Annotated in this window: 204 protein-coding genes, 4 tRNA genes, 1 other RNA gene and 1 pseudogene (2 of these 210 cut by a window edge); 117 read left to right on the forward strand and 93 right to left on the reverse strand. The window is 63.3% G+C overall.

The features are described 5' to 3' along the window. The 12 genes from P9875_RS24125 to P9875_RS24180 form a co-directional block, all read left to right on the forward strand. Positions 1 to 507 carry the 3' portion of a SpoVR family protein gene (locus tag P9875_RS24125; protein ID WP_099402964.1) on the forward strand. The gene continues 1,095 nt to the left of window position 1, outside the view, so the window shows 507 of its 1,602 coding nt (coding positions 1,096-1,602); the start codon falls outside the window, past its left edge; its stop codon occupies positions 505 to 507. Positions 508 to 1,046: 539 nt separating this feature from the next. Continuing rightward, the gene (locus tag P9875_RS24130; RefSeq protein WP_035821463.1) at positions 1,047 to 1,703 is read left to right on the forward strand and encodes an energy transducer TonB; all 657 of its coding nucleotides are present in this window, start codon (positions 1,047 to 1,049) and stop codon (positions 1,701 to 1,703) included. Positions 1,704 to 1,789: 86 nt separating this feature from the next. Continuing rightward, positions 1,790 to 2,722: a MotA/TolQ/ExbB proton channel family protein gene (locus tag P9875_RS24135; protein ID WP_200880281.1), complete on the forward strand. Its 933-nt coding sequence runs from the start codon at positions 1,790 to 1,792 to the stop codon at positions 2,720 to 2,722. Positions 2,723 to 2,725: 3 nt separating this feature from the next. Beyond that, positions 2,726 to 3,154: an ExbD/TolR family protein gene (locus tag P9875_RS24140; RefSeq protein ID WP_035821469.1), complete on the forward strand. Its 429-nt coding sequence runs from the start codon at positions 2,726 to 2,728 to the stop codon at positions 3,152 to 3,154. Positions 3,155 to 3,259: 105 nt separating this feature from the next. Then, entirely contained in the window at positions 3,260 to 3,691 is a 432-nt protein-coding gene (locus tag P9875_RS24145; RefSeq protein ID WP_170840419.1) for an ExbD/TolR family protein, read from the forward strand. A 78-nt stretch (positions 3,692 to 3,769) separates the two neighbouring features. Then, entirely contained in the window at positions 3,770 to 4,981 is a 1,212-nt protein-coding gene (locus P9875_RS24150) for a hypothetical protein (protein WP_035821474.1), read from the forward strand. Positions 4,982 to 5,167: 186 nt separating this feature from the next. Further along, complete coding sequence (locus tag P9875_RS24155; RefSeq protein ID WP_176388010.1) at positions 5,168 to 6,139, forward strand: bifunctional riboflavin kinase/FAD synthetase; 972 nt, start codon at positions 5,168 to 5,170, stop codon at positions 6,137 to 6,139. 85 nt (positions 6,140 to 6,224) lie between these two features. Continuing rightward, positions 6,225 to 9,125, forward strand: coding sequence for an isoleucine--tRNA ligase (ileS, locus tag P9875_RS24160; RefSeq protein ID WP_278316806.1), 2,901 nt, complete (start codon positions 6,225 to 6,227; stop codon positions 9,123 to 9,125). An 83-nt stretch (positions 9,126 to 9,208) separates the two neighbouring features. Further along, complete coding sequence (gene lspA, locus P9875_RS24165; protein ID WP_035821479.1) at positions 9,209 to 9,718, forward strand: signal peptidase II; 510 nt, start codon at positions 9,209 to 9,211, stop codon at positions 9,716 to 9,718. 17 nt (positions 9,719 to 9,735) lie between these two features. Continuing rightward, positions 9,736 to 10,956 (forward strand): bifunctional phosphopantothenoylcysteine decarboxylase/phosphopantothenate--cysteine ligase CoaBC, encoded by a 1,221-nt coding sequence (gene coaBC / locus P9875_RS24170; protein ID WP_035821482.1) that lies wholly within the window; start codon positions 9,736 to 9,738, stop codon positions 10,954 to 10,956. Positions 10,957 to 10,995: 39 nt separating this feature from the next. Beyond that, positions 10,996 to 11,445, forward strand: coding sequence for a dUTP diphosphatase (dut, locus tag P9875_RS24175; RefSeq protein WP_034785229.1), 450 nt, complete (start codon positions 10,996 to 10,998; stop codon positions 11,443 to 11,445). A gap of 137 nt (positions 11,446 to 11,582) precedes the next feature. Beyond that, complete coding sequence (locus P9875_RS24180; protein ID WP_035821485.1) at positions 11,583 to 12,686, forward strand: M48 family metallopeptidase; 1,104 nt, start codon at positions 11,583 to 11,585, stop codon at positions 12,684 to 12,686. A 41-nt stretch (positions 12,687 to 12,727) separates the two neighbouring features. Here P9875_RS24180 and P9875_RS24185 read toward each other — a convergent pair whose 3' ends face one another. Continuing rightward, the gene (locus P9875_RS24185; protein WP_175444556.1) at positions 12,728 to 12,868 is read right to left on the reverse strand and encodes a hypothetical protein; all 141 of its coding nucleotides are present in this window, start codon (positions 12,866 to 12,868) and stop codon (positions 12,728 to 12,730) included. Between the two features lie 98 nt (positions 12,869 to 12,966). On the opposite strand from P9875_RS24185, the gene P9875_RS24190 reads away from it, so the two are divergent. From P9875_RS24190 to P9875_RS24210, 5 genes are all read left to right on the forward strand, one after another. Beyond that, positions 12,967 to 13,977: an XdhC family protein gene (locus P9875_RS24190; RefSeq protein WP_278316807.1), complete on the forward strand. Its 1,011-nt coding sequence runs from the start codon at positions 12,967 to 12,969 to the stop codon at positions 13,975 to 13,977. A 65-nt stretch (positions 13,978 to 14,042) separates the two neighbouring features. Continuing rightward, positions 14,043 to 14,954, forward strand: coding sequence for a DNA-3-methyladenine glycosylase family protein (locus tag P9875_RS24195; RefSeq protein ID WP_176388005.1), 912 nt, complete (start codon positions 14,043 to 14,045; stop codon positions 14,952 to 14,954). 57 nt (positions 14,955 to 15,011) lie between these two features. Next, positions 15,012 to 15,383, forward strand: coding sequence for a hypothetical protein (locus P9875_RS24200; protein WP_176388004.1), 372 nt, complete (start codon positions 15,012 to 15,014; stop codon positions 15,381 to 15,383). Between the two features lie 21 nt (positions 15,384 to 15,404). Next, positions 15,405 to 15,926, forward strand: a complete 522-nt coding sequence (locus tag P9875_RS24205) for an RNA polymerase sigma factor (RefSeq protein ID WP_176388003.1) — start codon at positions 15,405 to 15,407, stop codon at positions 15,924 to 15,926. Further along, positions 15,923 to 16,714: an anti-sigma factor family protein gene (locus P9875_RS24210; protein WP_278316808.1), complete on the forward strand. Its 792-nt coding sequence runs from the start codon at positions 15,923 to 15,925 to the stop codon at positions 16,712 to 16,714. The genes P9875_RS24205 and P9875_RS24210 overlap by 4 nt, the downstream gene beginning before the upstream one ends. On the opposite strand, the gene P9875_RS24215 is transcribed toward P9875_RS24210, so the two are convergent. Beyond that, positions 16,711 to 17,931, reverse strand: coding sequence for an MFS transporter (locus P9875_RS24215; protein ID WP_278316809.1), 1,221 nt, complete (start codon positions 17,929 to 17,931; stop codon positions 16,711 to 16,713). The two genes, P9875_RS24210 and P9875_RS24215, sit on opposite strands and share 4 nt — an antisense overlap. Before the next feature lie 137 nt (positions 17,932 to 18,068). Between P9875_RS24215 and P9875_RS24220 the strand changes: the two genes are divergently transcribed. Continuing rightward, the gene (locus P9875_RS24220; protein WP_278316810.1) at positions 18,069 to 19,031 is read left to right on the forward strand and encodes a LysR family transcriptional regulator; all 963 of its coding nucleotides are present in this window, start codon (positions 18,069 to 18,071) and stop codon (positions 19,029 to 19,031) included. On the opposite strand, the gene mug is transcribed toward P9875_RS24220, so the two are convergent. Continuing rightward, entirely contained in the window at positions 18,964 to 19,485 is a 522-nt protein-coding gene (mug, locus tag P9875_RS24225) for a G/U mismatch-specific DNA glycosylase (protein WP_278316811.1), read from the reverse strand. The genes P9875_RS24220 and mug overlap by 68 nt on opposite strands. Before the next feature lie 152 nt (positions 19,486 to 19,637). Here mug and P9875_RS24230 point away from each other — a divergent pair, with 152 nt between their 5' ends. Together P9875_RS24230 and P9875_RS24235 are read left to right on the forward strand one after the other, a co-directional pair. After that, on the forward strand, positions 19,638 to 20,114 hold the full coding sequence (locus P9875_RS24230) for a (2Fe-2S)-binding protein (RefSeq protein WP_035821503.1): 477 nt from the start codon (positions 19,638 to 19,640) through the stop codon (positions 20,112 to 20,114). Beyond that, on the forward strand, positions 20,111 to 22,417 hold the full coding sequence (locus P9875_RS24235) for a xanthine dehydrogenase family protein molybdopterin-binding subunit (RefSeq protein ID WP_278316812.1): 2,307 nt from the start codon (positions 20,111 to 20,113) through the stop codon (positions 22,415 to 22,417). Before P9875_RS24230 ends, P9875_RS24235 begins: the two co-directional genes overlap by 4 nt. Here the strand turns inward: P9875_RS24235 and P9875_RS24240 are convergent. Then, positions 22,414 to 23,592, reverse strand: a complete 1,179-nt coding sequence (locus P9875_RS24240; protein ID WP_278316813.1) for an MFS transporter — start codon at positions 23,590 to 23,592, stop codon at positions 22,414 to 22,416. The genes P9875_RS24235 and P9875_RS24240 overlap by 4 nt on opposite strands. A gap of 110 nt (positions 23,593 to 23,702) precedes the next feature. On the opposite strand from P9875_RS24240, the gene P9875_RS24245 reads away from it, so the two are divergent. Next, the gene (locus P9875_RS24245) at positions 23,703 to 24,488 is read left to right on the forward strand and encodes a helix-turn-helix transcriptional regulator (RefSeq protein ID WP_278316814.1); all 786 of its coding nucleotides are present in this window, start codon (positions 23,703 to 23,705) and stop codon (positions 24,486 to 24,488) included. Between the two features lie 62 nt (positions 24,489 to 24,550). Here P9875_RS24245 and P9875_RS24250 read toward each other — a convergent pair. Both P9875_RS24250 and P9875_RS24255 read right to left on the reverse strand, forming a co-directional pair. Next, positions 24,551 to 24,627: transfer RNA gene (locus P9875_RS24250), tRNA-Met, on the reverse strand. 142 nt (positions 24,628 to 24,769) lie between these two features. Further along, positions 24,770 to 24,846, reverse strand: a tRNA-Met gene (locus tag P9875_RS24255). A 185-nt stretch (positions 24,847 to 25,031) separates the two neighbouring features. Between P9875_RS24255 and P9875_RS24260 the strand changes: the two genes are divergently transcribed. The 3 genes from P9875_RS24260 to P9875_RS24270 are packed head-to-tail and all read left to right on the forward strand — an operon-like array spanning position 25,032 to position 27,121. Next, a complete protein-coding gene (locus tag P9875_RS24260) occupies positions 25,032 to 25,610 on the forward strand; it encodes an NUDIX hydrolase (protein ID WP_278316815.1) in 579 nt (192 codons plus the stop codon). Positions 25,611 to 25,621: 11 nt separating this feature from the next. Further along, positions 25,622 to 26,338, forward strand: a complete 717-nt coding sequence (aat, locus tag P9875_RS24265) for a leucyl/phenylalanyl-tRNA--protein transferase (protein WP_099402950.1) — start codon at positions 25,622 to 25,624, stop codon at positions 26,336 to 26,338. A gap of 60 nt (positions 26,339 to 26,398) precedes the next feature. Next, complete coding sequence (locus tag P9875_RS24270) at positions 26,399 to 27,121, forward strand: arginyltransferase (protein WP_278316816.1); 723 nt, start codon at positions 26,399 to 26,401, stop codon at positions 27,119 to 27,121. Between the two features lie 129 nt (positions 27,122 to 27,250). Here the strand turns inward: P9875_RS24270 and P9875_RS24275 are convergent, their stop codons facing one another. Continuing rightward, the gene (locus tag P9875_RS24275) at positions 27,251 to 30,562 is read right to left on the reverse strand and encodes a S41 family peptidase (protein ID WP_278316817.1); all 3,312 of its coding nucleotides are present in this window, start codon (positions 30,560 to 30,562) and stop codon (positions 27,251 to 27,253) included. Positions 30,563 to 30,765: 203 nt separating this feature from the next. Between P9875_RS24275 and P9875_RS24280 the strand changes: the two genes are divergently transcribed. The 3 genes from P9875_RS24280 (at position 30,766) to P9875_RS24290 (ending at position 35,574) form a co-directional block, all read left to right on the forward strand. Further along, positions 30,766 to 31,815, forward strand: a complete 1,050-nt coding sequence (locus P9875_RS24280) for a quinone-dependent dihydroorotate dehydrogenase (RefSeq protein WP_278316818.1) — start codon at positions 30,766 to 30,768, stop codon at positions 31,813 to 31,815. Then, entirely contained in the window at positions 31,815 to 32,861 is a 1,047-nt protein-coding gene (locus P9875_RS24285) for an aldo/keto reductase (RefSeq protein ID WP_278318869.1), read from the forward strand. Before P9875_RS24280 ends, P9875_RS24285 begins: the two co-directional genes overlap by 1 nt. 295 nt (positions 32,862 to 33,156) lie before the next feature. Beyond that, positions 33,157 to 35,574, forward strand: a complete 2,418-nt coding sequence (locus P9875_RS24290; RefSeq protein ID WP_278316819.1) for a TonB-dependent receptor plug domain-containing protein — start codon at positions 33,157 to 33,159, stop codon at positions 35,572 to 35,574. Between the two features lie 83 nt (positions 35,575 to 35,657). On the opposite strand, the gene P9875_RS24295 is transcribed toward P9875_RS24290, so the two are convergent. Further along, positions 35,658 to 36,347, reverse strand: coding sequence for a hypothetical protein (locus P9875_RS24295; RefSeq protein ID WP_035821517.1), 690 nt, complete (start codon positions 36,345 to 36,347; stop codon positions 35,658 to 35,660). A gap of 290 nt (positions 36,348 to 36,637) precedes the next feature. Between P9875_RS24295 and P9875_RS24300 the strand changes: the two genes are divergently transcribed. Continuing rightward, entirely contained in the window at positions 36,638 to 37,249 is a 612-nt protein-coding gene (locus tag P9875_RS24300; RefSeq protein ID WP_035821519.1) for an immunity protein Imm33 domain-containing protein, read from the forward strand. Continuing rightward, positions 37,246 to 37,599: an MmcQ/YjbR family DNA-binding protein gene (locus tag P9875_RS24305; protein WP_099402944.1), complete on the forward strand. Its 354-nt coding sequence runs from the start codon at positions 37,246 to 37,248 to the stop codon at positions 37,597 to 37,599. Before P9875_RS24300 ends, P9875_RS24305 begins: the two co-directional genes overlap by 4 nt. On the opposite strand, the gene P9875_RS24310 is transcribed toward P9875_RS24305, so the two are convergent. The 8 genes from P9875_RS24310 to P9875_RS24345 all read right to left on the reverse strand — a co-directional run bounded on the left by P9875_RS24310 (position 37,596) and on the right by P9875_RS24345 (position 44,385). Continuing rightward, complete coding sequence (locus tag P9875_RS24310; protein WP_070256667.1) at positions 37,596 to 38,528, reverse strand: CysB family HTH-type transcriptional regulator; 933 nt, start codon at positions 38,526 to 38,528, stop codon at positions 37,596 to 37,598. The two genes, P9875_RS24305 and P9875_RS24310, sit on opposite strands and share 4 nt — an antisense overlap. Positions 38,529 to 38,542: 14 nt before the next feature. Further along, complete coding sequence (locus P9875_RS24315; RefSeq protein WP_035821525.1) at positions 38,543 to 39,613, reverse strand: sulfate/molybdate ABC transporter ATP-binding protein; 1,071 nt, start codon at positions 39,611 to 39,613, stop codon at positions 38,543 to 38,545. Between the two features lies 1 nt (position 39,614). Continuing rightward, the gene (gene cysW, locus P9875_RS24320; RefSeq protein ID WP_035828057.1) at positions 39,615 to 40,541 is read right to left on the reverse strand and encodes a sulfate ABC transporter permease subunit CysW; all 927 of its coding nucleotides are present in this window, start codon (positions 40,539 to 40,541) and stop codon (positions 39,615 to 39,617) included. Continuing rightward, the gene (cysT, locus tag P9875_RS24325; protein WP_099408869.1) at positions 40,538 to 41,347 is read right to left on the reverse strand and encodes a sulfate ABC transporter permease subunit CysT; all 810 of its coding nucleotides are present in this window, start codon (positions 41,345 to 41,347) and stop codon (positions 40,538 to 40,540) included. Before cysT ends, cysW begins: the two co-directional genes overlap by 4 nt. A gap of 228 nt (positions 41,348 to 41,575) precedes the next feature. Next, entirely contained in the window at positions 41,576 to 42,214 is a 639-nt protein-coding gene (locus P9875_RS24330) for a peroxiredoxin (protein WP_034785187.1), read from the reverse strand. Between the two features lie 41 nt (positions 42,215 to 42,255). Further along, positions 42,256 to 42,822: an RBBP9/YdeN family alpha/beta hydrolase gene (locus P9875_RS24335; protein WP_070224511.1), complete on the reverse strand. Its 567-nt coding sequence runs from the start codon at positions 42,820 to 42,822 to the stop codon at positions 42,256 to 42,258. Positions 42,823 to 42,866: 44 nt separating this feature from the next. Then, complete coding sequence (locus P9875_RS24340; protein ID WP_225242382.1) at positions 42,867 to 43,871, reverse strand: sulfate ABC transporter substrate-binding protein; 1,005 nt, start codon at positions 43,869 to 43,871, stop codon at positions 42,867 to 42,869. 130 nt (positions 43,872 to 44,001) lie between these two features. Then, positions 44,002 to 44,385: a diacylglycerol kinase gene (locus P9875_RS24345; protein WP_225242383.1), complete on the reverse strand. Its 384-nt coding sequence runs from the start codon at positions 44,383 to 44,385 to the stop codon at positions 44,002 to 44,004. Positions 44,386 to 44,536: 151 nt separating this feature from the next. Here P9875_RS24345 and P9875_RS24350 point away from each other — a divergent pair, with 151 nt between their 5' ends. After that, a complete protein-coding gene (locus P9875_RS24350) occupies positions 44,537 to 45,316 on the forward strand; it encodes an IclR family transcriptional regulator (protein WP_034747499.1) in 780 nt (259 codons plus the stop codon). A 54-nt stretch (positions 45,317 to 45,370) separates the two neighbouring features. On the opposite strand, the gene pbpG is transcribed toward P9875_RS24350, so the two are convergent. From pbpG to P9875_RS24365, 3 genes are all read right to left on the reverse strand, one after another. Continuing rightward, positions 45,371 to 46,444, reverse strand: coding sequence for a D-alanyl-D-alanine endopeptidase (gene pbpG, locus P9875_RS24355; RefSeq protein WP_278316820.1), 1,074 nt, complete (start codon positions 46,442 to 46,444; stop codon positions 45,371 to 45,373). Between the two features lie 177 nt (positions 46,445 to 46,621). After that, the gene (locus P9875_RS24360) at positions 46,622 to 47,341 is read right to left on the reverse strand and encodes a nitroreductase (RefSeq protein ID WP_278316821.1); all 720 of its coding nucleotides are present in this window, start codon (positions 47,339 to 47,341) and stop codon (positions 46,622 to 46,624) included. Between the two features lie 21 nt (positions 47,342 to 47,362). Further along, on the reverse strand, positions 47,363 to 48,280 hold the full coding sequence (locus tag P9875_RS24365; protein WP_034747493.1) for a DMT family transporter: 918 nt from the start codon (positions 48,278 to 48,280) through the stop codon (positions 47,363 to 47,365). Between the two features lie 350 nt (positions 48,281 to 48,630). Here P9875_RS24365 and P9875_RS24370 point away from each other — a divergent pair, with 350 nt between their 5' ends. After that, complete coding sequence (locus tag P9875_RS24370; RefSeq protein WP_035821535.1) at positions 48,631 to 49,197, forward strand: phasin family protein; 567 nt, start codon at positions 48,631 to 48,633, stop codon at positions 49,195 to 49,197. Between the two features lie 132 nt (positions 49,198 to 49,329). Here the strand turns inward: P9875_RS24370 and P9875_RS24375 are convergent, their stop codons facing one another. The 4 genes from P9875_RS24375 to P9875_RS24390 are packed head-to-tail and all read right to left on the reverse strand — an operon-like array spanning position 49,330 to position 53,019. Then, positions 49,330 to 50,052 (reverse strand): ABC transporter ATP-binding protein, encoded by a 723-nt coding sequence (locus P9875_RS24375; protein WP_152598918.1) that lies wholly within the window; start codon positions 50,050 to 50,052, stop codon positions 49,330 to 49,332. A gap of 11 nt (positions 50,053 to 50,063) precedes the next feature. Then, positions 50,064 to 50,837, reverse strand: coding sequence for an ABC transporter ATP-binding protein (locus tag P9875_RS24380; RefSeq protein WP_128142146.1), 774 nt, complete (start codon positions 50,835 to 50,837; stop codon positions 50,064 to 50,066). A gap of 12 nt (positions 50,838 to 50,849) precedes the next feature. Next, positions 50,850 to 52,067: an ABC transporter permease subunit gene (locus tag P9875_RS24385; RefSeq protein ID WP_099378016.1), complete on the reverse strand. Its 1,218-nt coding sequence runs from the start codon at positions 52,065 to 52,067 to the stop codon at positions 50,850 to 50,852. A gap of 22 nt (positions 52,068 to 52,089) precedes the next feature. Beyond that, complete coding sequence (locus tag P9875_RS24390) at positions 52,090 to 53,019, reverse strand: branched-chain amino acid ABC transporter permease (protein WP_034747477.1); 930 nt, start codon at positions 53,017 to 53,019, stop codon at positions 52,090 to 52,092. Here P9875_RS24390 and P9875_RS24395 point away from each other — a divergent pair. After that, positions 52,970 to 53,236 carry a hypothetical protein gene (locus tag P9875_RS24395; protein ID WP_278318890.1) on the forward strand — a complete coding sequence of 89 codons (267 nt, stop codon included), beginning with the start codon at positions 52,970 to 52,972 and terminating at the stop codon, positions 53,234 to 53,236. The genes P9875_RS24390 and P9875_RS24395 overlap by 50 nt on opposite strands. A gap of 80 nt (positions 53,237 to 53,316) precedes the next feature. On the opposite strand, the gene ispH is transcribed toward P9875_RS24395, so the two are convergent. The 3 genes from ispH to P9875_RS24410 all read right to left on the reverse strand — a co-directional run bounded on the left by ispH (position 53,317) and on the right by P9875_RS24410 (position 56,698). Further along, the gene (ispH, locus tag P9875_RS24400; protein WP_099402937.1) at positions 53,317 to 54,264 is read right to left on the reverse strand and encodes a 4-hydroxy-3-methylbut-2-enyl diphosphate reductase; all 948 of its coding nucleotides are present in this window, start codon (positions 54,262 to 54,264) and stop codon (positions 53,317 to 53,319) included. Positions 54,265 to 54,273: 9 nt separating this feature from the next. After that, positions 54,274 to 54,729, reverse strand: coding sequence for an FKBP-type peptidyl-prolyl cis-trans isomerase (locus tag P9875_RS24405; protein ID WP_034785165.1), 456 nt, complete (start codon positions 54,727 to 54,729; stop codon positions 54,274 to 54,276). Positions 54,730 to 54,847: 118 nt separating this feature from the next. Then, entirely contained in the window at positions 54,848 to 56,698 is a 1,851-nt protein-coding gene (locus P9875_RS24410) for a LamG-like jellyroll fold domain-containing protein (protein WP_278316822.1), read from the reverse strand. Between the two features lie 244 nt (positions 56,699 to 56,942). Here P9875_RS24410 and radC point away from each other — a divergent pair, with 244 nt between their 5' ends. The 3 genes from radC (at position 56,943) to rpmG (ending at position 58,300) form a co-directional block, all read left to right on the forward strand. Further along, a complete protein-coding gene (gene radC / locus P9875_RS24415) occupies positions 56,943 to 57,617 on the forward strand; it encodes a RadC family protein (protein ID WP_046686001.1) in 675 nt (224 codons plus the stop codon). A 256-nt stretch (positions 57,618 to 57,873) separates the two neighbouring features. Then, positions 57,874 to 58,110, forward strand: a complete 237-nt coding sequence (gene rpmB / locus P9875_RS24420) for a 50S ribosomal protein L28 (protein ID WP_010400928.1) — start codon at positions 57,874 to 57,876, stop codon at positions 58,108 to 58,110. A 22-nt stretch (positions 58,111 to 58,132) separates the two neighbouring features. After that, positions 58,133 to 58,300, forward strand: a complete 168-nt coding sequence (gene rpmG / locus P9875_RS24425; protein WP_010400929.1) for a 50S ribosomal protein L33 — start codon at positions 58,133 to 58,135, stop codon at positions 58,298 to 58,300. A 139-nt stretch (positions 58,301 to 58,439) separates the two neighbouring features. Here the strand turns inward: rpmG and P9875_RS24430 are convergent, their stop codons facing one another. From P9875_RS24430 to P9875_RS24450, 5 genes are all read right to left on the reverse strand, one after another. After that, positions 58,440 to 59,648, reverse strand: a complete 1,209-nt coding sequence (locus tag P9875_RS24430) for a DesA family fatty acid desaturase (RefSeq protein WP_101482484.1) — start codon at positions 59,646 to 59,648, stop codon at positions 58,440 to 58,442. A 133-nt stretch (positions 59,649 to 59,781) separates the two neighbouring features. After that, positions 59,782 to 61,140 carry a mechanosensitive ion channel family protein gene (locus P9875_RS24435; protein ID WP_278316823.1) on the reverse strand — a complete coding sequence of 453 codons (1,359 nt, stop codon included), beginning with the start codon at positions 61,138 to 61,140 and terminating at the stop codon, positions 59,782 to 59,784. 125 nt (positions 61,141 to 61,265) lie between these two features. Then, entirely contained in the window at positions 61,266 to 62,585 is a 1,320-nt protein-coding gene (locus P9875_RS24440) for an RsmB/NOP family class I SAM-dependent RNA methyltransferase (protein WP_099402933.1), read from the reverse strand. 21 nt (positions 62,586 to 62,606) lie between these two features. Further along, positions 62,607 to 63,215 carry a phosphoribosylglycinamide formyltransferase gene (gene purN, locus P9875_RS24445; protein WP_278316824.1) on the reverse strand — a complete coding sequence of 203 codons (609 nt, stop codon included), beginning with the start codon at positions 63,213 to 63,215 and terminating at the stop codon, positions 62,607 to 62,609. Between the two features lie 156 nt (positions 63,216 to 63,371). Next, complete coding sequence (locus P9875_RS24450) at positions 63,372 to 63,770, reverse strand: barstar family protein (RefSeq protein ID WP_034747450.1); 399 nt, start codon at positions 63,768 to 63,770, stop codon at positions 63,372 to 63,374. A gap of 401 nt (positions 63,771 to 64,171) precedes the next feature. Here P9875_RS24450 and P9875_RS24455 point away from each other — a divergent pair, with 401 nt between their 5' ends. The 5 genes from P9875_RS24455 to P9875_RS24475 all read left to right on the forward strand — a co-directional run bounded on the left by P9875_RS24455 (position 64,172) and on the right by P9875_RS24475 (position 68,037). After that, positions 64,172 to 64,684: a glycine zipper 2TM domain-containing protein gene (locus tag P9875_RS24455; protein ID WP_034785134.1), complete on the forward strand. Its 513-nt coding sequence runs from the start codon at positions 64,172 to 64,174 to the stop codon at positions 64,682 to 64,684. A 97-nt stretch (positions 64,685 to 64,781) separates the two neighbouring features. Next, complete coding sequence (locus P9875_RS24460; protein WP_278316825.1) at positions 64,782 to 65,570, forward strand: spermidine synthase; 789 nt, start codon at positions 64,782 to 64,784, stop codon at positions 65,568 to 65,570. Positions 65,571 to 65,617: 47 nt separating this feature from the next. Next, the gene (locus tag P9875_RS24465) at positions 65,618 to 67,384 is read left to right on the forward strand and encodes a GspE/PulE family protein (protein ID WP_278316826.1); all 1,767 of its coding nucleotides are present in this window, start codon (positions 65,618 to 65,620) and stop codon (positions 67,382 to 67,384) included. 68 nt (positions 67,385 to 67,452) lie between these two features. Continuing rightward, positions 67,453 to 67,528, forward strand: a tRNA-Lys gene (locus P9875_RS24470). A 104-nt stretch (positions 67,529 to 67,632) separates the two neighbouring features. Then, the gene (locus P9875_RS24475) at positions 67,633 to 68,037 is read left to right on the forward strand and encodes a hypothetical protein (protein ID WP_278316827.1); all 405 of its coding nucleotides are present in this window, start codon (positions 67,633 to 67,635) and stop codon (positions 68,035 to 68,037) included. A 3-nt stretch (positions 68,038 to 68,040) separates the two neighbouring features. Here the strand turns inward: P9875_RS24475 and P9875_RS24480 are convergent, their stop codons facing one another. Beyond that, positions 68,041 to 68,544 (reverse strand): hypothetical protein, encoded by a 504-nt coding sequence (locus P9875_RS24480; RefSeq protein WP_278316828.1) that lies wholly within the window; start codon positions 68,542 to 68,544, stop codon positions 68,041 to 68,043. A gap of 3 nt (positions 68,545 to 68,547) precedes the next feature. After that, positions 68,548 to 69,594: a lysozyme inhibitor LprI family protein gene (locus tag P9875_RS24485; RefSeq protein WP_278316829.1), complete on the reverse strand. Its 1,047-nt coding sequence runs from the start codon at positions 69,592 to 69,594 to the stop codon at positions 68,548 to 68,550. Positions 69,595 to 69,769: 175 nt separating this feature from the next. Here P9875_RS24485 and P9875_RS24490 point away from each other — a divergent pair, with 175 nt between their 5' ends. Next, positions 69,770 to 71,929, forward strand: coding sequence for an alpha/beta hydrolase family protein (locus tag P9875_RS24490; RefSeq protein WP_278316830.1), 2,160 nt, complete (start codon positions 69,770 to 69,772; stop codon positions 71,927 to 71,929). 54 nt (positions 71,930 to 71,983) lie between these two features. On the opposite strand, the gene P9875_RS24495 is transcribed toward P9875_RS24490, so the two are convergent. The 5 genes from P9875_RS24495 to P9875_RS24515 all read right to left on the reverse strand — a co-directional run bounded on the left by P9875_RS24495 (position 71,984) and on the right by P9875_RS24515 (position 77,551). Next, positions 71,984 to 73,276 carry an MFS transporter gene (locus P9875_RS24495; protein WP_278316831.1) on the reverse strand — a complete coding sequence of 431 codons (1,293 nt, stop codon included), beginning with the start codon at positions 73,274 to 73,276 and terminating at the stop codon, positions 71,984 to 71,986. Between the two features lie 156 nt (positions 73,277 to 73,432). Then, positions 73,433 to 74,164: a BON domain-containing protein gene (locus tag P9875_RS24500; protein ID WP_278316832.1), complete on the reverse strand. Its 732-nt coding sequence runs from the start codon at positions 74,162 to 74,164 to the stop codon at positions 73,433 to 73,435. A 104-nt stretch (positions 74,165 to 74,268) separates the two neighbouring features. Beyond that, positions 74,269 to 74,964 (reverse strand): hypothetical protein, encoded by a 696-nt coding sequence (locus tag P9875_RS24505; RefSeq protein WP_278316833.1) that lies wholly within the window; start codon positions 74,962 to 74,964, stop codon positions 74,269 to 74,271. Between the two features lie 153 nt (positions 74,965 to 75,117). Then, positions 75,118 to 76,839: a dipeptidyl-peptidase 3 family protein gene (locus P9875_RS24510; RefSeq protein WP_278316834.1), complete on the reverse strand. Its 1,722-nt coding sequence runs from the start codon at positions 76,837 to 76,839 to the stop codon at positions 75,118 to 75,120. Positions 76,840 to 76,951: 112 nt separating this feature from the next. Then, positions 76,952 to 77,551, reverse strand: coding sequence for a short chain dehydrogenase (locus tag P9875_RS24515; RefSeq protein WP_278316835.1), 600 nt, complete (start codon positions 77,549 to 77,551; stop codon positions 76,952 to 76,954). 112 nt (positions 77,552 to 77,663) lie between these two features. Between P9875_RS24515 and P9875_RS24520 the strand changes: the two genes are divergently transcribed. Beyond that, positions 77,664 to 78,581 carry a LysR family transcriptional regulator gene (locus P9875_RS24520; protein WP_278316836.1) on the forward strand — a complete coding sequence of 306 codons (918 nt, stop codon included), beginning with the start codon at positions 77,664 to 77,666 and terminating at the stop codon, positions 78,579 to 78,581. Positions 78,582 to 78,590: 9 nt separating this feature from the next. Here the strand turns inward: P9875_RS24520 and P9875_RS24525 are convergent, their stop codons facing one another. Genes P9875_RS24525 through P9875_RS24535 form a run of 3 tightly spaced genes read right to left on the reverse strand, consistent with a single transcriptional unit; the run spans position 78,591 to position 82,921 of the window. Next, the gene (locus P9875_RS24525; RefSeq protein WP_278316837.1) at positions 78,591 to 80,063 is read right to left on the reverse strand and encodes an efflux transporter outer membrane subunit; all 1,473 of its coding nucleotides are present in this window, start codon (positions 80,061 to 80,063) and stop codon (positions 78,591 to 78,593) included. Between the two features lie 50 nt (positions 80,064 to 80,113). Further along, positions 80,114 to 81,712, reverse strand: coding sequence for a DHA2 family efflux MFS transporter permease subunit (locus tag P9875_RS24530; RefSeq protein WP_176387968.1), 1,599 nt, complete (start codon positions 81,710 to 81,712; stop codon positions 80,114 to 80,116). Positions 81,713 to 81,718: 6 nt separating this feature from the next. Next, on the reverse strand, positions 81,719 to 82,921 hold the full coding sequence (locus P9875_RS24535; RefSeq protein WP_278316838.1) for an HlyD family secretion protein: 1,203 nt from the start codon (positions 82,919 to 82,921) through the stop codon (positions 81,719 to 81,721). A 144-nt stretch (positions 82,922 to 83,065) separates the two neighbouring features. On the opposite strand from P9875_RS24535, the gene P9875_RS24540 reads away from it, so the two are divergent. Then, complete coding sequence (locus P9875_RS24540) at positions 83,066 to 83,785, forward strand: TetR/AcrR family transcriptional regulator (RefSeq protein WP_278316839.1); 720 nt, start codon at positions 83,066 to 83,068, stop codon at positions 83,783 to 83,785. 23 nt (positions 83,786 to 83,808) lie between these two features. Here P9875_RS24540 and P9875_RS24545 read toward each other — a convergent pair whose 3' ends face one another. Next, positions 83,809 to 84,984: a hypothetical protein gene (locus P9875_RS24545; RefSeq protein WP_278316840.1), complete on the reverse strand. Its 1,176-nt coding sequence runs from the start codon at positions 84,982 to 84,984 to the stop codon at positions 83,809 to 83,811. Between the two features lie 156 nt (positions 84,985 to 85,140). Here P9875_RS24545 and P9875_RS24550 point away from each other — a divergent pair, with 156 nt between their 5' ends. Next, positions 85,141 to 85,491, forward strand: a complete 351-nt coding sequence (locus tag P9875_RS24550; protein ID WP_278316841.1) for a hypothetical protein — start codon at positions 85,141 to 85,143, stop codon at positions 85,489 to 85,491. 23 nt (positions 85,492 to 85,514) lie between these two features. Here P9875_RS24550 and lpdA read toward each other — a convergent pair whose 3' ends face one another. The 3 genes from lpdA to aceE all read right to left on the reverse strand — a co-directional run bounded on the left by lpdA (position 85,515) and on the right by aceE (position 91,777). Next, complete coding sequence (gene lpdA / locus P9875_RS24555; protein WP_278316842.1) at positions 85,515 to 87,314, reverse strand: dihydrolipoyl dehydrogenase; 1,800 nt, start codon at positions 87,312 to 87,314, stop codon at positions 85,515 to 85,517. Between the two features lie 10 nt (positions 87,315 to 87,324). After that, positions 87,325 to 88,986, reverse strand: a complete 1,662-nt coding sequence (gene aceF, locus P9875_RS24560; protein ID WP_278316843.1) for a dihydrolipoyllysine-residue acetyltransferase — start codon at positions 88,984 to 88,986, stop codon at positions 87,325 to 87,327. A gap of 94 nt (positions 88,987 to 89,080) precedes the next feature. Continuing rightward, a complete protein-coding gene (gene aceE, locus P9875_RS24565; RefSeq protein ID WP_101482508.1) occupies positions 89,081 to 91,777 on the reverse strand; it encodes a pyruvate dehydrogenase (acetyl-transferring), homodimeric type in 2,697 nt (898 codons plus the stop codon). A gap of 530 nt (positions 91,778 to 92,307) precedes the next feature. Here aceE and folD point away from each other — a divergent pair. From folD to P9875_RS24590, 5 genes are all read left to right on the forward strand, one after another. After that, positions 92,308 to 93,153: a bifunctional methylenetetrahydrofolate dehydrogenase/methenyltetrahydrofolate cyclohydrolase FolD gene (folD, locus tag P9875_RS24570; protein ID WP_099402915.1), complete on the forward strand. Its 846-nt coding sequence runs from the start codon at positions 92,308 to 92,310 to the stop codon at positions 93,151 to 93,153. A 16-nt stretch (positions 93,154 to 93,169) separates the two neighbouring features. Further along, positions 93,170 to 95,269 (forward strand): M3 family metallopeptidase, encoded by a 2,100-nt coding sequence (locus tag P9875_RS24575; protein ID WP_423221802.1) that lies wholly within the window; start codon positions 93,170 to 93,172, stop codon positions 95,267 to 95,269. Between the two features lie 5 nt (positions 95,270 to 95,274). Next, positions 95,275 to 95,700: a DNA polymerase III subunit chi gene (locus P9875_RS24580; protein WP_278316844.1), complete on the forward strand. Its 426-nt coding sequence runs from the start codon at positions 95,275 to 95,277 to the stop codon at positions 95,698 to 95,700. Next, positions 95,697 to 96,062: a hypothetical protein gene (locus P9875_RS24585; RefSeq protein WP_278316845.1), complete on the forward strand. Its 366-nt coding sequence runs from the start codon at positions 95,697 to 95,699 to the stop codon at positions 96,060 to 96,062. Before P9875_RS24580 ends, P9875_RS24585 begins: the two co-directional genes overlap by 4 nt. Positions 96,063 to 96,396: 334 nt before the next feature. Then, a complete protein-coding gene (locus P9875_RS24590; protein ID WP_034747385.1) occupies positions 96,397 to 97,539 on the forward strand; it encodes a branched-chain amino acid ABC transporter substrate-binding protein in 1,143 nt (380 codons plus the stop codon). On the opposite strand, the gene P9875_RS24595 is transcribed toward P9875_RS24590, so the two are convergent. Next, positions 97,532 to 98,434 carry a LysR family transcriptional regulator gene (locus P9875_RS24595; RefSeq protein WP_278316846.1) on the reverse strand — a complete coding sequence of 301 codons (903 nt, stop codon included), beginning with the start codon at positions 98,432 to 98,434 and terminating at the stop codon, positions 97,532 to 97,534. The two genes, P9875_RS24590 and P9875_RS24595, sit on opposite strands and share 8 nt — an antisense overlap. Before the next feature lie 88 nt (positions 98,435 to 98,522). Between P9875_RS24595 and P9875_RS24600 the strand changes: the two genes are divergently transcribed. After that, positions 98,523 to 99,524 (forward strand): NAD-dependent epimerase/dehydratase family protein, encoded by a 1,002-nt coding sequence (locus P9875_RS24600; RefSeq protein ID WP_051959013.1) that lies wholly within the window; start codon positions 98,523 to 98,525, stop codon positions 99,522 to 99,524. 21 nt (positions 99,525 to 99,545) lie between these two features. Here P9875_RS24600 and P9875_RS24605 read toward each other — a convergent pair whose 3' ends face one another. Beyond that, a complete protein-coding gene (locus P9875_RS24605) occupies positions 99,546 to 99,857 on the reverse strand; it encodes a c-type cytochrome (RefSeq protein ID WP_034747381.1) in 312 nt (103 codons plus the stop codon). 220 nt (positions 99,858 to 100,077) lie between these two features. Continuing rightward, a complete protein-coding gene (gene ilvD, locus P9875_RS24610) occupies positions 100,078 to 101,943 on the reverse strand; it encodes a dihydroxy-acid dehydratase (protein ID WP_072455527.1) in 1,866 nt (621 codons plus the stop codon). 174 nt (positions 101,944 to 102,117) lie between these two features. Here ilvD and P9875_RS24615 point away from each other — a divergent pair, with 174 nt between their 5' ends. The 3 genes from P9875_RS24615 to P9875_RS24625 all read left to right on the forward strand — a co-directional run bounded on the left by P9875_RS24615 (position 102,118) and on the right by P9875_RS24625 (position 105,590). Beyond that, the gene (locus P9875_RS24615; RefSeq protein ID WP_278316847.1) at positions 102,118 to 103,029 is read left to right on the forward strand and encodes a LysR family transcriptional regulator; all 912 of its coding nucleotides are present in this window, start codon (positions 102,118 to 102,120) and stop codon (positions 103,027 to 103,029) included. Between the two features lie 79 nt (positions 103,030 to 103,108). Beyond that, positions 103,109 to 103,939 carry a prolipoprotein diacylglyceryl transferase gene (gene lgt / locus P9875_RS24620; protein WP_099402910.1) on the forward strand — a complete coding sequence of 277 codons (831 nt, stop codon included), beginning with the start codon at positions 103,109 to 103,111 and terminating at the stop codon, positions 103,937 to 103,939. Positions 103,940 to 104,093: 154 nt separating this feature from the next. After that, entirely contained in the window at positions 104,094 to 105,590 is a 1,497-nt protein-coding gene (locus P9875_RS24625) for a GGDEF domain-containing protein (RefSeq protein ID WP_099402909.1), read from the forward strand. Here P9875_RS24625 and P9875_RS24630 read toward each other — a convergent pair. The 5 genes from P9875_RS24630 to P9875_RS24650 form a co-directional block, all read right to left on the reverse strand. Next, positions 105,587 to 106,051, reverse strand: coding sequence for an EVE domain-containing protein (locus P9875_RS24630; protein ID WP_099402908.1), 465 nt, complete (start codon positions 106,049 to 106,051; stop codon positions 105,587 to 105,589). The genes P9875_RS24625 and P9875_RS24630 overlap by 4 nt on opposite strands. A gap of 79 nt (positions 106,052 to 106,130) precedes the next feature. After that, positions 106,131 to 106,308: non-coding RNA, 6S RNA (gene ssrS / locus P9875_RS24635), on the reverse strand. A 54-nt stretch (positions 106,309 to 106,362) separates the two neighbouring features. Then, entirely contained in the window at positions 106,363 to 106,674 is a 312-nt protein-coding gene (locus tag P9875_RS24640; RefSeq protein WP_034747344.1) for a cell division protein ZapA, read from the reverse strand. Continuing rightward, on the reverse strand, positions 106,674 to 106,964 hold the full coding sequence (locus P9875_RS24645) for a DUF904 domain-containing protein (RefSeq protein WP_306558416.1): 291 nt from the start codon (positions 106,962 to 106,964) through the stop codon (positions 106,674 to 106,676). Before P9875_RS24645 ends, P9875_RS24640 begins: the two co-directional genes overlap by 1 nt. Positions 106,965 to 107,093: 129 nt before the next feature. Continuing rightward, positions 107,094 to 107,840, reverse strand: a complete 747-nt coding sequence (locus tag P9875_RS24650; RefSeq protein ID WP_278316848.1) for a hypothetical protein — start codon at positions 107,838 to 107,840, stop codon at positions 107,094 to 107,096. A gap of 534 nt (positions 107,841 to 108,374) precedes the next feature. On the opposite strand from P9875_RS24650, the gene groES reads away from it, so the two are divergent. The 5 genes from groES (at position 108,375) to P9875_RS24675 (ending at position 113,359) form a co-directional block, all read left to right on the forward strand. Beyond that, complete coding sequence (gene groES / locus P9875_RS24655; RefSeq protein WP_010400979.1) at positions 108,375 to 108,665, forward strand: co-chaperone GroES; 291 nt, start codon at positions 108,375 to 108,377, stop codon at positions 108,663 to 108,665. Between the two features lie 50 nt (positions 108,666 to 108,715). Next, entirely contained in the window at positions 108,716 to 110,365 is a 1,650-nt protein-coding gene (gene groL, locus P9875_RS24660; protein ID WP_035821617.1) for a chaperonin GroEL, read from the forward strand. Positions 110,366 to 110,595: 230 nt separating this feature from the next. Beyond that, complete coding sequence (locus P9875_RS24665) at positions 110,596 to 111,072, forward strand: hypothetical protein (RefSeq protein WP_278316849.1); 477 nt, start codon at positions 110,596 to 110,598, stop codon at positions 111,070 to 111,072. 60 nt (positions 111,073 to 111,132) lie between these two features. Then, positions 111,133 to 111,702 (forward strand): GNAT family N-acetyltransferase, encoded by a 570-nt coding sequence (locus tag P9875_RS24670; RefSeq protein ID WP_278316850.1) that lies wholly within the window; start codon positions 111,133 to 111,135, stop codon positions 111,700 to 111,702. Positions 111,703 to 111,784: 82 nt separating this feature from the next. After that, positions 111,785 to 113,359, forward strand: coding sequence for an oligopeptide:H+ symporter (locus P9875_RS24675; RefSeq protein ID WP_035821620.1), 1,575 nt, complete (start codon positions 111,785 to 111,787; stop codon positions 113,357 to 113,359). Between the two features lie 51 nt (positions 113,360 to 113,410). Here the strand turns inward: P9875_RS24675 and P9875_RS24680 are convergent, their stop codons facing one another. Beyond that, positions 113,411 to 115,042: an alpha-D-glucose phosphate-specific phosphoglucomutase gene (locus tag P9875_RS24680; protein WP_278316851.1), complete on the reverse strand. Its 1,632-nt coding sequence runs from the start codon at positions 115,040 to 115,042 to the stop codon at positions 113,411 to 113,413. Positions 115,043 to 115,210: 168 nt separating this feature from the next. Between P9875_RS24680 and P9875_RS24685 the strand changes: the two genes are divergently transcribed. From P9875_RS24685 to P9875_RS24730, 10 genes are all read left to right on the forward strand, one after another. Beyond that, the gene (locus P9875_RS24685) at positions 115,211 to 115,696 is read left to right on the forward strand and encodes a sigma-70 family RNA polymerase sigma factor (protein ID WP_278316852.1); all 486 of its coding nucleotides are present in this window, start codon (positions 115,211 to 115,213) and stop codon (positions 115,694 to 115,696) included. Further along, positions 115,696 to 116,802: a FecR family protein gene (locus P9875_RS24690; RefSeq protein WP_278316853.1), complete on the forward strand. Its 1,107-nt coding sequence runs from the start codon at positions 115,696 to 115,698 to the stop codon at positions 116,800 to 116,802. The genes P9875_RS24685 and P9875_RS24690 overlap by 1 nt, the downstream gene beginning before the upstream one ends. Positions 116,803 to 116,889: 87 nt before the next feature. Next, positions 116,890 to 119,286, forward strand: coding sequence for a TonB-dependent siderophore receptor (locus P9875_RS24695; RefSeq protein ID WP_278316854.1), 2,397 nt, complete (start codon positions 116,890 to 116,892; stop codon positions 119,284 to 119,286). Between the two features lie 388 nt (positions 119,287 to 119,674). Continuing rightward, positions 119,675 to 120,421: a DUF4198 domain-containing protein gene (locus tag P9875_RS24700; protein WP_278316855.1), complete on the forward strand. Its 747-nt coding sequence runs from the start codon at positions 119,675 to 119,677 to the stop codon at positions 120,419 to 120,421. 2 nt (positions 120,422 to 120,423) lie between these two features. Next, complete coding sequence (locus P9875_RS24705) at positions 120,424 to 120,759, forward strand: DUF3649 domain-containing protein (RefSeq protein WP_278316856.1); 336 nt, start codon at positions 120,424 to 120,426, stop codon at positions 120,757 to 120,759. Beyond that, positions 120,756 to 122,378, forward strand: a complete 1,623-nt coding sequence (locus P9875_RS24710) for a PepSY-associated TM helix domain-containing protein (RefSeq protein ID WP_278316857.1) — start codon at positions 120,756 to 120,758, stop codon at positions 122,376 to 122,378. Before P9875_RS24705 ends, P9875_RS24710 begins: the two co-directional genes overlap by 4 nt. Continuing rightward, positions 122,378 to 122,731: a DUF3325 domain-containing protein gene (locus P9875_RS24715; protein ID WP_225242842.1), complete on the forward strand. Its 354-nt coding sequence runs from the start codon at positions 122,378 to 122,380 to the stop codon at positions 122,729 to 122,731. The genes P9875_RS24710 and P9875_RS24715 overlap by 1 nt, the downstream gene beginning before the upstream one ends. 11 nt (positions 122,732 to 122,742) lie before the next feature. Then, a complete protein-coding gene (locus tag P9875_RS24720; protein WP_341353808.1) occupies positions 122,743 to 123,264 on the forward strand; it encodes a sigma-70 family RNA polymerase sigma factor in 522 nt (173 codons plus the stop codon). Then, entirely contained in the window at positions 123,261 to 124,214 is a 954-nt protein-coding gene (locus P9875_RS24725) for a FecR domain-containing protein (protein ID WP_278316859.1), read from the forward strand. The genes P9875_RS24720 and P9875_RS24725 overlap by 4 nt, the downstream gene beginning before the upstream one ends. Positions 124,215 to 124,291: 77 nt before the next feature. After that, positions 124,292 to 126,739: a TonB-dependent siderophore receptor gene (locus P9875_RS24730; RefSeq protein WP_278316860.1), complete on the forward strand. Its 2,448-nt coding sequence runs from the start codon at positions 124,292 to 124,294 to the stop codon at positions 126,737 to 126,739. On the opposite strand, the gene P9875_RS24735 is transcribed toward P9875_RS24730, so the two are convergent. Continuing rightward, positions 126,730 to 128,544, reverse strand: coding sequence for a putative bifunctional diguanylate cyclase/phosphodiesterase (locus P9875_RS24735; RefSeq protein WP_278316861.1), 1,815 nt, complete (start codon positions 128,542 to 128,544; stop codon positions 126,730 to 126,732). The two genes, P9875_RS24730 and P9875_RS24735, sit on opposite strands and share 10 nt — an antisense overlap. Before the next feature lie 407 nt (positions 128,545 to 128,951). Here P9875_RS24735 and P9875_RS24740 point away from each other — a divergent pair, with 407 nt between their 5' ends. Then, complete coding sequence (locus P9875_RS24740) at positions 128,952 to 131,117, forward strand: TonB-dependent siderophore receptor (protein WP_278316862.1); 2,166 nt, start codon at positions 128,952 to 128,954, stop codon at positions 131,115 to 131,117. Here the strand turns inward: P9875_RS24740 and P9875_RS24745 are convergent. From P9875_RS24745 to P9875_RS24795, 11 genes are all read right to left on the reverse strand, one after another. Beyond that, complete coding sequence (locus P9875_RS24745; RefSeq protein ID WP_278316863.1) at positions 131,114 to 132,739, reverse strand: methyl-accepting chemotaxis protein; 1,626 nt, start codon at positions 132,737 to 132,739, stop codon at positions 131,114 to 131,116. The two genes, P9875_RS24740 and P9875_RS24745, sit on opposite strands and share 4 nt — an antisense overlap. 170 nt (positions 132,740 to 132,909) lie before the next feature. After that, on the reverse strand, positions 132,910 to 134,388 hold the full coding sequence (xylB, locus tag P9875_RS24750) for a xylulokinase (protein ID WP_278316864.1): 1,479 nt from the start codon (positions 134,386 to 134,388) through the stop codon (positions 132,910 to 132,912). Between the two features lie 17 nt (positions 134,389 to 134,405). Then, complete coding sequence (locus P9875_RS24755) at positions 134,406 to 135,296, reverse strand: AraC family transcriptional regulator (protein ID WP_035821643.1); 891 nt, start codon at positions 135,294 to 135,296, stop codon at positions 134,406 to 134,408. A 35-nt stretch (positions 135,297 to 135,331) separates the two neighbouring features. Continuing rightward, complete coding sequence (locus P9875_RS24760; RefSeq protein ID WP_278316865.1) at positions 135,332 to 136,456, reverse strand: ABC transporter ATP-binding protein; 1,125 nt, start codon at positions 136,454 to 136,456, stop codon at positions 135,332 to 135,334. A gap of 2 nt (positions 136,457 to 136,458) precedes the next feature. Beyond that, entirely contained in the window at positions 136,459 to 137,499 is a 1,041-nt protein-coding gene (locus tag P9875_RS24765; protein ID WP_278316866.1) for an NAD(P)-dependent alcohol dehydrogenase, read from the reverse strand. 10 nt (positions 137,500 to 137,509) lie between these two features. Continuing rightward, the gene (locus tag P9875_RS24770) at positions 137,510 to 138,337 is read right to left on the reverse strand and encodes a carbohydrate ABC transporter permease (protein ID WP_278316867.1); all 828 of its coding nucleotides are present in this window, start codon (positions 138,335 to 138,337) and stop codon (positions 137,510 to 137,512) included. Next, positions 138,325 to 139,215 (reverse strand): carbohydrate ABC transporter permease, encoded by an 891-nt coding sequence (locus tag P9875_RS24775; RefSeq protein ID WP_278316868.1) that lies wholly within the window; start codon positions 139,213 to 139,215, stop codon positions 138,325 to 138,327. The genes P9875_RS24770 and P9875_RS24775 overlap by 13 nt, the downstream gene beginning before the upstream one ends. A gap of 95 nt (positions 139,216 to 139,310) precedes the next feature. After that, the gene (locus P9875_RS24780; RefSeq protein ID WP_423221803.1) at positions 139,311 to 140,582 is read right to left on the reverse strand and encodes an ABC transporter substrate-binding protein; all 1,272 of its coding nucleotides are present in this window, start codon (positions 140,580 to 140,582) and stop codon (positions 139,311 to 139,313) included. Positions 140,583 to 140,718: 136 nt separating this feature from the next. Further along, complete coding sequence (locus P9875_RS24785) at positions 140,719 to 141,261, reverse strand: GNAT family N-acetyltransferase (RefSeq protein WP_255206112.1); 543 nt, start codon at positions 141,259 to 141,261, stop codon at positions 140,719 to 140,721. Then, positions 141,258 to 141,776 carry a GNAT family N-acetyltransferase gene (locus P9875_RS24790; RefSeq protein ID WP_278316869.1) on the reverse strand — a complete coding sequence of 173 codons (519 nt, stop codon included), beginning with the start codon at positions 141,774 to 141,776 and terminating at the stop codon, positions 141,258 to 141,260. The genes P9875_RS24785 and P9875_RS24790 overlap by 4 nt, the downstream gene beginning before the upstream one ends. A 36-nt stretch (positions 141,777 to 141,812) precedes the next feature. Beyond that, complete coding sequence (locus P9875_RS24795; protein WP_099402885.1) at positions 141,813 to 143,087, reverse strand: amidohydrolase family protein; 1,275 nt, start codon at positions 143,085 to 143,087, stop codon at positions 141,813 to 141,815. 369 nt (positions 143,088 to 143,456) lie between these two features. Here P9875_RS24795 and P9875_RS24800 point away from each other — a divergent pair, with 369 nt between their 5' ends. From P9875_RS24800 to P9875_RS24815, 4 genes are all read left to right on the forward strand, one after another. After that, the gene (locus P9875_RS24800; protein ID WP_278316870.1) at positions 143,457 to 144,335 is read left to right on the forward strand and encodes a phasin family protein; all 879 of its coding nucleotides are present in this window, start codon (positions 143,457 to 143,459) and stop codon (positions 144,333 to 144,335) included. A 165-nt stretch (positions 144,336 to 144,500) separates the two neighbouring features. Beyond that, positions 144,501 to 146,252, forward strand: a complete 1,752-nt coding sequence (locus tag P9875_RS24805; protein WP_278316871.1) for an ABC transporter ATP-binding protein — start codon at positions 144,501 to 144,503, stop codon at positions 146,250 to 146,252. Next, complete coding sequence (locus P9875_RS24810; protein WP_278316872.1) at positions 146,242 to 148,047, forward strand: ABC transporter ATP-binding protein; 1,806 nt, start codon at positions 146,242 to 146,244, stop codon at positions 148,045 to 148,047. Before P9875_RS24805 ends, P9875_RS24810 begins: the two co-directional genes overlap by 11 nt. 183 nt (positions 148,048 to 148,230) lie before the next feature. After that, positions 148,231 to 150,273, forward strand: a complete 2,043-nt coding sequence (locus P9875_RS24815) for a sensor domain-containing diguanylate cyclase (RefSeq protein WP_278316873.1) — start codon at positions 148,231 to 148,233, stop codon at positions 150,271 to 150,273. 45 nt (positions 150,274 to 150,318) lie between these two features. Here the strand turns inward: P9875_RS24815 and P9875_RS24820 are convergent, their stop codons facing one another. From P9875_RS24820 to P9875_RS24835, 4 genes are all read right to left on the reverse strand, one after another. After that, positions 150,319 to 150,693, reverse strand: coding sequence for an apolipophorin (locus P9875_RS24820; protein ID WP_255206110.1), 375 nt, complete (start codon positions 150,691 to 150,693; stop codon positions 150,319 to 150,321). Positions 150,694 to 150,836: 143 nt separating this feature from the next. Next, positions 150,837 to 151,703: a hypothetical protein gene (locus P9875_RS24825; protein ID WP_278316874.1), complete on the reverse strand. Its 867-nt coding sequence runs from the start codon at positions 151,701 to 151,703 to the stop codon at positions 150,837 to 150,839. 158 nt (positions 151,704 to 151,861) lie between these two features. Continuing rightward, complete coding sequence (locus tag P9875_RS24830) at positions 151,862 to 152,743, reverse strand: hypothetical protein (protein ID WP_278316875.1); 882 nt, start codon at positions 152,741 to 152,743, stop codon at positions 151,862 to 151,864. A gap of 70 nt (positions 152,744 to 152,813) precedes the next feature. Then, positions 152,814 to 153,467, reverse strand: a complete 654-nt coding sequence (locus tag P9875_RS24835; RefSeq protein ID WP_278316876.1) for a hypothetical protein — start codon at positions 153,465 to 153,467, stop codon at positions 152,814 to 152,816. Positions 153,468 to 153,760: 293 nt separating this feature from the next. Here P9875_RS24835 and P9875_RS24840 point away from each other — a divergent pair, with 293 nt between their 5' ends. Next, complete coding sequence (locus P9875_RS24840) at positions 153,761 to 154,657, forward strand: hypothetical protein (RefSeq protein ID WP_278316877.1); 897 nt, start codon at positions 153,761 to 153,763, stop codon at positions 154,655 to 154,657. Next, positions 154,654 to 156,156 carry a hypothetical protein gene (locus tag P9875_RS24845; RefSeq protein ID WP_099402879.1) on the forward strand — a complete coding sequence of 501 codons (1,503 nt, stop codon included), beginning with the start codon at positions 154,654 to 154,656 and terminating at the stop codon, positions 156,154 to 156,156. The genes P9875_RS24840 and P9875_RS24845 overlap by 4 nt, the downstream gene beginning before the upstream one ends. 84 nt (positions 156,157 to 156,240) lie before the next feature. On the opposite strand, the gene P9875_RS24850 is transcribed toward P9875_RS24845, so the two are convergent. After that, positions 156,241 to 156,660, reverse strand: a complete 420-nt coding sequence (locus P9875_RS24850) for a hypothetical protein (protein WP_099402878.1) — start codon at positions 156,658 to 156,660, stop codon at positions 156,241 to 156,243. A gap of 285 nt (positions 156,661 to 156,945) precedes the next feature. Between P9875_RS24850 and P9875_RS24855 the strand changes: the two genes are divergently transcribed. Next, positions 156,946 to 158,016 carry a hypothetical protein gene (locus P9875_RS24855; RefSeq protein WP_035821685.1) on the forward strand — a complete coding sequence of 357 codons (1,071 nt, stop codon included), beginning with the start codon at positions 156,946 to 156,948 and terminating at the stop codon, positions 158,014 to 158,016. A gap of 3 nt (positions 158,017 to 158,019) precedes the next feature. On the opposite strand, the gene P9875_RS24860 is transcribed toward P9875_RS24855, so the two are convergent. Further along, entirely contained in the window at positions 158,020 to 158,979 is a 960-nt protein-coding gene (locus P9875_RS24860; RefSeq protein WP_035821688.1) for a LysR family transcriptional regulator, read from the reverse strand. A 110-nt stretch (positions 158,980 to 159,089) separates the two neighbouring features. Here P9875_RS24860 and P9875_RS24865 point away from each other — a divergent pair, with 110 nt between their 5' ends. Then, complete coding sequence (locus P9875_RS24865; RefSeq protein ID WP_035821690.1) at positions 159,090 to 159,929, forward strand: phytanoyl-CoA dioxygenase family protein; 840 nt, start codon at positions 159,090 to 159,092, stop codon at positions 159,927 to 159,929. After that, entirely contained in the window at positions 159,929 to 160,750 is an 822-nt protein-coding gene (locus P9875_RS24870) for a sugar phosphate isomerase/epimerase family protein (RefSeq protein WP_278316878.1), read from the forward strand. Before P9875_RS24865 ends, P9875_RS24870 begins: the two co-directional genes overlap by 1 nt. A gap of 5 nt (positions 160,751 to 160,755) precedes the next feature. Here P9875_RS24870 and P9875_RS24875 read toward each other — a convergent pair whose 3' ends face one another. Then, entirely contained in the window at positions 160,756 to 161,673 is a 918-nt protein-coding gene (locus P9875_RS24875) for a LysR family transcriptional regulator (protein ID WP_278316879.1), read from the reverse strand. Between the two features lie 119 nt (positions 161,674 to 161,792). Between P9875_RS24875 and P9875_RS24880 the strand changes: the two genes are divergently transcribed. From P9875_RS24880 to P9875_RS24935, 12 genes are all read left to right on the forward strand, one after another. After that, on the forward strand, positions 161,793 to 162,668 hold the full coding sequence (locus P9875_RS24880) for an aldo/keto reductase family oxidoreductase (RefSeq protein WP_278316880.1): 876 nt from the start codon (positions 161,793 to 161,795) through the stop codon (positions 162,666 to 162,668). 21 nt (positions 162,669 to 162,689) lie between these two features. After that, the gene (locus P9875_RS24885; RefSeq protein WP_035821698.1) at positions 162,690 to 163,151 is read left to right on the forward strand and encodes a MarR family winged helix-turn-helix transcriptional regulator; all 462 of its coding nucleotides are present in this window, start codon (positions 162,690 to 162,692) and stop codon (positions 163,149 to 163,151) included. A 165-nt stretch (positions 163,152 to 163,316) separates the two neighbouring features. After that, positions 163,317 to 165,692: a M1 family metallopeptidase gene (locus P9875_RS24890; protein WP_278316881.1), complete on the forward strand. Its 2,376-nt coding sequence runs from the start codon at positions 163,317 to 163,319 to the stop codon at positions 165,690 to 165,692. Then, a complete protein-coding gene (locus P9875_RS24895; RefSeq protein ID WP_278316882.1) occupies positions 165,689 to 166,177 on the forward strand; it encodes a DUF6702 family protein in 489 nt (162 codons plus the stop codon). The genes P9875_RS24890 and P9875_RS24895 overlap by 4 nt, the downstream gene beginning before the upstream one ends. Before the next feature lie 14 nt (positions 166,178 to 166,191). After that, complete coding sequence (locus P9875_RS24900; protein WP_278316883.1) at positions 166,192 to 168,228, forward strand: TonB-dependent receptor; 2,037 nt, start codon at positions 166,192 to 166,194, stop codon at positions 168,226 to 168,228. Positions 168,229 to 168,330: 102 nt separating this feature from the next. Next, on the forward strand, positions 168,331 to 169,065 hold the full coding sequence (locus tag P9875_RS24905) for a 2OG-Fe dioxygenase family protein (protein WP_278316884.1): 735 nt from the start codon (positions 168,331 to 168,333) through the stop codon (positions 169,063 to 169,065). A 142-nt stretch (positions 169,066 to 169,207) separates the two neighbouring features. Then, complete coding sequence (locus P9875_RS24910; RefSeq protein ID WP_035821709.1) at positions 169,208 to 170,569, forward strand: hybrid sensor histidine kinase/response regulator; 1,362 nt, start codon at positions 169,208 to 169,210, stop codon at positions 170,567 to 170,569. A gap of 264 nt (positions 170,570 to 170,833) precedes the next feature. Further along, positions 170,834 to 171,562 (forward strand): CerR family C-terminal domain-containing protein, encoded by a 729-nt coding sequence (locus P9875_RS24915; protein ID WP_278316885.1) that lies wholly within the window; start codon positions 170,834 to 170,836, stop codon positions 171,560 to 171,562. Beyond that, complete coding sequence (locus P9875_RS24920; RefSeq protein WP_278316886.1) at positions 171,559 to 172,971, forward strand: efflux transporter outer membrane subunit; 1,413 nt, start codon at positions 171,559 to 171,561, stop codon at positions 172,969 to 172,971. Before P9875_RS24915 ends, P9875_RS24920 begins: the two co-directional genes overlap by 4 nt. A gap of 13 nt (positions 172,972 to 172,984) precedes the next feature. After that, complete coding sequence (locus P9875_RS24925; RefSeq protein WP_278316887.1) at positions 172,985 to 174,142, forward strand: efflux RND transporter periplasmic adaptor subunit; 1,158 nt, start codon at positions 172,985 to 172,987, stop codon at positions 174,140 to 174,142. A 9-nt stretch (positions 174,143 to 174,151) separates the two neighbouring features. After that, positions 174,152 to 177,268: an efflux RND transporter permease subunit gene (locus P9875_RS24930; protein WP_278316888.1), complete on the forward strand. Its 3,117-nt coding sequence runs from the start codon at positions 174,152 to 174,154 to the stop codon at positions 177,266 to 177,268. Between the two features lie 131 nt (positions 177,269 to 177,399). Next, on the forward strand, positions 177,400 to 178,377 hold the full coding sequence (locus P9875_RS24935) for a hypothetical protein (protein WP_278316889.1): 978 nt from the start codon (positions 177,400 to 177,402) through the stop codon (positions 178,375 to 178,377). A gap of 39 nt (positions 178,378 to 178,416) precedes the next feature. On the opposite strand, the gene P9875_RS24940 is transcribed toward P9875_RS24935, so the two are convergent. The 6 genes from P9875_RS24940 to P9875_RS24965 form a co-directional block, all read right to left on the reverse strand. After that, positions 178,417 to 179,157, reverse strand: coding sequence for a tetratricopeptide repeat protein (locus P9875_RS24940; protein WP_035821719.1), 741 nt, complete (start codon positions 179,155 to 179,157; stop codon positions 178,417 to 178,419). A gap of 91 nt (positions 179,158 to 179,248) precedes the next feature. Beyond that, complete coding sequence (locus tag P9875_RS24945) at positions 179,249 to 180,643, reverse strand: efflux transporter outer membrane subunit (RefSeq protein ID WP_278316890.1); 1,395 nt, start codon at positions 180,641 to 180,643, stop codon at positions 179,249 to 179,251. Next, positions 180,640 to 181,809 carry an HlyD family secretion protein gene (locus tag P9875_RS24950; RefSeq protein WP_278316891.1) on the reverse strand — a complete coding sequence of 390 codons (1,170 nt, stop codon included), beginning with the start codon at positions 181,807 to 181,809 and terminating at the stop codon, positions 180,640 to 180,642. Before P9875_RS24950 ends, P9875_RS24945 begins: the two co-directional genes overlap by 4 nt. Then, a complete protein-coding gene (locus P9875_RS24955) occupies positions 181,796 to 183,490 on the reverse strand; it encodes an MFS transporter (RefSeq protein WP_278316892.1) in 1,695 nt (564 codons plus the stop codon). The genes P9875_RS24950 and P9875_RS24955 overlap by 14 nt, the downstream gene beginning before the upstream one ends. Before the next feature lie 207 nt (positions 183,491 to 183,697). Further along, entirely contained in the window at positions 183,698 to 186,109 is a 2,412-nt protein-coding gene (locus P9875_RS24960) for a catalase (RefSeq protein ID WP_278316893.1), read from the reverse strand. Between the two features lie 240 nt (positions 186,110 to 186,349). Beyond that, positions 186,350 to 186,703 (reverse strand): DUF883 family protein, encoded by a 354-nt coding sequence (locus P9875_RS24965; protein WP_278316894.1) that lies wholly within the window; start codon positions 186,701 to 186,703, stop codon positions 186,350 to 186,352. A gap of 331 nt (positions 186,704 to 187,034) precedes the next feature. On the opposite strand from P9875_RS24965, the gene P9875_RS24970 reads away from it, so the two are divergent. Beyond that, on the forward strand, positions 187,035 to 188,435 hold the full coding sequence (locus tag P9875_RS24970) for a PLP-dependent aminotransferase family protein (protein WP_278316895.1): 1,401 nt from the start codon (positions 187,035 to 187,037) through the stop codon (positions 188,433 to 188,435). Here the strand turns inward: P9875_RS24970 and P9875_RS24975 are convergent. Next, complete coding sequence (locus tag P9875_RS24975) at positions 188,432 to 188,845, reverse strand: DoxX family protein (protein ID WP_200880283.1); 414 nt, start codon at positions 188,843 to 188,845, stop codon at positions 188,432 to 188,434. The genes P9875_RS24970 and P9875_RS24975 overlap by 4 nt on opposite strands. 187 nt (positions 188,846 to 189,032) lie before the next feature. Here P9875_RS24975 and P9875_RS24980 point away from each other — a divergent pair, with 187 nt between their 5' ends. The 3 genes from P9875_RS24980 to P9875_RS24990 all read left to right on the forward strand — a co-directional run bounded on the left by P9875_RS24980 (position 189,033) and on the right by P9875_RS24990 (position 191,573). After that, a complete protein-coding gene (locus P9875_RS24980; protein WP_278316896.1) occupies positions 189,033 to 190,013 on the forward strand; it encodes an alpha/beta fold hydrolase in 981 nt (326 codons plus the stop codon). Between the two features lie 163 nt (positions 190,014 to 190,176). Next, positions 190,177 to 190,911, forward strand: a complete 735-nt coding sequence (locus tag P9875_RS24985; RefSeq protein ID WP_278316897.1) for a sensor histidine kinase — start codon at positions 190,177 to 190,179, stop codon at positions 190,909 to 190,911. Between the two features lie 20 nt (positions 190,912 to 190,931). Beyond that, a complete protein-coding gene (locus P9875_RS24990; protein ID WP_035828117.1) occupies positions 190,932 to 191,573 on the forward strand; it encodes a response regulator in 642 nt (213 codons plus the stop codon). A 44-nt stretch (positions 191,574 to 191,617) separates the two neighbouring features. Here P9875_RS24990 and P9875_RS24995 read toward each other — a convergent pair whose 3' ends face one another. Both P9875_RS24995 and P9875_RS25000 read right to left on the reverse strand, forming a co-directional pair. After that, the gene (locus P9875_RS24995; RefSeq protein ID WP_035821735.1) at positions 191,618 to 191,896 is read right to left on the reverse strand and encodes a XapX domain-containing protein; all 279 of its coding nucleotides are present in this window, start codon (positions 191,894 to 191,896) and stop codon (positions 191,618 to 191,620) included. Positions 191,897 to 191,968: 72 nt separating this feature from the next. Continuing rightward, the gene (locus P9875_RS25000; RefSeq protein ID WP_035828118.1) at positions 191,969 to 192,655 is read right to left on the reverse strand and encodes a hydrolase; all 687 of its coding nucleotides are present in this window, start codon (positions 192,653 to 192,655) and stop codon (positions 191,969 to 191,971) included. Positions 192,656 to 192,864: 209 nt separating this feature from the next. Between P9875_RS25000 and P9875_RS25005 the strand changes: the two genes are divergently transcribed. Then, entirely contained in the window at positions 192,865 to 193,497 is a 633-nt protein-coding gene (locus P9875_RS25005; protein WP_278316898.1) for a response regulator transcription factor, read from the forward strand. Here P9875_RS25005 and P9875_RS25010 read toward each other — a convergent pair. Both P9875_RS25010 and P9875_RS25015 read right to left on the reverse strand, forming a co-directional pair. Further along, a complete protein-coding gene (locus P9875_RS25010; RefSeq protein ID WP_278316899.1) occupies positions 193,471 to 196,545 on the reverse strand; it encodes a sensor histidine kinase in 3,075 nt (1,024 codons plus the stop codon). The two genes, P9875_RS25005 and P9875_RS25010, sit on opposite strands and share 27 nt — an antisense overlap. A 6-nt stretch (positions 196,546 to 196,551) precedes the next feature. Then, positions 196,552 to 197,250: a YoaK family protein gene (locus P9875_RS25015; RefSeq protein ID WP_278316900.1), complete on the reverse strand. Its 699-nt coding sequence runs from the start codon at positions 197,248 to 197,250 to the stop codon at positions 196,552 to 196,554. A gap of 240 nt (positions 197,251 to 197,490) precedes the next feature. Here P9875_RS25015 and P9875_RS25020 point away from each other — a divergent pair, with 240 nt between their 5' ends. From P9875_RS25020 to P9875_RS25035, 4 genes are all read left to right on the forward strand, one after another. Then, positions 197,491 to 199,365: an amidohydrolase gene (locus P9875_RS25020; RefSeq protein ID WP_099402855.1), complete on the forward strand. Its 1,875-nt coding sequence runs from the start codon at positions 197,491 to 197,493 to the stop codon at positions 199,363 to 199,365. 58 nt (positions 199,366 to 199,423) lie between these two features. Next, on the forward strand, positions 199,424 to 200,464 hold the full coding sequence (locus tag P9875_RS25025) for a porin (RefSeq protein ID WP_423221804.1): 1,041 nt from the start codon (positions 199,424 to 199,426) through the stop codon (positions 200,462 to 200,464). A 97-nt stretch (positions 200,465 to 200,561) separates the two neighbouring features. Continuing rightward, positions 200,562 to 201,389, forward strand: a complete 828-nt coding sequence (locus P9875_RS25030; RefSeq protein WP_099402853.1) for an AraC family transcriptional regulator — start codon at positions 200,562 to 200,564, stop codon at positions 201,387 to 201,389. 77 nt (positions 201,390 to 201,466) lie between these two features. Next, entirely contained in the window at positions 201,467 to 201,886 is a 420-nt protein-coding gene (locus tag P9875_RS25035) for a cupin domain-containing protein (RefSeq protein ID WP_099402852.1), read from the forward strand. A gap of 70 nt (positions 201,887 to 201,956) precedes the next feature. Here P9875_RS25035 and P9875_RS25040 read toward each other — a convergent pair. The 3 genes from P9875_RS25040 to pepN form a co-directional block, all read right to left on the reverse strand. Continuing rightward, positions 201,957 to 202,032: transfer RNA gene (locus P9875_RS25040), tRNA-Thr, on the reverse strand. Positions 202,033 to 202,147: 115 nt separating this feature from the next. Next, positions 202,148 to 203,149, reverse strand: a complete 1,002-nt coding sequence (locus P9875_RS25045) for a class 1 fructose-bisphosphatase (RefSeq protein ID WP_034747152.1) — start codon at positions 203,147 to 203,149, stop codon at positions 202,148 to 202,150. Between the two features lie 136 nt (positions 203,150 to 203,285). Beyond that, complete coding sequence (gene pepN / locus P9875_RS25050; RefSeq protein WP_278316901.1) at positions 203,286 to 205,940, reverse strand: aminopeptidase N; 2,655 nt, start codon at positions 205,938 to 205,940, stop codon at positions 203,286 to 203,288. Between the two features lie 197 nt (positions 205,941 to 206,137). On the opposite strand from pepN, the gene P9875_RS25055 reads away from it, so the two are divergent. Next, positions 206,138 to 206,767, forward strand: coding sequence for a DUF4136 domain-containing protein (locus P9875_RS25055; RefSeq protein ID WP_099402850.1), 630 nt, complete (start codon positions 206,138 to 206,140; stop codon positions 206,765 to 206,767). Positions 206,768 to 206,936: 169 nt separating this feature from the next. Here P9875_RS25055 and P9875_RS25060 read toward each other — a convergent pair whose 3' ends face one another. From P9875_RS25060 to P9875_RS25075, 4 genes are all read right to left on the reverse strand, one after another. Continuing rightward, positions 206,937 to 207,926 carry a quinone oxidoreductase family protein gene (locus P9875_RS25060; RefSeq protein ID WP_099402849.1) on the reverse strand — a complete coding sequence of 330 codons (990 nt, stop codon included), beginning with the start codon at positions 207,924 to 207,926 and terminating at the stop codon, positions 206,937 to 206,939. 22 nt (positions 207,927 to 207,948) lie between these two features. Then, positions 207,949 to 208,338, reverse strand: coding sequence for a methylglyoxal synthase (locus P9875_RS25065; protein WP_225242468.1), 390 nt, complete (start codon positions 208,336 to 208,338; stop codon positions 207,949 to 207,951). 28 nt (positions 208,339 to 208,366) lie between these two features. Further along, complete coding sequence (locus P9875_RS25070) at positions 208,367 to 209,287, reverse strand: DMT family transporter (protein WP_278316902.1); 921 nt, start codon at positions 209,285 to 209,287, stop codon at positions 208,367 to 208,369. A gap of 99 nt (positions 209,288 to 209,386) precedes the next feature. Continuing rightward, a complete protein-coding gene (locus P9875_RS25075) occupies positions 209,387 to 211,870 on the reverse strand; it encodes an alkaline phosphatase D family protein (RefSeq protein ID WP_278316903.1) in 2,484 nt (827 codons plus the stop codon). A 143-nt stretch (positions 211,871 to 212,013) separates the two neighbouring features. Between P9875_RS25075 and P9875_RS25080 the strand changes: the two genes are divergently transcribed. From P9875_RS25080 to P9875_RS25145, 14 genes are all read left to right on the forward strand, one after another. Next, positions 212,014 to 212,739, forward strand: coding sequence for a YebC/PmpR family DNA-binding transcriptional regulator (locus tag P9875_RS25080; RefSeq protein ID WP_034747129.1), 726 nt, complete (start codon positions 212,014 to 212,016; stop codon positions 212,737 to 212,739). Positions 212,740 to 212,799: 60 nt separating this feature from the next. Then, positions 212,800 to 214,068: a phosphoribosylamine--glycine ligase gene (gene purD / locus P9875_RS25085; RefSeq protein WP_278316904.1), complete on the forward strand. Its 1,269-nt coding sequence runs from the start codon at positions 212,800 to 212,802 to the stop codon at positions 214,066 to 214,068. 89 nt (positions 214,069 to 214,157) lie between these two features. After that, the gene (locus tag P9875_RS25090) at positions 214,158 to 214,904 is read left to right on the forward strand and encodes a hypothetical protein (RefSeq protein ID WP_278316905.1); all 747 of its coding nucleotides are present in this window, start codon (positions 214,158 to 214,160) and stop codon (positions 214,902 to 214,904) included. A gap of 83 nt (positions 214,905 to 214,987) precedes the next feature. Continuing rightward, entirely contained in the window at positions 214,988 to 216,271 is a 1,284-nt protein-coding gene (locus P9875_RS25095; protein WP_278316906.1) for a hypothetical protein, read from the forward strand. A 4-nt stretch (positions 216,272 to 216,275) separates the two neighbouring features. Continuing rightward, a complete protein-coding gene (locus P9875_RS25100; RefSeq protein WP_278316907.1) occupies positions 216,276 to 216,599 on the forward strand; it encodes a hypothetical protein in 324 nt (107 codons plus the stop codon). Further along, positions 216,596 to 217,399, forward strand: coding sequence for a hypothetical protein (locus P9875_RS25105; protein ID WP_278316908.1), 804 nt, complete (start codon positions 216,596 to 216,598; stop codon positions 217,397 to 217,399). The genes P9875_RS25100 and P9875_RS25105 overlap by 4 nt, the downstream gene beginning before the upstream one ends. 101 nt (positions 217,400 to 217,500) lie before the next feature. Then, entirely contained in the window at positions 217,501 to 218,415 is a 915-nt protein-coding gene (hemF, locus tag P9875_RS25110) for an oxygen-dependent coproporphyrinogen oxidase (RefSeq protein ID WP_035821786.1), read from the forward strand. A gap of 11 nt (positions 218,416 to 218,426) precedes the next feature. Further along, positions 218,427 to 219,083, forward strand: coding sequence for a nicotinate (nicotinamide) nucleotide adenylyltransferase (gene nadD, locus P9875_RS25115; RefSeq protein ID WP_278318872.1), 657 nt, complete (start codon positions 218,427 to 218,429; stop codon positions 219,081 to 219,083). Beyond that, entirely contained in the window at positions 219,084 to 219,773 is a 690-nt protein-coding gene (gene rsfS / locus P9875_RS25120; RefSeq protein WP_278316909.1) for a ribosome silencing factor, read from the forward strand. Between the two features lie 6 nt (positions 219,774 to 219,779). Further along, positions 219,780 to 220,250 (forward strand): 23S rRNA (pseudouridine(1915)-N(3))-methyltransferase RlmH, encoded by a 471-nt coding sequence (gene rlmH, locus P9875_RS25125; protein WP_035821794.1) that lies wholly within the window; start codon positions 219,780 to 219,782, stop codon positions 220,248 to 220,250. An 8-nt stretch (positions 220,251 to 220,258) separates the two neighbouring features. Beyond that, positions 220,259 to 220,879, forward strand: a complete 621-nt coding sequence (locus P9875_RS25130; protein ID WP_035821798.1) for a Maf family protein — start codon at positions 220,259 to 220,261, stop codon at positions 220,877 to 220,879. Positions 220,880 to 220,922: 43 nt separating this feature from the next. Then, positions 220,923 to 222,386: a ribonuclease G gene (gene rng / locus P9875_RS25135; protein WP_034747098.1), complete on the forward strand. Its 1,464-nt coding sequence runs from the start codon at positions 220,923 to 220,925 to the stop codon at positions 222,384 to 222,386. A gap of 2 nt (positions 222,387 to 222,388) precedes the next feature. After that, positions 222,389 to 223,165 carry an AraC family transcriptional regulator gene (locus P9875_RS25140; protein WP_278316910.1) on the forward strand — a complete coding sequence of 259 codons (777 nt, stop codon included), beginning with the start codon at positions 222,389 to 222,391 and terminating at the stop codon, positions 223,163 to 223,165. 75 nt (positions 223,166 to 223,240) lie between these two features. Continuing rightward, positions 223,241 to 223,864, forward strand: coding sequence for a LysE family translocator (locus tag P9875_RS25145; RefSeq protein WP_278316911.1), 624 nt, complete (start codon positions 223,241 to 223,243; stop codon positions 223,862 to 223,864). Here P9875_RS25145 and P9875_RS25150 read toward each other — a convergent pair. Together P9875_RS25150 and P9875_RS25155 are read right to left on the reverse strand one after the other, a co-directional pair. After that, positions 223,840 to 224,379: a hypothetical protein gene (locus P9875_RS25150; protein ID WP_278316912.1), complete on the reverse strand. Its 540-nt coding sequence runs from the start codon at positions 224,377 to 224,379 to the stop codon at positions 223,840 to 223,842. The two genes, P9875_RS25145 and P9875_RS25150, sit on opposite strands and share 25 nt — an antisense overlap. Positions 224,380 to 224,452: 73 nt before the next feature. Then, complete coding sequence (locus tag P9875_RS25155; RefSeq protein WP_278316913.1) at positions 224,453 to 225,478, reverse strand: LacI family DNA-binding transcriptional regulator; 1,026 nt, start codon at positions 225,476 to 225,478, stop codon at positions 224,453 to 224,455. A 207-nt stretch (positions 225,479 to 225,685) separates the two neighbouring features. On the opposite strand from P9875_RS25155, the pseudogene P9875_RS25160 reads away from it, so the two are divergent. From P9875_RS25160 to msbA, 3 genes and pseudogenes are all read left to right on the forward strand, one after another. Beyond that, positions 225,686 to 226,924, forward strand: a pseudogene (locus P9875_RS25160) (malic enzyme-like NAD(P)-binding protein); the annotation flags it as partial. A 251-nt stretch (positions 226,925 to 227,175) separates the two neighbouring features. After that, entirely contained in the window at positions 227,176 to 228,390 is a 1,215-nt protein-coding gene (locus tag P9875_RS25165) for an O-antigen ligase family protein (RefSeq protein WP_099402834.1), read from the forward strand. A gap of 50 nt (positions 228,391 to 228,440) precedes the next feature. Next, positions 228,441 to 229,480 carry the 5' portion of a lipid A export permease/ATP-binding protein MsbA gene (gene msbA, locus P9875_RS25170; protein WP_099402833.1) on the forward strand. 694 nt of this gene lie beyond the right edge of the window, so the window shows 1,040 of its 1,734 coding nt (coding positions 1-1,040); its start codon is at positions 228,441 to 228,443; the stop codon falls past the right edge of the window.

Genomic DNA, 229,480 nt, shown 5'->3' on the forward strand with positions numbered 1-229,480 from the left:
CACCCGACGGACGAAGACCGCGCCTGGTTCCCCGACATGGCCGGCAGCGACTGGCGCAAGAGCCTCGACTTTGCCATGCGCAATTTCAAGGATGAAAGCTTCATCGCCCAGTATCTGTCGCCGCGGCTGATCCGCGAATTTCATTTCTTCGCCGTGCTCGACGATGACAAGAATGAAAAGCTGGCCATTTCCGCCATCCACGACGATGCCGGCTACCGCTACGTGCGCCAGCAACTGGCGGAGCAGTACAACCTGGGCAACCGCGAGCCGAACATCCAGGTCTGGTCCGTCAATACGCGCGACGACCGCGCCCTGACCCTGCGCCACACGCAGTTCCAGCGCCGTCCCCTGAACCAGCAGGCGGCCGAGGTGCTCAAGCACGTGGCGCGGCTGTGGGGCTTCGATGTGCACCTCGATACGGTCGACCCGCAAGGGGTTGTCCTGGGCACCTTGAATTGCCGACGGGAAAAACGTAACCGGCGCGATGACCCGGTTGTCCGGCCATGAAATGATTTGTTGATAATAATCAATGGCAAGAATATAAGCGCTTCCTATGCCTGTATAGGAATTCCGTATGGCCTGGCGGCGTCGAAACAGCCGCCGGGAGCGCCTTTTTTGACCTGGATAAAGTCCGTTCCGCACCCGTTTGGTGCGCGCGTGCCGCTAAGTGGTCTGGTTCCGAGCTAAAACATTTCCTAAAAGAAAGATTTTTCTCCAAATTTAGCAGTTTCCATATTGAATATCACGAAATATAATTCCGCCAGATAGGCACATCGGAGAACTTAGCAGCGGTCGCCCAAAACGGCTGTAAAAAACCGATAAGACCGCCTTTTTTTCTGTCCGAAAGCGTGCAAAGATGACATAAGCAAGTACGTTTTCAGGGCGCAAAAGCGCCAAAAATTTAACCGGTTTTAGGCGTTAAAAATCTGTGTAAAATAAAGAATTCGTATGTATAATTCGGCGACGTCCCGGATACGGCTGGAGCTTTGTGTCGTCATTTTGGGGTTCAGTTGCAAGACAAGAGATGGTATTTGGAGAAAGCAGGCATGAATTTTTCGAACGAGAAAAGTCCCAAGAACTACACAGGCATCACTATCGTTGTCCTGCTGCACGTTCTCGCGGCTTACGGGATCGTGACGGGCTTGGGCAAGCGGTTAGTCACCAAAATGATGGAACCGGTTGAAACCAAGATTATCGAGGAAGTCAAACCGCCTCCACCGAAGGATCTTCCACCGCCACCACCGCCGCCAGAAATGAAAGCGCCACCGCCGCCATTCATTCCGCCAGTCGAGGTGAACGTGCAGCAGCCGCCGCCACAGCAGAACGTGATTGCAAATGCGACGACCGTGAAACCAGCCACGAATGTATTGACGCCGCCATCGCCGCCTGCACAGCCTGCGCCAACTCCTGGACCAGCCAAATCGGTGCGTACACCGGCCGTGGTTGACTTCAGTGTCTGCGAAAAACCGGCTTATCCAAAGTCGTCGCAGCGCAACGAGGAAACCGGTGTGGTGACACTGTCGTTCCTGATCGGTGTAGACGGCAAGGTCGCTGATTCGAAGATCGTGAAGTCCAGCGGCTTCAGAGACCTGGACAAAGCCGCGGTGCAAGGTATCAGCCGCTGTACATTTAAGCCGGCAACAGTTGACGGCAAGCCGGAACAAGGCTGGCAGCAAATGCAATACGTTTGGTCGCTGGATTAAAACCCGAGACAGTTATCCCCTGTCTCACACTATGATTTCGTTGTCATTACGTTCAGCGATCTGTTATTTTTAATTTTGGAGGAAGCATGTTTAAGAATACCCGTTTGTCCGCATTTTTTGCCGCGGTTCTGTTGTCCGTTACCGCCACTACCGCTCTGGTAGCAGCTCCGGCATTCGCTGACGCGCCAGCATCGGCTGCCGCTTCGGCTCCTGCGGCAGACGCTGCACCAGCACCAGTTGCTGCAGATGCAGCCGCTCCAGCAGCAGACGCAGCAGCAACTCCAGCCGCTGATGCAGCAGCTCCAGCCAAAACCGAAGAAGTGCACAACCCGTTCGGCCTGCAAGCAGTGTGGGACGGCGGCTTCGTGCCACGCGCCACCCTGATCATCATGGTCATCATGTCGATCGGTACCTGGTACATCATCATCACCAAGCTGATCGATCAAATGAAGATCTTCAAGCAAGCTAAAGAAGCCGCTGCCAAATTCTGGAAAGCTCCTTCGATCGCTGCTGGTTCGGCAACCCTGGAAGAAGGTTCGCCATTCCGCTTCATCGCTGAATCGGGCACCAAGGCAACGGCTCACCATGACGGCGCCCTGCTGGAACAAATCGATCTGTCGACCTGGGTGACGATGTCGATCCAGCGCGCTTCGGACAAAGTTCAATCGCGTCTGCAAGATGGCCTGTCGTTCCTGGCAACCGTTGGTTCGACCGCACCGTTTATCGGTCTGTTCGGTACCGTTTGGGGTATCTACAACGCACTGACCGCTATCGGCATGACCGGTAACGCATCGATCGACAAAGTTGCAGGTCCAGTTGGTGAAGCACTGATCATGACCGCTTTCGGTCTGCTGGTCGCTGTTCCTGCCGTTCTGGGTTACAACTGGTTGGTTCGTCGTAACAAAACCGCAATGGAAGACATCCGCTCGTTCAGCGCCGACGTTCACTCGGTTCTGGTTTCCGGCGTAATGTCCACCAGCGAAGCTGGCCGTGCTGCCGGCGCTAAAAAGATCGGATAAGTCATGTCGATGTCCGTCGGCTCCGACAGCGGAGAACAAGATCAGGTAATGTCAGAAATCAACACGACGCCGCTTGTCGACATCATGTTGGTTTTGCTGATCATTTTCTTGATTACGAGTCCGGTTGTCCTCAAGCTGCAGAAAATCGATCTGCCGATTGAGACGAACCAAGCCCTGCAAACCAAGCCGCAAAACGTTAACATCGTTGTTAACAAGGATGGCGAGATTTACCTGGGCCAGACCAGACTGAAAGACACGAACGAGCTGTTCGATTATCTTAAAGTTGAAGCAGTGAAAGTACCGCAGCCGGAAGTACACGTTCGTGGCGACCAAGAAACACGCTACGAATCGATCGGCCGGGTTATTTACACGACCCAACGTGCCGGGATCCAGAAGGTCGGCTTCATCACCGAACCACCTGACAAGAGCTGATAGCGACTGACAGCGGCGCCCCGGCAACACGGGGGCGCCGCTGAAGGAAGCTTGCCGGGCGGCAGTTTTGCCCGGTGCTTCGTTGGACTTCTTAAAGGAAACACTATGAGTATGAATGTCGGTTCGGGAAGCGCAGCAGGCGCGGATCCGGAACCAATGATGGAACTGAACATGACGCCCCTCATCGACGTGATGCTGGTGCTGATTATCATGTTGATCATCACGATTCCTAAGCAAAACCACTCGGTGAACCTGAACATGCCGGTCGGCACCCCGCCGCCACCGACAACCGAACCAGTGGTCGTCACGATCGATGTCGATTTTGATGGCACTATCTTGTGGGACAATCAGGTCGTACCTGATCGTAATACGCTGGAAGCCAAGCTGAGCAACGTTGCTGCGCAAGCAGACCAGCCAGAAGTGCATCTGCGTCCTAACAAGCTGGTGGAATACAAAGTCGTCGCCGGTGTGATGGCGTCGGCGCAGCGTCTGGGCGTGACCAAAATCGGTCTGGTCGGCAACGAGCAATTCCAGTAAGCTGTAGCAATCAGGTTATCTTTACATCCGAATAGGCAGGACTTCCTGCCTATTCGCTTTTTACTGAAAGACTTTCTCATGTCCAAGTTTCGTCTCGCTCATCTCGGCCTCGTCATGGCCGCTATCGGTTTTACCGCAGCAACTCCTGTAATCGGCCTGGGCTCGCTGGCATATGCCGCGGACACCGTGCGCGCCGAAGTCGGCAAGCCACTGCAAGAAGCACAAAAACTCGCTAGCAGCGGCAAAAACAAGGAAGCGCTGGCCAAACTGCGTGAAGCAGACAGCGTTGGCGGCAAGACCGCCTTTGAAAGCTACCAGATCGAACGCGTACGCGCTTCGGCCGCCGCCGCCGCCGGCGACAACGGCACCGCCATCAAGGCGTTTGAAGCCGTCATCAATTCCGGCCGCCTGAGCGCCGCCGAAGCCCCGAAATTCACGCAAGCGCTGGCAGGCATGTACTACCGCGCCAAGGACTGGCCGAACACCATCACCTGGATCAAACGCTCGCTGAAAGACCGCGAAGATCCACAGATGCGCGAACTGCTGATCCAGACCTACTACGTCAGCGGCAACTACGCCGAAGCGGCAAAAGAGCTGCAAGCGCGCGGCGGCAACTCGGAAGCAAGCCTGCAAATGCTGGCCAACATCCAGATGAAGCAAAACGACAAGGGCGGCTACGTCGCCACCCTGGAAAAACTGGCATCGAGCTATCCGAAAACCAGCTACTGGGCCGACCTGCTGAACCGCGTTTCGGGCAAACCTGGCTTCTCGCAACGCCTGGGCCTGGACGTCCAGCGCCTGCGCCTGGCTAACGGCCTGTTCAGCAAGCCTTCCGAATACATGGAAATCAGCCAGCTGGCCCTGCAAGCAGGCAATCCTGGCGAAGCGTTGAGCATCATCGAGCAAGGCTACAAAAAAGGCGTGCTGGGTACCGGCGCCGATGCAGCCCGTCACCAGCGCCTGAAAGACCTGGCCCTGAAAACCCAGGCCGACCTGAAAGCCAGCGCAGCCAAGTCGGAAGCGGAATACGTCAAAAACAAGGACGCCGACAGCTTGAGCAAGCTGGGCTTCGCCCTCGTCTACGACGGCCAGGCGGAAAAGGGCCTGGGCTTGATGAACGACGCCGTGAAACTGGGCACCGCCAAGTATGCGGAAGAAGCCAAGCTGCATCTAGGCATCGCTTACATCCACGCTGGCAAGAAGTCCAACGCCACGACGGCACTCAAAGCCGTCAAGGGCACGGATGGCGCGGCAGACCTGGCCCGTTACTGGACTCTGATGAATAAATAAGACAACATCCTCCGGGAGTTGTAGGCAGCTAGTCGAGTGCCACCCAAAAGCGTTGCCAGCACACCCGCCGGCAACGCTTTTTATCATTTCAGCAGGGAAATTACCCCTGCGGCCGCCCTGCCGGGTGTGCATCCCTGAAACAGTCCGTATAATCCCCCTTTTGGCACAGTTTTTCATCAGATTCCTATGAAGGTATTCCGCGGACTTCCCAATGCCCAGGCACGAGCGCCTTGCGCTCTGACCATCGGCAATTTTGACGGTGTCCACATCGGCCATCAGGCCTTGCTGGCGCGCGTGCGCGAAGCTGCCACCGAGCTCGGCATCGAAGCGGCCGTGATGACGTTCGAACCGCACCCGCGCGAATTCTTCGCGCAGCGCGCGGGCGACCTGTCCAAAGCCCCGCAGCGCATCGCCAACCTGCGCGACAAGCTGCAATCGCTGGACGACGCCGGCATCGACCGTGTCGTCGTCGAGCACTTCAGCGCCCAGTTCGCCGCCTTGACGCCGCAGGAATTCACGGAAAAAGTCCTCGTCGACGGCTTGCACGTGAAATGGCTGATGGTCGGCGACGACTTCTGCTATGGCGCCCGGCGCGCCGGCGACGTGGCCATGCTGCAGGAAGCGGGCCGCCAATATGGTTTCCACGTGGAAACATTGCCTACCGTGATGAACGGCAGCACGCGTATCTCGTCGTCGGCCGTGCGCCTGGCCCTGGCCGCCGGCGATTTCCCGCTGGCCACGCAGCTGCTCGGTCATCCGTACGCCATTTCCGGCCACGTGATCCACGGCCAGAAGCTGGGCCGCACCCTGGGTTTTCCCACCCTGAACCTGCGCGTGGCGCACCGCCCCGCCCTGTCCGGCATCTTCATCGTGCAAGTGCATGGCCTGGGGCCGGCACCGCTGCCGGCCGTGGCCAGCCTTGGCGTGCGCCCCACCGTCGATGACAGCGGCCGCGTGCTGCTGGAAGTGCATCTGTTCGATTTCAATCAGTCCTGCTACGGCAAGCTGGTGCGCGTGGAATTTTTGGAAAAGCTGCGCGACGAAGAGAAATACGACGATTTGCCCACTTTGACGGCCGCCATCGAGCGCGACTCGAACCAGGCACGCGCCTATTTTGCGCAGCGCCGCAGCGCCATTACCGCCACCGACCGAATTTGACCCCGGCCAACTCCGCCGCCTGGCGGCGCCCGCCGCCGCCACACACCTGCTGCAAAACATCTACACCATACAAGTAAAGAAGACTATGTCCGATCAAAACAAGCCAGCCACGCCCAAGCAAAACAAAAAGCCTGAAAGCAAATACCCGGTCAACATGACGGAAACCCCATTCCCGATGCGCGGCGACATGGCCAAGCGCGAGCCGCAATGGGTACAGCAATGGCAAGACAAGAAAATCTACGAGCGCGTGCGCAAGGCCGCCGCCGGCCGCCCGAAATTCATCCTGCATGACGGCCCGCCGTACGCGAATGGCGACATCCACCTGGGCCACGCCGTCAACAAGATCCTCAAGGACATGGTCGTCAAGTCGCGCTCGCTGTCCGGTTTCGACGCGCCATACGTACCGGGGTGGGATTGCCACGGCATGCCGATCGAGATCCAGATCGAAAAACTGCACGGCAAGAACCTGCCGACTGCCGACGTGCTGGAAAAAGCCCGCGCCTACGCCAATGTGCAGGTCGAGCGCCAGAAAAAAGACTTCATCCGCCTCGGCGTGCTGGGCGAGTGGGACAACCCGTATCTGACCATGGCGCACGGCAATGAAGCGGACGAACTGCGCGCGCTGGGCAAGCTGCTGGAAAAAGGCTATGTCTACCGCGGCCTGAAGCCCGTCAACTGGTGCTTCGACTGCCAGTCGGCGCTGGCCGAGGCGGAAGTGGAATACGCGGAAAAACGCGATCCCGCCATCGACGTCGGGTTCAAGTTCGCCGAGCCGGAAAAACTGGCGGCCGCCTTCGGCCTGCCATCGCTGCCGACCGATAACGGTTTCATCGTCATCTGGACCACGACGCCGTGGACCATCCCGTCGAACCAGGCGCTGAACGTGCACCCGGAAGTCAAATATGCGCTGGTGAAGACCGAGCGCGATGGCCAGCCATTGCTGCTGATTCTGGCGCAAGACCTGGTCGTGGCCAGCCTGGCGCGCTTCAAGCTGGAAGGCACGACGATCGCCACCTGCGACGGCGCGGCCCTGGCCGGCATCAGCTTCCGCCACCCGCTGCATGCTTCCGACGCATTCTACGACCGTTTGTCGCCCCTGTACCTGGCCGAATACGTGACCACGGAAAGCGGCACGGGCGTGGTGCACTCGGCGCCAGCCTACGGCCTGGACGACTTCATCTCGTGCAAGGCGCACGGCATGAAGGACGACGACATCATCAAGCCCGTCATGGGCGACGGCAAGTTCGCCTCGACCCTGCCCCTGTTCGGCGGCATGACCATCTGGGAAGCGTCCAAGCCGATCTGCAACGCCTTGCGCGAAGCGGGCGCGCTGTTCGAAGTCAAGATGTTCGACCACAGCTACATGCATTGCTGGCGCCATAAAACGCCGATCATCTACCGCGCCACCTCGCAGTGGTTCGCCGGCATGGACGTGACGCCGAAAGACGGCGGCGCGACCCTGCGCGAGACGGCATTGAAAGGCATCGCCGACACCGAGTTCTTCCCGGACTGGGGCCAGGCGCGCCTGCATGGCATGATCGCCAACCGTCCCGACTGGACCCTGTCGCGCCAGCGCCAGTGGGGCGTGCCGATGGCCTTCATCGTGCACAAGGAAACGGGTGACCTGCATCCGCGCACGCCGGAACTGCTGGAGCAAGTGGCCAAGCTGATCGAAAAGGACGGCATCGAGGCATGGCAGGCGCTGGATCTGAAAGACCTGATCGGCGACGAAGCGGCCATCTACGCCAAGAACAAGGACACGCTGGACGTGTGGTTCGATTCCGGCGCCACGCACCAGACGGTGCTGGGCGGTCCGCAAGGCCACGGTTCGCACTCGACGCAGCTGCAATTCCCGGCCGACCTGTACCTGGAAGGCTCGGACCAGCATCGCGGCTGGTTCCATTCCTCCTTGCTCGTGTCGTCGATGCTGAATGGCCGCCCGCCATATAAAGCCCTGCTGACGCACGGCTTCACGGTCGATGGCGAAGGCAAGAAGATGTCCAAGTCGCTGGGCAACACCCTGGCGCCGCAAAAGATCTCGGACACCCTGGGCGCGGACATCCTGCGCCTGTGGATCGCCTCGACCGACTACACGGGCGAACTGTCGATCTCCGACGAAATCCTGAAACGCGTGACGGAATCGTATCGCCGCATCCGCAACACGCTGCGCTTCCTGCTGGCCAATACGTCGGACTTCAATCCGGCCACGGACGCCGTGCCGGTGGCGGAGATGTTCGAAATCGACCGCTATGCGCTGGCCAACATGGCATCGCTGCAAACGCAGATCGAGAACAACTACGCGCGCTACGAATTCCACCCGGTCGTGTCGAAGCTGCAGACGTACTGCTCGGAAGACCTGGGCGGCTTCTACCTGGACATCCTGAAGGACCGTTTGTACACCTCCGGCCTGACGTCGCACGCGCGCCGTTCCGCGCAAACGGCCCTGTGGCACATCACGCAAAGCCTGCTGCGCCTGATGGCCCCGGCCCTGTCGTTCACGGCCGAAGAAGCATGGGCCGTCTTCGCCGGACCGGAAGCGTATGCCGCCAGCGATGAAACCATCTTCACGCAAACCTGGTGGCAGCTGCCGGCAGTGGCGGATGCGGCCGAGCTGCTGGAAAAATACACGGCCCTGCGCGCCGTGCGCACGGACGTGACGAAACAGCTGGAAGACTTGCGCACCTCGGGCGCCATCGGTTCGTCGCTGCAGGCGGAACTGACGATCAAGGCCGCGCCGATGAAGTACAAGCTGTTGACCACCCTGGGCGACGACTTGAAGTTCGTCTTCATCACCTCGCAGGCAACGGTGGCCGAAGTGGCTGACGAAGCGGCCGAGGAAGTGGTCGTGGCCGCGTCGACGGCGCCGAAGTGCGAGCGCTGCTGGCACTACCGTGCGGACGTGGGCACGGACGCCGCGCATGCTACCCTGTGCGGCCGCTGCGTCAGCAATCTGTTTGGCGCGGGCGAGAAACGCCGCTTCGCATAAAACGGCGCGGGACAGCTTCCTGCGCCGCTTCCCACCGCCGCTGCCCGCAAGGGCAGCGGCGGCATTATCTTCCCTGGAAAAATATGGCCACTAAAAACCGTTTTTCATCGAAATCGTCATCCTCGGCGTCGCTCGTGCCCTGGCTGGGCATTGCCGCCATCGTCATCCTGTTCGACCAGATCACCAAGATCACGATCCTGAAGACCTTCCGCTATGCGCAAGAGATGGTCATCACCTCGTATTTCAACCTGGTGCTCGCATATAACAAGGGCGCCGCGTTCAGCTTCCTGTCCGACCAGGGCGGCTGGCAGCGCTATTTCTTCACCGGCATCGCCCTGGCGGCCGCCGTCTACATCATCTATCTGCTGAAAAAGCACGCCGGCCAGCGCATGTTTTGCTGGGCCCTGGCGCTGATCCTTGGCGGCGCGCTGGGCAACGCCATCGACCGCCTGGTCTACGGCCACGTGGTCGACTTCCTCGACTTCCACTGGAAAAGCTGGGGCCATTTCCCCGCTTTCAATATCGCCGACAGCGCCATCTGCATCGGCGCGGCCCTGTTCATCATCGATGAACTGCGCCGGGTAAACAAATAAACACGCGGGAGAACGGCATGGAATTGTCCGGCAAAAAAATCGTCCTGGGACTCTCAGGCGGCGTCGCCTGCTACAAGGCGGCGGAACTGTGCCGCGCGCTGACCAAGGCCGGCGCCTCGGTGCAAGTGGTGATGACGGATGCGGCCAGCCACTTCATCACGGCCGTCACGATGCAGGCCCTGTCCGGCCACCCCGTGCACACGAGCCAGTGGGATGCGCGCATCGCCAACAACATGGCGCATATCGATCTGACGCGCCATGCGGACGCCATCCTGATCGCGCCGTGTTCGGCCGATTTTCTGCGCAAGCTCGCGCACGGCGTGTGCGACGACCTGCTGTCGACCCTGTGCCTGGCCCGGCCCGCCCACCTGCCCCTGCTCGTGGCACCGGCAATGAACGTGGAAATGTGGCAGAACCCCGCCACGCAACGCAATGTGCAGCAGCTGCGCGATGACGGCATCAAGCTGTTTGGCCCGGCCGCCGGCGAACAGGCGTGCGGCGAAACGGGCCTGGGCCGCATGCTGGAACCGGAGCAATTGCTGACGGAGCTGATCGCCGCCTTCCAGCCGAAGGTATTGGCAGGCAAACGCGTGCTGGTCACGGCCGGCCCCACCTTCGAAGCCATCGACCCCGTGCGCGGCATCACCAATCTGTCCTCGGGCAAGATGGGCTATGCGGTGGCGCGCGCGGCGCGCGAAGCGGGCGCCGAGGTGCTGCTCATTTCCGGCCCCACGGCGCTGGACGCGCCGTTCGGCGTGCGCCGCATCGACGTGCAAAGCGCGCAGCAGATGCACGATGCCGTGCTGGCCCACGTCGACGGCCAGCATGTCTTCGTCGCCGTGGCCGCCGTCGCCGACTGGCGCGTGGCCAACGCCAGCGAACAAAAGATGAAAAAGCAGGCCGACGGCTCCGTACCCGAACTGCAGTTCGCGCAAAACCCCGACATCCTCGCCACCGTGGCGGCACGCACCAACCTGGCCGGCTATCCCTACTGCGTGGGCTTTGCCGCCGAATCGGAAAACCTCGTGGAATTCGGCTCGACCAAGCGCGAGAAAAAGGGCATCCCCCTCCTCGTCGGCAATATCGGCCAGAACACCTTTGGCCAGGACGACAACACCATCATCCTCTTCGACGAGGAAGGCCATACCGTGCTGCCGCGCGCCTCGAAACTGAACTTGGCGCGCCAGCTGATTTCGGAAATCTCGAAGCGCATTGCCAAGAATTCGCTGCTCAAATAATCCCTTTAAACGACTTAGCTTAGTTAGTTAGTTAGATTCATGAAAAATATCGACATCAAGATCCTCGACGCCCGCATGAAAGAACTGCTGCCGGCCTACGCCACACCGGGCAGCGCCGGCCTCGATTTGCGCGCCTGCATCGACGAGGCGATCACCATCGAAGCCGGCCAGACCGTGCTCATTCCCACCGGCCTGGCCATCCACATCGGCGACCCGTCGTATGCGGCCATGATTTTGCCGCGCAGCGGCATGGGCCACAAAAACGGCATCGTATTGGGGAATCTGGTAGGCTTGATCGACTCCGATTACCAGGGCCAGCTGATGGTATCGACCTGGAACCGGGGCCAGAGCGCTTTCACGCTCAATCCCATGGAACGCCTGGCGCAACTGATTATCGTGCCGGTGCTGCAAGTGGGCTTTAACGTCGTCGAGGAATTCGGCGACAGCGAACGCGGTGTTGGCGGTTTCGGCAGCACCGGAAAACATTAACAGCGACTGACAAACCGTAGCGAGCGGATGTGAGTTGTGGCTGAGAAGCAGAGCTGTGCGAATGCACAGTGAGCATCGGAGGCCGCAAATCGCGCCGCGCAGTAGGTTTTGTCAGGAGCTACACGAAGGAATAGTCCATGCCAGGTTTCCGCCATCTGATCCCAGCCCCAACTTCGCTGCGCCGATTGGCTACTCCCCTCCTGCTGGCCAGTGCGGCCATCCTCGCCGGCTGCACCACGCCGGCCACGAATGTCAGCGGTCCGTTCAACGTCGTGCCGGCGCCCGATGCGCCCGCGCCGACGGCGCAGCAAAAGGCGGCGCAGGAAGAACTGGTGAAGATGGTGGCGCTGCAGGACCGCCTGTCGAAAGTCTCGGCGCCCCTGCTGATCAACAATGCGGACCTGTGCAAGACGTATGCGCGCAACCTGCTGGGCTTCACGGCGCAGAACAAGTATTCCTACCCTGGCATCTATGCCGACGCGGCGCAGGCAGCCCTCGGCTACGGCGAACAGATGCAGGTCTCCGGCGTCTTGCCGGGCAGCGGCGCCGCCCGCGCCGGCTTGCGCAAGGGCGACGGCTTGCTGGCCGCCGAAGGCAAGCCGCTGCCGGCCGGCCCGAAAGCGGAAGGCCCGTTCGGCGCCATCGTCGGCCCGCTGGCTTCGAAAAGCGCGAGCCTGAACATGACCATCGCCCGCGACGGCCAGCAGCAAGACCTCAAAATTCCCGTCACGCGCGCCTGCGCCTTCCGCGTCGCCCTGGGCAATGCGGACAATATCAATGCCTACTCGGACGGCGGACGCATCATGCTCACGCGCGGCATGGTCAATGCGGCGCAAAACGACGAAAGCATCGCCTTCGTGATCGCCCGCGAAATGGCGCACAACATCCTAGACCACGCGCGCAGCCAGCGCTCGGCCGGGACGGCCGGCAGCATCATCGACAGCCTGGGCGCCGTGCAGCCCGACGTGTCGATGCTGACGGGCGCGGCCGGCATCAAGGCCATGCCGCAGGAACTCGACGTGCAAGCCGACACCCTGGCCATCTACCTGCTGGCGCGCGCCGGCTACAACGTCGACAACGCCGCCCGCTTCTGGCAGCGCCTGGCCACGCAAGTGCCGGCCACGGTCGCCAATGGCTACACGGCCCTGCACCCGGGCACCAACTCGCGCATGGCCGCCGTCAACCGCGCCGTCATCGACGTGCGCGCCAAGCAGGCGGCGAAGAAGCCGATCAAGCCCTAGGCCTGATCAACAAAGGAGGCGCCTGACAAAACCAAGTTTGGTCAGGCGCCGGGGAAGTTCGGGAAATAGGTGCCCATGATCCAGGTCAGGGCGCCGCAAAATACCACCGCCAGGAACAGGGCGATGAGCAGTTTGCCAAACTTGGGAATGCCGTCGTCTTGCGTTTTTTGGTCGTTCGACATGAAAACTCTCCGCAGGCTGTTGGAGAGCGTAGTATAGCCACAATATTGAAAAATATTCCATACTTTGCCGCCTACCTGCGGCTTTCCTTTCGCGGCCCATGGACAGCATCGACCTTGAAGTTCTGAAAACCAGCGCCGCCTGGCTCGCCGCCGGCCACCGCTGCGAACTCGTCACCGTTATCAAGACCTGGGGTTCCAGCCCCCGCCCCGTGGGCGCCACCCTGGCCATCTGCGACGATGGCACGGTGGTCGGTTCCGTTTCCGGCGGCTGCATCGAAGATGACTTGATCGACACCGTGCGCGTGCACGGCATCGTGCGCACGCAGCCGGACATCGTCAGCTACGGCATCAGCGCAGACGAGGCGCACCGCTTCGGCCTGCCCTGCGGCGGCACCATCGAACTGGCCATCGAACCGCTGCATGCTGGCAGCCGCGTGGCAGAACTGCTGGCGCGCCTGGAAGCGCATGAACTGGTCGAGCGCCGCCTCGATCTGGAAACCGGCGCCGTCACCCTGCAGCGCGCCACGCCGGGCGCCGTGCTGGCCCTGGAAGACGGCATACTCACCACGCAGCACGGTCCGCGCTGGCGCTTGCTGATCATCGGTGCCAGCCAGCTGTCGCGCTTCGTGGCGCAGATCGCCACGGCCATGGATTACCACGTCATCGTCTGCGACCCGCGCGAAGAATACCGGGGCGGCTGGAACGTGCCCGGCGTGCCCCTGCTGCACGCCATGCCGGACGACCTCGTGCTGGAACTCAAACTCGACAGCCGCAGCGCCGTCGTCGCCCTCACGCACGACCCCAAGCTCGATGACCTGGCCCTGATGGAAGCGCTGAAATCGCCCGCGTTCTACGTGGGCGCCATCGGTTCGCGCGCCAACAATGCCAAGCGGCGCGAACGGCTGCTGCAGTTCGACGTCAGCGCGGAACAGCTGGCGCGCCTGCATGGCCCCATTGGCCTCTACATCGGCAGCAAGACGCCGGCCGAAATCGCCATCTCCATCCTGGCCGAACTGACGGCCGTAAAAAATGGCGTGCCCGACGCGCTGCAGATCCAGCACGCGGCGGCCCTGAGCCCGCCCAGCACCGACATCTGCGCGCTAAGGTAAAAAGCAAGAAACGCGGTGCGCCCGCATCGCCTCCCTGATACCGTCCCTGACTTTGCCCCCCCACCATGACCCTGCTGCACTGGACCCTCCCCCTACCCACCGGCTACCGCCGCGACGACGTCATCACCTTCCACAGCCGCGATGGCGAAGCCGTGGCAGAACAAGTCACGCCGACTGGCCTGCGCAAGGGCATCCTGGTGCAAGACGTGCCGGTCGTGCTGGATGTCGCCTTCACTGACGCTGCCGCCGTCTGCCGCGCCGAGATCGACGGCGATGCGGACCTTCAAACACCGCTGCACGGCGCCTTGTTGAACATCCTCGGCCTGCGCATCGATCCGCAGCCGTTCGCGCAACTGGCGGCCAATGACCCGCTGCTGGCGCCTCTGGTCAGCCTCAATCCAGGTCTGCGCATCGTGCAATCGGCCAGCCCCTTCGAGGCGCTGACCTGGGCCATCATCGGCCAGCAGATCAACCTGCCGTTCGCCATCGCCCTGCGCCGCACCTTCATCTTGCAGGCCGGACGCCGGCACGGCAGCGGCTTGTGGTGCTACCCCGAAGCGCGCGACGTGGCACGGTTGTCGGTGGAAGAGCTGACCAGCCGCAAATTCTCGCGCGCCAAGGCGGAAACCGTGCTGCGCCTGGCACGCCTCGTCGATGAGGGAGAACTGTCGCTGGAGCTGCCGCCTTCCGGTGACGTGGCGGCGATATCGCAAGCGCTGCTGGCCGTGAAAGGCATCGGCCCGTGGACCGTCAACTACGCGCTGCTACGCGGCTACGGCTATGCCGACTGCTCGCTGCACGGCGACGTGGCCATCCGCGCCGCGCTGCAAAAGCTGCTCGGCGAAGAAGCGAAGCCGGACATGGCGCGCACGGAACAGTGGCTGCGCCAGTACGCGCCGCACCGCACCATGGCGGCGGCCCACCTGTGGGCCAGCCTGCACGCGCCAGCAAAAAATAATTCGCCAACGCGGGAATAAACGGCGGGCGGCACGCGTCTATCCCTTGCAAGCCCCCAAAACCTCAAGGAGACCATCATGCGCTTTACCACTTTTGCCGCCACCGCCCTGTTCACCGCCTTGTCCGCCCCGCTGGCCTTCGCCGCCGACGTCATGCCCGCCAACGGCATGCTGGTCAACGCCAGCGGCATGACCGTGTACGTGTTCGACAAGGATGTCGCCGACAGCGGCAAGAGCGCCTGCAGCGGCGGCTGCCTGGCGGCCTGGCCCGCCGTCATCGCCACCGAAGCGGCGCCCGCCGCCCCGTATGGCAGCATCAAGCGCGAAGACAACGGCGCCATGCAGCTGACCTACAAGGGCAAGCCCCTGTACCTGTACAAGGAAGACAAGAAGCCGGGCGACGTGGCCGGCGACAATTTCAAGAACGTGTGGCACATCGTCAAGCCGTAAGCAGCCCTTCCCGCCGCCACGATGGCCACGCAAGACGATAGCCGCCAGCTGCAAGCGTGCCTGCCCGGCCTGCGCCGCTATGCGCGCGCGCTGGCGGGCGCCCTGCACGCGGACGACCTGGTGCAGGACACCGTGGAGCGGGCCTGGCGCAAGCTCGATCAGCGGCAGCGCGGCGGCGAGATGCGGCCGTGGCTGTTCTCCATCATGCACAACCTGCACGTGGATCAGTTGCGCCGTCCCGGCCTGGCGCTGCAGGAACTCGATGACGAAGCCCTGCTGCCCGCGCCCGAGCGCGCGCCCGGGCAAGCCATCGCCATCGGCGAAATGGATGCGGCGCTGGCCCGTTTGCCGCTGGGGCAGCGCGAAGTGATCCTGCTGGTCGCGCTGGAGCAGATGCCGTATGAGCAGGTGGCGTCCACCTTGGGCATCCCCGTCGGCACCGTCATGTCGCGGCTGTCGCGCGGGCGCGAGCGGCTGCGCGAACTGCTCGACGGCCGCCCCGCCGGCAGCCATGGTGCCCCTACTCTGAAAGTCGTGAAATGACAACGCAAGCCATCAGCGAAGCGCAATTGCACGCCCTGGCCGACGGCGTCCTGCCCGAGGCACAGCGCGCGGCCATCGACGACCACCTGCGCGCGCATCCAGAAGACGCCGCCCGAGTCGACGCTTGGCGTGCACAGAACCGGCAATTGCGCGCCCTGTTCGACCCCGTGCTGGACGAAACCGTGCCACCGGCCCTGCTGCAATCGGCATCGCCACCGGCCGCGAACGGCGCCTGGCGGCGCCCCGCCATGCAGGCGGCAGCGGCCGTCGTGCTGGTGATCGCTGGCGGCGCGGGCGGCTGGCTGCTGCGCGGCGATGCCGGCGGCAGCCTCACCGCCAGCGCCAGCCCCCTTGCCCTGGCGCGCAGCGCCGCCATCGCCCATGCCATCTACACACCCGAAGTGCGCCACCCCGTCGAGGTGGGCGCGGAACAGGAGGCGCACCTGGTGCAGTGGCTGTCGAAACGCCTGGGCACGAAATTGCAGCCGCCAGCGCTGTCGCCGCTCGGTTATCACCTGATCGGCGGACGCCTGCTGCCCGGCGATGGCGACGGCCCCGTGGCGCAATTCATGTATGAAGATGGCGGCGGCAAGCGCCTGACCCTGTACGTGGCGAAAGAGCGGGCCGGCAAGCAGGAAACGGCCTTCCGCTATACGCAGGAAAAGGAGTTGAGCGTGTTTTACTGGATCGACGGCCAGCTCGGTTATGCCCTCTCGGCGAACCTGCCCAAGCAGGCGCTGGGCAAGATCGCCGACACCGTGTACGCGCAGCTGGAGCAGCCGCGTTAAGTGGCGCTTGCAGTCCGCTGCCGTGCGCGTGATCCGGCCACGTGGATGACGCCAGCCAGCAAGCCCAATGCGACACCAAACACCGCCACGCCCGTCCAGCCAAAACGCTGCATCAGCCAGCCGCTCACCGCCACACCGGCGGCGCCGCCGATGAAGGTCGCCGTCATGTACAGGCTGTTGATGCGGCCCTGGGCAGCCGGATCGACGGCAAAGGCGCGTGTCTGGTTGGCTACCAGGGCGGCCTGCACGCCGATATCGAGCACGATGACGCCGATCACCAGCAAGAGCAACGACGAGGCGGCGCCCGCCAGCAGCAGGTAGGACAGCGTCACGATGGCGATGCTCAGGCCAATGACCGTGCGCGAACCGAGTCTGTCGGTGGCCCTGCCGCCCACGGTGGCGGCCAGTGCGCCGGCCGCGCCGATGATGCCGAAGGCGCCGGCCCAGGCGCTGCCCAAATGCCATGGGCCGTTCGCCAGCAGCGACGCCAGGTTGACCCAGAACGCATTGAAGCAGGCCCACAACAGCGCCTGGATCAGCATCGATTCGCGCAGGGGACGATGGTCGCGCGCCAGTGGCCACAACGACGCCAGCAAGCCAAGGTAGGAGAGCTGGCTACCCGGTTTCCCGCGTGGCAGCAAGGCCGCCGCCGCGATCCACACGGGCACCATGAACGCCGCTTCCATCGCGTACACGGCGCGCCAGCCCCAGGCCTCGCCCACCACGCCGGCGACCGTACGCCCGAGCAGGATGCCCACCATGATGCCGCTGACCACCGTGCCGACGGAACGGCCGCGCTCAGCGGGCGGCGACATGCTCGCGGCGAGCGGCACCAGTTGCTGCGGCACGCAGCTGACGATGCCCAGGCCAAACGATGCCCCGATCAGCGGCCAGATGCCGGGCGCCAGCGCGGCCGCCAAGGCGCAAACGAAGGCCAGCGCGATCTGCCCCAGCACCAGCGTGCGCCGGTCGACGCGGTCGCCCAGCGGCAGCAGCAGCGCCAGCCCCGTGGCAAAGCCCAGCAGCGCCGCGCCAGCGACCAGGTTGACGGCCGCCAGGTCGACGCCGAGGCCGGACTGGATCAGGGGCAGGATAGGCTGGGTGCAATAGATGTTGGTGATGACCGCACCGGCGATCACCGCCATCATGAGTATCTTGCCGCGCGGCGCGGACGCCACGGTGTGTGCATCGGGCGGGGGAATGGGCGTGGGGCGCATGGCGCTCTCCTTTCAAGTTGCCGCAGCGACGTGCCGCAGCGAAGGAGACCAGCTTACGTACTTGCACCGACAAAGAGAATCCCATAATATTGAGAATCATTCTTCCAAAATTCGATAGGCTCACATGAGAACACGCCATGGATAGACTGGAATCCATGACCATCCTGCTGGCCGTGGTGGACGCGGGGAGCCTGACGGCCGCCGCGCGCCATCTCGGCATGCCGCTGGCTACCGTCAGCCGCAAGGTGGCGGCGCTGGAAGCGCACCTCAACACGCGCCTGCTGCACCGCACGACGCGCCAGTTGTCGCTGACGGAAGCCGGCCACTCCTACGTGGCCGCGTGCCGCCGCATCCTCGACGAGATCAGCGAAGCGGAGCGCATTGCGACGGGTGAATATGCGGCGCCGAAAGGCGAACTGACGATCACGGCGCCCGTCATGTTCGGACGCCTGCACATCGTGCCCGTGGTGGCGGCGTTCCTGGCCCGCTATCCGGACATCGAGATCAAGCTGGTACTGACCGACCGCGTGCTGCACCTGATGGACGAGCAGGTCGACGTGGCCGTGCGCATCGGCGATCTGCCCGACAGCAGCTTCATGGCGACGCGGGTCGGCACGGTGCGCCGGGTCGTCTGCGCCAGTCCCGGCTACCTGGCCGCGCATGGCACGCCAACTGCGCCGGACGACTTGGCCGCGCATGCCTGCATCAGTTTCGAGGTGCTGGAATCGCGGCGCGCCTGGGTCTTCGGCACGGGCAAGGCTGCGCAGTCCGTGCCCGTGCACTCGCGCCTGGCCGTCAATACGGTGGACGCGGCGATCGCCGCCGCCACCCTGGACGCGGGCGTGATCCGCGTGCTGTCGTATCAGGTGATGGACGCCCTGCGCGGCGACCGGCTGCGCATCGTGCTCGCACCGTTCGAAGCGGCGCCCTTGCCCGTCAGCCTGCTGCACAAGGGACAAGCGCCGCTGCCCTTGAAATTGCGCGCCTTCCTCGATTTCGTCACGCCGCTGTTGCGCGCGGTGGAGCTGGACGTCAGCCCAGCGCGCGTTGGAGTTCCGCATACGCGTCGACCAGCTGCTGCTTCGAATAGCCGCGATTGAGCCCACTGGGATTGGGCAAGATCCACACGCGCGCGCCGCCGAAGCGCTCCGGCTGTTCGCCCCACTCCAGTTGGCGCTTGCCCGTCATCGCCGCGTAGGCGGCCTTGCCCAGGAAGGCGATCCACTGCGGCTGCAGCAAGGCCAGTTTATGCCGCAGGCCCGCCGCCGCTTGCGCGAATTCGTCCGTGTCCACCTGATCCGCGCGGCGGGTCGGACGTCCGACGGCCGCCGTCAACCCCAGCCCGAAACCGAGCACGCTGGCATCGTCCTGCGGCGCCACCAGATGCGGCGTGAAGCCGGCCAGGTGCAGCACGGGCCAGAAGCGGTTGCCGCGGCCGAGAAAATGGTGGCCGGCCGCCGCCGCGTCCACGCCGGGATTGAGGCCGCAAAAAACCACCCGCAAGCCGGGAGCGAGAATGTCCGGCAAGCCCGGCGCCGTTGTGAGGCATGTCATGGAGAACTCCGATATCAGAAGCCGCAGTATGCCACCGGGCCCCACTCCCTGCAGCGCATGGCCGCTGGTGCTACCATCCCCTACTGATGCGCTCATCCGTTTGGCGGATGACCGTCGCGCTGTCCCGCACCATCCCCCACCAAGGAATACACATGACGACCCTGACCATCAATGGCAAGCAGCACGACCTTGCACTGCCTGAAGACACGCCCCTGTTGTGGGCCTTGCGCGACGAACTGGGCATGACCGGCACCAAATTCGGCTGCGGCATGGCCCTGTGCGGCGCCTGCACCGTGCACCTCGATGGTGTAGCCATCCGCTCCTGCGTGACGCCGGTGTCGGCCGCCGCCGGCAAGAAGATCATCACCATCGAGGCGGTGGGCGAAGACAAGGTCGGCCTGGCCCTGCAACAAGCGTGGCAGGAACACGGCGTGCCCCAATGCGGCTACTGTCAGGCCGGGCAAATCATGTCGGCCACGGCCCTGCTGCACAAGACGCCAAAACCAAACGACCAGCAAATCCGCGAAGCGATGAGCGGCAATATCTGCCGCTGCGGCACCTACACGCGCATCCACGCAGCCATCAAGCAGGCCGCCACCAGCATCAACGCAAAAGGAGCGGCCAAATGAGCATCCATGACACTCCTGCAGCACATTCGCCCGCGCGGCGCAACTGGCTCAAAGCCGCCGGCGCGCTGGCCGGTTTGACTTTGGTGGCTGGTCCTTCCGGCCTCGTGATGGCGGCCGATGCCGTCAAATACGGCGGCGACAAGATGGCTGGCGGCGTGGTCGACGACAGCCTGGTCTTCCTGTCGGTGGCCGCCGACGGCATCGTCACCATTGTTGTGCACCGCTCCGAAATGGGCCAGGGCATCCGCACCAGCCTGCCCATGGTGGCGGCCGACGAACTGGGCGCCGACTGGGCGCAGGTGCGCGTGCAGCAGGCGCCCGCCGACGAAGCGCGCTACGGCAGCCAGGATACGGACGGTTCGCGCAGCATGCGCCACTCGTTCCGCGCCATGCGCCACGTGGGCGCCACGGCGCGCCTGATGCTGGAAACGGCGGCCGCCGTGCGCTGGGACGTGCCAGTGACGGAAGTCAAAGCCGTCAACCACGCCGTCGTGCATGCGGCCAGCGGACGGTCGCTGTCGTTCGGCGCGCTGGCAGAAGAAGCGGCCAAATTGCCGGTGCCGCCACGCGCGCGCATCAGCCTGAAAACGGCGGACGAGCTGCGCTACATCGGCCAGACCAGCACGCGCGGCATCGACCTGCACGACATCGTCACGGGCAATACCCACTTCGGCATCGACACGCGCCTCGATGGCATGGCGTATGCCGTCATCGCCCGCCCTCCCGTATTCGGTGGCAAGCTGAAAAGCGTGGACAAGACGGCAGCCCTGAAGGTGCCGGGCGTGCTGCGCATCGTCGAACTGGCGGGCAGCCCGCCGCCGGCCATGTTCAATCCGCTGGGCGGCGTAGCCGTCATCGCGCGTAACACCTGGGCCGCCATCAAGGGCCGCGAAGCGCTGGTGCTGGAATGGGACGACGGCCCGAACGGCAGCTATGATTCGAAAGCCTTCCGCAAGACCCTGGAAGCGGCCGTGCGCCAGCCGGCCAGCCCGGCGCGCGACCAGGGCAAGACGGTGGCCACGCTGGCCGCCGCTCCCGCCGCGCGCAAACTCAGTGCCGAATACTATCTGCCCCACCTGGCCCACGCCACCATGGAGCCGCCCGCCGCCACCGTGCGCATCGCCAACGGCAAGGCCGAAGTGTGGGCCTGCGTGCAGGCGCCGCAAGCGACGCGCAGCAACGTGGCCAAGGCCCTGGGCCTGACGTACGACGACGTGACCGTGCACGTGACCCTGCTCGGCGGCGGCTTCGGGCGCAAATCGAAACCCGATTTCGCCGTCGAGGCGGCGCTGCTGTCGAAAGCCATGGATGGCGCGCCCGTCAAGCTGACGTGGACGCGCGACGACGACCTGCAGCACGACTATCTGCACACGGTGTCCGTCGAACGGCTGGAAGCGTCGCTGGACGCGAAAGGCATGCCGACGGCCTGGCTGCACCGCACGGCCGCTCCCACCATCACCTCGACCTTTGCCGCCGGCGCGAACAAGCAGGCGCCGTTCGAGCTGGGCATGTCGGCCATCAACGTGCCGTTCGCCATTGCGAACATCCGCGTCGAAGTGCCCGAAGTACCGGCCCACACGCGCATCGGCTGGTTCCGTTCCGTATCGAATATCCCGCACGCCTTCGCCATCCAGTCGTTCACGGCCGAACTGGCCCACGCGGCAAAGAAAGACCATCGCGACTACCTGCTGGCGCTCTTGGGCCCCGCGCGCAAGATCAATCCGGCCGACCTGTCCGACGGCTGGAACTATGGCGAGGACCCGGCGAAGTATCCGGTCGATATCGGCCGCATGCGCCACGTGATCGAGCTGGCGACGGCCAAGGCGGGCTGGGGCCGCAAACTGCCCAAGGGACGGGGACTGGGCCTGGCCGTGTCCTACAGTTTCGTCACCTATGTGGCGGCCGTGATCGAGGTGGAAATCAATGCGGCCGGCGAAATCATCGTGCCGCGGGTCGATATCGCCATGGATTGCGGACCGCAGATCAACCCGGACCGCGTGCGCTCGCAGATCGAGGGCGCCTGCATCATGGGCCTGTCCTTGGCCATGAGCGGCGAGATCAGTTTCAAGAATGGCCGGGTCGAGCAAAGCAATTTCCACGACTACGCCGTGCTGCGCGCCGCCGACGCGCCGCGCGTGATCCACACGCACCTGGTGCCGGGCACCCTGGACATGGAGCTGGGCGGCGTGGGCGAGCCGGCCACGCCACCCATCGCGCCCGCCCTGTGCAACGCCATCTTCGCCGCCACGGGCAAGCGCATCCGCGCCCTGCCCGTGGGCATGCAGCTGGCGAAGAAAGGCTAGGAGCGCCGCGCAACGAAGAACTGCAGCAGCAACGCCGCGGCTGCCACGGCTGCGGCGCCGGCCGCCAGCAGCCACATCGGCCAGTCCAGCAGGAGCAGCAAACCGCCGGTGGCGGCGCCGATGGCGCTGCCCAGGTACAGCGCCGATTCGTTGAGGGCGATGGCCAGGTTGCCGTCGCCCTGCCGCGCGCGCACGGCCAGCAACTGCTGGTTTTGCGGCACTTGCAGGGCCCAGCCAGCCGCGCCCCACAGCGCGATCGGCGCCAGCATCAGCCAGGCCGACCAGCCGGCCGCCAGCGGCAGCGCGCACAAGGCCAGCGCCAGCAGCAGCAAGATGCAGCAGGTCAGTTTCGGCGCCGCCACCTTGTCCGCCCAAGGCCCGACCAGCACGCTGCCAGCGATTCCCCCCACGCCCCACGCCCACAGGAAAGGTGTGACGGACATCGCCGCGCCGTGCGCCGACCACGCCAGCAGCGGCGCGATAAACGTGTACATGCCCAGGCTGGCGATGGCCGCCAGCAGCGACACCAGCAAGATGGACAGCACCTGCCCATCGGCCAGCAAGGCCAGCTTGCGGCGCAGCGACGTGGCCGGCGCCGCCGGCAGCGCGGGCAGTTTCCACAGCAAGCCCGCCAGCGCCAGCCCACCCAGAAGAGTCACCAGCCACAGGGCCGCCGTCCAGCCCAGCTGCTGCGCCAGCAGCAAACTCAATGGCACACCCAGCACCGTGCCGCCCGCCATGCCGCCCATGATCACGCCGATGGCCTTGCCCCGCTGCTGCTGCGCCGACACGCCCGCCGCCGCCGCGATGCCCAGCGCCAGATAGACACCGGCACCGATGCCGGCGATGCCCCGCCATGCGAGCAAACCGCTGAAACCTTGTGCCAGCGCGCTGGCCCCATTCGCCAGCACGAATACTGCCAGCGCGATCAGGAGGCCGGAGCGCTGCGCGCGCGCCGGCAGCAAGGCCACCACCAGCGGCGAACCAAGGCCATAGGCCAGGGTAAACGCCGTCACCAGTTGCGCGGCCATCGCCAGGGAGATGGAAAACGCGCCGGCGATCATCGGCATCAGGCCCGCCGTCACATACGACGCCATGCCCAGCGCGAACGCGCCAATGGCGATCAGGTAGACGGTGGCGGGAAGACCGGTACGGGAGGAAGAATAGTCAGACATGGGCCAGCTTTCAGAAAGAAAGCAGGCATTCTGGAATACAATATAAACAATTACAATTTAACTGTTTATGCTATTACTGATAGCAACAGACTCACCGGAAAGACAGCACCATGCGCACTTTGGCCCGCACCCGCCACGAACTGGCCGCCTACCTGCAGGCGCGCCGCGCACGCCTGTCGCCCGAGGACGTGGGCTTGCCCGGCGGCGGACGGCGCAGGACGCCCGGCTTGCGCCGCGAAGAAGTGGCGGCGCTGGCTGGCGTGGGGCTGACCTGGTACACCTGGCTGGAGCAGGGGCGCGACATCGGCGTCTCGAGCGCCTTTCTCGACAAGCTGGCCGAAGTGCTGAAACTGGACGGGGGCGAACGCCGCCACCTGTTCCTGCTCGCACATGCGCGTCCGCCAGCCGAAGAAGGCAAGACGTTTTGCGTGGTGCCCCCGCCGGTGCGCCGGTTGATGCACGAGCTGGCGCATCCGGCGTATGTGCTCAACCTGCGCTGGGACGTGCTGGCGTTCAATGCGGGCGCGGATACCCTGTTTGGCTTCGGCGCACATGTGCCATCGCGGCGCAATCTGCTGTGGCTCTTGTTTACCGATCCGCTGCTGCGCTCACGCTTCACGGCCTGGGAAGAGCAGGCGCCGCTGATGCTGTCGAGCTTTCGCCGCGACTACGCGCGCGCCACGCAGGAAGCGGACATTCACGCGCTGGTGCAGGAACTGGAAAAAGTCTCGCCCGAATTCAAGCTGTGGTGGCGCCGCCACGACGTACATGCGCCGTGTGCAGGCGTGCGCCGCCTGGACATCGGCGGCGAGCAGGTCGCGTATGAACACACCTCGCTGACCATCGATGCGGACCGCCATCTGCGGCTGGTCGTGTACGCACGCCAGCTGGAATAGGAAATCTCCCCGCATAACGAAAAAACCGCTGGCCCTCTTGCGAGGAACCAGCGGCTTCGAATTGGTTGCGGGGACAGGATTTGAACCTGTGACCTTCGGGTTATGAGCCCGACGAGCTGCCAGACTGCTCCACCCCGCACAAGAATTATATACCAGATTGTTGCGGGGCGTAAAGGGCTTGATTTGACAATTGCATGCGCGCCCCGTCTGCCGGAGTTCGCCGTTGGCCAGCAATGAAAAAAGCCGCCGATCTTTTGCAAGAATCAGCGGCTTTCCGGTATTGGTTGCGGGGACAGGATTTGAACCTGTGACCTTCGGGTTATGAGCCCGACGAGCTGCCAGACTGCTCCACCCCGCACAAGAATTATAAGCGCAAACGGGTGACTTAGGCAATAGCTATCTCAACTTCGGCTGCAATAGAGCCATTTAATGAAAAAACTCGGCCAATTGCCGCTTGGTATTGTGTCCGCCCGTCACGCCACGCCGCGCGCAATCGGTGTACAGTAAGCGTTACACTAGACACCCATTTTCCGAAGCCTGCCCATGAAATTCTGCTCCGAATGCGCCCATCCTGTCAGCCTCTCCATTCCGGAAGGCGACAACCGTCCGCGCTATGTCTGCGCCAACTGCGACGCCATCCATTACCAGAACCCGAAAATGGTGGTCGGCTCCATCCCCGTGTGGGAAGAGGACGGCCAGCTGCAGGTCTTGCTGTGCAAGCGCGCCATCGAGCCGCGCTTGGGCTACTGGACCCTGCCGGCCGGCTTCATGGAAAACGATGAAACGACCTCCGACGCGGCCGAGCGCGAAACGGTGGAGGAAGCGGGCGCGAATATCGAACTCGGTCCCCTGTTTTCGCTGCTGAACGTGCAGCGCGTGCACCAGGTGCACCTGTTCTACCTGGCGCGCCTGCGCGACCTCGATTTCGCGCCGGGCATCGAAAGCCTGGACGTGCAGATGTTTACGGAAGCGCAGATTCCCTGGGATGACCTGGCCTTTCCCACCATCCGCGCCACCCTGGAACTGTTCTTTGCCGACCGCGTGAAAATCCGCGAAGGCGGCAGCTATGGCTTCCATACGGGCGACATCACGCGCCCGATGGCGCGCGTGGATGCAGAATAAGCAACTGCCGCATGATTCCCTGGCTCGACATCCATACCCCGTTCCCCGACGTCTCGCGCGCGCTGACCGACGAAGCGCCAGGCCTGCTGGCGGCCGGCGCCGACCTGTCGCCCGCGCGCCTGCTCGACGCCTACCGGCGCGGCATCTTCCCCTGGTTTTCCGAAGGCCAGCCTATTTTGTGGTGGAGCACCGATCCGCGCATGGTGCTGATGACGGAGCATTTCAAGGTGTCCGACAGCCTGGCCAAGGCGATCCGCAAGGTCGAGCGCAGCGCCGCCACGGACGGGCGCTGGCAACTGCGTTTCGACGGCGATTTCGAGGCCGTCATGCGCGCCTGCGCGGCGCCACGCAAGGATGGCCCGGGCACCTGGATTTCCGACGAGATCATCGCCGGCTACACGGGCTTGCACAAGCTGGGCTACGCGCATTCGTCGGAGCTGTGGCTGGACGGGGAACTGGTGGGCGGCGCGTATGGCGTGTCGATCGGGCGCATGTTCTATGGCGAATCGATGTTCGCACGGGTGACGGATGGCTCGAAGATCGCGCTGGCGCAGCTGGTGCGCTTTTTGCAGGCGCGCGGCGTGACCATGATTGACTGTCAGCAAGAAACGAAGCACCTGGCCTCGCTGGGCGCGGCGCCCATTTCGCGCGCGCGCTTCCTGGCCCATGTGCGCAGCGCCATTGAAGCAACGCAAATCACCGATTGGCAAGCTGCGCCAGCGGCATAAAAAAGCTATGATAGCTTCACGCAGACTTCCATTGCCGCGGACAGACCAGACAGGATCAGCATGACGCACCTGAACGAACTACCGTTTGCCACCCTGCAGTTCTACACGACGGCACCGTATCCGTGCAGCTACCTGGACGACCGCCAGGCCCGCTCGCAGGTGGCCACGCCTTCGCACCTGATCAACAGCGACGTGTATTCGGAACTGGTGCGCAACGGCTTTCGCCGCAGCGGCATTTTTACCTACCGCCCGTATTGCGATGGCTGCCAGGCCTGCATCCCCGTGCGCGTCGTGACGGGCGAGTTCACCCCGAACCGCAACCAGCGCCGCGCCTGGAGCCGCCACGCCGACCTGCAGGCGGGCGTGGCCACCCTCTCCTTCCTCGACGAGCACTACGAACTGTACCTGCGCTACCAGAGCACGCGCCACGCGGGCGGCGGCATGGACCAGGACAGCCGCGACCAGTATGCGCAATTCCTGCTGCAAAGCCGGGTCAACACGCGCCTGGTGGAATTCCGCGATGCCGAAGGCATCCTGCGCATGGTCAGCATCATCGACGTGCTGGCCGATGGCCTGTCATCCGTCTACACTTTTTTTGACCCCGACGTGCCGGGCGCCTCGTACGGCACCTACAACGTGCTGTGGCAAATCGCCCAGGCGCGCGAACTGGGCCTGCCGTATGTGTATCTCGGCTACTGGATCGAACAGAGCCCGAAGATGGCTTATAAAATCAATTTCAAGCCGCTGGAAGCGAGGATCAAAGGACAGTGGGTGGTGATGTAAAACCAAGCGCATGTCGGTGGGGGCAGTTGGTAGGTCGGATTAGCGCGCAAGCGCGTAATCCGACACCACCGGCGGCGCCAACAATGTTGTCGGATTACGGCGCTGCGCGCCTAATCCGACCTACGCCTTTTATTTACTTTTATCTGGAAACGCCGGACGGGCAGGCCGCGCGGGCGGGTTCTTCGCCAGTTCGGCCTGTATCACCTCGATCGCTTTTTCCAGCTGCGGATCGCGGCCGGCGATGACGTCGGCCGGCGTTTGCTCGACTTCGATATCGGGCGGCACGCCTTCGTTTTCAACGCCCCAGCCATTCTCGCGCGTCCAGAACGCCAGGTTCGGCGCCGTGATGAAGCCGCCATCCATCAGCACGGGAAAGCCGAGGACGCCCACCAGGCCGCCCCACGTGGCCTTGCCGATCAGCGGACCCATGTTATTTTTGCGGAACATCCACGGCAGCAGGTCGCCGCCCGAACCGGCCGTCTCGTCGATCAGCATGGCGCGCGGACCCTGGATCGACGCGGACGGCGTCTTCATGTCGGCGCCATAGCGCATGGTCCACCAGGCGATTTCCTTCTTCTGCAGGATCTCGATGTAGTAATCGGCCACGCTGCCGCCGCCATTGAAACGCTCGTCGACGATGATGGCCTGCTTGTCCGCCTGCGGGAAGAAATAGCGCTTGAAGTAGGTGTGGCCCAGGCCCGCCGTATTGGGCACGTACACGTACGCCACCTTGCCGCCGGTCGCCGCATTGACCTTGCGCATATTGCCTTCGATCCAGTCGCGGTTGCGCAAGGCATCCTCGGTCGGCACCGGCACGACGGTGATCGTGCGCGCCCCCTTGCCGTCGGCCGATGGCCCCACGGTCAGGTCGATGGCCTTGCCGGCCGTGTTCTCGAAGGCGCTGTAGATATTCGTCGGCGGCAGCAAGGGACGGCTGTCGACGGCCAGCAGGTATTCGCCCGCCTTGACGTTCAGGCCAGGCTCCGTCAGCGGCGCGCGCAGGGCCGGATTCCAGTTCAAGCCGCCATACACTTTCTTGAAGCGGTAATGGCCGTCGCTCACTTCATAGTCGGCGCCCAAGAGTCCCCCCGGCACTTTCTTCGCCTCGATAAAATCATCGCCGCCACCGCCGCGGTGATGGCCCACTGCCAGTTCGCTGCACATCCACTGGATCAGGCGGTTCAGGTCCGCGCGGCTGGACAGCTCGGGCAAGAACACGGCGTACTTGTCGCGCATGGCTTTCCAGTCCACGCCATGCATGCCCGGATCATAAAAATAATCGCGATTGATGCGCCACACCTCATTGAAAATCTGCGTCCACTCGGCGCGCGGATCGGCTTTTACTTCGATGGCGTCGACCTTGATCTTGCCTTCGCCGGGCGCCAGCAGCTTGCCCATGGCGGAACCCATGGCCCAGTTGTCCTTCTGGCGATACAGCAGCTTCTTGCCATCGGCCGACACTTCGAAGTCGTCCGCTTCGGCCACCACGGTTTCCGCCTTGCGCTCCTTCAGGTCGAAGCGCTGCACGGCCTTCTTGCCATCGCTTTCGCGCAGCAAAAATATCTGCCCCGCAGCGCCGGCGGTCAGGCTGGAAAACTGCGCGGCCGGCAGCGGCAGGTCGACGATGCGCGTGGCGATGCCGTCGAAATCGATGTGGATCGGCGCCACGGGTGCCACGACCACTTTCGGGTCGTCGCGGCCCGTCTTGGGATCGATCTTCGCTTCGCTCTTCGGCTCCGCCTCCGCCTTCGCCGTGTCCTTCTTGCTCTCCGTGCTGGCAGCCTTTTCCTCGTCGCTTTCCTTGATCAGGGGCGATGGCAGGTCGCGCCGCAGCACGGCCATCCACACGGTGCGCGTCACCAGGTTGTCTTCATTCTGCTGCGAGAACCAGTTGTTGCTGGGGCCTGCATTCGTCGAAGCGAAGAAGTACAGGTATTTGCCGCTCTTGTCGAACACGGGCTGGGCCACGTCGGACAGGCCATCGGTCACGGGCATCGACTTGTTCTGCTCGACGGAATAGATATACGCGCTGCGCGTGTAGGTGGGCGAATTGAGCGTGTAGGCCAGCCAGCGCGAATCGGGCGCCCACGAGGCGCGCATGCTCTTGTCGACGCCATACATCGGCTCCGTAGCCACTTTCTGCACCTTGCCCGTGCCGACGTCGATCACGTACATGCTCCAGCCGTTGTCGGCAAACGCGATCTTTTTGCTGTCGGGCGACCAGACGGCGTTGTCATAGAAGCCGCTGCCGTTGAGCTTGAGCTTTTTCACGGCACCCTTGCCATCCTGCGCCCGCACATGCAGTTCATACTCTCCCGACTCGTCCGAGAAATACGCGACCGAACGGCCATCGGGCGACCAGATGGGCGTGCGCTCGTGGGCACCGGCCGTCTGCGTCAGGTTGCGCACGTCGCCCTTGTCGGCGGGGATGGTGACGATCTCGCCCCGGTACTCGAAGGCGATGCGCGCGCCCGAGGGCGAAATCGACGCGTCGCGGATGTATTTCGCGTTCTTGACCCAGCGGGGCCGCGTTTGCCCCAGGTCGCTGGCCACGCCGATGGCCAGCTTGTGCGTCTGGCCGCTGGCGATGTCGAACGCGTGCAGATAGCCGGCCTGCTCGTAGACGATGGTGCCGTTCGCGGCCGACGCGTTCAGCACGGGGAAATCCGCATGCCGCGTCAGCTGGCGCACGGCTTTCGTCTTGACGTCATAGGCAAACAGGTTGAATTCGCCGTTGCGGTCGGAGCGGAAGTAGACGGTGTCGCCTATCCACATCGGATCGACGTCGTTCGAGCGCGTCGTCGGCTGGGGGATTTTTTCAATCGACTTGTCGCTGGACGAAAACAGCCACAGCCAGGAATTGGTGCCGCCACGGTAGCGCTTCCACTGCTTGAAGGCGGGTGCCAGCGGGTTGTACGCGATGCGCTTGCCATCGGGCGAATACGTGGCGCGCGAGGCGTTCGGAATTTCCAGCTGCGTTTCCACGCCGCCCGCCACGGGCACCGTAAACAGCTTCTGGAAGCGGTTGTTGAAGGCGGCGCGCGGTGAGGTGAACATCACGGCCTGGCCATCTGGCGTGAACGCCTGCGCCAGGTCCGCTCCGGGGTGGAAGGTCAGGCGGCGCGGCACGCCGCCGGCCGCGGCGATCACATACACGTCGACATTGCCGTCGATGTTCGCGCTATACGCGATCAGGCTGCCGTCGGGCGAAAATACGGGATGCGACTTGTCGCCCAGATCGGACGTCAGGCGCCGCGCGCCGCCGCCATCGAGGTTGGACAGCCACAGGTCGCCCGCATAGATGAAGGCGATGTGGCGGCTGGAGACGGCAGGCTCGCTCAACATGCGGGTGTCTTGGGTGTTCGGCAGTGCCAGGGCCGGGTGGCTTAGCAGCAGTGCGCTGGCGGCCGCGATGGCCGTCAAAATGCGTGTCTTTTTCAATCGATGTCTCGCTTATAAGGTAAAGAGAACAGGGAAGAAACAGGAAAGTCCAAGGCCCCATGCTGATTATCAAGGGATTAATATTGCACTAGACCAACAAGAACTATACACCCGGCAGGCGCGTGGAACACGGTAAAATACGGCACTTATTTCGCGCGCCGCCAGCCCTTCCCGGCGCCACGCACACCTACTCAAAGCGCCCCATGTCTGAAAAATTCCTGTACTCCCTCGCCCGTCCGCTGCTCTTTTCGATGGATGCCGAAGCGGCCCACCATCTCACCCTGCCCGCCCTGAAACGCGCCAGCGCGCTGGGCCTGACGAAGCTGGCCGGCAAACCGGCCGCCGACCCACGCACGGTGATGGGCATCACCTTCCCGAACCCGGTCGGTCTGGCCGCGGGCCTGGACAAGGACGGCGCCTACATCGACGCGCTGGCCGACCTGGGTTTTGGCTCCATCGAAGTGGGTACCGTCACGCCGCGCGCGCAGGCGGGCAATCCGAAACCGCGCATGTTCCGCCTGCCGCAGGCGCAGGGCATCATCAACCGCATGGGTTTCAATAATGGCGGCGTGGACGCCTTTGTCGCCAACGTGCAGGCGTCGAAGTTTTACCAGAACCGCGCCGGCGTGCTGGGCCTGAACATCGGCAAGAATGCCGACACGCCCATCGAACGGGCGGCTGACGACTACCTGCTGTGCCTGGAAAAAGTCTACCCGTACGCCAGCTATGTGACGGTGAACATCTCGTCGCCGAACACGAAGAATTTGCGCCAGCTGCAGGGTGCGTCGGAACTCGACGCTCTGCTGTCGCAGCTCAAGGAAGCGCAGGCGCGCCTGGCGGACAAGCACAAGCGCTACGTGCCGCTGGCCCTGAAAATCGCGCCGGACATGGATGGCGAACAAGTGAAAAGCATCGCCGAGTCGCTCACGCGCCACAAGATTGATGGCGTCATCGCCACCAACACGACCCTGTCGCGCAGCGCCGTCGAAGGCATGCCGCACGGCGCCGAAGCGGGCGGCCTGTCCGGCGCGCCCGTGTTCGAACTGTCGAACAATGTCATCCGCTTGCTGAAGGCGGAACTGGGCGACGCGCTGCCCATCATCGGCGTGGGCGGCATCATGCAGGGCAAGGATGCCGTGGCCAAGTTCGAGGCGGGCGCGCAGCTGGTGCAGCTGTACAGCGGCCTGATTTACGCCGGTCCGGCGCTGATCAAGGATTGCGCCCGCGCGCTGCGCGGCAAGCAGGCGAAATGATCAACAAGGTCAAGCTGGGTTCCAGCAACCTGGAAGTGAGCACGATCTGCCTGGGCACGATGACCTTCGGCGAGCAGAACAGCGAAGCCGAAGCGCACAGCCAGCTCGATTACGCGCTGGAACGGGGCATCAACTTCATCGACACGGCCGAGATGTATCCGGTGATGGCCAGCGCGCAAACGCAGGGCAGCACGGAGCGTTACATCGGCAGCTGGCTCAGGAAAAGCGGCAAGCGCAGCCAGATCGTGCTGGCCAGCAAGGTGGCCGGGCCGAATTCGCGCATGCACTGGATACGCAAGGGCAAGACGGATCACGACGCGGCCAACATCCGCGCCGCAGTCGAAGACAGCCTGCGCCGGCTGCAGACGGAGCACATCGACCTGTACCAATTACACTGGCCCAGCCGCAACCTGCCCATCTTCGGCGCCAGCGTGTACAACCCGCGCAAGGAGCACGCGTCGGTCGCCATCGAAGACACCTTGGCCGTGCTGGGCAAGCTGGTCGAGGAAGGCAAGATCGGCCACATCGGCGTGTCGAACGAATCGTCGTGGGGCGTATGCGAATACATCAAGCAGGCGCAGCTGAAAGGCTTGCCGCGCATCGCCTCGATCCAGAACCTGTACAACCTGACGGCGCGCCATTTCGAGACAAGCTTGCTCGACGAAACCTGCCACCGGGAAAACGTCAGCTTGCTGGCCTACAGCCCGCTGGCGTTCGGCCAGCTGACGGCGAAATACCTCGACGATCCGCAAGCCAGGGGCCGCCTGACGCGCTTCCCGGCCGGCTGGAGTCCCCGCTACGTGCGCCCCGCTACCATAGCAGCCGCCGCCCAGTATGCGGCGCTGGCCCGCGCGCACGGCTTGACGCCGGCGCAGCTGGCCCTGGCCTGGTGCTACTCGCGCTGGTTCGTGGCCTCGACCATCATCGGCGCCACCAGCGTGGCGCAGTTGCAGCAAAATATCGATGCCCATCAAGTCAGCCTGTCGCCGGACCTCGTGGCGGCCGTCGACGCCATCCACGCCAGCCTGCCCAATCCAGGGCAATAGGCGCACTCCGTCTGGCGGCGCATGCCGCCGCCAGGCTCCCCCGCCCATAGCAACTAGTCGTATTTATACAACAGCTGGCAATTTACTGCTGTGCAGCATTGCGGCCTGGCCATGCCCGGTCGTATGCTGGAAACGTGGCCATATGCGCTACCCGCGCCATTTGGACGTGTATCAGACATTTATTGCATATCGATAGACAGAACGATTCGTAAGCACGCCACAGACCCACTGTTACTCTGATGTCATCACCGGACCGCCCTGGTTCGCGCATCCACCAACCGAAGAGATATCGTCGATGAGTTCAAGCACCGCCCGCTCCCAGATTCCCGCCCTGCCCGTGAAAACCGTTATCGCCGCCAGCCTGATCGCCTGCTTCAGCCTGCCCATGCAGGCGCAAGCGCAGCAAGAGCTGCCGGCCGAAGGTGAATTGCAATCGGTGGTAGTCACTGGCACCTTCGCCAAGAACCGCCGCACCATCGATTCCGAGTCGCCGATCGACATCCTCACCTCGCGCGACCTGCAAAGCACGGGTTCGGCCGAACTGGCCACCGTGCTGGCACGCCTGCTGCCATCGATGAACTTCCCCCGTCCGACGGGTGCCGATGGCAGCGATGCCGTGCGCCCTGCCCAACTGCGCGGCCTGTCGCCCGACCAGACGCTGGTACTGGTGAACGGCAAGCGCCGCTACACCTCGGCCGTCGTCAACGTCAACGGTACCCTGGGCCGCGGCTCGGCGCCGGTCGACCTGAACGCCATTCCCCTGGCCGCCATCGACCATGTGGAAGTGCTGCGCGATGGCGCGGCGGCCCAGTATGGCTCCGATGCGATTGCCGGCGTAATCAACATCATCCTGAAAAAAGGTGCGGCCGGTGGCGACATCGAAGTGGGCTATGGCCAGACGCAGGAACGCGACGGCAAGCAAAAATCCATCAAGGGTTCGGCCGGCTTCGCCCTGGGCGACGATGGCTGGGTGCGCGTCTCGGCAGAAGTGGCCGATCGCGGTCCGACCAACCGTGCCGGCCGCGATTTCAGCAACCCGCTGGAACCGCGCTATGGCCAGGTCAACCTGCGCTACGGCGATGCCGAGAGCAAGCCGGCCACCGTCTTCATCAACAGCGAATACCATCTCGGCGACAACCTGGACTGGTATGCCTTCGGCGGCTACGGCCAGCGCGACACCTCGGCCGGCGCCACCTGGCGCGCAGGCCTGGTGAAGAATGAAAAAGGGGACTACATCACGCGCTCGTCGATCTTTCCCCAAGGCTTCTTGCCAATCCAGAACAGCACCCTGACCGACCAGTCGCTGGTGACCGGCTTGCGCGGCGAAGCGGCCGGCTGGCGCTGGGATGCCAGCCTGAATTACGGCAGCAACAAGTTCAAGCTGGATCTCGACAATACCGTCAATTTCGACCTGGCCGCCGCCAGCCCCACGCACTTCTATGTGGGCTCCCTGAAAAATGAACAGACCGTCCTGAATCTCGACGCGGCGCGCGAATTCCCCGTCGCTTACTTTACGGGGCCGCTGACGGTGGCCGTGGGCGCCGAAGCGCGCCATGAAAAATACACGATCGGCGCTGGCGAGAAAGCATCGTATACCGGCACCGGTTCGCAGGGCTTTGCCGGCTTCCGTCCCGAAAACGCGGGTAGCCACAGCCGCCACAATGAATCGATCTACGTCAACCTGGAAGCGGAAGCGACGAAAAAACTGTCCGGTGGCGTGGCCCTGCGGCATGAGCGCTACAGTGATTTCGGCAGCACCACCTCGGCCAAGGGTTCGGCCCGCTATGCCTTCACGGACGCCCTGTCCCTGCGCGGCACCGTATCGAGCGGCTTCCGCGCGCCATCGCTGGCGCAGCAGTACTACACCATCACCACCACCAACTTCCAGGTCATCAATGGCACGAATACGGCCATCGAAACGGGTACCTTTGCCGTCAACACACCACAGGCACGCGCCCTGGGCGCACAAGACCTGAAGGCGGAGAAAGCGCGCAACTACAGCCTGGGCCTGCAGTTCCAGCCCACCCGCAACTTCACGACGACGGTCGACGCCTACCGCATCGACATCGATGACCGCATCCTGTTTTCCTCCAATCTGATACTCAGCACTACTTTGAAAAACATCCTGGCCGCGCAGGGCACGCCAGTGGGCGCGGGACGCTATTTCACCAACGCCGTCGATACGCGCACGGAAGGCGTGGACATCGTCAGCACCTACCGCATCGACTTGCAGGACAAGGATCGCCTGGACCTGACCGTGGCCTACAACCACAACAAGACCTCGGTACAGAAAGTGGCGGACAATCCGGCCATCCTGACGGCCAACAACCTGAAACTGATCGACCGCCAGACCATCCAGCGCGCCACCGTCGGTTCGCCGAAAGACAAGTTCAGCCTGGCTGCCGACTACAGCTTCGGCATCTGGAATGCGCACGGCGTCGTGACGCGCTACGGCAGCTTCATCGTGCCGCAAAACAATGCCCTGCAAGACCAGCACTACGATCCGCAATGGGTGCTGGACGTGTCCGGTTCCGTAAAACTGGGCAAGAACTGGCGCCTGGTGGCCGGTATCGACAACGTCACCAACCGCTATCCTGACCAGATCACCAGCGCGGGTAACCTCAACAATGGCGGCACCCAGCCGTACAGCGGCTTCGCACCGAACGGCTTCAACGGCCGCTACTACTACGCCAAGGCTGGCTATAGCTGGTAAATGGCAGGCTGGCTCGGCAGGCAAAGCCGTTACACTGGTCTTTGGCTGGGTATGTCTCGTGCAGCCCAGCCAAAGACCAGTGGCTACTTAGCCGGTGTTGCAGGCGGTGCTTGCTGCGCTTTGGCATGCTCGATGGCAACTTGATGTGTCTGCTCCTGTTGCCGCGTCTGCATCAGCGCCTGCGCTTGTGCCTCGCTATTTTTGACCGCCAGCTCGGTGCGCACCAGTTGTGCTTCTTTGGCTGCCATCTTGACTGCCGCGGTTTGTTGTTGCTGTGCTATCTGTACTTCGACAAAGGCCTTGGTGAGTTCGCTGAACAGCACCTTGACATCACCACTCTGAATGGCGCCATTCAAATGATACTGACACAAGGCATAGACGCCGGTACGGTAGGCGTCGAGTGCGGCAGTCCTGTCAGCGAGGACGCTCACTGTCGTTTCGAACTCATCGTCAAACTCGGCATTGCCACGGACGCCAGCTTTGCCAGTCACATCCAGCTTGCCGTTCAGGGCGGCCTCGATACCATTGGCCGTATCGGGCGGCGGCTCCGCACAGAAACGCGTCTGACGCTTGATAACAGCATTGTTGGCATCCACGCCGAGGTTTTCCTCGGTGACAAAGATGACTGTTCGCCTATCGGCAGACAGTGAAAAGACGCCCGGCATTTTATCCACGCTATCTTCCACTACCGGGCGATTGAATAGCGTTCCCAATTGAGATGCACAGCCGCAGAGCAATAGGGAAATGCCTCCAAGAAGCATAAATTTGAGCATGTTCGTCTCCACGATTGAGATCATGAAAGCTATCTGTGCTGCGAATGAAAAGAGTCAGCAAGAACCGGTTTCAGTCCAGACTAGCACCTGGCGACCCAGCCAGGCAGTGATGTTGCTGGAGTCTGCGCTTCATCAAGCTTCCATACACAGCAATTGCTCTCCTGAAAAACCATACAAGCTCTTGAGAACGACCCCGCTGTGCAAACTGGGAGCACGGATGAGAAAACGCCGGCCAGGCCGACGGGCAATCAGCTACCATGGGGGTTCTTCCACTCCGATGACGGATCACCATGCCCAGCTGGCACTTGGCCGACGCTGCCGAACTGGCGGCGCGCCATCCCTACACTTTCTATAAATCGCCGCGCGAGGCCATTGCCCAGGTACGCCCCGGCGAAGTGGTCAAGCTGATCTTCGCTTTTCACAGCGACGATCCGCAAGCGCCGGGCGCCGAGCGCATGTGGGTGCTGGTCGACACGGTCGAGCCGCATGGCCGCTTCACCGGCAAGCTCGACAACATGCCCGGCTACATCGCCGATTTACAGGCCAAAGACCCCATCGCCTTCGATGCGCGCCACATCATCAATACGCAGCACGATGATGACGACAACCTCGTCAACCGCTACGCGGGCCTGTGCTTCGTGACGAAAAAAGTGCTGGAAGACGGTGCGCCCGTCGGCTATCTGTATCGCGAGGAGCCGGACAACGGCGACGACAGCGGCTGGCGCTTCACGGCCAACGACGAGAGCGACGACTACATGAACGACAGCGCCAACGTGGCCCTCGTGTCGCTGGGCGCCGTGCTCAGCGTGGATGACCGTTTTATCGCGCTGCTCGATGCGCCTGCCGGCGCGGCCTATGCCTTCGACCACAACACGCAACAATTCGTGGCGGTGGACGAATGACAACTGATGAATTGAAGGATTTTTGCACGGCCCTGCCCGGCGCGCAAGCCGTGCTGTACGGTGCGCCGTCGAACATTCTCGTAGTTGCAGTGGAGGGGAAAAAATTTGCGTATTTCAAGACCAGCATGCCCGAGCAGTGGCGCTTCAGCCTGCGGGTCAGCGCGGAACGCTTTATCGAATTGACGGACATGCCGGGCGTGAAACCGGCCCGCTACATGGGCCGCTTTCACTGGGTAACGATCGTTGACGTGGCGCGCTTCCCCGCCGATTACCTGGAGGAACTGGTTCGCGATAGCTACGCGCGCGCCGTGGCCAGCCTGACGCGCGCGCAAAGAGCCGCCATCGCCTAGAGCGCGTCCTCTCCCGCCATGGCGCGGTCGATGTCTTCGCGCGTCAGGTCCGGCGCCAGTTGCAGGATAAACTCATAGGCATACGCGCGCAGGTAAGCGCCGCGGCGCACGGCCAGGCGCGTCGTGTTGGTGGCGAACAGGTGCGACGCTTCCACGGCCCTTAGCCCCTTGTCGCGCCCATGGTCGAAGGCCATCGAAGCAACAATACCCACGCCCAGGCCCAACGCCACGTATTGCTTGATGACGTCGGAATCCATGGCCGTGAGGATGATGTCGGTCGCCACGCCCGCCTTGGCGAACGCGTCGTCGATATGGCCGCGCCCTGTGAAACCCTTGTCGTAGGTAATCAACGGATATTTCGCCAGGTCTTCCAGGCGGATCGGCGAGTGTTCGAGCAGCGGATGGCCGTCCGGCACGACGATCAAATGGCTCCAGCGGTAGCACGGGAACGACACGAGGTCGGGGAACTGGCTCAAGCCTTCCGTGGCGATGCCGATGTCGGTCTTGCCGGACAGCACCCATTCCGCGATGTGCTCGGGCGCGCTTTGCTGCAGCGCGATACGCACGTCGGGGAAGGCGGCGCGGAAGCTTTGCACCACCTTCGGCAGCGCATAACGGGCCTGCGTATGCGTGGCCGCCACCGACAAGGTGCCGCTGGTCTGGCCGCTGTATTCGAGGCTGGCCTGCTGCAGGTTTTCCGCCTCGATCAAGAGGCGGTCGACGATCTTCAAAATGCCCTTGCCCGGCTCCGTCAAACCCGTCAGGCGCTTGCCGTTGCGCTCGAAAATCACCACGCCCAGCTCGTCCTCGAGTTCGCGGATTTGCCGGCTCACGCCCGGCTGCGACGTGAACAGGGCGTTGGCCACTTCCGTCAGGTTATAGCCGCGGCGGGCCGCTTCGCGGATCGAGCGCAGTTGTTGAAAATTCATAGTGTTCCTACCTTTTAGGTTCTTGTCGGTTCAACGAACACGTGCAGGCGTTTCGGGCGAACCACCAGGGTTTCGCCTTCTTTCAGTTGCAGATGGGTAAAACGCTCGTTCGACATCACAGCTTCGATCAGCTCGCTGTTATCGACGCGCTGCAAGTCCAGCTGGGCCAGCGGACCGATCGCATGCGCGCGGCTCAGTTTCACGACGATGCCTTCCGCACCCTGCGTGTAGCGGTCGATTTCCAGGTCATGCGGACGCACGTAGGCCGTGCCCTTGCTGTCGCTCACGCCTGCGTAATCGGGCACCTCGAAGCTGGCGTCGCCCGTCGCCATCACGCCGTCATGCACGCGGCCGTGGAACAGGTTGACGTTGCCCAGGAAGCCATACACGAAGGGCGAAGCCGGATGGTTGTAAACTTGCTCTGGGGAACCGAGTTGCTCGACGGTGCCCTTGTTCATCAGTACGACCTGGTCCGCCACTTCCAGCGCTTCCTCCTGGTCATGCGTGACGAAAATACTGGTCACGTGCAAGTCGTCATGCAGGCGACGCAGCCAGCGGCGCAATTCCTTGCGCACCTTGGCGTCAAGCGCGCCGAACGGTTCGTCGAGCAGCAGCACGCGCGGCTCGACAGCCAGCGCGCGCGCCAGGGCGATGCGCTGGCGTTGCCCGCCCGACAGCTGCGGCGGATAGCGGTCGGCCAGCCAGTCCAGCTGCACCAGTTCCAGCAAATCTTTCACCTTGCGGCGGATCTGGTCTTCCGACGGGCGCTCGCTGCGCGACTTCACGCGCAAGCCAAAGGCCACGTTCTCGAACACGGTCATGTGCTTGAACAGCGCATAGTGTTGGAAGACGAAACCGACTTGCCGCTCGCGCACGTGGCGGTTCGACGCGTCTTCCGCATCGAGCAGCACCTGGCCGCTATCAGGGTGTTCCAGACCGGCAATAATGCGCAGCAAGGTGGTCTTGCCGCAGCCCGACGGGCCCAGCAGGGCCGTCAATTCGCCGGCGGGAAAGTCCAGCGAGATATTGTCGAGGGCGACGAAATCACCGAAACGTTTATTGATGTTTTTAACTGCGATGGTCATATCAGTGCTCCGTAGAACGTAAGGCGGAATCGTCGGCGTCGCTCTCGTTCAAACGCCACTCAATGAAAGCTTTCAAGGCCAGGGTCACCAAGGCCAGCAAGGCCAGCAGGGAGGCGACGGCAAACGCGGCGGCGAAGTTGTACTCGTTGTACAGAATCTCCACCTGCAGCGGCATGGTGTTGGTTTCGCCTCGGATATGGCCGGAGACGACGGACACGGCGCCGAACTCGCCCATGGCGCGGGCATTACACAGGATCACGCCATACAGCAGGCCCCACTTGATGTTCGGCAAGGTGACTCGGCGGAACGTATTCCAGCCCGAAGCGCCCAGCACGATGGCGGCCTCTTCCTCTTCGCTGCCCTGCGACTGCATCAGCGGAATCAGTTCACGCGCGACGAACGGGAAGGTGATGAAGATGGTGGCCAGCACGATGCCGGGCACGGCGAACAAAATCTTGATGTCGTGCGCCTGCAGCCACGGGCCGAACCAGCCCTGGGCGCCAAACATCAGCACATAGATCAGGCCGGAAATCACCGGGGAAACGGAAAACGGCAAGTCGATCAGGGTCAATAAAATGCTCTTGCCGCGGAATTCGAACTTGGCGATGCACCAGGAAGCGGCCACGCCGAATACCAGGTTCAGCGGCACGGCGATGGCGGCCGTGATCAGGGTCAATTTAATGGCGGAAATCGCGTCCGGATCGATGATGGCGGCGATGTACGCTTCCCAGCCCTTCTTGAATGCTTCCGCAAACACGGCCACCAGGGGCACGATGAGGAAGGCCGTCAGGAACAGCAAGGCGATGCTGATCAAGACCGTGCGCACCCACAATGGTTCCAGCACGACAGGGCCGACGTTCGGCTCGAAGCGGCGCGCCGTCGGCAGCGCCTTGTCCACGCCAGCGGCGGCAGTCGTATTCGTACTCATGATTTCTTCGCCTTTCCGCGCGTCCATGCTTGCAGCAGGTTAATCGTCAACAACAGCAAAAAGGAGACCACCAGCATCACCACGGCGATGGCCGTGGCGCCTGCGTAATCGTATTGTTCCAATTTGGTAATAATGAACAGCGGCGTGATTTCCGACACCATCGGCATATTGCCGGCGATAAAGATCACGGAACCGTACTCGCCCGTGGCGCGGGCGAAGGCCAGCGCAAAGCCCGTCAGCAAGGACGGCAAGATGGTGGGGAAGATGACGCGGATAAACGTTTGCAATGAATTGGCGCCCAGGCTGGCGGCCGCTTCTTCGAGTTCCTTTTCCGCGTCTTCCAGCACCGGTTGCACGGTACGCACGACGAAGGGCAAGCCGATGAAGGTCAGCGCCACCACCACACCCAGCGGCGTGAACGCCACCTTGATGCCCAGCACGCCTTCGATGAACTGGCCGAACCAGCCGTTCGACGAATACAAAGCCGTCAGGGTGATGCCGGCCACGGCCGTCGGCAGGGCGAACGGCAAGTCGACCAGCGCGTCGATGATGCGCTTGCCGGGGAATTTATAGCGCACCAGCACCCAGGCCAGGATGCCACCAAACACCACGTTCAACAGGGCGGCGATCAGCGAGGCGCCAAACGTCAGGCGGTAAGACGCCATCACGCGGTCGGACGTGACGGCGCTGAAGAAGGCGTCCCATGTCATGGTGAACGTTTTCAGGAACACCGACGACAGCGGAATGAGAACGATCAAGGCCAGGTAAAAGAGCGTGAAGCCCAGTGACAGCTTAAACCCCGGCATGACCCGAAACGGCGCTCCACGCGCCTTGAGCGATGCTGCTGATGCTGCAGACATAGAAACCCCTTCTTATTACATTTTTGAGTTATAGGGCGCAATAATCACATGCAATCGTTATAAAAAGAACTAACCATTTCTCATTTGCTTAGATGGATTTTGCATACTTGCCGTGAAAGCTGCGGGCGAAAAAAAACGCACCGGACAGGTGCGTTTTTATGAAAGCTGAAACGTTTATTTATTTGGCTGCGGCGTCAGACGGAGGTATGGCTTGGCAGCCGTAAACCCCTTCGGATACTTCTGCTTGATCACGTCCGGATCCTGCACGGTCAATGGAATGATGACGTCGTCGCCGTCTTTCCAGTTGCCTGGGGTGGCCACCGTGTAGCCGTCCGTCAGTTGCAAAGCGTCGATGACACGCAGGATTTCATTGAAGTTGCGGCCCGTACTGAGCGGATACGTGAGGATCAGCCGTACTTTCTTGTTCGGGTCGACGATGAAGACGGAGCGCACGGTGGCCGTGACGGACTGTTCCGGGTGGATCATGTCGTACAGCACCGACACTTTCTTGTCGACGTCGGCGATGATGGGGAAGCCCACGACCGTGTTTTGCGTCTCTTCGATATCCTTGATCCAGCTCTTGTGCGACTCGGCCGCATCCACCGACAGGGCGATGGCCTTCACGTTGCGCTTGTCGAATTCAGGCTTGAGCTTGGCCGTCAGGCCCAGTTCCGTCGTGCAGACGGGGGTAAAGTCGGCCGGGTGGGAAAACAGCACCACCCAGGAATTGCCAGCCCACTCGTGGAACTTGAGCGGGCCGATCGAGCTGTCTTGTTCAAAATCAGGGGCGACATCGCCCAGGCGTAAAGTCATCGTGATCTCCTGTGAGGTTATGTGCAATCGAATTCGTCGAATCAGGCTGCCTGACGGTGGCGCTTGTCGCTTTGCGCCAGATCAAACAGTGTTTGCAGCTGCGCCTGGCCGTAGACCCAGTCGCCAAGGCGCGACTCGGCGTTGATATGGCCCAGCGCACCGCCATCAATATACTTGCAATTCCAGCGCCGTGCCCACTGCGCCGCGTGTTCGGCCGTCATCCACGGATCGGTCTGGCTGGCGATCAGGATGCCGGGGCAAGGCAGCCGCTTTTGCGGCAATGCCTTCGCCACGCCAAACTTGTCCGGGTCGGCCGGCCCCACCAGCAACACGCCGGCCACGCCCTGCGGATCGCGGGCCAGGCTATGCGCCGTCGTCAGGCAGCCGAAGCTGTGGGCGACGATCAGGGTTGGTCTTGCATCTTGCCGACGCACCTGATCCAGGCGCGCCGACCAGGTGGCCAGGTCGGGTTCGTTCCAGTCGTCCTGCTCGACCCGCTCGAATTGCGGATACAGGCGCTGCCAGCGGCTCTGCCAATGCTCGGGACCGCTGTTATGCAAGCCCGGCACGATCAGTACCCGGTAATCGGAAAAGCTGCGCAGCGCCATGATGTGTCCTTTTAGTAACGGTCTGGCAATCGTGCCATCCGGTATTACTTAGGCTGGTAGATCTGGTCGAAGATGCCGCCGTCGGCAAAGTGCGCCTTTTGCGCCGTCGTCCAGCCGCCCGCCACTTGCTCGATGGTGAACAGGTTGACCTTGGCGAACTGCGATGCGTATTTCTTCGCCGCCTTGTCCGTTGCCGGACGGTAGTAATTCTTGGCGATGATGTCTTGCGCTTCGTCCGTGTACAGGTAATTCAGGTAAGCCTCGGCCACCTTGCGCGTACCGTGCTTGTCGGCAAACTTGTCGACGACGGCGACGGGCGGCTCGGCCAGGATGCTGACGGATGGCGTGATGATGTCGAACTTGGTCGGGCCCAGTTCCTTGACGGCGAGATACGCCTCGTTTTCCCAGGCGATCAGCACGTCGCCGATGCCGCGTTCAACGAAGGTGGTGGTGGCGCCGCGCGCGCCGGAATCGAGCACGGGCACGTTTTTATACAGCTTGCCGAGGAAATCCTTGGCTTTCGCTTCGTTGCCGCCCGGCTGGCGCAGCGCGTAGCCCCACGCGGCCAGATGGTTCCAGCGGGCGCCGCCCGAAGTTTTCGGGTTCGGCGTGATGACGGACACGCCCGGCTTGATCAGGTCATTCCAGTCCTTGATGCCTTTCGGGTTGCCCTTGCGCACCAGGAACACGATGGTCGAGGTGTAAGGCGAGCTGTTGTGCGCCAAACGCTTTTGCCAGTCGGCGGCCAGCAGCTTGTGCTCGGCCAGCGCGTCGATGTCGTAGGCCAGGGCCAACGTGACCACGTCCGCTTCCAGGCCATCGATGACGGCGCGCGCCTGCTTGCCGGAACCGCCGTGCGATTGCTTGATCTTGACGTTGTCGCCCGTCTTGCCTTTCCACTCCTTGGCAAACGCCGTGTTCACATCCTGGTACAGCTCGCGCGTCGGGTCATACGACACGTTGAGCAGGGTGATATCGGCAGCCTGCGCCGTTTGCAAAAGGGCAAACGCGCTGATGGCGGCGGCAATGATGATTTTTTTCGACAGCATCTAAGATCCCCGAGTGGTTGAACTTTCAGAGCCACCAGATTACGGCGCCATGGCCGCAAAGAGAACGAAGCGTTTCGCCGTTTGATATGCGATTTTCGCATATGGGCGAGGCGCAACGGGGATTTAGCAGTTAATAGAACCGGTTGAACAGGACCACGGCCCAGGTGGCGAAGGCCAGGATGCAGGTCAGCAGCACGGCGGCGCTGCCGAAATCCTTGGCGTTTTTCGACAGCGGATGGCGTTCCAGCGAAATGCGGTCGACCACGGCTTCGATTGCCGAATTGATCAGTTCCACGATCAAGACCAGCAACAGCACGCCGATCAGCACCAGCTTTTCAAACGCGGAGATGCGCAGCAGCAAGGCGATCACCGTGCCGACGACGAACAGGCCCAGTTCCTGGCGGAACGCATGCTCATGACACCAGGCCGCTTTCAAGCCATCGAGCGAGTAGAAAAAGGCGGAAAAGATCCGCTTCAAGCCACTTTTACTTTTGAATTCATTTACAGGTTGCATAGTTTTCCATATGTAAAGCAAGTGCAGTGGGCACATTATGGGGGCGACATAGCACTGTGACCATTTATTCGCTGAATATCTCGGAACATTTCACTATTTTTTCACATCATGGTATAAAGAAGCATGAATACTGCATTGCACCAAATCCATCATGAAAATTGAACCGGTCGCTGCCCCGAAGACAACGATACAGGTGATCGAACGCATGGTCGCCCTGCTCGATGCCCTGGCCAAATATTCCGACCCGGTCAGCCTGAAGGAATTGTCAAAAGTTTCCGGTTTGCACCCCTCCACGGCGCACCGCATCCTCAACGACATGGTACTGACGCGCTTTGTCGACCGCATCGAACCAGGTACCTACCGGCTGGGCATGCGCCTGCTGGAACTGGGCAATGTGGTGAAAAGCCGCCTCAGCGTGCGCGAAGCGGCGCTGGACTTCATGCGCCAGCTGCACAAGAAAACCCAGCAAACCATCAACCTGTCCGTGCGCCAGGGCGACGAGATCGTCTACATCGACCGCGCCTTTTCCGAGCGCTCGGGCATGCAGGTGGTGCGCGCCATCGGCGGGCGCGGTCCGCTGCACCTGACTTCGACAGGTAAATTATTCCTCTCCGTCGACGAGCCGAAAGCCATCCGCGCCTACGCCACGCGCACGGGCTTGGCCGGACACAACAAGAATTCCATCACGGATCTGCAAAAGCTCGAGCGCGAGCTGAGCCTAGTGCGCGAGCGCGGCTATGCGCGCGACAATGAAGAGCTGGAACTGGGCGTGCGCTGCATGGCCGCCGGTATTCGCGACGATACAGGCAAGCTGATCGCCGGCCTGTCGATCTCGGCGCCAGCCGACCGCTTGCAGGATGAGTGGCTGGTGGACCTGGTGGAGACGGCGAACCAGATTTCAGTGACGTTGGGGTTTATTCCTCAGGACTAAAGCTGGGGTCTGACCCGACGGGTCAGACCCCGGTCAACGCTGCCATGGACATTTTTAGCCGCCTGGCAGACTCATGTTGGCAGGCTTGAGGGCTTCCAGCCACTTGCGCATGCGTCCCGCATCGGCCGTACGCGACTGTTTTCCCTTGGAATCGAGGAAGACCATGATCACGGCCCGTCCTTCGATGACGGCCTGCATCATCAGGCAACGTCCCGCCTCATTGATGAAACCTGTCTTTTGCAAGCCGATCTCCCAGCCCGGATTGGCCACCAGGTGATTCGTATTGCCAAACTGCATCGGCTGGCCGCTGGCTTCGACGATGGCTTTCGGGTCCGTCGAATACTCGCGCAGCAGCGGATGGCGGAAGGCGGCCATGGCCAGCTTGCCCAAGTCGCGCGCGCTGGCCACGTTCATTTTCGACAGGCCGCTGGAATCGACGTAATGCGTATCCATCATGCCCAGCTGGCGCGCCTTGCTGTTCATGGCGTCGACAAACGCGGGCAAGCCGCCCGGATAATTGCGGCCCAGCGCCGAGGCGGCGCGGTTTTCCGAGCTCATCAGGGCAATGTGCAGCATATTCGCGCGCGTCAATTGCGACCCCACTTTGAGGCGCGAGCTGCTGAACTTGGCGCGGTCGACGTCCTCGTCCGTGATCGTCAGCACTTCATCCATATCCTGGCGCGCTTCGACCACCACCAGGCCCGTCATCATCTTGGTGATGGAGGCGATGGGCAGGGCCACATTGGAATTCTTTTCAAACAGCACTTCCGCATTGGCCTGGTCCAGCACCAGCGCCACGCTGGACTTGAGGTCGAGCGGATCGCGCGTGAGGTTCAGGCCGGCCAGGTCGCCCATGGTCGGCATCGGTGCGGCCATGGGCACGGCCACGCTGCTGACTTTTTGATAGATGACTTTGCGCTTGCCGCGCACCATGACGACCCGGCGCACGGTCTTGTCGCGCGGCGCGGCCGTCGCGCCCTTGCGCAGCACGACTTTGACTTTCTTGGTGTTGTGTTTCTTGGAGGCTGAGGATTTGCCGTTCGCTTCCTTGGCGTGCACGGCCGCAGCCGGCGCCAGCGCAAACAGCAGGGAAGCCAGGATACCCAGCGCAAGTTTAAACTTAGCCATTCGTTAATTCCCCGTGAAGCTGTTGCATTATTGCAGTGTAGCGAAATGCAGAGTAATCGCAAGCCTATTTAACAGTTAGGACAGTATTTATTGCAGTAATGGAATACAAATCGTTGGCGATCCGCAAACGGGCTCATCCTTAACCGGCTGTTTGTCTGTGCCCATCGCCAGTCATGTCTATTTGTCCATGAATTTAACAAAGCCGGCCAGCGGCTCGCGTTCCGTGTTCAGCCGATTCTCGACCTTGTCCGGATCCGCATGGCCGAGAGCCATGCCGCACACCACCATTTCGCTGGCCGGCACGCCCAGCTCGTCGCGGATGATGTCATGGTAATGAATGAAAGCCGCCTGCGGGCAGGTGTCGAGCCCGCGCGCGCGCGCCGCCAGCATGATGTTTTGCAAGAACATGCCGTAGTCAAGCCAGGAACCCTGCTCCAGCACCCGTTCGATGGTAAAGATCAGCCCGACGGGCGCATCGAAAAACTGGAAATTGCGCCCGTGCTGGGCCGCCATGCCGGCTGTGTCGCCCCGCTCCAGGCCCAGCAACTGGTACAGGTCCAGACCGATCTTGCGGCGGCGCTCGATGAACGGCGCCGTCCACTGGCGCGGGTAATAGATATACGAGGCCGTGCGCGCGGGCGCATCGGGTGCCTTCGGCGCGTCGTAGGCGGCCAGGATGCGCTGCGACAAGCGCAGGCGCGCCTCGCCCGACAGCACATACACTTTCCACGGCTGCATGTTGGCGCCCGAGGGCGCGCGCGCCGCCACTTCCAGGATGCGCGCGATCTCGTCCTGCGCCACCGGCGTGGGTAAAAAGGCGCGGATCGAACGGCGCGACAGAATGACCGCGTCGACGGCTTGCTGCGCCGACTGTATGGTGGATGCTTGTTTGCTCACTGCCCTGCTCTCCCGCTATCTCTACTTCTTGACGACAAATACCACACCGACCACGGCCACCAGCATGCCGGCGATGCCCAGCATATTGAAGGCTTCGCCAAACATCAGCCAGGCCATCACGGCCGTCGTGGGCGGTGTCAGGTACAGCAAGCCCGTCACTTTCGTCGCGTCGCTGCGGCGTATCAGGGCGAACAGCAGGAAGATGGCGCCGATGGACAGCACGAGTACCGACCACAGCAAGGCGCCGATGAAATTCGCCGTCCATTGCACGTTGCTGAAATGCAGATCCAGCCCTTCGTAATACAGGGCGAAGGGCAAGACCACGACGATGGAGGCGGCAAACTGCACCACCGTACCGGTGCGCAAGTCGAATTGCGGGCAGTGGCGTTTTTGGTACATGGTGCCGGCTGTCATCGACAGCAGCGCGAACACGCACAGCAGCACGCTTTCCACCGTGAGGCCCACGAGGTTGATCTTCGCATACACGACGAGGGCCACGCCCAGCAAGCCGAAGAACAGGCCCAGCCACTGGCGCGGACGCACGGATTCGCCGATCAGGGGCGCGGCGCAGGCCGTCAGCACGGGTTGCATGCCGACGATCAGCGCAGACAGGCCGGCCGGCATGCCCAGCTTGATGGCGCACCAGACGCCGGCCAGATAGCCGGCCTGCATCAAAATGCCGGCCACGGCGATCTGGCGGAACTGGCCCACGGGCCACGGCGCGCGCAACAGCAGCACCAGCGGCAGCAGGATCACCAGCACGCCCAGGAAGCGCAGCAGCAAAAAGGTCAGCGGCGGCGCATACGGCAAGCCGAACTTGGCGACGATAAAACCTGTGCTCCATAACAACACGAAGAAGCCAGGCAAGGCCATCGGCGTCAGAGTGGTCAGAAGAGAGGCTTTGCCGCTGGCACCAGCCGCGGCGGGAAGATTGGACATGGTATCAACTCGGGAAACAGGATCGGCACCGGGGCGCTGCGCCAGTGCGGGAGGCAAAGTCTAGCATGCTGCGCCGCACCCGTCCTGAAAGGCGGGGAAATAACAGTTTAGGGTTAAACCATTAACACCAAGAAATCAAATATTTCTCTTTAGAAACAATGACTTTTGATGCAAATCTATTCAATTGTTGCATCGCACAAGAAACGCTTGACTTCGTTTTTTTTCACCGTAGAATAGGGTTTGTTGCGTTGCACAATTCTTGTTCAGCTTGAAAAATTTAGATTCACCTGCTTTCCCAAACGGTACACGCAGCATCAAATTAACCAGATTTCGATTTTTTGGAGATTTATATGTTTTCAATTCCTGAGCAATTCTCGTCCGCTACCAAAGCCAACCTGGAAGCCCAATTCGCCCTGTTCTCGTCGTTGACGGGCAAAGCTTTCGAAGGCATCGAAAAGATCGTCGAACTGAACCTGACCGCTGCCAAGGCAACGCTGGAAGAATCGACCGCCGCCGCCAAGCAATTGCTGTCGGCAAAAGATCCACAAGAATTCTTCTCGCTGAGCGCTGCTCAAGCCCAGCCTGGCGCCGAAAAAGCCATCGCTTACGGCCGTCACCTGGCTGCCATCACGTCCGGCACGCAAGCCGAGTTCAGCAAAGCTGCTGAATCGCAAATCGCTGAAACCAACCGTAAAGTCCTGTCCCTGGTGGAAGAAGTCACCAAGAACGCGCCAGCCGGTTCGGAAAACGCCGTCGCCATCCTGAAAAGCGCCATCGGCAACGCCAATGCAGGCTACGAGCAATTCTCGAAAACCAGCAAGCAAGCCGTCGAAGCCATCGAAGCCAACCTGGCATCGGCCGTGAACCAGTTCACGCAAGCGGCTGAAAAAGTCGTGCCGCGCGCTGCCGCCAAGTAATTATTAAGCGACCGCCAAGGCGGTCCGCTGTACCAGCTCCTCCAGGCATCCATCCCGTACTTCCCCGACGGATGCCATTATGCCCCAGCCTGGCTGGGGCATTTTTTATGCCTGAACACTTCCTGAACGTGATTACTCCCCCAGATACGCCGCCTTGACGCGCGGATCGTCGAGCATGGCGGCCGCGTTGCCGCCCATGGTCACCAGGCCGGAATCCATCACATAGCCGCGGTGCGCCGCCTGCAGGGCCAAACGGGCGTTCTGTTCGACCAGCAAGATCGTGATGCCCTCGGACGACACCTTGCGGATCACTTCGAAGATTTTCTCGACCATGATGGGCGACAAGCCCATCGAGGGCTCGTCGAGCAGCAGCAGCTTAGGATGGCTCATCAGGGCGCGCGCCATGGCCAGCATCTGCTGCTCGCCGCCCGACAGGGTGCCGGCCATCTGCGCCGCCCGTTCCTTGAGGCGCGGAAAGACATCGAACCAGCGGGCGATGTCATCCTCGACACCGGCCTTGTCCGTGCGCGTGTAGGCGCCCATCATGAGGTTTTCGCGGATCGACATGCGGGTAAACACCCCCCGCCCTTCCGGCACCATGGCCAGCTTTCTTTCCACCAAGTGAAATGATTTCGTGCCCTTGAGCGATTCGCCCAGGTAGCTGATCGTGCCCTCGATCTTGCATTCAGGCAAAGTCCCCGTGATGGCTTTCAAGGTCGTCGTCTTGCCGGCGCCATTCGCGCCGATCAGGGCGATCAGCTCGCCCTGGTTGACTTCCAGGTCGATGCCTTTCACGGCCTTGATGCCGCCGTAGGCCACGTGCAGGCCCGATACCTTCAATACATTCTTGTTCAAGCCATCGTTACTCATGCGTGCGACCCTCCCAGATAAGCCTCGATGACGGCCGGGTTTTGTTGTATTTCGGCCGGCAAGCCTTCCGCGATGCGCTTGCCATACTCGAGCACCGTGATGCGGTCGCACAGTCCCATCATCAGTTTCACGTCGTGCTCGATCAACAGCACGGTCTTGCCTTCGGCCTTGATTTTTACCAGCAACTCGCGCAGGGCCAGCTTTTCCGTCGCGTTCATGCCGGCCGCCGGTTCGTCGAGGGCCAGCAGTTGCGGATCGGTGGCCAGCGCGCGGGCGATTTCCAGGCGCCGCTGGTCGCCATACGACAAAAAGCGCGCCGTGCGGCTGGCGAACTGGGCGATGCCGACGAAATCGAGCAATTCCATGGCCCGCTGGCGGATGGACGCCTCTTCCTCGCGCGCCGCCTTGTGGCGGAAGATGGCGCCGAACACGCCCTGGTGCGAGCGCACATGGCGCCCCACCATGACGTTTTCCAGCGCCGTCATGTCGCCAAACAAACGGATGTTCTGGAAGGTGCGCGCAATGCCCGCCTTGGCCACCTTGTGTGGCGCGGACGGCGAATACGGCTTGCCGGCCAGCTCGAAGGTACCTGTATCAGGCTGGTACAGGCCGGTGATGACGTTGAAAAACGTTGTCTTGCCGGCGCCGTTCGGGCCGATCAAGCCATAGATTTGCCCTTGCCGGATGGTGATGCCCACGTCGGTCAGCGCCTGCAAGCCGCCAAAACGTTTATTCACGCCGGCAATATTGAGAATGATCTGTTCGCTCATGCTATCCCTCCCTTAAGCGGACACGACGCCGGTGGATTTGTTCGGCTGGTCGACGTCGTGGTCGGGCCGGTCTTCATGCTTCGGCGATGGCCACAGGCCGGCAGGACGGTTGAGCATGATCAAGACCATGGCCAGGCCGTACAGCAACTGGCGCAGCACTTCCGCCTCGATCACCACGTGGCCGAACAGCGCCTGCTGGGCCGGCTCCACCACGTGGCGCAGCACTTCCGGGATCGAAGCGAGGATCACGCCGCCGAGGATCACGCCGGGGATGTGGCCGATGCCGCCCAGCACCACCATGGCCAGCACGGCGATCGATTCCGTCAAGGAAAACGATTCCGGCGAAACAAAGCCCTGGAACGACGCAAACATGGCGCCGGCCACGCCGCCGAACGAGGCGCCCATGGAAAAGGCCAGCAATTTGACGTTGCGCGTGTTGATGCCCATGGCTTTGGCGGCGATCTCGTCTTCGCGGATGGCCACCCAGGCGCGGCCCAGGCGCGAATGCTGAAGCCGCTTGGTTACGAACACGACAGCGATGCACAGGAAGAGGAACAAAAAGTAATAGGCGTTCACGGACGGCATGGAAAAACCGGCCACCGTGACGGTGCTGTTGGTGCCCGCCTCGCCCGCCAGGTTGACGCCGAAGATGCGGATCGGATCGATCAGATTGATGCCTTGCGGCCCGTTCGTGAAATTGATCGGGTCATTCAGATTGTTCATGAAGATGCGGATGATCTCGCCAAAGCCCAGGGTCACGATGGCCAGATAGTCGCCGCGCAGCTTCAAGGTGGGCGCGCCCAGCAAGGCGCCAAACAGGCCCGCCACGGCAGCGGCCAGCGGCACGATGATCCAGATCGACAAATGGATGCCATTCTCCCGGATTTCCGGCCCCATCAGCTGCACCAGGGTTTCTCCCAGTACCGGATACTGATTCACCACCGATTCGAGCAGGATGGCGAACTGGGGCGACGCCAGCAAGGCCGTCAGGTAGGCGCCCACGGCGTAGAAGGCGATGTAGCCGAGGTCGAGCAGGCCGGCGAAGCCGACGACGATGTTCAAGCCCAGGGCCAGCATGATGTACAGCAAGGCCATGTCGATGATGCGCACCCACGAGTTGCCGAACTGGGCGGCAAAAAACGGGAACACCATCAGCAGCGCGGCCAAGCCCAGCATGCCGGCATAGGCTTTGGTCGGATTTTTCTTAGCGTCAAAATCGAGTAGTGCCATGATTTAATCTCCCAGTTTCACATCAGGCACGGTCGGCCACTCGTTCGCCCATGATGCCGGACGGACGCAAGGTCAGCACGATGATCAGCACGACGAAGGCAAAGATATCCTGGTAGTGGCTGCCCAGGAAACCGCCCGTGATGTCGCCGATATAGCCGGCGCCCAGGCTCTCGATAATGCCCAGCAAGATACCGCCCAGCATGGCGCCATAGATATTGCCGATGCCGCCCAGCACGGCCGCGCAAAACGCTTTCAAGCCGGGGATGGCGCCCATGGAAAATTGAATGGAGGCATAGTTGGCGCCCCACATCACACCGGCCACGGCCGCCAGTGCGGCGCCGATGGCGAAGGTGGCCACGATGACCTTGTCGGAGTCAACGCCCATCAGCCCTGCCACACGGGGGTTTTCCGCCGTGGCGCGCATGGCGCGGCCCATCCGTGTTTTTTCCACCAGCAATACCAATCCGCCCATCGACAGCGCGGCCAGGGCCAGCAGCAGCACTTGCGTTTGCGAAATCACGGCGCCGCCTATGTTGATGGGGTCGGTCGACAGCAATTGCGGGAAGGGCAAGGGATTGCGCGTCCAGATCATCATGGCGAAGGTTTGCAGCAGGATGGAGACGCCGATGGCGGTAATCAGGGGGGCGAGGCGGGGGGCGTTGCGCAGGCGGCGGTAGGCGACCCGCTCGATGATGATGTTGACCAGAATACAGATGGGAATGGCGCCGAGGATGGCGGTGGCCAGTTTCAAATAGCCGGGCCAGTCCGGCACATAAATGCCCAGCAGTTTGAGGATGGTCAGGCCCACCATGGCGCCGATCATGAGCACGTCGCCGTGGGCGAAGTTGATCAGGTTCAAAACGCCGTACACCATGGTGTAACCGAGGGCGACTAAGGCATACATGCTGCCCAACACCAAGCCGTTAATGATCTGCTGGATGAATGTATCCATGATTGCCCTATCAAATATGCATTTTTCGGGAACAACTTCCGCCAGAACATGGGCCGCTGATACAAAAACGGCACCGGAGGAAGAATTCCTGCAGTGCCATCCCTGGACCGTTCTCACCAGCATGGTGCACGCACTGAAAACGGGCGTGACCTTGCTTAGTCATAACGACAACATATTCAAGCTTGAGGCAATCATAACGATCTTTTGCAAAAACTAAGCTTGGAATAAATCAATCATTTCCGAATTAAATTCGGTTTTGAGGTAACTATTTCACCGATACTCAATTGTCCCACCGACTCAGGCGACGTCGCGCTTGATGCCGTCGAGGCCTTTCGGCATCGGGAACGTGACGGCTTCCTGCACGCCGTCAAGCGGGCGCACGCTCTTCACGCCGCACTCTTTCAAACGGTCGATGACGGCTTGCACCAGCACCTCGGGCGCCGAGGCGCCAGCCGTCACACCCACGCGCAGCTTGCCTTCCAGCCAGGCAGGGTCGATTTGCGAGGCATTGTCGACCATGTAGGCAGGCGTGCCCATCTTCTCGGCCACTTCGCGCAAGCGGTTCGAATTCGAGCTGTTCGGGCTGCCGACGACGATCACCACTTCCACTTGCGGGGCCATGAATTTCACGGCTTCCTGGCGGTTCGTGGTGGCGTAGCAAATGTCGCCTTTTTTCGGCTCGGCGATATTCGGATATTTCGCTTTCAAGGCCGCAATAATGTCGCTAGTGTCGTCAACTGACAACGTTGTTTGCGAAACATAGGCCAGGCTTTCCGGATTGGCAACCTGCAATGCCGCCACATCGTCGAGCGTTTCCACCAGATGCATGCCCATATCGGCCTGGCCCATCGTGCCTTCCACCTCGGGATGGCCATCGTGGCCGATCATGATGATCTCGCGGCCTTCGCGGCGCATCTTGCCCACTTCCATGTGCACCTTGGTGACCAGCGGGCAAGTCGCATCAAAAATGCTCAGGCCGCGCGACTCCGCCTCGGCGCGCACGGCTTTCGACACGCCATGCGCGGAAAACACGAGCGTATTGCCAGCAGGCACGTCATCGAGGTCGTCGATGAAGATGGCGCCCTTGTTGCGCAAGTCGGCCACCACATAGGCGTTGTGGACGATTTCATGGCGCACATAGATCGGTGCGCCAAATTGCTGCAAGGCACGCTCGACGATTTCAATCGCCCGGTCGACGCCAGCGCAGAAACCGCGGGGCTGGGCCAGTAACAGTTCTTTATCCATCGCTACTCCTTACAGGACCGAAATGAGCTTGACTTCAAAACGCAGCGGCTGGCCAGCCAGCGGATGGTTGAAGTCGAACAGGGCCGAATCGTCGCGCATTTCGCGCAGCACGCCGGCAAAGCGGCCGCCGCCCGGCGCGGCGAAGTCGACCAGGTCGCCGATCTTGTAGTCGGCACCGGGCACCGAGTTTTCGTCCAAGGTTGCGCGCGAAACAGACTGCACCAGCTCGGGATTGCGCTCGCCAAAGCCTTCGCCGGCGGCCAGTTCGAACGTCTGGTGCGTGCCTTCAGGCAAGCCCAGCAGACGCTGCTCAAGGAATGGCGCCAGCTGGCCCTGTCCCAGCATCAAGGTCGCGGGATTGCCGCTGAAGGTCGTGACAATGTCAGTACCGTCAACAGTGGCAAGACGATAATGCAGGGTGAGGTAAGCCGCTTCGGTGACGACTGCTGGTTGCTCGTTGGACATAGTAGTTTTCAAGTAACTGGTGCAAAACGATATTGTAAGCCACCCTGAGCCAGCGCGCGCCATGCCATCTCGGCGCGGCCGTGCTTTTGTCAAAAAACATGGCCGCGCGCCCTGTCACTTATCCGACGTTGACGTACGTCAACCCGCCAGGCGTGCTGGCGTGATTGCCGAAGCCCGAGCTGTCCTCCAGATCGCCATCGAGCTTCCAGCGCCCCACGGGCCGGTGCACGATGCCATACTGGCCATAGTCATACACTTCCTTGGGCGTCAGCACGCGGTCGTACAGGATGACGTCCGACAACTGCCAGGCGGGTGCGCCCTGCTCCAGCGCATCCACGGTGCGGCCGATCACCAGGGGCGCGCCGATGGCCTGCACGAACGGCGTCACCATCTTGCTGCCCTGCGACATCAGGAAATCGTCGACGTACAGGCTGATGGAACCATCATGCTTGACGGTGTAGGTGCAGCGAAACCAGCGGTTGGCGCTATCCACGTTCACGCCGTGACCATTGTTATTGAAGCCCGCACCAGCACTGTTGAGCAGGAACAGGAACGTCTGGATATCCTGCGTCAGCAGCGTCCATCCTTTCAGGTTCGCCTGACGCGCGACAAAAGCCCCACCCCGGCCCACCATCGTGGAAAATGCCTGCTGCCGGATACAATACGACAGCGAGAAATCGGCGCTCTCATAGCGCACGGACGACGGCACGGTGAGCATCAGGCCCGGCTGGAATTGCAAGGTTTTCTTTACGCCGAAGCAAGGCGTGGGCGGCGCCGGACGCATGGCATCTTCGCCGCGCAAGGCATCCCAGACAGCTTTGCGTCCGTTGCTGTAGGCCGGCGTCTCCACCAGGTTCAGACCGTCGACCTCCATGGGCTTCCCCCCATTCCAGTCCCAATAGCACGCCAGTTGCACGCCCGTACGGCGTATGGCGCTCAGCAAGGCATGCAAGTTGTCTTGCCTTTCCGTATCTTGCAACGCCAGCTCCTGCTTTTGCGACAGGCAAAAGCTGCCAAGGTAATACGGCTTGCCCAAGGCATGTGCGACACGCTGCATCACTTGCAGGTAAGCGAGCGAAGACGAGACGAAGTCGGCCGGCAAATCCGCGCTGCTGCCCAGGGCGCTGCTCACATATTCATTACCCGGGAACAGGTTTTCACAAAGACAGTCGACCGGATCCGGATTTACGAATGGCAAGGTTTCCGTGACGTATTGCTGCAAGGATCCTTGACGGGGCGAAGTATGAGCGATGCCGGCATTACCGGAAGAAATCATGCGCGCCAGACCATCGTTGTCACGCAGCAATTGCGCCGTCTCCTGGATGATTTCCCGGGTAGCGGTCAAGCTGATCCCGGTCACGCCCATCAGTTCCTGCGCAGCCATCCAGGCGGCGATGCCCGCGTGGTTGCTGTAGTGCTGCGCAAAAGCCTGCGCAAAGGCACGCATATAGCGGCGTGTTTTCGACTGTGGATTGACCAGTGCGACCCGCGCAACTGCGGCCTGCTCGTCTTTTGTAGCGCCCGCAGGGCCCGCCTCGCCCACCAATTGCGGCACGGCGTAGGGATTCCAGAATGGGCAGGCGATGATGCCGATGCCATTGGCCAGCGCGCAATCGAGCAGCGCCTGGATCGCGGCCCAGTATGCGGGCTTGATATTGAGCGCGGTCAGCGTGTTGTCGGTTGCGAAATCGGGCTTGCCAACGACTTCGCCCCAGTTCCAATAGCCATCCTTGCCCTTGAAAGGCGCCAGCATCACCTGGAGGTACTTGAAGCCGTTGGCGGCAAGATACGGCAAATCGGTGCTGTAATCGGGAGTCTTCGGGTCCGGAGCGAGCGGTGCGTTAACGCTCCATTGACGGTGTTCCAGATATGCATGCGCATTGAGGCCGATGCCGCTGACCTTGCCCGTGTTGACGCCGGCGGCGTTGAACTCTTGCATGACTCCATTGATAACTTTGATGTACGGCATGACGACTCCTGTAAAACAAGTGGAAGACATTGAGTTCAGGGCCCTGACTCCCCGTCGCTGCAACTTGCATGGAATGCAACGACAGGCAAATGATAGCGCCTGAAAATGGCCGGGCCGGGCATCTTGGTTTTTGTTTTTTTACCATGAACTGACATAAAGACGAGCTAGCGCAGCATGGCCGCCCGGGGAAGGCGCGACAATCATCGGCAGGCGCCACGACCAGCTGGGCGCGACGGGAGGCAGCATGGGCATCAAGGATTGGCCGGCCGGCGAACGGCCGCGCGAACGCCTGATCGAGGACGGCGCGCAGTCGCTGTCGGACGCGGAATTGCTGGCCGTCTTCCTGCGCACGGGCGTGCGCGGCAAGAGCGCCGTGGAACTGGCGCGCGACACGGTCGAGCACTTCGGTTCGCTGCGCGGCCTGTTTGGCGCCAGCCTCGTGAGTTTTTCCGCCGTGCACGGCATGGGCAGCGCCAAGTTCGCCCAGCTGCAAGCGGTGCTGGAACTGGCGCGGCGCGCCATCATCGAAGACTTGCAAGCGGGGCAAGCCCTCAATTCGCCGCACGCCGTCAAAGACTATTTGCGCTTGACCTTGGGCCACCTGGCGCATGAAGCATTCCACGTGTTGTTTTTGGACGTCAAGAACCGCCTGATCACCAGCCAGGAAATGTTTCGCGGCACCCTCACCCACACCAGCGTGTATCCCCGCGAAGTCGTCAAGCAGGCTCTGCTGCACAACGCGGCCAGCGTCATGCTGGCGCACAACCACCCGTCCGGCACGCCGGAACCGAGCGAATCGGATCTGCTGCTCACGCGCGCGCTGGTGCAAGCGTTGTCGCTGGTGGACGTGCGCATCCTCGACCATTTCGTCGTGGCCGGGCGGCAAGTGCATTCGTTCGCGGAACATGGCCAGATCTAGCGGATCTCGCCCGACCCTGCTCAATTAGCAGTTAACCATGTGTAAACAAGGACATACGTGACAGCCCCAAGACGCTTATCTAACAGTAAACAGCGCTGTTTACCAGTGCTTTCCCCTATGGCGAAGGGTAAAAGTCAAATTGTTAAATTATTTCAATACAACATGACACAATTGTTTTTCGCAAGTCATTGATAAATCGGCTTATTTTGGATATACTCTCGTTTTTCCAATTTGGAATATCTTTAAGGAGTGCGCCATGGCACGTGTTTGCCAAGTCACTGGGAAGAAGCCGATGGTCGGCAACAATGTTTCCCATGCAAACAACAAAACCAAACGTCGTTTTTTGCCTAACTTGCAGAATCGTCGTATTTTTGTTGAATCTGAAAACCGCTGGGTCTCCCTGCGTTTGTCCAACGCCGGTCTGCGCGTCATCGATAAAGTCGGCATCGACGCCGTATTGGTCGATATGCGCGCTCGTGGCGAAAAAGTCTAATTAGCAGAATAAGGGAGCTATCATGGCAAAATCAGGCCGCGACAAAATCAAGTTAGAATCGACCGCCGGTACGGGTCACTTCTACACGACTACCAAAAACAAGCGTACGACGCCTGCGAAAATGGAGATCATGAAATTTGATCCTAAAGCACGCAAGCACGTCACGTACAAAGAAACCAAAATCAAGTAATTGATCTTGTGTTCTGTAAAAAGAGCCGCTCCGATGAGCGGTTTTTTTTCGCCCTGATTTTCAGCCGGCCCCCTCCCCTTTTGCAGGGACGAAAAAAAGGCCCTGGAATCCAGGGCCTTGATATAGCACAACAGTCTACTTAGGCATAGCTGCGCAGGCGCAAGGAGAAATCCTGCAGCGACTTGATGCCCGACGCTTCGGCGCGCGTGCACCAGTCTTGCAGCTTTTGCAGCAACTGTTCACGCGTAAAGTGCGAGCGTTCCCAGATGGCGCCCAGCTCCACGCGCATGTGGTGCATGGTTTCCAGTGCTTTGCTGTGCTGGAACAGTTCCGACAACTGCTCGTGATGCGCATCGGCCAGCTTGCCCGGTTCGCGCTGCATCAGCTTGCGCGACGATTTCAGAAAACGTTTTTCCAGCTCAGCCTTGTGCTTCAGGTGTTCCAGCTCTTCTTTCCAGGCATGCTTGATCGATTTCGCATACTTGGCCATCACGTCGTAGCGGTTGGCGATGACGGACTGCAAGGTCTCGAAGTCCGCTTCCAGCTTGCCGTGCGAGAACTTCGGTTCTGGCGCCAGCTTTTTCACCTTGGCCAGGCCCAGCATTTCCAGCGCGCGGATGTACGCCCAGCCGATATCGATTTCATACCATTTCGACGACAGCTTGGCCGACGTGGCATATGTATGGTGGTTGTTGTGCAACTCTTCGCCGCCAATCAAGATGCCGAAGGGAATGATGTTGGTGGCCGCGTCGGCGCAATCGTAGTTGCGGTAGCCCCAGTAGTGGCCGATGCCGTTGATGATGCCGGCCGCCGTGATCGGGATCCACATCATTTGCACGGCCCACACGGAAATGCCGATCACGCCGAACAACACGAAATTGATGACGAACAGCGATACCACGCCCAGCCAGCTGTACTTCGTGTACAGGTTGCGCTCGATCCAATCCGTCGGCGTGCCGTGGCCGTACTTGGCCATGGTTTCCATGTTCTTCGATTCAGCGCGGTACAACTCGGCGCCTTCCCAGAACACTTTCTTGATGCCGCGCGTCACGGGGCTGTGCGGATCTTCTTCCGTATCGCACTTGGCATGGTGCTTGCGGTGGATGGCGGCCCACTCCTTGGTGACCTGGCCCGTCGTCAGCCACAGCCAGAAACGGAAGAAATGACTAGGGATGGCGTGCAATTCCAGCGCCCGATGGGCCTGGTGGCGGTGCAGATAAATCGTGACGCTGGCGATCGTGATATGCGTGACCACCATGGTGTACAGGAAAACTTGCCATGCGGACAGATCGGTAACGCCAGTTGCCATGAACTGCAAAACGTCGTGTAAAACGGAACTCAATGTCATTACTACTACTCCAAGTGGACAGGGCGTGCGCACGGTCGCTCCAGTGACTCTGGAGGTCCGGCAGAGTTAATTTTAGGCGTGATTGTACGCCCTAATGGGTATTCTCAGGCAAAATCGGAGGCACGCAGCGAGGTTAAGGCTGGGTGCCGGATGGGGCGGACTCACCCTCTGCCGCGCCCGCGAGCGGGGCAGGAGGCGTACCAACAATACGCAATTCGCGTTGCGGAAACGGTACAGTGACCTTATGTTCCTGCAAGGTGCGCCAGATGGCGCGGTTCACATTCGACTTCACGCCGCCGGTGCCGTTTTCCGGGTCCGCGATCCAGAAGCCGATCTGCACATCAAGGCCGTCGGCGCCGAAACGCACGAGGGTGGCCGATGGCGGATTGCTTTGCGACACACGCGGCACCTTGGCCGTCGCCGCTTCCAGCAAGGGGAAGATGACGTCCAAGTCCGTTTCATAGCCCACCGATACGGCCGTCGACAGCCAGACCATGCGGTTGCTCAGCGACATGTTCTGCACGCCGCCGGAAATCAGCATTTCATTCGGCACGATGGATTCAACGCCATCGCCACCCAATAACACAGTATAGCGCGTATTGATTTGCGTGACCTTGCCCGTAAATTGACCCACCGTAATCATGTCGCCGATGGTGAGGCTGCGGTCGAGCAGGATGATGAAGCCGGAGACGAAGTTCGCGGCGATCTTTTGCAAGCCAAAACCGAGCGCCACGCCGAAGGCGCCGCCAAACACGGACAGCACCGTCAGGTCGATGCCCACCAGCGACAGGCTGACCAGCACGGAAACAAGAATCAGCACGGCGCGGCCCATGCGCGACATCACCACGCGCAAGGAAGTGTGCAGGCCCTGCATTTTCATCAGGCGCTCGTCGAGCGAGGTGCCGGCCCACATGGCCAGCACCAGCAGCACGGCCACAGAAATAGCGGCTTGCAAGATGGCAGCCACCGATACTTTATTGCGTCCCAGCGGAACGACGATGCTTTCCAGGAAGGTATGCAGTTCCGGCCACAAACCCGTGATGTACAGCGCCATGCCGGCCCACACCACCACCGTGAAGATCTTTTCCAGCAGCAGCATGGTCGGGCTGATGTCGCCATGGCGGGCAAAAATGCGGCGCAGCACATAAAAGCCGAAGCGCACCAGCGCCATCGAGGTGCACAGGGGAATGGCGATGCTCAGCAGATTGACCGACTGGAACTTGGCCAGGAAATGCTGCGCAATACCCAGCAGCATGGCCGCCAGCACGGGCGTCAGGATGCGGATGAAACTATCCGTGCGCTGCAGGGTTTCCGGCGTGGCCGGCGTGGCGGCCGCTTCCGCCCGCTGGTGCAGGAACACCCGCAACTGCCGCACCAGCAGCCAGCTCAGCGCCAGGCAGCCGACGATGACCAGCGCCTGCCACAGGATGGCCGGTTGGCGGAAATCATTGACAAAATCAGTGATCAGGTTGAGCAGCGGGGTTTCATTCATGGCGGATGGAGTCTGGAAGATGGTGCGGGGAAATAACCGGGCGGGGTGCCCACAGCGTGCGCCAGACTGGCTGGCGCAAGTGCTTGGCCACCGCTGCTATGCTGCAGCGGCGGCCCGTGACCAACTTATTCGGCTTGCTCAGCGTCAACGTCGTCGGCCGGCTTTTCATCGGCGTAGACTTTTTTCGGCATGACCTTGCGCTCGAACACGGCGGCGAAGAAGCCGTCGGTCTGGTGCAGGTGCGGCAACAATTTCAGGTAGTCGCCCATTTCCAGCTCAATCTTCTGTTCAGCCAGTACCTTGCTCATCGGCACCAGGGTGAAGTCAGGGTTCGCCGCCAGGAATTGCTCGGCGATAAAATCGTTTTCTTCGTTCAGGAAGCTGCAGGTGGCGTACACCAGGCGGCCGCCGCCTTTGACGAGGCGCGCCGCGCCGGCCAGGATGGCTGCCTGCTTGGCTTGCAGTTCGACGATGGAGTTCGGCTGCTGGCGCCATTTCACGTCCGGATTGCGGCGCAGGGTGCCCAGGCCGCTACATGGCGCATCGACCAGCACGCGGTCGATCTTGCCGGCCAGGCGCTTGATCTTGGCATCGCGCTCATGCGCGATCTGTACCGGATGCACGTTCGACAGGCCGCTGCGGGCCATGCGCGGCTTCAGCTTGGCCAGACGCTTTTCCGACACGTCGAATGCGTACAAACGGCCCGTGTTGCGCATCAGTGCGCCCAATGCGAGCGTCTTGCCGCCCGCGCCCGCACAGAAATCGACCACCATCTCGCCGCGCTTGGCGCCGACGATTTGCGACAGGATCTGGCTGCCTTCATCTTGCACTTCGATGGCGCCACTCTGGAACAATGGCAGGTTTTGCAACGATGGCTTCTTGATCACACGCAAGCCCAGCGGCGCAAACGGCGTTGGCGTGCTGAGGATAGGCGCTTCGGCCAGGGCCAGCATCACGTCGTCACGCGTGGCCTTGAGCGAGTTCACGCGCAAGTCCAGCGGCGCCGGCGCGTTCAGCGCATCGGCCAGCTTCATGGTTTCCGCTTCGCCGAACTGGGCGATCAGCTTGTCGAACAGCCAGGTCGGCATGTTGGCGCGCATGTTCGACGGCATCAGGCTGCGGTCGATCTGCGTGATGCGTTCCAGCCATTCCACTTCTTCTTCCGTCAGGCCGCCCAGGGAGTCCGCACCGACGGCTTCGGCCAGGCCGAGGATGGTCAGGCGGCGCATGGTCGGGCCGCTGCCCGCTTCGGCGAAATCCGTGAAGAACGATTTGTTGCGCAGCACGGCATAAATGCCTTCGGCGATGGCGCCGCGTTCGCGCGAACCGAGGCGCGGATGGTCGCGGAAATAGCGCGACAGGGTGGTGTCGGCCGGAGCCGTGAAACGTAAAATTTCGCGCAATACTTCTTCAGCATTGGCAAGTATCGCTGGTGGCAATCTCATTGTTATTCTTCCTGTAATATTTTATTGAGGGTCCACGCGGACCTCGCCATGCTCGACTGACAGTTTATCGTCAATGAACAGGCGGATGGCGCGCGGGTAAAGCAGATGTTCCTGTACCAGCACGCGCGCCGATAAGCTGTCTTCTGTGTCACCTGGCAAGACGGGGACTTTCGCGCTCGCCACGGCCGGGCCATGGTCAAGCTCGGCAGTCACGAAATGCACGGTCGCGCCGTGTTCCGTTACGCCCGCCTCGAGCGCCTGGCGGTGCGTCGCCATGCCCGGGAACAGCGGCAGCAGCGACGGGTGGATATTGAGCATGCGCCCCGCGTAATGCTCGACGAAAGGCGGCGTCAGGATGCGCATGAAACCGGCCAGCACGACCAGGTCGGGGGCAAAGCCGTCGATCACGGCTTGCAGCGCCGCATCAAACTGTTCGCGGCTGGCATAATCCTTGTTGGCAACGACTGCCGTCGCTATCCCATGTTCCGCGGCAAAAACCAATCCCTGGGCATCGGCCCGGTTACTGATGACGGCGGCAATACGGGCTGGCCATTGCTCGGCTTGCGCCGCGCGTACGACCGCTTCCATGTTGCTGCCGCGTCCGGAAATGAGGATAACGATATTTTTCATAGCGCGCATTGTACCCGCTATGGCGATGCGAACCAAGAAAGGCCGGCGATATTGTTGCGCCGCAACATGATCGCACAACAGGCGCTTTCGCCGGACGATGCTGCCTGCCAAGCCGGAAAAAGGCTGATTTTACGCTATCACAACGTGAGTAAGTGTTTACTCGAACGAATAGAAGACGCGGAACGGGACTTTCTTCTCGGCCCAGTAGTCGGCCGCATCGCGGAACACGTCGAGCAGGATCTCGCGCGCTTCCTTGTCGAATTTTTGCGTATTTGGCAATTGCTCAAGCACCACCAGGAAACCCGTCTGCGTGCCGGCCTTGAACATGGTGTCCGTCAGGCACAGGCGCAGGGCATCGAAATTCTTCGCCAGGTTTTTCGGAAACAGGAATGCTTCTGCAATAATGCCGATGACTTGTTGTTTGGTCTGTCCAGCGTTGCAATGCGCATATAAAAAGTGCTGCCCGAGACGGATCGCCTCGTCTTGTAATTCGGTCACGCGAAAGGCACGGATGGACTGGACAAGGTTGGGCGGCACGGTTAGTAACAAACTCATTTTTCCCTCAAATCGACCTGTTATGTATGGATTTTTTCTAGCTGCTCTTCTTATTGCATCCCCGCACGCGGGTCAATGCGCACGCGGTGATTCGATCTGTATCAACTTTTATGCGATTCAGTGCGATTTTATATAAGCCATACGCGTATTAGGGTAACGTGTTGTCCTGCATGAATCAACCCGAATATGATGTCAAACGCAAGATTTGTTACAAACCGCTGGTTTCAAGTCACTTCAACATCTTGTATCGATTGAAAGTGCATGTTACAGACTGTGGGGCAAGGGGCTTGGGCTGTTACATTTTGTTGCCATGCGAAACACTTGCCTTGGTCTGGCGGGATTACTATAGTCCCAAGTTGTAAAAAATACCCTGAAAGATTCTCTAGATAACGAGGTTACAAATGAACTTGCAAGCCAAATTGATGATGTCAGCCCTTTGTATCGGTGCATTGCCACTCGCCCAGGCCGCCGACTTTGAAGATTTCGGCAAGGTCGTGCGCGTCGTGCCGCAAGTGGAACAGATCAACCGTCCACGCCAGGAATGCCGCACGGAATACGTGCAAGTCCAGGCACCGCCGCAGCAGCGTAGCGCTGGCGGCTCCATCGTCGGCGGTATCGCCGGCGCCCTGCTCGGTAGCCAGGTCGGTGGCGGCAATGGCCGCACGGCCGCCGCCGCCGCTGGCGCGATTGCCGGCGCCGTCGTCGGCGACCGCGTCGACAATCAGAACAATTACCAGGGCGGCATGCAGGAACAAGCCGTCAAGCAATGCCGCCAGGTCGACCACTGGGAATCGCGCAACAATGGCTACCAGGTCACCTACGACTACCGCGGCCGCAATTACACGAGCATCATGTCCTACGATCCGGGCGAACGCATCCGTCTGCGCGTCTCGATTGAACCCGCTCAGCAATAAGCGCAGCAACCGGCCCCTACCATGCCAGCCCCAGTGGCTGGCATTTTTTATGGCGCCCCGGCACGGGCTATAATGCGGCACACTTTCAGGCCGCCTTATGCTTATCAAACGAAAATCCATCGAACAAGTCGAATCCTCGCGCCCGGCGCGCAAGCCCCGCTATGCTCCTGTCACCCTGTCGGAAATGGATGGCGTGCGCTATCTGCATTTCGGCACGGAATGGGTACAGGGCGCCATGCGCATCCGCAAGCCGGACTGGCCGGAGCTCGAATACGCGCAGCAGATGATGGCGTGGATGCTGTGGATAGCGCAACCGCAGCGCCTCGCCCAACTGGGCCTGGGCACGGCCGCGCTGACCAAGTTCTGCTACCGCCAGTTTCCGCAGGCGCAGGTCGAGGCCATCGAACTGAACCCGTCCGTCATCACCATCTGCGAATCGATGTTCAAGCTGCCGCCCAACGACGAGCGCCTGCACGTGCGCGAGATGGATGCGCTCGATTACGTCAACGATGACGCCAACCATGGCACCCTGGACGCCCTGCAGGTGGACCTGTACGACGCCACGGCGCGCGGCCCGGTGCTCGACAGCGCCGATTTCTATACCGCCTGCTGCGCCTGCCTGGCGCCGCACGGCATCATGACGGTCAACCTGTTTGGCGACCACCCCAGCTACGCAAAGAACATCAAGGCGATGAAGTTTGCGTTTGAACAGGTGATCTGCCTGCCGGAAGTGCATGATGGGAACGTGGTGGCGATCGCTTTCAAGACGAAAGTGGCACTCGATGCCGAGGCGCAAGCTGCCTTGCTCGAGCGCGCCAAGCAGATCGTCGCCGAAACCAAGCTACCCGCCAAGTCCTGGGTCAAGGGCATCGTCAGCACCCTGTAACCGCCGGTCTATCCAGGCAAGGCCGGCAGCCCAAAAAGGCGCCGGCCATGCCCGCATCCCCTCCTCCCTCTCTCACCGCTCCCGATACGCAGCTGCAACTGCCGCAGCTGCTGGCCTGGCTGCAGGAAGACGGCTTGCTCGATGCGGCACAAGCGGCCGCCATCGACGCCCAGGCCGCCCTGCTGCCGGCACCCGCCCTGCATCCGCTGTGCAGCATCGCCCACGGCGCACTGACGCTCGACACCCTGTGCGCCTGGCTGGCGCAACGCTCCAGCCTGCCGTATGTGCGCATCGATCCCCTGCACATCGATTTCAGCCAGGTGGCCGACGTCATGACGGCCGGCTATGCGGCCCGCTTCAACATCCTGCCCGTGGAAAGCACGCTTGATCGCATCGTCATCGCCACGGCCCAGCCGTACGCGCTCGCCTGGCAGGCGCAGCTGGGCAACCTGGCGCCGCGCAAACTGAGCCTGGTCATCGCCAACCCGCTGCACATCGCCGACGCCATCGCGCAATTTTTCAGCCTGGCCAGTTCCGTCAAGGTGGCAAGGCAGGCGTCCACGCAAGACCTGGCGCTGCGCCAGAATGTCGAACAACTGGTGGAGCTGGGGCGCAACAAGACCAGCCTGGACGCCAACGACCAGCACGTCGTGCGCATCGTCGACTGGCTGTGGCAATACGCGTTTGCCCAGCGCGCCTCCGACATCCATCTGGAACCGAAGCGCGACGCGGGCCTCGTGCGCCTGCGCATCGACGGCCGCCTGCATCAGGCCTACCAGCTGCCGCCCGTGGTGCTGCTGGCCATGACGGCGCGCATCAAGTTGCTCGGACGTATGGACGTGGTGGAGAAGCGCCGCCCGCAGGATGGCCGCATCAAAACGCGCAATGCGCAGGGCCAGGAAATCGAGCTGCGCCTGTCGACCTTGCCCACGGCTTTCGGCGAAAAACTCGTCATGCGCATCTTCGACCCGGAAGTGGCCGTCAAGAGCCTGTTTGACCTGGGCTTTCCGCCCGCGGACGCCGAACGCTGGCGCCAGCTGACGGCGCGCACGCACGGCATCGTGCTCGTGACGGGTCCCACCGGCTCGGGCAAGACCAGCACCCTGTACAGCACCCTGAAGGCGCTGGCCAGCAGCGAAGTCAATGTGTGCACGGTGGAAGACCCCATCGAAATGGTCGAACCGGCCTTCAACCAGATGCAGGTGCAATCCCAGGCCGGCATCGAACTGTCGTTTGCCGATGGCGTGCGGGCGCTGATGCGGCAAGATCCCGACATCATCATGGTGGGCGAGATCCGCGACCTGGCCACGGCCGAGATGGCCATCCAGGCGGCGCTGACGGGCCATTTGGTGCTGTCGACCCTGCACACCAACGACGCGCCCTCGGCCGTCACGCGCCTGCTGGAACTGGGCGTGCCCGCCTATCTGCTGGAAGCGTGCCTGGCCGGCGTGCTGGCGCAGCGCTTGCTGCGCTGCCTGTGCGCGGCCTGCAAACAGCTGGACGACGCCCCCGGCGTCGCTGCCTGGCAACGCCTGACGGGCGGCCAGCTGGAGCGGCCGGCCGCAGCGTACCGCCCCGTCGGCTGCGCCCTGTGCCGGCACAGCGGCTACCTGGGACGCGCCGGCATTTATGAACTGCTGAGCGTGACGGAAGCGTTCGGCCAGCTGGTCAAGGCCGGCGCCGACCTGCACGCGCTGCGCCGCCAGAGCATCCTCGACGGCATGACGCCGCTGCGCATCGCCGGCGCCCGTAAAATCATCGATGGCACGAGCAGCATCGACGAAGTGCTGAAGCTCACGGCAGCCCTGCCCTAGCTGGCCAGTACTTTCTCGCAGGAATGCTTTGCATTCTTTTTCAACTGATATATAATGCGGCCTCTTTCGGGTCGTTAGCTCAGCTGGTAGAGCAGCGGACTTTTAATCCGTTGGTCGCAGGTTCGAATCCCGCACGGCCTACCACGAATGCGCAGTACTAAAAAGCCCATCCTCACGGATGGGCTTTTTTCGTTTCCGGCCCTCACGGTTATACTGGCTCTTCGTCTTGCCAGCCCTGAAAGAAACGCATGAAACTTGCCGCCATCCTGTTGCTTGCCACCGCCTGCCTGTCCGCCCATGCTCAAACGCAAACGCCGATCGTGCTCGACGGCCAGTACAGCGCGCGCACGGACGAGATGAGCCTGGACATCATCGGCAACCGCGTCTGCTTCGCGCCCGACAAGGCGCAGTGGGGCCGTTTGCCGCGCCCTGCCGCCACGCACGCTGCGTGGTTCTGTTTTTCCAACGATGGCGAGGCGCGCCGGTTGCTGCGCGTGCCCGCGCGCCAGGCCGACAATTGCGGCTGGCAGGCGCGTGCGCGCATCGTCATCGACAGCTATCAACCGTATGTGGAGCAAGGCGACGGCAACGACATGGCGCGCCTGGCGTCGGTGGTGAAAGTGGCGCAGCCGAACGCCATCGCCTGCGAATAAACCCTAGTCGAGTTCGTATTCCTCTAAATAACGGGCAAACAAGTCGCCATCGGCCAGCGGGCACGCAAACCCCGCGCCCCAGTCGGCCAGCAGCAACTGCTCTTTCAAGGGCAACAGCAACAGCTCGGGCATGGCGTCGCTGCACCACAGGTCGCACACGATGCCCTTGTCGTCCAGGCCGGCAAACAGGGTTTCCGTGTTCTCGCCGCCAAAGGCCAGCACGTTCTTGCATTCCACGCGGTAACTGCTGTAACCCGTGTAGACGGCGTCATACGGCGGCAAGGCGTCCGCCAGCGCCAGCCGCAGCTGGTCCGCCGTGAGGCCCAGCACGCCCATCTGCGACGGCGGCGCCTCGGGCACGTACATCTGCGTCCAGCCGGCGCCGCTGCGGTGCGCGTCGGCGAACACCTCTTGCTCACCCATCTGTGTCAGACAGTGCTGCAAGTTATCGAGCGGCAGCAGTTCGATCATGCAAAAATCGTCTTCGTGGTAGTACGCTTCCCGCATGTTTTAGTTCTCCAGCAAGTCTTGCAGTTGCACATTGCGCCGCGACGTCAGCATGGCCGCCCAGGTTTCGCTCGTCACGGATGGATAGCGCACGGCGCCAAAGTTCATCCAGGCATCGCGATACGCCAGCCACAGGCGCTGGGTGGCGCGGACGCCATCCTTGCCCACGGCGCCCGCATGGGTTTGCGCCGGCTTTTTCATGAGCTTGCCGTAGATGGCGTTGAGCTCCTTGTCGAGCGCCGCCGCCTGCTCCTTCGTCCTGCTGGCCGGCAGCTTGCCCGCTTCGTAGTCACGCAAATCGTGCGCCAGCAGATCAAGCTCGGCCGTGCGGGCGGCGATGCTCAGGGCGGCGCGCGCAGTGCCGCTCAAGTCCGTTTCATTGGCCGCACGCGCATCGGCAAACTTACTGGCCGCCGCCTGCAGTTTTTGCAGCGACGCTTGCGCCACGGCAGGCATTGCTTCGCTGACTTTGGCTGTCGCCTGCCCGCGCACTCTTTGCTTCTGGCGCGCATCGATGGCGCTGCACACGCCCATCATGTAGCCGCTGGTGATGTCGTCGCACAAATCGATCATGCCGCGACCGCTGGCATTGATCTTCTGCAAGTGCTCGATACGGCCCCGCATCTCGGCCGGCGCCGCGTCGATGCTGCACGCATACTTGAGCGCCAGCAACGGGTCTTTTTGCACGCCCTGTCCATTCTGGTACAGCATCATCAGGACGGCGCTGTTCTGCGTAGCCATGGCGCAATGGCGCGCGGGACGCCAGTCGGCCGGCTTGGGCGCGGACATACTCTTGGTATCGTAGTACAGGTCGGTAGCCTGGCATTGCTGCAGGGACGCCACGGCCGATGGCGCCGGCAGGTCGGCGGGCGGCGGCGCCGCATCCTTGACCTTCAGGCAGCCCGCATACCAGGCCGTGCTTTCCGCGTGACCGACGCCCATGGCGCTCGTGTTCGGGTAGGGAGCGGGCGCGGCGGCAAAAACCGGGGCCACCAGCAGGCAGCTCGCGCCCAGCAATGCCGTTTTCAATAAGGGTAGACAAATTTTCATGGCCGGCCAAAGGTAGCGTCAGTAAAAGAACAAGTTTAACTGATCAGCCATGGCGCGCCCGCCCGATACGTGACCGTCCCACTTGGTAAGTAACGGTACCCAGCCTTGGCAATGCGGGAAAGCATGGGCAATAATGTTGCCCGCTGTACTTTTTTCACTACTCCGGACTACGCCCATGACCTCACCCCGTCTTCGCCGTTCCCTCGGCTCGCTGCTGATCGCAGCGGCCTGCGCCTCGCTTGCCCATGCCGCCGATACCAACACCACCACCCCAGTTGCCGCCACGCAAATGCAAGCCAGACACGCCATCACGCATGAAGATGTGTGGCTGATGAAACGTGTGGGCGCGCCCGTCGCCAGCCCGGATGGAAAGTGGGCCGTGTTTTCCGTGGTCGACAGCGCCTACGATAGCAAGGAACAATGGTCGGATCTGTGGATCAAGTCACTGCTTGACGACAGCCCCGCGCGCCGCCTGAGCTATTCCAAAAGCGGCGAAAGCGCCGTGGCCTGGTCGCCGGACAGCCGCCAGCTCGTCTTCGTTGCCAAGCGCGACGGCGATGAAGCGGGCCAGATTTATCGCCTCGACGTTGCCGCCGGCGGCGAAGCCCAACGGTTGACGAGCTTGACCATGGGCGCGCGCATGCCGAAATGGAGCCCGGACGGCAAGCAATTGCTGTTCATCAGCGATATCTATCCAGGCAACAAAACGGAAGCCGACGTCAAGCAAAGCGCGAAAGAGCGCAAGGACCGCAAACACAGCGCCCGCTCGTATGAAACGACGGCGCCCCGCTATTTCGACAAATGGCTCACCGACAAGCAAGTGCGCCTGTTCGTCGTCGATGCGCAAGCGGACGCCAAGGGTGAGAACACAGCGCGCGACATCCTGTCGGGCACGCAACTGGCCACCCTGCCGGGCTTTGGCGGCGGCCAGGGCGACGAAGGACAATCGCTGGACGCCGTCTGGACGCCGGACGGCAAGGCTGTCGTCTTCAACGCGGCGACCAACCGCGATGCGGCCCAGCGCGAGGCCGTCGTTTCGCAACTGTATCTGCTGCCCGTGGCGGGCGGCGAAGCGCAGCGTTTGACGCAGGATAAACACAGCTATGGCAGCCTGAAATTCGCGGCCGACGGCAAGACCCTGTTCGCCTTGAGCGACGCGCAAACGCCAGGCAAGGTGTATGACGTGAAACGCCTGGCCAGCTTTGCCTGGCCGATGAGCAACCCGGCGCCAACAATTTTGACAGCCAAGCTGGACCGTTCAATTTCCCGCTTCGTGCTGCCCGAAGGCGGCAAGCGCATCCTGTTCAGCTATGAACATGCGGGTCTGGAAAAGCTGTACTCGATTGATACCAAAGGCGGCGACCTGCGCGAGGAGCCATCCTTGCCGACGGGTACCATCAATTCGCTGAGCAGCGGCGGCAAGGCCCTGGTCGGCGTGTGGGAGTCCGCTATCAACCCGCCGGAAATCTATGCCTTCAACGGCAAGCAGCCAAAGCGCTTGACGGCCTTCAACACGGAGAAAGCCAGCAAGATCGACTGGCAGGCACCCGAGCACTTCTGGTTCACGACGGCCGATGGCCGCCAGATCCACAATATGCTTGTCAAGCCGGCCAATTTTGATCCGAACAAGAAATACCCGCTGTTTACCGTCATCCACGGCGGCGCGGCCAGCATGTGGCGCGACCAGTTCGTGCTGCGCTGGAACTATCACTTGCTGGCCAAGCCAGGCTATGTCGTGCTGCTGACCGACTACAAGGGCTCCACCGGCTATGGCGAGGAATTCTCGCGCTCGATTCAGTTCGACCCCTTGAAAGGTCCGGGCGACGAGGTCAACCAGGGCGTCGATGAAGCCATCAAGAAATACCCATTTATCGACAGCACGAAACTGGCTGCCGGCGGCGCCAGCTATGGCGGCCACCTGGCCAACTGGCTGCAAGCGACCACCACGCGCTACAAGGCCATCGTCTCGCACGCGGGCGAAATGGACTTGATCATGCAATGGGGCACCAGCGATGGCGGCTTCGGCCGTGAAACGAATGCAGGCGGCCCCGTCTGGTCGAACCTGCCCGTGTGGCGCGACCAAAGCCCCATCATGCAAGCGGGTAATCACGAAAAAGGCACGGGTTTCACGACCCCGATCCTCATCACCGTGGGCGAGCTCGATTACCGCGTGCCGGCCAACAATGCGCTGATGAACTTTGCCGTGCAACAACGCCTGAACGTGCCGGCAAAACTGCTGGTCTTCCCGGACGAAAACCACTGGATCTTGAAGGGCGAGAACAGCCGTTTCTTCTATAGCGAAGTCGAAGGATGGCTGGCAAAGTATTTGAATTAATCGCGCCGCACGCTACTTGAAAGCCAGGCTCCGCACACGCGGGCCTGGCTTTTTTCATGCAGGCTGAGCGGCTGCCACGGCCGCCTTCTGGCGCTGGATCGCCAGCACCAGCAACGCGGCGACGAGGCAGGCGGCGCCGGCCGCGAACAGGGCCGGGTTGTAGGTCAGCATCAGGGTGCGGATGCGGCCCGCGCCGTACGCGGCCACGGCGGCACCCAGCTGGTGGCCGGCGAATATCCAGCCGAAGACCATGCCCGCCCGCTCCCGCCCGAACGTGGCCCCCACCAGTTTCACGGTGGGCGGCACGGTGGCGATCCAGTCCAGGCCGTAGAACATGGCGAACAGCGACAGGCCGTACAGGGTGAATTCCGAATACGGCAGCCAGAACAGAGAGAGACCCCGCAAACCGTAATACCAGAACAGCAGTTTGCGGTTGTCATAGCGGTCCGACAGCCAGCCGGACAGGATCGTGCCGAACAGGTCGAACGCGCCCATCATGGCCAGCACGGAAGCGGCCGGCACGGCGGACAGGCCCGAGTCGCCGCACAGGGAAATGAAGTGCGTCTGGATCAAGCCATTGGTGCTGAGGCCGCAAATGAAGAAGGTGCCGAAGAGTATCCAGAAGGTGCGGTTCGCCGCCACGCTGCGCAAAATCAGGAACGGTGTGGCAAATGTCATCTTCGCGGCCGGCGCCACCATCAGGGGCGTAGCCGGGTCGGCGCCGTAGGGCCGCAAGGCCACGTCCTGGGGACGGTTGCGCATGCAAAGGAAAGCCAGCACGGCGACGATGGCGCAGGCGGCAAACACGGGCATGACGGCCGTTCGCCAGCCGTAGTGCTCGATCAGCCAGGCGCCCACGGGCAGGAACAGCAGCTGGCCCGTGGCCGAGCTGGCCGTCAGCACGCCTACGACCAGGCCCCGGTGCGTCTCGAACCAGCGGTTCGCCACCACGGCGCTCAAGACCAGCGCCGTCATGCCAGAGCCCAGCCCCAGCAGGATGCCCCACAGGGCCACCAGGTGCCAGAACTGCGTCATGCGCGTGGCCAGCAGCATGCCGGCGGCGATCAGGCCCAGCGCCACGCAGATGACATTGCGCAAGCCAAAGCGTTCCATCAGGATGGCGGCGAACGGCCCCATCAGGCCAAACAGCACGAAGCGCACGGCCAGGGCCGAGGAAATCTGCTCGGCATCCCAGCCGAATTCGCGGCTCAAGGGCTGCATCAGCGCACCCGGCAAACCCAGCGCGGCGGACGAGGTCAATGCCGTGAGGAAGGTGATGGCGACGATGACCCAGGCAAAGTGCACGCCGCGCCGCGCCAGCCATTGCGAAAAAGGATAGGAAAGCATGCAGTCCTCATGAGAAAAAGTAGATACCGGTCAGCATCAGCCGACAGGATTTTCCTCATGTTATATTATGATCATAATTTATACAATCAAAAAAAACTGGAGCCGTATTGCTGCGTACGGCTCCAGTCCTGGCTTGAGCGCCGGCGCAGAATGCGCTTATTTCACCTTCAAGCCATTCTTCACATCCGTCACGCCTTCCACGCCACGGGCCAGGTCGGCGGCTTTTTTCACTTGCGCCTGGGAAGGCACGAAGCCGCTGAGCATGACGACGCCGTTGACCGTTTCCACGTGTACGTCGAGCGCTTTCAAGTCATTGTCCTTGACGAGGTCAGCCTTGATTTTCGTCGTGATGACGGAGTCGGCCACGGCCGTCTTGGTGCTGCCGGCCGCGTTGCGCGTCACGCAGGCGGCCTTGGCGGTCGCATCCATGGCGTCGCAGTTTTCCTTCGTCGTGGCGGGCGGATTCTGCGCCACGTTGGTGCCATCCCTGGCGCCCGTGTTGGCGTCAGCCAGCGCGGCCGTTTTCGCCGCCTTGGCATCGTTCATGCACGTGGTTTTGTCGGCGCCCGTGCGGTCGCCGCACTTGGCCTTGGCCAGGTCATACTCGGCATTGGCGACGTCCTTGCGGGCCTTGCCCAGTTCGCGCGGCGTGTTGCGGTATTGCGCCACGGCGTCCGAATCGGCCTTGGCGCGCGCCACCTTGGCTTCTTCCACGCAGACTTTTTTCGCGTTGCCGCTGTGGCTGTCGCAGGCGGCCTTGGCCTGCTTGTAGTCGGCCGATGCCTTGTCCGTCAAACTCTTGTACGAGGCATCCTGCGCATACGCGGGCGCGGCGGCAAGCAGGGCACTGGCACTGGCGGCCAGCATGAGTGCGATCATTTTGTTCATGATGGTTCCTCTCTGGTTAGTTGATGCCCAGATTAGACCCCTGCCGCGCACAAAGCTCCGTGCGACAGCACACGCTGACAGTCCATTCACATAAAAATCAGCGTTTATTTGTCCCCGCTCAAGCCCTTCCGCCACAATACTTGCGCCTGTTCAAATATTGAAGCGGACTCATCAAATACACCGGCGCCATCGGCCAGCGCCAGCCATGCTTGCGTGGCGTGCGAACTGCCTACACCGCCGCTTGCGACTTCACCAGCCGCACGCACGCCGCGCATCCAGGCGAGCACATCCTGGTACTGCCCGGGATGGCGTCCATGCATCCAGGCCAGGGCCACCAGATCCGCATAGCCCTCTTCACGGCGCGTCTCGCGCAGCTCCTGCGCCAGCGGGGTCAATTTGCCTCGCTGCATGCTGCGCGGCTCGACAAAGCCGCGTGGCAAGGCATGCCAGTCGCCCTGCGCATAGCGCCGGCAGTGGCCGATCTCATGCGCCGTCATCGCTTCCATCATCAGGCCGTGGCGCGCGGCTGGCACGCCCTGCAAGATACTGTCCGCCTGCGCATTGCCGCGCAAGGACAGCACCAGCTTGCAGCGCCCTGCAGCGTAGCCCAGCGCCAGCGGCACGGCGCCGGGCGCATCCTGCGGCTGCACGATGATATCGATGGGCAAGCCCTGCCTGCGTGCGTACTCGATGACGGGTTGGCCCGCCTGCAGCCAGCGGGTTTCCAGATCAGTGATTTGGGCGGCGGCCACGGCGGGCAAGGCAAGGGACACACACAACAGCGAAAACAGTTTCAACATGGGATCGACGGGAAGAAAGGAAGATTTACCACTGCAGAGTAAGCGGTGAAAATATTTCCACAAGGAAAAACTGGCAACTTTTCATAAATAAAGACGAAAAAAAACCGACGCAGAATGCGCCGGTTTTTCACACTGATAATAATCAAGGTCAGCTTATTTCTTCGCCGCTTGCTCCAGCGCGCGGGCCGTGACGAATTCCGGACGGATATCGTTGGGTACAGCCTTCATCTTGTCGAGCGCCACTTGCACTTCAGGGCGGATCACCACGTACTTGGTCATCAGGTCTTTCGCGCGCGCATAGTCGCCCGTCGCCTCGATGGTCAGAAATTCACGGTCCAGGTCGATCACGGCCTGTTTGATCTTGCCAAAATCAACGCCGAACTTGCCATCGCCCAAGGACACAAACCCGCCCTTGTCGAGGATGTAATTCATCTGGATGGCCATGCCGCGCGCGTGCGAATCCGTCAGGCCGAAATGCAGGGTGCGGAAGCCGGAGGCGAGGAAAGTGTTGTACAGCTTGCGCTCGGCCGCGTCGCCCTGGCCCAGGGTATCGTTCAGTTGCCCCTTGTCCATCATGTAGCGCAGCGCGAACAGACCCGTGATGTCGGCCTTGGCTTCTTCGATGGTCGAATAGGCTTCCTTCAAGTCCTGGCGCGGCGTCGAAGGCTTGCCGTCGACGACGGTGGCGTGCGGGCCCAGGCCGTGCATGATTTCATGCGCGAGGATGTGCGTGAAGAAGGAATTGAAGTCGACGTCCTGCTGCGCTTCGGGCGTGAGCACCAGTTTCGAGATCGGCGTCAGGGTGGCCTTGAACTTGGCTTCCTGCACGTTTTTCAGCATGACGCGCTTGGAGCCGCGCGCGCTGATGATGCGCTCGTCGTTCGGCAAGTTGTAGGCAGCCGTCTGCACGGCCATGTTGCCGTCGCCGGCGCCATACACCTGGTTGACCACCACCATCGGCGCCAGCGCGCCCACTTTCGGGTTGCGGTACTGGGCCTCGAGCGGCAAGTTGTCTTCCAGTTCCTGCATGTGCTTGGCAAAGAAGTTCAGCTTTTGCGTTTCCGCCTGGTCGCGGATGTTCACGTAGGCCTCGAACGCGGCCTTGTAGCCGAACAGCTCGTCGTTATACGTTTCATACGGGCCGATGGTGATGTCGACGGGCGAATCGAGATCCATCCAGGCGAAGTCGGACGGCAGATAATCGTTGTCGAGGAAAGCCTTGGCGCGCAGGGTCAGAAATTTCTTCAACGACGCGTTGTCCGTGGCGGCGGCCGCCTCGTCGAGCAGCCTGGCCAGCTGTTTCAGCTCCACCTTGTACTCATCCGAGTACTTGACGGTCTGGTACTTGCCATCCTTGCCAGCGCGAATCGTCGTGAAGAACCATTGCGCCTGCTGCTTGTCGTCCGCCGGCAAGCCATTCATCCACGTTTCCAGGCTGGCCTTGGTGGCGCCCTGCGGATAGAAATTGCCCGCTTCCGGCTTGTGCGCGGGAATGGCGATACCGGCATAGCTGGCCGGCATGAACGAGGCGTGGGCGTCGAGCACCGACCATGGTCCCTTGTTGATCCAGAAATAATTCAAACGGGCCTGGCCCAGCTTTGATTTGTCCTTCTTCAATGCGGCCCACAGCGCTTCGTTACCGGACCAGCGCTGGCGCAACTGCAGCACGTCGACCAGCTTGGCCGCTTCGACCAGCTTGGCGATGGCCTGGCGATCGCCCGCGGACAGGTGCGTGACATCGGCAGTCAGCGCGACGGGCGCATAGCGGGCGCTCATGCTGGTCAATTGTTGCGCCGTAGCGGGGGCGGCTGGCGTTGCGGCGCAAGCGCTGCCGACGGCGGCGGCCATCAGCAGGGGAATCAGGATGTTTTTCATGGGGCCTCGGTGTATGGTTCACAGCAAGAAAGCGCCCCGCGCTGTTACTGCGCGTCCGCTTCCTTGTTCAGCCTGCGATTGTCCCACCTGCCCCCATGGCATGGCAAGCGGCTTACCAGACCTTGTACACCTGCCCCGTCTGCGCCCCTTCCACGCTGCGGCTGTAAGCCAGCGCCACTCTGCTGGCGGCGGCCGGCTCGAAGCCATAGAAGAACGGACCATATGCTTCCAGCGATTCGGCCAGCACCGTCGGGCTGACGACATTGATGCGCACGCCGCGCTGCAACTCGATGGCGGCGCCCCGCACGAAACCTTCCACGGCCGCGTTGGTCATGCTGGCGGCCGCGCCGAAGCGGATAGGCTGGTCGGCCACGATGCCGCTGGTGAGGGTGATCGAGCCGCCGTCGTTCAGGTATTCCTGCGCCACCAGCGCCACGTTGACCTGGCCCATCAGTTTGCTGTCCAGGCCCAGCTGGAATTGCTCGGGCGTGAAATCGGCCAGGGGGCCGAAATGCAGCTTGCCGGCCGTGACGACGACGGCGTCGACCTTGCCGATGCGCTTGAACAGGGCGCGCACTTGCGCGATGTCGCCCATGTCGGCCTGGTGCGTGCCGCTGCGGCTGCCCACTTCGATGATTTCATGGCGTTGCGCCAGTTGTGCGGTGACGGCCTTGCCGATGGTGCCGCTGGCGCCAATGATGACGATTTTCATGCTGCTTCCTTGTATGGGTTGAACGATGCAGCCAGTATGCGCCGCTTACAAAAAGGAATAAATACGCTAGAATTTACAAGATTACCAACTCAGAGTTTGCAATCAAGGCGCCATGGATAAATTGCGCAGCATGGAAATCTTTGTGTCCGTCGTCGACCAGGGCAGTTTCACGGCGGCCGCCGACACCTTCCGCATCTCGCCCGTGATGGTGGGCAAGCACATCAAACAGCTGGAAGAGCGGCTGGGTGCGCGGCTGCTGGCGCGCACGACGCGCCGGCAAAGCCTGACGGAAATCGGCCAGCAGTATGTGGAACAGTGCCGCCAGATCCTGGCCAGCATCCATGCGGCCGAACGGGGCGCGGAAGCCATGCGCACGGCACCGCGCGGCAAGCTGAAGATCACGGCGCCCGTGTCCTTCGGCAGCGAATGCATCGCGCCGCTGATGGCCGAGTATCTGACGGCCTATCCGGACGTGAGCCTGGAACTCAATTTGAATGACAGGATGGTGGATCTGGTGGAGGAAGGATTCGATGCGGCCATCCGCATCGGCAAGCTGGAAGATTCCGGCATGGTGGCGCGGCCCTTGCGGCCGTATGCGATGGTGATCTGCGCCTCGCCCGCCTACCTGGCAAAGCACGGCACGCCGCGCACGCCGGACGACCTGGCGTGGCACGAATGCGTGGATTTCATGCAGTGGTCGCGCCACATGCGCTGGCGTTTGAGCGGCAAGGAAGCGCGCCACGATGGCGCTGCGGCCGAGAGCCGCTTCCGCTCGAACAATGGGCAGGCGCTGCGCATGGCAGCCCTGCACGGCTTCGGCATCGTCATGCAGGCGGAGATTTTACTGGCCGACGATATCGCGGCGGGAAGACTAGTTCCGCTATTGACCGATTACGTGCCGGCGCCGCGCCTGATGCATGTGCTGTATCCGCGCGACCGCCAGCCCACGCCCAAGCTGACGACCTTCATCGATTTTCTGCTGGAACGCTACGGGCCGGCGGCGACACCGCCACCGGCCACGCTCACGTAATCGTCGTGCCTAGTTCACCTTCGCGGCTGGCGCGGATGCCAGCTTGGCCAGCTCGCCATCCGGCTGCCAACCTGCCCCCAAAGAGCGCGCCACGGCGACCGTCGCCAGCAAGCGCTGCGTCTTGATCTGCGCGGCGGCGCGGTCCGCGGCCAGTGAGCTGCGCTGCGCATCCGTCACGTCGAGGTAGGTCGAGATGCCGCGCTCGTAGCGCGTGCGCGCCACCAGGTAGGCGCGCGCCGCCGCTGCTTGCGACAAAGCTTGCGCGTCGCCCTGCAACTGGCGCTGCTCCACGTCGGACAAGGCATCTTCCACTTCGCGCAAGGCCGTCAAGAGCTTCGTTTCGTGGTTCGCCACGGCTTCCGCATAGCGCGCCTTGGACAGGTCAAGATTGGCCTGGTTGCGGCCGCCGTCGAAGATCGGCAGGGACAGGGCCAGCGGACCAAAGCTGAACTGGCGCGAGCCGCCCTGCGCCAGGTCGCGCAGCTTTTCCGAGGCGTAGCCGAAATTGCCCGTCAGTTGCAGCGTCGGATAAAACGCGCCTTCAGCCACGCCCACTTGCGCATTCGCCGCGCGCAGGCCCGCCACGCTGGAGACCAGGTCCGGGCGGTGCGCCAGCAGGCTGGCGGGCAGGCCGACGGGAATGGCGGGCGGCAGCGGTAATGCCGACGGCTCGGCGGCCACCGGCAATTGCAGCGCCGATGGCGGCTTGCCCGTCAGGGTGGCCAGGCTGTTTTCCAGCTGGTTGCGCTGGCGCTTGACTTCATGCAGGTCGGCCTGTGCGTTCGACAGTTCGACTTTCGCGCGCGCCAGGTCCAGCTCATTCGTCAAGCCCGCGTTGAAGCGCGCCTCGACCAGCTGGGCCGACTCGCGGCGCGTGTCCAAAGCGCCATTCAGGATCGCCATTTCCGCATCGAGGCCGCGCAGTTGCCAGTAATTGCTGGCCACTTGCGACGACAGCATCAACAGCACGCCATCGCGGTCGGCCTGCGCCGCCAGGGCTTGCGAGTCGGCCGCTTCGACCATCCGTTTTACACGGCCCAGCAAGTCGACTTCATACGACAGCGAGCCGCCCACGGAGAAGTTATTGCCGCTGATGGAGCGGTTGCCCAGGGCCAGGCCCTGCGAAGTGTTGGCCGAAGTGCGCGAGTTCGAGACACCCGTGCTGACGTTGACGCTCGGGCCCTGGTTGGCGCGCGCCGTGCCGCTTTGCGCCAGCGCCTGCAGCAGACGCTCGCCGGCCGCCTTCACGCCGGGATTGTCCTGCAGCGCGCTTTGCTCGAGGCGGTTCAGGGTGGCGTCGCCGTAGATGCTCCACCACTCCTTGGGCAGCTGGGCGGCGTCCGCCGTGGATGCGCCGTGGCGGAAGGTGTCGCTGCCGGCGACGTTCGCCGGAGCGGTGAAATCCTGGCCCACGGTGCCGCAGGCGGAGAGCGCCACGGCAAGGGAAGCGGCCAGCGCGATTTTCGTCAATACTGTTTGCATGATGATTACCTTCTTGTTCTTGAGGTGCTGCACGTGCGGGCTGTGCGCGGTCAATGACCGCCGCCACCGCCACCGGGAGCTTTGAGTTTGTCGGCCAGCCACAGGGGCACGATGCAGGCCAGCAGGATGGCGCCGATCAGGAAGAAGCCATCGTTGTAGGCCATCACATACGCTTCGCGGCGCACGATGCCGTCGATCGCCTGCAAGGCCTGGTTGCCGGCCGTGACGGCGTCATAGCCCTTGGCCATGAACGACGACGTCAGCTGGTCGATGCGCAGCTGCGTGGCGCTGGAATAGGCATTGATCGCTTCACCCAGGCGCTGCGAATGGAAATGCTCGCGGGTGCTCAGGGCCGTGGCCAGCAGGGCGATACCGATCGAGCCACCGAGGTTGCGCGTCATGTTGAACAGGCTCGAAGCGGACGCCATGTCCTTCGGTGCGATGCCCTTCATGGCGAAGTTCGACAGGGTCAGCATGACAAAGGGCTGGCCCAGCGCACGCACCACCTGCGACCACAGCAGCTGGTCGTAGCCGGTGGACGCGTCCATGTAGGCATTCATCATGCACGAGCCGCCAAACAGCAGCAGGCCGATCGAACACAGGATGCGGTTGTCTACCGTCGACGACAGCTTGGCGACGAATGGCATGATGAACAGCTGCGGCAGGCCCACCCACATGATGACTTCACCGATCTGCATCGGCGAGTAGCCGGCGATCTGACCCAGGAACAGGGGCAGCAAGAAGGCCGAGCCATACAGGCCCATGCCCGTCACGGCCGACAGCACGGTAGCCACTAAAAAATTGCGCTGGCCGTACAGGCCCAGGTTGACGAACGGTTCGGCGCGCGTGGCGCTGGTGACGACCCAGCCCAGGATGCCCGTCAGGGCCAGCGCGGCGAAGGTGATGATGAAGCCCGAGTCGAACCAGTCCTTCGAATTGCCCTCTTCCAGGAAGATGGTCAGGCAGCCCAGGCCCAAGGCCATGAAGAAGATGCCCAGCCAGTCGGCTTTCCAGAACAATTTGAGCTGCAGCGGCTCCTTGTCCAGACCATAGATCATGCCGACGATCAGCAGCACGCCCGGCACCCAGTTGATGTAGAAGATCGATGGCCAGCCATACAGCTCGGAGAGGTAGCCGCCCAGGGTCGGGCCCATGGCCGGCGCCAGGGTGGCCGTCAAGCCGAAGATGGCCATGCCGACGGCCCGCTTCGATGGCGGCAGCTTGAGCATCACCAGGGTGAACGCCATCGGGATCAGCGCGCCGCCGGTGAAGCCCTGCAGCATGCGGAAGACGATCATGCTTTCCAGGTTCCAGGCCGCGCCGCACAGGGTGGAGAACAGCAGGAAGAAAGCGGTGGTGCCGATCATGTAGGTGCGCAGTCCGAACACGCGCGCCAGCAGCGCGGTGAGCGGGATGACGATAATTTCCGCCACCAGGTAGGCCGTGGAAATCCACGAGCCCTCTTCCTGGGTGGCCGACAGCGAGCCAAGGATGTCCTTGAGCGATGAATTCGTGATCTGGATGTCGAGCACCGCCATGAAGGCGCCCAGCATGCCGGCGGCGACCGCCAGCCAGGTGCGCCCGGAGACTTTCTCGTCGATCACGGGAAACGCTGGCGGCTTCGCCAGCGTGGTGGAAGGGCTGCTCATGGAAGCTTAGCGCGTGGTGGTCTGGGCGACGGGAGCAGCTGGCGCGGCGGCGTGGCGCGCGGCCGGCTGCGTTTCAGGCTGATTCACTTCCACTTCGGCGATCACCGACATGCCCGGCACCAGGCGGCCATTCATGGCCTTGATGTCTTCCGGCTGGAAGACGATTTTCACGGGTACGCGCTGGACGATCTTGGTGAAGTTGCCGGTGGCGTTATCGGCCGGCAGCAGGGCGAACTGCGCGCCCGAGGCAGGCGCGAAGCTGTCCACGGTACCCACCAGTTTCTTGCCCGGCATGGCGTCGATGGTCACGTGCACGCTCTGGCCGCGGTGCAGGTCGGCCAATTGGGTTTCCTTGAAGTTGGCGGTGACCCAGACGTTGTCCTGCACGATGGCCGTCAATTGCTGGCCAGGCTGCACGCGCATGCCCGTTTCCACGTTGCGCTTGCCGATGCGGCCGGCGACAGGGGCCAGGATGCGGTTGTATTGCAGCTGCTGTTCCGCGTCCTTCAATTGCACGCGCAATACAGCCACTTGTGCCTTGGCCACGTCGCGCGCAGCTTGCGCCGCGCCGATCTGCGCCTTGGCGGCCGAAGCGCTGTCGCGGCGGGCGGCCAGGTCGGCCACGGCGCTCGAGCGGGCCGCATTGGCCGCGTCGAGTTCCGCTTTCGAGACGGCTTTCATCTGGCTCGTGTAGAGCTGGCCATAACGGTCCGCATCCTGTTTTGCGCGCAGCAATTGCGCATCGGCTTGCGCCACTTGCGCCTGGGCGCCGCTCGCTTGCGCCTGCACTTGCGCGATCTGCGCGTCCGCTTGCAGCACTTGCTGCTCGGCGCTGGCGATCTGCGCGGCAATTTGCTCGGTTTTCACGCGCTGGTCGAACGGGTCGAGTTCGGCGATCACGTCGCCCTCTTTCACCATTTGATTGTCGTCAATGAAGACCTTGGTGACGACGCCGGAAATGCGCGCCGAGACGGGATGCACGTGACCAGCCACATAAGCGTTTTCCGTTTCCACGAAATAGTGGCTGCGGTACCACATGCGGGCGCCGGCGCCCAGGGCAACCAGGACGATCAGGCCGGCGATGATTTTCACGCGATTGTTAGGTGGTGCGGAGCTGGCCGAAGCGGCGGGCGCGGAAGGTGCGGCAGGGGCCGCGGGTGGGACGGCACTCAGCACCTTGTGCTCTGCTTGGCCTGGCTGGTTGGACATACTTGCTCCGGAAATGAAATGATGTATGTTCATTATTGGGCAAAGAAAAGCCAAAGTCAAGAAATGAAACGATTGCATTTCATTTTAATTTGCACTACAGTGTGAGCCATCACTTACCTTCCACCTTATAAAGAGACCCAGACCATGTCCGATCCCGGCCTCAGCGATAACTTGCCTACCGATACAGAATCCGACGACGCCGTCCAGGAGCTTTCCTGCTGCGGCAAGCCAGCCGGCCGCCCGCGCGCGGCCGATATGGAAGCGCGCATGGAAAACCTGCTGCACACGGCCGGCTGCCTGTTTCTGGAAAAGGGGTATGGAAAGGTCAGTCTGGAAATGATCGCCCGCGAAGCCCATGTGGCCGTGCGCACGATTTATGTGAAGTTTGGCGGCAAGTCCGGCTTGTTCAATGCCGTGGTGGAATTGCGCCGCGCCTCTTACTTCTCGACCATGCCGGCGCTGGAAACGGATATGCGGCCCCTGCCCACCATCCTGGGCGAGTTCGGCCTGCTGTTCGTCCAGCTCGTCACCATGCCGGCGGCGATTCGCCTCAATCGCATGGTGGTGGCCGAAGCGGCCACGCACCCGGAACTGGCGGAAACGTTTTACAAGGTGGGACCGGGACAGACGCGCGAGATGCTGACGAGGTTTTTCAGCCGCCCCGACATCGCGCCCCTGTTTCGCGCGGAATTGACACCGTCCATGCTGGCGCTGCACCTGCTCAATTGCCTGCTGGGCGACCAGATGTCGCGCCTGCTGTTTCCGCCACAGGCGCAACCGGATGTGGCGCAATTGCGCGCCAAGGTGGCGGTCAGTCTCGACCTGTTCCTGCACGGCACCCTGCGCCAGCCGCTGGCGGCCTGACGCGGAACGGTTGGCCGGGGAAATCAGCCAGGACGGCTGCAACTCTCCGGCACCGCCGCTGCCGCGCGTTCATCGCTCAAGCCCAGCGCGCGCAGGAAAGGCTGGGCCGCTGACGCGCCATCAAGACTGAGTGAAGACTCACTTCCATCGTAGCGGTCCGGGCCATAGCGCATCAGGTCGAACGAGGTTTCAAAGCGCTGCGCCAGGAAATACGTGCGGAAGTAATCGAAGGAAAACGCCACCTGGCCATCATCCCGCAGCAGCAAGCCCTGCGCATACAAGGGCGCCAGCCAATCCCCGGCCGCCATGCTCCAGCCCTTCACGCCACAATAGTCGCTGGCAAAGCGCTCCAGCTCCGCCTCGCTGAGGAAGACGGTCTTGGCTTCGAACATCACGAACGCCAGCTCGATCAGGAATTCGCGCGCATCGGCAGCCACGCCTGCGTTTACGCGCTGCTGCGCGCCCGCCTTGCCCAGCAAGCCGTCGAGATAATCGCGCTCGACTGCCAGCTGCGGCAGCAAGGTGGCAAACACATACTCGGCATCCACCTGCCCCGTTTCCTGACCATTCGGCGTGTACAGCACCGACAGGGCGAAGTGCTTGCTCACGTCATCGAACTCGCGCAGGGACACCGTCCACTGCGTGCCCGCCGCGCCGCCATCGGCCGCGGCCTCGCCTGTACCGAACTCGAGCACGGCAAACGCCGCCATCTGTCCTTGCGCACTGTACAGGCTGCCCGGATTGCTCTTGAACAGGATGCCCAGCGACTTCATCAGCGAACTGGCGTCGCCCGTATGCTGGTGGCCATGAAACACGGCGTGGATATTCTTGTAGTGCGCGCGCTGCTCGGCACTGGCGTGCTCGTCGGCGGAGAAAAAGCTGAAACCGGCATTGCCCAGCGCCGCAGCCGCGACACCCTGCGCGCGGCTGCCCGGCACCAGGTAGAAGCGCGCGCCAGGCAAGCTGGCCGCCTGCAGCAGGGGGCGCAGGAAGTATTCGTAGACATACACGGGCGTCGTGCCGGCACAGGCGTCGAGCGCCACCAGCTGGCCCGTAAAGAAAATCGCATCGATCTTCTTGCCCGCCGCCAGGATAGCGGCCACGTCCTGGTACAAGGCATGCAGCATCACGGCTTGCTCTTGCTCATCGGCCCGGCGCAAACGGACATCGGCAATATGAAGGGCGGTAAATTTTTTCATCGTTGCAAAACTCTTTCAGTACAGCGGAATTTGACCGAACCCCACGCTGGCAACATTCCTGGAAAAATCACACGCTTCTATTGAAGCAGAACATGGTGACAGACCTCCATTCTGCCACTTTTTCCACACGGCAATACTCACCAATGTTCACATGGGATGGATCTGCCACAAGCCATCTGCGGTTTACGCTGCCCAGATCAAGGGATAAAAAAAAACCCGCAATATCGCTTGCGGGTTTTTGAGTGTGCCTACTGGCGGCTAAACCATCAACGTTTGCGCGGCGGCGGCAAGTCCGTGCACACGCCTAATTCGGCGCGCTTTTGCAAACCTGCCGATCGACTCGCCCAGGGTCGGGTGCGGGTGGATGGTCTTGCCGATGTCGGTGCCGTCGCAGCCCATTTCGATGGCCAGCGCGATTTCGCCGCTTCATCGTTCACCTGTCGCCCGCGTGCGTGCCGGCAATCGTTGGATAGTAAAAAACCCCACAATCGCTTGCGGGGTTTTTAGTGTTACGACACAGCGCTACAACATCAGCGCTTGCGCGGTGGAGGCAAGTCCGTGCACACGCCTTCGTACACTTCGGCGGCCATACCAATCGACTCGCCCAGGGTCGGGTGCGGGTGGATGGTCTTGCCGATGTCGGTGCCGTCGCAGCCCATTTCGATGGCCAGCGCGATTTCACCAATCATGTCGCCCGCATGCGTGCCGACGATGGTGCCGCCGATGATGCGGTGCGTTTCCGCATCGAACAGCAGCTTGGTGAAGCCTTCGGCGCGGCCATTGGCCACGGCGCGGCCGGAAGCTGCCCAAGGGAAGTGGCCCTTCTCGACCTTGATGCCCTTGGCTTTTGCTTCGTCTTCCGTGATGCCGGCCCATGCCACTTCCGGATCCGTGTAGGCGACCGATGGGATCACCTTGACGTCGAAGTGCGACTTCTGGCCAGATGCCGCTTCGGCAGCCACGTGGGCTTCATGCACGGCCTTGTGCGCCAGCATCGGCTGGCCCACCAGGTCGCCGATGGCGAAGATGTTCGGCACGTTGGTGCGCATCTGGCTGTCGACGTTGATGAAACCGCGATCCGTCACTTGCACGCCCGCCTTGTCGGCGGCCAGCTTCTTGCCGTTCGGGCTGCGGCCCACGGCCACCAATACCAGATCGTAGATCTGTGGCGCCGGCGCCGTGGCACCTGCTTCAGCCGCTTCAAACGTGACCTTGATGCCTTCCGGCAGAGCCTCGACGGCCACCGTCTTGGTCTTGGTCATGATGTTGTCGAAGCGCTTCTCGTTGAACTTCTGCCACACCTTGACGGCGTCGCGGTCCGCGCCCTGCATCAGGCCATCCATCATTTCGACCACGTCGATGCGCGCACCGAAGGTCGAATAAACAGTCGCCATTTCCAGGCCGATGATGCCGCCGCCGATGACCAGCATGCGTTTCGGGATCTGGCGCAATTCCAGCGCGCCCGTCGAATCGACGATGCGCGGGTCTTCCGGCACGAATGGCAGCTTCACCACGGACGAACCGGCGGCGATGATGGCTTGCTTGAACTGCACGACTTTTTTCGAGCCGTCGCCTGCCGTCACTTCGATGTGGTTCGCGGAGAGGAACTGGCCCACGCCCGTGACGACTTGCGTCTTGCGCGCCTTGGCCATGCCAGCCAGGCCGCCCGTCATGTTCGAGATAACGCCTTCCTTGTACTTGCGTACCTGGTCGATGTCGATGGTCGGCTTGGCAAACGTCACGCCCGTGTTGGACATGTGCGCCGTTTCATCGATCACGGAAGCGACGTGCAGCAGCGCCTTCGACGGGATACAGCCCACGTTCAGGCACACACCGCCCAAGGTCGCATAGCGCTCGACGATGACCGTCGACATGCCCAGGTCGGCCGCGCGGAACGCCGCCGAATAGCCGCCAGGACCGCCGCCCAGCACCATCATGTCGACGTCGATGTCGACGTCGATGTCGACCTGGCCGCTGTAATTGCCGGCCGGGATGGCGGCAACGGCTGCAGCTGGTGCCGCCGCTGCAGGAGCCGGTGCTGCTGCTGGTGCGGGAGCGGCCGCCGGTGCGGCTGCGGGAGCTGCAGCACCGTCAAGCGCCTCCACCACCAGCAGCGCGCTGCCTTCGGCGATCTTGTCGCCGACCTTGACTTTGACTTCCTTGACGATGCCCGCGTGGGTCGACGGAATCTCCATACTGGCCTTGTCCGATTCGACCGTGATCAGGGACTGGTCCACCTTGATGGTGTCGCCGACCTTGACCATCAGTTCGATGACTTCGACTTCCTTGAAGTCGCCGATATTCGGTACTTTTACCTCTACTGTGCTCATCAATCGCTCCTTACAGCAGAATTTTGCGCATGTCGGCCAGGACTTCGCCGAGGTACACGGAGAATCGCGCGCCCATCGCGCCATCGACCACGCGGTGGTCGTAGGACAGCGAAGTGCCCATCATCAAACGTGGCTGGAAGGCCTTGCCATCCCATACCGGCTTGATCGAGGCTTTCGACAGACCCAAAATGGCCACTTCCGGCGCATTGACGATAGGCGTGAAGTGCGTGCCGCCAATGCCGCCCAGGGACGAAATGGTGAAGCTGGCGCCCTGCATGTCGGCCGGTTTCAGCTTGCCTTCGCGCGCCTGCAAGGAGAGTTCCGTCATTTCGCGGGCGATCTGCGACACCGACTTCTGGTCCGCGCCCTTGATCACGGGGACCACCAGGCCGTTCGGCGTGTCGGCAGCGAAGCCGATGTTGTAGTACTGCTTGAGGATCAGGTTTTCGCCCTTGGCGTCGAGGGAAGCGTTAAACGCGGGGAATTTCTTCAGCGCGGCGACGGACGCCTTGATGACGAAAGCCAGCATGGTCAGCTTGGCCGCATCCTTGTTCTTCGCATTGGCCGCGTTGGTGTCGACGCGGAACGCTTCCAGGTCCGTCACGTCCGCTTCGTCGAACTGCGTGACGTGCGGGATCATGACCCAGTTGCGGTGCAGGTTAGGACCCGAGATTTTCTTGATGCGCGACAGCGGCAGCAATTCGGTCGTGCCGAATTTGCTGAAGTCCAGCGACGGCCATGGCAGCAGATCCAGGCCCACGCCCGAACCGGCCTTGGCGACCGGCGCGTTTGGCGCGGCGACAGCGCCCGACATCACGCCCTTGACGAAGTTCTGCACGTCTTCCTGGGTGATGCGGCCTTTCGGACCGGAACCGCCCACGCGGCTCAGGTCCACGCCCAGTTCGCGCGCGAACTTGCGGATCGATGGCGACGCGTGCGCCAGCTTGCCGTTGGCGGCAGGTGCGGCGGCAGGAGCCGGGGCTGCAGCAGGTGCTGCGGCAGGCACGGGCGCCGAAGCGACGGCGGCGGCTGGTGCGGCGGCGGCTTGCGCTGGCGCAGCAGCGGCTGCAGGTGCAGCAGCGCCACCCGTCGTTTCGACGACCAGCACCAGCGAACCCTTGGCAACCTTGTCACCGACCTTGACTTTCAATTCCTTGACGATACCCGCGTGGCTCGATGGGATTTCCATGCTCGCCTTGTCCGATTCGACCGTCAGCAGCGACTGGTCGACCTTGATGCTGTCGCCGACCTTGACCATCAGTTCGATGACTTCGACTTCCTTGAAGTCTCCGATATCGGGCACGGTCACTTCGACCAGGGCTGGCGCGCCGGATGGGGCGGCAGGTGCTGGCGCGGCGGCAGGTGCGGCTTCAGCAGCCGGTGCAGGGGCGGCAGCGGCAGGCGCAGGCGCCGATACCGGGACCGACGCGTCGTCCGCCACTTCCAGCAGCAGTACCAGCGAACCTTCGGCGATCTTGTCGCCCACGTTGACTTTCAATTCCTTGACGACACCGGCGTGGCTCGATGGAATTTCCATGCTGGCCTTGTCCGATTCGACCGTGATCAGGGACTGGTCAACCTTGACCGTATCGCCTGGCTTGACCATCAGTTCAATGATCTCGACTTCCTTGAAATCGCCGATATCCGGGACTTTGACTTCCACAATGCTCATAGCTTGCTCCGTTATTTTATTTGTCAGATGGACCCGCACACACGCCAGGGCGGCGCTTTCGCACCGCCCTGGCATCATCGGGTCCGCACAACGATTACTGGGTCACCGGATTCGGTTTGTTCGCGTCGATGCCATACTTGGCGATCGCCTGCTCCACCACCGACACGTCGATCTTGCCTTCGTCAGCCAGCGATTTGAGCGCGGCCACGGTGACATAATAACGGTTCACTTCGAAGAACTCGCGCAGCTTGGCGCGGCTGTCCGAGCGGCCAAAGCCATCGGTACCGAGCACTTTATAAGTGCGGCCCTTCGGCATGAAGGCGCGGATCTGTTCTGCAAACGCGCGCATGTAGTCGGTCGTGGCGACGATCGGGCCGTCCGTGTCCTGCATCAGCGACGTCACGTAAGGCACGCGCTGCTCTTTCGACGGGTTGACCATGTTCCAGCGTTCCGCATCCTGGCCATCGCGGGCCACCAGGGTCAGCGACGGCGCCGACCACACGTCCGCGGCCACGCCCCAGTCGTTTTGCAACAGTTCGGCGGCGAAGATCGATTCACGCAGGATGGTGCCGCAACCGATCAGCTGTACGCGCAGCTTGGCGTCAGCCTGGCCTTCCTGCAGTTTGTACATGCCTTTCAGGATGCCTTCTTCCTGGCCTGGCTTGATGCCTGGCTGGGCATAGTTCTCGTTCATGATCGTGATGTAGTAGAACACATCTTCCTGGTTGGCGATCATGCGGCGCAGGCCGTCCTGGATGATGACGGCGACTTCATGGCTGAAGGTCGGATCGTACGGCATGCAGGTCGGGATGGTCGCGGCAAAGATATGGCTGTGGCCATCTTCGTGCTGCAAGCCTTCGCCGTTCAGGGTCGTGCGGCCAGCCGTGCCGCCCATCAGGAAGCCACGGGCGCGCATGTCGGCCGAAGCCCATACCTGGTCGCCGATGCGCTGGAAGCCGAACATCGAGTAGAAGGTGTAGAACGGGATCATGATGCGGTCGTTGGTCGAATACGACGTCGCCGCGGCGATCCACGAGCTCATGCCGCCCGCTTCGTTGATGCCCTCTTGCAGGATCTGGCCAGCCTTGTCTTCGCGGTAGTACATGACCTGGTCTTTGTCGACCGGCTCGTACAACTGGCCTTTCGGGTTGTAGATGCCGATCTGGCGGAACAGGCCTTCCATGCCGAAGGTACGCGATTCATCGACCAAAATAGGCACGACGCGCTGGCCCAGGTTCGGGTCTTTCAGCAGGGTCGAGATCACACGCACGAACGCTTGCGTGGTCGAGATTTCACGGCCTTCAGGCGTCGCTTCCAGCACGTTTTTAAAGGCGTCCAGGCCAGGCACCGGCAGGGTTTCTTCCGACTTCTGGCGGCGCTGCGGCAGGTAGCCACCGAGGGCCTTGCGGCGCTCGTGCAGGTAGACCATTTCCGGCGCGTCGTCGGCTGGCTTGAAGAACGGGATGTCGGCCAGCTTGTCGTCAGGGATAGGCAGCGAGAAGCGGTCGCGCATTTCGCGGATGGCTTCGTCGTCGAGTTTTTTCGTCTGGTGCGCCGTGTTGCGCGCTTCGCCGGACTTGCCCATGCCGTAACCTTTGATGGTTTTCACCAGCAGGACGGTCGGCTGGCCCTTGTGTTCCTGGGCGATCTTGAATGCCGCGTAAATCTTGTGCGGATCGTGACCGCCACGGGTCAGGCGCCAGATGTCGTCGTCCGTCATGTTGGCAACCATTTCCAGCAGCTTCGGATGCTTGCCGAAGAAGTGCTTGCGCACGTAGGCGCCATCCTTGGCCTTGTAGTTCTGGTATTCGCCGTCGACGGTTTCCATCATCACGCGCTGCAGGATGCCTTCCTTGTCTTGCGCCAGCAGGGCATCCCAGCCCGGACCCCAGATGACCTTGACGACGTTCCAGCCGGCGCCACGGAATTCGCCTTCCAGTTCCTGGATGATCTTGGTGTTGCCGCGCACAGGGCCGTCCAGGCGCTGCAGGTTGCAGTTGACCACGATGACCAGGTTGTCGAGCATGTCGCGTGCGGCCAAGCCGATCGCGCCCAGCGATTCCGGCTCGTCCATCTCGCCATCGCCGCAGAAGGCCCAGATCTTGCGGTTGTCGGTTTTCGCGATGCCGCGCGCGTGCAGGTACTTCAGGAAGCGCGCCTGGTAGATCGCCATGTGCGGGCCCAGGCCCATCGACACGGTCGGGAACTGCCAGAAGTCTGGCATCAATTTAGGATGCGGGTACGAGGACAGGCCCTTGCCGTCGACTTCCTTGCGGAAGTTCAGCATTTGCTCTTCCGTCAGGCGGCCTTCGAGGAAGGCGCGCGCGTAGACGCCGGGCGAGGAGTGGCCCTGGATGTACAGCAGGTCGCCGCCGTGGTCGGCCGTAGGCGCGTGCCAGAAATGGTTGAAACCGATGCCCAGCATGTTCGCCAGCGAAGCGAACGAGGACAAGTGGCCGCCCAGATCGCCGTCGGCGCGGTTGGCCTTGACAACCATGGCCATGGCGTTCCAGCGCATCCACGAACGCAGGCGCTCTTCGTATTCCAGGTTGCCGGGACAGTGTGCTTCTTGTTTGGTGGGGATGGTATTGACGTAGGCGGTGGTGCTGGAGAACGGGATCTGGGCGCCGCGGCGGCGAGCCAGGTCAACCATGCGCTCCATCAGGTAATGCGCGCGTTCCGGACCTTCATTTTCCAGAACGGCTTCGAGCGCGTCCAGCCACTCCTTGGTTTCCTGCATATCCGGGTCGGTGCCGATCTGTGTCGTTACCTGGTTCAGTTGAGCTGACATCTGTTGAGTCTCCTTTGTGAACGCCCCACCCCGATTTTCCGGATCGCTGTCGGACGGTATTTCGCTGATTATTTACTATTAAGTCGGTTTAGTGTGGGGATTCTAACAGCGTATTTACTATTTTTCAAATTACGATATAGCATTTCATATTATGAAATTACCCTATGAAATTTATGCTGCACTGCCGCAAATTCTGCCCGGAAATTAGCGTGATCAAAGTGCCAAAAACGGCGCCAAAAACCCACAGGCCCTTGCGCTCCCTACGCCACCAGCACACCAGCAAAACGCATTGACGCCCCAGTCGCCCGCCCAGGCGCCTCGGGCCAAGCGGGCCTGAAAAATGTCGAGGGCAAGGCGCGGCGACGCAGACAGTACGCCAGTACGGCAAGGAGCTGCAACGCCGCCATCGGCATTTTCTCAGGCCCGCGTCTCCGGCCCGCTTTTTAACGTTACGGCATTGGCGCCAAAAACGCCCCTTTGCACCGCCCGGCTTTATAATCTGTCTTTTCCCTCCCACACAGCCTCCTACCATGCCAGCACAACTGATCGACGGAATCGCCCTCTCCCAACAACTGCGCAGCGAGATCGCCACGCGCGCCGCCGCCCTCACGGCCAAGGGCACCCAGCCCGGCCTGGCCGTGATACTCGTCGGCGAAGACCCGGCCAGCCAGGTATATGTCCGCAACAAGGTCAAGGCGTGCGGCGACGTGGGTTTCCACTCGGTGCTGGAAAAATATGAAGCGGACCTGTCCGAAGCGGACTTGCTGGCACGCATCGCCAGCCTGAACGCGGATCCCGCCATCCACGGCATCCTCGTGCAAATGCCCTTGCCCAAGCACATCAACCCGCACAAGGTCATCGAAGCGATCGCCACGACGAAAGACGTAGATGGCTATTCCGTCCTGAGCGCCGGCGAACTGATGACGGGCTTGCCCGGCTTCCGCCCGTGCACGCCGTATGGCTGCATGAAACTGATCGAAAGCACGGGCGTGGACTTGCGCGGCAAGCACGCCGTCGTCATCGGCCGCAGCAACACGGTCGGCAAGCCGATGGCCCTGCTGCTCTTGCAAGCGAACGCTACCGTCACCATCTGCCATAGCGCGACCCCGGACCTGGGCCTGTACACGCGCCAGGCAGACGTGGTCGTGGCCGCCGTCGGCCGCCGCAACACCCTGACGGCCGACATGGTCAAGCCGGGCGCCATCGTCATCGACGTGGGCATGAACCGCGACGATGAAGGCAAGCTGTGCGGCGACGTGGATTTTGCTGGCGTGAAAGAAGTCGCGTCCCACATCACCCCCGTACCGGGTGGCGTGGGTCCGATGACGATTACGATGCTTCTCATGAACACGGTAGAGGCCGCCGAGCGCATTTAAGAATCACCGGGGCGGCATGACCGCCCTGTTATATATGGAACTGACGATGAACACCAATCCCCTGCTTGATTTTTCCGGCCTGCCACGTTTCGACGCGATCACGCACGAGCATGTCACGCCTGCCATCGATACCCTCCTGGCCCAGGCGCGCGCCACGGTGGCGCAGCTGGAAGCGCCCATGGAAGAAGTGAGCTGGGAAAACTTCGTCGCGCCCCAGGACCAGATCGCCGAAACCCTGGGCCGCGCCTGGAGCATCGTCAACCACTTGAATAGCGTGGTCGATACGCCCGAGCTGCGCGCCGCCTACAATGCGAACCAGCCCAAGGTGACGGAATTCTGGACCGAACTGGGCCAGAACGAAATCCTCTTCGGCAAATACAAGCAATTGCAGGCACGCGCCGATTTCGCCAGCCTGTCGCCGGCGCGCCGCCGCATCGTCGACAACGCCGTGCGCGACTTCCGCCTCGGTGGCGCCGAGTTGCCCGAGGACAAGAAAGAGCGCTTTGGCGCCATCCAGGAAGAACACGCGGCCGTCTCGACGCGTTTTTCCGAAAACGTGCTCGACGCCACCAATGACTACAAATTGCTGGTCGATAGCGAAGCTGACCTGGCCTGCCTGCCTGACGACGTGAAGGCCGCCGCGCGCGCCGCCGCCGAAAAGGCAGGCAAGCAAGGGTACGAATTCTCGCTGCACTTCCCATCCTACTACCCGATCCTGCAATTTGCCGACAATCGCGCGCTGCGCGAAACCATCTACCGCGCCAACGCCACCAAGGCGTCGGACCAGGGCGACGTCTTCAGCAAGAAAGAGGAGTGGGACAACACGCACAACATCGTCACCTTGTTGCGGCTGCGCAACGAAGAGGCGCAACTGCTGGGCTACGCCAATTTCGCCGAAGTGTCACTCGTCTCCAAAATGGCCACCTCGCCCGCGCAAGTCATCACTTTCCTGGAAGACCTGGCCCAACGCGCGCGTCCGTTCGCCGAGAAGGACCTGGCAGAACTGAAACAGTTCGCCAAGGAAGAACTCGGCATCGCCGAGCTGCAGGCGTGGGACGTGCCCTATGCCTCCGAAAAGCTGCAGGAACGCCGCTATGCGTTCTCGGCCCAGGAAGTCAAACAGTATTTCCCTGAACACAAGGTGATCGACGGCCTGTTCCGCCAGATCCAGAACCTGTTCAACGTCGAGATCAAGCCCGATACGGCGCCCGTGTGGCACAAGGACGTGCGCTTCTACCGCATCGAACGCGACGGCAAGCTGGTGGGCCAGTTCTACCTGGACCTGTATGCGCGCGCGGGCAAGAGCGGCGGCGCCTGGATGGACGACGCGCGCGGCCGCCGTGCCGACGCACAGCACGTGCAAACGCCGATCGCCTACCTGACCTGCAATTTCACGGAACCGGCCGTGGTCGACGGCAAGGCTCAGCCTGCCCTGTTCACCCATGATGAAGTCATCACCCTGTTCCACGAATTCGGCCACGGCCTGCACCATATGCTCACCGTCGTCGACGAGCTGGGCGTGTCGGGCATTTCCGGCGTCGAATGGGATGCCGTGGAACTGCCATCGCAATTCATGGAAAACTTCTGCTGGGAATGGGAAGTGCTCGAACACATGACGGCGCACGCCGTCACGGGCGAGCCGCTGCCGCGCGCGCTGTACGACAAGATGCTGGCCGCCAAGAATTTCCAGTCCGGCCTGCAAACCCTGCGCCAGGTGGAGTTCTCCCTGCTCGACATGCATTTGCACTATGACTACGACGCCAGCACGGGCCAAAGCGTGCAGCAGCTGATCGACGGCGTGCGCGCCCAGTTTTCGCTGCTCATCCCGCCCCCGTTCAACCGCTTCCAGAATGCCTTCGGGCACATCTTCGCCGGCGGCTACGCGGCTGGCTACTACAGCTACAAGTGGGCCGAGGTGCTGTCCGCCGACGCGTATGCAGCTTTCGAGGAAGCCAAGGCGCTGGGGCCGGCCGCCACCACGGCAGCAGGCAAGCGTTACCTGCAAGAAATCCTGTCCGTCGGCGGCTCGCGCCCGGCGCTGGAATCGTTCACGGCCTTCCGTGGACGCGAACCGTCGATCGACGCCCTGCTGCGCCACAGCGGCATGGCCGCTTGATCGCCATGAGCCGCGTCGATTTTCACAGCAACGTGCCGGACAAGCTGGCCTACGCCTGCCGTCTGGCGCGCAAGGCCTATATGGCTGGCAACAAGGTCGTCGTGCTGGTGGATGGCAGCGCCCAGCTCGAGGCCTTGAACAGCGCCATGTGGACCATTTCCGCCACGGATTTCCTGCCCCACGTGCTGGCCGGCGACCCGCTGGCGGCGCAAACGCCGATCATCCTGACCGATGACGAAGCGGCCGAGCTGCCGCACCACGACATCCTCGTCAACCTGTCGCAGTTGCCGCCGGCCAATTACGCGCAGTTCCAGCGCGTCTTCGAGATCGTTTCCATGGAGGAGCAAGATGCGCAGGCGGGCCGCCAGCGCTTCCTGCACTACCGCCAGCAAAACGTACAGCCGACCCACTTCGTGGCAGGGAAGACATGAGCCAGCAGCCATTCGACCAGGGCATCCCCCTGCTGACGGAGGTGCTGCTGGGGCCGGAGGTATCTCCTTCCATGCCAGCAGAGCCAGTTATCGAGACAGCGCCGGCGTTGGCGCCAATGGTGGCGCAGCCCGACTGGGACGCCATCGAACAGCGGCTGACGCAGCGCATCCTGCATCAGGTGCAAGGCAAGATCGACCATCTGCTGGAAGAGCGCATTGCCCACGTGCTGCAGATGGCCCTGCAAAACGCTCTGATCGGCATGCGGGGAGCCTTGCGCGAAGACTTGCAGCAGTCGCTGGAACAGATCGTGGCGCATGCGGTCAGTCACGAATTAGGACACCTGCATCCTCCCGCACAGTAACTGCACGTCTGTCGGTGGCACCATTTCACCCACCGGCAAAAATCTGGGGTCAGACCCGACGGGTCTGACCCCGGCATTTACGCCTTTGGGGTAAATGACCATAAATGTATTTTCGCCCTACACCCTTCCCCCTCCCAACGCCATTCTTTGGTGCGCTCGCGCCTGCGAAATCGGTGCATCGCGCCTCACTTTGGTGATTGTTGCGACAAAATGTAAAAAGCCCGAAATGCGGCTTTGCGCCGCCTGTTTTTTGTTGTACCTTTCTCCACACGTACCGCCCCTCGAAGCGGTTTTCACGAGACGCCGCCGTATCTTTATCCATTGGAGAATGTTTATGCTGCTCAAGACCAAAGTCCTTCCTCTCGCCCTCGCCCTCGCCTTTGCCGGCCATGCGGGCGCACAGGAAATCATCAAGATAGGCCACGTCGCCCCGGTCTCTGGCGCCAGCTCCCACCTGGGCAAGGATAACGAGAACGCGGCCAAGATGGCCATCGAGGATTTGAACGCCAAAGGCTTCAAGATCGACGGCAAAGCCGTGAAATTCGTGCTGGTGCCCGAAGATGACGCAGCAGATCCCAAACAGGGCACGGCCGTGGCGCAAAAGCTGGTCGACGCCAAGGTCAACGGCGTCGTCGGCCACCTGAACTCGGGCACGACGATTCCCGCCTCGCGCATTTACTTCAATGCCGGCATTCCGCAGATTTCACCGGCCGCCACCAACCCGACGTACACCCAGCAGAAATTCAACACGGCCTTCCGCGTCGTCGCCAATGACAACAAGCTGGGGGGAACTTTGGGCGCATATGCCGTGGGCAAGCTGCAAGCGAAGAAAATCGCCGTCATCGATGACCGCACGGCCTACGGCCAGGGCGTGGCGGAACAGTTCGTCAAGGGCGCCAAGAAGGCCGCGCCTGGCGTGCAAATCGTCGGCAAGGAATTTACCAATGCCAACGCGACGGACTTCAATGCCATTTTGACCAGCATCAAGTCGAAAAATCCTGACCTGATCTTCTTTGGCGGCATGGATTCCGTGGGCGGCCCGATGCTGCGCCAGATGAAGGCGCTGGGCATCAAGGCCAAGTTCATGGGCGGCGACGGCCTGTGCACGGAACCGCTGGGCAAGCTGGCGGGCGACGCCGTGGGTGAAGACATGGTCACCTGCGCGGAAGCGGGCGGCGTGACGGGCGCGCAGCAAAAAGGCATGGACGATTTCCGCGCCCGCTACAAGCAGAAATACAATATGGAAGTGCAGCTGTACGCGCCATACGTCTACGATGCCGTGATGACCATGGCCACCGCCATGGCCGACGCCAAATCGTCGAAACCGTCCGTCTACCTGCCATTCCTGGCCAAGGTGCACTACCAGGGCGTGACGGGCCCGATCTCGTTCGATGCCAACGGCGACATCAAGGATGGCGCGCTGACCTTGTTCACCTACCGGGAAGGCAAGAAGACCAAAATGGAAGTCGTCAAATAAGCGGCTGTTCAGCCACGTAAGCGAGTAAGCCTTCGGCCAGCGCGTCGAAGGTGGCGCGGCAGCGCAGGCTGCCGCGCAAGTCTTCATGCATGGTGATCCAGGTTTCCATCGGTAGCGAAAACGCTTGCGGCAACACGCGCCGCAGGGACGGATCGCGCGCCGCCAGCCCCGCCTGGCACACGCCGATGCCGGCGCCCGCGCGTATCAGGGCCAGTTGCGCCAGGTCGCTGTCGCTGCGCCAGGCAAAATTTTCCCGCATAAATCCCTTGAAAGCCGCGCCCGCGTTGCGCACGAAGGGGCTCGCCTCGTCGTAGCCGATGACGGCATGGCGCGCCAGGTCGGCCAATGCCAGCGGCGTGCCGTGTTGCGCCAGGTAGTCCACATGGGCATGCAGGCCCAGTTCGATCTCGCCCACCTTGCGCGCCACCAGCTGTTCCTGACGCGGCCGCAGCATGCGCACGGCGATGTCCGCTTCCCGGCGCAGCAAATCCTGCACCTTGTTGCTCAATACTAATTCAATGACTAGGTCCGGATGACGTGCGCGCAAGCGGGCCAGTATAGTCGGCAGCACCTCCACACCCACCACTTCGCTGGCCGCGATGCGCACGACACCGGCCACGCCCTGCCCCTGGCTGCTGGCGGCGCGCTCCATCAGTGCGGCCGTGTGTTCCATGGTTTCCGCATGGGGCCGCAACGCCAGCGCCACTTCCGTCGGTAGCAAACCCAACTGGGAGCGCGTAAATAGGGTCGCGCCCAGCGCCTGCTCGAGCGCGGCGATATGCCGGCCGACGGTGGGTTGCGTGATGGCCAGCGCGCGGGCGGCACCGGACAGGGAACCGTGCTTGAGCACGGCCAGCAGCGAGCGGTAATATTCCCAGGCAATCGAGGTAGTCATACATAAATGTATAGCCTGTGGTCGATGCTCGTCAATTCCCAATTAACCCTGCGCGGCAGATACTGGCACCATCAACCAGACGGAGGTCATGATGGACAAAACAGCATTGGTACTGGGCGCCACGGGCGGCATCGGCGGCGAGATGGTGCGCCAGCTATTGGCGGCGGGCTGGCGGGTGCGCGCCCTGACGCGGGGAGAGCTGCCATCACCACGCGGCGACGGCATTGAATGGCTGCGCGGCGATGCCCTGTCGCGCACGGACGTGCTGGCCGCCGCGAAAGGCTGCGCCGTCATCGTGCACGCCGTCAACCCGCCCGGCTACCGCCACTGGGGCCAGCTGGTGCTGCCCATGCTCGACAATACGATTGCCGCGGCGATGGCCGAAAACGCCACCATCGTGCTGCCCGGCACCGTGTACAACTTCGGTCCCGATGCCTTCCCGGTGCTGGCGGAAGACGCGCCGCAACGCCCGCTCACGCGCAAGGGCGCCATCCGCGTGGAACTGGAAGCGCGGCTGGAACGGGCCAGCACGCAGGGCGCCAGGGTCATCATCGTGCGCGCGGGCGACTTCTTTGGCCCCCGTGCCGGCAACAACTGGTTTTCACAGGGCCTGGTGAAACCGGGCCAGCCCGTGCGCAGTGTGCTGTATCCGGGCGCGCCCGGCGTGGGTCACCAGTGGTCCTACCTGCCCGACGTGGCGCGCACGATGGTCCAATTGCTGGCCGTGCGGGCCACCTTGCCCGCCTTTGCCCGCTTTCACATGGCCGGCCACTGGGACCACGACGGCCGGCAAATGACGGGGGCGATTGCCCGCGTGGTGGAACAGGCGACGGGAGCTGCGCCCGCCATCCGGCGTTTTCCATGGTGGCTGGTGGCGCTGGCGTCGCCATTCGTGGCGACCCTGCGCGAAATGCGCGAGATGCGCTATCTGTGGCAAACGCCTCTATCCATGGAGAATGCGCGGCTGCTGGCCGTGCTGGGCCAAGAGCCGCATACGCCGCTCGACGAGGCGGTGCGGGCGACATTGCAGGGCATGGGGAATCTGAAGGAAGCAGGCAAAAAAAACGCGCCGGGATTGCCGGCGCGCTAATTGCAGGTACTGCGGCACAGATTATTTCTGTGCCAGTACCCATTTGACCAGGGTGTGGGCTTCCGCATCGCTCACTTGCGGGTTCGCTGGCATCGGGATCGCGCCCCAGGTGCCGGAACCGCCCTTCATGACTTTCGCCACGAGCTTGTTTTCAGCGTCTTTCTGGCCAGCGTACTTGGCAGCCACGTCCTTGAACGCAGGGCCCACCAGTTTCGTGCTCACCGCGTGGCAAGCCATGCAGTTCTTTGCTTTCGCCAGATCCGGATTGGCCAACGCTGCTTGCGATGCCAGAGCCGATACGGTCAATACACTCACCAACATAAAACGTTTCATTGTCTTTTCTCCAAAGTTACTTCCTGCGGCATTTTACTGTGTTTCCGCAGATGCACCACGAGCCCAGATCAAGCGTTTCAATGTAGTAACGCAATGTAGACGGGAGGCATGCATATTCTGCCCCATCTGCGCATCCATGACCATGTTGTTTGTAAGGCGATGTAACGACAGCCGGCCCCGCATAGTCAAACGGGGCCGGCTGTCTTACTTGCGCAACAGATCAGCGCTTCTTCAGTTGGGACAGATCGCGCACGGCGCCGCGGTCGGCCGACGTCGTCAGCGCCGCATACGCCTGCAGCGCCTGCGAGACATAGCGCTCGCGGTTGACGGGCAGCCAGGCAGCATCGCCCTTCGCTTCCATGGCGGCGCGGCGCGCGGCCAGCTCCGCATCCGTCACGCGCAGGTTGATCGTGCGCTCGGGGATGTCGATGTCGATGAAGTCGCCCTCTTCCACCAGGCCGATGGCGCCGCCTTCGGCCGCTTCCGGCGAGGCGTGGCCGATCACCAGACCCGAGGAACCGCCCGAGAAGCGCCCGTCCGTGAACAGCGCGCACGCCTTGCCCAGGCCTTTGGACTTGATGTACGACGTCGGGTACAGCATTTCCTGCATGCCGGGGCCGCCTTTCGGGCCTTCGTAGCGGATGATGACGACGTCGCCTTCATGCACGGTGTCCTCCAGGATGGCAGCGACGGCCGCGTCCTGGCTTTCGAACACGCGCGCCTTGCCCGAGAATTTCAGGATGCTTTCGTCGACGCCCGCCGTCTTGACGATGCAGCCCTTTTCGGCCAGGTTGCCGTACAAGACGGCCAGGCCGCCATCTTGCGAGTAGGCGTGGGCCTTGTCGCGGATGCAGCCCGTGCTGCGGTCCGTGTCGACTGCCGCGAAGCGCTCCGACTGCGAGAACGCCGTCTGCGTCGGCACGCCGCCAGGTGCGGCGCGGAACAGTTCATGCACGGCAGGATCGTCCGTGCACTTGATGTCGTTTTGCGCGATGGCGTCGGCCAGGGTCGGCGCGTGGATGGTCGGCAGGGTCGTGTTGAGCAGGCCGGCGCGCGCCAGTTCGCCCAGGATGCCCACGATGCCGCCGGCGCGGTGCACGTCTTCGATATGGTATTTGTCCGTCATCGGCGCGACCTTGCACAGGCACGGCACCTTGCGCGAGATGCGGTCGATGTCGGCCATCGTGAATTCCACTTCCGCCTCGTGCGCGGCGGCCAGCAAGTGCAGCACGGTGTTGGTCGAGCCGCCCATGGAAACGTCGAGCGCCATGGCGTTTTCAAACGCGGCCTTGGTGGCGATCGAGCGTGGCAGCACCGAATAATCATCCTGCTCGTAGTGGCGCTTGGCCAGCTCCACGATCAGGCGGCCCGCGCGCAGGAACAGCTGCTGGCGGTCCGAGTGCGTGGCCAGGATGGTGCCGTTGCCGGGCAGGGCCAGGCCCAGCGCCTCGGTCAGACAGTTCATCGAGTTGGCCGTAAACATGCCGGAACACGAGCCGCAGGTCGGACAGGCCGAGCGTTCGATTTCCGCCACGTCGGCGTCGGACACGGTACTGTCGCCCGCCTTGATCATGGCGTCGACCAGATCGAGCTTGATGATCTTCTGCGTGCCGTTGACCACCTTGACGACCTTGCCCGCTTCCATCGGGCCGCCAGAGATGAAGACGACGGGGATATTGATGCGCATGGCGGCCATCAGCATGCCCGGCGTGATCTTGTCGCAGTTCGAGATGCACACCATGGCGTCGGCGCAGTGGGCGTTGACCATGTATTCGACGGAGTCGGCGATCAAGTCGCGCGACGGCAGCGAATACAGCATGCCGCCGTGGCCCATGGCGATGCCGTCATCGACGGCGATGGTGTTGAATTCCTTGGCCACGCCGCCGGCCGCTTCGATTTCGCGCGCCACCATCTGTCCCAGGTCCTTCAGGTGCACGTGACCGGGCACGAACTGGGTGAACGAGTTGACGACGGCGATGATCGGCTTGTCGAAGTCGCCGTCCTTCATGCCGGTGGCGCGCCACAGGGCGCGGGCGCCAGCCATGTTGCGGCCGTGGGTGGTGGTGCGGGAGCGGTATTGCGGCATGATGGGGACCTTCCGAGAAATGAATAATGCCTGACTGCCCGGATTTTCAACAAAACCCTGCATGCAGTGGGGGTACGCCAGATTGCCTTGCGCGCGCGCCACTGTCAAATATATGATGCACGTGTCTGTGAGTCGTTTTACATATCACAGCAATCAATCCGCATGGAAACGCATATGAACCTTGAACTGCGCCAGCTGCGCTATTTCGTCACCGTCGCCGAGGAATTGCACTTCGGCCGCGCCGCCGCGCGCCTGCACATGACGCAGCCGCCCCTGTCGCAAACCATCATGGCCCTGGAAGAACTGCTGGGTGCGCCGCTGTTCGTGCGCACCCGGCGCGAGGTGCAACTGACGCCGGCCGGCACGGCCCTGCTGCCCGAGGCGCGCCGGCTGCTGGCGCAGGCGCAGGATTTATCCGCGCTGGTGCTGCGGGCCGCGCAGGGCGAGGCGGGGCGTCTGAGCCTGGCCTTCGTTTCGTCAGCCGACTACAGCGTGCTGCCGCCGCTGCTGCGCGCTTATCAGACGGCTTACCCGCAAGTGCAGATCGCGCTGCAGGAAGCCACCTCGGACCTGCAGCTCGATGAATTGCTGGCCGGGCGCACGGATGCGGGCCTGTTGATCCCGCCGCTGCCCGAAAAGGCGAAAGGGGACCTCGACTACCTGCCCGTGCTGGCCGAACCACTGGTGCTGGCCGCGCCGTCCGGCCTCGACATATTCAATGCGCCGGGACCCGTGCGCCTGCGCGACGTGCCGCCCCTGCCCCTGATCATTTTCCCGCGCGCCATTTCTCCCGCCCTGCACGACGCCATCCTCGGCGTATTCCGCGCGGCCGGCATCACGCCGCAGATCGGCCAGGAAGCGATCCAGATGCAAACCATCGTCAGCCTCGTCTCGGCTGGCATGGGCATCGCGCTTGTGCCACAATCGGTATCGAATCTGATGCGCCCCGGCGTAGAATACAGGCCGCTGCAGGACGCCACGCCGCTGGTGGAAACGGGCCTGGCCTGGCGCCGCGACAATCCGTCCGCCGTGCTGCAAGGTTTCCTGGCGCTGCTGCGCAAGCAGTTCAGCGCGACCACCGATTAAATTAAGTGGCCGCTAAGGCAAAAAACCGCCAGCGCCCCCATACTACGCAACCTTGGCTTTAAACAAAGAAAGAAACCCCATGCTGATACACCCGATGCCCGACCCGATAGCCATCCAGATCGGCCCGCTCGCCGTGCACTGGTACGGCCTGATGTATGTGCTGGCCTTCGCCCTGTTCATTATCCTGGGCAGAGTGCGCATCAAGCAGCCGCATATCGCCGTGCTGGGCTGGAAGAAGGAAGACCTCGATGACATGCTGTTCTACGGCATGCTGGGCGTGGTGATCGGCGGGCGCCTGGGCGAAGTGCTGTTCTACCGTCCCGAATACTTCATGCACAATCCGCTCGAAATCTTCATGGTCTGGCATGGCGGCATGTCCTTCCATGGCGGCTTCCTCGGCGTCATCCTGGCCATGTATCTGTGGAGCCGCAAGGCGGGCCGCAATCTGTTCGACGTGCTCGACTTCATCGCGCCGCTGGTGCCGCTCGGCTACGCGGCCGGCCGCCTGGGCAACTTCATCAATGCCGAACTGCCGGGCCGCATCGCGCCGGACACCCTGCCGTGGGCCATGCAGTGGCCGGGCATTCCGTATCCCGTGCACCCGTCGCCGCTCTACCAGATGCTGGTCGATGGCATCCTGGTGTTCATCATCCTGTGGCTGTTTGCGCGCAAGCAGCGTCCGCGCATGGCCGTGGGCGCCATGTTCACCCTGCTGTACGGCTGCGCGCGCTTCTTCACGGAATACTTCCGCACGCCGGACTGGGAAGTCGTGTGGCTGGGCGTGCCGATCACGTCGGGCCAGATGCTGTCCCTGCCGATGATCATCGGCGCCATCGCGCTGCTGGTGTGGGCGTATAAAAGCCAGGTAATGGGCACGCCGCCCACCAAGGCCCGCCCGGCAAACACGTAACACCGCTGCTTCCCCGGTGGCGCGCCAGGCAGGTGCGCCACTATCTCCTTCCGCAACATTTCCCTCGACACAATAAAATTTCCTAGTGGAATAGACTTGCTGTTGACATATCGGTATCATCGTTTCAACGTGCCGCCACCGGGGATGCCTTGCCATGCTGCCTGCCGGACAAAAACTGAGGTACTCGATTGCGCTGGGCGCCGGCTATGTGCTGGCCCAGCTGGCCTTGACGGCGTGGGCCGGCGCACGCGCGCCCTGGGTCAGCTATGCGTTCAGCATCGTCGCGCCCCTGCTGGCGCTGGCCGCCTGTTGCCGCTGCGCCTATGTCAGCGCGGCAGGCGCGGCCAGGACAGGCTGGGCCCTGTTCGCCGTGGCCATGCTGTTCTGGAGCACCGGCATGATATTGTCGGCCTGGCAGGACCTGAGCGGCCAAGTGGCTTCCGACGCCACGTATTTTTCCGATTTCGCCTATTTCATGTACGGCGCGCCCCTGCTGCTGGCCATGTCGTCCGTGACGCACGAGCATCCCTCGCGCACCTTGCAATGGCTCGACGCCGTACAGGTGCTGCTGGCGGCCTACCTGGCCTATACGGCCATCTTTTCCGTGTCGCCCTTCGACCAGCGCTCGATCGCGCCGATTCCCGCCAGTCTGCTGGTGCTGACCTACAACGTGGAAAACCTGGCCCTGGCCTGCTGCGCCTCGCTGCGCCTGCTGGCGCACCGCCGCGATGGCGGGCAAGGCCGCTTTTACCTGCTGCTGGCGGTGTTCTTATGGTGCTATGCGGGCTGCGCGGCCACGTATAACTATCTGACTTTGCATGGCGCGACCGAAGCCTGGAGCGAGGTGCTGCCCAGCCTGCCCTTCCTGATCCTGGTGCTGCTGTCCATGCGCGTCACGGCGGCGCGGTCCGGTGCGGAAAGCGCACAGGCGCAGCAGACCCCGCAAAAGCTGACCCTGCTGATCGACAATTTCAGTCCCATCCTCTTTACGGCCGCCTTGCTGGGCCTGGGCTTTGCCGTCATGCGCGCGCATTTCTACCTGGCGGCGGCGTCGCTGTTCGTCGCGCTGCTGGTCCACGCGCTGCGCTCGGCCACCCTGCAAAGCCGCTACATGCAAAGCGAACTGGCCTTGCGTGCGGCGCATGACAAACTGGAAAAGCTGTCGCTGACGGATGGTTTGACGGGCATCGCCAACCGGCGCTGCTTCGACCAGACATTGCAGCTGGAATGGCAGCGCGCCGCGCGCAACCATCAGGGGCTGGCGCTGCTGATCATCGATATCGATTTCTTCAAAAGCCTCAACGATACCTTCGGCCACCCGTATGGCGACGCCTGCCTGGTGCGGATCGCGGCCGCCCTGCATTCCGCGCTGCCGCGCGCCAGCGACCTGGCGGCCCGCTTCGGCGGCGAAGAGTTTGCCGCCATCCTGCCCGCCACCGATGGCGACGGCGCGCTGGCGGTGGCGCACAAGATGCAGGAGGCGATCGCCGCGGCCGCCATCGTCCACGCGCCGTCGCGCGGCGGCCTGGTAACGGCCAGCATCGGCCTGGCCTTGCATGACGCAGGACAGACGCCGGAACAATTGCTGGCCGCCGCCGACCAGGCCCTGTACCGGGCCAAGCAGAATGGCCGCAACCGGGTCGAGGCTTAGCTTCCCAGCTTGCCGGTAATGACTTTCCATTGCGCCGGCGTCACGGGCGTGATCGACAGCCGGCTGCCCTTCTTGAGCAGCAGCATGTCTTCCAGTTCCGGCATCTGGCGCATCTCGGACAGGGGCAGCAGCGCCGTCTTCTTCACGCCGCGCACGTCGACGCTGATCCAGCGCGGTTGTTCTGGCGTGGCTTTCGGGTCGAAGTATTTGCCGCCCTCTTCAAACTGGCTGTGATCGGGATAGGCGCCGCTGGCCACTTCGGCCACGCCCGCCACGCCCGGCTGCGGGCAACTCGAGTGATAGAACAGCACGCCATCGCCCGGCCGCATGCCATCGCGCATGAAGTTGCGCGCCTGGTAATTGCGCACACCAAACCACGGCATGGTGTGCTGCGGCGCGGCCATCAGGTCGTCGATGCTCACTTCATCGGGTTCGGACTTCATCAGCCAGTATTGTTTCATGCAGACTCCGTATCAAAGCGACAGGCGTAAAAAAACGGTTGCGCATCATTGCTGCAACCGTTTTTCGTTTTCTTTCAAATTGGGCCCCGCCTGTGCCGCTATGCCGGCATCCCGAACCAAACGGTTCAAGGTGGTCACGTTAGTTCAATTTCGGGTTCGTCGAACGAGCGACGCTCACTCCCATCAAACAAAATTCGCAACCGATGCGCATAAATGGTTCAAGGAATATATGGCAATCGCGAACACCGCAGGGTAGACCCAAGTTTACTCCTTTGCTCGCGCATCGCAAAGACAAATCGTCGCGTGCACGCTTAAAAAAGGTTTTCCTGGGGCGTCAAGGCGCTATCCAATACCGTGTGCATGGCCGAGATTTTCTGCTTCACTTCCAGTATCGTCAATTCCGACAGCGGACCTTGCGGCGACTTCACGGAGAGGAATTCGGCGGCCACGCCCAGGGCGGCCAGCACGGCGATGCGGTCGTTACCCTTGACCTTGCCCGCGTCGCGGATGGCTTTCATTTTGCTATCGAGATAGATCGCCGCTTCGCGCAGCGCGCGCTCTTCGCCGTCGCGGCACACCATGCTGTAGGACTGGCCCATGATATTGACATCGACACGCGGCATTACGCTTCCTTCTCGTTCTCGGCAATATAGGCGCCCGCTTCCGAAGCGGCTTGCTCCAGGCCAGCTTGCACCAGTTCGGGAATTTTTTCCAGCAACGCTTCCACCCGCTCCTGCGCTTCGCGCATGCGTTGCACATACAGGGCGTTGTCGGCGGCCAGCGCGGCATTGTCCTTGCGCAGTTGCGCGTTTTCACGGCGCAGCGCATGGGTCATTTCGGCCAGCAGGCCTATTTTGTCGGATAATTCGTTGAATTCGGAAATCATGCCGCCACTATAGGGCGGACGCTCCATGGGCGTCAATCGAATCACGCCGCTGTCACACATATTTACATCAATGCAGGGCAGTTGGCGGACAATACACGCTTTTTCCGGCGCTTTTCGCCAAGTGCGCGCATCCGCCGGCGCAGCGATGGCAGCGTTTTACTCGTCGACGTAATCGGGTTCGATATCGAGACCGCCATAGCGGTTTTCGCAAGAGCGGCGCGTCAACTCCTGCTTGCCGCTCTTGCCGTCAAGCACCATCGTCAGGTCGCGGCAAGTACGGCTGTAGCTGCCAGGTTTGGCGTCCGTGCCCGAAGGCGTCAGGCGCACTGCCAGTGGCACCGCGTTGCCCAGGCCCTTGTTGCTCCACTGGCGGCTCTTGCCATCCTCTTCATCTTTCAAGGTGCGCACGGCGGCCTTCAGCAACGATGCTTGTTCTTGTGCATTCAGCCTGGCGATGGTGACGTCGGACAGGAAAGGCGGATACACGACGGGCGCCGGATCCTTGCCCTGCACATCCCATTTCCCGCTGTTCTGCGAACAGGTGCGGCGGCTCAGGTCCTGCGACTTGCCGCCCGCCGTGACGATGAATTTCAGGTCGCGGCACACATGCGCCTTCAAACTGTGCTCCGTCATGCCGGAATTGCTGAAGTTATACGTGACTTTGACCATCACGCCGCGGTCGCCGCCGTTGTCCCACACGTGCGCTTCCTGGTCGTCGTCGTCCTTGTTCAAGTCCTTGAACAAATCGCCCAGCAGCCTGTCTTTTTCCTGCGGCGTCAGGGTCGCCACGGTGATCTCGTCGGCGATGGTGGGCGTTTGCGCGGCGGCATTGCCCAGGCAGGCGAGGCCGATGAGGGTAGCGCCCAGCAGGCGCAGCGCGGAGCGGGAAGGCGGAAATGGCATGGCGTTCTTTCTCGTGCAAGTAGTCATATGTGGCGATATTGATATGCAATTACAATCATCTTATCAAATTCCATAGTGAAACTCTGTTTCCTGTGCGTACAGGAACGGCCCCTCTCCGGACGGCATGCTAGAGTCGCGCCTGTTGCTGACGCCCGGGAAGTTGGCTTGCGCCAGCGCAAACCCTGCGTAAATGCAGGCTGCGCAGAACGTCTATGTATATCTTCCCGGAGAATAAGCCCTTGAATAAGCCCCCTACCGTCCCTATAATTAGCACTCGTTAGTAGAGAGTGCTAACAAACTCTTTCGTAGTAATCCTCAGGACTGATGGTGCTTGCCAGACCACTGCAGGGAACGCTACGCGGCGGGCGACGCCGCGATGCACCACTGCCGGATACAGGCAAGGACAGGATGACATGGGGTTTGCTTGACCGTTGCGGGCTGCTTTCAACGGCGGTCACTGAAAGCAGGCCTGGCGCTGTGCCAGGCATGTATTCATTTAGCAACACCTATCCATTGAACTTTAAGGAGTTTTGTATGAATCTGCGCCCATTGAACGATCGCGTCATCGTCAAACGCCTCGACCAGGAAACCAAAACTGCGTCCGGCCTCATCATTCCTGATGCAGCTGCTGAAAAACCGGATCAAGGCGAAGTCCTTGCCGTAGGCAATGGCAAGATTCTCGACGACGGCAAAGTCCGTCCTCTGGATGTCAAAGTGGGCGACCGCGTCCTGTTCGGCAAGTACGCCGGCCAAACCGTCAAAGTTGACGGCGATGAGCTGCTGGTCATGCGCGAAGAAGACATCATGGCGATCGTCGTCAAGTAATTGTTTCCACGTTGTAGACAGATACATCCCGAAACTCAGGAGAATTGAACATGGCAGCTAAAGAAGTAGTATTCGGCGACGCAGCGCGCGCCAAGATGGTCGAAGGCGTCAATATCCTCGCCAACGCAGTCAAAGTCACCTTGGGCCCGAAAGGCCGCAACGTGGTTCTGGAGCGCTCGTTCGGCGCCCCTACCGTCACCAAGGATGGTGTATCGGTAGCGAAAGAAGTTGAACTCAAAGACAAGCTCATGAACATGGGCGCGCAAATGGTCAAGGAAGTTGCTTCCCGCACCAGCGACAACGCCGGCGACGGCACCACCACCGCAACCGTGCTGGCACAAGCCATCGTGCGCGAAGGCATGAAGTTCGTTGCCGCCGGCATGAACCCGATGGACCTGAAGCGCGGTATCGACAAAGCTGTTGCAGCGACCGTCGAAGAACTGGCGAAAATCGCCCGTCCTTGCACCACGACCAAAGAAATCGCCCAGGTTGGCGCGATCTCGGCGAACTCGGACTACTCGATCGGCGAGCGTATCGCTGAAGCGATGGAAAAAGTCGGCAAAGAAGGCGTGATCACCGTGGAAGACGGCAAGTCGCTGAACGACGAGCTGGACATCGTTGAAGGCATGCAGTTCGACCGCGGCTACCTGTCGCCATACTTCATCAACAACCCAGAGAAACAAGTTGCCGTACTGGACAGCCCATTCGTCCTGCTGTGCGACAAGAAAATCTCGAACATCCGTGACCTGCTGCCGGTACTGGAACAAGTCGCCAAAGCTGGCCGTCCACTGCTGATCATCGCAGAAGACATCGAAGGCGAAGCGCTGGCCACCCTGGTTGTGAACAACATCCGCGGCATCCTGAAAACGTGCGCAGTGAAAGCCCCTGGCTTCGGCGACCGCCGCAAAGCCATGCTGGAAGACATCGCTGTCCTGACCGGCGGCCAAGTGATCGCTGAAGAAGTCGGCCTGACCCTGGAAAAAGTGACCCTGGCCGAACTGGGCCAAGCGAAACGCATCGAAGTGGGCAAGGAAAACACCATCGTTATCGATGGCGCCGGCGAAGCTGCCGCTATCGAAGCACGCGTCAAACAAGTGCGTGTACAGATCGAAGAAGCGACCTCGGACTACGACCGTGAAAAACTGCAAGAGCGCGTGGCCAAACTGGCTGGCGGCGTTGCCGTGATCAAGGTTGGCGCAGCCACCGAAGTCGAAATGAAAGAGAAAAAAGCCCGCGTTGAAGATGCACTGCACGCTACCCGCGCTGCCGTGGAAGAAGGCATCGTGCCAGGCGGCGGCGTAGCCCTGCTGCGCGCACGCGCCAACATCACGGTCAAGGGCGACAATCCTGATCAAGACGCTGGTATCAAAATCGTTCTGCGCGCAATGGAAGAGCCACTGCGCATGATCGTGCAAAACGCTGGCGAAGAAGCTTCGGTCGTCGTGGCAGCCGTACTGGCTGGTTCGGGCAACTACGGCTACAACGCTGCCAACGGCACGTATGGCGACATGGTTGAAATGGGTGTTCTGGACCCAGCCAAAGTGACCCGTTCGGCGCTGCAAAACGCCGCTTCGATCGCTTCGCTGATGCTGACAACCGACTGCATGGTCTGCGAAATCGCTGACGACAAAGCAGGCGGCGGCATGGGCGGCGGCATGGGTGGTATGGGCGGCATGGGCGGCATGGACGGCATGATGTAATGTCCGGCATCCCCGCGCGCAGGCGACGGCGCGCAGGGATGCATACGCTGGGGAGACACAGCAGACCAAAAGCTGCCTTTCCCTCCCCGGCAGCCCCGAAAAGCTATCTTCTACGGAAGGTAGCTTTTTTTCGCCTGTTGGCCTGTTGATTTGGCAAGCCCGGCGATTGCCCGCCTGTGCGTTTTGCTTTAGCATGGCCGCCATCGTCCCTCTTTCTCACGCCCACCATCATGCCGCCACGCGCCTCCTCTTCCAGAACCACCATCATCGCCGGCATCCTGGCCGGCTTGCTGGCCGCCGGGCTAGTCGCTTTTTACATGCACCAGCAGTCCGCGCCGCACGAGGGCAATGCCCCGGCCGCGAGCAGCAACGCGGCGGCGCCAGAGCAGAACGCGCGCGCCGTCGATGCCTTGCTGGCTTTGCCGGAAATCAAGGCCTGGTCGGCGCATATCGAAAAGGCTTCGGGCGGCCGCGCGCACGGCGCCGTGATGGAAACGTCGCCCGAGACGCGCCTCGTCGATGGCGTCGCCAGCTACCAGCTGAGCTTTTTCGAAAGCACGCCCGATGCGGCGCACCGCTGGGAAAGTTTCGTCGTCACGCCCGATGGCAAGCGCATCCTCGTTGACGACATCGTCAGCGGCGACCTGATCAGCCTGGAACAATGGCGCAAGGACAACGCGCCCATGCAGCGCGTCGCCACGCAGTAACTACGCCGGCGTTGTAGCGCAAGCTTTACTTTCTGGCATCAAAGCCCGATACTCGCCCACATGCCCGTCATCACTGTCCGCCCCCTCACGCCAGACGACGCCAGCGCCTACCGCGCGCTGCGCCTGGCCGGCATCGCCGAATTGCCCGCCGCCTTCTGCACCACGCAGGCGGCGGAAAGCGGCTTGCCGCTGGCACAGATAGCCGAGCGCTTGCGCGCCACCTCGCACCAAATAATATTTGGCGCTTTCAATGAAGAACAATTGATCGGCATGGCCGGCCTGCGCCGCGAGCCGATTGCCGTCGTGCATGACAAGGCCAGTCTGTGGAGCGTGTACGTGGCGCCGCAGGCGCGCGGGTGCGGTGCGGGACGGCAACTGGTGCAGGCGGCCATTGCACACGCCTGCAGCGTGCCCGAACTGGCCCGCGTGCGCCTGGCCGTGGCGCAGGACAACCATGCGGCATTGACCCTGTACCTGGCTTGCGGCTTTACCCTGGAGGACCGTCCCGCGGCGGATGGCATGCTGCATATGCAGCTGTTGCTGCCCCGCCCGGTTCGTGCAAGTGCCATTGCAAGTGCCGAAAGTAATGTCTTTATGAAAATCAATACCTTACAAATCCCTGCGAAATAGCGGACAGGCCGTTTTTTCTGTTGCAAGCAAACGCGGCAGGCCTTAGCATCGCGGCTTACAAAAAAAACTTGGGGGAGAGCCAATGTCATCGGCCGAGACACAAACCGCCACGGGCAAAATGCCGCGGCAAATACCGTACATCATCGCCAACGAAGGCTGCGAACGCTTCAGCTTTTATGGCATGCGCAACATCCTGACGCCATTCCTCATCAGCACCCTGCTGCTGATGATCCCGATCGACCAGCGCACGGGCGAAGCCAAGCACGTCTTCCACACCTTCGTCATCGGCGTGTATTTCTTCCCGCTGCTGGGCGGCTGGCTGGCCGACCGCTTCTTTGGCAAGTACAACACCATCTTCTGGCTCAGCCTCGTGTATTGCGCCGGCCATGCCTGCCTGGCCCTGTTTGAAAACAGCGTCAACGGCTTTTATTTCGGCCTGTTCCTGATCGCCTTCGGTTCCGGCGGCATCAAGCCACTGGTAGCTTCGTTCGTCGGCGACCAGTTCGACCAGACCAACAAGCACAAGGCCAAGCTGGTCTTCGACCTGTTCTACTGGATCATCAACTTCGGCTCCTTCTTCGCGTCCTTGCTGATGCCGATGTTCCTGCGCGACTACGGTCCGTCGATCGCCTTCGGCATCCCCGGCATCATGATGCTGGCCGCCACCATCGTCTTCTGGATGGGCGCCAAGAAATACGTGCACGTGCCGCCGGCACCGCCAAACCCCGATTCGTTCACCCGCGTGGCCCGCACGGCCCTGCTGGCCCGCGTCGATGGCGGTTCGCGCCCAGGCCTGTATGTGGCCTATGTCGGCGTCGTCGGCGCCCTGTATGCGTTCTACAGCATTCCCGAATGGGGCTTCGTCATTTCCGCATGTACCGCGCTGGTATTGCTGCTGGCCTTCGGCAGCATCGGCACGGCCATGCAGCTGGAACGCGCACGCGGCATCCACCCTGACGAAGCCGTCGAAGGCGTGCGCGCCGTGCTGCGCATCCTCGTCATCTTCGCCCTCGTCACGCCGTTCTTCTCGCTGTTCGACCAGAAGGCCTCGACGTGGATCGTGCAAGCGAACACCATGGAAAAACCAAGCTGGTTCCTGCCGGCGCAGATGCAGGCGCTGAACCCGATGCTGGTGATGCTGCTGATCCCGTTCAACAATCTGGTGCTGTACCCGATGCTCAACCGCTTCGGCCTGGAAGCGACGGCCCTGCGCCGCATGACGGCCGGTATCGGCTTTTCCTCGCTGGCGTGGATCGTCATCGGCCTGCTGCAGCTGGCCCTCGACAGCGGCAATGCCGTCTCCATCATGTGGCAGATCCTGCCGTACGCCTTGCTGACGTTCGGCGAAGTGCTGGTCTCGGCGACGGGACTGGAGTTTGCCTACAGCCAGGCGCCCGTCTCGATGAAGGGCGCCATCATGAGCTTCTGGAATCTGTCGACCACGGTGGGCAACCTGTGGGTGCTGATCGTCAACCGCAGCGTCATGAACGAAGGCGTGATCGGCAAGATCGCCGAAAGCGGCATCAGCGTGACGGCCTTCCAGATGTTCTTCTTCGCCGCCTTTGCCGCCGTCGCCATGCTGGCTTTCGGCCTGTATGCGAAGCGCTACAAGATGGTCGATAACTACCGCCAGGCGGTGGTGCCGGCGAAAGCATGATGCCGGTTTGATTTGCCGCAATCAAGAAGGGCGCCATCGGGCGCCCTTTTTTTACGTCGTCACCGTCGGCCCATCGCGCCCCGTGCGCTCGCGGATCTGCGCCAGCTGCCCGGCCACGGCGATCAGCCCTGCCAGCGCTTCCTGGGTGGGAATATCGTGCCGGGCCGGATCGGCTTCGTAGCGCTCCAGGTACAGGCGCAGGGTCGCGCCCTCGGTGCCCGTGCCGGACAGGCGCAGCACGATGCGCGCGCCGTCCGTCATGATGATGCGGATGCCCTGCTGCGTGGCCACGGAGCCGTCAACGGGGTCCGTGTAGCTGAAATCGTCGGCCAGCGCCACCGTGTAGCTGTTGACGACCTGACCGGGCAAGGCGGCCAGCTGGCCGCGCACGGCCTCCATCAGCTGCTGCGCGCCGGCGCTGTCGATGTCTTCGTAGTCGTGGCGCGAATAGTAATTGCGGCCATATTCCGCCCAGTGCGCGCGCACGATCTCTTCCACCGATTGTTTTTTCGCTGCCAGCAGGTTGAGCCAGAACAGCACGGCCCACAGGCCATCTTTTTCGCGCACGTGGTTCGAGCCCGTGCCGTAGCTTTCTTCGCCGCACAGGGTGACCATGCCCGCGTCGAGCAGGGTGCCGAAGAACTTCCAGCCCGTCGGCGTCTCGTGGCAAGGGATGCCCAGCGCGCCAGCGACCCGGTCAGCCGCGCCCGACGTGGGCATGGAGCGGGCGATGCCTTTCAAACCGTCGCGGTAGCCGGGCGCCAGCGTAGCGTTGGCGGCCAAAATCGCCAGGCTGTCCGAGGGCGTGACGTCGAAGCGCCGGCCGACGATCATGTTGCGGTCGCCGTCGCCATCCGAGGCGGCGCCGAAGTCCGGTGCATCGTCGGCAGCCATGATGGCGATCAATTCCTGCGCGTTGACGGGATTCGGGTCGGGATGGCCGCCGCCGAAGTCTTCCAGGGGCACGCCGTTGATGACGCTGCCCTTAGGCGCGCCCAGCATGCCTTCCAGGATGGCCGTCGCATACGGGCCGGAAACGGCGTGCATGCCGTCAAAGCAGATACGCAAGCCGCCCGCGAACAGGGCGCGGATGGCGTCGAAATCGAACAGCTGCTGCATCAGTTCCGCGTAGTCAAGCACGGGATCGATCACTTCGACCGTCATCTGCTCGATGCGCGCCACTCCCAGGGTGTCGAGGTCGATGTCGGCAGCGTCGCTGATGCGGTATTCGGCGATGCCTTGCGTGCAGGCGTAGATGGCCTCGGTGACCTTTTCGGGCGCCGGGCCGCCATTGGCGATGTTGTACTTGATGCCGAAATCGCCATCGGGGCCGCCCGGATTATGGCTGGCCGACAGGATGAGGCCGCCGCTGGCGCCATGCTTGCGGATCACGCAGCTGACGGCCGGCGTCGACAAAATGCCGCCCTGCCCCAGCAGCACGCGCGCGTAGCCATGCGCGGCCGCCATGCGCAGCACCGTCTGGATGGCCGCGCGGTTGTAGTAACGCCCGTCGCCGCCCAGCACCAAAGTCTGGCCGCGGCAGTCGCCCAGCGTGTCAAACACGCTCTGCACGAAGTTTTCCAGATACTGCGGCTGGCTGAATACGCCCACCTTCTTGCGCAGGCCCGAGGTGCCAGGCCGCTGGCCGGCCACCGGCGCCGTATTGATGATTTGAATAGCCATCTTGCCTCCTTATTAACTTCCCATGTTAAACGATGCTGGCTGCAGGGCAAAGCGTTGTACGTCTGCCACGGTGCGCCAAGCCGCTTAACACGACATCGCGGCATGCCATATAATGAGAATCATTCTCATATGCGGCATTCCTGGCTGCGGACTCATACATCGGACGCCGTGGTTGCACGCTATTACCAAGAACTGTTGAACTTTTGCTGGCGCAGCGTGCGCAACCGCGAGGCTGCGGCCGACCTGGTGCAGGAAAGCTATGCGCGCGTGCTGGGCGAGGCGGCCGTGCGCGAACCGCGCGCGCTGCTGTACCACACGGCGCGCAACCTGCTGATCGACCAGCACCGCCGCGCCGCCGTGCGCCAGCACGAGGAACTCGACGCCCTGCCGGAGGTCGCGCATCCGGCAGGGCCCCGTCATTTGCAGCCGGAACAGGCGCTGGAAAGCAGCCAGGACTGGCAAGCCTGCGTGGCCGCCATCGACGCCTTGCCACCGCGCTGCCGCGACGCCTTCGTGCTGCACGTCTTCGAGGAATTGCCGCACGCACAGATCGCCGCGCGCATGGGCATTTCCGTGAGCATGGTGGAAAAACATATCGCGCGCGGCATGCTCAGTTGCCAGGCACAGTTGCGTTCTCTGCGGGAATGCGCATAATGCCGCCCATGACCGCCCACCCGCCCCGCCATGATTTCGGCCCCTCCGCCCAGGAGCAGGCGGACTTGCGCGAGTACGCCGACTTTGCCGCCACGCAAGATGACGTGGCGCTGGCTGCAGCCACGTGGTTCAGCCGGCGCGACAACCTCGATGCGCGGCAACAGGCCGAGTTTGACGCCTGGCTGGCGGGCGATGCGCTGCACGCGCACGCGTATGCCCAGTTGCAAGACACCTATCGCGCGGCGCGCCGGATTCCCGCGCAGGTCGCCGCGCGCTGGGCCGTGCCCCAGGCAGTGCCAGCGCCATCCCCCCGTCGGCCGCTTCTGCGCTCCCTGCGCATGCTGCCGTATGCGGCCGCCGCCATGCTGCTGCTCGGCGTGGGCGCGGGCGGCTACCAGTGGTGGCAGCAACCCACGTTCAGCCAGTCGTATGCCACCGCGCGCGGCCAGCGCCTTGCCGTCTCGCTACCCGACGGCAGCCAGGTGCAGCTCGATACGGCCACGCAACTGCACGTCACCCTGTACCGCCAGCGGCGCGAAGTGCGCCTGGCGCACGGCGAAGCGCTGTTCCAGGTGCAATCGAAGCAGGGCCAGCCGTTCGACGTGCTCAGCGGTCCCTTGACAGTGACGGTGGTGGGCACACAGTTTTCCGTGCGTAACACGCTGGCGCACGACGCACAGCTGCGCGTGGCCGTGCAGCATGGCCAGGTGCGCGTGGCGGGCGCAGGGCAAGACCAGGTCGACCTGCGGGCCGGCCAGGGCGTCAGCAGCGATGCCGGCGGCCGCCTGTCCGCCGTCGCCAGCCTGGCTTCGGGCAGCGTGGCGCCGTGGCGCAACGGCAGGATCACCTTCGACAATGTGCCGCTGGGCGCGGCGCTGGCCGAATTCGAACGCTATGGCGACACGGGCTTCGTCGTGCGCGATGCCGCCGTCGCGCAGCTGCGCATCGGCGGCAGTTTCAGCCTGACCCAGCTCGACCGCTTCGCCGCCGCCCTGCCGCAACTCTTGCCCGTACAAGTCGTGCGCAGCGGCAGCGTCAGCACCATCGGCATGGCGCCGAAAGCCGCTGCGCAGGCACCGGCCATGCAACTCCCAAAAAATAAATGAAAATAATTCGCATTCGCAGGTGAGGGTTTTGCCCGCTGCCGCGTCTACCAGCTTAATCGACAATAAATTAACCTGGAGAAATGCAACATGTGGTCCCCCCGCCTCAATCTGACACCCGCCCCCTTCGCCCTGGCCGCCATGCTGGCCCTGGGTACCATTTCCCTCGCCCACGCGCAAACGGCGCCCGCCGTCACACTGTCCATCGCCGCCCAGCCTCTGGGGCAAGCCCTGAATGAGCTGGCGCGGCAAGCCAATTTGCAACTGCTGTTTGCACCGGAACTGGTGGCCGGCAAGACGGCGCCCGCCGTCAGCGGCACCTTGAGCGTGGCCGACAGCCTGGAGCGTCTGCTGGCCGGCAGCGGCCTGTCCGCCAGCATCGACGGCAACAGCGTCATCATCCGCCCGGCGCCCGCCACCACGGGCAAGGTGGCGACCCTGGCGGAAATCACCATCAGCGCGCGCCAGGAGGCGACGACGGATACCGAACTGACGAAGTCGTATGCGGCACAGGCAGTGAGCATCGGCAAGGGCCGGCAAAGCCTGCGCGAGATTCCCCAGTCCATCTCCGTGCTGACGCGCCAGCAGCTGAACGACCAGAATTTGCTGAACCTGGACGACGCCATGCGCGGCGTGACGGGCATCACCGTCGAAGCGAGCAGCACGGGCGGCAACCACGGCAATTTTTATTCGCGCGGCCATGCGCTGGACTCGGTACAGGTCGATGGCGTGATGACGCCGGCCAGCACGGGCAACGATCTGTCGGCCGGCTTCGGCCTGGCCATCTATGACCGCGTGGAAGTGCTGCGCGGACCGGACGGCCTGTTCCAGGGCGCGGGCGACCCGGGCGGCAGCATCAACCTGGTGCGCAAGCGGGCGCGCGACACCTACACCGCCAGCGGCGTGCTCAGCGCGGGTTCCTGGGACCGCTACTATGCGGAAGCGGACGTCACGGGCCCCTTGAGCGCGGACGGCAAGGTGCGCGGCCGCCTGGTGGCCGCCTACGAACACCGGCGCTCCTTCGTCGATCACGTGTATGCGGAAAAACCGCTGCTGTACGGCACCGTTGCCATCGACGTGGCACCGGGCACCGTGCTGACGGGCGGCGTCACCTGGCAGGAATACAAGGGCCGTCCCGCCTTCGGCCTGCCCGCCTATGAAGACGGGCGCCTGCTCGACGTGCCCCGCTCCACTTACCTCGACCCGGCCTGGAACCACATCACGGAAAAGGTCACGGAATATTTTGCCGAACTCGATCACAAACTGGACAACGGCGGCCAGTTCAAGGTGACCGCCCTGTACCGCGAGCAGGACGAACCATCGCGCCATTTCGGCTGGCCCGATTGTTCGGCAGACCCCGTCACGGGCGAGAGCTGCCTGATCAGCTGGACCTACCGCAGCCACTGGAAGACGCAGGGACTCGATGCCTGGCTGGCGACGCCGTTCCAGGCGTTCGGCCGCAGCCACGACCTGATCGTGGGTGCCGACTACCGCCAGGTGCACAAGAATTTCCAGTATGGTGGCGGCGACACTGCGCCGATCAACATCTTCCACCCGGATAACAATATCGCCCGGCCCAGCTACACCTTTTCCAACGGCAACGACAACCGCACCAAGCAGTTCGGCCTGTACGCGCGCACCCGCCTGCAAGCGACGGACCGGCTCGCCGTCAACCTGGGCGGGCGCCTGACGCACCGGAACAACCATACCGTCAACCGCAATGCCTATTTCAACCAGTTCACCGATGTCAGCAACACCATCAATGCGAAATTCACGCCGTACGCGGGCCTGGTCTATGAACTCGACAAGCAGGTGTCGGCCTACGGCAGCTACACGCGCATCTTCTCGCCCCAGACCACCACGGACGCCGCCGGCCAGATCCTGAAACCGCGCACGGGCCAGCAGTTCGAGCTAGGCCTGAAGGCGGAGCTGTTCGACAAGAACGTCAACGCGCATGCAGCCCTGTTTCGCATGGAAGACGAGAACCGCGTCATGCCCGACCCGGCCAACCCGCTGTTTTCCATCGGCGCCGGCAAGATGCGCAACCAGGGCGTGGAAGCCGAGCTGAGCGGCAGCCCCCTGCCGGGCTGGAACATCACGAGCGGCTATTCCTACACCAGCACGCGCACCCTGGAAGGCAGCGATGATCAGAAGGCCCAGCTGTACACCTTCATCGCGCCGCGCCACAATGTCAATCTGTGGACCACTTACCGGCTGGCCGGCGCGCTCGATAAAATCAGCGTGGGCGGCGGCTTGCGCAGCGTCAGCAGCATGTACCGCCTGAACGGCCCCGTGAAATTCGAGCAGGGCCCCGTCACCACGGTGGGCTTGCAGGCTGGCTACCGCCTCAGTCCCAAGCTGGAGCTGTCGCTGACGGTGAACAACCTGTTCGATAAAAAATACTACACGCGCGTGTGGGCCGCCTATGGCTCCAACTTCTATGGCGAACCACGCAACGCCATGCTGACCCTGCGCGGCCAGCTGTAACGCCCGCTCTCCTGCGCATGCACGGCCACCGCGTCAGTACGGTGGCCGTGCTCGTTTACGACATCGTTACAACACCTCTCTCTTGCATGTCTCGCAACCTCACACTATAATAAGAATAGTTCTCATTCACATTTGGATTCCGTTCGGAGTCCGCCTCCCGCATGTCCCGCCTGCCATCGACCGGCCAGGACGGCATGGCTGGTGCGCAGCTGGATGACACGCTGCGCCAGCCAGGCATCCCTGCCAAGCAAGCCTTCCCGTATCAATAACGCAAAAAGGTAGTTTCATGGCGCGAGCACGTTCGCTGGCCGGCGCTGCCGCCGCCACTTTCCGGTACCTTGCACCGCTGCGACAACCACGTTTCTCACCACAAACTAAGGCATACACCATGCACCTCACTTCCATCGCGCGCCTCGGCGCCCTCGTCACCGCCCTGCTGGGCGCGGCCCTCGTTTCCGGCACGGCCAGCGCACACCAGATCTGGCTGCAGCAGGACGGCAAGGCGGCCAGCGTGTACTTCGGCGAATTCGGCGACAACCTGCGCGAAGCGTCGCCCGGCCTGCTGGACAAGTTCAGCATCAGGAACGTGACGTGGGTGTCGGCCAAGGGCGCGCAGCCGCTGCAGGCGAGCAAGACGGCCGGCGCGTTCATCCTCAATGGCAAGGCGGGCGCCGGCGAAAGCATCATCGTCGAGGAAGACAACTACCCATCGTGGGAAGAGAAAAAGGATGGCAAGAGCACGCGCACCGTGTGGGTCCCGGCCGCGCGCCTGATCGCCGACGGCAAGGCGCAAGCACCGGCCCTGACCCTGGATCTCGTGCCAACCGGCAAACCTGGCCAGTTCCAGGTCAGCTACCAGGGCAAGCCGCTGGCGCAGGCCAAGGTCAACGCCGTGGTGCAATCGGGCTGGGGCAAGGAAGCGTGGAGCGATGCGCAAGGCCTGGTCAGCTTCCCGCTGCCATGGAAGGGCACCTATGTGCTGGAAGTGCAGCACACGGACAAGACGGCTGGCCAGCGCGGCGCGCAAGCCTATGACAAGGCCATGTTCGTGACGACCCTGAGCCTGGTGCAGCCGCAAGGCGTGACGCCGCTGCCGGCCGGCCCGGCCGTGCCACCGAGCAAGGAACACGACTGAGCATGCCAGCGCCAGCCATCATTAAAATCGCGCGCCTGCGCCTGTCCGCCGGGGCGATCTACCGCCTCGGCGTGGCGTCGCGCAGCGTGGCGGCCATCATCGGCGGCTACGTGCTGGCCGCGCTGGTCACCATGCTGCTGTCGGTGAGCCTGCCCATGGCCCGCTCCGAAGCCGTCATGACGGCCACCCTGCTGTCGTTTGCCATCTACACCTGCGCCGTGCTGTGGGTCTTCGCCACGCGCAGCGCCCTGCGCGCCTGGCTGGGCCTGTTGATGCCGGCCGCCGTCATCGCCGCCATCCTGCAGTGGATGGACGCACTATCCTGGAGTCTCGCATGAAAGAAGGTTTCCGCCAGTCGATGGCATGGCTGCACACCTGGTCCGGCCTGCTCGTCTGCTGGATCTTGCTGCTGGTGTTTTGCGCCGGCACGGCCAGCTACTACCGCAATGAAATCACCCTGTGGATGCAGCCCGAACTGCACGGCGCCGCCGCCAGCCAGGTGAGCACCGAGGAAGCGGCCAAGGTCGCGCAACAGGCGATGGAAGAACGGGCAGACGGCGCCACGCGCTGGTTCATCAGCCTGCCCGGCGAGCGCAGCCCGTCCACGCAACTGGGCTGGAGCAAACCCTCGAAACCGGGCGAAAAGAAACGCGGCCGGCGCGGCAATTTTCATAGCGAAAAAGCCGACCCGGCCACGGGCGAAGTGCTATCGAAGCCGCGCGAAACGCGGGGCGGCGAATTCCTCTACCGCCTGCATTTCGACCTGCACTACATGTCGGCCATCTGGGGCCGCTGGATCGTGGGTTTCTGCGCCATGTTCATGTTCGTCTCCATCATCAGCGGCATCGTCACGCACAAGCGCATCTTCAAGGACTTGTTTACCTTCCGGCCGAAAAAGGGCCAGCGCTCGTGGCTGGACGCGCACAACGTGACGGCCGTGCTGGCCCTGCCCTATCACATCATGATCACCTACACGGGCCTGGTCACGTTGATGTTCCTGTACATGCCTTCCGGCGTCACGGCCGCCTACAAGGGCGACCAGGATACCTTCTTCGCCGAAGCCTTCCCCGGCCGCTCGGGCGACAGCAAGCCGGCCGGCGTGGCCGCGCCGCTGACGCCGTTGGCGCCCCTCGTGCGCCAGGCGGAGCAGCACTGGGGCGGCGGCAAGGTCGAGCGCATCTCCGTCAACCACCCGGGCGACGCCAACGCCACCATTTCACTGACGCGCGCCGGTGGACGCGACATGTCGTCGAAGCAGCCATCGATGGAATTCGATGGCGTGTCCGGCAAACTGCTGTCGAGCGACGGCGAGGCGCAGCCCGGCGCGGCCGCCACGCAAGGCGTCATGGTGGGACTGCACGTCGCGCATTTCGGCGGACCGCTGCTGCGCGCCCTGTTCTTCCTGTCCGGCCTGGCCGGCTGCGCCATGGTCGCCACGGGCGCCCTGCTGTGGGCCGTCAAGACGCGCCAGAAGCAGGCCAAGGCGCTGGCCGCCGGCAAGCGCGCCAGCTTCGGCCTGCGCCTGGTCGAGGCGCTCAACATCGGCGCCATCGCCGGCATCCCGATCGCCTTCGGCGCCTACTTCTGGGCCAACCGCCTGCTGTCGGTGACGATGGACGACCGGCCAAAAGAGGAAATCGCCTGCTTCTTCGGCGCCTGGGCCCTGGCCGCCATCATCGCCCAGCTGCGCCCCTCGCGCGCCATGTGGCGCATGCAGCTGGCCGCCGGCGCCTTCCTGCTGGCGTCGCTGCCCGTGCTGAACGTCTTCACCACCAATTCGCACCTGGGCGTGACCCTGTTCCTGGGCCGCGGCCCCGTGGCGGTAGCCGCCTTCGACCTGGTGGTGCTGGTGCTGGGCCTCGGTCTCGCGTATGCCGCGTACAAACTGAAACCGCTGCCCGTGAAGGCGGCCAAGGCGGCACCGGTGAAACCGGCGCAAACGATGGAGGCCGCGTGATGGAACTGTTAGCCAATTTCCTCGTCTTCGCGCTGTGCTACGCGGGCCTGTCTTCGCTGTGCCTGGCGATGGACCGCCACTACGCCGACTTGCACGGACGCGGCGCCGAACCGCCCGCGCCGCTGCGCCGCCGCCTGCAGTGGGCAGGCTGGCTGGCGCTGGCGGCGGCCCTGGCCTGGGCCATGCACATCGCCGGCGGCGGCTATGGCCTCGTCTACTGGGTCGGCAGCCTGACGGGCTGCGGCTTGCTGCTGATCTGGCTGCTGCCGTATGCGCCGCACCAGGCCATGCGCCTGGCGCGCATGATCGGCGTGGCGGCCTTGCTGGCCGCCGTCGCGCTGGCAGTACGGTAACGATGATGGCCATGCCACCCCTGCTGTCCACGCAGCTGGAAAGCCATTACCGCGCACACCACGGCTGGCTGGTGCACTGGTTGCAACGGCGCCTGGGCAATGCCGCCGAGGCCGCCGACCTGATGCAGGACACCTACACGCGCCTGCTGGCCGGCGCGCCCATGCAGCCGCAAACGCCGGCCCTGCGCGCACCCAAGGCTTACCTGGCGACCGTCGCCAAGCACCTGCTGATCAACCACCTGCGCCGCCAGTCGCTGGAACTCGCGTGGGCCGATGCGCTGGCCGCCCTACCCGAACAGCATATGCCATCGACCGAGCGGCGCGTGGAAATCCTGCAGGCGCTGCAAGCCGTCGATGCCATGCTCGATGGCCTGAAACCGAAGGTGCGCGCCGTCTTCATCCTGGCGCAGATCGAAGGCCATGCCTATGCGGACATCGCCGCGCAGCTGGGCATCGGCGAACGCTCCGTGAAGCGCTACATGGCCGAGGCGCTGACCGAATGCGTGCTGCTGGCGCAGGACTTGCCGGCATGAGCGCGGCCGCTTCGCCATCTCCGCCGCTGTCGCGCAAGGTGGCGCGCCAGGCCGTCGAATGGTATTTATTGGAGCAGTCGGGTCAGGCCACGCCGGACGACCTGGCCGCCAGCGCCCAGTGGCGCGCACGCGACCCGGAACATGCGCGCGCCTGGAACAGGGTACGGCAGGTGAGCCAGACGGCGAATTTGCTGCCGCCGGAGCTGGCCGTGCCCGTGCTGCGCCGGCCGCAACGCCGCGTGGCCGTGCAGGTATTGCTGGCGCTGATGGCGGCGCCCGCCGCCTGGCTGCTGGTGCGCCACGAGATGCTGGCTGATTACCGCAGCGGCGTGGGCGAACGGCGCGAGGTGTCCCTGCCCGATGGCGGCACCCTGGTGCTCAACACGGACAGCGCCGTCGACGTGGCGTATGGCGCCGGTGAACGCCTGCTGACCCTGCGCCGCGGCGAAGTGCTGGTGCAGACGCGCCCCGACCATGCGGGCAGCCGCCCCTTCATCGTCGCCACCTGCCATGGCCGCATCCGCGCGCTGGGCACGCGCTTCACCGTGCGCGTCGACGACGACGCCAGCCGCGTGACGGTGCTCGAACACGCGGTGGAAATCACGCCGCGCGCGCCGTCGGCCACCGTCCGCACGCTGATGGCGGGTCAGCACAGCCGCTTCGACGCCAGCCACGCCGGCCTGCCCACGCCGGCCCCGCTGCAAGCCGATGCATGGGCACACGGCATGCTGGCGGCGCAGGACATGCGCCTCGACGCCTTCGCTTTTGAGCTGTCACGCTACCGTCCCGGCCTGCTGCGCGTGGAACCGCAAGTGGCGGGCTTGCGCCTGTCGGGCGCCTTCCAGCTCGACGACACGGACGCCGTGCTGGACAGCCTGGCGCGCATGCTGCCCGTCGATGTGCTGTACCGCACCCCGTACTGGGTCACTCTCGCGGCCCGCAAAAAATAATCGTGAAATTTGGCCCCTTTTTTCGGCATGGCCTGTCCTGTAAGTACGACAACGACACTCACCGGAAAGGCCACACCATGCACCCACCCCGTTTGACTCCCCTCGCGCGCGCCATCGGCAGCGCCGTGATCCTGCTGTCGCTGGCGCAGGCGCCGGCCATGGCCGCCGATGCCACCGCGCCAGCCGCCGCGCAAACGGCGTTCCACGTGCCGGCGGGCGAGCTGTCCGCCGCCATCGCCGGCTTTGCCATCGAAGCAAAAGTGAGCGTGGGCGCCGCGGCCGAACTGCTGCAAGGCGTGCGCACGCCTGGCCTGAGCGGCAGCTACACGGTGCCGCAGGCGCTGGCCCGCCTGCTGGCCGGCACGGGCCTGGAAGCGCTGCCCAGCGGGGAACGCAGCTACGTGCTGCGCAAGGCGGGTGCGGCCTCGCCCGCCGCGCCGATCGCCGCCACCTTGGGCGAAGTCGCCATCAGCTCCAGCGCCCTGCGCGACGGCACCACGGAAGGCAAGCGCGGCTACGCGGGCCTGACCAGCGCCACGCGCCTGAACCTGTCGCTGCGCGAAACACCGCAGGCGGTCAGCGTCATCACGCGCCAGCAGATCGAGGACCAGGGCTTGCGCACCTTGCAGGACGTGCTGGTGCAGGCACCCGGCATCACGGTCGACCATTCCTCGAGCACGCGCGAATACGACCAGGTGTTTTCACGCGGCTTCGAAGTCACCTCGTACATGTTCGACGGCATCCCGACCAGCAAGAGCCTGGAAGCGCGCACCTACGACATGGCGATCTACGATCGCGTCGAAATCATCCGCGGCGCGACGGGCCTGATCAGCGGCACGGGCAGCCCGTCGGCCGCCGTCAACCTGGTGCGCAAACGTCCGGGCCGCAGCTTTGCCGCCACGGCCGGCGCGCAGCTCGGTTCGTGGGACCGCTACCGCATCGAAGGCGATGTCTCGATGCCCTTGACGGCGGACGGCAAGGTGCGTGCGCGTCTCGTCGCAGCGCATGAAGACCAGCGCTCGTTCATCGACCGCTACCAGCAGAAAAAGGATGTGCTGTACGCCATCGTCGAAGCGGATCTGACGCCATCGACGGTGCTTGGCGCCGGCATCAACTACCAGCAGGAAAAGCTGAAAGGCGCGGGGCGTGAATTCCCCATGTTCTACGCCGACGGCTCGCAGACGCATTTCCCCCGCTCGATGAACGGCACGGCGGCGTGGAGCACGTATGACCGCGAACAGAGCATGCTGTTCGCCACGCTCGACCATTATTTCGACAACGACTGGATCGCCAGGGTGGCCGTGAGCCGCAGCAGCAACCAGTACGACGCCTTGCAGGGCTTTTCCGGCGACGGCTACCCGGACCGCGTGACGGGCGGCGGCATGAAGCTGTGGCTGGCCAACTGGCACAGCAAGCCGCAACAGACCTCGCTCGACGCCTATGTCAGCGGCCCGTTCCAGGCCTTCGGCCGCCAGCACGAACTGGTGCTGGGCGTGAGCGCTTCGGAACTCAAGACGAATAGCCCCCTCTATCCGAACTGGCGCCTCGATGGCTATGACCATACGGTGCCGGATATTCACGCCTGGAACGGCGCCATGCCGGTGCCCGACTACAGCGGCACGCGCCGGGGCAGCTCGTACGACAAGGAGCGCGAAAGCGGCCTGTATTCGACCTTGCGCCTGCGCCCGACGGACGCGCTGTCGGTGATTTTTGGCGCGCGCCTGTCGTACTGGAAGCGCGACATTCGCAGCGATTTTTTCAACGGCACGGACCTGTATGACGCCATGCGCGAAAACGGCAAGATCACGCCGTATGCGGGCCTGGTCTACGACCTGGGCCGGCACTGGTCGGCCTATGCCAGCTACACCAGCATCTTCACGCCGCAAAGCCAGCGCGACGTCAACAGCCGCTTCCTGGCGCCGCTGGAAGGCAAGAACTACGAAGTGGGCGCGAAGGGCGAATTTTTCGGCGGCAAGCTCACCACCAGCGCCGCGCTCTTCCAGCTGAAGCAGGAAAACCTGGCCGAAGCCGATCCTGGCAATGTCTGGATCATCGGCACGGGCGGCGGTTCCTACGCCTACCACACGGTCAAGGGTGCCACCACGCGTGGATTCGAGGCGGAAGTGTCGGGCCAGCTGCGCCCCGACTGGCAACTGACGGCCAGCTATGCCTATAGCCGCATCCGCAACGCGGCCGGCGCACGCATCCAGACCAACCAGCCGCAAAGCATGGCCAAGCTGTGGACCACCTGGCGCCTGGCGCAAGGCGTGCCGGGCCTGGTGCTGGGCGGCGGCGTGAACTGGCAAAGCGATATCTACATGGATGACCGCGGGCCGAACGGCGAACGCTTCACGCAGAAGGCATATGCGGTGGCGGGATTGATGGCGCAGTACCAGGTCAGCAAGCAACTGGTGGCGACCCTGAATGTCAACAATGTCTTCGACAAGCAGTACTACTCGACGGGCATGGGCGGCTACTACGGCGATCCGCGCAACGCCATGCTGTCGCTGCGCTATCAGTTCTGAACGGCTTCGCTGCTTTTGAGCAGCGCCTCGATGCCCTCGGGCGCCATGGCGCGGCCCAGGTAGTAGCCAAACGCCTCGTCGCAGCCCATCTCGGCCAGCAGTTCCAGCTGCTCGCCGCTTTCCACGCCGCCGGCGATGGTGCGCAGTCCCAAGGTGCGCGCCATCGCCACGATGGCGCGCACCATGGCGCCGTCGCCGCCCGGCTTGCCCACGTCGTCGACAAAACACTTTTCAATCTTCACGGCATCCGTGGGAAAGCGTTTCAGGTAGTTGAGCGAAGCGTCGCCCGTGCCGAAATCGCTGATGGCGATCGCCATGCCCAGCTGGCGGAACTGGCGCAGTATCAGTTCGCAGTTCTGGTTGCGGTCGATCAGGATGCCGGCAGCGATTTCCAGTTCGATGCAATGGCCCGGCACGCCGGCCGCCTCCAGCGCGGCGCCGAAATTGCGTGCGATATCGCGCTGGTAGAACTGGCGCGCCGACAGGCTGACGGACACCGTCAGCCTCTGCCCCTGCACAATCCAGCTGCGTGCCTGTTCCACCGCCGTGGCCATCACCCACGCTCCCACCGGCAGGATCAGGGCGCTTTCTTCCAGCACCGGCAGGAAATCGAGCGGCATCATCAGGCCCAGTTCCGGGTGCTTCCAGCGCAGCAGCGCTTTCACGCCCGTGATCGTGCGCGTCCTCAAGTCCATGCGCGGCTGGTAATACAACGCGAACTCGTTGCGTTCGAGCGCGTGGCGCAAGGCCGTCTCGAGGATGGTGCGCGAATACGACTGCGTCTGCATGCGCGGCGCGTAGCGCAGGCAGGTACCGGGCGCGTGGCGCTTGGCCGCATACATGGCCAGGTCGGCCTTTTCGATCAGCGCATTGACGTCGTCGTCGTCGTCCGGGTACAGGGCCACGCCCACGCTGGCCGCCACCGACAGGCTGTATTCGCCAATGACGAAGGGCGCGGCGATGGCGCCGACGATTTTCTCGGCCACCCGCTCGGCATCGTGCGCCGTGCGCAGTTCCGTCAGCAGGATGATGAATTCGTCGCCGCCCTGGCGCGCCACCGTGTCGACCTTGCGCACGCACTGCTGCACCCGGCGCGCGAACTCCGTCAGCACCTGGTCGCCCACGTCGTGCCCCAGACTGTCGTTAATGGATTTGAAGCGGTCGATATCGACGAACAGCACGGCCAGCAATGCCTGGTGGCGGCGCGCGTAGGCGATGCCGTGCTCGAAGCGGATCTGGAAATGCAGCCGGTTCGGCAGCCCCGTCAAGCCATCGTGGTGGGCGATGAATTCCAGCTGCTGCTCGGCGCGCCGGCGCGCCGACACATCGTGCAGCAGCAGCACCGCGCCGCCCTGCGCCAGCGGCGCGCAGCTGTACTGCACGTCGATGCGCTTGCCGTCAAGGTGGCGCAGCAGCACGGCGCCGCGCGCCACTTCCAGCACTTCCTGCCGCGCCACGCAATCGCGCACCTGGCGCGCCGCATCGACTGACGTGCCATCGTGAAATAGCGGCAGCAGCTGCGTCACGGGCTGGCCCAGGCCATCGTCGCCCAGCCGACCGCCCATGGCGCTGGCGCGGGGATTCAGGTAGCGCACCACGCCAGCGTGATCGGTGCCGACGACGGCCGCCGGCAATGCGTGCAGCAGCGCCAGCGCCTCTGCCATGCGTTGCGCCTGCGCCGCCTGCAGCACCACGCCCGTCGCATGGCGCAGGCGCCACGTGCGCGCCGCCTGCCACTGGCAGGCCAGCAGCACGCTCAGCACCACGGCGAGGGTCAGGCACAGCGCCAGCAGCAGCGCCGTCATGCGTCACCCGTCAGGCAAGAGATGGAAGACATGCTTTTCCTTTGCAACGCGCGCCATGCGGCCGGGCGCAGAACCATGCGGAAAGGAAATAGTATAAGAATTTTGGCGCGATATTTGCCTGATCGGGCGCCGCTTGACTGGTGTCAATCACGGCGAGGCGTCATCACTGTTGCAATCCTCCCACAGGCAATCTCACCAATTATTGCAACAATTGCTGCGCCGCACTAAAATGAGAATGATTCTCATTATTGAGATTCACTCCATTCATCTGAGTCCCTGCGCCCAGGCCAGGACAGCAGCGGCATGGCCAGGCAAGCCAGGCGCAACACTCTCCCCAGCGACGCATATTGTGAAACAGGCATCCGCCTGCTTCATCCACCACATCATCGCGACACCGGGAGCAGTCAATGACAAACCACAGCGCACAGCGAAAGGCCGCCGCATTGGCGCCGACCCTCATGGCCGCGGCCATTCTCGGCACCTTGGGTGCACCGGCCCATGGCCAGGCGCAGCAGCAGGAACAGAATCTGCCCGAGGTGCGCGTCAACGCGCAGGCCGCCTCCGCCACCACCGAAGGCAGCGGCTCCTACACCAGCGGCAGCATGACCGCGGCCACACGCCTGAACCTGTCCATGCGCGAGACGCCGCAATCGGTCAGCGTCGTCACGCGCCAGCAAATGGACGACATGAATATCCGCTCGGTCGAGGACATCGCCAATATCACGCCGGGTCTGAGCCTGAACAAGGGCGCCACCGAGCGCGCCAGCTTTTATTCGCGCGGTTTCTCGATCAGCAATTTCACGGAAGACGGCCTGACCATGTCGGCCGACGGCGACACCCTGGGTTTCGCCACTCTGGCCATGTACGACCGGGTCGAAATCCTGCGCGGCGCGGCCGGCATGATGAATGGCGTGGGCAACCCGTCGGGCACGATGAATTTCGTGCGCAAGCGCCCTACGGCGCAGAACGAAGTGTCGCTTACGGGCAGCATCGGCCGCTACCACGACTACCGCGGCGAAGTCGATGCGCGCGGCGCGCTGAACCAGGCGGGCAGCCTGCGCGGGCGCGCCGTGGCCGCCTACCAGGATACCGACACGTTCATCTCGAACTACCGCCACAAGCGCGCCCTGCTCTACGCCACCGCCGACGCCGACCTGTCGCGCGACACGACCCTGAGCGTGGGCTTCCACGTCAACGACGAGCGCAATCCCGGCTCCACGTGGTACGGCTTGCCGACGGCGCTCGATGGCAGTTTCCTGCCGCTCGACCGCTCGGCCAGCAACGCGCCCGACTGGACCTTCTGGAACAAGAAAAACACGCGCCTGTTCGCCGAACTCGAACACCGGTTGGGCAACGGCTGGAAGGTAAAACTGGCGGCGCAGGCGCTGCAGGACGAACTCGACTCCGTCGTCACGGGCATCGCCCGCGTGCCGAAGACGAATCTGTTCCGCCTCAGCGCGGCCAACGCCTTTGTCTACGACCGCCAGCAACGCATTGTCGATGCGCAGGCAGCCGGTCCTTTCAGCCTGCTGGGCCGCCGCCATGAAATCGTCTTCGGCGCCAGCTACCGCACGCGCGATACCGAGGACAAGGGCTACAAGTCGGTGCCCGACTACAGCTATACCTTCAACCCCGTGAACTGGGATACGGGCGCGCCCGTGAAACCGGCGATCGGCACCTTCTACTATGGCCAGGACAGCAAGACGAAGCAGACGGGCGTCTACACGACGGCCCGCTTCAGCCTGGCCGATCCGCTGGCCCTGCTGGTGGGCGGCCGCGTCGACTGGTACGACTACCGCGCCATCAATACGTTTACGGGGGCGCGCTCCGGCTACAAGGTGAGCCGGGAAGTCACGCCATATGCGGGCCTGGTGTACGACATCGACGCCCGCCATTCGCTGTACGGCAGCTGGACCAGCATCTTCAATCCGCAAAGCGCCGTCGACAGGCATGGCGTGCTGCTCGATCCCGTCACGGGCATCAACATGGAAGCGGGCGTGAAGGGCGAATACTTCGGCGGCGCGCTGAACGCCTCGGCGGCCGTGTTCCGCATCGTGCAAAAGAACCTGGCGACAGCGCTGCCGCTGACGCAGTGCGGCCCCGGCCTGCTGTCGTGTTCCGAGGCGGCCGGTGAAGTACGCAGCGATGGGTTCGAGCTGAGCGTGTCCGGCGCGTTGACGCCGCGCTGGCAGATGAGCGCGGGCTTTACCTACAACACGGCCGAGTACGCCAAGGCACAGGGCAGCAATGCCGCAGGCGCACGCTATGCGGCCGAGCGCCCCAGCCGCCTGTTGCGCCTGTCCACCAGCTATCGCCTGTCCGATGCGTGGCGCGTCGGCGGCGCGCTGCGGGCGCAGAACCAGATCTACAAGACCAACAGCGCCATCCGCCAGGGCGGCTACGCGGTGGCCGACCTGAACGCGGGCTGGCAAGTGAACGGCCAGCTCGACGTGCGCCTGAGCGTGACCAACGTCTTCGATCGCAGCTACTACCAGGCCATCAGCAGCATCGACAGCGGCAATGCATTCGGCGATCCGCGCAGCGCCGTGCTGACGGCGAAGTACACGTTCTAAGCCAGCGCCAGCCGGCCCGGTTTCAGTTCCGCTGCCGGCGCCAGTGCCGGCGCCGCATGCAGCTTGAAGATGCTGACGGCGTCGGCCAGGCTGGCCGCCTGCTGCTGCAGCGCGTCCGCGGCGGCGGCGGCCTGCTCCACCAAGGCCGCGTTCTGCTGCGTCACGCCATCCATCTGGCTGATGGCGATACTGATCTGCTCGATGCCGTCGCGCTGTTCCACGCTGGCCACGGCGATTTCGCCGATGATGGCGTTCACGCGCTGCACGCTGCTCACCACGTCGTCCATCGTGCGCCCCGCCTGGCCAGCCAGCACGCTGCCCTCTTCCACCGTGCGCACGGATGCGCCGATCAACTGCTTGATTTCCATGGCCGCCGCGCTTGACCTATGCGCCAGGTTGCGCACTTCGGTGGCCACGACGGCAAAGCCGCGTCCCTGCTCGCCCGCGCGCGCCGCTTCCACGGCCGCATTCAGGGCCAGGATATTCGTCTGGAAGGCGATGCCGTCGATGACGGCGATGATGTCGACGATGCGCTTGGACGAGGCATTGATATGGCTCATGGTCTGCACCACCTGCGCCACGGCCTCGCCACCGCGCTGCGCCACGTCGGCCGCGCCGCCGGCCAGCTGGCGCGCCTGGTCCGCGTTGTCGTTATTCTGCCGCACGGTGGACGTCAGCTCGATCATCGAGGCGGCCGTCTCTTCCAGCGAGCTGGCTTGCTCCTCCGTGCGCGACGACAGGTCCATATTGCCGCTGGCGATTTCAGCGGACGCCGTGGCGATGGCGTCCGTGCCGGTGCGCACCCGTCCCACGATGGCGGCCAGGTTGCCGCTCATCGCTTTCAAGGCGCGCAGCAGGTCGCCGATTTCATCGCGGCTGCCATCGGCCACCACGGCGCGCAAGTCGCCGGCCGCCACTTGCTGGGCGATGCCGACGGCAGCGCCCAGCGGCACCGTGATACTGCGGATCAGCCACCACACGGTGACAGTACCGACGACCAGGGTCACCAGCACGGTGGCCAGCATGGCGATGCTGGCGCTGCGGTGCGCGGCCGCATCCTGCTCCTTCATCTGCTCCATCAGGGCGTGCGACTGCTTGCCGATGGCGGCGACGATGGCGTCGATCTGGCGCGTCGGTTCACGGTCCATGCCCTTGACCAGCGCATCGACAGTGTGGGCACTGTCGGCGCGCGCGCCATCAAACTTTTGCAGCGCCGCCAGGTAGCTCACGCCCAACGCGTCGTGCGCCTGCAGCGCATGCTCCACGGGTGTCGTGTCGAGCTGCAGCGCGGCCATCATCGCCTGCAGGCTTTTCAATTCCTTGCGCGTCTGCGCGCCGCTGGCGACAAACGCTTCGCGGTAGCGCTGGAAGGCGGCAGCATCGCCGCCGCGCAGCAGGATGTTTTTCCATTCCTGCACCTGGATCTTGAATTCCACTTGCGCGCCGCGCGCCGCGTCGACCGCCTCCGTCAGGGCGACGGAACGCTGCATGGCGTCCGCGCTGCGCGCACTGGCCGCGTCGAGCGCGCTCCAGCCACGCGCGCCAACGAACACCAGCGCAAGAAAGAAGAAGGCGCCCAACAGACCCAGGCGGATGGAGATTTTCAGATTCGCAAGTTGCATGTATTTCTCCCGGCAGCAAGAACAGGATGGCAACAAAGGCGCCACCAAAACCATCCAATTCTCACCAAATGGGGAAATCATGGGGCGCGCCCCGCGAAAAACCAAGCAGCGCTTTCGCTAGAGAAACACTTTCAACATAGAAACAACAAATTACAAGTAAAAGTTAACTATCAAGCCACGCCTTCGCCTGGCGCGCCGGCAAACTCCGCGCGCAGCAGCGGATACAGCCGCCGGTAGCGCCCCAGGCGCTCGTCCAGCACGGCAAACGCTTGCGGCGCCACCGTTTCCTGCACGGGCGGGCGCGTGCACACCTGCGCGGGCGGCAAGCCCGTCACCGCCATCTGCGCCAGGCGCGCCGCGCCCATGGTGCCGCCAGCCGCGCCGTGGTCGTGACGCAGCACGTTCAAGCCCGAGGCATTCGCGCACAGCTGCGCCCAGAAGCGGCTGCGCGAACCGCCTCCCACGAACGACGCTTCTTCCAGGTGCGTGCCGGCGCTGCGCAGGGCCGCATTGCCATCGGCCATGGCAAAGGCCACGCCTTCCATCACGCTGTAGGCCAGTTCGGCGCGCCCGTGTTCCGTCGACAAACCGAAAAACACGCCGCGCGCGGAGGCGTCGTTATGCGGCGTGCGTTCGCCGCTCAAATACGGCAGGAAGATGGGCGCCGTGCGCGCCTCGACGCTTTCCGCCAGCTTGACCAATTCGCCGATGTCGCTCGACTGGGTCAGCCGCGCCACCCAGCTGAGGCTGGACGCGGCGCTGAGGATCACGCTCATCTGGTGCCAGCGCTCGGGCAGGCAGTGGCAGAACGCGTGCACGCCCTGGCCCGGATTCGGCGCAAAACCATCGCTGCCGGCGAACAGCACGCCGGACGTGCCCAGCGACAGCAGGCCGGCGCCCGGCTCCACCACGCCCAGGCCCACGGCGGCTGCTGCGTTATCTCCCGCGCCGCCGGCCAGCAGCACCGTGTGCGCGATGCCCCACTCCTGGCACAGCGACGGGCGCACCTGCGCAGCGGCGGCGCTGCCTTCGACCAGACGCGGCATGTGCTCGCGCGACAGGCTAGTGGCCGCCAGCATGCGCTCGGACCAGTCGCGTTTGGCCACGTCCAGCCACAGGGTGCCGGAAGCGTCGGACATGTCGGACACATACTCGCCCGTCAGGCGCAGCGCCACGTAATCCTTGGGCAGCAAGACCTTGGCCGTGGCGCGGAACAGCGACGGTTCGTACTTTTGCAGCCACAGCAGCTTGGGCGCCGTGAAGCCGGGCATGGCCTGGTTGCCCGTGATGGCGCGCGACTCGGGCACCAATGCCTCCAGTTCCACGCATTCGGCAAAGGCGCGCGTGTCGTTCCACAGGATGGCGGCGCGCAGCACGTGCTGCTGCTTGTCGAGCAGGGTGGCACCATGCATCTGGCCCGACAGCGCGATGCCGCGCAAGCCGGAAAACGCCACCGGCTGGGCGGCGCGGATGGCGGCGATGACGTCCAGGGTGGCGTGCCACCAGTCTTCGGGATTCTGTTCCGACCAGCCGGGATGGGGACTGGACACGCGCAAGGCCACGCCGGCGCTGGCAAGGATGGCCTGAGCGTCATCGGTGAGGATGGCCTTGATTTCGGAGGTGCCGATATCGATACCGAGATATGTCATTTGATTCCAGAAGAAAGTTAAGAATGGCCGTCGCCGGACGGCTCGGGCATGTTCATCAGCAGGCAGGAGCGGAACTTCGACGGCGACATCTGCTTGTGCGCCAAAAACTGGCGGTTGAAATTGGAAAGGTTGTTGAAGCCCGTGCGGTAGCAGATATCGGTGACCTTCATGTCCGTGTTCATCAGCAGCTCGCAAGCGAGCGCGATGCGCTCCTGGTTGACGTATTGAATGAACGACGTGCCCGTATGCTTGCGGAAGAAACGCGTGAATTTCAAGGTGTTCATTTCCGCCACGTCGGCCACGTCCTGCTCGCAAAAATCGAGCGTGATGTTCTGCTTGATATACGCCAGCACCAGGTTGATGGTCGACGACATGTAGCGGCCCGCCTGCGCCAGGTAAGTGACGCTGGCCAGGGGCCGCCGCTCGCGGCACTCGCACAGCTCGCCGAACAGGCGCGTAAACAGTTCGACCCGGCGCAAGCCCTGCGCCGTCGTCAATTCCTTCATCAGCGGCACCAGGCGCAGGCCCAGCGCATCGGGAAATTGCAAACCCCTGCCTGCCTCGCCCAGCAGGGCTTTCAGGGGCGCCATTTCCGGGAACAGCAGCGCGCAGCGTTCGATGAAGTCGCCGGAAAACTGCAGCACCAGGTCGCGCTCGGGCAGGATCACGCCTTCCGGCAGTTCGCTGACCCAGTTGTGCGGCAGGTTCGGCCCCGTCAGGATCAGATTGCCCGCCCCGTAACTGCCGATATGGTCGCCGATAAAAAATTTGCCATTCGATGTGATGATGAAGTGCAGTTCGTACTCGGGATGGAAATGCCATTTCGCCACGGTGTGCGGAAAGCCGTGCGCCCACGCGCGAAACGATTCGTGGATCGGTTTGTGGATCAGTTCCAGGTCAGGCGTCACGGCAGTTCCCTTGCGCGGTCTCGTTGCCAGCTATTCTAACCACTTAGCTGAGCACTGAGCGCCAAAGCCAGCCCGCTGTCGGCGTCGAACAGGTGCATGTGCTCTTCATCGAAAGCCAGCGCCAGACTCTGGCCCACCTGCGCCGCGCTGTTGGCCGCGTTCGCCGGCAGCAGGGCCGACAGGCTCAAGGAGCCGCACTGAAAGCTGATCAGCGCTTCGGCGCCCAGCAGCTCGACCAGGTCGATGGCGCACGCCAGGCCATGCGTACCCGCCGGCTCCTGCGGCAGCGCCGCGCGCAAGTGGTTCGGGCGCAGGCCGAAGACCACGCGGCTGCCTGCCGTCAGCGCGGCGAAGCGGGACGAGACCAGTGGCCAGCGGTAGCCGGCGCACACGAGCACCGTCTGGCCGCCGTCTTTTTCGACGACGCCATCGATGAAGTTCATGGCCGGCGTGCCGATGAACCCGGCCGCGAACAGGGTGCGCGGATGGTTGTACAGTTCCGCCGGCGTGCCGATCTGCTCGATGTGTCCGCCCTTCATCAGCACCACCCGGTCGGCCAGGGTCATCGCTTCGAGCTGGTCGTGCGTGACGTACAGGGTGGTGGTGCGCAGGCGCCGGTGCAAGCGCTTGATGTCGGCGCGCAGCTGCGCGCGCAGCTTGGCATCGAGGTTCGACAGCGGTTCATCGAACAGGAACACTTGCGGCGTCTTGATCATGGCGCGCGCAATGGCCGTGCGCTGCTGTTGGCCGCCCGACATGGCGCGCGGCTTGCGTTCCAACAGGCTGTCCAGGCTGAGGATGGCCGCCACCTCGCGCACGCGGCGCTCGATCTCGTCGTGCGGCACCTTCAGGCGGCGCAGGCCGAAGGCGATATTGTCATACACCGTCATGTGCGGGTACAGCGCATAATTCTGGAATACCATCGCCACATTGCGCGCGCGGGGCGGCAAATCGTTGACGACGGCGCCACCGATCAACAGCTCGCCGCCGCTGATGTCTTCCAGGCCCGCGATCATGCGCAGCAGGGTCGACTTGCCGCAGCCCGATGGCCCCAGCAGGACGATGAACTCGCCGTCATCGATTTCCAGGTCGAACGGCTGCAGCACGGCCGTCTTCTCGTCATACGTCTTGTGCAGCTGCCTGCAGGTGATATTTGCCATGATCAGTCTCCTGCCAGTTCAATCTGGATCTTGACGTCGCGCGGGTGGCCCTTGGCCGCTTCCTCGAACGCCTGCACGCCGTCGGCAAAACCGAAGGTGCGCGAAATGAAGGGCTTGACGTCGATCTTGCCCGAGGCCAGCAGCGCGATGGCGCGCGGGAAGATGTTCGCGTAGCGGAACACCGATTCGATGCGTACTTCTTTGGCCTGGATGGCGACGATATCCAAAGGTACCTTATCCGGCGGCATGCCGACCAGCACCAGGCAGCCGTTCGGGCACAGCAAGTCGACGATGTTGTCGTAGGCGCGCATGCTGCCGCTGGCCTCGAAAACGATGTCGGCGCCCCAGCCGTCCGTCAAGTCGCGCACAGTCTCCGCCAGGCTGGCCTGGCGCACGTCGACCGTGGTCACGGCGCGGTTATCGGCGAACAGGGCCAGTTTTTCCGGCACCAGGTCGGCCAGGATCACGCGCGAGCAGCCGCCCGCCAGCGCGGCCAGCGCATTCATGGCGCCGATGGTGCCGGCGCCGATCACCACGGCCACGTCACCGGGCTTGATGGCCGCCTTCTTCGCCGCCTGCAGGCCGATGGCCAGCGGTTCGACGATGGCGCCTTCACCGAAGCTGACGTTATCGGGCAGCTTGAAGGTAAAGGCGGCCGGATGCACGACATACGGCGTGAGGCAACCGTGGATGGGCGGCGTGGCCCAAAAGCGCACGGCGGGGTCCAGGTTGTACAGGCCGCGCATGGTGGCCGGCGAATCGAACTGCGGCACGCCCGGCTCCATGCAGACCCGGTCACCCACCTTCAGGTGCGTCACTTCATCGCCCACTTCCGCCACCACGCCGGACGCCTCGTGACCGAGCACCATCGGCGCTTCGACGGCGAAGGGGCCGATCTTGCCGTGTTTGAAGTAATGCACGTCGCTGCCGCAGATACCCACGGTATGAATCTTGATTTTCACGTCGCGCGGACCGACGGCCAGCGGCAGGTCGATGTCGCGCAAGGTGATGGAATGCGCTTGTTCCAGTACGAGAGCTTGCATGATGAATTCCTTATTTATGTTTGAGCATGGAGTTGAGCAGCCGTCCCAGGATGCCGACGAACAGCAGCGGCGGCAGCGCCAGCAGCACGGTGGAAGCGTTCACCACGCCCCACGGCACTTCCTGGCCCATCGAGGTGAAGGCCGACGCCACCACGGGTAATGTCATGCTTTTCGAGGAGGTGAGCGCCAGCGCGATCATCAGTTCATTCCAGACCAGCACGAAGCTGAAGACGATGCCACCCATCAGGGTTTTCGACGCCACCGGCAGGGCCACGTGCCAGAACACCTGATAGGGGCCGTAGCCGTCGAGCGCCGCCGCTTCCTCGATCTCTTTCGGAATGCGGGCAAAGGCGGGAATCGACAGCCAGATGATGGTCGACAGGGTCACCAGCAGATACGTCACCACCATCGACAGGCGCGAGTCGTACAGGCCCAGGTCGATCCAGATCGAGATCAAGGGAATGGCGACGGCGACGGGCGGCAAAAAGCGCAGCGACAGCAGGAAGAACTGGATATCCTTCTTGGCCGGGATCGGATAGCGGGCGATCGCATACGCGGCCGGCACGCCCAGCACGGCGCCCAGCAGCACGGCCACGCCGACGATGGCCACGCTGTTGCCCAGGCCCGTCAGCACTTCCGGACTGGCCAGCACCTGCTTGTAGTTGGCCAGGGTCGGGCTGAAGAAAAAGCGCGGCACGGGCGTGACGATGTCCATCAGCTCCTTGAAGGAATTGAGCACGGCCCACAGGATGGGGAACAGCGCCACCAGGATAATCACGGTGGTGATGGTAGTGGTGGCGGCATGGTCCACGCCGCGCCGGATAGTCAGTTTTCCCATTTGGCGACTCGCTTCCAGAGCAGGGTGAATATTACTGTCGTGGCCAGCATCATCAGCACGGCCATGCTGGACGCATACGACACCTTGCCCATCAGGCCGATGCCCTGCGCATACGCGTACATGTCCAGGGTTTCCGTGGAAATGCCGGGGCCGCCTTTGGTCATCACGTAGATCAGGTCGAACGAGCGCAGCGACTCGACCATCTTGATGAACACGAGGCTCATGATGGGCACCTTCAGCATCGGCAGCGCGATGTACGCATACACCTGGAGCGTGCTGGCGTAATCGAGGCGCGCCGCTTCCAGCGGTTCGCCGGGCAGGGTTTCCAGCAGCTTCAGGATGACGGCGCCGAAGAACAGGCCCCACTGCCAGATATCGACCAGCGCCACCGCATACAGGGCCGTGGCGGGATCGGACAGCAGGGCCGTGCCGCCCAGGCCGACGCATTCGAGCAGCCAGTTGAGGATGCCCATCAGCGGCGAATACATGAACTTCCAAATGAAGGCGGCCGACACGCGCGGCAGCAGCACTGGCACGATCAAGAGCAGCGCGAGAAGATCACGCGTGCGGCCCTTCACTTTTTCGAACAGGAACACGGCCAGCAGCACGCCGACGATCAGCGAGCCGGCCACGGTGACCACTTCCCAGATGGCCGACACTTGCACGGCATTGACGAAGCGGCGGTCGCCGAACAGGCGGAGAAAATTGGCAAAGCCGACGTACTCGCTGTCGCTGTAGCGCAGCACGCGGTTTTGCAGGGCCAGGTTGATGGCGGCGATACTGGGCACCAGGCCCAGTACCAGCAGGACCAGCAGCGGCAAGGTCAGAAAGACGGCTGGCAGCCAGGTGTGGCGTTTTTTATGGATGGAGTGCGGCATAAAATAGGCTTTCAGGCTCGTTAGCGTAAATCCGGGGTCAGACCCGACGGGTCTGACCCCGGCACTTCCGCCGTTGGGTGAAACGGCGATACGCCTTATTTGCGTTTGCTAGCCCGCTGCATCACCTCGGTCGCATACTCATTCGCCTCATCGAGCGCGCTTTGCACGTCGCCGCGTGTGCCCGTAAAGACTTCTTCGAGCACGACGCCCAGGTTGTCGCCGATATCCGGCCACTCGGGACTAGGCCAGATGGTGACGCGCGAGACGGGCGTGGTGTCCGTCAGGCCCGCCTGGATCTGCGGCTTGACGTGCTTGCGGAAGTAGTCGCTGTTGATGGTGCTGGTGCGGTTGTAGTCGCTGAAGACGTTGTCCTTCAGGCGCGCCTGCTCCTGCTCCTTGCCCGTGGCGAAAGCGATGAACTTGCCAGCCGCCTGGCGCGTGCATTCATCCCTGGCGCCCGTGGCGGAGATGGCCAGGCCATGGCCGTAGGCGGCAGACGCCAGCGGCGCGGGCGGGCGCACGTAGCCGACCTTGTCGACCACCGAGGATTTCTTAGGGTCTTCCATCCAGTCGGCAAACGGCGTCGACTCAATCATGAAGGCCACCTTGCCCGACCTGAACGCTTCGAGCGCATTGCTCCAGTCGTAGGTGGCGCCGCCCGGCGGCGAATACTTGAACAGGTCGCGGTACAGGGTCGTGGCCTTCACGGCCTGCGGCGAATTGAAGGTGGGTACGCCGTCCTTTTCCCACTTGCCGCCGGCGGCCAGCATGAACGGCGACCAGCGCCAGACATTCATGCCCGAGCCACGCTGCCCCCGCGCCGCCCAGCCGTACACATTCGGCGGGCTGTTCATTTTCTTGACGGCGGCGACCAGTTCGTCGAGCGTCTTCGGCACGGCGATGCCGGCCTTTTCCAGCAAGTCGCGGCGGTAGAACAGGAAGTCGCTGCCGCCGATCAGGGGGGCGAAATACGCCACGCCCTTGTACGAGGCGACGGCGCGGCGGCCCGGCAGGAAGTCCTCGTAATCGGCCTCCTTGGGCAGGTATTTGAGCAGCGGGAGGACCCAGCCGGCCGTGGCAAATTCAGCCACGTTGGCTTCGTCGATGTAATAGACCTGGTAGGAGCCGGCCTTGGTGGAGGCGTCGAGGCGGGCTTTCGAGCGGCGGTCGTTTTCGCCGAAATAGCTGATTTGTACCTTGGTGCCGCTTTTCTTTTCATACTCGGCGAGGGTCTTTTCCATCACCGTCAGGCCCAGGCTTTTTTGCGCCAGCACTTTGAGCACGGGCACCGAGCAGCTTTGCGCCGAGGCGTCTGCAAACCCGGCGGACATGAGGGCGCCCCATGCAACAGCAGTCATGATTTTCATAACACGTCTCCATTTTTATAGTCCGGCGGTTTTCCACCGGTATGCCAACTATAAAAACAAAGACCGCGCGCCACCACTACAAAAACGGCCAGATTTTAAATACTATTTTTCACTTTTCCGGTACGTATTTGCCGCGTCAATCCAGGCGAAAATCCTTGCGGTAGATATTCGTCTCCCGGCCCTCGGGCGGCAGGCGCGAGAAACGTTCGAAGCGCAGCCCCAGCTTGTTGAGCAGATTGATCGATGCCTGGTTTTGCTGCGAGGTGATGCCGTACAGGGTGCGCAGGCGCAGCACCTGCTGCGCATGCTGCACGATGGCCGCCGTCGCCTCCCAGGCATAGCCCTGGCCCCAGTAGGCGGGACGCACGGCATAGCCAATATCGGGGCCGGGCAGGCTGTCGCGGCGCACCAGGCCGGCCATGCCCACGGGCGCGCCGTCGCTGCGGCGCTCGACGATGTACAGCGAATAACCATGCGCGCGGAACTGCGCCATGGGTCCCGTTTCCAGCGCGGCGCGGGCCGCCTCCAGTGTGTGGATGTTGCGCTGGCCGATGTTGGCGATCCACGACGGGTCGTTCACCAGCTCCATGTAGAAGGCCGCGTCGTCCAGGGTGGCGGTGCGCAGGCGCAGACGGGGCGTCTCGATCACGGTCATCGGCTCTGTCGCGGCGCCGCTCATGCCGGCCACTGCATCGGGTCGGTCAGCAACTGGTACATCACGTAGGCGTCGACATAGCCCAGCTGCGCGTGGCGGTAGGCCAGCGGCAGGGTGGCGACGACCGTGAAGCCCAGCTTTTTCCACAGCGTGACGGCGGCCAGGTTGGTGCTGACGACGAAGTTGAACTGCATCGCCAGGTAGCCCGCGCGGCGCGCTTCTTCCATGCAGTGCACACCCAGCATGCGGCCCACGCCGACGCCCTGCGCGGCCGGATCGACCATGAACGATGCATTGGCCACGTGCGATCCATGGCCCGGCTGGTTCGCCACCAGCTTGTACATGCCCAGCAGGCGCTCCGTGCCCATCATGGCGACGAAGCTTTGCACGCCGGGGCCGAACCAGTAGGCGTGGCATTCTTCGCGCGTCGTGTCGGCGGGGAAGGAATAGGTGTCGCCGGCGGCCACCAGGGTGTGGAAGATGTCCCACATGGCGTCGAAGTCGGCTTCGCTGGCCGGGCGGATATCAATTTCTTTCAAGTCGGTGCTCCCGATAACAAGTGATGGCTGATTGTATCAGCGGCCCAGGCGGAAGTTCACACTGTCCGGACGCCCCGGCAGGTGCAGGCGCGATTGCGCGCGCGGCGCTTCGCTGACGACTTTCCCGCGCCGCAGCACCAGGCGCCGCGCCGCGCGCAGACGCAGCGCTTCCACGGTGCTGCCGCAATCGAGGATCAGCAAGTCCGCATGGCAGCCGGGCGCGATGCCGTAGCCATCGAGGCCCAGGATGCGCGCCGGCGTCTCGGTGACGGCGAGGAAGCACTCGTGCATCGCTTGCTGGCCCGTCATCTGCGCCACGTGCAAGCCCATGTGCGCCACTTCCAGCATGTCGCCCGAACCGAGGCTGTACCACGGATCCATCACGCAGTCGTGGCCAAAGGCGACGGGGATGCCGGCAGCCAGCATCTCGGGCACGCGCGTCATGCCGCGCCGCTTCGGATACGTATCGTGGCGCGCCTGCAGGGTGATGTTGATGAGGGGATTGGCGATGGCCGCCACGCCCGCCTCGCGGATCAGCGGCAGCAGCTTGCTCACATAATAATTGTCCATCGAATGCATCGACGTCAGGTGCGAACCCGTCACCCTGCCCTGCATGCCGAGGCGCTGGCTGTGGAAGGCCAGGGTTTCGATGTGGCGCGACAGCGGGTCGTCCGACTCGTCGCAATGCATGTCGACCATCAGGCCCCGTTCGCAGGCAAATTCGCACAGCAGGCGCACGGATTCCGCGCCGTCGGCCATGGTGCGCTCGAAATGCGGGATGCCGCCCACCACGTCGACGCCCATGGCAATCGCGCGTTTTAAATTATCGAAGGCGCCGGGACTGCGCAGGATGCCATCCTGCGGGAAGGCCACCAGTTGCAAATCGAGATACGGCGCCACTTGCCGCTTGACGTCGAGCAGCGCTTCGACGGCCAGCAGGCGCGGGTCGCAAATATCCACGTGCGAACGGATGGCCAGCAAGCCGCGCGCCACGGCCCAGTCGCAATACTGCAGGGCCCGCGCCACCAGCGCGTCCTGCGTCAGTTGCGGTTTCAATTCTCCCCACAGGGCGATGCCTTCGAGCAGGGTGCCGGAAGCGTTCACGCGCGGCAAGCCGTAGCTGAGCGTGGCGTCCATGTGGAAGTGGGCGTCGACGAACGGCGGCGTGACGAGGTCGCCGGCGGCGTCGATCTCTTGCGCGCCCGTCACGGGCAAGGCGGGGCCGACGGCGGCGATGCGGCCGCCCTCGATGGCGATATCGATGGCGCGGCGCCCGTCGGGCAGGCTGGCATTGCGGATGACTAGGTCCATGCGGACACTCCTTCGGTTGACTACGGTATCTGGCGCTTCCAGTGCATTGTCAGCTTATCGCTTCAAGGATGCTGCAGTGCAAGAATATAGTCACTGGCAAAAGCGTAGCCATAGATTCCCTGACAACGCTTTGCGCGCGCGCAAACTTCCGGCAAATGCTGCCGGGCGCCTAAATGCGGCAAGCCTGCGGCGCACGCCCTTGAGAAAATAGCTTTCAACTAACTCGAATCACCGCTAGAATATTCATATTGCGTTGCATCATAAACAGTCTATTCGCGCGCTACCCACTTTACAAAACGCGGCCAACTCTGGTTTTCGGGATTTTGCAGAGCGTTTTGCCAGCATTTTAATCCGTACAAAGGAGTAAATATGTTTCCGCTTCCTGAACAATTTTCCAGCGCCGCCAAGTCGCAACTGGAAAGCCAGCTGCAAATCTTCAGCACCCTCACCAGCAAAGTCTTTGAAAGCGCCGAGAAAATCATCGCGTTGAACCTGAACGCCGGCAAGGCCGCCATCTCGCAGACGGCGGAAACGGCGCAGCACCTGCTGGAAACGCAGGACCCGCGCGACTTCTTCAGCTACAGCAGCAGCCAGGCACAACCGAACATCGAGAGCGTGCTGGCCTACAGCCGCCAGCTGTTCGGCATCGCCTCGAGCACCCAGGCTGAATTGCTGGCTTCGGCCAAGGATCGCCTCGATGCGGCCGCCCCTGTTGCCGCACCCGCCCCAGCTCCTGTCGCCACCGCACCGGCACCTGCCGCTCCCCTTGCTGCGCCAGCGCCAGCAGCGGCGCCAGCGCCCGTTGCCGCCAAGCCTGCCGAAGTGGCCAAGCCCGTCGCCAAGGCGGCGCCCGCGCCTGCCCCTGTCGCCGCACCGGCAGCCAAGCCAGCGGCGGCGCCTGCCAAGGTTGCCGAGAAGGTTGCCGACAAGCCAGCAGTGAAAGCCGTGGAAGTCAAGCCGGCGGCCAAACCGGCAGCCAAGCCGGAAGCGGCCAAGCCCGCACCTGCACCTGCGCCAGCGAAAGCCGCCGCGCCAGCACCGGCCAAACCGGCCGCCAAACCAGTTCCTTCGAGCAAACCGGCCGCCAAGCCGGCCAGCGCCGCCGGCAAGACCGTTGCCAAGGCCGCCGTCAAGCACGCGCCAGCGCCAGCCGCCAAGCCGACAGCCAAGGTTGCGCCCAAGGGCACGCCATCGAAACAGCTCGACATGCTGGGTGGTGGCAAAGGCAGCGGCAGCGGCCGCAAGTAAGCCTCGCGCACGCCACTGACGCAGCAAAACAACGGGCTACGGCCCGTTTTTTGCGTGCCCGTCCACAGCGCGCTTTTCCGCCTTGTTGTATCCTACGCGTACTTTCCGTCCGCGTGCCCGTCCTTCCGCCCCGCGACACCCCATTACTAAAAACAAAAGGTAACCATGAGTTTATCGAGGCTCATCGCCGGCTTCGTGCGTCAGCATTGGCCGGCGTATGCCGCCGCTGCCGTCATGCTGACAGGCGTGGCAACACTGACCGTCTGGATCCCGCGCCGCGTGGGCGCCATCATCGACGCACTGGCCGCGCACCGCATGACGGCGGCCGAACTGTGGCTTGAGCTGCTGACCCTGCTCGCCGTCGGCGTCGTCATCTATTTCCTGCGCGTGGGCTGGCGCATCACCCTGTTCAAGGCCGCCTACCAGCTGGGCGTGATGCTGCGCACGCGCTTCTACACGCGCATGTCGCAGCAGGGCGCGTCGTTTTACCAGAACCAGCGCACGGGCGACCTGATGGCGCTGGCGACAAACGACATCGACGCCATCGAAATGGCCGCCGGCGAAGCCATGCTGGCCGGCTTCGACGGCACACTGACCTTGCTGATGGTGCTGGGCATCATGCTGCTGGGCGTGGACTGGCGTCTGGCCTGCATCGCCCTCCTGCCCTTCCCGTTGATGGGACTGGCCTTCTGGCGCATCTCCAGCCATATCCACACGGCGTCGACGGATTCCTTAAAGCGCTTTTCCGCGCTGAACGACCATGTGCAAGAGTCCTTGTCGGGCGTGCGCACCTTGCGCGCGCTGGGCCTGGAAGAGCGCAGCAGCAAGCAGTTCTCCACCCTGGCCGGCCACGCGGCCAACGCCAGCCTGACGGCGCAGCGCTGGGAAGCGGCGTACGAACCGGCCGTCGGCCTGACACTGACGGCCGCCACGGCGCTGACCCTGGGCCTGGGCGGCTACCTCGTGTGGCAAGACCAGCTGACCATCGGCGCGCTGACGAGTTTTTCCATGTACCTGGGCCAGCTGATCTGGCCCATGTTCGCCGCCGGCTGGGTGCTCTCGCTGATCGAACGGGGCCGCGCCGCCTGGCAGCGCTTGCAACCCATGTTAGACGCGCCGCTGGCCATCGACGACCATGGCACGATTGATACGCTGACGCCCGGCCCCCTGCAACTGCAGGACGTCGGCTTCGCCTACGCGGGCCAGACGGCGCCGGCCCTCTCCGGCATTTCGCTGCGTTTGCAACCGGGCCAGACCCTGGGTCTGGTGGGCCCGACGGGCAGCGGCAAGTCGACCCTGCTGCGCGTGCTGCTGCGCCAGGTCACGCCGCAATCGGGCACGGCCACGTGGAATGGCGAGGCGCTCGACGCCTACACCCTGCACGCGCTGCGCGCGGCCATCAGCTGGGTGCCGCAGGAGTCGTTTTTATTCTCCGCCAGCATCGCCGACAATATCGCCCTGGCCCGCCCCGGCGCCACGCGCGAGGACGTGGAACGGGCGGCGCAGCTGGCCGACATCCACGCCGATATTTTGCAGTTCCCGGACGGTTATCAGACGCACGTGGGTGAAAAGGGCATCACCCTGTCCGGCGGCCAGCGCCAGCGCGTGGCGATCGCCCGCGCGCTGCTGGCCGACAACGGCTTGCTGCTGCTCGACGATGCCTTGTCCGCCGTCGACACGGGCACGGAGACGCGCATCCTGCAGCACCTGGAAGAACTGCGCGCACGCCGTCCCGAGCGCAGCGCCATCATCGCCAGCCACCGCCTGAGCGCCGTCGTCAACGCCGACCTGATTCTGGTGCTGCGCGACGGCCACGTCACGGAAACGGGCAACCACGACGCGCTGATGCAGCGCGACGGCTGGTATGCCAGCCAGTGGCGCTATCAACAACTGGAAGCCAGCCTCGATGCCATCTAAGACCGACCAAGCCAACGCCACGCAATCCGTGCGCCGCCAGGCCGCGCAAGCCATCGGCCTGCTGCGCCGCGCCGCCGCGCCCGACCTGCGCCATTTATACTGGGCCACGTTCTGGCTGATCCTCGCCGCCGCCCTGGAAGTGACGGGACCGATCCTGGGCAAGGCCCTGATCGACCAGCATCTGCTGCCGCGCAACCTCGACTGGACGCGCATGTCATTGCTGCTGGGCGGCTGCCTGCTGACGGGCTGGGTCGCTTCCGGCCTGCGCTATTTGCAGCTGGTACGCCTGTCCGGCCTGGCCATGCGCTCGGTGCAGCGCCTGCGCGAAACCGTTTACCAGCACGTGCTGCGCCTGCCGATGAGTTTTTTCGACCGCGCCATCACGGGCCAGCTGGTCAGCCGGGTCACCAACGACACGGAGGCGGTCAAGTCCCTGTACGTGCAGGTGCTGTTCGTCATCCTCGACAGCTCCATCGTCCTGGTCGGCACCATGGCCGCCATGGCCTTCCTCGACTGGCGCTTGATGCTGATCGTGCTGGCCCTGCTGCCGGCCGTGCTGGTCATCGTCTTCCTGTACCAGCGCTGGAGCGCGCCGGCCGTCACGCGCGCGCGCGCCCTGCGCAGCGAGATCAATGGCCAGATCGCCGAATCGATCGGCGGCATGAGCGTGCTGCAGGCGAATAACGCGGAAAAGCGCTTCGGCGCGCGCTTCACGGGCATCAACCAGGACCACTACACGGCGCGCATGCAGGAATTGCGCGCCAACGCCTGGCTGCTGCGCCCCGCGCTCGACATGCTCAATATCGTGCTGCTGGCCGTCGTCATCTTCAGCTTCGGCCGGCGCGAGATGGGCGCCGTGGAAGTGGGCGTGCTGTATGCGTTCATCAGCTACATCGCGCGCGTGATTGAACCGCTGATCCAGATCACCATGCAGTTCAGCCAGCTGCAGCAGTCGGTGGTGGCGACGGCGCGCGTCTCGGCCCTGCTGGACGAAGCGCAGGCGCTCGAACATGCACAGGGCAGGGAAACACCGGCCCTGCGGCAGACGAAAGCGGACAGCGACCTGCCCGCCGTGGACATCCAGAACCTGACGTTCGCCTACGTGGAAAACCAGCCCGTGCTGCACGACCTGTCGCTGTCGATACCGCAAGGAGCGTTCTTTGGCATCGTCGGCCACACGGGCAGCGGCAAGTCGACCTTGCTCTCCTTGCTGCTGCGCTTTTATCCCGTCACGCAGGGCAGCATCGCCATCAATGGCGTGGCCCTCGACAGCATCGACAACGAGCACTTCCGCGCCGACGTGGGCCTGGTGCCGCAAGACCCCTTCCTGCTGGCCGCCTCGGCGCGCGAAAACATCGACATGGGCCGCGGCTACACGCAGGCGCAGATCGAGACGGCTGCGCGCGCCGCGCATGCGCACGACTTCATCGCCGCGCTGGAGCATGGCTACGACACGCCGCTGGGCGAAGGCGGCTCACGCCTGTCGTCGGGGCAAAAGCAGCTGATCGCCATTGCCCGCGCGCTGGCCGGCCAGCCGCGCATCTTGCTGCTGGACGAAGCGACGTCGCGCATCGATAGCCAGACGGAGCAGATCGTGCAGCTGGCCCTCAATGAATTGCGCGGCAAGGTCACCATCATCGCCATCGCCCACCGCCTGTCGACCATCCGCGAAGCCGACCGTATCATCGTGCTGAACCATGGCCGCATCACGGAAGCGGGGCCGCACGACGCCCTGATGCAGATAGAAGGCGGCCTGTACCAGCGCCTGTACCTGCTGCAGCAGCTGGCGCAGTAAGCGCGCCTTGTCAATGCCTGCCGTGTGCACTTTCGCAAATTTCTGCGCACCGCATGATATTTCTTGATTGCAACAGAATATAATCTGTTACAGACAGGTGGTCATTGCGGGAGCGGGACGTTGGCAGGCAGACAGAGACGGGCATCATGGCGAAAGGCGCATTGGCTGCTGGTACTGGCCTGCATGCTGCCGCCCGCCGCCCATGCCCAGGTCAGCAAGCTGGAGCAGCATATTGCCGCCGTGCGCGAAGATGGCCGCTTCGTGCCCGCGCGCGCCCTGCAGCGCCTGCAGGAGGTGGAAACGCAGGCGCGCAGCGCGCCCCTGCCCGTGCGCGCGGAATTCCTGACACAGCTGAGTACCGTCCGCATGCGTCTGGGGCAGAACGACCTCGCCATGCAGCTGGCCGAGGAGCTGATCGCCTACGCCCGCCTGAACAAGAGCGACGTGGCGCTGGCGAAAGGCATGCTCTGCAAAGCCTATGTCACGTTCGCCATGAACGAGCGCCGCGCCTCGCACCTGCTGGCCTTCGAGGCCGAACGCATCGCCAACCGCACCGACGACTTGCCCGTGCGCGTGCAGGCCACCATCAGCGCGGGCCAGTCCTGGGCCGAGGAAGGCAATTTCCCGTTTGCGCTGGCCAAGCTGCAGGCGGCCGTCGACCTGGCGCGCCAGAGCAATTCCCCTTCCAGCCTGGCCGCCGCCCTGAATGCCCTCACCCTGCTGTACACGCAGATGCGCGAATACGACAAGGGCTTCGAGGTGCTCGACGAATTGCTGGCCGTGTCAGGCACGCTGGCATCGCCAGGCCGCATGGCGCAGGCAAAGAATACGGAATACGGGCTGGCGCTCGACGCGCAGCAGCCGCAGCGGGGCCAGCGCGCCCTGCTGGCGGCCCTGGCGCTGGAACGCCAGCTGGGCGCGCGCGGCATGGTGGCCGTGACCCTCGTCAATCTGTCGGACAGCTACCTGAAGGAAGGCGATTACGCGCGCGCCCTGCGCTATGCGAATGAAGCCATCACGGCGGCGCGCCTGGTCAACAATGAACAGGTGGAAGCGACGGCGCGCCTGAACATCGGCCAGGCGCTGATCGGCCAGGGACGCTTGCAGGAAGGCAAGCAAAGCGTGGCCACGGGCCTGGCCTACTACGAACGCACGGCCAACCAGCCGGACATGCAGGCCGTGCTGCTGGAATACGGCATGGCGCTGGAAAAGGCGGGCGACATGCGCGGCGCCGTGACGGCCTACCACCGCGAGCGGGGCATCTCGAACCAGCTGTTCGAAAAGCAGCGGCAAAAGGCCGTGTATGAGCTGCAAGAAAAGTATGAGGCGGAAAAGAAACAGCGCCAGATCGAGCTGCTGAGCCGCGAGAATCAGCTGAAGAGCACGGAAATCGACAACCGCCGCCTGCAGCAGCGTGTATGGTGGCTGCTGGCGCTGGTACTGGCCATGGCGTCCGTCATCGTCGGCTTGCTGTACCGCAAGGTGCGCCACGCGAACGTGCAGCTGAAGGTGAAAAACCAGGAACTCAAGCGCCAGAGTTCGCGCGACCCGCTGACGTCCCTGTACAACCGCCGGCATTTCCAGGAATTCATGCGCAGCCATGCGGGCAAGCCGCAACCATCCTATGGCGGCGCCGATGTCGTCGGTGCGCTGTTCCTGCTCGACGTCGACCATTTCAAGCACATCAACGACCGTTACGGCCATGCGGCGGGCGACCTTGTGCTGACGACGATCGCCGAAACCTTGCACGAGGTGTTGCGCGAAACGGATATGATCGTGCGCTGGGGCGGCGAGGAATTCCTCGCCTTCCTGCCGGCCGTCGCACGCGACGGGCTCGACGATATTGCACGGCGCATCCTCAACGGCATGGCAGCGCAAAACATCCACTACCAGGGACAAACCATCCAGGTGCACGTGTCCGTGGGCTTTGCGCCCTATCCGCTGGCGCCGCTGGGACGGCCGCTCACGTGGGAGCGCAGCGTCAACCTGATCGACATGGCGCTCTACCTGGCCAAGGCGCACGGGCGCAACCGGGCGTATGGCTTGCGCGGTTTTCAGCAGGTAGAAAGAACGACCCTGGAAGCGGTGGAGCAAGACCTGGAACGCGCGTGGCGCGACGGCTTTGTCGATTTTAGCGTGGTGCTGGGGGGAACGGACGGGATGGAAAAGACGGTGACGCAAGCAAACCAGGCCAGCGATGGCGTCGCCGCAGCTGCCATCACCTGACGGCAACTGCGGGAACCGGGCCGGCGCTGGCCGGCCCTGGCGAGATTACTTGTGCGCGGCGTCCTGCATCTTTTCGCCGGCTTTTTCCACTTTCTTGCCGACGGCATCGGCCGCTTCGCTCATTTTCCTGTCGGCGTCAGCGGCAACCTGGTCCATCTTGGCGCCCGTATCGGCAGCGGCCTGGCTCACGGCAGCATCGGCTTTGGTAGCGGCGGCCTTGATGTCGGCTTCAGCTTTGGCAGCGGCCGCATCGATCTTCTGGCCAGCTTGTTCAGCAGGACCGGCAGCGACATCATCCTTCTTCTGGCAGGCAGCCAGTGCCACAACCATCATCCCGGCGGCGCACACGGTCATCCAATTTTTGCTTACTTTCATGATATTCCCTTTCATTGTTATCAAAAGACACAGATCAGTTTGCAATATACACCGGCCTAAAATTTTCTAGCGTTCGCTAACGCACATAAAAACACGCTTTTGTGGCGTAGTTGTAAGCAATGGTATCTTGATATTTTTCACGGCGCCTTTCCCCCGCCACACGGGCATGACAGGGACACTGCTTTGCGCTACTGGCCCTGGACCGGGGCCGCATCCAGCAACGAATGTTCGAGCAATTGCGACAGCGCCGTACGCAGCGTCTGCGTGCGCGCCGCCAGTTCCGGCCGCTTGTAGCGCTCGGCGGCGATCAGGCTGTTTTCCAGGCAGACCCGGTCGCTCCTGGCCAGGCAGACGTCGGCCAGGTCGAGCTGGGCGCTCGCCTGCGCCACCTTCACCCTGGCGTCGAGTTCCAGGGTGTCGGGATCGTCGCCCCAGCGTTTTACATAGACGGCCAGGCGCGTGGCGGCAACGTCCGGCTTGCCTGCGTCCAGCGCCTGGTTGACGCTGCCCTGCAGCGCCAGCCACGCCTGCGCCCGCTGCTGTTGCTTGTCGCAGGTCGCCGCGGACTTGGTGATGCTCGCCTGCAAGCGCTTGATCTGCGCGGCGGGTGCCTTGGCGCTTTTCAGCACGGCCAGCGCGCTGCGCGCCCCGTCCAGGTCGCACTGCGCCGCCAGCGCAGTGGCGGCCTCGACCTGTTCCCCCACGCTGGCCGGCTTGTCGGCCGGTTTGTTGAAGAACCAGATACCGGTCAGCACCACTGCCGCCGCGATCCACGTGCGCAAGCGTACGGGCGGGCGCGGCGGCGGCACCGAACCCCTGGTGGCAGGCTTGGCCGGCGGCGCCTTGGCTGGCGCGGCCGGCGCTGGCGGTGGCGGTGGCGATGGAGGGACAGGCTGGGGAGCAGGGGCGGCAGCTGGCTGCGGTATGGGCGGAGCGACGGGCACCGGCGGCGGCATGCGCGGCACGGGGGGCGGCGCTATGGTTTTCTCCAGAACAGGCGCTTGCGCCACCTGGCGCGCGCCGCAAAACGGGCAATGCACCACGCGCAGCGGCAAGGTCCGGCCGCAAGCGGCTCTGATACAAACTTCGTTTACTTTTTCAGACACATTCCAACCTTTGCTGCTCATGCAACAAGGCAGGGCATACGATCATGTCGAATGCCCCATCCGTTGTGCGAGCTCTGCTTATCTCTGCTGGCGGAGATAGCGCAGACTTAACGCTCCGCCTTCACCAGCCCTAGTGCTCGTTCCTTTTCCAATATTACCTCACGATCCCGGTTCAGCAGCTTCGCACGTGCCAACCATTTGGCGGCCGCCCCAAGATCATTTGATGCAGCACTTTTTTCAGCCAGTTTGATGTAATGATCGACTATCTTACTCGCAAGCCCTTTCACCTCCTCACCACGATACTGCCCCTCAGGGTCAATCTGGCGAATTTGATCGAGCGAAGCCTTCGCCGAACTTTCCGGCGGATCAGTGTATTGAGCTTTCTCAATGTAAAGGGAGGCACGACGCAACTGATCATCGATTTCAGAACGATCATTTTCATTGAGCTTAATCGCCTTTGTGTCGACGGCTCGGCTCTCCTTGGCTTGTGCCAATACGACAGGAGTTGCATCCTTCGGCGGCCGAGTCGCAAAGAATATGACAGCACCAACAACTGCAACGGCAACAAGCGCCAGTCCAACTTGGGAACCCAGCCATTTTTTTGTATCCGTTGAACGCGATGCCCCGTTTGCCTTGCAAAAACTGGTCACATATTCTTCTGCCACACGTGGATCCAGTCCTACACGTTTGCCTGAGGCCACATTAACTACTTTGCTCAGTGCCAGACGCTCTTCTTTCTGGTCCAGCTTCTTGTCGTTGTCAGTGAACTGATGCAGTAGCCTGTCCAGCTCCTCCACGAGCGCACGTTCGGACACTGCGGAATACTCATCTAGCTGTTCACGGATGACCAACTCTGTTTCTCTACTCACAATACCGCGTGCAGCGGATTCTTCTTTAATACGCCGCTCTTCACCCCGATCCAGATAAAAATCATCATCCACAGCCGCAGCTACACGGTTCTTCAACCAGTCGAGATCGGATTGATTCATATTTTCCTCTGTTTTTTAAAATTGTAATTTGAACGATCAAACCAGATCATGTCTCTGCAATCCCACTACACTACAAAATTTTCCAGCCCCAGATACCTGATCTCTGCATCACGCTATGTTTGCGGCAAAAATCGTTAATGTACCGCTCCGCGATCTCTGGATCGACACCCTTCATCGCGCCAGGACGCGGTTTACAGATACTTTGCAAGGCATCGACACGACTCTTTTTATCTAATTTTTTTTCAGTGTCTGTAAACACGTGCAGCAGTGCATCAAGCTCATCCAACAGTGCTTTTTCATTGACGACATTCAAACGTTGCAAAGCCACCGACAAAATAGACTCCACTCTCCTTATATCTAGAGCCAAGGCATTTTTCCCATATCGCAACAAAGCGCCAAACGAGACGCTATCGCAGTACGAATTTGAAATACTGTCGGCAATATGAATATTGAAGTTTTTCTGCCCATCGTCCAATAAAAGATGATTTGACAATGGCCGATCCTTCGTCACGCGATCACTCTGCTTCTTGGAAGCAGCAATCCTTATCTGATCGTTAGGTAACGATGTACTCCCATCAACGTTTTTCACCTCTAATTTCGGTGATATTATCTTCACCTTGACAACCGTTTGCTTCGTCCCACAAAAGGGACAAAAATTCACAGTCCAATGAAATGTCGCCTGACAAGTCGATTCCTGGCATTGGTATTCAATTTCCTTTTTCACAAAATACCTCTTCGTACGTCACCCCTACGTCCCAGGGAAAATTATCTTGTCATACCGATGAAATCGGCATCAATAAAATTGCAATCAAACACTTCAAATTATCTTTCAAATAATAGCGCATCCTACAACGCCAATATCATTTATTTCCAGAAAACAAATTGAAGACTGCGGGCTTAGGAGCTCGGGCCAGCTAAACACATGCCGCCGCAATTCAACAGGTTTGAGACTGATCAATCTCTGCACCGCCGCCGCGGCCTAAGCTGGAAGCACCGGTCAAGGACAAGGAGAACGCCATGTCAGCCCACCTGATCATCGAAGACGGCCAGCCCTGGTGGGACAGCGCCGATATCTGGGTCGTGCCGGGCAATGATCCCAATGGTCCACCCGGCGCGCCCATCGCCGGCACCAGCAACTACCTGTGGGGCCGCGTGCACAACACGGGCGACAGCGCCTCGAACGGCGTGCGCGTGGATTTTTACTGGGCCGACCCTTCCGGCCAGATCGCCGTCGGCGCCGCCACGCAGGTCGGCTCCGCGTTTGCCGACTTGCCGCCGGGCGCCACGCAGGAAGTGCTGTGCCTGGTGCCCTGGGTTCCCGTCATCGTCAATGGCGGCCACGAATGCCTGCTGGCCGTGGCCCACGGCCCGGGCGACATCAATCCGCTGCCCGATCCCCTGCCCAACGGTTTTCCCTTTCAGCCCAAACAGCACGAGCAGATCGCCCAGCGCAACGTCACCGTGGTGCTGGCAGCGCGGCGCGCGCAATTGCTGACCATCGCGGTGGCGGCCCTGCCCCGCACAACGAAAAAAGTGGAACTGCAGATTGAACAGGGCGGCGAGCTGCCCGAGCGCCTGCTGGCCACCCTGGGGCTGGAGCGATGGCAGCCAGCCAAAGAGGCGCGCCTGGTAGCGGGCCTGGCGCGCACGCCCCATTGCAATGGCGATGCGCCCGGCGAGCAAACGCTGGCGCTGGAAGTGCCGCGCGGCCAGGCGCAAGCCGTGTACCTGAGCCTGCGCGCCGAAGCCTTGCCGCCACGCCAGTATGCGCTGCTGCGCGTGCTGGAGAACCAGGATGGCAAGCTCATGGGCGGCGTCACGTATGTCGTCACCGACCTGGAGAAAGAGCAGACGCAAGAGCAGGCGCAAGAGCCCGCGCAAGAGCGGCACAGCCCCGAGGAGCAAGCATCATGAGCGATACCCCCCTGCAGGTGCTGACGCGGCCGTTCGCAATCGAGCCCGTCACCAATATCATGCTGCCCGATGGCATCTTCGACAATGCCATCTATGGCTTGCGCATCGCCGCCCACGTCACCAACACGTCGGGCAGCGCCCTGACGAATGTCACCGTGTACCTGGAAAGCGTGGGCGACCCCGGCATCGTGCCCGTGGCGCGCACCTTTTTCTTTGCCAGTATTCCCGCCGGCGCGGCCATGCTGGTGATGTGGGATGCCGACTTCCAGCATGCGGCGCCCGGCAAGCGTCTCGTCAGCTTTGTCGCCAAGGCGGACGGCTACACGCCGCACCGCTCGATCCAGCAGATTTTTGTGTCGCAAACGCGCTTCGACAGCGCCACCAATACCTACACGTGCACGGTCGAGGAAGGCACCCTGGAACTATCCAAGCCGCAAGGCCACCTGCCGGGCAAGCGCTGGGGCAGCACGGGTAATGATGGAAAAGAGTGCCGCTGTCCGCCCGGCCTGGGACCCATCGTGCCGACCGGCATGACCCTCGTCTGGACGCCGAATCCCGCCTACGCAGGCACGCATGGCGAGCTGCCGTTTTCCGACCCGTGGTGGAAGGTTCTCGCCATCATCATCGCCATCATCGCCGCGCTGGTGGCCATCATTGCTGCCGCGCTCGGTTCAGGCAAGGCCAGCTTCAGCGTGGGCGGCAGTTTCGAGGAAACCGATCCCAGCGTCGATTGCTGCTCGCTCGAAGGGGCCGGCTCGGGCCAGCCCGAATTCACGGTGGCCGGTGTGGCCTCGGCCATCGCCTCGGGCGCCATCGCCGTCGCCTGCTCCGACATCGCGGACCCGTTCTGGCGTGGCCAGGAAGCAACACCACCGGCCGCCGGCGAACTGACCCTGGCCGAGCGCGTGGTGGCGAAATGGGTGCTGCCCGAAGCGCCGAACGCGGGCCTGCCCTACACGGCCGACATCAGCTGGGAATATCAACGCTTCACCACGGGCGCCACCTACCAGCATGCCGTCACCGAAACGCAAGTCAACATCCACGTGGCAGGGCCCGTGGAAACGGATACGCCCGCCGTCGTGCAGGCCTACGAACCGCTGTGGATACGCGCCAGCTTCCAGCGCGACAATGGCAATGTCTTCCGCGGCACGGAGCTGTACGCCTTCGTGCTGTTCCAGGCGCCGCAAGGACTGTATTTCGTGGAATCGCTGACCGACGACGGCCTGGGCTTCGACCCGGGCGCCAACGATGGCGTCTACGCAGGCAGCCTGGACTTGAAACGCGCTTACCGCACCCTGCTGCAATATGATCAAAAGGTCTACGGCACCTGGAGAGTCTTCGTCTTCGCCCAGGACGTCAACCTGACCAAGCCCGGCACGCCGCCGGAAATCGCCGCCCAGCACATCGGCGGCATGTTCGTCGCCAGCGCCATCGAAATCACCTTCGACGATACATTACCCTGCCCGCTCAAGGCGCAGGCAAATATCGTCGTGGTGTAGTAAGAAGCGAGGTCAGGCGTAGGTCGGATTAGCGGGGCAAATCCCCGCGTAATCCGACAACATTGTTGGCTCCCGTATGCACACCTACACCTTGACGCTTTCAGCCTTGGCAATAAGCGTGCGCGGAATGATATCCGTCGCCGGGCAAGTATCCATCGCCTCCGAATACGCAAGCCAGCGCTGCAGGCTTTCCATCCGACGGATGGTGATGCCCTTGCCATTGATATAGCCGATCTGCTCGAAATTGGCGGGACTGGTGGTCAGTTTCGATACGGTGGGCGCATTGTCGACCAGGCGGTCGTAGGCCTTGCGCGCCTTGTGTTCCCACTTGGCCAGCACGGGGTCGTCAAAGCGGTTGCTTTCAAAATACACGGTGATGGTGCGGTCGTGGTTGGCAAAGCCGACGATGGCCGCACCCTTGCGTATGGTCAACAGGACATCTTCCTTGACGCCCGTGACGGGAACGAAGACGGCGGCGCGCCCATCCGTATCCGGCCGCTCCATGGGAATATCTTGTCCGATTATGCTCATCACATCACACTCTTAATCATTGCCTGCTGGCTTGTTGTCCTTGCATCACTGAAAGCGGACTCCCTGCGCATGCGTGCGTTTGCCGCTGCGCCGGGCCGCTGCCAGGCTGTGTTTATCAAATAATACATTGCCGTAAAGCACTACACAAGATAATCAGCGGCATGGCGGCCGCCCGTCCTGCGCCGGATGGGGAATGGTGGCGTCCGGGGCAATCGCCTTATAATGCTGCGATTACTTCACGTCCCCCACCTTCGCACCATGACGCTTCCCGAGAATGACACCAGCCGGCTCGACGCCATCAGCGCCGCCGCCACCGAAGTGGCCGCGCAAAACGTGGCCGACTTGCTGGCCATGGCCATCTGCCACCGCCCGGACGAACCGGCCCTGATCGTCTGCGACAAGCGCAGCTGGCTCAACGTCGTGCTGACGGAAGCGTATCGCCAGGCCTTGCCGGACGCCACCTTCATCGATTTCGACGAGGTCACGCCCGAGGCCGTGCTGGCCGCGTTTGCCGACCTGCCGGCCGGCAGCCTCGTCGTGCTGATCCAGTCGACCAGCTTCCGCCTGGAAGCGTTCCGCATCCGCATCGAACTGTTCAAGCGGGGCCTGAAAGTCATCGAGCACGTGCACCTGTCGCGCATGCCCGGCGTGCAGGGGTTGCACTACATCGCCTCGCTGGCCTACGACCCCGCCTACTATCGCGGCGTCGGCCATGCGCTGAAGGCGCGCATCGACGTCGCCCGCCACGGCATGGTCGACAGCGGCGGCGAGCAGCTGGTCTTTGCTTCGCCGTTCGAATCGGCCAAGCTCAATATCGGCGACTACAGCGGCATGAACAATATCGGCGGCCAGTTCCCCCTGGGCGAAGTGTTTACGGAAGCGCAGGACCTGGAAGCGGTGAACGGGCGCGTGCGCATTTTCGTTTTTGGCGACACGCACTTCATGGTCAACCGCCCCGACACGCCGATCACCCTGATCATCGACAAGGGCAGAGTCACGGGCACGGAAAACGCCACGCCGGAATTTACCGCCATGCTGGAGATCATCCGCGCGCACGAAGGCGAAGTGTGGGTGCGCGAGCTGGGCTTCGGCATGAACCGCGCCTTTTCGCGCGAACAGCTGGTCAACGACATCGGCACGTATGAGCGCATGTGCGGCATCCATCTGTCGCTGGGCGCCAAGCACGGCGTCTACACGAAACCGCAATTCAAGCGCAAGGATGCGCGCTACCACGTCGACATCTTCGCCGTCACCGAGGCCGTCTACCTGGACGACGAGCGCGTGTACGCAGATGGCGCGTGGACGGTGGAGCCGGTCGCTTTCAATTGAACCTCAGCTGAAAAAACCTGCCGCTTCCAGCTCGCGGTCCCATGGCGGCACGGGCTGGTATTCGGCCACGAGGAAATCGATCAGCGCGCGCACCTTGGGCGATGGCTGGCGGCTGGCCGGATACAGGGCGCTCAAGTGATTCAAGGGCAGTTCCCAGTCCGTCAGCACGGGCACCAGGCTGCCATCGAGCAGGTTGCGCCAGGCGAGGAAGGTGGTGCTGTAGACGATGCCTAGCCCCCGCTGCGCCGCCTGGTGCAGCACCAGGCCGTTATTCGCCGTAAACCCCGCCTGCACGCGCACGCTCACTTCCTCGCGCGACTCACCTTCTCCACGCTGGAAATGCCAGTTCGTGCCATCGGTCAGGTGACTGAAATGCAGGCACTGGTGCTGCAACAGCTCTTGCGGCGTGCGCGGCACGCCCCATTGCGCCAGGTAGGCGGGGCTGGCGCACAGCACGGCGCGGCACGGCGCCAAAGGCCGCATGGCCAGCGCGCTGCTGTCCGGGATGCCGCCCACGCGGATGGTCAAATCAAAACCGTGGCGTATCGGGTCGAGCAGGGCGTCGTCGACAAACAACTCGGCTTGCACCTGCGGGTGCAGCAGGCTGAAACGGGCAACGGCGTCGGCCAGCCACGCGCTGCCGAAACTCGACGGCGCCTGGATGCGCAGCGGCCCGGCCAGCTCCGCCCCCGCTCCCGCCTGCGCCACGTGCGCCACCATGCGCGCCGCTTCCTGCGCCTGGCTGACGGTGGCCATGCACGGCGCCAGGTAGGCGCGGCCCGCGTCCGTCAAGCTTACTTCGCGCGTGGAGCGGTGCAGCAGGCGTGCATGCAGGCGTTCTTCCAGCTGCATGATGGTCTTGCTGACCATGGCGCGCGTCAGGCCCAGGCGCTGGCCGGCCACCGTAAAGCTGCGCTGGCGCGCCACTTCGACAAAGATTTCCATCGCTTTTAGTTGATCCATGTCAAAGATTGTCTTCTCTTTGGCGACAATCTGTCAACCGCTGGGCGATTGTTTGCCGCCCTCGCCCATCCTACAATGGCGCTTTCCATAGACCTTCCGGAGCCGCCGCCATGCTAACGATCGAACAACAAGAACAGTATCAACGTGACGGCTACATCATCCTGCCCGATTTCAAGGGTGCGGACGACATCGCCGCCCTGCGCGCGCGCGCCGAGCAGATTGTCAACGAATTCGATCCCAGCGTCAGCCAGTCGATCTTCACCACGCGCGACCAGGCAAAAAACACCAACGATTATTTTCTCGCTTCCGACAACACCATCCGCTGCTTCTTCGAAGAAGAAGCGTTCGGTCCGGACGGCCAGTTGAAGCAGGCGAAATCCCTGTCGATCAACAAGATCGGCCACGCCATGCATGACCTGGATCCCGTCTTCCGCAGCTTTTCGGCAGATCCGAAACTGGCAGCAGTGGCGCGTGACCTGGGTCTGGCGGATGCGCAGGTGTGGCAATCGATGTACATCTTCAAGCAGCCCGGCATCGGCGGCGAAGTGCGCTGGCACCAGGACGCCACGTATTTCGAGACCACGCCCATCAGCGTGACCACCTTCTGGTTCGCGCTGGAAGACGCGACCCTGGACAACGGCTGCCTGTGGGCCGAACCGGGCGGCCACCGCGGCCCCCTGCGCGAACGCTTCATCCGCAACGGCGACGCCGTGCGCGTGGAAAAACTCGACGCCACGCCATGGCCCGACGACAGCACGGCCGTGCCCTTGGAAGTCAAGGCGGGCGCCCTCGTCTGCTTCCACGGCTTGCTGCCCCACTACAGCGCGCCAAACCGCTCGCCCGTCTCGCGCCACGCCTACACCTTGCACGCCACCGACGGCCAGACCGAATATGCTGCCCACAACTGGATACAGCGCGACGACTCCTTCCCCGTGCGGGGCTTCGTCTGATGCGCATCGAGGTTTTCGCCGCCCACTGGGGCAATAACGCGCTGCCGCCCGACGTCTTCATCGACAAAGTGCTGGCGGCCGGTTTCGACGGCATCGAGATGTCGCTGCCGCTGGACGCCGCCCTGCGCGAGGAATGGACGGACCGCATCGCCAAGGCGGGACTGCAGCTGATCGCCGCGCAGTGGGAAACCGTCTTCCACAGCGACTTCGAGCTGCACCGCGCCGCCCTGGCAGAACTGCTGGACAACGCCTGCCTGGCGCGCCCCGTGCTGGTCAACACGCACACGGGCAAGGATTACTACAGCCAGGCGCAAAACGCGGAATTGATCGACCTGGCCGCCGCCATCTCGGCAAAACACGGCGTGCCCATCGTGCATGAAATCCACCGCAGCCGTTTTTCCGGCCACCCGATGCTGCTGCTGCCCTATCTGGCGCAGTATCCCGAGCTGCCCTTGACGGCCGACCTGTCGCACTGGTGCTGCGCCTGCGAGTCCTTGCTGGAAGACCAGCCGCAGACCCTGGCGCAAGTGCTGCCGCTGGTGCGTCACGTGCATGCGCGCGTGGGCCATGCGCAAGGTCCGCAGCTAGCCGACTTCCGCGCGCCGGAAGCGAAACAGGCGCTCGATGTCCACCTGGCCTGGTGGGACGCCATCGTCGCCCTGCGTCACGCAGCCGGCGCCGAGCGCATGACGTTCACGCCGGAATTCGGTCCCGCGCCCTACACGCAAACCTTGCCATACACGCAGCAGCCCGTGAGCGACGCGTGGGAACAGAACGTGGCCATGCTGCAGCTTTTACGCCAGCGCTATCCGGCGGAGTAAGGAAACTACGCAAGCTGCGCAAAATTGGCCTGCACGAAATCGATGAAGGTGCGCAGCGGCGCAGGCAGATGGCGCCGGCCCGCATAGTATAAAAACGGGCCGGGAAAGGGCATCGCCCAGTCTTCCAGCACGGGCTGCAGCTGGCCCGCATCGATATACGGCTGCAGCCACTCTTCAAACAGATACACGAGGCCATGGCCGGCGATGGCCATGCTGACCGCAAAATCAGCCGCCGTCGGCGTGACGATCACGGGGCCGTCCGGCTCCACGCTCACTTTTTGCCCGTCCCGTTCGAACTCCCATGGTGGCACCGCACCGCTGAGGAATTTTCCCAGCAGGCAGGCGTGCTGCAGCAGGTCGCGCGGATGCGCGGGCACGCCGCGCTGCGCCAGGTAGGACGGCGCGCCCGCCACCGCGAAGCGCTGCGTGCGCGGGCCGATCGGGATGGCGATCATGTCCTGCTCCAGCCTTTCGCCATAACGGATGCCCGCGTCGCAACCGCTGGCGACGACATCGACAAAATTATTATCGACCACCAGCTCGACCCTGATCTGCGGATAGGCGCGCAGGAACTGGTCGACCATGGGCTGCAAAAAGAAACGCGCCGCGTTGACCGGCACGTTCAGGCGCAAGGTGCCGCGCGGGCTGTCGCGCAAGTCGTTCAGCACGTCGAGCGCGCTGCTCACTTCCTCAAGCGCCGGGCGCAAGCGCGTCAGCAGCAGCGCACCGGCCGCCGTTGGCGTGACGCTGCGCGTCGTGCGTTCCAGCAGGCGGATGCCCAGTTGCTGCTCCAGCCGCCGCAGCGCCTCGCTCAAGGCGGACGCGGACTGTCCGCTGGCGCGCGCGGCCTGGCGAAAACCCCGGTGCCGGGCCACCAGGGCAAAGGCGGCCAGGTCGGCCATGGAAGGGCTGTCTGCATGCATGAGGAAAGCTTTCATTGTGCGTAAATGAGTACAGCCTGTGCTGGATTGACCCGATTATCATACAGCGCAATCAGCCTTACGATGGTGGCTCCTTACTCGACCACCACACAGGAGCTGCCATGCACACGTATTCCCCCGCCCGCGACCAATTCACGCCCGCCCATTGCGACATCGGATTCAACCGCCTCGGCTACGGCGCCATGCAACTGGCCGGCCCGCACGTCTGGGGGCCGCCGAAAGACCGCGCCGCCGCCGTCGCCGTGCTGCGCGAAGCCATCGAACTGGGCGTCAACCATATCGACACGTCGGACTTTTACGGCCCGCACGTCACCAACCAGATCATCCGCGAGGCGCTGCATCCCTATCGCGACGGCTTGACCATCGTTACCAAGATCGGCTTCGTGCGCGGCGCCGACCAGTCATGGCTGCCGGCCGCATCGCCACAGCAATTGCACAACGCCGTGCACGACAACCTGCGCAACCTGGGCCTGGACGTGCTCGACGTGGTCAACCTGCGCGCGCCGGGCATGGCCGGCCCGGACGGCTCGTCGCTTGCCGAACCGCTGGACACCTTGGTGCAGCTGCAGCGCGAAGGCCTGGTGCGCCATATCGGCCTGTCCAATGTCGATGCGGGCCAGGTGGCCGAGGCACAGCGCATCAGCCCCATCGTCTGCGTGCAGAACCACTACAACCTGGCGCACCGCGCGGACGATGCCCTGATCGACACCCTGGCCGCGCAAGGCATCGCCTATGTGCCCTTCTTCCCCCTGGGTGGCTTTTCGCCGCTGCAGTCCGACACCCTGAACCAGGTGGCGGCCGCCATGCAAGCGACGCCGATGCAGGTGGCGCTGGCCTGGCTGCTGCAACGCGCACCGAACATGCTGGTCATTCCCGGCACCTCGTCGGTGGCGCATCTGCGCGAAAACGTCGCGGCCGGCGCGCTCACGCTCGATGCACAGGCGCTGGAAGCATTGAGGTCGCTTGCAACTAAGTAGCGCACTATATATACTGTGCCCATGGATACCACCACCGCCCCCAACCCCTTGCACCAGGTGCCGCGCCTGGATGGCCAGCTGTGCTTTGCGCTGTACTCGACCTCGCTTGCCATGAACAAGCTGTACCGCAAACTGCTGCGCAAGCTCGGCCTCACCTATTCACAATACCTGGTAATGATGGTGCTGTGGGAACGCGACGGCTTGACGGTGTCGGAAGTGGGCGAGCGCCTGTTCCTCGACTCGGCCACCCTGACGCCCTTGCTCAAGCGCATGGAGCAATCGGGTTTGCTGACGCGCACGCGCGCCGCCAGCGACGAGCGCCAGGTCATCATTTCCCTCACGCAGCAGGGCGACCAGTTGCGCCACGAAGCGGCCCTGCTGCCCGAAGCGATCCTGACGGCCAGCCACTGCAGCGTGGAGCAGGTTGTGGACATGAAACAACAGCTGAACCAGTTGCGCGACAGCCTGATGAAAAGTGAGTAAAAGCCCCGCTTTCCCGAGCAAAATCAGGTAAAGCATTGCCTCGACGGCGCCAGGCAAAAGCTGGCGCAAAATCCACCTTTCTTTATTACAAATCGATACATGGATGGCCTCACCCTGCGTATAGAATAGTTGCCACTATTTCCTTACAACAACATCAGGGTGAATATGCGCATACCTTTCGGCTCCGTAGCCTCGCTGGCTCTCTGCTTTACCGTGTCGGCCTTCGCTGCCGAGCCATTCGACGACAAGTTCCGCCAGCTCGAAGAGGTGTTGCCCACCCCGAATACCTACCGCACCGCCTCCGGCGCGCCTGGCCACGCCTACTGGCAGCAGCGCGCCGACTACACGATCCGCGCCACCCTCGATGAAGCCAAACGCGAAATCGCCGGCAGCGGCACAATCACCTACCATAACCAGTCACCCGACACCCTTGGCTACCTGTGGGTGCAGCTGGACCAGAATATCTACAAGCCCGATTCCGATGCGCGCCGCATGGCCACGGCACCGTCGCGCCAGGCCTGGGCCAGGACGGCGGGCGAAGACACCATGAAATTCGAAGGCTTGCGCGGCATCCTGGCGCGCGGCGACTTCCAGGGCGGCTTCAATATCCGCGCCTTGAAAGGCGCCGATGGCCAGCCGTTGAAATATGTTGTGAACCGCACCATGATGCGCATCGACTTGCCGCAGCCATTGAAACCGGGCCAGGATTTCGTCTTCCAGATCGACTGGGATTACCGCATCAACGAACAGAAGGTGCTGGGCGGGCGCGCCGGCTATGAAGTCTTCGACGACAAGAACGCCCTGTTCGAAGTGGCGCAGTGGTTCCCGCGCATGGCGGCCTATTACGACGCGGCCGGCTGGCAGCACAAGCAGTTTCTCGGCTCCGGCGAATTCACCCTGGAGTTCGGCGACTACGACGTGCAGCTGACGGTGCCCGCCGACCATATCGTCGCCTCCACGGGCCAGCTGCAAAACCCGCAAGACGTGCTGTCGTCCGCACAGCGCGAGCGCCTGGAAAAAGCGCGCAGCAGCGACAAGCCCGTCGTCATCGTCACGCAAAAGGAAGCGGAAGCGGCCGAGAAAACAGTGAGCCGCGCGCAAAAGACGTGGCACTTCAAGGCGGCCAACGTGCGCGACTTCGCCTGGGCCTCGAGCCGCAAGTTCATCTGGGATGCGCAGGGCTACAAGAAAGGCGGCAGCGATGTGATGGCCATGTCCTTCTACCCGAAAGAGGGCAATCCGCTGTGGGAAAAGTACAGCACGCAAGCCATCGTGCACACGATAGAACAGTACAACAAGTACAGCATAGCCTACCCGTATCCGACGGCCATTTCCGTCAACGGCCCCGTGGGCGGCATGGAGTATCCGATGATCTCGTTCAACGGCCCCCGTCCCGTGAAAGACAAGAAGACGGGCGAGCTGACCTACTCGAAGCGCACCAAGTATGGCCTGATCGGCGTGATCATCCACGAGGTGGGCCACAACTACTACCCGATGATCATCAACTCGGACGAGCGCCAGTGGACGTGGATGGACGAAGGCCTCAACACCTTCGTGCAATACCTGGCGCAGCAGGCGTGGGAAGAAAACTACCCGGCCTCGCGCGGCGAGCCACGCGAAATCGTCGACTACATGCGTAGCCGGGACCAGGTGCCGATCATGACCAATTCGGAGTCCTTGCTGCAGTTCGGTAACAACGCCTACGCCAAGCCGGCGGCGGGACTGAACATCCTGCGCGAGACCATCCTCGGGCGCGAACTGTTCGACTACGCGTTCAAGGAATATGCGCAGCGCTGGAAGTTCAAGCGCCCCACGCCCGCCGACTTTTTCCGCACCATGGAAGACGCCTCCGGCACGGACCTGGACTGGTTCTGGCGCGGCTGGTTCTATACGACCGACCCGGTCGACATCAGCATCGACGGCATCAGCGAATACGGCGTGAGCTCGAAAGATCCGGCCACGGAAAAAGCGTGGAAAAAAGCGCAAAAGGAGGCCCAGCCGGAATCCGTCACGAGCCGCGCCAACAAGGGCATGCCGCGCCGGGTCGATGCGCATCCGGAACTGAAGGATTTCTACAACCAGCACGACGACTTCACGGTGACCAACAAGGACCGCAACGCCTATGCCGAAGCGCTGGCCAACCTGGAGCCGTGGGAAAAGGACTTGCTGAAACAGGGCAAGCATTTGTACCTGGTCGACCTGTCGAACGTGGGCGGTATGGTCATGCCCTTGATCCTCGAGATCGAACTGAAAAGCGGCAAGAAATACGTCGAGCGCGTACCGGCCGAAGTATGGCGCTATTCGCCGAAGAAAATCACCAAGGTCGTCATCACGGATGAACCGATGGTGGGACTGGTGCAGGACCCGTACTGGGAAACGGCCGACATCGACACGAGCAACAATAGCTGGCCGCGCAAGATCACGCCATCGCGCCTGGAGCTGTTCAAGAGCGAGAAGTCGCCCAAGGATAACCTGATGCGCGATTTTCATACGCCGCTGAAAGGCAAGAATGGCGGCTCGGCCAAGGGCGACGAGGCATGAAGCGCTGGCGCGCGCTCGCTTGCGCCACGCTGGCCTGCGCCAGCATGGCGGCCGGCGCCCACAATTTCCACATGGGCATCGCCGACATCAGTTATAACGCGGCCAGCGGCAGCACGGAAGTGGTGCACACCTACACGGGCCACGACGTCGAGGCGCTGCTGACGAACCTGTACCAGCGCCAGTTCGACCTGGGCCAGGAGGACAGCGAAGCGGCGCTGCGCCGCTATGTCGAAAAACAGTTTTACCTGGTGGGACCGGATGGCAAGCGATTGCGCCTGAACTGGGTCGGCATGAAAGTCAATGCCGACAATGTGGTCATCTTCCAGGAGATCGAACGCACGCGCCTGGCCCCCGCCACGCGCATCCACAATCAGTTGCTGATCGACTTCCTGCCCAGCCAGCGCAATACCCTCAACGTGCAGGACAGCGGCACGATCCAGACGCTGATTTTCGACCGCCAGAACACGGAACTGCCGATCCGTTAAGCCCCACTACATCCATGACGCCACGCTCTCTTCCCCTCATTCTCGCCGCCCTGTTTTCCGCCACCGCTGCCCATGCCGACGATATCTTTCAGCGCGTGCTGGTCGACGGTTCGCGCCTGAACCAGCTGGGCGTGGCCGATTCGGCCAACGCGGGCAGCGTCACGCAACAGCAGCTCGACGCGCGCACCAGCTACCGGCCCGGCGAATTGCTCGAAGCCGTGCCGGGGCTGATCGCCAGCCAGCATAGCGGCGAGGGCAAGGCCAACCAGTTCTACCTGCGCGGCTTCAACCTCGATCACGGCACGGACTTGCGCACCACCGTCGACGAGATGCCCGTCAACCAGCGCAGCCATGGCCACGGCCAGGGCTGGACGGACCTGAACTTTTTGATCCCCGAACTGGCCATGCGCCTCGATTACAGGAAGGGACCGTATTCGGCGGCGCAAGGCGATTTTTCCTCGGCCGGCGCGGCGTCCGTCGTCTATGCGAACCGCCTGACGCAGGGCGTCGCCAGCGCGGGCATCGGGCAAAACGGCTTTCGCCGCGCCCTGCTGGCCGATTCCAACGATGCGGGCGACGGCAGCCTGCTGTACGCGCTCGAAGCGCAGCATAACGATGGCCCCTTCACGCAGCCGGACCGCTACCGCAAGCTCAATGGCGTGCTGCGCTACAGCGAAGGCTATGCCAACAACGGCTTCAATGTCACGGCCATGGCGTATGACGCCAGCTGGAATGCCACCGACCAGATTGCGCTGCGCGCCGTGCAGGACGGCACCCTGGGCCGCTTCGACGCCATCGATGCCAGCGATGGCGGCAAGGCGCAGCGCTACAGCCTGTCGGGAGCCTGGCGCCAGACAACGGACGACATGTCGTCCAGGGTCAGCGCGTATGTGATCGCCAACCGCCTGGCCCTGTTCTCGAATTTTACGTATGCGATGGACGACCCCGATAACGGCGACCAGTTCGCCCAGCCCGACCGGCGCGTGACGTCCGGCGTCAACGCCAGCCACACCTGGCACCGCCACACGGACAGGGGCAGCAGCGACACCACCATCGGCCTGCAGCTACAGAACGACAATATCCACAATGGCCTGTACAACACGCGGCAGCGGCAGATCCTGTCGACCACGCGGCAAGACCATATCGTCGAATCGAGCCTCGGCGTGTATGCCGAAAACAGCACGCGCTGGTCGCGCTGGCTGCGCACCGTGGCCGGCCTGCGCGCGGACGCCTACCGCTTCGACGTGCGCAGCGACCGCGCCGCCAATTCGGGCAAGGCCAGCGACCATTTGTTCAGCCCCAGCCTGAGCGTGATCGCGGGACCGTGGCGCGATACGGAAGCGTATCTCAACATCGGCAATGGCTTTCACAGCAACGACGCGCGCGGCACGACGATCACGGTCGATCCGAAATCGGGCGAAGCGGCCGACAAGGTCACGCCCCTGGCGCGCTCGCGCGGACTGGAACTGGGCTTGCGCAGCGCCGCCATCGCCGGCCTGCAAACGTCGCTGTCGCTGTACCGCCTGGACTTCGATTCCGAACTGCTGTTCATCGGCGACGCCGGCGCCACCGAAGCGGGCCGCCCCAGCCGCCGCTACGGCATCGAGTTTTCCAGCTACTACAAGGCGGCCAGCTGGATGTCGCTGGACCTGGACCTCGCGTATGCGCGCGCGCGTTCGCGTGGCAGCGATCCGGCGGGCGACTTCATACCCGGCGCCATCGAAGGCGTGGCCCAGCTGGCCATGACTGTGACGCCATCGGGGCCGTGGTCGGGTTCCTTGCGCCTGCGCTACTTCGGCCCACGCCCGCTGGTGGAGGACAACAGCGTGCGCTCGTCGGCCAGCGTGGGCTTGAACGGGCGCATCGCCTACCGGATCGACAAGACCTTGCGCGTGGAGGTCGAAGGCTACAACCTGGCCAACCGGCGCGACTCGGCCATCGACTATTACTATGCCTCGCGCCTGCCCAGCGAGGCGCAGCCCGTCGACGATATCCACTTCCATCCGGTGGAATCGCGCTCGCTGCGCCTGACCCTGGTAAAGAATTTTTAACTCAACAAGAATAATTCCTGTCGCACTGCACAGGAAACGCCGCGAAGTCGTAGAATGCCAGGCTGGATAAACTGAGACAGGCCGCGTTGCGGCCGCACCGCCATGAGCACTTCCGCACCGATCTTTACCGACCCGTCCCACGTCAAGGAAGCCTTGCGCGATGACGGCTATGCCGTCCTGCGCCCGCAGGACGTGGCCGCGCTGGCAGGCTGTCCGCTGGACGCATTGCGCGCGCTGGAACCAAGCTGGAATACCCTGGCGCTGGACAATTACCTCAAGGATGGCGGCCGCTATCGCCGCCGGCGCCACTCGTGCTTCGTGCAGGATGGCGAGCGCCTGACGCAGACGGCGCACCGTCCGCATTGGCAACCGGTGGAATACAACGCCCTGCACGGCGGCATGCACCGCCTGTTCGAACCGGTCGAAGCGGCTATCGTCGCGCAAGCGGCCTGGCAGCAGCTGATCCGCGCGCTGGGCGACGCCTGCTCGCAGGTCAAGGGCAGCCAGCCCTGGTTCATTGAGGCGCACCAGTTCCGCATCGATACGACCGATGGCATCGGCCGGCCCACGCCGGAAGGCGCGCACCGCGACGGTGTCGATTTCGTCGCCGTGCTGCTGATCGGGCGCGAACAGGTCAAGGGCGGCGAGACGCGCATCTTCGAAGCGGACGGCCCCAACGGCAAGCGCTTTACCCTGACCGAACCGTGGTCGCTGCTGCTGCTCGATGACGCTGCCGTGATCCATGAATCGACGCCGATCCAGCCCGTCGGCGACCACGGACACCGCGATACGCTCGTGCTGACCTATCGCGCAGGCCAGTTCCAGGGCGAAAACTGACAAGCGGCCACAGCATTCCCTGTGGCCAAAATAGTTACTTGGAAGTTACTTTTGCAGACCTAAATCCGATATAGTCATACGATGTCGATATTGCGCGCTCACGGCGCCCAGCATCACCACACTGAAATCCTAGGAGAGGTCTGTGGACTCCAACAACCAAATCAAGCCTGACGAAATCGAGATCCTGATCGTCGAGGATAGCCCGACCCAGGCGGAGCGCTTGCGCCGCCTGATCCAGTCACTGCACTATAACGCGCGCGTGGCGGCGAACGGCCAGCTGGCCCTGGCCGCCATCCGCGAGCGCAAGCCGCACCTGGTGCTGTCCGATATCGTCATGCCTGAAATGAATGGCTACGACCTGTGCCGCGCCATCAAGTCCGATCCGACCCTGCGCGACATTCCCGTGATCCTCGTCACCTCGCTCAACGACCCGAAGGACATCATCCGCGGCATCGAGTGCGGCGCCGACAATTTCATCCGCAAGCCCTATGCGGAAGACTACCTGCTCAACCGCATCAGCCACATGCTGATGAACCAGAAGCTGCGCAAGAACCAGAATGTGGAAATCGGCATCGCCCTGTACCTGGGCGACCAGAAGCATTTCATCAATGCGGAACGCCAGCAAATCCTCGACCTGCTGATCTCGACCTATGAACAGGCGGTGCAGGTCAACGGCGAACTGCAGGCGCGCGAACGCCAGGTGATCGAGCTGAACATGCGCCTGGCGCACCATGCGGCCGAACTGGAAACCATCAACCGCGAAATCGCCCTGAAAAACCTGGAACTGGCCGAGGCGAGCCGAATGAAGTCGGCCTTCATCGCCAACATGTCGCATGAACTGCGCACGCCGCTCAACGCCATCATCGGGTTTACCGGCGCGCTGCTGATGAAACTGCCCGGCCCCCTGACGTCGGACCAGGACAAGCAGCTCAATACCATCCGCGCCAGCGCGCGTCATTTGCTCTCGCTGATCAACGACATCCTGGACGTGGCCAAGATCGAAGCGGGCAAGCTGACCCTGTCGATCGAACCCGTGCACTGCCAGGAGCTGATGGCCGACGTGGCCGACACCCTGCGCCCCCTGGCCCAGCAAAAGGGCCTGGCGCTGGAACTCGAACTGGGCGAGCCGGGCCAATCTCCCGCCATCATCGACACGGACCGCCGCGCGCTGACGCAAATCCTCATCAACCTGCTCAACAACGCCATCAAGTTCACGGAACAGGGCACGGTGCGCATCAGCCTGTCCCAGCGCGACGAGGACGGCGTGCAGGTGACGGAAATGAGCATCGCCGACAGCGGCGCCGGCATCAAGGAAGAAGACCAGGCCAAGCTGTTCCAGGCCTTCTCGCAGCTCGATTCCACCTCCACGCGCCACGTGGAAGGCGCGGGACTGGGCCTGTACCTGTGCCAGAACCTGGCCAACGCCATCGGCGGCGCCCTGTTCTTCAACAGCGACTACGGCTCCGGCAGCACGTTTACACTGGCCCTGCGCAGCAAGGCCTGAGCTGCTGTGCGCCGCAGCATGGAACACCGGCTTTTTGCCATCGAAAAGAGACCGATACAGTAGTTCTACGGTATTGCACTGCACCATTTTCAGCGCTATAGTAGAACTGTCTCCTCCAATTCGTTCTCCGAACATTGGATTCAGCCCGCGAATACAACCGCGGGCTTTTTTTTGCCTGCGTTTTTCATTATCTTCATCCTTTCTTAACTAAATCAAGCGGCTTAGTTATATCAATCGTTTGAGATATATGATTAAATCTCCGGCATGATTGAAAAAACCGCCATCCCCACTTCCCACGCCGACGATGGGCGTAAGCCCCGTTCCGACGGCGAACAGTCGCGCGAGCGGCTGCTGCATAGCGCCATCCGCCTGTTCGCCGAACAGGGCTACGCCAAGACCTCCACGCGTGAACTGGCGCAGGCGGCCGGCACCAACGCAGCGGCCATCAGCTATTATTTTGGCGACAAGGCGGGACTGTACCGCGCCGCCTTTGCGCAGCAGTCAGCCGACCCGCAAGACAATATCGCCCTGTTCGACCAGCCGCATTTCACCCTGCGCCAAAGCCTGGAAGGCTTTTATGCGCAACTGCTCGCTCCCATGCAGCAGGGCGACATCGCGCGCGACTGCATGCGCCTGTGGTGCCGCGAAATGCTCGAACCGACCGGCCTGTGGGCGCGCGAGATCGACCAGAACATCCGCCCCGAACATGAAGCGCTGACCAGCGTGCTGGCGCGCCACCTGGGTGCGCCCGACAACAGCGACGACATGCACCGGCTGGCGTTTTCCATCGCCTCGCTGGCCCTGCAGCACATGGTCGGCACCGAGGTGCTGCAAACCTTGCGCCCGCAATTGCTGGAATCGCCGCAGGCCATCGACACCTGGCTGGCGCGCCTGACCGACTACGCGCTGGCCATGGCCGACGTGGAGCGCCGGCACCTGGCCATGCCTCCCTCACTCTCTATACCTCAACGACAAGCAGAAGGACCAGCATGACGACTATTCGATGCACCGTTCAACGCGTCCTGGCCGCCAGCGTCGTGCTGGCGCTGGGCGGTTGCGCCCTGCAGGGGCCGCCCGCAGCGGTGGCCGCCAGCGCGCCCGCGCAGTGGCAGGCGCCGCTGCCGCACAACGGCAAGCTGACGGACCTGGCCAGCTGGTGGCAGGGCCAGGGCGACAGCCTGCTGGTGGAATTGATCAGCGATGCGCAACAGGTCAGCCCGACCATCGCCGCCGCTGGCACGCGCATCGTGCAGGCGCGCGCGGACCGCATCGCCAGCGGCGCCGCGCTGGCGCCCACCCTGGACGCGACGGGCAGCGTGGTGCGCACCAGCCAGCAATCGGCGCAACCGGGCGGCACCACCTCGCAGGCAGCCTTGCAGGCATCGTGGGAAATCGACGTCTTCGGCGCCAACCGCGCCACGCGCGACGCGGCGCAGGAGCGCTACGACAGCGCCCGCGCGCTCTGGCATGAAGCGCGCGTCTCGGTGGCCGCCGAAGTGGCGAACCAGTACTACGCCTTGCGCACCTGCCAGCAATTGCAGGCCGTGTCCGAACAGGATGCCGTCTCGCGCCGCGACTCGGCGCGCCTGACGGAACTGAGCGCCGGCGCCGGCTTCCAGCCGCCCGCCAACGCCGCCCTGGCCCGCGCCAGCGCGGCCGAAGGCGCCAGCCGAGCCATCGAACAACGGGCCGCCTGCGACGTGAATGTCAAGGCGCTGGTGGCCCTGTCGGCCATGCCGGAAGCGTCGCTGCGCCAGAAGCTGGCGGCCAGCCCCGCCATCCTGCCTTCGCCCGTGGCGATTGCGGAACTGCCGGCGCAAACCCTGGGCCAGCGGCCCGACATCTACAGCGCCGAACGCGAAGTGGCGGCCGCCAGCTTCGAAGTGCGCGGCGCGCAGGCGCAGCGCTACCCGCGCCTGAGCCTTGCCGGCTCCATCGGCAAGGGCAATATCCGCGCCGGCGGCACCAGCATCACGGCCAGCACCTGGAGCATCGGCCCGCTGGCCGTCAGCCTGCCCATCTTCGACGGCGGCACCCGCCGCGCGCAGATCGACGCGGCCACGGCGCGCTACGACGAAGCCGTGGTGAAATACCGCGCCGGCGTGCGCCAGGCCGTGCGCGAAGTGGAAGAGGCATTGGTCAACCTGGCCAGCACGGACGCGCGCAGCGAGCATGCGAAAACGGCCCTGGAAGGCTACCGCGTGTCGTTCGTCGCCACCGAGGACCGCTACAAGAATGGCCTGGCCAGCCTGATCGAACTGGAAGACGCACGCCGCACGCGCCTGGCCGCCGAAAACACGGTGGTCAATCTCGAGCGCGAACGCAGCGCCGCCTGGGTGGCGCTGTACCGCGCCGCCGGCGGCGGCTGGAGCAGCAGCGCCATCGCCAACAACGCCCCCTGACGGATACGACAACATGAAAAAAATGACCTTGAAACCGATGGCGCTCGCCCTTGCTGCCCTTTGCGTAATGCTGGGCGCCGGCGTGGCCCTGTACTCCCCTTCCTCCACCGCGGCGGACGACGCCAAGGATAAAAACGCAGCGCAAAAACCGGCCCTCACCGTCACCACGGCCAAGCCGCAAACGGCCAGCCTGCCCATCAAACTGCAGGCCAACGGCAACGTGGCCGCCTGGCAGGAAGCCGTCATCGGCAGCGAATCGAACGGCTTGCGCCTGACCGACGTGCGCGTGAATGTCGGCGACGTCGTGCGCGCCGGCCAGGTGCTGGCCGTGTTCTCGAACGACACGGTGAACGCCGACGTGGCCCAGGCAAAAGCCGCCGTGCTGGAAGCGGAAGCGAATGCGCTTGAGGCCGCCGCCAACGCGCAGCGCGCCCGCTCGCTGCAAAGCACGGGCGCCATCAGCGCGCAGCAGATCAGCCAGTACCTGACGGCTGAGCAGACGGCCAATGCGCGCATCGCGTCGGCCAAGGCGCAGCTGGCGTCGCAGCAGCTGCGCCTGAAATACACGCAGGTGGTGGCGCCCGACAGCGGCATCATCTCTTCGCGCTCGGCCACGGTCGGTTCGGTGGTGGGCGCCGGCACGGAGCTGTTCCGCATGATCCGCCAGGGCCGCCTCGAATGGCGCGCCGAAGTGACGGCCACCGAGCTGCTGAATCTGAAACCGGGCACCCTGGCGCAAGTGAAGGCGGCCAATGGCAGCGTCTTGACAGGCAAGGTGCGCATGATCGCCCCCACCGTCGATCCACAGACGCGCTCCGCCCTCGTGTATGTCGACCTGCCGGCCAGCACGGGCACGAATGCGCCGTTCAAGGCCGGCATGTACGCCAGCGGCGAATTTGAACTCGGTACCTCGGGCGCGCTGACGGTGCCGCAGCAGGCGATCGCCGTGCGCGATGGCTTCAGTTATGTCTTCCGCCTCAATGCCGACCAGCGGGTCAGCCAGATCAAGGTGCAGGCCGGACGGCGCCTGAGCGACCGCATTGAAGTCCTGGGCGGCATCACGGCCGACACGACGATTGTCGTCAGCGGCGCCGGCTTCCTCAATGACGGCGATCTGGTACGGAATGTACAGGCACCGGCAGCAGCCAAGCCGGCCGCAGTGAAAAAATAAGGAGAGGCCATGAATTTTTCCTCCCTCTCGATCAAGAATCCGATCCCGGCCATCATGCTGTTCGTGCTGCTGACCCTGGCCGGTCTGCTGGCCTACAAGGCCAATCCGGTGCAGGATTTCCCCGACATCGAACTGCCCATCGTCACCGTCAGCGCGGTGCTGCCCGGCGCCGCGCCGGCCCAGCTGGAAACGGAAGTGGCGCGCAAGATCGAAGACTCCGTCGCCACCTTGCAAGGCGTGAAAAACATCTACACCAAGGTGCTCGATGGCGTCGTCACGGTGACCGTCGAATTCATCCTGGAAAAGCAGATCGCCGAAGCCGTCAACGATGTGCGCGACGCCGTCGCCCGCGTGAAAGCGGACATGCCGGCCGAGCTGCGCGACCCCACCGTCACCAAGGCTTCCACCGCCGGCAGGGTCGTGCTGACCTTTATCGCCACGGCCAAACCCGGTGTCGATAATCCGCTCGATGCGCCCGACCTGTCCTGGTTCGTCGACAACACGGTGGCCAAGCGCCTCCTGACCGTGCCCGGCGTGGGCGCCGTCACCCGTGTCGGCGGCGTGTACCGCGAGATCCAGGTGGAACTCGACGAGGCGCGCATGGCCGCATTGAAGGTGTCGGCTCTCGACGTCTCGCGCCAGCTGCGCCTGGTGCAGCGCGAAGCGCCTGGCGGCCGGGGCGACATCAGCGGCGCCGAGCAGTCGGTGCGCACCATCGCCACCGTGAAAACGGCCGATGAACTGTCGCGCGTCGAAGTGCCGCTGCCGGACGGGCGCCATGTGCGCCTGGACCAGGTCGCCACCGTGCGCGACACGATCGCCGAACCGCGCGCGCTGGCCGAGCAGGATGGCAAGACGGTCGTCGCCTTTGAAGTATTCCGCACCAAGGGCGCCAGCGAAGTGGCCGTCGCCAAGGGCGCGCGCGACGCCATCGCCGACCTGCAGAAGGAAAACCCGAACGTGGTGCTGCAGCAGTCGATCGACAATGCCTTCCCCGTCGAGGAAAACTTCGACGGCTCGATGGAGCTGCTGTACGAAGGCGCGCTGCTGGCCGTGCTGGTGGTGTGGTGGTTCCTGCGCGACTGGCGCGCCACCCTGGTGGCCGCGGCCGCCCTGCCCCTGTCCGTGATGCCGGCCTTCCTCGGCATCTACTGGTTCGGCTACACGCTCAATACCGTCACCCTGCTGTCGCTGGCCCTCGTCGTCGGCGTGCTGGTCGACGATGCCATCGTGGAAATCGAAAACATCGAGCGCCATCTGCGCATGGGCAAGTCGCCGATGGAAGCGGCCATGGAAGCGGCCGATGAAATCGGCATGGCGGTCATCGCCACCACCTTCGCGCTGGTGGCCGTGTTCCTGCCGACAGCCTTCATGAGCGGCATTCCCGGCCTGTTCTTCAAGCAGTTCGGCTGGACGGCCGTGCTGGCCGTGCTGGCGTCCCTGGTGGTAGCGCGGTTGCTCACGCCAATGATGGCCGCCTACATATTGAAACCGCTGCCGCACAAGGAAGAGCAGGATGGCTGGCTGATGACGCGCTATCTGACGGTCATGCGCTGGTGCCTGAACCACCGCGGCATCACGGCCATCGCCGCTGCCCTGTTCTTTGTCGGCGCCATCGCGCTCGTGCCGCTGCTGCCGACCGGTTTCGTGCCGGCCGCCGACCGCGCACAGACGCAGATCAACCTGGAACTGCCGCCCGGCTCCACCCTGGGCGAAACGCAGGCCGTGGCAGCCCTGGCACGCGATGCGGCCATGCGCACGCCTGGCATCCAGGGCGTCTTCAGTTCGATAGGCGGCGGCTCCAGCGGCGACGCCTTCGCCCCCGGCGCGGCAGCCGAGGCGCGCCGCGCCGTGCTGACCCTGACCACCGTGCACCGCACCGAGCGCAAGGAATCGATGGCGGACCTGGAAACGCAGTTGCGCAACAAGCTCGATACCATCCCCGGCGCCCGCTTCACGGTGGGACCGCCCGACACGGGCGTCAAGATGCAGCTGGTGCTGCGTTCGGAAGACCCGGTGGCACTGATGGCGGCAGCGCAAAAGGTCGAGCGCGAGCTGCGCGGCCTGAAAGGCATCGGCAACGTCAATTCCAGCGCCTCGCTGGTGCGCCCGGAAATCATCGTGCGTCCTGATTTCGCCAAGGCGGCCGACCTGGGCGTGACGGCGGCAGCCATCGGCGAAACCGTGCGCGTGGCCACGGCCGGCGACTACGACACGGACCTGACGAAAATGAACCTGCCCGAGCGGCAAGTGCCGATCCGCGTCAAGCTGCCCAACAGCGTGCGCGCCGACCTGGCCGCCATCGAGCGCCTGACCGTGCCCGGCAAGAATGGCCCGGTGCGCCTGGCGAACGTGGCCACGGTGACGATGGAAAGCGGCCCGGCGCAGATCGACCGCTTGAACCGCAGCCGCAACGTGACCCTCGACGTGGAACTCGGCTCGCGCACCCTCGGTGAATTGAACGTGGAAGCGCGCGCGCTGCCGTCGATGAAGAATTTGCCGCCATCCGTGAAGATCGCCGAACTGGGCGACGCGCAGGAGATGGCCTCGCTGTTCGCCAGCTTCGGCCTGGCCATGCTGATCGGCGTGCTGTGCATCTACTGCGTGCTGGTGCTGCTGTTCAAGGACTTCATGCAGCCGGTGACCATCCTGGCGGCGCTGCCGCTGTCGATCGGCGGCGCCTTCGTGGCGCTCTTGATCACGGGCAGCGCCCTGTCGATGCCGTCGATGATCGGCCTGATCATGCTGATGGGGATCGTCACCAAGAACTCGATCCTGCTGGTCGACTATGCGATCCTGGCACGCCAGGCGGGCATGAACCGCTTCGATGCGCTGGTCGACGCCTGCCACAAGCGCAGCCGTCCCATCCTGATGACGACGATTGCCATGGGCGCCGGCATGATGCCGCTGGCGCTGGGCTGGGGCGCCGACCCCAGCTTCCGTTCGCCGATGGCCATCACCGTCATCGGCGGCCTGATCACCTCGACCTTATTGAGCCTGCTGGTGGTGCCGGCCGTGTTCACCTACATCGACGACCTGGAGCACCTGCTCAAGCGCGGCATGGCGAAACTGCGCCGCCAGAAGGCGCCGCCGCGGCGCGATGACAAGGTGGCGCTGGAAAAATAAGCGCCGCCATTGTTTGCAAAATCGCCCCCTGCGGGCAAGGAAGCGAGGGATCGGCCGCCAGGCCGCGCTCCCTCGCTGCCATCTATCTGGCATACTGCGCCCATTCTCCATGAACGCAATCTGCCCTGCCTATGAATTACCGTACCCCGCTCGTCCTGCTGATGGTATCCGCGCTGCTCGGCGCCTGCTCGGACAAGACCGCCCCCGCCAGCGCCGACCTGGCAGCTGACGTGGTCACCGAAGTCCCCGCTGCCGCTGCCGCAGCAGACACCGCATCGGCCGAACACGTGCCGCCACCGGCCGCCACCGCCCCCAGGGCGGAAGCGATGAACACGCCGCAGGCGCGCGAGCGCGAGGTGGGCATGATGCGCGCCGTCTTCGGCAAGGACTACCGCAGCGACAGCGACGATGCGCTGGCCGACCTGTCCGATCCCGATAACCACGTCGACAAACTCAGTTACGTGGTCAGCGCCGTCAGCCACAAGCTGCTGCCCGATGGCCGCGCCATCCTGGTGGCGAATGCGGAAACGGCCAACACGGAAGGCACGGCCGAATCGGCGCATGCCTCGCCCGGACTGTTGAACGTGTTTTTCCTGGCGCCCAAGGGTCAGCCGGAAGACGGTCAGTGGCAAGTTGTGAAACGCCTGGAAAACATCGCCGGCCTCGGATCGTCGGGGCAGCTCGGCGAAGTCCACTGGGTCATGCTGGGCGCGGACAAGTCGGGACTGGCGATCCGCCATGGCTATACGGGCCAGGGTTACACCATCACGCAACTGGCCCTGTTTGAAATCGGCGACGGCAAGGTCACCGCACTCGATGGCGGCATCGACCTGTACTCGGACAATATGGGCGCCTGCGGGCCTGAGATGGACGAGTGCTGGATGGTCAAGGGGAACTGGCGCTTCGCGCCGGCGCGCAATGGCGGCGCCTACGACGACTTGCTGATCGATTTCAAGGGCGCCTCCGAAAAGATCAAGCCCGGCGTCACGGTCAAGCCGGACGAAGACCCGCCGCGCATCGCCACGCCCCTGAACGGCCACGCGCGCTATGGCTTCGATGGCAAGGGATACAAACTAGTCGAGGGCAAGAACCCGGTGCCTGGCGTCTAATCGGGTCAGACCCGCCGGGTCTGACCCCACGCAAGCCAGCTACCTGCGCGCCTTCTCCAGGCGCACCAGCAGCGGCGCATACATGGCACGCGTATGGCTGCTCCAGCGAGCCATGGCGCTGTCGATATCGAGCAGCAGGCGGTCCGACAATACCTTGTCGCCCTGCTGCAGCGCCCAGATCGCGCACTCGGCTCGGCACTCGAAGCTGTTGTAGCGCGTCAGCGCGTCGTCGAATTCCGCCTTCGCTTCCACCTGGCGCCCGCTTTGCGCCAGCGCGCGCGCCGTCAGCAGCGACACCATCTCGGGACGAAATTGGATATCCGTGCGGCGGATGAATTCCAGGTGCGTCAGCGCTTCGGCGCCCCGTTCGCATTCCAGGTAGGCGCGCGCCGCGCCGAGGCGAATTTCCAGATCCGATGCAAACGCTCCCTGCAGGCAGGCTTCGTACGTCGATGCCGCTTCCTGCGCATCGCCCGCTTCCAGCTGCGCGCTGGCCAGGCGCATCTGGTTTTGCGCCGTCGGCGTGTACTCGAAGGCCGCTTTCGCCTCGCGCAATTCGCGGTTCGGATCGAGCACCTGCACAGCCACCGACGCGACCTTGCGCGCGCCTTGCGGCAGGCGCGAATTGGGCAGGTAGATGGCGAAGAAATACACCACGCTGCCCAGCAGCGGGAACATGAATAAAATGAGCAGCCAGTACAGCTGCTGCCCGTTGCGCACCACGTGGATCGCAAAAAATACCGCGATCAGGATGTGGATGCCTATGCCAAAAATTGTCATGCTGCGACCTCGTTCGTGATGGGAGCAGCCGACACCATGCCGCCGCTTTCCCTGCTCAGAATATTACACTGGCCGCGCCGTGCACACGCGCCTATTGCGTCTTGGCCGACCAGCCGCCGCCCATGGCGCGGTACAGGTCGACGGAAGCGACGAGGATGCGCGTCTTCAGCTGCAGCAGCCCCACGTCCGCGCTGTACAGGGTGCGCTGGGCGTCGAGTTCTTCCAGGTAGGAGGCATAGCCATTGCGGTAGCGGTTGTGCGCGATGCGCAGGGTGTCCGCCGCCGTGGCGCGGCGCGCATCGTTTTCCACGGCTTGCTGCCGCAGCCGGTAGATGGCGCCCAGGCTGTTTTCCGTTTCGGCGAAAGCATTGCGCACCACGTTTTCATATGCGTACACGAGCTGATCGCGCTGCGCGCCGGCCGCATCCGTCTGCGCCTGTACCCGGCCGCCGTCGAACAGGGGGCCGGCCGCCAGCGCCGTCAGGCGCCACAGGGCCGTCGGCGCATGCAGGAAATCGGTCAAGGTCGTGGCCTGCCCGCCGCCGACGGCCGTCAGCTTGAACGAGGGCAGCAGCTGGTCGCGCGTGGCGGCCAGGCTGGCGTTGGCGGCCGCCAGGTTGTGTTCCGCGCGCGCGATGTCGGGCCGCCGGCGCAGCAATTCGGACGGCAGGCCGGCCGGTACGCCGGGCGCCGCCAGCTCGGCCAGCGGCAAGCCGCGCGCGATGGGGCCGGGATTGCCGCCGACGAGGATGGCCAGCGCGTTTTCCTGTTCGAAGATCTGCCGTTGCAGCTGCGGCACCTGCTCGGCCGCCGCATGGTATTCCGATTGCGCCTGCAGCCATTCCAGGCGCGAGCTGTAGCCCACCTCGAACTGCTTGCGCGCCAGCTCGCGCGACTGTTCGCGCAGCTGCAAGGTCGATTGCGTCAGCGCCAGCTGCGCGTCGAGTCCCCGCAAATTCAGATAACTCGTCGCCACGCTGGCGGCGATCGACAGGGCCGCCGCATCGAGGCTGGCCTGCTCGGCGCGGTAGCTCTCGCCCGCCGCATCGCTCAGACTGGCCAGCCGGCCCCACACATCGATTTCATAACTGGCCTGCAGTTCCGCCTGGAAGACGTTCGTCACATACGGCTTGCCGCTGGACGCCAGGGTGCGCGTGCGCGTGGGCGAGCCGTCGAAGGCCAGGTTGGGCGCGCGGTTTGCGTCGGCCTGCGCCAGGCGCGCGCGGTACTCCTGCACGCGGGCGCGCGCCACGCGCAAGTCGCCATTGCGCGCCAGCGCCTCGCCCACCAGGTCGCTCAAGACCGGATCGCCAAAAGCCTGCCACCACAGCTGCTCGACTTGAGCCTCGGTCGCCGCCGGTGCGCCGATGGCTTGCGCACGCCAGCCGGACGGCAGCTGCAGTGCCGACGCAGGCTGCGGCGGGGCGTTGGCGGCGCAGCCGGCCAGCGCCAGCGCACCGGCCATCAGCAGGAAACGGCGCTTCATGGCTTGGCCTTCTTCGGTGCAGGTGGCGGCGCGGGATTCTCCGCCGAGTCGTTCAGCACGGCCGACGTGTCGACGCTGACCACCACCGACATGCCCGGCACGAGACGGCGCGCATTTGCCTGCCCCGCATCGATGCGGATGCGCACGGGAATGCGCTGGGCGATTTTGAGGTAGTTGCCCGTCGCGTTATCGGCCGGCAGCACGGAAAATTCGGAGCCGGTGGCTGGCGAGATGCGCTCGACCTGCCCCGTCAGCACGGCGCCGTCGAGCGCATCGACGTGGAAGGTGGCGCTCTGCCCTTCCTGCACGCCATTCATTTGCGTTTCCTTGAAATTGGCGATCACCCACATCTGGCGCGGCACCAGCGCCATCAGCTGCGCGCCCGAATTCACGTACGCGCCCTGGCGCACCGTCACCTGGCCCAGCTGGCCATCGGACGGCGCCACGATGCGCGTGTTATCGAGGTCGATCTTCGCTGCCTTGACGGCCGCCTGCGCGTTGGCCACGGCCGCTTCCAGGGCCTGCTTGTTGACCACCACGCTATGCACGCTTTGCTGGGCGATGTCGAGATTGGCGCGCGCCTGCGCCAGCGCCGCCGCCATCTGCGCCTGCGTGGCGCGCGACTGGTCGTGTTCGCGCTGCGACAATGAACCATCGGCCACCAGCTGCTCCACCCGATTGAGGTCGGCGCTGGCCTTGCGCGCCTGCGCTTCCGCATTCGCCATCACGGCCTCGCTGACGGAAATGCCCGCCTGCGCGCTGGCCTTTTGCTGTGCCCAGTTCGACAGCGCCGCCTGCTGCGCGGCCAGCTGGGCCTGCGCCTGCTCGTAGCGCTGCTGGTAGATGCGGTCATCGATGCGCACCAGCAGCTGGCCCTCCTTGACGTCCATGAAGTCCTGCACCGTCACTTCCACCACATACCCGGACAGCTGCGTGCCGATGATGGTCACCTGTCCGCGCACGGTGGCGTTTTCCGTCGTCACGATGGGACTGGTGAACGGCGGCAGCCGCCACGCGTACAGCACGATCAGCACGCCCACCAGGGCCACGGCGGCAAAGGCCAGCGCGGACAACCACTGGTGGCGCCGGTCCGGCTGCGCCGTGGAAGGGGCGGCGGGTGCGGGTGCGGTAGGCTGTACTGGCGACGTGGTGTTATTTTCTGTCATTGCTCGGTTCCGAATTGGTAATGGGGACGATGGCCATGGCCGTCTGCGCATCGCGCACGGGGCCGACCAGGCGGCGCGCGCCGGTGGTGATGCGGGTCCAGGACTGGCTGACCAGCATCCAGATCAGGGTGGCGATGGCGACGCCTGCGATCATCAAAAAAACGTCGTTGTAAGCCAGCACGTTGGCTTCGCGCGTGGCGATGGCGCCCAGGCGCGCCACGCCCTGGGCGCTGCGCAAGGCGGGATCCGCCAGCACGCCGCCATAGCTTGCGGCGCCCGACTGCACGCGCGCGGCCACCTGCGGGTCGAGCATGGTGAGATGCTCGACCAGGTAGCTGGAATGGTATTTTTCGCGCGCCGTCTGGATGGTGCCGACGATGGCCGCACCGAGCAAGCCGCCCAGGTTCTGCGTCATGGTAAACATCACGGAAAAACTCACCAGGTTGCGCGGTTCGGCGATCACGGCGCCCATGCCGGCCACCATGGTAGGACCGAGGAAATACGTGCCGCCAAAGGCCAGCAGAAACTGGCTCACATACATGTTGACGGGGCGCGTCTGGCTGGTGGCGTGCGCGTCGATCAGGGCCCCAAAGGCGATCAGCAGCAGCGCGAACATCAGCGAACGGTTCAGGGTGGCCGGATTGATCGTCAGCGCGCTGACCACCAGGCCCGCCACGCTGCCCAGCAGGACCACGATGAACAGGTTCTGCATCTGGTCCGTGTTCAAACCCAGCGCCTGCAAAAAGCCCACGGCGCCCGTCGATTCGGACAGCACGATGCGAAACAGCAGCACGGATAAAAACAGCTTGGCGATCTTGCCCGTGGTGAGCCAGCGCGTGTTGAGCAGCGGGCGCGCGCGGTTATGCTCGATGGCCAGCGAGGCGGCGATCAGCACGATGGAGCACGCCAGGCACACGCCCACCCACTCCGATTCCATCCACCACGCAGTGCGCCCCTGCGCCAGCACGGCGCACAACAGCGCCACGCCGGGCGCGAACAGGATGAAAGTCAGGAAATCGAGCGGCTCGAACGTCTGCACGCGGTCGCCGGGAGGCAGTTTCAGGGCCAGCACGCAGCCCAGCGCCAGCAGGGCCAGCCCCAGCTCGAACAGGTACAGGCCGTGCCACTCGCCGATCTGCAGCAGTTCGGAAGTGAAGATGCGCGCCAGGGGCAGCGCCAGCTGGGCAAAGCCCAAGCCCAGCACCACGCCTTTGAGGCGGTGGCGCGCGGGAAACGCCTGCAGGGTGTAGTACAGCCCCAGCACGCCCAGCGCGCCGCCCACCATGCCATGCGCGGCGCGCACGGCGATCGCCGAGGGCAAGGTATTGGCATACAAGTGGGCGAACGTCACCAGCGCATACAGCACCAGGAATGCTTCCGTAAACAGGCGCAGGCCGAACTGCTGGCGGAACTTCACCAGCAGCAGATTCATGGAGACGATGGTCATCACGTAGGCAGCCGGCAGCCACTGCATCTGGTAGGCATAGGCGGCCAGCGATCCTTGCAGGTTCAGCAAATTGGCCGTCACCAGGCCGTTGCCCAGTCCCCCCGTCAGCGCGACGATCAGGCCGACGATGAAATACGCGACACGCTTGGGCGTCGAATGTTCGGGCATCGATGGCGACCCGGGCAAGGTCGGGCGTTCGCCCGGCCCCCAGGTGCGAGGTGTGTACTTGTCCATGCAGTAATCGCGATCCGGTTTGCTGAAGCCGTTCCTTGCTGCCGTTCTGCTTCCTTCAAGCAAATAGTTGCAAATGAACAGTTCTAGTCAGCAGCATATCACCGCAGGACGTTTTTATTGTTTACATTGTTGCATGGCGTTGCGCCTGCGGCGCAAACGGGGTAGGCAACGGGGCCGGCGGCGCCGGCCCTGTGCTGATGGCGCCAATTACACCCGGGGCGGATCCGTCTCGCGCGCAAACGCCCGGTGCGCGGCCAGCGCCTTTTTAAAGGCCGCCACGGCTTTCACCAGGTCGCCGGACGGCGCGACGATGATGGCGGGATCCGGCTTGCCATCGGGCAGGGTCACCGGCACGCCCGCCTTGTCCAGCAAGTCCTTGCCCGCGCCGATGGCCAGCATCGGCTTGCAGTGGCGGTATTGCAGGCGCAGGAAGTCGAGCGCATTGGCGTCGCTGCCCAGCTGCTGCACGGCGCCCTGGCCGTCCGGCACCACGACGGCGTCGAACAGCACGGACGGTCCCGCTTCAAGCGCAATTTCCACGTCGAGCGGCGCGCCGCCGCTGGTGTCGACTTTCCCCAGGTGGCTGCCCACCAGGCGCGGTACGGCGCCATCGGCCAGCAGCGCGGCATAGATGTTGCGCACCTGCGCGCCATCGCTGCCCGGTCCCACCAGGATGGCCACGCGCAGGGTGTGAATGCCCGTCTTGCCGGGGCGGAAAAACAGCGACAGCGCGGGCGATGGCGGATACGCCGGCAGCGGCTGCAGCGAGGCGCGCGGCATGGCGGGCGGCAGGGCCAGGCCCAGGCCATCGGCCAGGCGCTGCGCCAGGGTCTCGTCGACGTTGCGCAGCATGGCGACGATGCGCTGGCGGATGGCCACCGTTTGCACCTTGCTCAGTTCAAAGCGGAACGCATGCACGATATGGTCTTGTTCGACGGGCGTCTGACTGATCCAGAACAGGCGCGCCTGGGCGTAGTGTTCGGCGAATTTCTCGGGCTTGCCGCGCACCTTGTCGCCCTCGGCGGAAGCGGGAAAACTGTTGAAGCCCTTCGCGCCCGCCTGGAACGGACAGCCGCCCGCCAGCGAATTGGGCTCGTACGCGACCCGGCCCCGGTTGATGGCCTGGCGGTGCATGCCGTCGCGCTGGTTGTTGTGCACGGGCGCCAGCGGCGCATTGATGGGAATTTCGTGGAAATTCGGGCCGCCCAGGCGCGTCAGCTGGGTATCGACATAGGAATGGATGCGTCCCTGCAGCAGCGGGTCGTTGGAGAAATCGATGCCGGGCACGATGTGCGCCGTGCAAAAGGCTACCTGCTCCGTCTCGGCGAAAAAATTGTCGGGATTGCGGTTCAAGACCATTTTCCCGACGGGGATGAGCGGGACGACTTCTTCGGGAATCAGCTTGGTCGGGTCGAGCACGTCGAAGGGAAACGCTTCCGCCTGCGCTTCCGTGAAGACCTGGAACGACAGCTCGTATTCCGGGTATTCTCCGCACTCGATGGATTCCCACAGGTCGCGCCGGTGGAAGTCGGAATCGGCGCCGCTGATCTTGACGGCTTCGTCCCACACGAGCGAATGCGTGCCGGCCATCGGCGACCAGTGGAATTTGCAAAACACGGACTGGCCCTTGGCATTGACGAGGCGGAAGGTATGCACGCCGAAGCCCTGCATCATCCGATAACTGCGCGGGATGGCGCGGTCCGACATGACCCACATCAGCATGTGCGTGATTTCCGGCGACAGCGAGGCGAAGTCCCAGAAGGTGTCGTGCGCGCTGGCCGCCTGCGGCATGCCATGATGCGGCTCGGGCTTGACGGCATGGACCACGTCCGGGAACTTCATCGCATCCTGGATGAAGAAGACGGGGATGTTATTGCCCACCAAATCCCAGTTGCCCTCGTCCGTATAAAACTTCACGGCAAAGCCGCGCACGTCGCGCGCCGTATCGGTCGAACCGCGTTCACCGGCCACGGTGGAAAAGCGCACGAAGACGGGCGTGCGCTTGCCCGCCCTGGCGAACGGCGCGGCACGCGTCAGCTTGCCTTGCTCCTTGTAGCATTCGAAGTAACCGTGGGCGGCCGAGCCGCGCGCATGCACGACGCGCTCGGGGATGCGCTCATGGTCGAAATGCGTGAGTTTTTCACGCAAAATAAAATCTTCCATCAGGGTGGGGCCGCGCAAGCCCGCCTTCAGCGAGTTCTGGTTGTCGCCCACAGGCACGCCCTGATTCGTCGTCAGCACGCAGCCGCTGTCGTCGCTACGGGCGCCATCCAGCGAGGCGTTGCGCGCATTCTCGCCCGGCACCGGCTGGCCATCGCCCGTCTTCGGAGAAGGTAGCGTTTCGCCCGTGGTGCTGGCCGTGGCCAGCGGCTCGCCCGTCGCCACATGCACGCCTTCGGGCGGCGTGCGCGCCGCCTCGCCATACTGGCCCTCTTCCTTGGGATTGACGGCCATGGCGGCGGATAGCGGCTGGCCGGCGGCCGTCTTTTGCAGCAGCGCGCGGGTCACGTCGTTGTCCGCGCCCAGGCTGTGCGGCGCATTGCTGTCGGATGGGCCGGACATGCTGCTCATGACGGAGCCAGCACCGTCCGTGGACGGCGTTTTCTTGTTGGTAGCCATTACGTCTCCTGTAAGTAGTTTGCCCCGGGAGAACGCTACAACTCCCTCATTCAGCGCACGAACAGGGCAATCAAAATAATGATGGGAATAGGTATGCCGATCAACCACAACAAAATGGAGCGCATCATCACTCTCCTTTACTGCTTGTTACTACCTTGTGCGCGTGGGCGCCGGCCCGCCCCGCCATGACGGCGAAGGGAACGGCGCCCACGATAACTACCTTCCAGGAAAGCGCAGAACTTACTTGCGCGAGCCCAGCAGTTTCGACAGGCCATAACCGGCGGCCGCCGCAATCAGCAAGGACACGGCCGGGCGTTCGCGCACATAGTCGCGGCCCGTTTCGCCGGCGCGCTGGCAGGCGGCGCCCAATTGCTTGCCTCGCGCCATCAGGCGTTCGGATGCCTTGTTGACGGTATCGCTGACCTGATCGAGGCGGTCGCCCACCTGGTCCACGCCGTCATGGGCACGCGTGGCCACCTTGTCGGCCAGGGGCTGGGCCTGGCTTGCCACCTTGTCGATGGTGCGGTGCAAATCCTGGCGGGTATCCTGGGCGGTGCCGTTCATATCGGAGCTGGTTTTTTCAATCGCGTTCATGATGGTTTCCTTTAACAGTGAATAATTTCAACCATGCTCGATGCCGTGACCGAATCATGATTCTCCTCGCTTCGGGGAAAAAGAAGCGCCTAAACGCTGCCGGGCTGAGCCATATCAAACAGTGGATCAGCAGCAAGCTGTTGGCACTACCTTAACCGCCCACGCCGGGCGCCACCGTGCGCTGCCACACCTTGAAGCGCAGACTTAAATTCCTGTTGGAAATAACAATCCCCGCCGGCTTGGTAGGGCTGGCGGGGAAACTAAATATGTATGGATTTTTAAGCTGATTTTCCGCATAATTGCGAGAGGCAATAGCCATACATATAAACAAATGTCCAAATCAAAAGCCATACAAGAAGAAAGCCGGGCCCATGCGTGGATCACGCCGTTCGTGCAGCACGGCGGTCCGCGCTACCTGCAGATCGCCGACATGCTCGAGCGCGCGCTGTCCGATGGCAGCCTGCGCCCGGGCGACCGCTTGCCGCCGCAGCGCAGTCTGGCCGCGCTGTTCCAGATCGACCTGACGACGGTGACGCGCGCCTATGACGAAGCCAAGCGCCGCAATCTGCTGGAAGGGCATGGCGCCCGCGGCACCTATGTGGCGGCGCCGAAAGTGGAATTGACGCAGATGCTGGACCTGAGCATGAATATCCCGCCGCCGCCGGTGGGCGTGGATTTTGACGACTTGCTGAAACAGGGCGTGGCGCAGGTGCTGATGCGCACGGACAGCGATCTGTTGATGAGCTATCACCTGGGCGGCGGCGGCAAGGCCGACCGGGCGGCAGGCGCCGTCTGGCTGGCGCCCATGTTCGGCGACGTCGATGCGGAACACGTGGTGGCCTGCCCTGGCGCGCAGGCGGCGCTGGCGGCGCTGATCCTGACCCTGAGCCGGCCCGGCGACGCCATTCTCACGGAAGGCGCCGTGTACCCGGGCTTGCGCTCGGCGGCGGGGCAGTTGAACCGCAAGGTCATCGTCGTGGAAAAGGATGCGGACGGCATGCTGCCCGAGGCGCTGGAAAAAGCCAGCCGCAAGCACCATGCGCGCCTCGTCTACCTGAATCCCACCCTGCAAAATCCAACGGCGCACACCATGCCGGCCGCGCGCCGCCTGGCCATCACGGAAGTGGCCATCCGCTGCGGCATGCACATCATCGAGGACGATCCGTACTGGCTGCTGGCCTCCGACGCGCCGCCCCCGCTGGCCCATTTCGCCCCTGGCCACGTGTCGTATATCGCCACCCTGTCGAAATGCCTGGCGCCCGGCTTGCGCATGGCCTATGCACTGGTGCCCGACGCGCAGTTGCGCGAGCGCTTGCTGCAGGCGCTGCGGTCCTTCTCCCTGATGGCCACGCCGCTGACGACGGCGCTGGCGACGCAATGGATACACGACGGCTCCGCGCATGCGCTGCTGGCCGGCATCCGCAGCGAAGCGGATGCGCGCCAGGACATCATCCGCACCATCCTCACCGGCAGCAGCCACCCGCGCAGCGACGGTATCCATGTCTGGTTTTCACTGCCCAGCTACTGGACCTCGCGCGAACTGGCCGCCACGGCCCGCGCCCAGGGCGTGGCCGTCACGGCCTCGGACGCCTTCTACGACAGCCGCCCGCCGAACGCCATCCGCATCTCGCTGGGCAGCCTCCGCGATCGCGCGCGCCTGGCCAGCGCATTGAAGAAATTATCGCTGCTGCTGGCGCACAAGCCGGCCGTACACGGGGAATTCGTCATTTAACGGCGCAAACGCGCATCGACCGAATACCTGCCCGCGCCGCTGATGGCAATCGTGCCGAAGACGATGATCAGCAGCCAGCCGAACTGGCCGTCGGCGATGCTCCAGTCAGGGTGCACGAGCAGCATCGATACGCCCAGCAGGAACAGCAAAGGCAGGCAGGCCAGGCGCGTCAGCAAGCCGGCGGCGACCAGCAGCGGGCAGACGATTTCCGCGAACAGGGCGCAATACAGGGTGACGGCGCGGCCCAGGTGTAGCGGGTCGTCGATGTGCGCCAGTTCCTCGGAAAAATGCAGCAGCTTGGGCAAGCCGTGCACGTGCAGCACCAGCAGCGCGCCCGCCACGCGCGCAAACAGCAAGCCGGCATCGGGTAAAAAGGGGCCGGCCAGCGCCGCCATCGAGTTTTTCTTCATGATCGCTCCAGTGGGAAAGCCAGTCGGCGCGGCGCGCCGCTGCCAGCCATCATAGGCAGGCGCGAGACTCGGCGCGACTGGTCTTTTGGCAGAGGCGCCGGCGCGCGCGAAGGCCTAGACTGGCCGATGCCATCACTGGTCCAGGCCGTAACCGGCCTCCCTCCCCCATCCCCGAAGGAAATGCATCATGTCGAAGAAAATCGAAGCCGAAGAAGTCACTTCCCGCCGCAAGCTGCTCGTCAGCGTCGCCGGTGTCGCCGCCGGTGCGGGCCTGCTGGCCGCCGGTGGCGCCAGCGCCGCCGCCAAGCCTGCCGCTGCCGCCGCCAACGCGCCGGGCAAGCTCAGCATCAATAGCGTCACCGTCAAGGACGGCACCGTCATCCATTTCAAGGACTGGGGCACGGGTACGCCCGTCGTCTTCAGCCACGGCTGGCCATTGCAGGGCGACGCCTGGGAAGACCAGATGATGTTCCTGGCCAGCCACGGCTACCGCGTGATCGCGCACGACCGCCGCGGCCACGGCTTGTCCAGCCAGCCATGGCAGGGCAACGACATGGATACCTACGCCGACGACCTGGCCACCCTGCTCGACGCGCTCGACATCAAGGGCGCGACCCTGGTCGGCCATTCGACGGGCGGCGGCGAAGTTGCCCGCTATATCGGCCGCCATGGCGAAAAGCGCGTGGCCAAGGCCGTGCTGGTGGGCGCCGTGCCGCCGCAGATGGTCAAGTCGGAGACGAATCCGGGCGGCTTGCCGATGTCGGTGTTCGACGGCATCCGCGCCGGCGTGCTGGCCGACCGCTCGCAATTTTTCAAGGACCTGACGGTGCCCTTCTTCGGCGCCAACCGTCCCGGCAACAAGGTATCGCAAGGCATGCGCGACACCTTCTGGCTGCAAGGCATGCAGTGCGGCATCAAGAACGCCTACGATTGCATCAAGCAGTTTTCCGAGACGGACTTCACGGCCGACCTGAAGAAAATCTCCGTGCCGACCCTGGTGGTGCACGGCGGCGACGACCAGATCGTGCCGATCGACGCTTCCGGCAAGGCCGCGGCCAAGCTCATCAAGAACGCCAAGCTGGTCATCTATGAAGGCGCGCCGCACGGCTTGCCGGCCACCCACAAGGACCGCCTGAACGAAGACTTGCTGGCTTTTATCAAGTCCTGACCGTTCTGCGCTTCCCGCACCGCCGGCCCGCCCGGCGGTGTTTTCCTCCCCCACCGCGTAAAAAAACCGCCCGCCTCCCCCATTCGTATAACTGCCTTGCCTGACGGCACGTGCATACTTGTTGCAATGCGGCATACGCCGCGACAGCGACAGGAGCACGGCGATGGCCAGCATGCATTATTTCCCTCAGACGCAAGACGCCAGCCTGGCGCACGCGCAGCGCATGGGCAGCATGGACGAATTTGCCGCATCGGTCGCGCACGAGGTGCGCCAGCCGCTGGCGGCCATCGCGCTCAATGCCGATGCCGCCTTGCGCTGGCTCGACCACGATCCCCCACGCCTCGACGAGGCGCGCGCGGCGCTGGCCCTGGTCGCCAGCGCCGGCAGCCATGCCAGCGCCGTGTTGCGCAGCGTGCACGGCCTGGCCTGCAAGGCGCCGGGCAGCCACGATCATTTTGTCGCTGACGACGCCGTGCAAGACCTGCTGCCGTTGCTGCGCGCGCCACTGCAACGCCACGCCATCCACCTGGAAACGCAACTGGCACCTGGCCGCCCGCTGCTGCACGCCGACCCGGTGCAATTCCGGCAAGTCATCCTGAACCTGCTGATGAACGCCATCGAAGCCCTGCCGGGCACCAGCGGCCGGCCGCGCACGGTGCTGCTGTCTTCGCAACTGGATGGGGGCGTGCAGCATTTCAGCATCGCCGACAATGGCGCCGGCATCGCGCCGCAGGCGGCCGGCCGCCTGTACCAGGCCCTGTATTCCAGCAAGCCGGACGGCATGGGCATGGGCCTGGCCATCTGCCGCCGCATCGTCGACGCGCATGGCGGCCGCCTGTGGCATGCGCCCGGCGCGCCCCACGGCAGCGTCTTCCACTTCACCCTGCCAGCGTTATGAGGACAACCATGGACATGGACATGACCACGCCCCCGGCCGATCCGCCGATTACCCTCTTGATCGCCGACGACCACCCGCTGATCCTGGCCGGCCTGGCCTCGCTGATCGCATCCCTGCCAGGTTTCCTCCTGCTGGGCCAGGCCGGCACGGGCCGCGCCGCCGTGGAGCTGTACCGGGAGCTGCGGCCCGACGTGGTACTGATGGATTTGAACATGCCGGAAATGCATGGCGTCGAGGCGATCGAGCGCATCTGCGCGGACGACGCGCAAGCGAAGATCGTCATCCTTACCACCTACCAGGGCGAGGACAGCGTGCACCGGGCCTTGCGCGCCGGCGCGCGCGGCTACCTGCTGAAGGATTCCGGTTTCCTGCAACTGACGCAGTGCATCCGCCAGGTGGCCGCCGGCAGGCATTACCTGCCGCCGGAACTGGCGGCGCAGCAGGCCGGCCGCATCGAGGCGAACCGCCTGTCGAAACGCGAGCACGACATCCTGCTGCACCTGTCCGCGGGCAAGAGCAACAAGATGATCGCGCGCAGCGCCGGCATCGAGGTGGGCACCGTCAAATTTCACGTGAATAATATTTTGACCAAGCTCAACGTATCAAGCCGCACTGAAGCGGCCACTGTGGCCGCCCGGCGCGGCTTGCTGGGCGCGTTCTAGCTGCAGGGAACCGGGGTCAGACCCGCCGGGTCTTACCCCAGCATTTACGCTGCATCATCATCCAACTTTGCCGCGGCCTTGGCCAATGTCGGCTTGGCTTCCACGCCGCTGATCTTCGGCACGCATTCGCTGCGCAGCCACGACACCGTGATGGCTTCGCCCGCCATCAGGCGCTTGACGCCGGGGACGATCTGTTCGCCGATCAGCATGCCCAGCAGACCGATCAGGGCAATGGCGGGCGGCGCCGGCGAGCGCACCTGCAGGACGGCGTAGATGATGCCAACGAGCAAGCCCACGGCCAGCGAAATCACATATAACTTCATGGCGCATTCCTTTCGATAAAAAAAACGCCGCGCGCGGTCAGGCGCGCGGCGCATGGCATAGCCGCGCGGCGATTACTTGGCCGGCACCGGCGCCAGGGTGGCGTGTTCGCCGTGAATGCGCTGCGGCGCCTTGTGCACCATCGTGTAGGCGTAGTCGACGCCCATGCCGTAGGCGCCCGAGTGTTCGCGCACGATGGCCATCACGGCATCGTAAGTTGCCTTGTGCGCCCAGTCGCGCTGCCATTCCAGCAGCACTTGCTGCCAGGTGACCGGCACCACGCCGGCCTGGATCATGCGCTGCATGGCGTAGTCGTGCGCTTCCTTCGACGTGCCGCCGGAAGCGTCGGCCACCATATAGATTTCGTAGTCGCCTTCGAGCATCGCGCACAGGGCGAAGCTGTTGTTGCACACTTCCGTCCACAGGCCCGACACGACGACTTTCTTCTTGCCGTTGGCAGCCAGCGCATCGCGCACCTTCTGGTCATCCCAGGAATTCATCGAGCTGCGCTCGAGGATATCCTTGCCGGGGAAGACGTCGAGCAATTCCGGATAGGTATGGCCGGAGAAGCTTTCCGTTTCGACGGTCGTGATGATGGTGGGGATGTTGAACACCTTGGCGGCCTTGGCCAGGCCCACGGTATTGTTTTTCAGCGCTTGCCGGTCCATCGACTGCACGCCGAACGCCATTTGCGGCTGCTGGTCGATGAAAATGATCTGGCAATTGTCGGGGGTAAGGACTTCCAGTTTCGGATTGGTCATGATGTCATCCATGAAGACAGGGTTGAGTGGGTACTGCCGTGCATCGTATGCCTGGCGGCGCGCCCGCACCACTATCTAAATATAGGCTGGCATGTTGATTGCCTATGGGAAATACCTCCTGCACGAGGGCAGGCGCTGCGGTAAAATACCTTTTGCTCACCATGCTCCGACGACTCTTGATCACTAACTCCTCTTTGCCAGACAACACCATGCGCAGCGATACGGCACCGATACGCGTCCTCATCGCCGACGACCACCAGTTGCTGCTCGACGGCATCGCCACCTTGCTGCAGTCATTTCCGGGCGTGCAACTGGCGGGCCAGGCCACCGATGGCCAGCAGGCGGTGCAGCAGTTCGACGCGCTGCTGCCCGATGTCACGCTGATGGATTTGCAGATGCCGGTCATGAGCGGCCTTGACGCGATCGGCGCCATCCGCGCGCGCCATCCGCAGGCGCGCATCATCGTGCTGACCACCTACAAGGGCGACACGCAGGTGCTGCGCGCCATCCGCGCGGGCGCGTGCGGCTATGTGCTGAAAAGCGCGCTGCGCCACGAATTGCTGGCGGCGATACAGAACGTGCACGCGGGGCGGCGCCACATCACGCCCGAGATCGAAGCGGAACTGGCCCTGTATGCGTGCAGCGACGTGCTGTCGAACCGCGAGCTGGACGTGCTCAAGCAGGTCGCGCAGGGCAATTCCAACCGCGAAACGGGCGCCCTGCTGCAGATCAAGGAAGAAACCGTCAAGGCGCACATGAGCACCATCCTGGCCAAGCTGGGCGCGAGGGACCGCACCCACGCCGTCACCATCGCGCTACGGCGCGGCATCCTCGACGCCTGAGCGGCGCCAGCGCTGCCACCAGCGGCGCAGCGGGCCGTGCGCCAGCGGCCAGGCGCGGCGCGCCGGCACCCGCAGGTGCCACTGCGTGCCACCGCCATCGTGCCCGCCCACGGACAGGCGCGCACCGAGTTTCGCGGCGCGCTCGCGCATGCCGGGCATGCCCCAGTGTCCGGGAATCTGTCCATTGGCCGCGACCACCGGCGGCAAGCCCTGGCCATCGTCGCGCACGAGCAGTTCGATGCCGCCGCACGCATAGCGCACCGTCACCTCGACCACCTGCGCGCGCGCATGCCGGAAGGCATTGCGCAGCGCTTCGCTGGCGATGCGGTAGATCTCGTGCGCGGCGCGCGCATGCAGCAGGCGCGCCTCGCCTTCCTGCGCATAGCGGAACACGATGCCGTGCTGCGCCGCCAGCCGTTCGCCTTCGCGCTGCAGGATGACGCTCCAGCGCGCGCCGGCATCGTCGCCGGCGCGCAGGTCGTGCACGTGGTCGCGCCCCTCGCCCAGCATGCGATCCGCGTCGTCGAGCGCGCGCAGCATGGCGGCGCGCGCGGGATCATCCTCGGCGATGGCCATGCTGGCATTGTGAAAGTGCAGGATCATCGCCTGCGTGCCCTGCAGCAGGGTATCGTGCAGCTCGCGCGCGATGCGTTCGCGCTCGGCCTGCTGCGCCTCCATCCGCGCCTGCAGGCGCGCGGCGTGCTCGCGCATCCGCCAGCGGCAGACGCCATACGCGGCCGCCAGCAGCGCCGCCGCGCACAGGCTGCGGAACCACCAGGTCTGGTAAAAGGCGGGCAACACGCGGAACGGCAGTTGCGCCACCGCGCTGGCCACGCCGTCGCCATTGATGGCCATCACCTGGAAGCGGTAGGCGCCAGGTCCCAGGCCCGTATATTGCGCCTGGCGCTGCCCGTCCGCGTTCTGCCAGACATTGTCATAGCCTTCCAGCCGGTAGCGGAAACGCAGGCGGGCCGGCGCGCCCAGACTGCTGGCGTTGTAGGCGAACTGCACGCCGCGTGTGCCGGCCGGCAAGCGCTCATAATCGGCGACGGCGACGCGCTGGCCATCGACCATCAATGCCCCGATCTCGGCCTGCGGCGCCGGCAGCGGCGGCGTCGGCTGGCGCGGGTCGATCCAGAAGGTCGCGCTCTCGCGTGAAAACCAGATTTTTCCATCGTCCGCTTCGGCTATCGAGCCGTTGTGCAGCAAGCTCATTTTGCCGTTCAAGCCATCGGCGCCATCGTACCAGCGCGCCTGCATGGCGTAGGACGGATCGCGCAGGGCCTGCGCCACTTCGGCCGCGGCCACGCGCACGGCGCCATTGCCCGTATTGAGCCACAGGCTGCCGTCGCGCGCGCGCAGCATGCCGACCGCGCCGTCGAAAACGCCGGGCGCCGCGGCGCGCAGCGGCACGAAGCGCCCGCCGCGCCACAGGGCCAGGCCCTGCTGGCCGCCCGCCAGCAGCTGGCCGCCCGTTTCCAGCAGCGCCGGCACCTTGCCCAGATCCAGCCCCTGTGCGGGACCGTAGCTGGCCAGGCGCCCGCCGTCCAGCACCGCCACGCTGCCGTCCGGATAGGACAGCCACAGGCGCCCGGCCGCATCGGCCAGCAGCGCCAGCGGCACCTTGCGCCCGCCCTCGGGCAAGGCCGGTTCTCGCCGCCATGCGCCGTCCGCGTACTGAAATACGCCGGCGCCGCTGAAAATCGCCCACAGGCTGCCGTCGGGCGCGTTCACGGCCATGCGCACCCGTTTCAACGCGGCCGCTTCCGGCGGATAGGCAATCGTCTCGAGCACGCGGCCATCGTCGCCATCGAGCCGCAGCAAGCCGGCGCGGGTGCCGACGCGGATGCCGCCCGGCGCCGCCATGATGGCGGTGACGGGACCCAACGCAGGCGCGCGCAGCACCTTGCCGTCGGGCGCCGCCAGCATCAGCGGCGTATCGCCCTCCTTCGACAGCCACATGCGCCCGCCGGTGCCGGGCGACAGCTGCTGCGCGCGGAAGGCTTCGGGCGCCTCGGGCCCCGCGCGCGCGCTGAGGATCACGGGCGCGGCCTGGCGAAAACGGTCCAGGCCCGCATACGTGGCGACCCAGACATTGCCTTCGTTGTCGTCGCACAGGGAAGCGATCAGCACATTGCTCAAGCCATCCTTGGGCAGGAACGATTCCGTGTCGCCGCTGATGCCCAGCTGCTGCGGCCCCAGCGCGCCGGCGCTGCGCGTACGGTGCAGGCCGAACTGGCTGTCGAACCACAGGGTGCCCTGGCGGTCGACCAGCATGCTGCCGCTGGTGCCGCTCGTATCGCGGTAGATCCAGCGGTGGTCGAGCTGGTCGTAGCGCTCGAGCGAGTCGATGATGCGAATGCCGCGCAGCTCCAGCAGATACAGGCGGCCATCCGGTCCCTGCTGCGGCGGAGCGCGCAAGTCGAGGCGGCCCACGGGCGGCGCGAAGCGCGCCTGGCCCTGCTGCCAGATAAATAAACCCTGTTCGCTGAACACACCCAGCCTGCCGTCGCGGTCCGCGAACACGGCCGAGGCCTTTTGCGCCGTGTAGCCTTGCGCCGGCCCCATCGCCTGCCAGCGCCGGCCGTCGAAGCGCGATACCCCGGCCACGCCGGCGGCCCACACGGCGCCTGTGGCGTCGATGGCGAAACCCCAGACGGAACCGGGCCGCACGCCCTGCGCCTCGCCGTAATTGCGCACCACGCCATCCTTGACATGGCTGATGCCGCCCACTTGCCAGCCCACCCACATGCCGCCGTCGGCAGCGCGCTTGAGGGCCAGAATCACCGTATCGGGAAACACACCCTGGCGGGCGCGCAAGGGTTCGAAACGCAGGCCGTCAAAGCGCACCAGGCCCGCATGGGTGCCCAGCCACAGGAAGCCGTCACCGCCTTGGGCGATGACGCTGATGTCGTCCGGCGCGCCATCTCTGGACGTCCAGCTGGTGTGCTGCAGCTGGTGAATGCCGCGCGCCGCGTCGATGGCCAGCGCCGGAGGGCTGAACAACAGCAGCAGGCAGCACAGCGCGGCCAGGACGGGCAAGCGCATGGCGGCTCAGGCGGTAGGCACCGCCGCGCGGCCGCTGCGATGCTGCACGATGATCAGGCCGGCGAGCAGCAGCAAGGGCACGGCCAGCGCCACGAAGCCGAAGGCCAGGTAGGCAAAGGCGGCGGCGATGGCGCCGAGGGCGAAGGCTGCCAGCGGCCAGAAGAACTTGCCGCAGCGCGCATGGGTGGCGGCATCGGCCGCGCCGCGCAGCACGTCGACGGTATCGATGACGATCTGCGTCACGTTCCCCGTCATCATGGAGGTGGGCGCCAGGTGCGCCAGCAGCAGCCGGCTGGTGGCGCTGTGCACGCCCATGGCGGCCGTGCCCAGCAAGCCTGCCACCATGGCCATGGAACTGACGTCCTTGCCGATCGGCTCGGCCAGGATGCCAAACACCATGAAGCCGGCCAGCAAGGCCCACTGCAGCAACATGGCCAGGGTCAGCGACGGGCCGGCGCGGCGCTCGACGGCCAGCACCATCAGGCGTGTGATGGCGACGCCGGCGATAAAGGCGGGAAAAGCGAGAAACTTCAGCAGGATGGACACGCGCGAGGCATCCGCCAGGGCGGCGCCGATCAGCACGAAGTTGCCCGTGACATGGGCTGTAAACAAGCCAAACAGGGCAATAAAACCCAGGGTATCGACATATCCGGCTAAAAATCCCAGGCTGGTGCCGAACAAGCGGCTGTGTGGTGGCTGATCCATCGAATGACTCCTGATACCGTGCAATGCACTAAAAAAACAAAAAACGCGCCAGCTCCCCGGCGCCGCTGCCTGCATGGTAAGCCATGCGGCCGGCCGCCGCCCCCGCCATTCGGCCAGTGCGCCACGCTCCACCTGATCTTTTGGCCCGTGTTCAGGCGCGGGACGTCCGCTACACTGGCCGACGTGACTTTCGCGCCGCGCACGCCGGCCCTCCCCGCACCGCAACCATGGAGCTGCACCATGCCAGAACACACCCTCCCCGCCGCCGCCCCCTTGATACTGCTCAACGGCTGCTTCCATACCGTCGATAAAAGCTGCCCGCAAGCGAGCGCGGTGGCCATCGCCGACGGCAAATTCCTCGCCGTCGGCGACGCAGACGACGTCATGCGCCACCGCACGCCCGACAGCCGCGTGATCGATCTGGGTGGCCGCACCGTGATTCCCGGCCTGAACGACTCGCACCTGCACCTGATCCGCGGCGGCTTGAACTACAACCTGGAATTGCGCTGGGAAGGCGTGCCCTCGCTGGCCGACGCCCTGCGCATGCTGAAAGAGCAAGCCTTGCGCACGCCGAACCCGCAGTGGGTGCGCGTGGTGGGCGGCTGGAACGAATTCCAGTTCGCGGAAAAGCGCATGCCTACCCTCGATGAAATCAACGCGGCCGCGCCCGACACGCCCGTCTTCATCCTGCACCTGTACGACCGCGCCCTGCTGAACCGCGCCGCCCTGCGCGTGGTCGGCTACGACAAGAATACGCCGAACCCGCCCGGCGGCGAAATCGTGCGCGACGCTGCCGGCAACCCCACGGGCATGCTGATCGCCCGTCCAAACGCCATGATTTTATATGCGACCCTGGCCAAGGGTCCAACCCTGCCGCGCGAATTGCAAGTCAATTCCACGCGCCAGTTCATGCGCGAACTCAATCGCCTGGGCCTGACCAGCGCCATCGACGCGGGCGGCGGCTTCCAGAATTATCCGGAAGACTACGCGGTGGTCGATCAACTGGCAAGCGAAGGGCAGCTGACGATACGCATCGCCTACAACCTGTTCACGCAAAACAAGGGCCGCGAGCTGGAAGACTTTGAAAAATGGACGGAGATGGTCACGCCGGGCCAGGGCGACGATTACTATCGTCATAACGGCGCCGGCGAAATGCTGGTGTTTTCCGCCGCCGACTTCGAAGATTTCCTCGAGCCGCGCCCGGACCTGGCGCCCGGCATGGACGACGAACTGGAAAAAGTCGTGCGCCACCTGGTGTCGAAACGCTGGCCCTTCCGCCTGCACGCCACCTATGACGAATCGATAGAGCGCATGCTGACGGTATTTGAAAAGGTCAACCGCGATATCCCGTTCGACGGCCTGCACTGGATGTTCGACCACTGCGAAACCATCACGCCGAAAAACATCGACCGGGTCAAGGCGCTGGGCGGCGGCATCGCCATCCAGCACCGCATGGCCTTCCAGGGCGAATACTTCGTCGACCGCTACGGCGCGGAAGCGGCCAAGGCCACGCCGCCGATCGCGCGCATGCTTGCCTCTGGCGTGCCAGTGGGCGGCGGCACCGATGCCACCCGGGTCGCCAGCTACAACCCGTGGACGGCGCTGTACTGGCTGGTGTCGGGCCGCACCGTGGGCGGCTTGCGCCTGTACGACGCGGGCAGCCGTTTGTCGCGCGACACGGCGCTGGAACTATGGACGGCGGGCAGCGCCTGGTTCTCCAGCGAGCAAGGCAAGAAGGGGCGCATCCAGGAAGGCATGCTGGCCGACCTGGCCGTGCTGAGCGCGGACTTTTTCAGCATCGATGAAGAAGCGATCAAGTCGATCGAGTCCGTGCTTACCATCGTCGGCGGCAAGATCGTCTACGGCCAGGCGGAATTTACCAAGCTGGCGCCGCCACCGATTCCCGTGCTGCCCGATTGGTCACCCGTGAAAAACGTGGCCGGCCACTACCGCTCTGCGCCGCCGCAAAAGACCAGCGTCATGCAGCAGCACCAGTGCCAGGGCGCCTGCGGCGTACACGCCCACGCGCACGACGTGGCGCGCAAGAGCTCCGTGCCCGTCTCCAGCCACTCCGGCTTCTGGGGCGCGCTGGGATGCAGCTGCTTTGCGTTCTGAGGTGCGTATGGCGCGCGTGTTTTCATGCGCCGCCGGTGCCCTGGCACTGGCGGCAGCCATGCCCGCCGCGGCACAGGACAATGTGCAGCTGTATGGCCGCCTGAACGTGGCGCTCGAAGCGCTGCATGGTGGTGGCAGCGGCGACAGCGTGCAGCGCGTCTCCAACAACCGTTCGGTACTCGGTTTTCGCGGCAGCGAAGACCTGGGCGGCGGCTGGCAGGCGCTGTTCCAGGTCGAGGGCACCTTGGCGCCCGACACGGGCGCGGGCGCCATCGCCGCGCGCGACACGCGTGTCGGCATTGCCGGGCCGTGGGGCACGCTGTTTGCCGGTAACTGGACCCTGCCCTACAACAGCGCCACCTCCGCGCTCGACCCGTTCTACCCCACCACGGCCGGCTACATGAGCCTGATGGGCAATGGCGCGGGCGCCACCGAAAGCAATACCAGCAACGCGTACTCGTTCGACCGGCGCCAGCAAAACAGCGTGCATTACTGGACACCGCAGTGGCAGGGCTGGTCGCTGCGCGTGGCGCGCGGCATGGCGGAAGAACGGCCGGCCAGCGGCGCGCATCCCGCGCTGACGTCGGCCGCCCTGCTCTACGACGGCGGCGCCCTGTACGCCAGCCTGGCGCAGGAAGAGCACCACGACTACCAGGGACGCGGGCTCTCCGACCGTGGCAGCAAGCTGGCCCTGGCATGGAGGATAGACAGCGCCACGCAGCTGGCGGTGGCAGTGGAAAGCCTGCGCTATGCCACGGCGACGGGCGATCTGCGCCGCCGCACGGCGTATGTCTCGGCCACGCGCCAGTTCGGCCGCCACGGCCTGCGCTTCGGCCTGGCCCACGCGCAAAGCGCCACCGGCAGCGCGCTGGAAACCATCGGCACCGTGCGCGCCGGCAGCGGTACGGGCGCCACCCACGCCACCATCGGCTACGACTACCAGCTGTCGAAACGCAGCAGCCTGTATGCCTACTACACGCGCCTGGCCAACGGCCATAACGGCATCGCCGGCTTTGCAATCAACAGCCTGGGACGCGATGGGGAAACGAAAGGCGCCACCTTGTCGGGCGTGGCGCTGGGTATCAAACACAACTTCTGAAGCACCACTTCTGAGTCGCGGTTTTCGTGGACAGCCCTGCGCGCGGCGCGTACAGTCTTCGTTCCGCAACCAGGGCAGGCATCTGCGAACAGACACCATGAAGCGAGCATCAGCGCCAGCACTCAGCGACTGGGTCAGGTGCGCCGAACCGGTACAGGGAATCGAACGCATCGAAGCGTGGTTCCAAGGCAAGGCCTATGCCATGCACCGCCACGACACCTACGCCATCGGCCGCACGCTGGCCGGCGTGCAGCGTTTCAGCTATCGCCGCGGCCAGCGCGACAGCCTGCCCGGCAATACCATGATCCTGCATCCCGACGAGGCGCACGATGGCCAGGCGGGTACCGACGCCGGCTTCCGTTACCGCATGCTGTATATCGAACCGGCGCTGTTCCAGGACGTGCTGGGCGGACGCGCGCTGCCCTTCATCGAAGGCGGCGTGTCGACCGATCCCCGCCTGGCGGCGGCCACCTGCGCCCTGCTGCCGCACGACGGCCACCCGCTCGAAGCGCTGGAGCAGAGCGAGGCGCTGGCCGAACTGGCGCATGCGCTGGCGGCGGCGGCCGGCACGCCGGCGCAGCGTCCAAAAGGCGACTTCCTGGCGGCGCGACGCGCGCGCGACTACTTGCAGGCGCACTGCACGCGCGCCGTCACCCTGGCGGAACTCGAAGCGGCGACGGGACGCGACCGCTGGAGCCTGTCGCACGACTTTCGCGTCTTCTATGGCACCAGCCCATACCGCTATCTGACGATGCGGCGCCTGGAGATGGTGCGGCGCCTGCTGCTGGCTGGCAGCACGCTCGCCTCGGCCGCCATGGCCGCGGGCTTTGCCGACCAGAGCCACATGACGCGGCATTTCTTGAAAACCCATGGAATCACGCCCGGCCGCTGGCTGCGTTACGCCGGCGGCGCCAGCACGCGCTGAAAACACCCACGATCGTTCAATACGGCCGGCAAGCAGCTGCGTATTCTGGCTGCATCGCCACTTGAACGGAGCACAGCATGCCAGACACCACCACTACCACCACCACGCGCGGCCAGGGCCGGTCCATCGACCTGGCAGGCAAGATAGCCCTGATCGACGGGCACTGGCAGCCGCGCGTCATCGCCGAAATGAACGACTACCAATTCAAGGTCGTCAAGGTACTCGGTCAATTCCAGTGGCACCGGCACGCCGATACGGACGAAACCTTCATCGTGCTGGAAGGCGAATTGCGCATCGCCCTGCGCGGCCCTGGCTACGCGGAAGGCCACGCCATCGTGCTGCGCGCCGGCCAGATGGCGGTGGTGCCTCGTGGCGTCGAACATAAACCGTCCGCCCTTGCCGAAGCCAGGCTGCTGCTGATCGAGCCGCGCGGCGTGGTCAATACGGGCGACGGCGACGCGGATGAGCGCACTGTGCAGAACGATCAGTGGATATGACGCCGGAAGGATGACAAAAAACAAAAAACCCGCCGACTTTTGCAAGTCAAGCGGGTTTTCTGATGAAACTTGGTGCCGTTGGCCGGAATCGAACTGGCGACCTTCACATTACGAATGTGCTGCTCTACCAACTGAGCTACAACGGCGAAGACCCACATTCTACAAACAATGCACAAAATTTGCTAGTGTCAACGCGAACTTTTTTGCATTTTTTTGGCGGCCCGGCTGCGGGCCGCTAAAAATCATGGAAAAGTGCGGCTTTTATTCCGCGTGGTAAGCCGTGACGCGGGCCACTTCGTCTTTTGAACCGAGGAAGACGGGCACGCGCTGGTGCAGCTTGTGCGGGGCGATGTCCATGATGCGCTGCTGGCCGTCGGTGGCGGCGCCGCCCGCTTGCTCGACGATGAAGGCCATCGGGTTCGCTTCGTACATCAGGCGCAGCTTGCCCGGCATCGAGGTGTCGCGCAGGTCGGCCGGGTACATGAAGATGCCGCCGCGGTTCAGGATGCGGTGCACGTCAGCTACCATTGAGGCGATCCAGCGCATGTTGAAGTTGGTGCCGCGCGGGCCCGTGTCGCCGGCCAGCAGTTCATCGACATAGCGTTTCACGGGCGGATGCCAGTGGCGCGCGTTCGACATGTTGATGGCGAATTCTTTCGTCGTCGGCGGAATCTGCATATTGCTTTGCGTGAGGACCCACGAACCCATTTCGCGGTCCAGGGTGAAGCAGTTCACGCCATTGCCGAAGGTCAGCACCAGCATGGTTTGCGGGCCGTACACGGCGTAGCCGGCCGCCACTTGCTTGCTGCCTGCCTGCATGAAGTCCTGCTCCGTCGGCTGACCCATGCCGTCCGGCGCCTTCAGTACCGAGAAGATGGTGCCGATCGAGACGTTGACGTCGATGTTCGACGAGCCATCGAGTGGGTCGAACAACAGCATGTATTCGCCCTTCGGATAGCGGTTCGGGATCGGGTGGATCGATTCCATCTCTTCCGACGCCATGGCAGCCAGGTGGCCGCCCCATTCGTTCGCTTCCAGCAGGATCTCGTTGGAGATGATGTCGAGTTTTTTCTGTACTTCGCCCTGCACGTTTTCCGTGTCGGCCGTGCCCAGCACTTCGCCCAGCGCGCCCTTGCCGACGGCGTGGCTGATGGTTTTGCAGGCGCGCGCAACGACTTCGATCAGCAGGCGCAGTTCGGCCGGAATGCTGTTGTTCGAGCGCTGCTCTTCGACCAGGTATTGCGTAAGACTGATGCGTTTCATGAAACCCCTTAGTTAGTGTTTTAAATACGTCTCGTGCGGTGATTGTCGGCTTACGCGCCGTTGGCGCTAAGCCGACCTACGAAATCATGACGCCGTGTAGGTCGGATTAGCCCGCAGGGCGTAATCCGACATGCCATCAATTCGCCAATGCCTTGGAAACGACTTCCATCACGTCGTTCGACAAGCTGGCCTGGCCGGCGACTTTTTCCAGCGCGTCGCGCATGTGGCTTTGCAGCGCCGGCACGTAACGGCGCCAGCGGTCCATGGAGCGCGCCAGGCGGGCCGCCACTTGCGGGTTCAGGGCGTCGAGCGCGATCACTTGTTCGGCCCAGAAGGCGTAGCCGCTGCCATCTGCCGCATGGAATTGCGACGGATTGCCGTTGGTGAAATTGAAGATCAGGCTGCGCGCGCGGTTCGGATTTTTCAAGGTGAAGGCCGGATGCGTCATCAGCTGGCGCACGGCTTGCACGTCGGTCGTTGGCGCGGCAGCCTGCATGGCGAACCACTTGTCGACCACCAGCGCCTCGTTCTCGAAATCGCTATAGAAGCTGGTCAGCGCCGCCTGCGCGTGCGGCTGCGAACCCGAATGGATCAAGGCGCCCAGGGCCGCGGCGCGGTCCGTCATATTGCCGGCATTGTCGAACTGCAGACGCGCCAGATCCAGTTCCGCCGCTTCGGGTGCGATCAGCAGATACGACAGCGCCAGGTTTTTCAGCGCGCGCTTGCCGGCCGACAGGGCGTCCGGACTGTAGTCGCCCGGCGTCTGGTTGGCGTGGTATTGCGCCAGCAGTTCGGGCTTCAGGGCTGCGGCAATCGTGCGGCGCATGAACTGGCGCGCCGCGTGGATCGCTTGCGGATCGACTTGCGCCATGCGCTCGGCGATGATGGTTTCCGACGGCAGGATCAGCGCCAGCTCGCGGAAGGCGGGATCGAGCGTGTCGTCGGCCAGCAAGGCGCGCTGCGCTGCGATGAAGGTGTCGTCCAGCGCAAGGGTCTCGCCGGCGGCCACGGCACCGGTCAGTTTCAGCAGACGTTCCATGGCCAGGCGCTGGCCAGCTTCCCAGCGGTTGACCGGGTCGCTGTCGTGGCGGAACAGGTGCAGCAGTTCGGCGTCGGTATAGGCGTATTCCAGCACCACGGGCGCGGAAAAGTCGCGCAGCAGCGACGGCACGGGCGCTTCCATCACATTCGTGAAACGGAAAGTTTGCGACGCCTGCGTCAATTCCAGCACGACGCTGGTGGCGCCGTTCGAGGCCACACCATCGACGTACAGCGGCAGGTCGCCGCCGTCCGCTGCCAGCAAGCCGACGGTGACGGGAATGTGGAATGGCAGTTTTTTCGGCTGGCCCGGCGTGGCGGGGCAGCTTTGCGCCAGGGTCAGCTCGAAGGTCCGGCTGTCCGCGTCATAGCGCGTGGAGGCCTTGACGATGGGCGTGCCGGCCTGGCTGTACCAGCGCTCGAACTGGCTAAAATCGCGGCCATTCGCATCCGCCATGGCGGCGCGGAAGTCGTCACACTGGACGGCCTGGCCATCGTGGCGTTCAAAATACAGGTCCATGCCCTTGCGGAAACCGTCGCGCCCCACCAGGGTCTGATACATGCGCACCACTTCTGCGCCTTTTTCGTAGATCGTGACCGTATAAAAGTTATTGATCTCGACAAAGGAATCAGGACGCACGGGATGCGCCATCGGACCCGCGTCTTCGGGGAACTGCGCCTGGCGCAGGGTGCGCACCTGGTCGATGCGCGTAACGGCGCGGCCCGTGTCCGTGCCGATCATGTCGGCCGAGAATTCCTGGTCGCGGAACACCGTCAAGCCTTCCTTCAGCGACAGCTGGAACCAGTCGCGGCACGTGACCCTGTTGCCGGTCCAGTTGTGGAAGTATTCATGGCCGACCACCGCTTCGATGCCCGCGTAATCGACGTCGGTCGCCACGCGCGAATTGGCCAGCACATACTTGGTATTGAAGATGTTCAAACCCTTGTTTTCCATGGCGCCCATGTTGAAGTCGCCCACGGCAACGATCATGAAGCGGTCCAGGTCCAGCTCCAGGCCGAAGCGTTCCTCGTCCCAGCGAATGGAATTTTTCAGCGACTGCATGGCATAGTCGGTTTTGTCGAGGTTGCCGTCTTCCACCCACACCTGCAGCAGCACTTCGCGGCCCGACTTCAGGGTGTAGCGTTCTTCCTGGCAGACCAGGCGCGCGGCGACCAGCGCGAACAGGTAGGACGGCTTCTTGAACGGGTCTTCCCACTTGGCGTAATGGCGGCCGTCGCCGAGGTCGCCCTCTTCGATCAGGTTACCGTTCGACAGCAGCACCGGATAGTGTTCCTTGTCGGCGCGCAGCATGACCGTGTATTTGGCCATCACGTCCGGGCGGTCCGGGAAGAAGGTGATGCGGCGGAAGCCTTCCGCCTCGCACTGCGTGAAGAAATTATGGTTCGACACGTACAGGCCGGACAGCGAAGTATTGTCCTGCGGCGCCAGCACGGTTTCGATATCGAGCGTAACATCGTCCGGAGCCTTCGGAATGGTCAGCATGCTGGCCGTCAGCTTGTACTGCGACGGCTTCAACACTTTGCCATTCAGGCGCACCATCACCAGTTCGATGTGTTCGCCGTGCAATTCGATGCTGCGGCTGGTGCTGGCCGGGTTGTGGCGCATGTGAATCCGGCTCGCCACCACTGTGCGGGCGGGATCGAGATCGAAACCAAGTTCGACGCTGTCGACCAGGAAGCTGGGCGGCGTGTAATCTTTGCGGTAAATCGTCTGAGGGCTGTCTGTGCGCATAGGGATTTGGGTGGGAGCGGAGGCAAAAGCCTATTTTACCAACACCAGCCTCCGATCGTCGCGATTCAGGCCAGGAATGTTGGATTCCCTTACACGCCGACATGCTCGGTAACATTCTGTAATAATGAATAGAAACAAATAGAACTATTCTTATAATACTAAGCGATGAATTGTGTCTACTATCAGGAGGTCATGCAATGAAACGTTATCTCACCATCATGATGGCCGCATTGACCGTGTTGCTGACCGGATGCGCCACCACCATACGCAGCGATGTGACCGTCTTCCACGAGTGGCCTGCGCAATTGCAGGACAAATCCTATGCATTTGAAGCGCCAGCGGCCGAACACGACACGCTGGAATACCGCAGCTACCAGAACCTGGTGCGCGCGGAACTGGCCAAGCACGGCTTCGGTGAAGCTTCCGGCCCTGCCGCAGCCAATTTGCGCGTGGCGATGCAGTTTTCCACCGTCGACTATCCCGAGCGTGTGCTGCAGGCGTCCGATCCATTCTGGAATGGCCCCGGCTACTGGCCTGGCCGCTACGGCTACCGCTATGGCGCATGGCCAGGCTATGGCCGCTTTGGCTACAACCCCTACTGGTTTGGTCCGCTGGACATGGAAGAAACCGTGCGCCATAAATACGAACGCGAACTGCGCGTGACGATCAATGACCGCAACGGCAAGAAACTGTACGACGTGACCGTACAATCGACCAGCAACAAGCGCGCCACGTCGCAAGTGATGCCGGCCATGGTGGCCAGCGCCTTTGCCGATTTCCCCGGCCAGAGCGGCGTGCCCCGGAAAGTCGAAGTCAAAATCGAATAATCAGGTGGCAATACAAAAAAACCGGCTGGTGCAGCAATGCGCCAGCCGGTTTTTTTCACCTACGAATAATACGCCTCGGCGGCAAAGGTCAGTGCGCCGATCAGGGCCACGGCCAATAACAGCACGATCAGCAGGCGGCCGAATTTCGGCGTGCCGTCACTGCCGCCGCTCATGGCACGATGATGGTCGAGCCGGTCGTCTTGCGCCCTTCCAGGTCCGTGTGCGCCTGGGCGATATTGGCCAGGCTGTAGCGCTGGTTGATCTCGATCTGCACTTCGCCGCTGCTGACGACGCCAAACAGCGAGGTGGCCATCTCTTCCAGGTTGGCGCGGTTCGAGGCATAGCTGAACAGGGCCGGACGCGTAATGAACAGCGAGCCGCGCGAGGCCAGTTCGCTGAGCGTAAACGCCGGCACGGGACCGGAGGCGTTACCGAAGCTGACCATCATGCCCAGCGGCGCCAGGCAATCGAGCGAGCCCGTAAACGTGTCCTTGCCGATGGAATCGTAAACCACCGAGACGCCCTTGCCACCCGTGATTTCGCGCACGCGCTCGACGAAGTTTTCCGTGTTGTAGTTAATGACGTGGGCCGCGCCGTGCGCCTTGGCCAGCGCCACCTTTTCATCGGAGCCGGCCGTGCCGATCAGGTTCACGCCCAGCACTTTCGCCCACTGGCAGGCGATCAGGCCCACGCCGCCCGCGGCCGCATGGAACAGGATGGTGTCGCCCGCCTTCAGCGCAACCGTGCGGTGGAACAGGTATTGCACCGTCAAGCCTTGCAGCATCATGGCGGCGGCCGTATCGAAAGCTATGCGCTCAGGCAACACCAGCAGCAGGGCCGCCGGCAAGTTGCGCTGCTGCGCATACGCGCCATTGATGCGCGCCGCATACGCCACCCGGTCACCCACCTTCACTTCCGTGACGCCCTCGCCCACCGCTTCGACGATGCCCGCGCCCTCGACACCGAGGCCATTGGGCAGCGGCTGCGGGTACAAGCCCGTGCGGAAATACACGTCGATGAAATTGAGGCCGATGGCCTCGTGTTTCACGCGCGCCTCGCCAGGGCCGGGCGGCGGCAGTTCCACGTCCACATACTCCATCACTTCCGGGCCGCCCGTGCGCTGTACGCGGATGGCCTTGGTGGTAATCGTTGCGCTCATGCTATCTCCTCGTGTAGGTGGATCAGGCGGCAGCAACGGCCTGCGCCTGCAATTGCGACAGCACCAGGTGCGCCGACGACAGATTCGTTGCGCACGCCACGTTGTGCACGTCGCAGGCACGCACCAGGGCGTTGATGTCCGGCTCATGCGGCTGCGGCGTCATCGGGTCGCGCAGGAAGATCACGCAATCGATCAAGCCTTCCACCAGCAGCGAGCCGATCTGCAAGTCGCCGCCGAACGGACCGGAATGCTTGCGCTCGACGGACAGGCCCAGCTCATTGATCAGGCGGCCACCCGTGGTGCCCGTGGCCGACAGTTCGCAACCCTTCAAAAAGTCCAGGTATTCGCCCGCCAGGGTAATCATGTCATCTTTTTTCTTGTCGTGGGCAATCAGGGCGATGCGTGTTTTCATGGTGAGGACTTTTCAGTGGGTGGAGGAATTATTTCTTTTTCGACAGCAAGTAAATCCCGGCGAGCACCAGGCTGGTGCCAGCCAGTTGCCAGTTGGTGATCGGTTCATCGAGGATCATGGCGCCCAGGAACAGGGTCGACACGGGGCCGATCATGCCCGCCTGCGACGCGACGGGCGCGCCGATGCGCTCGACGGCGATCATCGTCATGAAGACGGGCATCACGGTGCAAAAGATGCCATTGAGCAAGGACAAGCCATACACGGGCATGGGCTGTATCAGCAGCTCGACGGGGCGCAGGATGAAGAATTGGGCGATGCAGGCAAAGCTGGCCACGCACATCGCGTAGCTGACCAGGCGCATGGAACCGATGCGTTTCACCAGCTCACCGGAACCGAGCAGATACACGGCATACGCGCAGGCCGAGCCCAGCACCAGGGTCGATCCCAGTGCCACATTGCTGGCGCCGCCCTGCAAGTCATGCACGAACACCAGCACGATGCCGCAATACGAGGTCAGCAAGGCCAGCCACTGCAAACGGCTGATGCGCTGCTTGAAGTACACGGTGGTAATCAACAGCACGAAAGTGGGCGTGAGAAACAGGATCAGGCGCTCGAGCCCCACGGAAATATATTGCAGGCCCAGGAAATCCAGATAACTGGACAGGTAGTAGCCGACGAGCCCCAGCCCGACCAGGCGCCAGCGGTCGCTGTTCGACAGCGGCGGCTCCGTGCGCATCTTCCACCAGGCGATGACGGCGAATACGGGCAGCGAGAAGATCATCCTGAAAGCGATCAGGGTGACGGCGTCGATCTGGTAGCGGTACAGCAGCTTGGCGACGATGGCCTTGGTGGAAAACAGCACCGCCCCGCCCACGGCGATGGCCAGGCCACCGAGGTAGACGGAACGGGGAATAGATGGAGGGGTTGCTTGCGGGGAACTGGAGCTCATGCCCAGATTGTAAGGCAAAAGCCAAAGGCGGCTGATAACCCCAACGGCAAATACCGGGGTCGGACCCTGAGGGTCCGACCCCAGCCCTTGCATTTTGGGTTAGGAAATAAGCACCGCCGCCGCACCCGCCGTCACCGTCGCCGTCGTCACGCGCGCAATCACGTTTGCCGGCGCCGCCGTGCCGACCAGTTTATTCACCTGCTTGAACTGCGCCACCAGCTTGCCCGGCGTCAAGGTCACCACCGTGTAGCCCTGCGCATCCGTGTTCAAATGCTTGATCCACGGGTTGTTGCCCAGGCCGGACAATTGCTGCGCCAGGCCCAGCAGGGTCACGCTGAAGTCAGTGCTCGCTTTCAAGCCAGCCTGCACGGCAGAAACCGTCGCATCGAGTTGCGCTTCCGGCACGCCCTTGGCGGCCAGGGCGCCGCGCAGTTGCACGCGCAATTGTTCCAGCAGGCTGTCGACGGTGGGCGCGGCCTTGCCCATGGTGTAGTCGAGCAGGTTGATGTCGAGATTGACCGTGCCCAGGCCCGTGACGGGGATGGCCAGCGGATAGCTGACGAGGGTGCCGATATTGCCCATGCTGCCGGCCGCCGACTTCAGGTAGCTGAAGAAGGAGTCCGAGCTGACGCCGGCCGACACCAGGTCCACCATGACGGGCGTGCCGCCGCCTGCTGCGTCGAAGTCGTCGCTGACGGTGCCGGCAAAAAACGAGTGGATATCGCCGGTCAGCGCCACCACGTTGCCGATGGCATTGTTTTTCAGGTGGGCCATCAGATTCTTGCGCTCGCTGTTGTAGCCATCCCACTGGTCGCAATTGAGCAGGAAGCGCGTGAAGAATGGCGCCAGCGCCGCTTGCTGGCCGGAAGCGGCGACAAAGCTCGATGCCGCGCCCTTGGCCTGCACGTCTGGCTTGATCCAGCCGAAGGCGATCACTTGCGCGGCGGCGGCCGGCGAAGCACTGTTGTAGGCCGCTACAGTGATGCCGGCCTGGGCCGCGCTCAAGCCGGCGCCGACGGCGGCCGCGCCCTGGGCGCTGGCGTTCGCTGCCGCGCCGGCAATGGCCATGGCCGCCGCTTGCGCCACGGTCGTCGAGGCGCCCGCCGTCGAAGCGGCCACGATGGCGGACGCCAGTGGCACGCTGCCGCCCACCAGGGGCAAGGTGCTGGCGATGGCCTGCCCCACATTGGTCATCGCGCTCAGGGCCAGCAAGGTGGCAATCGCATCCGTGCCATTGAGACCCATGCGCAGCAAGGACACTTCATTGCCCCACAGCTTCCAGGTGGAGGTCGCCGCCTTCATCTTACTTTTCCACCAGTCGCGCTGGGTCGTGCCCAGCATGCCGACGGCGGCCAGCGGGTCGGCGCCGGCCTTGGTGGCGGCCGCCATTTTCTGCCCTTCCACGCTGTCGAACAGCGCTTGCGGCACCAGGTAGCGGCTGCCGACGCTGCCCAGCGGCTTGCCCGTGGCCGGATTGATGGTCGACTCGGCGATCGCATGGTCGGCGCGGTACAGGCGCTCGTCCGTCATCACCAGCTGCATCAGTTTGCCGAACTGGAAATCGCGGTAAATCTGGATGTTCTGGAATGTCGTCGCGGCGGCATCGAACGTGACGTCGGCCGGCATGTATTCGAACCACGCCTGGTTGGCGCTGCGGCGGCGGGCCGGCTGGTGCAAATCGCTGCCGTCCGTCGCCACGATGCCTTCATAGGTGGAGGCGTCCTGCCAGGCATCGTCCGTGAATTCATGGTCGTCCCAGACGGCGATGAAGGCAAAGCGCTCGTGCACGGCTTGCAAACGCGTATCGGTACGGTATTTCTTGTACAGGTAGCGGTAATCGGCCACGGTGGTGGCGTATTTCGCGCCGGACGTGCCGCTTTTATACGTGCCGTCGGGCAATTTCAACTGGTCGTGGCGGCTTTCCACGGCGCCGCTCTGGAAGGCCTCGCCCACCGTTTCATAGATGTAATCGCCCAGGTGGACGATGAAATCGAGGCTTTCATTGGCGGCGATGTGCGACAGCGCGCCCCAGTGGTTGATGCTCCAGTCCTGGCACGTCAGGTAGGCGAACTGCAGTTGCGGCACGTCGGCGGTGGCGGCGGGCGCCGTCTTGAAGCGGCCCACGTTCGAGCGCACGTCGCCGGCGATGAACTGGTAAAAATACACCTGGCCCGGCTGCAAGCCCGTCACCTTGTGGCGCAGGGTATTGTCGAAATCGGCTTTCAGGGGCAGCTTGGCGTCGACGATGGGCGTGCCGGCCAGAGCCGTATTGCCGCCCAGAGCGGCCGTATTGTCGCTGGCGCTGACGATCAGGCGCACGGCGACGTCGGACTTGCCGGCCACGGCGGGCGCGACGGCGTCGAAACTGGCGGGCACGACGCGCGTCCACAGCATCGCGCTGTCGGCGCGGGGGTCGCCCGAAGCCACGCTTTGCGGGAATTTCCAGTCGCTGCCCGAGGCCAGCGGCACGCCGGGATCGCTGTAATCGGTGCTGCCGCAGGCGGCGAGGCCGACGGTGGCCACGGAGACCGTGATAAAGCCGCCCAATTTCAGAAATTGCCGCCTGTCCATTTGACTTGCCATGATGTCGCGCCCTCGATATGGTGAAAGCGCGTCACTTTAGCAACAGATTGTGTCATCCTGATGACGGGGCCATGCCGCTTCGCAAGGGGCCGATATGCTAAAATGTCGGCCACAATTGAACACCCGTCTAAGGAAGATTCGACATGGCAGGACATAGCAAATGGGCCAATATCAAGCATAAAAAGGCTGCCACCGATGCCAAGCGCGGCAAAATCTGGACGCGCCTGATCAAGGAAATCACGGTTGCGGCCCGCATGGGCGGCGCCGACGCCATCACCAATCCGCGCCTGCGCCTGGCGGTCGACAAGGCGGCTGACGCCAATATGCCAAAAGATAACGTCCAGCGCGCGATCAACCGCGGCAGCGGCGGCGTCGATGGCGCCAACTACGAAGAAGTGCGCTACGAAGGCTACGGCGTGGGCGGCGCGGCCGTCATCGTCGAATGCATGACCGACAACAAGGTGCGCACGGTGGCCGAGGTGCGCAACGCCTTCAACAAGAACGGCGGCAACATGGGCAACGAAGGTTCCGTCGCCTTCATGTTCCAGCACTGCGGCCAGTTGCTGTTCGCGCCGGGCACCGACGAAGACAAGCTGATGGAAGCGGCCCTGGAAGCGGGCGCCGACGACGTCATCGCCGATGAAGAAGGCGGCTTCGAAGTGGTCACTCCCGTGCACGATTTCGCCACCGTCAAGGAAGCGCTGGAAGCGGCCGGTTTCAAGGCTGAAGTGGCCGAAGTCATCATGAAGCCGGCGACGGAAACCGTGTACTCGGGCGACGACGCCATCAAGATGCAAAAGCTGATCGACGCGCTGGAACTACTGGACGATGTCCAGGAAGTGTTTACCAACGCGCTGATAGAGAATTAATCACTCTGCACTCAAGGGCGGCACCGCCGCCCTGCAACCCACATTGAACGAACGGTCCCTATGAAAATTCTGGTAGTCGGCTCTGGCGGCCGCGAACACGCCCTGGCCTGGAAACTGGCCCAGTCCGAACGCATACAGATGGTGTATGTCGCGCCGGGCAATGGCGGCACCGCGCGCGATGCGCGCCTGGTCAACCTCGACATCAGCGACCCGCAATTGCTGGCCGATTTCGTTCAACAGGAACACATCAGCCTGACCGTCGTCGGCCCGGAAGTGCCGCTGGCAGCGGGCATCGTCAACCTGTTCCGCTCGCGCGGCCTGAAAATCTTCGGCCCGACGAAAGAAGCGGCGCAGCTGGAATCGTCGAAAGACTTCGCCAAGGCCTTCATGCAGCGCCACGGCATCCCGACGGCCGCCTACCAGACCTTCTCCGACGTCGCTCCCGCGCACACCTACGTCGACGCCATGGGCGCGCCCATCGTCATCAAGGCTGACGGCCTGGCCGCCGGCAAGGGCGTGGTCGTTGCCATGACCCTGGAAGAAGCGCATCAGGCAGTCGACAATATGCTGGCCGATAACCAGTTCGGCGACGCCGGCGCGCGCATCGTCATCGAGGAATTCCTCGCCGGCGAAGAAGCAAGCTTCATCGTCATGTGCGACGGCAAGAACATCCTGCCGCTGGCCACCAGCCAGGACCACAAGCGCCTGAAGGACCACGACCAGGGTCCAAACACGGGCGGCATGGGCGCGTATTCGCCGGCGCCGATCGTCACGCCGGCCATGCATGCGCGCGTCATGCGCGAAATCATCGTCCCGACCATCCAGGGCATGGCCAAGGACGGCATCACGTTCACGGGCTTCCTGTACGCGGGCCTGATGATCGACGACAAGGGCACGCCGAAGACGCTGGAATTCAACTGCCGCATGGGCGACCCGGAAACGCAGCCCATCATGGCGCGCCTGAAGACAGACCTGGTGACCGTCATGGAGCACGCCGTCAATGGCACGCTCGACGCCGTGGAACTGGAATGGGACCGCCGCACGGCCGTCGGCGTCGTCATGGCCGCCGCCGGCTACCCGGACGATCCCGTCAAGGGCACGGCCATCGGCGACATCCCGGCCGAAACCGTCGATGCCGTCACCTTCCATGCGGGCACCCGCATCGAGGGCGAACGCCTGGTCACCAACGGTGGACGCGTGCTGTGCGTGGTGGGCCTGGGCGACAGCATCAAGATGGCGCAGAAGCAGGCATATGAAACCGTGGAAAAAATCCATTTCGACGGCGCGCAGTACCGCCGCGACATCGGCTGGCGCGGCCTGAAGCATTGATCGTCCCATAACGATCCCATGGCGGGGCCGGCGCGGACAGCATCCGCCCCGGCCCCGTTTTCATTCTGACTGCCCCTCCATTCCTCGCCATGACCATGCCAAGCGGCCTTGCCGCACCAGACAACGATGCCCCGGTGAGCCCCCTGGCCTGGCTGACGCTTGCCTCGCTGCTCGTTGCCAGCCTGGCCTGGCACTGGTTCAGCAGCTACGCGGTACCGCAATGCGACGACCGCGAAACGCTGGCCGCCGTGACGGCGGCCAGGATCGGCCTGCACGATATCAAACAGGCCGGCTATGCCTGGTCGCAAAAAACCCGTGGCTGCCTGGCCACCGTCAACTCGCATGGCAAATCGATGCAATACGCGTATACCGTGTCTCGCGTCGAAGGTCGCCGCAAGAGCCGTATCGTCTATGACTATGCGCGGCCGGAGCTGATACAGGCGCGCTTCGGCAAGATCGCGTGGAACGGCGACTTCGTGCAGCAGGCGGAGCCGATCGGACGCGAAGCACTGTTGCAGGCGATGCTGGCAGGCATGGATGGCTTGCGCGGCAAACCGCTGCTGTTCCCGGACCTGGGCATGTTGCTGTCGCCGCAGCATTACCGCGAAATTGCCGATGTCGAAGCGGTCGCGCCATGCCGCGAGCTAAGACCCGGCATCCAGTCCTGCCGGCTGCTGGTCGAGCGTAACGATATCGCGCGCATGGCGCCAACCACCGTGTGGAGCCTCTCCGTGCTGCAGCAGGGCGACTTTACCTTCCAGCGCAGCAAGGATGGCAAGAACTGGTCGGTAACACCGCAGTTCAGAATGGAGCTGGATCAGGCGCAACTTCAATAGTGCGCTGGGGAAACGAGATTGCATTGTAAAATTTATCATCTTTATTCTTGATAAACCCACTCCCAATGACAAGCAATCCACCTGTGTCCACGCATACTTCCGTCGAGGCGCTGCATGTGCTGAAGCTGCTCACGCGCCGCCAGCGCGAGCAGGCGCTTGCGCATCCCGACTTGCCGCAGCTCGCCGTCGGAACGCCGCTACCCGACACCTTGATGTGGTTGTACCGGCGCCAGATCGTTACGTCCGAGGATGTGAACAGCCTGTTGTTGAGCTTGGAGCGCCACTTCACCGGCGACGAGCTGGCACTGCGTTTGTCGATATTGCAGCAGCTGGTGGAGGTGCTCAATCGCGAATCGCTCGATCACCTGCGTGACGAAACGCTGCTCACGCAGGAGCAGTACCAGCGGGCGCTGGCACACCTGCCCGACGACGTCTTGCTGCCCACGCCGGGCGAGGCGCTGAACTGGATGCTGCATGTGGAACTGCTGCAGCGCGCAGAATTCAAGTCCATGGCCCAGCGCATCGCGTCCGGCGGCAGCGATGACGCAAAGCGCGCGATCCAGCATGCGCAAGGACGCCAGGAGGAACATAAGAAGGCGGTACGCGGCGTGATCCTCGGCAGCCTGTTTCCCGGTTCGCGCCTGACCTGGGTAATCGTCGCGCCGCTGGCGCTGGCCGGCATGGTCTGGTACCTGGTTGGTGGCAATTCCGTGCCCGAGTGCGACTCCAGCAACACGATCGCCACCGTGACACGCATGCTCAACAAGGCAGCGCCGGAAGGCGTGGGCAAGGCAAGCCTGCACGACGTGAAAGAAGCCGGTTACGCCTCGTCACACAATATCCGGGGCTGCCTGGCCACGATCGAGCTCGATGGCGAGAAGATGGACTATGCCTATACCGTCGCGCGCGACGACAGCGGCAGCAAGAGCCGCATCAGCTATGTTGGCGCGCAGCCAATGCTGGTCCAGGCGCGCTTTGGCACCATCGAGGATGGCGACTTTGCCCAGCAAGCCAAGCCCCTGGGACGCGAGGCGCTGGAAAAGGCTTTCCGCGACGGCATGGCTGGTGCGCGCATCACGCCCCAGCCACGGCAAGCGTTTTCGTTGACGCAATCGATGGAGCGCACGCGCGAAATCGCCGAAATCGAACCGCTGGCGCCATGCAAGGAAATCTCGCCGGGCGTCTATTCCTGCCGCCTGCTGATCGAACGCAATGATCCCGTGCTGAGCATGCTCAACGGCGGATCGGCGGTCATGCAGGAAGGCGACTTCACCTTCCAGCGCAGCAGCGCAGAAAGCGCCGGCAATGGCTGGTCGGTGACGCCGCAATTTGCCGGCGAACTGCGCCAAGCCAAAGTAAAAATCTAAGTCCATGCATATCGAACCGCCCCACGCATCGCTGGGCCAGCCACACCAGCTTGAACTGGACGAGGCCAACTCGGAACGCGAGGCCGACGCCTTGTACCAGCTCGATTTGCTGAACCAGGTCCAGCGCGATGCCGCGCTCGAAGTGCGCGTGCGTGAGCATGGCAGCGAACTGACGCGCGACATCATGGAAGCATCCAGGCTGCGCCATGGTCACGACCACATCCCGTACCAGCGCCCACCGGCCTGGAAAGGCGCGCTGATCGTGCTGGGGCTGATCCTGGTAATGTCCGTCGTGTACGGCTGGTTTAGCGGAGGCCTGCAGCCATGAGCACCGATCCGCGCCTGCTGCCGCTGGCAGAACTGCTGCGCCTCGACCTGATCACCAGCGACGAATACGACGATACGCTGGCCGAGCTGGAAATCATCGAGCTGCAGCGCGCCCACAATGCCGCCGAAGACATTGATGTGCCAGAGCTGAAGATGAATGCCGACCAGATCGCGACGCTGGCCTGGCTGCTGCGCGCCGAACTGGTGCCCGAGGAGCGTTTTTTCAGGATGCTGCGCAAGCTGCCCACCGATGAACCACGCCGGCAACTGGCCAGCGCCGCGCTGCAGCAGGTGAACCGGCAGGCGGTCGACGCGCTGTACCAGCAAAACCTGATCAACGCGTGGCAGCGCGACGCCGCCCACGACAGCCTGCCAGCCGAGCATCTGGCCGCCACGCCCGTCGCGGCCCTGCGCCATATGCTGAAACAGGGCACGCTATCGCCGCTGCAATACAAGGAGCTGCAAGCGCGCACGCGCGCGAACGGCTCGCCACTGGCGCGCGTGATCGTCGATGCCGCCGGCAAACCGCCGGCCCGGTATGGCCGGCGCGCCGCGCGCCCGCTCAACGTCCTGATGATCGTGCTGATGCTGGTGATGCTGATGATGGTGGCGATTGCGGGACCGTCGTGGTTCAAGCGCGCACAGCCGGCGCCTGTGGCACCGCTGGCGCAGCCGGTCGACACGGTGGAACGCGACGACCTGCGGCAGCGCGCGGCGCAAGCACTCGACGCCGCCCGCCAACCGGGCCACGACAGCGTGCAATATGATGTCCAGGTGGTGCAGGACAAGCCACCTCGGTAAAGCAGGGCCGGCGACAGCATCGCCGGTTTTGCTATCACAAAAATCCGTTACAGGGTACAATCCGTCCTTACTTTTTTATTTCGGCCTCGTCGGCCCACGCGATGTCGTCAACTCCCTCTCCTTCGGCCGTCAAGGCCTATTTGCTCGATTTGCAAAACCGTATCGTGCAGGCGCTCGAAGCGCAGGACGGCAAACCCTTCCTGACCGATGCCTGGCAGCGCCCCGAGGGCGGCGGCGGCATTTCGCGGCTGATCGAGGAAGGCAATGTGTTCGAGCGTGGCGGCGTGAATTTTTCGCACGTCACCGGCGCTGCATTGCCGCCATCGGCCGCGGCCGCGCGCCCTGAACTCGGTGGCAAGGCGTGGGAAGCGATGGGCGTGTCGCTGGTGCTGCATCCGCGTAATCCGTATGCGCCCACGGTGCACATGAATGTACGGTTCTTCACCACCGTGAATGCCGATGGCGCACCCGTATGGTGGTTCGGCGGCGGCATGGACCTGACGCCGTATTATGGCGACGCGGACGACGTGAAGCACTTTCACCAGGTGTGCCATGATGCGCTGGCGCCGTTTGGCGACGAGCTGCATCCGAAGTTCAAGCAGTGGTGCGACGATTATTTCTACCTGAAGCACCGGCGCGAAGCGCGCGGCGCCGGTGGCATATTCTTCGACGACTTCAACGCCCTGGGCTTTGACGACAGCTTTGCCATGATGCGCAGCGCCGGCGACGCCTTCATCGACGCGTATGTACCGATCCTGGCGCGCCGCAAGGATACGCCCTACGGCGAACGCGAACGCGATTTCCAGTGCTACCGGCGTGGACGCTATGTCGAGTTCAACCTGGTGTTCGACCGCGGCACCCTGTTCGGCCTGCAGTCGGGCGGCCGCACCGAGGCGATCCTGATGTCGATGCCGCCCGTGGTCAAGTGGCGCTACGACTGGCACCCGGAAGCGGGCAGTCCCGAAGCGGCGTTGTATACTGACTTCCTCGTGCATCGCGACTGGCTGCAGGCGTGAACGAAAGTAGTATGGCGTGCGTGGCGCTGCTGGGCGGCAGCTACGATCCGGTGCACATGGGCCATGTCGCGCTGGGCACGCATTTTTCCAGCCTGCTGCACGCCGATGAACTGCGCGTGATTCCGGCCGGCGCGCCCTGGCAAAAGAGCCACCTGGGCGCCAGCGGCCAGCAGCGCGCCGAGATGGCCGGCCTGGCGTTTGCCGGCCTGCCGCTGCCGGTCGTGATCGACCGCCAGGAAATCGAGCGCAGCGAACTTGGCCAGGCCAGCTACACCATCGATACCTTGCGCCAGGTACGCGCCGAGCTGGGTGCGCGCGCTTCCATCGTTTTTTTGATGGGCGCCGACCAGCTGCAGCGGCTCGCGACATGGCGCGAATGGCAGCAATTATTTGAATACGCGCATATCTGCGTCGCGGCCCGCCCCGGCTTCGCGCTGAATGACACCGCAGTGCCGCAAGTGGTCGCCGAAGAATTTTCGCGCCGCCTGGGGTCACTGGACAGCATCCGCAACACGCCGCACGGTCTGACTTATCTGGCACAGGACTTCGCGGTGGATATCTCCGCCACCGAAATACGTGCGGCATTACAACGGGGGAATCGGGCAAACTCGCTTGTTTCCCCGCTAGTGCTAGACTATATTGAACAACATAATTTATACAAAAGCTAAATGGACATCAAAAAACTGCAAACCCTCGTCGTTGACGCCCTTGAAGACGTCAAAGGCCAAGACATCGCCGTCTTCGAAACGAGTCACCTGACCAGCCTGTTCGACCGCATCGCGATCGTCTCCGGCACCTCGAACCGTCAAACCAAGGCGCTGGCCGCCTCGGTACGCAACAAGGTCAAGGACGCCGGCGGCGACATCATCGGCATGGAAGGCGAGGACACCGGTGAATGGGTACTGGTCGATCTGGGCGACATGATCGTCCACATCATGCAAGCACCGATCCGCGCCTACTACCGCCTGGAAGAAATCTGGGGCGACACCCCGGTCAAGCTGGGCGCCGCCAAGCGCGCGCCGAAAAAAGCGACCGGCGACGAGCCGAAAAAGGTCAGCGGCCATCTGGCGGCGAGCAAGGCCAATGTGGAAGCTTCGCCCGTGATCGAGAAAAAGACGCCGGCGAAGAAAGCCACGGCAGCCACCGCCGCCAAGAAAGCCCCGGCGAAAAAAGCCACCGCTTCCAAAGCCGTCGGCAAGACCGTGAAAGTCGCGCCAACCAAGACCGAAGCGGCTGCCGTCAAAGCACTGAAAGCGCTGCCAGAGAAAAAAGTGCGCGCCCCACGCGCGGCCAAGCCGGCAGCCGATGCTGCACCGGCAAAAACCGTGATCAAGCGTATCAAAAAAGTCGAAGCGTAAGCCTCGATGCAGCTCATCATCGCTGCGGTCGGCCATAAAATGCCGGCCTGGATAGAGACGGGCTTCGCGGAATACGCGAAGCGCATGCCGCCGGAATTGCGCATCGTGCTGAAAGAAATCAAGCCGGTGGAGCGTTCCGGCAGCAAGACCGCCGCCACGGCGATGGCGCTGGAACGCGAACGCATCGAAGCCGTCCTGCCCAAGGGCGTGCGCATCATCGCCCTCGACGAACGCGGCAAGGATCTGACCAGTGTCGGCCTGTCGCAGCAGTTGATGACGTGGCAGCAGGATGGCCGCGATACCGCCTTTTTGATCGGCGGCGCCGACGGCCTCGATCCGCAACTCAAGGCACGTGCCGAAGGCATGCTGCGCATTTCCAGCATGACCCTGCCGCACGGCGTGGTGCGCGTGATCCTCGCCGAGCAGCTCTATCGGGCCTGGTCGATCACGCAAAACCACCCCTATCACCGCGTCTGAACTCCCCCATGAAAACGGCTGATCACAAGATCTACCTCGCCTCCAAAAGCCCGCGCCGGCGCGAACTGCTGCGCCAGATCGGCATCGATTTCGAATTGCTGCTGCTGCGCAGCGACGGCCCGCGCGGCGCCGACGTCACCGAGGAAGTCCTCCCCGGCGAATCGGCGCTCGACTATGTCGCCCGCGTGTCGAATGAAAAAGCCGCCTTTGCCTGGGACCTGGTGCGCCGCCGCCACCTGACCCCGCGCCCCGTGCTGGCGGCCGACACCACGGTCACCATCGATGGCGTCATCCTCGGCAAGCCGGCCGACCGCGCGGAAGCGGTGGCCATGCTGCAGCAGCTGTCTGGCCGCACGCACGAGGTGCTCACCTCGATCGCCGTGCACTACAAGGATTTCGCCGAACAGCGCACGCAGGTGTCGCAAGTGCGCTTCGGCGTGCTCTCGCCCGCCTCAATCGCCGCCTACTGCGCCACGCCCGAGCCGTACGACAAGGCCGGCGCCTACGGCATCCAGGGCAGCGCCGCGCTGTTCGTCGAGCACATCGAAGGCAGCCATTCCGGCATCATGGGCCTGCCCCTGTACGAGACGGCGCAATTGCTGCGTGAAGCAGGTTTGCCCCTGCCCTGATCCCGGGTATGATGTCATTCGTTGCCTCCACTCCCGCGCCCCCATGAACGAAGACATCCTGATCAATATCACGCCGCAAGAAACGCGCGTCGCCCTCATCCTGCAGGGCGCCGTGCAGGAATTGCACATCGAGCGCACGCTCACGCGCGGCCTGGCCGGCAATGTGTATTCCGGCAAAGTGGTGCGCGTATTGCCGGGCATGCAGTCAGCCTTCATCGACATCGGCCTGGAACGCGCCGCCTTTTTGCACGTGGCCGACATCTGGGAAGCGCGCGGCCACGACGGCCAGAACGCCACACCGGCGCCGATAGAAAAAATCCTCTTCGACGGCCAGGTGCTGACGGTGCAGGTGATCAAGGACCCGATCGGCACCAAGGGCGCGCGCCTGTCGACGCAGATTTCCATCGCCGGGCGCATGCTGGTGTACCTGCCGCAAGACAAGCACATCGGCATTTCGCAGAAAATCGAAAAGGAAGCGGAACGCGAGCAGTTGCGCGTGCGCCTGCAAAGCCTGCTGCCGCCCGACGAAAAGGGCGGCTACATCGTGCGCACCATGGCCGAGGACGCTTCCGACGCGGACCTGAAGGCGGACGTCGACTACCTGCGCAAAACCTGGAGCACCATCACGCACGGCGCGCGCACGCGTCCCGCCACCAGCCTGCTGCACCAGGATTTGAGCCTGGCGCAGCGCGTGCTGCGCGACTTCGTCGGCGATGAAACGGCCACCATCCAGGTCGACTCGCGCGAAAACTACGTGAAATTGCGCGAATTCGCGGAAATCTACACGCCCAGCGAACTGACGCGCCTGCAGCACTACACGGGCGAGCGCCCATTGTTCGACCTGTATGGCGTGGAAGAGGAAATCTTGCGCGCGCTGGGCCGCCGGGTCGACCTGAAATCGGGCGGCTACCTGATCGTCGACCAGACGGAAGCGATGACCACCATCGACGTCAACACGGGCGGCTTTGTGGGCGGGCGCAATTTCGCCGACACGATCTTCAAGACCAACCTGGAAGCGGCGCACGCCATCGCCCGCCAGCTGCGCCTGCGCAACCTGGGCGGCATCATCATCCTCGACTTCATCGACATGGACAACGCCGAGCACCGCAACGCCGTGCTGGCCGAACTCAAACGCACCTTGTCACGCGACCGCACCAAGGTTTCGGTGAGCAATTTCTCGCCGCTGGGCCTGGTGGAAATGACGCGCAAGCGCACGCGCGAATCGCTGGCCCACATCCTGTGCGAACCATGCCCCGCCTGCGCCGGCAAGGGCCAGGTGAAAACCTCGCGCACCATCTGCTATGAAATCCTGCGCGAACTGCTGCGCGAAGCAAAACAGTTCAATCCGCGCGAATTCCGCATCCTCGCCTCGCAGGAAGTCGTGGATCTGTTCCTGGAAGAGGAATCGCAGCACCTGGCCATGCTCGGTGACTTCATCGGCAAGAAAATCTCGCTGCAGGTGGAGAACGCCTACCATCAGGAGCAGTACGACGTGATTTTGATGTAGTCATGCCGGGCACCACCGCCTTCTGGCGCGACCCGGCTCTGCCCCACGTGGAAAGCCGGCGCGCCTGCCACAGCCGGGCGTGCTACAAACCGCACAGCCATCCCACGTTTTCCATCGGCGCCGTCGATGCGGGTGGCAGCATCTTTACGGGCAGCCAGGATGGCCAGGCCGTGCTCGGCAATGGCAGCCTGGTGCTGGTGCCGGCCAGCTGCGTGCACGCCTGCAATCCCCTGCCTGGCGCCCTGTGGAGCTACCAGATGCTGCATCTTGATGCGCACTGGCTGCAAGCGCACGCGCCGGCGCTCGATGGCGACACGGCGCGCGTGCTGCATTGCCCTGTGCTGTACGCGCAGTTTTGCGCCATGAATGCGCTGCTGTTTTCAAGGGCCAGCGCGGCGGAGAAAAATGCGGCACTGCTGGTGTTCCTCGGCGCCTGCGCCAGCGCCGGTGCGGATCCGCTGCCGTCTGAACGCAAGCCGCTACCGCGGCAGCTGGCGCCCGTGCTCGAAACGCTGCAGGCGCAGCCCTCGGCCAGCCTGCGGCAACTGGCGCAAGCGGCAGGCCTGAGTCCTTTCCAATTGATCCGCGCCTTTCGCGCCGCCACAGGCCTGACGCCGCATGCCTACCAGTTGAACGCGCACGTGAACCGCGCGCGCAGCCGCTTGCAGGCTGGGACGGCTTTGGCGCAGCTGGCGCATGAACTGGGCTTTGCGGACCAGAGCCATTTTCAGCGCGTGTTCAAAGCCCATACAGGCATCACGCCGGGACGCTACCGCTAAGCTGCAATTTTCTTCAATACAGGCCGCCGCCTGCCCCTGCATACTCGCGCTTCGCCATTGCCGGAGCCGAACCCCATGCAGGATTTCCTCTTCATCGCCGCTGCCCACTTTCTGTCCCTGCTGTCGCCCGGTCCCGATTTTTTCCTGATCGCGCGCACCTCGCTGGCCCACGGCTGGCGCGGCGCCGCCGGCACATGCGTGGGCATTACCGTGGCCAATGCCGTGTTTATCGTGGCGGCGTTTGGCGGACTGTCGGTGCTAAAGGCGGACAGTATGGCATTCATGGTGGTGCGGCTGGCGGGATGCGCCTATCTGCTGTACCTGGGCTGGCTATTCCTGCGCCATGCGGGCAAGAGCAACCTGGAGGCGGGGTCCGCCACCGGCAAGGCGCGCTGGCGCGGCGGTGTCGCGATGGGGTTTGTCTCGGCCATCCTGAACCCGAAGAACGCGCTGTTCTACGTCAGCCTGGCCACCGTGCTGGCTGGCAGGCAGACGAGTCCCGCCGCGATGGCGGCGTATGGCGCGTGGATGGTGTTTGCCGTGCTGGCGTGGGATATGGCGGTGGCGCTGGCGATAGGCAGCGCCGCCCTGCGGCAGCGCTTTGCCCGCGCGCTGCCGTCGCTGGAACGGCTGTCGGGCGTGATGCTGATCGTGCTGGCGGTCGTGTTACTGATTCAAGCTGGCAATGGATCCAGGTAAAACACGGCGTACACTTTCAGCGGCGTCGTTTCCGTCGCTTTTTCCGAGCGCACGACGGAGCAGTCGTCGGCAGCCAGGCTGCGCCAGTTCTGGATGCCCGCCTTGGCGAACATCGCGTGCGCGGGAGCATTCGCGGCCAGGTCCAGCACCAGGCAGGCGTTGCGCGGACCGGCGCCATAGTTGACGGCGCGGATCTCGATGCCGAAGGTCGTCATCCACGGTTCCCACAATCCCTTTTCCTTGCCGGCCGCGATGCGGTCGAGCATCTCGCCAAACGTCAAACCTTTTTTGACGGTATCGCGCAGTGCCTGCAGCGACGTCGCCAGGCGCGGGTCGGGCTGCTTGTTGCCGGCGCGAATCTCGGCGATCGCCTTCAATTCCTTGATGATGGCCGCATCGCGCTCCGTGTAGTCGCGCATGCGCGCGTAAAACTCGGCGTCGAGGAAGGGATTGACGGTCAGCTTGGCGACGCCCTCTTCGCGGCGTTTCGGGGAAGGCGTGTTGGTTTTGGTCATGGCGATAGAGGGGCAAAATACGTTGAGGGGCGCCAGTGTACCACCTTGCAGCGACGCGGCCCCAGGCGCGGCCTCAGCCCCGGGGAGCGGCCGTCGATTCGCGCACCACCAGTTCAGGTTTCAGGCGCACGTCCAGCACGGGGGAATCGGGCGAGTCGATGGTTTGCAGGATCAGCCGGGCCGCTTCCGTGCCGATGCCGTGGTGGCGGATGCGGATGGTGGTCAGCGGCGGACGGATCATGTCCATGTAGGGCATGTCGTTATGGCCCACGATGGAAATATCTTCGGGACAACTCAAGCCCAGTTCACGGATGGCGTCGTAGCAGCCGAGGGCCACCAGGTCGCTGCCAGTCACCACGGCCGTCGTCCGCGGGGACTGGCGCAGCAGTTCCAGCAGGGCCGCCTTGCCGCATTCGCGCGAATAGCCGCTGCTTTCAAACACGAACGCTTGTGAGGGATCGAGTTCGCTGGCCTGGATGGCGGCCAGGAAACCAAGGCGGCGCACATGGCCGGTGGACAGGTTTTCCGGGCCGGCGATGTGCGCGATATGGCGGTGGCCCAGCGCCAGCAAGTGCTCCACGGCCAGGCGCATGCCCACCACGTCGTCGCTGACGACGCAGGAAGCGACTCCCGTCTCGTCGCTGCGGTTGACGGTAACCACGGGCACGTTCTGGTCGATGCACATCTTGATGACGGGATCGTCGCGGCGCGCCGTGGCCAGGATCAGGCCGTCAACCTGCTGCCCCAGCAGACGGTTGATGACGAACAGCTGCTCTTGCTCGTCGGCGCCCACATTGGCGACGATGGCCAGGTAGCCATGCTTGCGCAAGCCTTCCTCGATGCCCAGCAGGATAGGCGGAAACACCGCGTTGGTAATGTCGGGCAAGACTACGCCGATGATGCGCGACTTGCGCGTGACGAGGGTGGAGGCGGCACGGTTGGGCCGGTAGCCGAGGCGGCCCGCTTCGGCCAGCACGCGCGCGGCCACCTCGACGCTGACCATTTGCCGCGTTTCCGGGTTCATCACGCGCGAGACGGTGGAAAAGTGCACGCCGCTGGCCCGCGCGACGTCGCTTAAGGTGGGGTTCTTGTTTGTCATGGGCTTCCCGGATCGCAATACCGTGATTTTATCGTAAAAATTCCGCTTCCCGTCAAAAACCGAGCAAACGCTTGCATTAGAATAAAGGGGCTACCCAAAGCGGTTTTGGTACTCTTAAGCACAATCCAGCCTTGACAGCGTGCAAACGCTTGCATACCATGGCTCGGACTTACCACTCGGGCCATGCATGCCCTTCCCAGAATTCCTATGTCTACTTCCCACAGCAAGCACGCCGAACAGAACGGCGAAACCTTCAACCTGAAAGAAGCCGCCCTCGCCTATCACGCCGAACCTCGCGCAGGCAAGATTTCCGTCACGCCAACCAAACCGCTGGGCGACGCCCGCGCGCTGACCCTGGCGTACTCGCCGGGCGTGGCCTTCGCCTGCGAAGCCATCGTGGAAGATCCGCGCACGGCCGGCATCTACACCTCGCGCAGCAACCTGGTGGCCGTGATCACCAATGGCACGGCCGTGCTGGGCCTGGGTGATATCGGTCCGCTGGCCAGCAAACCGGTGATGGAAGGCAAGGCATGCCTGTTCAAGCAATTCGCCGACGTCGATGTATTCGACATCGAACTGGCCGAGAACGATCCCGACCTGTTCATCGACACCGTGGTGCGCATGGAGCCGACCTTCGGCGGCATCAACCTGGAAGACATCAAGGCGCCGGACTGCTTCTACATCGAGCAGCAATTGCGCAAGCGCATGAACATTCCCGTCTTCCACGACGACCAGCACGGCACGGCCATCATCGTCGCGGCCGGCATCCTGAACGGCCTGGAACTGGTGGGCAAGGATATCGGCAACGTCAAGGTGGCCGTCTCGGGCGCGGGCGCCGCCTCCATCGCCTGCCTGGACCTGCTCGTTTCGCTGGGCCTGAACAAATCCTTGCTGAAGGTATGCGACAGCCAGGGCGTGATCTACCCGGGCCGCGATGCGAGCATGGAAGAGAACAAGGCGCGCTACGCGAACGACACCAGCGACCGCGACCTGGCCGACGCCATGGTCGGCGCCGACATCTTCATCGGCGTCTCGAAGGGCGGAGTGGTCAGCGCGCAGATGGTCGAATCGATGGCCGCCAAGCCATTGATCTTCGCCCTGGCCAATCCGCATCCGGAAATCGCCCCGGAAAAAGTGCACGCCGTGCGCGACGACGCCATCGTGGCCACGGGCCGCTCGGACTACCCGAACCAGATCAACAACGTGCTGTGCTTCCCGTACATCTTCCGTGGCGCGCTCGACGTGGGCGCCACCACCATCAATGAAGAGATGAAGCTGGCCTGCGTGCGCGCCATCGCCGCGCTGGCCAAGGAGCCGTTGCCGGGTCACGAAAGCAGCGCCTTGAGCCCGCTGCAACTGATACCGTCGCCGTTCGACGAGCGTCTGCGCAGCTGGGTCGCGCCTGCCGTGTCGCAAGCGGCCATCGCCACCGGCGTCGCCACCCGCGTGCCGGCCAGCGCCTGAGACGCATGACAGGCCTTGCGGCCTTGGCAAAATAACAGCAAGTTACCATTGCTTACAAAAAAACCATGGCTAAAAACCATGGTTTTTTCTATTTCCCCCTTGATATCGCCAATATAGTTGCCGATGGGCAAATCCCCACGGACATTTTTGTTGCCACCTTCGATTACAATGACGCCTACTTTATGTTGCTACAGTTGCCATAATGGCGACGACGTGCGTTACCAAGGATATTCATGCTCGGCTTGACTTCTGTTTGTGTTTTTCTCTTTTCGGCATTGGCGCTGGCTGTCAACAGCGGGTATTCCCTTGGCGCGCTGGTGCTGCTGCTGGCCAGCAGCTGGCTGCTATGGAAACGCCCCCGCCTGCATCTGCAGCGCCGGGACTATCTGCTGTTGGGCGTGATGCTGGCCTACTTCCTTACTTTCACCGCCAATATGCTGTATCACGGTGATCCCGCACGCGAACTCGACATGCCATTGCGGGTACTGCTGGCCGTGCCCGTCCTGCTGCTGCTGCTCGCCTATCCGCCGCGGCCGGCGGCCTGGTGCGGCGGTGTCGCCATTGGCGCCATCGGCGGTGCCGCATTGGCGTTTTGGCAATTCATCATGCTGGACGTGGAACGTCCCCAGGCGGCAACCAGCAACGCCATCCATTACGGCAATGTAAGCATGTTGCTGGGCATGCTATCGCTGAGCGGCCTGGTCTGGGCCCGCGAACAACACCACCGCGCGGCATGGTCAACACTCTTGCTGGCCGGCGGCCTGGCCGGCATTTTCGGCTCTGTCATCAGCGGAAGCCGCAGCGGTTGGCTGGCCTTGCCCGTTTGCGCTGGCATCATCGCCCTGCATTACGCCAAAAAAGATGGCAAACGCTATATTGCCAGTACTGCCATCGCGATCATCGCCCTCGGTGCGGTTACTTATTCCATGCCTGATTCCCAGATACGCAAGCGCATACATGCCGCCGTCGAGGAGACGCAGAATTTTGAACATGGCGCCGATCTCAAATGGTCGTCGGTCGGACAACGCCTGGAAATGTGGCGCACGGCCTTGCTGATATCCCGTGATAATTTGGCGGTAGGTATAGGCCGTACCGGGTATCTGGAAGCGAAGCTCATCCTGACGACTGAAGGCAAGATGAATAAGACAGTCGGCGAATATACCAATGCCCATAACGACTATATTGACACGCTCGTCAAGCGCGGCATCATCGGCGTAATGGCCTTGCTGGCGCTTTTCCTCGTACCCTTGTCCCTGTTTGGCCGCGCCCTGCGCCACAGCGCCCCAGCAGCCCAGCCCCATGCATTGGCAGGCGTCGTACTGTGCACCTGCTATATGATTTTTGGCCTGACGACGAGCTCGCTCACCCTGAATATCGGCATCATCATGCTGGTCTTCCCGATGGTGATACTGTGGGCCATGTTGCGTCAGCAAGAACGCATTGCCTGAACTCGTCTTTCGCCTGACCGTTTTTGCTGTCTCTGCAAGGAACCATACCGATGCTCACGCCCGACCTGAAGCGCCTCACCGCGCTGCACGCGCCCTATAAGAAACACCTGGCCCTGGCCTTGCTGGCGATGGTCGTCACGGCGGCCACGGAACCGCTGCTGCCGTATGCGCTCAAGCTACTGCTCGACAATGGTTTTGGCGGCAAGGTGAATTTTTCCTTCTGGCTGGTGCCGCTGATCGTCATCGGCATCTTTGCCATGCGCGGCGCGTCGACGTTTGCCAGCAGCTACCTGATGAGCTATGTCTCCACGCGCATCCTCAACGAGTTGCGGCGCCGGATGTTCGCCAGCATGCTGAACCTGCCCATCGACTTCTACAACACGCACACGGTGGGCAAAGTCATCAACTCCATCATGTTCGAGGTGCAGCAGATCATCGAGATGGTGACCAAGGTGTTCACCTCGATCGTGCGCTCCTCGCTCACCGTGCTGGGCCTGCTCGCGTGGCTGCTGTACCTGAACTGGGCGCTGACCCTGGTGACCCTTGTGCTGCTGCCCGTGCTGACCATCGTCGTGCGCACCACGGGCAAACGCCTGAAAAAACTCAACCGCGACTCGCTGGCCGTCAATGCCGAGCTGACCCAGGTCATCGAGGAAACCACGCGCGCGCAGCAAGTGATCAAGATCTTCGGCGGCCAGGACTATGAAAAATCGCGCTTCGCAGAGCGTGCCGAGCAATTGCGCCGCTACAGCATGCGCATGACCACCACCTTTTCCGCCACCGTGCCCATCACCCAGGTGATCACGGCCGCCGCTGTCTCCCTGGTCATCGTGATGGCCCTGTTCCAGTCGGAGCAGGGGCAGATCACGGTCGGCGGCTTTGTTTCCTTCATCACGGCCATGCTGATGCTGCTGACGCCCTTGAAGCAGCTGGCCGAAGTCAACGGCCCCCTGCAGCGCGGCATGGCCGCCGCCGAGGAAGTCTTCCAGCTGATCGACAAGACACCGGAACGCACGGGCGGCAAGCCGCTCGCTGGCCGCAGCGGCGGCCGCATCGAGTTCAAGGACGTGAGCTTTGCCTACCCAGGACA

It is taken from the genome of Janthinobacterium rivuli (assembly GCF_029690045.1).
Classification (GTDB): Bacteria; Pseudomonadota; Gammaproteobacteria; order Burkholderiales; family Burkholderiaceae_D; genus Janthinobacterium; species Janthinobacterium rivuli.

Excerpts from the sequence above, each read along its gene's own strand:
- P9875_RS24130 (WP_035821463.1), top strand. The coding sequence starts at position 1,047 with ATGAATTTTTCGAACGAGAAAAGTCCCAAGAACTACACAGGCATCACT.
- P9875_RS24135 (WP_200880281.1), top strand. The coding sequence starts at position 1,790 with ATGTTTAAGAATACCCGTTTGTCCGCATTTTTTGCCGCGGTTCTGTTG.
- P9875_RS24140 (WP_035821469.1), top strand. The coding sequence starts at position 2,726 with ATGTCGATGTCCGTCGGCTCCGACAGCGGAGAACAAGATCAGGTAATG.
- P9875_RS24145 (WP_170840419.1), top strand. The coding sequence starts at position 3,260 with ATGAGTATGAATGTCGGTTCGGGAAGCGCAGCAGGCGCGGATCCGGAA.
- P9875_RS24150 (WP_035821474.1), top strand. The coding sequence starts at position 3,770 with ATGTCCAAGTTTCGTCTCGCTCATCTCGGCCTCGTCATGGCCGCTATC.
- P9875_RS24155 (WP_176388010.1), top strand. The coding sequence starts at position 5,168 with ATGAAGGTATTCCGCGGACTTCCCAATGCCCAGGCACGAGCGCCTTGC.
- ileS (WP_278316806.1), top strand. The coding sequence starts at position 6,225 with ATGTCCGATCAAAACAAGCCAGCCACGCCCAAGCAAAACAAAAAGCCT.
- lspA (WP_035821479.1), top strand. The coding sequence starts at position 9,209 with ATGGCCACTAAAAACCGTTTTTCATCGAAATCGTCATCCTCGGCGTCG.
- coaBC (WP_035821482.1), top strand. The coding sequence starts at position 9,736 with ATGGAATTGTCCGGCAAAAAAATCGTCCTGGGACTCTCAGGCGGCGTC.
- dut (WP_034785229.1), top strand. The coding sequence starts at position 10,996 with ATGAAAAATATCGACATCAAGATCCTCGACGCCCGCATGAAAGAACTG.
- P9875_RS24180 (WP_035821485.1), top strand. The coding sequence starts at position 11,583 with ATGCCAGGTTTCCGCCATCTGATCCCAGCCCCAACTTCGCTGCGCCGA.
- P9875_RS24185 (WP_175444556.1), bottom strand. The coding sequence starts at position 12,868 with ATGTCGAACGACCAAAAAACGCAAGACGACGGCATTCCCAAGTTTGGC.
- P9875_RS24190 (WP_278316807.1), top strand. The coding sequence starts at position 12,967 with ATGGACAGCATCGACCTTGAAGTTCTGAAAACCAGCGCCGCCTGGCTC.
- P9875_RS24195 (WP_176388005.1), top strand. The coding sequence starts at position 14,043 with ATGACCCTGCTGCACTGGACCCTCCCCCTACCCACCGGCTACCGCCGC.
- P9875_RS24200 (WP_176388004.1), top strand. The coding sequence starts at position 15,012 with ATGCGCTTTACCACTTTTGCCGCCACCGCCCTGTTCACCGCCTTGTCC.
- P9875_RS24205 (WP_176388003.1), top strand. The coding sequence starts at position 15,405 with ATGGCCACGCAAGACGATAGCCGCCAGCTGCAAGCGTGCCTGCCCGGC.
- P9875_RS24210 (WP_278316808.1), top strand. The coding sequence starts at position 15,923 with ATGACAACGCAAGCCATCAGCGAAGCGCAATTGCACGCCCTGGCCGAC.
- P9875_RS24215 (WP_278316809.1), bottom strand. The coding sequence starts at position 17,931 with ATGCGCCCCACGCCCATTCCCCCGCCCGATGCACACACCGTGGCGTCC.
- P9875_RS24220 (WP_278316810.1), top strand. The coding sequence starts at position 18,069 with ATGGATAGACTGGAATCCATGACCATCCTGCTGGCCGTGGTGGACGCG.
- mug (WP_278316811.1), bottom strand. The coding sequence starts at position 19,485 with ATGACATGCCTCACAACGGCGCCGGGCTTGCCGGACATTCTCGCTCCC.
- P9875_RS24230 (WP_035821503.1), top strand. The coding sequence starts at position 19,638 with ATGACGACCCTGACCATCAATGGCAAGCAGCACGACCTTGCACTGCCT.
- P9875_RS24235 (WP_278316812.1), top strand. The coding sequence starts at position 20,111 with ATGAGCATCCATGACACTCCTGCAGCACATTCGCCCGCGCGGCGCAAC.
- P9875_RS24240 (WP_278316813.1), bottom strand. The coding sequence starts at position 23,592 with ATGTCTGACTATTCTTCCTCCCGTACCGGTCTTCCCGCCACCGTCTAC.
- P9875_RS24245 (WP_278316814.1), top strand. The coding sequence starts at position 23,703 with ATGCGCACTTTGGCCCGCACCCGCCACGAACTGGCCGCCTACCTGCAG.
- P9875_RS24260 (WP_278316815.1), top strand. The coding sequence starts at position 25,032 with ATGAAATTCTGCTCCGAATGCGCCCATCCTGTCAGCCTCTCCATTCCG.
- aat (WP_099402950.1), top strand. The coding sequence starts at position 25,622 with ATGATTCCCTGGCTCGACATCCATACCCCGTTCCCCGACGTCTCGCGC.
- P9875_RS24270 (WP_278316816.1), top strand. The coding sequence starts at position 26,399 with ATGACGCACCTGAACGAACTACCGTTTGCCACCCTGCAGTTCTACACG.
- P9875_RS24280 (WP_278316818.1), top strand. The coding sequence starts at position 30,766 with ATGTCTGAAAAATTCCTGTACTCCCTCGCCCGTCCGCTGCTCTTTTCG.
- P9875_RS24290 (WP_278316819.1), top strand. The coding sequence starts at position 33,157 with ATGAGTTCAAGCACCGCCCGCTCCCAGATTCCCGCCCTGCCCGTGAAA.
- P9875_RS24295 (WP_035821517.1), bottom strand. The coding sequence starts at position 36,347 with ATGCTCAAATTTATGCTTCTTGGAGGCATTTCCCTATTGCTCTGCGGC.
- P9875_RS24300 (WP_035821519.1), top strand. The coding sequence starts at position 36,638 with ATGCCCAGCTGGCACTTGGCCGACGCTGCCGAACTGGCGGCGCGCCAT.
- P9875_RS24305 (WP_099402944.1), top strand. The coding sequence starts at position 37,246 with ATGACAACTGATGAATTGAAGGATTTTTGCACGGCCCTGCCCGGCGCG.
- P9875_RS24310 (WP_070256667.1), bottom strand. The coding sequence starts at position 38,528 with ATGAATTTTCAACAACTGCGCTCGATCCGCGAAGCGGCCCGCCGCGGC.
- P9875_RS24315 (WP_035821525.1), bottom strand. The coding sequence starts at position 39,613 with ATGACCATCGCAGTTAAAAACATCAATAAACGTTTCGGTGATTTCGTC.
- cysW (WP_035828057.1), bottom strand. The coding sequence starts at position 40,541 with ATGAGTACGAATACGACTGCCGCCGCTGGCGTGGACAAGGCGCTGCCG.
- cysT (WP_099408869.1), bottom strand. The coding sequence starts at position 41,347 with ATGCCGGGGTTTAAGCTGTCACTGGGCTTCACGCTCTTTTACCTGGCC.
- P9875_RS24330 (WP_034785187.1), bottom strand. The coding sequence starts at position 42,214 with ATGACTTTACGCCTGGGCGATGTCGCCCCTGATTTTGAACAAGACAGC.
- P9875_RS24335 (WP_070224511.1), bottom strand. The coding sequence starts at position 42,822 with ATGGCGCTGCGCAGCTTTTCCGATTACCGGGTACTGATCGTGCCGGGC.
- P9875_RS24340 (WP_225242382.1), bottom strand. The coding sequence starts at position 43,871 with ATGCTGTCGAAAAAAATCATCATTGCCGCCGCCATCAGCGCGTTTGCC.
- P9875_RS24345 (WP_225242383.1), bottom strand. The coding sequence starts at position 44,385 with ATGCAACCTGTAAATGAATTCAAAAGTAAAAGTGGCTTGAAGCGGATC.
- P9875_RS24350 (WP_034747499.1), top strand. The coding sequence starts at position 44,537 with ATGAAAATTGAACCGGTCGCTGCCCCGAAGACAACGATACAGGTGATC.
- pbpG (WP_278316820.1), bottom strand. The coding sequence starts at position 46,444 with ATGGCTAAGTTTAAACTTGCGCTGGGTATCCTGGCTTCCCTGCTGTTT.
- P9875_RS24365 (WP_034747493.1), bottom strand. The coding sequence starts at position 48,280 with ATGTCCAATCTTCCCGCCGCGGCTGGTGCCAGCGGCAAAGCCTCTCTT.
- P9875_RS24370 (WP_035821535.1), top strand. The coding sequence starts at position 48,631 with ATGTTTTCAATTCCTGAGCAATTCTCGTCCGCTACCAAAGCCAACCTG.
- P9875_RS24380 (WP_128142146.1), bottom strand. The coding sequence starts at position 50,837 with ATGAGCGAACAGATCATTCTCAATATTGCCGGCGTGAATAAACGTTTT.
- P9875_RS24385 (WP_099378016.1), bottom strand. The coding sequence starts at position 52,067 with ATGGCACTACTCGATTTTGACGCTAAGAAAAATCCGACCAAAGCCTAT.
- P9875_RS24395 (WP_278318890.1), top strand. The coding sequence starts at position 52,970 with ATGCTGCCCAACACCAAGCCGTTAATGATCTGCTGGATGAATGTATCC.
- P9875_RS24390 (WP_034747477.1), bottom strand. The coding sequence starts at position 53,019 with ATGGATACATTCATCCAGCAGATCATTAACGGCTTGGTGTTGGGCAGC.
- ispH (WP_099402937.1), bottom strand. The coding sequence starts at position 54,264 with ATGGATAAAGAACTGTTACTGGCCCAGCCCCGCGGTTTCTGCGCTGGC.
- P9875_RS24405 (WP_034785165.1), bottom strand. The coding sequence starts at position 54,729 with ATGTCCAACGAGCAACCAGCAGTCGTCACCGAAGCGGCTTACCTCACC.
- P9875_RS24410 (WP_278316822.1), bottom strand. The coding sequence starts at position 56,698 with ATGCCGTACATCAAAGTTATCAATGGAGTCATGCAAGAGTTCAACGCC.
- radC (WP_046686001.1), top strand. The coding sequence starts at position 56,943 with ATGGGCATCAAGGATTGGCCGGCCGGCGAACGGCCGCGCGAACGCCTG.
- rpmB (WP_010400928.1), top strand. The coding sequence starts at position 57,874 with ATGGCACGTGTTTGCCAAGTCACTGGGAAGAAGCCGATGGTCGGCAAC.
- rpmG (WP_010400929.1), top strand. The coding sequence starts at position 58,133 with ATGGCAAAATCAGGCCGCGACAAAATCAAGTTAGAATCGACCGCCGGT.
- P9875_RS24430 (WP_101482484.1), bottom strand. The coding sequence starts at position 59,648 with ATGACATTGAGTTCCGTTTTACACGACGTTTTGCAGTTCATGGCAACT.
- P9875_RS24435 (WP_278316823.1), bottom strand. The coding sequence starts at position 61,140 with ATGAATGAAACCCCGCTGCTCAACCTGATCACTGATTTTGTCAATGAT.
- P9875_RS24440 (WP_099402933.1), bottom strand. The coding sequence starts at position 62,585 with ATGAGATTGCCACCAGCGATACTTGCCAATGCTGAAGAAGTATTGCGC.
- purN (WP_278316824.1), bottom strand. The coding sequence starts at position 63,215 with ATGAAAAATATCGTTATCCTCATTTCCGGACGCGGCAGCAACATGGAA.
- P9875_RS24450 (WP_034747450.1), bottom strand. The coding sequence starts at position 63,770 with ATGAGTTTGTTACTAACCGTGCCGCCCAACCTTGTCCAGTCCATCCGT.
- P9875_RS24455 (WP_034785134.1), top strand. The coding sequence starts at position 64,172 with ATGAACTTGCAAGCCAAATTGATGATGTCAGCCCTTTGTATCGGTGCA.
- P9875_RS24460 (WP_278316825.1), top strand. The coding sequence starts at position 64,782 with ATGCTTATCAAACGAAAATCCATCGAACAAGTCGAATCCTCGCGCCCG.
- P9875_RS24465 (WP_278316826.1), top strand. The coding sequence starts at position 65,618 with ATGCCCGCATCCCCTCCTCCCTCTCTCACCGCTCCCGATACGCAGCTG.
- P9875_RS24475 (WP_278316827.1), top strand. The coding sequence starts at position 67,633 with ATGAAACTTGCCGCCATCCTGTTGCTTGCCACCGCCTGCCTGTCCGCC.
- P9875_RS24480 (WP_278316828.1), bottom strand. The coding sequence starts at position 68,544 with ATGCGGGAAGCGTACTACCACGAAGACGATTTTTGCATGATCGAACTG.
- P9875_RS24485 (WP_278316829.1), bottom strand. The coding sequence starts at position 69,594 with ATGAAAATTTGTCTACCCTTATTGAAAACGGCATTGCTGGGCGCGAGC.
- P9875_RS24490 (WP_278316830.1), top strand. The coding sequence starts at position 69,770 with ATGACCTCACCCCGTCTTCGCCGTTCCCTCGGCTCGCTGCTGATCGCA.
- P9875_RS24495 (WP_278316831.1), bottom strand. The coding sequence starts at position 73,276 with ATGCTTTCCTATCCTTTTTCGCAATGGCTGGCGCGGCGCGGCGTGCAC.
- P9875_RS24500 (WP_278316832.1), bottom strand. The coding sequence starts at position 74,164 with ATGAACAAAATGATCGCACTCATGCTGGCCGCCAGTGCCAGTGCCCTG.
- P9875_RS24505 (WP_278316833.1), bottom strand. The coding sequence starts at position 74,964 with ATGTTGAAACTGTTTTCGCTGTTGTGTGTGTCCCTTGCCTTGCCCGCC.
- P9875_RS24510 (WP_278316834.1), bottom strand. The coding sequence starts at position 76,839 with ATGAAAAACATCCTGATTCCCCTGCTGATGGCCGCCGCCGTCGGCAGC.
- P9875_RS24515 (WP_278316835.1), bottom strand. The coding sequence starts at position 77,551 with ATGAAAATCGTCATCATTGGCGCCAGCGGCACCATCGGCAAGGCCGTC.
- P9875_RS24520 (WP_278316836.1), top strand. The coding sequence starts at position 77,664 with ATGGATAAATTGCGCAGCATGGAAATCTTTGTGTCCGTCGTCGACCAG.
- P9875_RS24525 (WP_278316837.1), bottom strand. The coding sequence starts at position 80,063 with ATGCAAACAGTATTGACGAAAATCGCGCTGGCCGCTTCCCTTGCCGTG.
- P9875_RS24530 (WP_176387968.1), bottom strand. The coding sequence starts at position 81,712 with ATGAGCAGCCCTTCCACCACGCTGGCGAAGCCGCCAGCGTTTCCCGTG.
- P9875_RS24535 (WP_278316838.1), bottom strand. The coding sequence starts at position 82,921 with ATGTCCAACCAGCCAGGCCAAGCAGAGCACAAGGTGCTGAGTGCCGTC.
- P9875_RS24540 (WP_278316839.1), top strand. The coding sequence starts at position 83,066 with ATGTCCGATCCCGGCCTCAGCGATAACTTGCCTACCGATACAGAATCC.
- P9875_RS24545 (WP_278316840.1), bottom strand. The coding sequence starts at position 84,984 with ATGAAAAAATTTACCGCCCTTCATATTGCCGATGTCCGTTTGCGCCGG.
- P9875_RS24550 (WP_278316841.1), top strand. The coding sequence starts at position 85,141 with ATGGATCTGCCACAAGCCATCTGCGGTTTACGCTGCCCAGATCAAGGG.
- lpdA (WP_278316842.1), bottom strand. The coding sequence starts at position 87,314 with ATGAGCACAGTAGAGGTAAAAGTACCGAATATCGGCGACTTCAAGGAA.
- aceF (WP_278316843.1), bottom strand. The coding sequence starts at position 88,986 with ATGAGCATTGTGGAAGTCAAAGTCCCGGATATCGGCGATTTCAAGGAA.
- aceE (WP_101482508.1), bottom strand. The coding sequence starts at position 91,777 with ATGTCAGCTCAACTGAACCAGGTAACGACACAGATCGGCACCGACCCG.
- folD (WP_099402915.1), top strand. The coding sequence starts at position 92,308 with ATGCCAGCACAACTGATCGACGGAATCGCCCTCTCCCAACAACTGCGC.
- P9875_RS24575 (WP_423221802.1), top strand. The coding sequence starts at position 93,170 with ATGACCGCCCTGTTATATATGGAACTGACGATGAACACCAATCCCCTG.
- P9875_RS24580 (WP_278316844.1), top strand. The coding sequence starts at position 95,275 with ATGAGCCGCGTCGATTTTCACAGCAACGTGCCGGACAAGCTGGCCTAC.
- P9875_RS24585 (WP_278316845.1), top strand. The coding sequence starts at position 95,697 with ATGAGCCAGCAGCCATTCGACCAGGGCATCCCCCTGCTGACGGAGGTG.
- P9875_RS24590 (WP_034747385.1), top strand. The coding sequence starts at position 96,397 with ATGCTGCTCAAGACCAAAGTCCTTCCTCTCGCCCTCGCCCTCGCCTTT.
- P9875_RS24595 (WP_278316846.1), bottom strand. The coding sequence starts at position 98,434 with ATGACTACCTCGATTGCCTGGGAATATTACCGCTCGCTGCTGGCCGTG.
- P9875_RS24600 (WP_051959013.1), top strand. The coding sequence starts at position 98,523 with ATGATGGACAAAACAGCATTGGTACTGGGCGCCACGGGCGGCATCGGC.
- P9875_RS24605 (WP_034747381.1), bottom strand. The coding sequence starts at position 99,857 with ATGAAACGTTTTATGTTGGTGAGTGTATTGACCGTATCGGCTCTGGCA.
- ilvD (WP_072455527.1), bottom strand. The coding sequence starts at position 101,943 with ATGCCGCAATACCGCTCCCGCACCACCACCCACGGCCGCAACATGGCT.
- P9875_RS24615 (WP_278316847.1), top strand. The coding sequence starts at position 102,118 with ATGAACCTTGAACTGCGCCAGCTGCGCTATTTCGTCACCGTCGCCGAG.
- lgt (WP_099402910.1), top strand. The coding sequence starts at position 103,109 with ATGCTGATACACCCGATGCCCGACCCGATAGCCATCCAGATCGGCCCG.
- P9875_RS24625 (WP_099402909.1), top strand. The coding sequence starts at position 104,094 with ATGCTGCCTGCCGGACAAAAACTGAGGTACTCGATTGCGCTGGGCGCC.
- P9875_RS24630 (WP_099402908.1), bottom strand. The coding sequence starts at position 106,051 with ATGAAACAATACTGGCTGATGAAGTCCGAACCCGATGAAGTGAGCATC.
- P9875_RS24640 (WP_034747344.1), bottom strand. The coding sequence starts at position 106,674 with ATGCCGCGTGTCGATGTCAATATCATGGGCCAGTCCTACAGCATGGTG.
- P9875_RS24645 (WP_306558416.1), bottom strand. The coding sequence starts at position 106,964 with ATGGAGCGTCCGCCCTATAGTGGCGGCATGATTTCCGAATTCAACGAA.
- P9875_RS24650 (WP_278316848.1), bottom strand. The coding sequence starts at position 107,840 with ATGCCATTTCCGCCTTCCCGCTCCGCGCTGCGCCTGCTGGGCGCTACC.
- groES (WP_010400979.1), top strand. The coding sequence starts at position 108,375 with ATGAATCTGCGCCCATTGAACGATCGCGTCATCGTCAAACGCCTCGAC.
- groL (WP_035821617.1), top strand. The coding sequence starts at position 108,716 with ATGGCAGCTAAAGAAGTAGTATTCGGCGACGCAGCGCGCGCCAAGATG.
- P9875_RS24665 (WP_278316849.1), top strand. The coding sequence starts at position 110,596 with ATGCCGCCACGCGCCTCCTCTTCCAGAACCACCATCATCGCCGGCATC.
- P9875_RS24670 (WP_278316850.1), top strand. The coding sequence starts at position 111,133 with ATGCCCGTCATCACTGTCCGCCCCCTCACGCCAGACGACGCCAGCGCC.
- P9875_RS24675 (WP_035821620.1), top strand. The coding sequence starts at position 111,785 with ATGTCATCGGCCGAGACACAAACCGCCACGGGCAAAATGCCGCGGCAA.
- P9875_RS24680 (WP_278316851.1), bottom strand. The coding sequence starts at position 115,042 with ATGGCTATTCAAATCATCAATACGGCGCCGGTGGCCGGCCAGCGGCCT.
- P9875_RS24690 (WP_278316853.1), top strand. The coding sequence starts at position 115,696 with ATGCCGCCCATGACCGCCCACCCGCCCCGCCATGATTTCGGCCCCTCC.
- P9875_RS24695 (WP_278316854.1), top strand. The coding sequence starts at position 116,890 with ATGTGGTCCCCCCGCCTCAATCTGACACCCGCCCCCTTCGCCCTGGCC.
- P9875_RS24700 (WP_278316855.1), top strand. The coding sequence starts at position 119,675 with ATGCACCTCACTTCCATCGCGCGCCTCGGCGCCCTCGTCACCGCCCTG.
- P9875_RS24705 (WP_278316856.1), top strand. The coding sequence starts at position 120,424 with ATGCCAGCGCCAGCCATCATTAAAATCGCGCGCCTGCGCCTGTCCGCC.
- P9875_RS24710 (WP_278316857.1), top strand. The coding sequence starts at position 120,756 with ATGAAAGAAGGTTTCCGCCAGTCGATGGCATGGCTGCACACCTGGTCC.
- P9875_RS24715 (WP_225242842.1), top strand. The coding sequence starts at position 122,378 with ATGGAACTGTTAGCCAATTTCCTCGTCTTCGCGCTGTGCTACGCGGGC.
- P9875_RS24720 (WP_341353808.1), top strand. The coding sequence starts at position 122,743 with ATGCCACCCCTGCTGTCCACGCAGCTGGAAAGCCATTACCGCGCACAC.
- P9875_RS24725 (WP_278316859.1), top strand. The coding sequence starts at position 123,261 with ATGAGCGCGGCCGCTTCGCCATCTCCGCCGCTGTCGCGCAAGGTGGCG.
- P9875_RS24730 (WP_278316860.1), top strand. The coding sequence starts at position 124,292 with ATGCACCCACCCCGTTTGACTCCCCTCGCGCGCGCCATCGGCAGCGCC.
- P9875_RS24735 (WP_278316861.1), bottom strand. The coding sequence starts at position 128,544 with ATGACGGCGCTGCTGCTGGCGCTGTGCCTGACCCTCGCCGTGGTGCTG.
- P9875_RS24740 (WP_278316862.1), top strand. The coding sequence starts at position 128,952 with ATGACAAACCACAGCGCACAGCGAAAGGCCGCCGCATTGGCGCCGACC.
- P9875_RS24745 (WP_278316863.1), bottom strand. The coding sequence starts at position 132,739 with ATGCAACTTGCGAATCTGAAAATCTCCATCCGCCTGGGTCTGTTGGGC.
- xylB (WP_278316864.1), bottom strand. The coding sequence starts at position 134,388 with ATGACATATCTCGGTATCGATATCGGCACCTCCGAAATCAAGGCCATC.
- P9875_RS24760 (WP_278316865.1), bottom strand. The coding sequence starts at position 136,456 with ATGGCAAATATCACCTGCAGGCAGCTGCACAAGACGTATGACGAGAAG.
- P9875_RS24765 (WP_278316866.1), bottom strand. The coding sequence starts at position 137,499 with ATGCAAGCTCTCGTACTGGAACAAGCGCATTCCATCACCTTGCGCGAC.
- P9875_RS24770 (WP_278316867.1), bottom strand. The coding sequence starts at position 138,337 with ATGGGAAAACTGACTATCCGGCGCGGCGTGGACCATGCCGCCACCACT.
- P9875_RS24775 (WP_278316868.1), bottom strand. The coding sequence starts at position 139,215 with ATGCCGCACTCCATCCATAAAAAACGCCACACCTGGCTGCCAGCCGTC.
- P9875_RS24780 (WP_423221803.1), bottom strand. The coding sequence starts at position 140,582 with ATGAAAATCATGACTGCTGTTGCATGGGGCGCCCTCATGTCCGCCGGG.
- P9875_RS24785 (WP_255206112.1), bottom strand. The coding sequence starts at position 141,261 with ATGAGCGGCGCCGCGACAGAGCCGATGACCGTGATCGAGACGCCCCGT.
- P9875_RS24795 (WP_099402885.1), bottom strand. The coding sequence starts at position 143,087 with ATGGACCTAGTCATCCGCAATGCCAGCCTGCCCGACGGGCGCCGCGCC.
- P9875_RS24800 (WP_278316870.1), top strand. The coding sequence starts at position 143,457 with ATGTTTCCGCTTCCTGAACAATTTTCCAGCGCCGCCAAGTCGCAACTG.
- P9875_RS24805 (WP_278316871.1), top strand. The coding sequence starts at position 144,501 with ATGAGTTTATCGAGGCTCATCGCCGGCTTCGTGCGTCAGCATTGGCCG.
- P9875_RS24810 (WP_278316872.1), top strand. The coding sequence starts at position 146,242 with ATGCCATCTAAGACCGACCAAGCCAACGCCACGCAATCCGTGCGCCGC.
- P9875_RS24815 (WP_278316873.1), top strand. The coding sequence starts at position 148,231 with ATGCTGCCGCCCGCCGCCCATGCCCAGGTCAGCAAGCTGGAGCAGCAT.
- P9875_RS24830 (WP_278316875.1), bottom strand. The coding sequence starts at position 152,743 with ATGAATCAATCCGATCTCGACTGGTTGAAGAACCGTGTAGCTGCGGCT.
- P9875_RS24840 (WP_278316877.1), top strand. The coding sequence starts at position 153,761 with ATGTCAGCCCACCTGATCATCGAAGACGGCCAGCCCTGGTGGGACAGC.
- P9875_RS24845 (WP_099402879.1), top strand. The coding sequence starts at position 154,654 with ATGAGCGATACCCCCCTGCAGGTGCTGACGCGGCCGTTCGCAATCGAG.
- P9875_RS24850 (WP_099402878.1), bottom strand. The coding sequence starts at position 156,660 with ATGGAGCGGCCGGATACGGATGGGCGCGCCGCCGTCTTCGTTCCCGTC.
- P9875_RS24855 (WP_035821685.1), top strand. The coding sequence starts at position 156,946 with ATGACGCTTCCCGAGAATGACACCAGCCGGCTCGACGCCATCAGCGCC.
- P9875_RS24860 (WP_035821688.1), bottom strand. The coding sequence starts at position 158,979 with ATGGATCAACTAAAAGCGATGGAAATCTTTGTCGAAGTGGCGCGCCAG.
- P9875_RS24865 (WP_035821690.1), top strand. The coding sequence starts at position 159,090 with ATGCTAACGATCGAACAACAAGAACAGTATCAACGTGACGGCTACATC.
- P9875_RS24870 (WP_278316878.1), top strand. The coding sequence starts at position 159,929 with ATGCGCATCGAGGTTTTCGCCGCCCACTGGGGCAATAACGCGCTGCCG.
- P9875_RS24875 (WP_278316879.1), bottom strand. The coding sequence starts at position 161,673 with ATGCATGCAGACAGCCCTTCCATGGCCGACCTGGCCGCCTTTGCCCTG.
- P9875_RS24880 (WP_278316880.1), top strand. The coding sequence starts at position 161,793 with ATGCACACGTATTCCCCCGCCCGCGACCAATTCACGCCCGCCCATTGC.
- P9875_RS24885 (WP_035821698.1), top strand. The coding sequence starts at position 162,690 with ATGGATACCACCACCGCCCCCAACCCCTTGCACCAGGTGCCGCGCCTG.
- P9875_RS24890 (WP_278316881.1), top strand. The coding sequence starts at position 163,317 with ATGCGCATACCTTTCGGCTCCGTAGCCTCGCTGGCTCTCTGCTTTACC.
- P9875_RS24895 (WP_278316882.1), top strand. The coding sequence starts at position 165,689 with ATGAAGCGCTGGCGCGCGCTCGCTTGCGCCACGCTGGCCTGCGCCAGC.
- P9875_RS24900 (WP_278316883.1), top strand. The coding sequence starts at position 166,192 with ATGACGCCACGCTCTCTTCCCCTCATTCTCGCCGCCCTGTTTTCCGCC.
- P9875_RS24905 (WP_278316884.1), top strand. The coding sequence starts at position 168,331 with ATGAGCACTTCCGCACCGATCTTTACCGACCCGTCCCACGTCAAGGAA.
- P9875_RS24915 (WP_278316885.1), top strand. The coding sequence starts at position 170,834 with ATGATTGAAAAAACCGCCATCCCCACTTCCCACGCCGACGATGGGCGT.
- P9875_RS24920 (WP_278316886.1), top strand. The coding sequence starts at position 171,559 with ATGACGACTATTCGATGCACCGTTCAACGCGTCCTGGCCGCCAGCGTC.
- P9875_RS24925 (WP_278316887.1), top strand. The coding sequence starts at position 172,985 with ATGAAAAAAATGACCTTGAAACCGATGGCGCTCGCCCTTGCTGCCCTT.
- P9875_RS24930 (WP_278316888.1), top strand. The coding sequence starts at position 174,152 with ATGAATTTTTCCTCCCTCTCGATCAAGAATCCGATCCCGGCCATCATG.
- P9875_RS24935 (WP_278316889.1), top strand. The coding sequence starts at position 177,400 with ATGAATTACCGTACCCCGCTCGTCCTGCTGATGGTATCCGCGCTGCTC.
- P9875_RS24940 (WP_035821719.1), bottom strand. The coding sequence starts at position 179,157 with ATGACAATTTTTGGCATAGGCATCCACATCCTGATCGCGGTATTTTTT.
- P9875_RS24945 (WP_278316890.1), bottom strand. The coding sequence starts at position 180,643 with ATGAAGCGCCGTTTCCTGCTGATGGCCGGTGCGCTGGCGCTGGCCGGC.
- P9875_RS24950 (WP_278316891.1), bottom strand. The coding sequence starts at position 181,809 with ATGACAGAAAATAACACCACGTCGCCAGTACAGCCTACCGCACCCGCA.
- P9875_RS24955 (WP_278316892.1), bottom strand. The coding sequence starts at position 183,490 with ATGGACAAGTACACACCTCGCACCTGGGGGCCGGGCGAACGCCCGACC.
- P9875_RS24960 (WP_278316893.1), bottom strand. The coding sequence starts at position 186,109 with ATGGCTACCAACAAGAAAACGCCGTCCACGGACGGTGCTGGCTCCGTC.
- P9875_RS24965 (WP_278316894.1), bottom strand. The coding sequence starts at position 186,703 with ATGAACGCGATTGAAAAAACCAGCTCCGATATGAACGGCACCGCCCAG.
- P9875_RS24970 (WP_278316895.1), top strand. The coding sequence starts at position 187,035 with ATGTCCAAATCAAAAGCCATACAAGAAGAAAGCCGGGCCCATGCGTGG.
- P9875_RS24975 (WP_200880283.1), bottom strand. The coding sequence starts at position 188,845 with ATGAAGAAAAACTCGATGGCGGCGCTGGCCGGCCCCTTTTTACCCGAT.
- P9875_RS24980 (WP_278316896.1), top strand. The coding sequence starts at position 189,033 with ATGTCGAAGAAAATCGAAGCCGAAGAAGTCACTTCCCGCCGCAAGCTG.
- P9875_RS24985 (WP_278316897.1), top strand. The coding sequence starts at position 190,177 with ATGGCCAGCATGCATTATTTCCCTCAGACGCAAGACGCCAGCCTGGCG.
- P9875_RS24990 (WP_035828117.1), top strand. The coding sequence starts at position 190,932 with ATGACCACGCCCCCGGCCGATCCGCCGATTACCCTCTTGATCGCCGAC.
- P9875_RS24995 (WP_035821735.1), bottom strand. The coding sequence starts at position 191,896 with ATGAAGTTATATGTGATTTCGCTGGCCGTGGGCTTGCTCGTTGGCATC.
- P9875_RS25000 (WP_035828118.1), bottom strand. The coding sequence starts at position 192,655 with ATGACCAATCCGAAACTGGAAGTCCTTACCCCCGACAATTGCCAGATC.
- P9875_RS25005 (WP_278316898.1), top strand. The coding sequence starts at position 192,865 with ATGCGCAGCGATACGGCACCGATACGCGTCCTCATCGCCGACGACCAC.
- P9875_RS25010 (WP_278316899.1), bottom strand. The coding sequence starts at position 196,545 with ATGCGCTTGCCCGTCCTGGCCGCGCTGTGCTGCCTGCTGCTGTTGTTC.
- P9875_RS25015 (WP_278316900.1), bottom strand. The coding sequence starts at position 197,250 with ATGGATCAGCCACCACACAGCCGCTTGTTCGGCACCAGCCTGGGATTT.
- P9875_RS25020 (WP_099402855.1), top strand. The coding sequence starts at position 197,491 with ATGCCAGAACACACCCTCCCCGCCGCCGCCCCCTTGATACTGCTCAAC.
- P9875_RS25025 (WP_423221804.1), top strand. The coding sequence starts at position 199,424 with ATGCCCGCCGCGGCACAGGACAATGTGCAGCTGTATGGCCGCCTGAAC.
- P9875_RS25030 (WP_099402853.1), top strand. The coding sequence starts at position 200,562 with ATGAAGCGAGCATCAGCGCCAGCACTCAGCGACTGGGTCAGGTGCGCC.
- P9875_RS25035 (WP_099402852.1), top strand. The coding sequence starts at position 201,467 with ATGCCAGACACCACCACTACCACCACCACGCGCGGCCAGGGCCGGTCC.
- P9875_RS25045 (WP_034747152.1), bottom strand. The coding sequence starts at position 203,149 with ATGAAACGCATCAGTCTTACGCAATACCTGGTCGAAGAGCAGCGCTCG.
- pepN (WP_278316901.1), bottom strand. The coding sequence starts at position 205,940 with ATGCGCACAGACAGCCCTCAGACGATTTACCGCAAAGATTACACGCCG.
- P9875_RS25055 (WP_099402850.1), top strand. The coding sequence starts at position 206,138 with ATGAAACGTTATCTCACCATCATGATGGCCGCATTGACCGTGTTGCTG.
- P9875_RS25060 (WP_099402849.1), bottom strand. The coding sequence starts at position 207,926 with ATGAGCGCAACGATTACCACCAAGGCCATCCGCGTACAGCGCACGGGC.
- P9875_RS25065 (WP_225242468.1), bottom strand. The coding sequence starts at position 208,338 with ATGAAAACACGCATCGCCCTGATTGCCCACGACAAGAAAAAAGATGAC.
- P9875_RS25070 (WP_278316902.1), bottom strand. The coding sequence starts at position 209,287 with ATGAGCTCCAGTTCCCCGCAAGCAACCCCTCCATCTATTCCCCGTTCC.
- P9875_RS25075 (WP_278316903.1), bottom strand. The coding sequence starts at position 211,870 with ATGGCAAGTCAAATGGACAGGCGGCAATTTCTGAAATTGGGCGGCTTT.
- P9875_RS25080 (WP_034747129.1), top strand. The coding sequence starts at position 212,014 with ATGGCAGGACATAGCAAATGGGCCAATATCAAGCATAAAAAGGCTGCC.
- purD (WP_278316904.1), top strand. The coding sequence starts at position 212,800 with ATGAAAATTCTGGTAGTCGGCTCTGGCGGCCGCGAACACGCCCTGGCC.
- P9875_RS25090 (WP_278316905.1), top strand. The coding sequence starts at position 214,158 with ATGACCATGCCAAGCGGCCTTGCCGCACCAGACAACGATGCCCCGGTG.
- P9875_RS25100 (WP_278316907.1), top strand. The coding sequence starts at position 216,276 with ATGCATATCGAACCGCCCCACGCATCGCTGGGCCAGCCACACCAGCTT.
- P9875_RS25105 (WP_278316908.1), top strand. The coding sequence starts at position 216,596 with ATGAGCACCGATCCGCGCCTGCTGCCGCTGGCAGAACTGCTGCGCCTC.
- hemF (WP_035821786.1), top strand. The coding sequence starts at position 217,501 with ATGTCGTCAACTCCCTCTCCTTCGGCCGTCAAGGCCTATTTGCTCGAT.
- nadD (WP_278318872.1), top strand. The coding sequence starts at position 218,427 with ATGGCGTGCGTGGCGCTGCTGGGCGGCAGCTACGATCCGGTGCACATG.
- rsfS (WP_278316909.1), top strand. The coding sequence starts at position 219,084 with ATGGACATCAAAAAACTGCAAACCCTCGTCGTTGACGCCCTTGAAGAC.
- rlmH (WP_035821794.1), top strand. The coding sequence starts at position 219,780 with ATGCAGCTCATCATCGCTGCGGTCGGCCATAAAATGCCGGCCTGGATA.
- P9875_RS25130 (WP_035821798.1), top strand. The coding sequence starts at position 220,259 with ATGAAAACGGCTGATCACAAGATCTACCTCGCCTCCAAAAGCCCGCGC.
- rng (WP_034747098.1), top strand. The coding sequence starts at position 220,923 with ATGAACGAAGACATCCTGATCAATATCACGCCGCAAGAAACGCGCGTC.
- P9875_RS25140 (WP_278316910.1), top strand. The coding sequence starts at position 222,389 with ATGCCGGGCACCACCGCCTTCTGGCGCGACCCGGCTCTGCCCCACGTG.
- P9875_RS25145 (WP_278316911.1), top strand. The coding sequence starts at position 223,241 with ATGCAGGATTTCCTCTTCATCGCCGCTGCCCACTTTCTGTCCCTGCTG.
- P9875_RS25150 (WP_278316912.1), bottom strand. The coding sequence starts at position 224,379 with ATGACCAAAACCAACACGCCTTCCCCGAAACGCCGCGAAGAGGGCGTC.
- P9875_RS25155 (WP_278316913.1), bottom strand. The coding sequence starts at position 225,478 with ATGACAAACAAGAACCCCACCTTAAGCGACGTCGCGCGGGCCAGCGGC.
- P9875_RS25165 (WP_099402834.1), top strand. The coding sequence starts at position 227,176 with ATGCTCGGCTTGACTTCTGTTTGTGTTTTTCTCTTTTCGGCATTGGCG.